Annotated in this window: 194 protein-coding genes, 2 tRNA genes and 1 riboswitch; of the genes, 70 read left to right on the plus strand and 126 right to left on the minus strand. The window is 38.7% G+C overall.

Translation table 11 applies throughout. The features are described from left to right. Positions 1–129: 129 nt before the first annotated feature. From BI291_RS17225 to BI291_RS17285, 13 genes are read right to left on the minus strand one after another with little or no spacing between them, the layout of a single operon-like run. A complete protein-coding gene (locus BI291_RS17225; protein WP_074500532.1) occupies positions 130–1,557 on the minus strand; it encodes an NADH-quinone oxidoreductase subunit N in 1,428 nt (475 codons plus the stop codon). Next, complete coding sequence (locus tag BI291_RS17230; protein WP_074500534.1) at positions 1,558–3,006, minus strand: NuoM family protein; 1,449 nt, start codon at positions 3,004–3,006, stop codon at positions 1,558–1,560. It abuts the gene before it with no gap. Continuing rightward, the gene (gene nuoL, locus BI291_RS17235; protein WP_074500537.1) at positions 3,003–4,880 is read right to left on the minus strand and encodes an NADH-quinone oxidoreductase subunit L; all 1,878 of its coding nucleotides are present in this window, start codon (positions 4,878–4,880) and stop codon (positions 3,003–3,005) included. Before nuoL ends, BI291_RS17230 begins: the two co-directional genes overlap by 4 nt. Next, positions 4,877–5,188 (minus strand): NADH-quinone oxidoreductase subunit NuoK, encoded by a 312-nt coding sequence (gene nuoK, locus BI291_RS17240; protein WP_074500540.1) that lies wholly within the window; start codon positions 5,186–5,188, stop codon positions 4,877–4,879. Before nuoK ends, nuoL begins: the two co-directional genes overlap by 4 nt. Beyond that, the gene (gene nuoJ / locus BI291_RS17245; protein ID WP_083602155.1) at positions 5,185–5,709 is read right to left on the minus strand and encodes an NADH-quinone oxidoreductase subunit J; all 525 of its coding nucleotides are present in this window, start codon (positions 5,707–5,709) and stop codon (positions 5,185–5,187) included. Before nuoJ ends, nuoK begins: the two co-directional genes overlap by 4 nt. Beyond that, positions 5,706–6,221, minus strand: coding sequence for an NADH-quinone oxidoreductase subunit NuoI (nuoI, locus tag BI291_RS17250; RefSeq protein WP_074500542.1), 516 nt, complete (start codon positions 6,219–6,221; stop codon positions 5,706–5,708). Before nuoI ends, nuoJ begins: the two co-directional genes overlap by 4 nt. Continuing rightward, entirely contained in the window at positions 6,221–7,192 is a 972-nt protein-coding gene (gene nuoH, locus BI291_RS17255) for an NADH-quinone oxidoreductase subunit NuoH (protein ID WP_074500545.1), read from the minus strand. The genes nuoI and nuoH overlap by 1 nt, the downstream gene beginning before the upstream one ends. After that, complete coding sequence (nuoG, locus tag BI291_RS17260; RefSeq protein ID WP_074500546.1) at positions 7,185–10,016, minus strand: NADH-quinone oxidoreductase subunit NuoG; 2,832 nt, start codon at positions 10,014–10,016, stop codon at positions 7,185–7,187. Before nuoG ends, nuoH begins: the two co-directional genes overlap by 8 nt. Then, positions 10,009–11,319 (minus strand): NADH-quinone oxidoreductase subunit NuoF, encoded by a 1,311-nt coding sequence (nuoF, locus tag BI291_RS17265; protein WP_074500547.1) that lies wholly within the window; start codon positions 11,317–11,319, stop codon positions 10,009–10,011. The genes nuoG and nuoF overlap by 8 nt, the downstream gene beginning before the upstream one ends. After that, entirely contained in the window at positions 11,316–11,846 is a 531-nt protein-coding gene (gene nuoE / locus BI291_RS17270) for an NADH-quinone oxidoreductase subunit NuoE (RefSeq protein ID WP_074500869.1), read from the minus strand. The genes nuoF and nuoE overlap by 4 nt, the downstream gene beginning before the upstream one ends. 4 nt (positions 11,847–11,850) lie before the next feature. Beyond that, positions 11,851–13,650, minus strand: a complete 1,800-nt coding sequence (nuoC, locus tag BI291_RS17275; protein ID WP_074500548.1) for an NADH-quinone oxidoreductase subunit C/D — start codon at positions 13,648–13,650, stop codon at positions 11,851–11,853. Continuing rightward, positions 13,647–14,285 carry an NADH-quinone oxidoreductase subunit B family protein gene (locus tag BI291_RS17280; RefSeq protein WP_074500549.1) on the minus strand — a complete coding sequence of 213 codons (639 nt, stop codon included), beginning with the start codon at positions 14,283–14,285 and terminating at the stop codon, positions 13,647–13,649. Before BI291_RS17280 ends, nuoC begins: the two co-directional genes overlap by 4 nt. Beyond that, the gene (locus BI291_RS17285) at positions 14,285–14,710 is read right to left on the minus strand and encodes an NADH-quinone oxidoreductase subunit A (protein ID WP_074500550.1); all 426 of its coding nucleotides are present in this window, start codon (positions 14,708–14,710) and stop codon (positions 14,285–14,287) included. Before BI291_RS17285 ends, BI291_RS17280 begins: the two co-directional genes overlap by 1 nt. A 618-nt stretch (positions 14,711–15,328) precedes the next feature. Between BI291_RS17285 and BI291_RS17290 the strand changes: the two genes are divergently transcribed. Next, positions 15,329–16,024 carry a hypothetical protein gene (locus BI291_RS17290; RefSeq protein ID WP_074500551.1) on the plus strand — a complete coding sequence of 232 codons (696 nt, stop codon included), beginning with the start codon at positions 15,329–15,331 and terminating at the stop codon, positions 16,022–16,024. 214 nt (positions 16,025–16,238) lie between these two features. Here BI291_RS17290 and BI291_RS17295 read toward each other — a convergent pair whose 3' ends face one another. Together BI291_RS17295 and BI291_RS17300 are read right to left on the minus strand one after the other, a co-directional pair. Continuing rightward, entirely contained in the window at positions 16,239–18,632 is a 2,394-nt protein-coding gene (locus BI291_RS17295) for an ATP-binding protein (protein ID WP_074500552.1), read from the minus strand. 143 nt (positions 18,633–18,775) lie between these two features. After that, the gene (locus tag BI291_RS17300) at positions 18,776–19,255 is read right to left on the minus strand and encodes a hypothetical protein (protein ID WP_074500553.1); all 480 of its coding nucleotides are present in this window, start codon (positions 19,253–19,255) and stop codon (positions 18,776–18,778) included. Between the two features lie 297 nt (positions 19,256–19,552). Here BI291_RS17300 and leuS point away from each other — a divergent pair, with 297 nt between their 5' ends. The 13 genes from leuS to lipA all read left to right on the plus strand — a co-directional run bounded on the left by leuS (position 19,553) and on the right by lipA (position 32,643). Next, positions 19,553–22,132, plus strand: a complete 2,580-nt coding sequence (gene leuS, locus BI291_RS17305) for a leucine--tRNA ligase (RefSeq protein WP_074500554.1) — start codon at positions 19,553–19,555, stop codon at positions 22,130–22,132. Further along, entirely contained in the window at positions 22,132–22,644 is a 513-nt protein-coding gene (gene lptE, locus BI291_RS17310; RefSeq protein WP_074500555.1) for an LPS assembly lipoprotein LptE, read from the plus strand. Before leuS ends, lptE begins: the two co-directional genes overlap by 1 nt. 19 nt (positions 22,645–22,663) lie before the next feature. After that, a complete protein-coding gene (gene holA / locus BI291_RS17315; RefSeq protein ID WP_074500556.1) occupies positions 22,664–23,713 on the plus strand; it encodes a DNA polymerase III subunit delta in 1,050 nt (349 codons plus the stop codon). After that, complete coding sequence (gene nadD / locus BI291_RS17320) at positions 23,700–24,356, plus strand: nicotinate-nucleotide adenylyltransferase (RefSeq protein WP_175573148.1); 657 nt, start codon at positions 23,700–23,702, stop codon at positions 24,354–24,356. Before holA ends, nadD begins: the two co-directional genes overlap by 14 nt. Positions 24,357–24,433: 77 nt before the next feature. After that, positions 24,434–24,754: a ribosome silencing factor gene (gene rsfS / locus BI291_RS17325; protein WP_074500558.1), complete on the plus strand. Its 321-nt coding sequence runs from the start codon at positions 24,434–24,436 to the stop codon at positions 24,752–24,754. A gap of 6 nt (positions 24,755–24,760) precedes the next feature. Next, positions 24,761–25,231 (plus strand): 23S rRNA (pseudouridine(1915)-N(3))-methyltransferase RlmH, encoded by a 471-nt coding sequence (gene rlmH / locus BI291_RS17330; RefSeq protein ID WP_074500559.1) that lies wholly within the window; start codon positions 24,761–24,763, stop codon positions 25,229–25,231. Between the two features lie 2 nt (positions 25,232–25,233). Next, positions 25,234–27,186 carry a penicillin-binding protein 2 gene (gene mrdA, locus BI291_RS17335; protein ID WP_074500560.1) on the plus strand — a complete coding sequence of 651 codons (1,953 nt, stop codon included), beginning with the start codon at positions 25,234–25,236 and terminating at the stop codon, positions 27,184–27,186. 27 nt (positions 27,187–27,213) lie between these two features. Beyond that, a complete protein-coding gene (gene rodA, locus BI291_RS17340) occupies positions 27,214–28,329 on the plus strand; it encodes a rod shape-determining protein RodA (protein WP_074500561.1) in 1,116 nt (371 codons plus the stop codon). Position 28,330: 1 nt separating this feature from the next. Next, positions 28,331–29,101: a septal ring lytic transglycosylase RlpA family protein gene (locus BI291_RS18715; protein ID WP_074500562.1), complete on the plus strand. Its 771-nt coding sequence runs from the start codon at positions 28,331–28,333 to the stop codon at positions 29,099–29,101. A gap of 216 nt (positions 29,102–29,317) precedes the next feature. Then, positions 29,318–30,514, plus strand: a complete 1,197-nt coding sequence (locus tag BI291_RS17350; protein ID WP_083602158.1) for a serine hydrolase — start codon at positions 29,318–29,320, stop codon at positions 30,512–30,514. Positions 30,515–30,740: 226 nt separating this feature from the next. Further along, entirely contained in the window at positions 30,741–31,004 is a 264-nt protein-coding gene (ybeD, locus tag BI291_RS17355) for a DUF493 family protein YbeD (RefSeq protein WP_074500563.1), read from the plus strand. 12 nt (positions 31,005–31,016) lie between these two features. Next, positions 31,017–31,685, plus strand: a complete 669-nt coding sequence (gene lipB / locus BI291_RS17360) for a lipoyl(octanoyl) transferase LipB (RefSeq protein WP_074500564.1) — start codon at positions 31,017–31,019, stop codon at positions 31,683–31,685. Next, a complete protein-coding gene (gene lipA, locus BI291_RS17365) occupies positions 31,675–32,643 on the plus strand; it encodes a lipoyl synthase (protein ID WP_074500565.1) in 969 nt (322 codons plus the stop codon). Before lipB ends, lipA begins: the two co-directional genes overlap by 11 nt. Before the next feature lie 11 nt (positions 32,644–32,654). Here the strand turns inward: lipA and BI291_RS17370 are convergent, their stop codons facing one another. From BI291_RS17370 to prmB, 5 genes are all read right to left on the minus strand, one after another. Then, positions 32,655–32,948 carry a hypothetical protein gene (locus tag BI291_RS17370; protein ID WP_074500566.1) on the minus strand — a complete coding sequence of 98 codons (294 nt, stop codon included), beginning with the start codon at positions 32,946–32,948 and terminating at the stop codon, positions 32,655–32,657. Positions 32,949–33,086: 138 nt separating this feature from the next. Further along, complete coding sequence (locus tag BI291_RS17375; protein ID WP_074500567.1) at positions 33,087–33,404, minus strand: hypothetical protein; 318 nt, start codon at positions 33,402–33,404, stop codon at positions 33,087–33,089. A gap of 158 nt (positions 33,405–33,562) precedes the next feature. Continuing rightward, positions 33,563–34,717, minus strand: coding sequence for an MFS transporter (locus BI291_RS17380; protein ID WP_074500568.1), 1,155 nt, complete (start codon positions 34,715–34,717; stop codon positions 33,563–33,565). A 27-nt stretch (positions 34,718–34,744) separates the two neighbouring features. Continuing rightward, positions 34,745–35,842 carry a chorismate synthase gene (gene aroC / locus BI291_RS17385; RefSeq protein WP_074500569.1) on the minus strand — a complete coding sequence of 366 codons (1,098 nt, stop codon included), beginning with the start codon at positions 35,840–35,842 and terminating at the stop codon, positions 34,745–34,747. Between the two features lie 2 nt (positions 35,843–35,844). Further along, complete coding sequence (gene prmB, locus BI291_RS17390) at positions 35,845–36,783, minus strand: 50S ribosomal protein L3 N(5)-glutamine methyltransferase (protein ID WP_074500570.1); 939 nt, start codon at positions 36,781–36,783, stop codon at positions 35,845–35,847. Positions 36,784–36,858: 75 nt separating this feature from the next. Between prmB and smrB the strand changes: the two genes are divergently transcribed. After that, a complete protein-coding gene (smrB, locus tag BI291_RS17395; RefSeq protein WP_074500571.1) occupies positions 36,859–37,407 on the plus strand; it encodes an endonuclease SmrB in 549 nt (182 codons plus the stop codon). Positions 37,408–37,433: 26 nt separating this feature from the next. On the opposite strand, the gene sixA is transcribed toward smrB, so the two are convergent. After that, positions 37,434–37,910 (minus strand): phosphohistidine phosphatase SixA, encoded by a 477-nt coding sequence (sixA, locus tag BI291_RS17400; protein ID WP_074500572.1) that lies wholly within the window; start codon positions 37,908–37,910, stop codon positions 37,434–37,436. A 191-nt stretch (positions 37,911–38,101) separates the two neighbouring features. Between sixA and BI291_RS17405 the strand changes: the two genes are divergently transcribed. The 3 genes from BI291_RS17405 to BI291_RS17415 all read left to right on the plus strand — a co-directional run bounded on the left by BI291_RS17405 (position 38,102) and on the right by BI291_RS17415 (position 45,999). Then, the gene (locus tag BI291_RS17405; protein ID WP_074500573.1) at positions 38,102–40,858 is read left to right on the plus strand and encodes an insulinase family protein; all 2,757 of its coding nucleotides are present in this window, start codon (positions 38,102–38,104) and stop codon (positions 40,856–40,858) included. 144 nt (positions 40,859–41,002) lie between these two features. Further along, positions 41,003–45,547, plus strand: coding sequence for an EAL domain-containing protein (locus BI291_RS17410; protein ID WP_083602160.1), 4,545 nt, complete (start codon positions 41,003–41,005; stop codon positions 45,545–45,547). 173 nt (positions 45,548–45,720) lie between these two features. After that, positions 45,721–45,999 carry a hypothetical protein gene (locus tag BI291_RS17415; RefSeq protein WP_074500574.1) on the plus strand — a complete coding sequence of 93 codons (279 nt, stop codon included), beginning with the start codon at positions 45,721–45,723 and terminating at the stop codon, positions 45,997–45,999. 185 nt (positions 46,000–46,184) lie between these two features. Here BI291_RS17415 and BI291_RS17420 read toward each other — a convergent pair whose 3' ends face one another. The 3 genes from BI291_RS17420 to fadI form a co-directional block, all read right to left on the minus strand. Beyond that, positions 46,185–46,385 (minus strand): hypothetical protein, encoded by a 201-nt coding sequence (locus BI291_RS17420; RefSeq protein ID WP_074500575.1) that lies wholly within the window; start codon positions 46,383–46,385, stop codon positions 46,185–46,187. A gap of 196 nt (positions 46,386–46,581) precedes the next feature. Beyond that, the gene (fadJ, locus tag BI291_RS17425; RefSeq protein ID WP_074500576.1) at positions 46,582–48,720 is read right to left on the minus strand and encodes a fatty acid oxidation complex subunit alpha FadJ; all 2,139 of its coding nucleotides are present in this window, start codon (positions 48,718–48,720) and stop codon (positions 46,582–46,584) included. Then, complete coding sequence (gene fadI, locus BI291_RS17430; protein WP_074500577.1) at positions 48,720–50,024, minus strand: acetyl-CoA C-acyltransferase FadI; 1,305 nt, start codon at positions 50,022–50,024, stop codon at positions 48,720–48,722. Before fadI ends, fadJ begins: the two co-directional genes overlap by 1 nt. Before the next feature lie 290 nt (positions 50,025–50,314). Between fadI and BI291_RS17435 the strand changes: the two genes are divergently transcribed. The 9 genes from BI291_RS17435 (at position 50,315) to BI291_RS17475 (ending at position 60,543) form a co-directional block, all read left to right on the plus strand. After that, on the plus strand, positions 50,315–51,271 hold the full coding sequence (locus BI291_RS17435) for a MoxR family ATPase (protein ID WP_074500578.1): 957 nt from the start codon (positions 50,315–50,317) through the stop codon (positions 51,269–51,271). 10 nt (positions 51,272–51,281) lie between these two features. Beyond that, positions 51,282–52,289, plus strand: a complete 1,008-nt coding sequence (locus BI291_RS17440; RefSeq protein WP_074500579.1) for a DUF58 domain-containing protein — start codon at positions 51,282–51,284, stop codon at positions 52,287–52,289. Beyond that, positions 52,277–52,765: a DUF4381 domain-containing protein gene (locus BI291_RS17445; protein ID WP_074500580.1), complete on the plus strand. Its 489-nt coding sequence runs from the start codon at positions 52,277–52,279 to the stop codon at positions 52,763–52,765. The genes BI291_RS17440 and BI291_RS17445 overlap by 13 nt, the downstream gene beginning before the upstream one ends. Beyond that, positions 52,762–53,790, plus strand: a complete 1,029-nt coding sequence (locus BI291_RS17450; protein WP_074500581.1) for a VWA domain-containing protein — start codon at positions 52,762–52,764, stop codon at positions 53,788–53,790. Before BI291_RS17445 ends, BI291_RS17450 begins: the two co-directional genes overlap by 4 nt. Then, complete coding sequence (locus BI291_RS17455; protein WP_254849611.1) at positions 53,783–55,579, plus strand: VWA domain-containing protein; 1,797 nt, start codon at positions 53,783–53,785, stop codon at positions 55,577–55,579. The genes BI291_RS17450 and BI291_RS17455 overlap by 8 nt, the downstream gene beginning before the upstream one ends. Beyond that, positions 55,573–57,219: a BatD family protein gene (locus BI291_RS17460; protein ID WP_254849612.1), complete on the plus strand. Its 1,647-nt coding sequence runs from the start codon at positions 55,573–55,575 to the stop codon at positions 57,217–57,219. Before BI291_RS17455 ends, BI291_RS17460 begins: the two co-directional genes overlap by 7 nt. A gap of 184 nt (positions 57,220–57,403) precedes the next feature. Further along, positions 57,404–57,919, plus strand: a complete 516-nt coding sequence (locus tag BI291_RS17465; protein WP_083602162.1) for a sigma-70 family RNA polymerase sigma factor — start codon at positions 57,404–57,406, stop codon at positions 57,917–57,919. Beyond that, entirely contained in the window at positions 57,912–58,625 is a 714-nt protein-coding gene (locus tag BI291_RS17470; protein WP_074500584.1) for a DUF3379 family protein, read from the plus strand. Before BI291_RS17465 ends, BI291_RS17470 begins: the two co-directional genes overlap by 8 nt. A 697-nt stretch (positions 58,626–59,322) precedes the next feature. Next, entirely contained in the window at positions 59,323–60,543 is a 1,221-nt protein-coding gene (locus tag BI291_RS17475; RefSeq protein ID WP_074500585.1) for an EAL and HDOD domain-containing protein, read from the plus strand. 45 nt (positions 60,544–60,588) lie between these two features. On the opposite strand, the gene galE is transcribed toward BI291_RS17475, so the two are convergent. The 7 genes from galE to galU form a co-directional block, all read right to left on the minus strand. Beyond that, entirely contained in the window at positions 60,589–61,602 is a 1,014-nt protein-coding gene (galE, locus tag BI291_RS17480) for a UDP-glucose 4-epimerase GalE (RefSeq protein ID WP_074500586.1), read from the minus strand. A 29-nt stretch (positions 61,603–61,631) separates the two neighbouring features. Next, positions 61,632–62,588, minus strand: coding sequence for an acetyltransferase (locus BI291_RS17485; protein ID WP_074500587.1), 957 nt, complete (start codon positions 62,586–62,588; stop codon positions 61,632–61,634). After that, complete coding sequence (gene cysC, locus BI291_RS17490) at positions 62,588–63,196, minus strand: adenylyl-sulfate kinase (protein ID WP_074500588.1); 609 nt, start codon at positions 63,194–63,196, stop codon at positions 62,588–62,590. Before cysC ends, BI291_RS17485 begins: the two co-directional genes overlap by 1 nt. Positions 63,197–63,212: 16 nt before the next feature. After that, complete coding sequence (locus BI291_RS17495; RefSeq protein WP_074500589.1) at positions 63,213–64,940, minus strand: SLC13 family permease; 1,728 nt, start codon at positions 64,938–64,940, stop codon at positions 63,213–63,215. Positions 64,941–65,052: 112 nt separating this feature from the next. Continuing rightward, a complete protein-coding gene (gene cysN, locus BI291_RS17500) occupies positions 65,053–66,465 on the minus strand; it encodes a sulfate adenylyltransferase subunit CysN (protein ID WP_074500590.1) in 1,413 nt (470 codons plus the stop codon). Positions 66,466–66,520: 55 nt separating this feature from the next. After that, positions 66,521–67,423 carry a sulfate adenylyltransferase subunit CysD gene (gene cysD / locus BI291_RS17505; protein ID WP_074500591.1) on the minus strand — a complete coding sequence of 301 codons (903 nt, stop codon included), beginning with the start codon at positions 67,421–67,423 and terminating at the stop codon, positions 66,521–66,523. Positions 67,424–67,584: 161 nt separating this feature from the next. Further along, positions 67,585–68,481 (minus strand): UTP--glucose-1-phosphate uridylyltransferase GalU, encoded by an 897-nt coding sequence (gene galU / locus BI291_RS17510; RefSeq protein ID WP_074500592.1) that lies wholly within the window; start codon positions 68,479–68,481, stop codon positions 67,585–67,587. Positions 68,482–68,935: 454 nt separating this feature from the next. Between galU and BI291_RS17515 the strand changes: the two genes are divergently transcribed. The 4 genes from BI291_RS17515 to serA all read left to right on the plus strand — a co-directional run bounded on the left by BI291_RS17515 (position 68,936) and on the right by serA (position 73,147). After that, the gene (locus BI291_RS17515; RefSeq protein WP_074500593.1) at positions 68,936–70,471 is read left to right on the plus strand and encodes a peptide MFS transporter; all 1,536 of its coding nucleotides are present in this window, start codon (positions 68,936–68,938) and stop codon (positions 70,469–70,471) included. Positions 70,472–70,514: 43 nt separating this feature from the next. Beyond that, a complete protein-coding gene (locus tag BI291_RS17520) occupies positions 70,515–71,102 on the plus strand; it encodes a 5-formyltetrahydrofolate cyclo-ligase (protein ID WP_074500879.1) in 588 nt (195 codons plus the stop codon). 65 nt (positions 71,103–71,167) lie between these two features. Then, positions 71,168–71,824 carry a ribose-5-phosphate isomerase RpiA gene (gene rpiA / locus BI291_RS17525; RefSeq protein ID WP_074500881.1) on the plus strand — a complete coding sequence of 219 codons (657 nt, stop codon included), beginning with the start codon at positions 71,168–71,170 and terminating at the stop codon, positions 71,822–71,824. Positions 71,825–71,917: 93 nt separating this feature from the next. After that, complete coding sequence (gene serA / locus BI291_RS17530) at positions 71,918–73,147, plus strand: phosphoglycerate dehydrogenase (protein WP_074500594.1); 1,230 nt, start codon at positions 71,918–71,920, stop codon at positions 73,145–73,147. 110 nt (positions 73,148–73,257) lie between these two features. Here the strand turns inward: serA and BI291_RS17535 are convergent, their stop codons facing one another. The 5 genes from BI291_RS17535 to ribE form a co-directional block, all read right to left on the minus strand. Then, positions 73,258–74,424 carry a nucleotide sugar dehydrogenase gene (locus BI291_RS17535; RefSeq protein ID WP_074500595.1) on the minus strand — a complete coding sequence of 389 codons (1,167 nt, stop codon included), beginning with the start codon at positions 74,422–74,424 and terminating at the stop codon, positions 73,258–73,260. A 25-nt stretch (positions 74,425–74,449) separates the two neighbouring features. Continuing rightward, a complete protein-coding gene (locus tag BI291_RS17540; protein WP_074500596.1) occupies positions 74,450–74,929 on the minus strand; it encodes a phosphatidylglycerophosphatase A in 480 nt (159 codons plus the stop codon). After that, entirely contained in the window at positions 74,922–75,887 is a 966-nt protein-coding gene (thiL, locus tag BI291_RS17545) for a thiamine-phosphate kinase (protein ID WP_074500597.1), read from the minus strand. The genes BI291_RS17540 and thiL overlap by 8 nt, the downstream gene beginning before the upstream one ends. A gap of 69 nt (positions 75,888–75,956) precedes the next feature. Then, positions 75,957–76,373 carry a transcription antitermination factor NusB gene (gene nusB / locus BI291_RS17550; protein WP_074500598.1) on the minus strand — a complete coding sequence of 139 codons (417 nt, stop codon included), beginning with the start codon at positions 76,371–76,373 and terminating at the stop codon, positions 75,957–75,959. Between the two features lie 30 nt (positions 76,374–76,403). Further along, positions 76,404–76,868 (minus strand): 6,7-dimethyl-8-ribityllumazine synthase, encoded by a 465-nt coding sequence (ribE, locus tag BI291_RS17555; protein ID WP_074500599.1) that lies wholly within the window; start codon positions 76,866–76,868, stop codon positions 76,404–76,406. Positions 76,869–77,051: 183 nt separating this feature from the next. Between ribE and BI291_RS18765 the strand changes: the two genes are divergently transcribed. Then, positions 77,052–77,342, plus strand: coding sequence for a DUF6170 family protein (locus BI291_RS18765; protein WP_074500600.1), 291 nt, complete (start codon positions 77,052–77,054; stop codon positions 77,340–77,342). A gap of 5 nt (positions 77,343–77,347) precedes the next feature. Here the strand turns inward: BI291_RS18765 and pssE are convergent, their stop codons facing one another. From pssE to BI291_RS17835, 55 genes are all read right to left on the minus strand, one after another. Further along, positions 77,348–77,794: a PssE/Cps14G family polysaccharide biosynthesis glycosyltransferase gene (gene pssE / locus BI291_RS17565; RefSeq protein ID WP_074500601.1), complete on the minus strand. Its 447-nt coding sequence runs from the start codon at positions 77,792–77,794 to the stop codon at positions 77,348–77,350. Further along, positions 77,791–78,288 (minus strand): PssD/Cps14F family polysaccharide biosynthesis glycosyltransferase, encoded by a 498-nt coding sequence (gene pssD, locus BI291_RS17570; protein ID WP_083602164.1) that lies wholly within the window; start codon positions 78,286–78,288, stop codon positions 77,791–77,793. Before pssD ends, pssE begins: the two co-directional genes overlap by 4 nt. Before the next feature lie 100 nt (positions 78,289–78,388). Then, on the minus strand, positions 78,389–79,558 hold the full coding sequence (locus BI291_RS17575) for an O-antigen ligase (RefSeq protein WP_074500602.1): 1,170 nt from the start codon (positions 79,556–79,558) through the stop codon (positions 78,389–78,391). Between the two features lie 49 nt (positions 79,559–79,607). Next, entirely contained in the window at positions 79,608–80,594 is a 987-nt protein-coding gene (locus BI291_RS17580; protein ID WP_074500603.1) for a glycosyltransferase, read from the minus strand. Further along, entirely contained in the window at positions 80,564–81,436 is an 873-nt protein-coding gene (locus BI291_RS17585) for a glycosyltransferase (RefSeq protein WP_074500604.1), read from the minus strand. The genes BI291_RS17580 and BI291_RS17585 overlap by 31 nt, the downstream gene beginning before the upstream one ends. After that, positions 81,426–82,580: a polysaccharide pyruvyl transferase family protein gene (locus BI291_RS17590; protein ID WP_074500605.1), complete on the minus strand. Its 1,155-nt coding sequence runs from the start codon at positions 82,578–82,580 to the stop codon at positions 81,426–81,428. Before BI291_RS17590 ends, BI291_RS17585 begins: the two co-directional genes overlap by 11 nt. Beyond that, positions 82,577–83,641, minus strand: a complete 1,065-nt coding sequence (locus BI291_RS17595) for a nitroreductase family protein (RefSeq protein ID WP_074500606.1) — start codon at positions 83,639–83,641, stop codon at positions 82,577–82,579. Before BI291_RS17595 ends, BI291_RS17590 begins: the two co-directional genes overlap by 4 nt. Positions 83,642–83,737: 96 nt before the next feature. Further along, positions 83,738–84,649, minus strand: coding sequence for a Wzz/FepE/Etk N-terminal domain-containing protein (locus tag BI291_RS17600; protein WP_074500607.1), 912 nt, complete (start codon positions 84,647–84,649; stop codon positions 83,738–83,740). Positions 84,650–84,870: 221 nt separating this feature from the next. Then, entirely contained in the window at positions 84,871–86,481 is a 1,611-nt protein-coding gene (locus BI291_RS17605) for an asparagine synthase-related protein (RefSeq protein WP_074500608.1), read from the minus strand. Further along, positions 86,471–87,760, minus strand: coding sequence for a lipopolysaccharide biosynthesis protein (locus BI291_RS17610; RefSeq protein ID WP_074500609.1), 1,290 nt, complete (start codon positions 87,758–87,760; stop codon positions 86,471–86,473). The genes BI291_RS17605 and BI291_RS17610 overlap by 11 nt, the downstream gene beginning before the upstream one ends. 320 nt (positions 87,761–88,080) lie before the next feature. Further along, positions 88,081–89,754: a hypothetical protein gene (locus BI291_RS17615; protein WP_074500610.1), complete on the minus strand. Its 1,674-nt coding sequence runs from the start codon at positions 89,752–89,754 to the stop codon at positions 88,081–88,083. Between the two features lie 441 nt (positions 89,755–90,195). Further along, positions 90,196–92,256, minus strand: coding sequence for a secretin N-terminal domain-containing protein (locus tag BI291_RS17620; RefSeq protein ID WP_074500611.1), 2,061 nt, complete (start codon positions 92,254–92,256; stop codon positions 90,196–90,198). Between the two features lie 27 nt (positions 92,257–92,283). Further along, positions 92,284–92,847 (minus strand): hypothetical protein, encoded by a 564-nt coding sequence (locus BI291_RS17625; protein WP_074500612.1) that lies wholly within the window; start codon positions 92,845–92,847, stop codon positions 92,284–92,286. Beyond that, complete coding sequence (locus tag BI291_RS17630) at positions 92,844–93,401, minus strand: hypothetical protein (RefSeq protein WP_074500613.1); 558 nt, start codon at positions 93,399–93,401, stop codon at positions 92,844–92,846. The genes BI291_RS17625 and BI291_RS17630 overlap by 4 nt, the downstream gene beginning before the upstream one ends. Then, positions 93,401–94,651, minus strand: coding sequence for a PilN domain-containing protein (locus BI291_RS17635; RefSeq protein WP_074500614.1), 1,251 nt, complete (start codon positions 94,649–94,651; stop codon positions 93,401–93,403). Before BI291_RS17635 ends, BI291_RS17630 begins: the two co-directional genes overlap by 1 nt. A gap of 215 nt (positions 94,652–94,866) precedes the next feature. Next, positions 94,867–95,781, minus strand: coding sequence for a type II secretion system protein GspK (locus BI291_RS17640; RefSeq protein ID WP_083602168.1), 915 nt, complete (start codon positions 95,779–95,781; stop codon positions 94,867–94,869). Beyond that, positions 95,765–96,454 carry a prepilin-type N-terminal cleavage/methylation domain-containing protein gene (locus BI291_RS17645; RefSeq protein ID WP_074500616.1) on the minus strand — a complete coding sequence of 230 codons (690 nt, stop codon included), beginning with the start codon at positions 96,452–96,454 and terminating at the stop codon, positions 95,765–95,767. The genes BI291_RS17640 and BI291_RS17645 overlap by 17 nt, the downstream gene beginning before the upstream one ends. Continuing rightward, positions 96,451–96,885, minus strand: coding sequence for a prepilin-type N-terminal cleavage/methylation domain-containing protein (locus BI291_RS17650; protein WP_074500617.1), 435 nt, complete (start codon positions 96,883–96,885; stop codon positions 96,451–96,453). The genes BI291_RS17645 and BI291_RS17650 overlap by 4 nt, the downstream gene beginning before the upstream one ends. Then, complete coding sequence (locus BI291_RS17655; RefSeq protein ID WP_074500618.1) at positions 96,886–97,359, minus strand: Tfp pilus assembly protein FimT/FimU; 474 nt, start codon at positions 97,357–97,359, stop codon at positions 96,886–96,888. Position 97,360: 1 nt separating this feature from the next. After that, positions 97,361–98,566, minus strand: coding sequence for a type II secretion system F family protein (locus tag BI291_RS17660; RefSeq protein WP_074500619.1), 1,206 nt, complete (start codon positions 98,564–98,566; stop codon positions 97,361–97,363). Then, on the minus strand, positions 98,566–100,224 hold the full coding sequence (locus BI291_RS17665; protein ID WP_175573149.1) for a GspE/PulE family protein: 1,659 nt from the start codon (positions 100,222–100,224) through the stop codon (positions 98,566–98,568). The genes BI291_RS17660 and BI291_RS17665 overlap by 1 nt, the downstream gene beginning before the upstream one ends. Beyond that, complete coding sequence (gene gspG / locus BI291_RS17670) at positions 100,224–100,619, minus strand: type II secretion system major pseudopilin GspG (RefSeq protein ID WP_074500620.1); 396 nt, start codon at positions 100,617–100,619, stop codon at positions 100,224–100,226. The genes BI291_RS17665 and gspG overlap by 1 nt, the downstream gene beginning before the upstream one ends. Positions 100,620–100,764: 145 nt before the next feature. Further along, positions 100,765–101,826 (minus strand): UDP-N-acetylglucosamine--undecaprenyl-phosphate N-acetylglucosaminephosphotransferase, encoded by a 1,062-nt coding sequence (gene wecA / locus BI291_RS17675; RefSeq protein WP_074500621.1) that lies wholly within the window; start codon positions 101,824–101,826, stop codon positions 100,765–100,767. Between the two features lie 188 nt (positions 101,827–102,014). Then, a complete protein-coding gene (locus BI291_RS17680; RefSeq protein ID WP_074500622.1) occupies positions 102,015–104,762 on the minus strand; it encodes an SLBB domain-containing protein in 2,748 nt (915 codons plus the stop codon). 34 nt (positions 104,763–104,796) lie between these two features. Beyond that, complete coding sequence (locus BI291_RS17685; protein ID WP_074500623.1) at positions 104,797–105,573, minus strand: VacJ family lipoprotein; 777 nt, start codon at positions 105,571–105,573, stop codon at positions 104,797–104,799. Positions 105,574–105,703: 130 nt separating this feature from the next. Next, positions 105,704–106,093, minus strand: coding sequence for a DUF2802 domain-containing protein (locus BI291_RS17690; protein ID WP_139302653.1), 390 nt, complete (start codon positions 106,091–106,093; stop codon positions 105,704–105,706). Between the two features lie 117 nt (positions 106,094–106,210). Further along, the gene (locus tag BI291_RS17695) at positions 106,211–106,705 is read right to left on the minus strand and encodes a chemotaxis protein CheW (RefSeq protein WP_074500625.1); all 495 of its coding nucleotides are present in this window, start codon (positions 106,703–106,705) and stop codon (positions 106,211–106,213) included. A gap of 88 nt (positions 106,706–106,793) precedes the next feature. Then, entirely contained in the window at positions 106,794–107,600 is an 807-nt protein-coding gene (locus BI291_RS17700; RefSeq protein WP_254849613.1) for a chemotaxis protein CheW, read from the minus strand. Continuing rightward, complete coding sequence (locus BI291_RS17705; protein ID WP_074500626.1) at positions 107,600–108,382, minus strand: ParA family protein; 783 nt, start codon at positions 108,380–108,382, stop codon at positions 107,600–107,602. The genes BI291_RS17700 and BI291_RS17705 overlap by 1 nt, the downstream gene beginning before the upstream one ends. A 26-nt stretch (positions 108,383–108,408) precedes the next feature. Beyond that, positions 108,409–109,521: a chemotaxis response regulator protein-glutamate methylesterase gene (locus tag BI291_RS17710; RefSeq protein ID WP_074500627.1), complete on the minus strand. Its 1,113-nt coding sequence runs from the start codon at positions 109,519–109,521 to the stop codon at positions 108,409–108,411. Positions 109,522–109,553: 32 nt separating this feature from the next. Continuing rightward, complete coding sequence (locus tag BI291_RS17715; RefSeq protein ID WP_074500628.1) at positions 109,554–111,653, minus strand: chemotaxis protein CheA; 2,100 nt, start codon at positions 111,651–111,653, stop codon at positions 109,554–109,556. A 13-nt stretch (positions 111,654–111,666) separates the two neighbouring features. After that, a complete protein-coding gene (locus tag BI291_RS17720; RefSeq protein WP_074500629.1) occupies positions 111,667–112,410 on the minus strand; it encodes a protein phosphatase CheZ in 744 nt (247 codons plus the stop codon). A gap of 27 nt (positions 112,411–112,437) precedes the next feature. Continuing rightward, positions 112,438–112,821, minus strand: a complete 384-nt coding sequence (gene cheY, locus BI291_RS17725; protein ID WP_074500631.1) for a chemotaxis response regulator CheY — start codon at positions 112,819–112,821, stop codon at positions 112,438–112,440. Positions 112,822–112,868: 47 nt separating this feature from the next. Further along, positions 112,869–113,591 carry an RNA polymerase sigma factor FliA gene (locus BI291_RS17730; protein WP_175573152.1) on the minus strand — a complete coding sequence of 241 codons (723 nt, stop codon included), beginning with the start codon at positions 113,589–113,591 and terminating at the stop codon, positions 112,869–112,871. Positions 113,592–113,605: 14 nt separating this feature from the next. Further along, a complete protein-coding gene (locus BI291_RS17735) occupies positions 113,606–114,448 on the minus strand; it encodes a MinD/ParA family protein (protein WP_074500637.1) in 843 nt (280 codons plus the stop codon). A 32-nt stretch (positions 114,449–114,480) separates the two neighbouring features. Then, positions 114,481–115,989 (minus strand): flagellar biosynthesis protein FlhF, encoded by a 1,509-nt coding sequence (flhF, locus tag BI291_RS17740; protein WP_074500639.1) that lies wholly within the window; start codon positions 115,987–115,989, stop codon positions 114,481–114,483. A gap of 85 nt (positions 115,990–116,074) precedes the next feature. Beyond that, positions 116,075–118,177: a flagellar biosynthesis protein FlhA gene (gene flhA / locus BI291_RS17745; RefSeq protein ID WP_074500642.1), complete on the minus strand. Its 2,103-nt coding sequence runs from the start codon at positions 118,175–118,177 to the stop codon at positions 116,075–116,077. A gap of 122 nt (positions 118,178–118,299) precedes the next feature. Continuing rightward, positions 118,300–119,430 carry a flagellar biosynthesis protein FlhB gene (gene flhB / locus BI291_RS17750; protein ID WP_074500645.1) on the minus strand — a complete coding sequence of 377 codons (1,131 nt, stop codon included), beginning with the start codon at positions 119,428–119,430 and terminating at the stop codon, positions 118,300–118,302. A 4-nt stretch (positions 119,431–119,434) separates the two neighbouring features. Further along, positions 119,435–120,214, minus strand: coding sequence for a flagellar biosynthetic protein FliR (fliR, locus tag BI291_RS17755; protein ID WP_074500647.1), 780 nt, complete (start codon positions 120,212–120,214; stop codon positions 119,435–119,437). 12 nt (positions 120,215–120,226) lie between these two features. Continuing rightward, positions 120,227–120,496, minus strand: coding sequence for a flagellar biosynthesis protein FliQ (gene fliQ, locus BI291_RS17760; protein ID WP_074500650.1), 270 nt, complete (start codon positions 120,494–120,496; stop codon positions 120,227–120,229). Then, entirely contained in the window at positions 120,496–121,287 is a 792-nt protein-coding gene (gene fliP, locus BI291_RS17765) for a flagellar type III secretion system pore protein FliP (RefSeq protein ID WP_074500653.1), read from the minus strand. Before fliP ends, fliQ begins: the two co-directional genes overlap by 1 nt. 1 nt (position 121,288) lies before the next feature. Then, on the minus strand, positions 121,289–121,735 hold the full coding sequence (gene fliO, locus BI291_RS17770; protein WP_074500655.1) for a flagellar biosynthetic protein FliO: 447 nt from the start codon (positions 121,733–121,735) through the stop codon (positions 121,289–121,291). Continuing rightward, the gene (gene fliN, locus BI291_RS17775; protein ID WP_074500658.1) at positions 121,735–122,145 is read right to left on the minus strand and encodes a flagellar motor switch protein FliN; all 411 of its coding nucleotides are present in this window, start codon (positions 122,143–122,145) and stop codon (positions 121,735–121,737) included. Before fliN ends, fliO begins: the two co-directional genes overlap by 1 nt. Before the next feature lie 15 nt (positions 122,146–122,160). Continuing rightward, on the minus strand, positions 122,161–123,228 hold the full coding sequence (gene fliM, locus BI291_RS17780) for a flagellar motor switch protein FliM (protein ID WP_074500660.1): 1,068 nt from the start codon (positions 123,226–123,228) through the stop codon (positions 122,161–122,163). Positions 123,229–123,254: 26 nt separating this feature from the next. Continuing rightward, positions 123,255–123,806, minus strand: coding sequence for a flagellar basal body-associated protein FliL (gene fliL, locus BI291_RS17785; RefSeq protein WP_074500663.1), 552 nt, complete (start codon positions 123,804–123,806; stop codon positions 123,255–123,257). A 79-nt stretch (positions 123,807–123,885) separates the two neighbouring features. After that, a complete protein-coding gene (locus BI291_RS17790; RefSeq protein WP_074500665.1) occupies positions 123,886–125,823 on the minus strand; it encodes a flagellar hook-length control protein FliK in 1,938 nt (645 codons plus the stop codon). A 140-nt stretch (positions 125,824–125,963) separates the two neighbouring features. Beyond that, positions 125,964–126,413 carry a flagellar export protein FliJ gene (gene fliJ, locus BI291_RS17795; protein ID WP_074500668.1) on the minus strand — a complete coding sequence of 150 codons (450 nt, stop codon included), beginning with the start codon at positions 126,411–126,413 and terminating at the stop codon, positions 125,964–125,966. Between the two features lie 23 nt (positions 126,414–126,436). Beyond that, the gene (gene fliI / locus BI291_RS17800; RefSeq protein ID WP_074500671.1) at positions 126,437–127,804 is read right to left on the minus strand and encodes a flagellar protein export ATPase FliI; all 1,368 of its coding nucleotides are present in this window, start codon (positions 127,802–127,804) and stop codon (positions 126,437–126,439) included. 30 nt (positions 127,805–127,834) lie between these two features. Next, the gene (fliH, locus tag BI291_RS17805; RefSeq protein ID WP_074500673.1) at positions 127,835–128,632 is read right to left on the minus strand and encodes a flagellar assembly protein FliH; all 798 of its coding nucleotides are present in this window, start codon (positions 128,630–128,632) and stop codon (positions 127,835–127,837) included. Positions 128,633–128,668: 36 nt separating this feature from the next. Next, entirely contained in the window at positions 128,669–129,718 is a 1,050-nt protein-coding gene (gene fliG, locus BI291_RS17810) for a flagellar motor switch protein FliG (protein WP_074500676.1), read from the minus strand. After that, positions 129,711–131,324 (minus strand): flagellar basal-body MS-ring/collar protein FliF, encoded by a 1,614-nt coding sequence (fliF, locus tag BI291_RS17815; protein ID WP_217693852.1) that lies wholly within the window; start codon positions 131,322–131,324, stop codon positions 129,711–129,713. Before fliF ends, fliG begins: the two co-directional genes overlap by 8 nt. A 165-nt stretch (positions 131,325–131,489) precedes the next feature. Further along, positions 131,490–131,843, minus strand: coding sequence for a flagellar hook-basal body complex protein FliE (fliE, locus tag BI291_RS17820; protein WP_074500890.1), 354 nt, complete (start codon positions 131,841–131,843; stop codon positions 131,490–131,492). A gap of 177 nt (positions 131,844–132,020) precedes the next feature. Beyond that, positions 132,021–133,361 carry a sigma-54 dependent transcriptional regulator gene (locus BI291_RS17825; protein ID WP_074500682.1) on the minus strand — a complete coding sequence of 447 codons (1,341 nt, stop codon included), beginning with the start codon at positions 133,359–133,361 and terminating at the stop codon, positions 132,021–132,023. Continuing rightward, entirely contained in the window at positions 133,348–134,520 is a 1,173-nt protein-coding gene (locus tag BI291_RS17830) for a PAS domain-containing sensor histidine kinase (RefSeq protein ID WP_074500684.1), read from the minus strand. Before BI291_RS17830 ends, BI291_RS17825 begins: the two co-directional genes overlap by 14 nt. A gap of 192 nt (positions 134,521–134,712) precedes the next feature. Continuing rightward, on the minus strand, positions 134,713–136,206 hold the full coding sequence (locus BI291_RS17835; protein ID WP_074500687.1) for a sigma-54 dependent transcriptional regulator: 1,494 nt from the start codon (positions 136,204–136,206) through the stop codon (positions 134,713–134,715). Positions 136,207–136,488: 282 nt separating this feature from the next. Here BI291_RS17835 and BI291_RS17840 point away from each other — a divergent pair, with 282 nt between their 5' ends. The 9 genes from BI291_RS17840 to BI291_RS17875 all read left to right on the plus strand — a co-directional run bounded on the left by BI291_RS17840 (position 136,489) and on the right by BI291_RS17875 (position 147,085). After that, positions 136,489–138,981: a 6-hydroxymethylpterin diphosphokinase MptE-like protein gene (locus BI291_RS17840; RefSeq protein WP_074500689.1), complete on the plus strand. Its 2,493-nt coding sequence runs from the start codon at positions 136,489–136,491 to the stop codon at positions 138,979–138,981. A 103-nt stretch (positions 138,982–139,084) separates the two neighbouring features. Beyond that, the gene (locus BI291_RS18480) at positions 139,085–139,258 is read left to right on the plus strand and encodes a hypothetical protein (protein ID WP_175573150.1); all 174 of its coding nucleotides are present in this window, start codon (positions 139,085–139,087) and stop codon (positions 139,256–139,258) included. A gap of 27 nt (positions 139,259–139,285) precedes the next feature. Continuing rightward, entirely contained in the window at positions 139,286–140,311 is a 1,026-nt protein-coding gene (locus tag BI291_RS17845) for a 6-hydroxymethylpterin diphosphokinase MptE-like protein (protein WP_074500692.1), read from the plus strand. Positions 140,312–140,313: 2 nt separating this feature from the next. Continuing rightward, the gene (locus BI291_RS17850) at positions 140,314–141,879 is read left to right on the plus strand and encodes a radical SAM protein (RefSeq protein WP_074500695.1); all 1,566 of its coding nucleotides are present in this window, start codon (positions 140,314–140,316) and stop codon (positions 141,877–141,879) included. 54 nt (positions 141,880–141,933) lie between these two features. Then, positions 141,934–142,929 carry an NAD-dependent 4,6-dehydratase LegB gene (locus BI291_RS17855; protein ID WP_074500698.1) on the plus strand — a complete coding sequence of 332 codons (996 nt, stop codon included), beginning with the start codon at positions 141,934–141,936 and terminating at the stop codon, positions 142,927–142,929. A 15-nt stretch (positions 142,930–142,944) separates the two neighbouring features. After that, the gene (gene neuC, locus BI291_RS17860) at positions 142,945–144,099 is read left to right on the plus strand and encodes a UDP-N-acetylglucosamine 2-epimerase (protein ID WP_074500700.1); all 1,155 of its coding nucleotides are present in this window, start codon (positions 142,945–142,947) and stop codon (positions 144,097–144,099) included. 25 nt (positions 144,100–144,124) lie between these two features. Further along, complete coding sequence (gene neuB, locus BI291_RS17865) at positions 144,125–145,216, plus strand: N-acetylneuraminate synthase (RefSeq protein WP_074500702.1); 1,092 nt, start codon at positions 144,125–144,127, stop codon at positions 145,214–145,216. A gap of 104 nt (positions 145,217–145,320) precedes the next feature. Beyond that, entirely contained in the window at positions 145,321–146,382 is a 1,062-nt protein-coding gene (locus tag BI291_RS17870; RefSeq protein WP_074500704.1) for a nucleotidyltransferase family protein, read from the plus strand. After that, positions 146,375–147,085, plus strand: coding sequence for an acylneuraminate cytidylyltransferase family protein (locus BI291_RS17875; RefSeq protein WP_074500707.1), 711 nt, complete (start codon positions 146,375–146,377; stop codon positions 147,083–147,085). Before BI291_RS17870 ends, BI291_RS17875 begins: the two co-directional genes overlap by 8 nt. A gap of 51 nt (positions 147,086–147,136) precedes the next feature. Here the strand turns inward: BI291_RS17875 and BI291_RS17880 are convergent, their stop codons facing one another. From BI291_RS17880 to BI291_RS17970, 19 genes are all read right to left on the minus strand, one after another. Beyond that, a complete protein-coding gene (locus BI291_RS17880; RefSeq protein ID WP_074500710.1) occupies positions 147,137–147,460 on the minus strand; it encodes a hypothetical protein in 324 nt (107 codons plus the stop codon). Position 147,461: 1 nt separating this feature from the next. Then, positions 147,462–147,905, minus strand: coding sequence for a flagellar export chaperone FliS (fliS, locus tag BI291_RS17885; protein WP_074500712.1), 444 nt, complete (start codon positions 147,903–147,905; stop codon positions 147,462–147,464). A 42-nt stretch (positions 147,906–147,947) separates the two neighbouring features. Continuing rightward, the gene (gene fliD, locus BI291_RS17890) at positions 147,948–149,312 is read right to left on the minus strand and encodes a flagellar filament capping protein FliD (RefSeq protein ID WP_074500715.1); all 1,365 of its coding nucleotides are present in this window, start codon (positions 149,310–149,312) and stop codon (positions 147,948–147,950) included. A 44-nt stretch (positions 149,313–149,356) separates the two neighbouring features. Continuing rightward, positions 149,357–149,803, minus strand: a complete 447-nt coding sequence (locus tag BI291_RS17895) for a flagellar protein FlaG (protein WP_074500717.1) — start codon at positions 149,801–149,803, stop codon at positions 149,357–149,359. 80 nt (positions 149,804–149,883) lie between these two features. After that, positions 149,884–150,702 (minus strand): flagellin, encoded by an 819-nt coding sequence (locus BI291_RS17900; protein ID WP_074500720.1) that lies wholly within the window; start codon positions 150,700–150,702, stop codon positions 149,884–149,886. A gap of 232 nt (positions 150,703–150,934) precedes the next feature. Beyond that, positions 150,935–151,756 (minus strand): flagellin, encoded by an 822-nt coding sequence (locus BI291_RS17905; protein ID WP_074500723.1) that lies wholly within the window; start codon positions 151,754–151,756, stop codon positions 150,935–150,937. 117 nt (positions 151,757–151,873) lie between these two features. Continuing rightward, positions 151,874–153,091 (minus strand): flagellar hook-associated protein FlgL, encoded by a 1,218-nt coding sequence (flgL, locus tag BI291_RS17910; protein ID WP_074500725.1) that lies wholly within the window; start codon positions 153,089–153,091, stop codon positions 151,874–151,876. 8 nt (positions 153,092–153,099) lie between these two features. Further along, positions 153,100–155,082, minus strand: a complete 1,983-nt coding sequence (gene flgK / locus BI291_RS17915; RefSeq protein ID WP_074500728.1) for a flagellar hook-associated protein FlgK — start codon at positions 155,080–155,082, stop codon at positions 153,100–153,102. A gap of 43 nt (positions 155,083–155,125) precedes the next feature. Then, a complete protein-coding gene (gene flgJ / locus BI291_RS17920; RefSeq protein WP_083602171.1) occupies positions 155,126–156,091 on the minus strand; it encodes a flagellar assembly peptidoglycan hydrolase FlgJ in 966 nt (321 codons plus the stop codon). Positions 156,092–156,104: 13 nt separating this feature from the next. Then, positions 156,105–157,220, minus strand: coding sequence for a flagellar basal body P-ring protein FlgI (locus BI291_RS17925; RefSeq protein WP_074500733.1), 1,116 nt, complete (start codon positions 157,218–157,220; stop codon positions 156,105–156,107). A gap of 13 nt (positions 157,221–157,233) precedes the next feature. Continuing rightward, complete coding sequence (gene flgH, locus BI291_RS17930; protein WP_074500736.1) at positions 157,234–157,917, minus strand: flagellar basal body L-ring protein FlgH; 684 nt, start codon at positions 157,915–157,917, stop codon at positions 157,234–157,236. Positions 157,918–157,934: 17 nt separating this feature from the next. Continuing rightward, positions 157,935–158,723, minus strand: coding sequence for a flagellar basal-body rod protein FlgG (flgG, locus tag BI291_RS17935; RefSeq protein ID WP_074500738.1), 789 nt, complete (start codon positions 158,721–158,723; stop codon positions 157,935–157,937). Positions 158,724–158,742: 19 nt separating this feature from the next. Beyond that, on the minus strand, positions 158,743–159,513 hold the full coding sequence (gene flgF / locus BI291_RS17940) for a flagellar basal-body rod protein FlgF (protein WP_074500741.1): 771 nt from the start codon (positions 159,511–159,513) through the stop codon (positions 158,743–158,745). Positions 159,514–159,690: 177 nt separating this feature from the next. Next, positions 159,691–161,055 (minus strand): flagellar hook protein FlgE, encoded by a 1,365-nt coding sequence (gene flgE / locus BI291_RS17945; RefSeq protein ID WP_074500743.1) that lies wholly within the window; start codon positions 161,053–161,055, stop codon positions 159,691–159,693. A gap of 57 nt (positions 161,056–161,112) precedes the next feature. Beyond that, the gene (locus tag BI291_RS17950; RefSeq protein ID WP_074500746.1) at positions 161,113–161,802 is read right to left on the minus strand and encodes a flagellar hook assembly protein FlgD; all 690 of its coding nucleotides are present in this window, start codon (positions 161,800–161,802) and stop codon (positions 161,113–161,115) included. 19 nt (positions 161,803–161,821) lie between these two features. Then, the gene (gene flgC / locus BI291_RS17955) at positions 161,822–162,247 is read right to left on the minus strand and encodes a flagellar basal body rod protein FlgC (protein WP_074500749.1); all 426 of its coding nucleotides are present in this window, start codon (positions 162,245–162,247) and stop codon (positions 161,822–161,824) included. Positions 162,248–162,249: 2 nt separating this feature from the next. Next, the gene (flgB, locus tag BI291_RS17960) at positions 162,250–162,648 is read right to left on the minus strand and encodes a flagellar basal body rod protein FlgB (RefSeq protein ID WP_074500751.1); all 399 of its coding nucleotides are present in this window, start codon (positions 162,646–162,648) and stop codon (positions 162,250–162,252) included. A 71-nt stretch (positions 162,649–162,719) separates the two neighbouring features. Beyond that, the gene (locus BI291_RS17965; protein ID WP_074500754.1) at positions 162,720–163,550 is read right to left on the minus strand and encodes a protein-glutamate O-methyltransferase CheR; all 831 of its coding nucleotides are present in this window, start codon (positions 163,548–163,550) and stop codon (positions 162,720–162,722) included. A 47-nt stretch (positions 163,551–163,597) separates the two neighbouring features. Continuing rightward, entirely contained in the window at positions 163,598–164,530 is a 933-nt protein-coding gene (locus tag BI291_RS17970) for a chemotaxis protein (protein WP_074500756.1), read from the minus strand. A gap of 177 nt (positions 164,531–164,707) precedes the next feature. On the opposite strand from BI291_RS17970, the gene flgA reads away from it, so the two are divergent. From flgA to BI291_RS17985, 3 genes are all read left to right on the plus strand, one after another. Next, a complete protein-coding gene (gene flgA / locus BI291_RS17975; protein WP_074500758.1) occupies positions 164,708–165,400 on the plus strand; it encodes a flagellar basal body P-ring formation chaperone FlgA in 693 nt (230 codons plus the stop codon). Between the two features lie 76 nt (positions 165,401–165,476). Beyond that, positions 165,477–165,800 carry a flagellar biosynthesis anti-sigma factor FlgM gene (flgM, locus tag BI291_RS17980; protein WP_074500761.1) on the plus strand — a complete coding sequence of 108 codons (324 nt, stop codon included), beginning with the start codon at positions 165,477–165,479 and terminating at the stop codon, positions 165,798–165,800. A gap of 19 nt (positions 165,801–165,819) precedes the next feature. After that, positions 165,820–166,251 (plus strand): flagella synthesis protein FlgN, encoded by a 432-nt coding sequence (locus BI291_RS17985; RefSeq protein ID WP_074500763.1) that lies wholly within the window; start codon positions 165,820–165,822, stop codon positions 166,249–166,251. A gap of 83 nt (positions 166,252–166,334) precedes the next feature. Here the strand turns inward: BI291_RS17985 and BI291_RS17990 are convergent, their stop codons facing one another. Together BI291_RS17990 and BI291_RS17995 are read right to left on the minus strand one after the other, a co-directional pair. Continuing rightward, the gene (locus tag BI291_RS17990) at positions 166,335–166,802 is read right to left on the minus strand and encodes an LPP20 family lipoprotein (protein ID WP_074500766.1); all 468 of its coding nucleotides are present in this window, start codon (positions 166,800–166,802) and stop codon (positions 166,335–166,337) included. Between the two features lie 9 nt (positions 166,803–166,811). Continuing rightward, the gene (locus BI291_RS17995) at positions 166,812–167,477 is read right to left on the minus strand and encodes a FlgO family outer membrane protein (RefSeq protein ID WP_074500768.1); all 666 of its coding nucleotides are present in this window, start codon (positions 167,475–167,477) and stop codon (positions 166,812–166,814) included. A 252-nt stretch (positions 167,478–167,729) separates the two neighbouring features. Between BI291_RS17995 and BI291_RS18000 the strand changes: the two genes are divergently transcribed. The 3 genes from BI291_RS18000 (at position 167,730) to BI291_RS18010 (ending at position 170,819) form a co-directional block, all read left to right on the plus strand. Beyond that, the gene (locus BI291_RS18000; RefSeq protein ID WP_074500770.1) at positions 167,730–168,896 is read left to right on the plus strand and encodes a flagella assembly protein FlgT; all 1,167 of its coding nucleotides are present in this window, start codon (positions 167,730–167,732) and stop codon (positions 168,894–168,896) included. A gap of 535 nt (positions 168,897–169,431) precedes the next feature. After that, the gene (locus BI291_RS18005; protein WP_074500773.1) at positions 169,432–170,433 is read left to right on the plus strand and encodes a Gfo/Idh/MocA family protein; all 1,002 of its coding nucleotides are present in this window, start codon (positions 169,432–169,434) and stop codon (positions 170,431–170,433) included. A gap of 309 nt (positions 170,434–170,742) precedes the next feature. Continuing rightward, positions 170,743–170,819, plus strand: a tRNA-Arg gene (locus BI291_RS18010). A 259-nt stretch (positions 170,820–171,078) separates the two neighbouring features. On the opposite strand, the gene BI291_RS18720 is transcribed toward BI291_RS18010, so the two are convergent. Then, complete coding sequence (locus tag BI291_RS18720; protein WP_286271694.1) at positions 171,079–171,213, minus strand: hypothetical protein; 135 nt, start codon at positions 171,211–171,213, stop codon at positions 171,079–171,081. A gap of 323 nt (positions 171,214–171,536) precedes the next feature. Between BI291_RS18720 and tkt the strand changes: the two genes are divergently transcribed. From tkt to BI291_RS18040, 6 genes are all read left to right on the plus strand, one after another. Beyond that, positions 171,537–173,519, plus strand: a complete 1,983-nt coding sequence (gene tkt, locus BI291_RS18015; RefSeq protein WP_074500776.1) for a transketolase — start codon at positions 171,537–171,539, stop codon at positions 173,517–173,519. Positions 173,520–173,574: 55 nt separating this feature from the next. After that, positions 173,575–174,591, plus strand: a complete 1,017-nt coding sequence (gene epd, locus BI291_RS18020) for an erythrose-4-phosphate dehydrogenase (protein WP_074500778.1) — start codon at positions 173,575–173,577, stop codon at positions 174,589–174,591. A 20-nt stretch (positions 174,592–174,611) separates the two neighbouring features. Next, complete coding sequence (locus BI291_RS18025) at positions 174,612–175,787, plus strand: phosphoglycerate kinase (RefSeq protein WP_074500780.1); 1,176 nt, start codon at positions 174,612–174,614, stop codon at positions 175,785–175,787. A 330-nt stretch (positions 175,788–176,117) separates the two neighbouring features. Next, positions 176,118–177,185 (plus strand): class II fructose-bisphosphate aldolase, encoded by a 1,068-nt coding sequence (gene fba / locus BI291_RS18030; RefSeq protein WP_074500783.1) that lies wholly within the window; start codon positions 176,118–176,120, stop codon positions 177,183–177,185. A 179-nt stretch (positions 177,186–177,364) separates the two neighbouring features. Continuing rightward, entirely contained in the window at positions 177,365–178,195 is an 831-nt protein-coding gene (locus BI291_RS18035; RefSeq protein WP_217693850.1) for a mechanosensitive ion channel domain-containing protein, read from the plus strand. Next, positions 178,185–178,967: a YdiY family protein gene (locus BI291_RS18040; RefSeq protein ID WP_074500786.1), complete on the plus strand. Its 783-nt coding sequence runs from the start codon at positions 178,185–178,187 to the stop codon at positions 178,965–178,967. The genes BI291_RS18035 and BI291_RS18040 overlap by 11 nt, the downstream gene beginning before the upstream one ends. 59 nt (positions 178,968–179,026) lie before the next feature. Here BI291_RS18040 and BI291_RS18045 read toward each other — a convergent pair whose 3' ends face one another. Together BI291_RS18045 and moeA are read right to left on the minus strand one after the other, a co-directional pair. Beyond that, positions 179,027–179,719 carry an alpha/beta fold hydrolase gene (locus tag BI291_RS18045; RefSeq protein WP_074500789.1) on the minus strand — a complete coding sequence of 231 codons (693 nt, stop codon included), beginning with the start codon at positions 179,717–179,719 and terminating at the stop codon, positions 179,027–179,029. 2 nt (positions 179,720–179,721) lie between these two features. Continuing rightward, positions 179,722–180,954: a molybdopterin molybdotransferase MoeA gene (gene moeA, locus BI291_RS18050; RefSeq protein ID WP_074500791.1), complete on the minus strand. Its 1,233-nt coding sequence runs from the start codon at positions 180,952–180,954 to the stop codon at positions 179,722–179,724. A 152-nt stretch (positions 180,955–181,106) separates the two neighbouring features. Beyond that, a riboswitch (molybdenum cofactor riboswitch) is annotated at positions 181,107–181,247 on the plus strand. On the opposite strand from moeA, the gene moaA reads away from it, so the two are divergent. The 7 genes from moaA to BI291_RS18085 all read left to right on the plus strand — a co-directional run bounded on the left by moaA (position 181,234) and on the right by BI291_RS18085 (position 185,332). After that, a complete protein-coding gene (moaA, locus tag BI291_RS18055; protein WP_074500793.1) occupies positions 181,234–182,205 on the plus strand; it encodes a GTP 3',8-cyclase MoaA in 972 nt (323 codons plus the stop codon). Its footprint overlaps the riboswitch before it by 14 nt. A 3-nt stretch (positions 182,206–182,208) precedes the next feature. After that, entirely contained in the window at positions 182,209–182,814 is a 606-nt protein-coding gene (locus BI291_RS18060; protein ID WP_074500796.1) for a molybdenum cofactor guanylyltransferase, read from the plus strand. After that, positions 182,801–183,358, plus strand: a complete 558-nt coding sequence (gene moaB / locus BI291_RS18065; RefSeq protein WP_074500798.1) for a molybdenum cofactor biosynthesis protein B — start codon at positions 182,801–182,803, stop codon at positions 183,356–183,358. The genes BI291_RS18060 and moaB overlap by 14 nt, the downstream gene beginning before the upstream one ends. Beyond that, the gene (moaC, locus tag BI291_RS18070) at positions 183,351–183,857 is read left to right on the plus strand and encodes a cyclic pyranopterin monophosphate synthase MoaC (RefSeq protein ID WP_074500801.1); all 507 of its coding nucleotides are present in this window, start codon (positions 183,351–183,353) and stop codon (positions 183,855–183,857) included. The genes moaB and moaC overlap by 8 nt, the downstream gene beginning before the upstream one ends. Then, entirely contained in the window at positions 183,854–184,099 is a 246-nt protein-coding gene (gene moaD, locus BI291_RS18075) for a molybdopterin converting factor subunit 1 (RefSeq protein WP_074500804.1), read from the plus strand. The genes moaC and moaD overlap by 4 nt, the downstream gene beginning before the upstream one ends. A 1-nt stretch (position 184,100) precedes the next feature. Then, entirely contained in the window at positions 184,101–184,562 is a 462-nt protein-coding gene (gene moaE, locus BI291_RS18080) for a molybdopterin synthase catalytic subunit MoaE (protein WP_074500806.1), read from the plus strand. 20 nt (positions 184,563–184,582) lie between these two features. Then, a complete protein-coding gene (locus BI291_RS18085; RefSeq protein ID WP_074500809.1) occupies positions 184,583–185,332 on the plus strand; it encodes a HesA/MoeB/ThiF family protein in 750 nt (249 codons plus the stop codon). 49 nt (positions 185,333–185,381) lie between these two features. On the opposite strand, the gene rmf is transcribed toward BI291_RS18085, so the two are convergent. Beyond that, the gene (rmf, locus tag BI291_RS18090) at positions 185,382–185,555 is read right to left on the minus strand and encodes a ribosome modulation factor (RefSeq protein ID WP_074500812.1); all 174 of its coding nucleotides are present in this window, start codon (positions 185,553–185,555) and stop codon (positions 185,382–185,384) included. Between the two features lie 548 nt (positions 185,556–186,103). Beyond that, positions 186,104–186,325 (minus strand): DUF3820 family protein, encoded by a 222-nt coding sequence (locus tag BI291_RS18095; protein WP_074500816.1) that lies wholly within the window; start codon positions 186,323–186,325, stop codon positions 186,104–186,106. 294 nt (positions 186,326–186,619) lie between these two features. Between BI291_RS18095 and BI291_RS18100 the strand changes: the two genes are divergently transcribed. Both BI291_RS18100 and msrA read left to right on the plus strand, forming a co-directional pair. Continuing rightward, entirely contained in the window at positions 186,620–187,732 is a 1,113-nt protein-coding gene (locus BI291_RS18100; protein WP_074500819.1) for a DUF3083 family protein, read from the plus strand. An 80-nt stretch (positions 187,733–187,812) separates the two neighbouring features. After that, positions 187,813–188,352, plus strand: a complete 540-nt coding sequence (gene msrA, locus BI291_RS18105; protein WP_074500822.1) for a peptide-methionine (S)-S-oxide reductase MsrA — start codon at positions 187,813–187,815, stop codon at positions 188,350–188,352. Positions 188,353–188,394: 42 nt separating this feature from the next. Here the strand turns inward: msrA and BI291_RS18110 are convergent, their stop codons facing one another. Beyond that, positions 188,395–189,243, minus strand: a complete 849-nt coding sequence (locus BI291_RS18110; RefSeq protein WP_254849614.1) for a tetratricopeptide repeat protein — start codon at positions 189,241–189,243, stop codon at positions 188,395–188,397. Between the two features lie 236 nt (positions 189,244–189,479). Here BI291_RS18110 and BI291_RS18115 point away from each other — a divergent pair, with 236 nt between their 5' ends. Next, positions 189,480–190,835 carry a GGDEF domain-containing protein gene (locus BI291_RS18115; RefSeq protein WP_175573151.1) on the plus strand — a complete coding sequence of 452 codons (1,356 nt, stop codon included), beginning with the start codon at positions 189,480–189,482 and terminating at the stop codon, positions 190,833–190,835. Positions 190,836–190,893: 58 nt separating this feature from the next. Here the strand turns inward: BI291_RS18115 and BI291_RS18120 are convergent, their stop codons facing one another. The 4 genes from BI291_RS18120 to folB form a co-directional block, all read right to left on the minus strand. After that, entirely contained in the window at positions 190,894–192,051 is a 1,158-nt protein-coding gene (locus tag BI291_RS18120; RefSeq protein WP_074500830.1) for an acyl-CoA dehydrogenase family protein, read from the minus strand. A 280-nt stretch (positions 192,052–192,331) separates the two neighbouring features. Next, complete coding sequence (locus tag BI291_RS18125) at positions 192,332–193,147, minus strand: undecaprenyl-diphosphate phosphatase (protein WP_074500833.1); 816 nt, start codon at positions 193,145–193,147, stop codon at positions 192,332–192,334. Between the two features lie 2 nt (positions 193,148–193,149). Then, entirely contained in the window at positions 193,150–193,659 is a 510-nt protein-coding gene (folK, locus tag BI291_RS18130; RefSeq protein ID WP_074500836.1) for a 2-amino-4-hydroxy-6-hydroxymethyldihydropteridine diphosphokinase, read from the minus strand. After that, entirely contained in the window at positions 193,659–194,015 is a 357-nt protein-coding gene (gene folB, locus BI291_RS18135; RefSeq protein ID WP_074500838.1) for a dihydroneopterin aldolase, read from the minus strand. The genes folK and folB overlap by 1 nt, the downstream gene beginning before the upstream one ends. A 123-nt stretch (positions 194,016–194,138) precedes the next feature. Between folB and plsY the strand changes: the two genes are divergently transcribed. Continuing rightward, a complete protein-coding gene (gene plsY / locus BI291_RS18140) occupies positions 194,139–194,735 on the plus strand; it encodes a glycerol-3-phosphate 1-O-acyltransferase PlsY (RefSeq protein ID WP_074500841.1) in 597 nt (198 codons plus the stop codon). Between the two features lie 61 nt (positions 194,736–194,796). On the opposite strand, the gene tsaD is transcribed toward plsY, so the two are convergent. After that, a complete protein-coding gene (gene tsaD / locus BI291_RS18145; protein ID WP_074500843.1) occupies positions 194,797–195,822 on the minus strand; it encodes a tRNA (adenosine(37)-N6)-threonylcarbamoyltransferase complex transferase subunit TsaD in 1,026 nt (341 codons plus the stop codon). A gap of 226 nt (positions 195,823–196,048) precedes the next feature. On the opposite strand from tsaD, the gene rpsU reads away from it, so the two are divergent. From rpsU to rpoD, 4 genes are all read left to right on the plus strand, one after another. Beyond that, entirely contained in the window at positions 196,049–196,264 is a 216-nt protein-coding gene (gene rpsU / locus BI291_RS18150) for a 30S ribosomal protein S21 (RefSeq protein WP_074500846.1), read from the plus strand. 32 nt (positions 196,265–196,296) lie between these two features. Further along, a complete protein-coding gene (locus BI291_RS18155) occupies positions 196,297–196,743 on the plus strand; it encodes a GatB/YqeY domain-containing protein (protein ID WP_074500848.1) in 447 nt (148 codons plus the stop codon). A gap of 152 nt (positions 196,744–196,895) precedes the next feature. Then, the gene (dnaG, locus tag BI291_RS18160) at positions 196,896–198,650 is read left to right on the plus strand and encodes a DNA primase (RefSeq protein WP_074500851.1); all 1,755 of its coding nucleotides are present in this window, start codon (positions 196,896–196,898) and stop codon (positions 198,648–198,650) included. 150 nt (positions 198,651–198,800) lie between these two features. Then, positions 198,801–200,705, plus strand: a complete 1,905-nt coding sequence (gene rpoD / locus BI291_RS18165) for an RNA polymerase sigma factor RpoD (RefSeq protein ID WP_286272944.1) — start codon at positions 198,801–198,803, stop codon at positions 200,703–200,705. Between the two features lie 74 nt (positions 200,706–200,779). Here rpoD and BI291_RS18170 read toward each other — a convergent pair whose 3' ends face one another. Next, complete coding sequence (locus BI291_RS18170) at positions 200,780–201,907, minus strand: MbnH family di-heme enzyme (RefSeq protein WP_074500857.1); 1,128 nt, start codon at positions 201,905–201,907, stop codon at positions 200,780–200,782. Next, the gene (locus tag BI291_RS18175) at positions 201,907–202,638 is read right to left on the minus strand and encodes an MbnP family copper-binding protein (protein WP_074500858.1); all 732 of its coding nucleotides are present in this window, start codon (positions 202,636–202,638) and stop codon (positions 201,907–201,909) included. Before BI291_RS18175 ends, BI291_RS18170 begins: the two co-directional genes overlap by 1 nt. Positions 202,639–202,872: 234 nt before the next feature. Here BI291_RS18175 and BI291_RS18180 point away from each other — a divergent pair, with 234 nt between their 5' ends. Together BI291_RS18180 and BI291_RS18185 are read left to right on the plus strand one after the other, a co-directional pair. Next, positions 202,873–205,620, plus strand: a complete 2,748-nt coding sequence (locus BI291_RS18180) for a choice-of-anchor B family protein (RefSeq protein WP_074500860.1) — start codon at positions 202,873–202,875, stop codon at positions 205,618–205,620. Between the two features lie 163 nt (positions 205,621–205,783). Next, a tRNA-Ile gene (locus BI291_RS18185) sits at positions 205,784–205,860 on the plus strand. Positions 205,861–205,957: 97 nt separating this feature from the next. Here BI291_RS18185 and BI291_RS18190 read toward each other — a convergent pair. Further along, positions 205,958–207,034: a hypothetical protein gene (locus BI291_RS18190; RefSeq protein ID WP_074500863.1), complete on the minus strand. Its 1,077-nt coding sequence runs from the start codon at positions 207,032–207,034 to the stop codon at positions 205,958–205,960. Positions 207,035–207,139: the final 105 nt, after the last annotated feature.

Genomic DNA, 207,139 nt, shown 5'->3' on the forward strand with positions numbered 1-207,139 from the left:
TGATGTAGAACAACTATACCTGCACACGTTTCGCTTATTCTCCCACCTCTGACATCGCTCTGAACTGACTTAATCTTTATGCGAATTGGTATTACTATGAATAATACTTTTAGCTTAGCCAAACTGGCATTAAAAATTTAATAAAGGAGTAATAATCACATCAGGCATAATACCTACCCCAATGCTTAACAAGAAGATAACGCTAAGCCACAGTCGAGTACGCCAAGTTGTAATGTGGCTTATTTTAACAACATCTTGTTTAAACAACTGAAAAATCATTGGTAAATAGTAGCCTAATGCAATACCACTCCCTACAATCAGCGCAATCAATAATGGCCACAATGCATTATTTGCCGCTAATATCATCAGATAAAACTTGCCGATAAAACCACCAGTTAACGGTATACCTATCAAACTTAACACTGCCACAATAAGCACAAAAGCTTTATAGGGCGAATGCCAAAACATGCCCTTCCAGTGTGCTAACTCAATATTATTACCAACATTGCGATCTCGCTCAATTAACACTAACATGCCAAATATCGCAATGTTTGCTATTAAATAAGCGAATAAATAAAACAACACCGCTTGTCTTGCTAACAGTATTGACTGTTGTTGATGTACCAATAAAACAATCATCAAATACCCCATATGAGCAATCGAAGAAAAAGCGAGAATACGCTTAATATTGTTTTGACCTAGCGCTAAACAGTTTCCCACAATCATAGAAATAATAGCTAAAGCACTTAACGCATGATGAATGCTTGGTAATGCAACCAGTGTTTGAAAGCCTTCTACATAAATACATTTAGCCAATGCAATAAACATCGCGCTTTTAGAAATAGTGGCTAATACAAAGGTCACTGGCGTTGGTGAACCTTGATAAACATCAGGCGTCCAAAAATGAAACGGCACTAATGAGAGTTTAAAGCCAATACCTGCGATAAACAGTAAAAAGCCCATTTGCGCGATCATATTATCGGCATTTTCTGGCTGTATTTGCACAAAAGATAAACTGCCCGTTTGGCTATACAGAAAGGCAATGCCCAGTAACATAAAGCTTGAAGCACTGGCACTTAGTATTAAATATTTAAAACTAACTTCAATAGCATGCCGTTGGTGTCGAAAATACCCCGTTAAACCTACTAATGATATACTTAGTAATTCAAAACCAAGAAATAAACTCGCAAAATGATCACTAGCAACTAAAACCCCAGCACCAAGCACAGTAAGTAAGAGTAATAAATAAAATTCATCATGAACTTCTAGGTGACTGTGTAAATAAGCTTTACTCATATAAACAGCGGCAAATCCCGCCAGTAACACCCACAAAAAGGCGACCAAAGAAAAACTATCAACATATATTAACTCAGTAATATGTACTGCTGTTTGCCCAATTAACGATACCGTAGCAACAATCGTTACCAGCATTACCATTAAGGTAAACCAAGCGATAAGTTGTTGGCTACGTTGCCAAGAAATAAGCAACAAGCAACATACTACTCCTAGGGCAATGAGTAATTGAGGGGTCAATAAAAGCCAAGTATTTAACGACATTTAATAACCCCCTTGAAAAGTAAATTGTAATAACGCTTGAGGGTAAATTCCGATTAACAGAAGCAGTACAGCTAACACCAAGCAGATCGCCCCTTCTCTTATCGATAAGTCTTCTATCTTCGTCGCAGTATTATCAGGTTTTACACCATGAAAAGCGGTTTGAAATAAACGTAGGCCATAGATAGCTGAGCCAATCATTCCGAGTGTCGCTAATAATGCATGTAATGGCGAAACCGCAAATACGCCAAGTAGACTAAAAAACTCACCGATAAAGTTTGCCAGACCCGGTATGCCAAATGCAGCAGCAACAAACACTAAAGTGACTCCTGCCATCCAAGGCGCACTTAACGCTATATTACCCATTCGGGCTAAATCTCTGGTGTGAATACGATGATAGATCATCCCTGCTAAACAAAAGAGAGCGGCACTGCTAATACCGTGGGCGATAATCGTCACAATAGCGCCATTAAACGCATTATAGTTAAAAGCAAATAATGCCATCATCACAAAACCCATATGGCTTATGCTGCTATAAGCAATTAAACGTTTGCAATCCGATTGTGCAAACGCCATTTTCGCGCCATACAAAATACTCACAACCCCCAGGGTCATGGCGATAGGCGCAAACTGCATGCTGGCATTTGGAAACAGTAAAATAACAAAACGAATCAAACCGTATGCACCTGTTTTCAATAAAACACCTGCCAGCAATACACTGCCAGCTGTTGGAGCTTGAGTGTGAGCGTCAGGCAACCAAGAATGAAATGGTACAGAAGGTAACTTCACGGCAAATGCGATGAAAAAGCCAATCATAAGGAACGTTGCGGTTTCTGGTGCAAATGCTAATTGTTGCCAGTCACTATATAGGAAACTGAATTGTCCAACCTGCTGTTGATGCATGAAAGCAAGCATAATAATCGCCACTAACATGCATAAGCTACTCACTTGGGTAAAGACAAAAAACTTCACAGCAGCAAAATAACGACTTTCATGCCCCCATATTGCAATCAGCGCTGTTATCGGTAACAGCATCACTTCCCAAAACACAAAAAATAAAAAAACATCACTCGCAACAAAGACGCCAATGATCCCAGCAATTGCACAAAGTATATTAAAGTAATAAAACCCCTGCCGTTCGCTCACTTCTTGCCATGAAATGGCTATCGCAATACACGCAAGTAATAGCGTTAACGAAATCAATAAAATACTAAGCTGATCAAGTGAAAATTGCAGTTTAATATTGAAAGCTTCGATCCATGTAGCATCAACAATTACCGTCCATGTTTCAAAACTATGTTCAGCTTGAAACAACTGAAAACAAAATAAAAGACTTACGATAACAAGAGCTATAAGCGCGATGATTTTAGGTGCTTGAATAAGATATTTTTCAACACTCCACGCGAGTAACGCAAAGACAAGTAGTAACGCAATCATTAACAGGATAATCATACTAACCACGCTCCTAACCAAAGTATTAACCCACAAGCAAAAGCAGCAGCGTACCAGCGTAATAAGCCATTTTGTAAAGAGGCAGCAACGTCACGTAGCAGTTTGGCATACCAAGCACACAACATCACCAATTGATCGATGAGATCCTTACGATTAACCTTAGCAATGAAGGTAAAAGGCACAACAACCAATTGTGTATATAAGGTGTCAAAACCTAAGCCTGAATAACACCAACGTTTAAACCTATTTATTTCAATACGTTGATAAGACTGGGCAATTTTTGTTGTATGACCCAAACGGTATTCACGAAAAAACCACCAAGAAAAGGCAATACCAATAAAGGGGGTAGCAACCGCAACACTGTGTAGCCAAGAAGGTTCTTGCTTCATCATTTGCGTTGTTAATGGTTGAAAGACAGAGGTTAGATCAATATTCAGCCAACCACCGAGCAATGACAGAATCACCAACAAACTCAGCGACCCTTTAATTAGCACTCCGTCATTTTTTACTATTGATATATTTTCTCTTGCGCTACCCATAAAGGCTAAAAAGAATAACCGACAACTATAAATTGATGTAATTAGGGCACCTATTATCGCTAACCACCAAAAAATAGGGCCTGCCGTAGGAGATTGCCATAAGTGGCCAATAATGGCTTCTTTTGAGAAAAACCCTGAAGTACCTGGTAAGGCAACCAAACAAGCTAGACCGACAATAAAAAATGCAGATTCAACCGGTAATCGCTTTAATAAGCCCCCCATTTTAAAAATGTTTTGTTGATGATGTAAGGCATATATCACTGCACCAGCAGTCAAAAAAAGCAGTGCCTTAAAAAATGCATGTGTCATTAAATGAAATACACCCGCGCTCCAAGCACCAGCGCCTAGTGCTAACATCATATAGCCTATTTGGCTCATGGTAGAGTAGGCAAGAATTCGCTTAATATCTGACTGCACTAACGCCGTTATGCCAGCAAGTAACAACGTTAATGCACCAATCCAAGCGATTAATGTCATCACCTCTGGCGACTGAATAAAAACATTATGCATCCGAGCTATTAAATAAACCCCCGCTGTTACCATAGTAGCTGCGTGAATTAAGGCACTCACGGGAGTTGGACCAGCCATAGCATCAGGCAACCAGGTTTGTAATGGTAATTGTGCAGATTTACCTACAGCACCACCTAACAAGAGTAACGTTATCCAGAACGTTCGCTGTTCAGTTAACGGCCATTCTCCTTGTGCTAACGTATTTAAGGTATTTATTTCAAGTGAATTGAGGCTGGTGAAAAGTAAAAGCAAACCGATAACTAATGCAGTATCACCTATACGTGTCATGATAAACGCTTTTCTTGCCGCGGCAGCATTTTCAGGGACTTCATACCAAAAACCAATCAACAAGAAGCTACATAACCCTACTCCTTCCCAACCTAAATAAAGCAAGACTAAATTATCAGCAAGTACTAATAACAACATCGCAACTAGAAACAAATTCATGTATGCCATAAAACGATGAAAATGCGGATCTTCTTTCATATATGCAGCCGCGAAACAATGGATAAGAAAACCTACGCCGCTCACTACACAGACCATAACCGCTGAAAGTCGATCTAAATAAAATGCAATATTAACGGGGTGTGTTGCCCCTGTATCAAAACTGGTTAAAGTAAACCATTGCCAGAGATTGACAGACAAGCTAGAAACATCATTAAAGGTGAGCTGCCACATCAAATAACCACTTGATATGGCAGATAAAAACACTGTTGTCACACTAAAAACACTAGCAAGCTGCCATGATAACAGCCGTTGAAAAACGATTAACAGTGCAAAACTAATCAACGGATAAAACGGCAACCAAGCTAAAATCATCATCATTGCCCTTTCAAATCAGATAATACATCGATATCGAGTGAACGATATTGATGTTTCATACGAATTAATAAAGCTAGACCAACCGCCACCTCTGCAGCTGCAAGCGTTAATATCAACATGAACATAACTTGTCCATCAGCTTGCTGCCAAACACTCCCGGCACCAATGAATGCTACACCGGTGGCATTGAGCATCACCTCTAAGCTCATCAAAATAAACAGAGCATTTTTACGTACGATGACGCCAACAAAGCCAATCAGAAATAAAACACTGGCTAAAATTAAAATATGTTCTAACGGAATCGCCGTCATTTTTGACCTCCGTACGTAACATCTTTTGCAAAGTGATAAGCTGCAATTAAGCCTGACAGTAATAGAAATGAAGCAATTTCAACAGCAAGTAAGTAAGGACCATACAACAATATCCCAACCTGTTTTGAATCAATTACCGTCGCAGAAAGTTGCTGCTGTATCCCCTGATGATTGATGGTATATAACAATTGAGCTAACAACACTAAGGCTAAAGCAACAGGTCCTAACCACATTGAAAGGCCTTTATGAGGGGGAGTGTAGTGAGTTTCATCTTCTCGTAAACCAAACAACATTATGGCAAACACAAACAATACTAAGATAGCGCCAGCATAAACAATCACCTCTAACCCTGCAGCAAAAGGGGCTCCCATAAGGTAGAAACAAACAGCAACGGCAATCAGTGATATCACTAAATACAACAACGCATGTACGGTGTTTTTTCGCGTTACCACCTTGATACTCGCAACGATGGCAATCAGTGCGGCAAGGTAAAACATGGTTACCAACGGAGAAAAACTCATGGCATAAGACCCTTCACATCAATCGGAGGCTTCTCTTGGCTGCCTTGACCTTTGCCTTTGTTTTTTATTGAGATCCCTGATTGCTGATAGAAACTATAATCTGGATACTTTCCGACACCATCGATTAATAAATGATGTTTTTCATACACTAAACTTTGGCGATCATACTCAGCAAGTTCAACATCGGGGGTTAATTGAATCGCATATGTCGGGCAGGCTTCTTCACAAAAACCACATAAAATACACCGCGAAAAATTGATCCTAAAAAATTCAGCTCGCATTCTACCGTCATCATCAACCGTTTGCTGCAATGCAATACAGTCTACAGGGCAAGCAACCGCACAAAGATTACAAGCAACGCAACGCTCTTGACCGTCAGGCTCTCTTGTTAACACAATTCTGCCACGATACCGTGGCGCTAAGTACGGTTTTTTTTCAGGGTACTCAACCGTATCAGCTTTGGTAAACGTATGCTTTAGCACCAACCACATCGTTCGCAATTGACTCAACATTAAATCACCTCCGTTAACGCCAACACTGCTGTTACCAGCAAATTAACTAACGCGAGTGGCAGCATATATTTCCAGCCAAACAGCAGTAATTGATCAAACCTCGGACGCGGCAGTGATGTACGCAATAAAATAAACACCATCACCAACACACTTACTTTTAATAAATACCAAACAAGCGGCGGAAGCCATGATGCTAAAGGCTCAGGCATTAGCCAGCCACCAAAAAATAACACCACAGACATACAGGAAATTAGCATCACGCCAAGATATTCGCCTAAGAAAAACAGTGCAAATTTCAGCCCAGAATATTCCGTATGAAAGCCCGCGGTCAACTCAGTTTCTGCTTCAGGTAGATCAAATGGCAAACGATGACTTTCAGCAATACCCGCGATAAAGAAAACAATAAAACCGACAAATTGCGTTTGAATAAACCAGCCTGATTGTTGGCTTAGCACTATTTCTCGTAAGTTAAAGCTGCTACTTAGCAACACCACCCCCATCAGAGATAACCCCATAAACACTTCATAACTCACTGTTTGAGCTGCAGCTCGCATGCCGCCAAGTAAAGCATATTTAGAATTTGACGCCCAACCGGCAAGCACAACGGAGTAAACAGCAAGCGAGGCCATTGCTAAAAAGAACAATAAACCAATGTTTAAATCGGCAACGCCAATACTCGGTGAAAAAGGAATAACAGCAAAGCTCATCAATACACAAACAGCACCGATGACAGGCGCAACAATAAACACTAATTTGTCACTAAAGGGTGGCACCCAATCTTCTTTGCCAAGAATTTTTATTAAATCAGCGAACGACTGTAAAATGCCAAAAGGGCCTACCCTGTTTGGACCTAATCTATCTTGCCAAAGACCGATTAAGCGACGTTCCACCCAAACCAGCATTGCTGCAGAGGGAATAAGCAAGCCTAATATGATGGTGATTTCAAGCAGTTTTAACCAGGTATCAAACATCCTCTAATCCTCCAGACACTAACCGGATTGGTATCGTTTGATCTTTTTCTTTCAGTCTTTTTAACGTGTTCTCTTGTTCTAGTTTAGCCAACGTCAAACGCTGCTCAACTTGTAACTGCCATTGTTCAAGTGCTTGTTCATCAGCCAAAATAACATTAACTAACTGCCAATGGTTTTCATGCAACTCATCTGCTTGTAAGAAAAGGTGATCATCCGGTAAATCCGCATCAATCATTAACTGAGCGAATACATCAACTCTTGTTGAATCTATGCTTTGAGATAACGACACTTTTACCCATTGCTTGGTGGCTAATTGATGTTGGTCGGCATAGTTTTGTGATGCATATAACACATTAGGTTGCACTAACATGTTAAATTCAGCTTGTTGTCTTGTTAACCAAGCACGACGAAGCCATGGGATACTCACCGCTAAACTAATCTCGGTGTTATTAGCGATAGCCTGTTTACCGTTTTCTTCAGTTTGATGTTGGTTAACAGGCTGTTCTGTGAAAGGTAAAAAAGTCGCAGATTGTCTTTTTATTAAAGGGCCATTAGGCCGCTGTTGATAAAACGTGATTGCTTGATTTGAATTCCAACTTGGCGCCCACACGAAGGGCATTTTATCGCCTGAATCAATCGCTCCCCCTTCCATTGAAAAGTGAAAAGCCTCTTCACTTTGTGTTGTTTTGGCTTCATGAACCGATTGATTGGCCATTTTAGCTGTTCTACCACTTGCTCTATGTGGCTCTCTAGCGATTGACAAATCGTTCATTTTTAGCGTTATTGGCCAATGGGGAATATGCTCTTTAAACCATTGATGTAACGCTGAAAAGCTATTAATAAATGTTATTTCATCGGTTAATTTCTCTAAACCATTTGCCACCAAACATAACCACTGCCAAGCATTTTGTATCGGTAGTACAGCGGGTGTCACAGCGAAGAAAGGTTGAACTCTTCCTTGATAATTAGCAAAATGTCCCTGAGATTCAGTCACGGGGGTTGCAGGTAACACCATATTAGCAGCTTGGGTAAACTTACTGTCACTGTGCTCTATTGCAATACAAAGTTTGTTAGCACCCTTTAAGCATTCAATTTGTCTATCCGATAAACTCGATAATTCATGCTCTAGGACAATCAATCCAGCAATGTCTTGATCGTTTATCACTTGCGTGATTATTTGTTCAACGGCTTTTGTATTTTCTTGGGTTAAATATAGTTGCCCTACCGTATTCGCTTCCGGTGCTGTTAGCAGTGAACGGCTATTAGTATGACACGTTTTAACCGCATCAATTAACCTAATGCTAGACGAGAATAGACCATAATGTTGATGGCTCCACCCACTGATAATCAAAGGATTTTTCGCCTGATTGATCGCATCAGCAATTTGAAAAATATCAGATGTTACTTCTTTATTTCGAGCCTTGTTTGTTAATACTTCAATTAATTGTTCAATCGCCAGCTTTGTTTTTTCTGGCGATTGCAAATATCGAGCAGTCGCTACAGAGTCTAATTTAGTGGCGACACTGGTAAAAATATATAACGGTGATTTTTGTTCCGCGGCTATCGTTCTTACTGCGCTATCTTGCCAGGACGGTATCCCCATACTTTCGGCCCGTGCAATGCCCTTATTACGTAATGCTTGTCTTACTGATAAGGCAACTCTTGACGCACTTTGCGTAATATCTTCATCAATGATGAGTATAAAATCTGCTTGTTCTATTTCAGCTAAAGAAACCGGTTGATGTCGTGATAAGTACTCTGCATGCTTTTTAGCAAAAGGCAGCTGTGCTGTTGAAAAACCTGTAGAAAAATTTCCAGCGCCCACCACTTCTTTTAATAACTGATTGCTTTCAATACTAGCTCGGCCTGATCCTATCGCTAAAAATTGCTTTTTCCGATAAGGCAACAAGGCACGAATAACATCTTGTTTTTTTAAGCCCATTGGCGACGAATGATTAATACCCTTAGTACTGGATAATCGTTTGCTGCTATTGACATACGTTAACCCAAAACGCCCGTGATCACAGATAAAATAACCATTTAACTCATGATGATAACGGTTCATGACTCGTCTCACACTACCATATCTTTCACCCACGCTAATATTGCAACCCACAGAGCAATTTGCACAAATAGAAGGCGCTGATTGTAAATCCCATTTACGCGTATAATGTGCTGAGAAGTGTTTGTTGGTAAACACCCCTGTTGGACAAACTTCCACTAGGTTTCCGCTAAATTCACTTTCTAGTTGTCCATCTTCTTGTCGACCAAAGTACACTTGGTTTTTAGAGCCAAACACACCAAGATCTTCTCCGCCTGCATAATCTTTATAAAAACGAACACAACGATAACAAGTAATGCAGCGATTCATTTCGTGACCAACAAATTGCCCTAAATCTTGATTTGTGAACGTACGCTTTAATCCCTCATAATGACGAGATGTGTGGCCAGTCATCACGGTCATGTCTTGTAAATGGCACTCCCCCCCTTCTGCGCATACAGGGCAATCGTGCGGATGGTTTGTCATCATTGCCTCAATCACCTGTTCACGAAATTCCCGCGAAGAATGATCTTTCATACTAATGCGCATACCTTCCGTCACAGGCGTGGTACAGGCCATTACGATACGACCTTTTTCATCATGCTCGTCTTGATATTGCGTCACAGCACATTGACGGCAAGCACCAACAGAGCCCATAGCAGGATGCCAACAAAAGTAAGGTAGATTTAACTTATTAGACAGTACACCAGCAAGTAAATTGTCATTACTGTCAACTTGATAAGCTTCGCCGTCGATATAAATAGTCAGTGATTGGTTATCCATGAAGCCCCCTTTTTTGATATGGGCAACAGTGATGCTCAATATGCTGCAAGAAATCATCAGTAAAGTAGTTTAATGCGCTTCTTAATGGCCCTACTGCACCTGGGGCTAACGCACAATGCGTTTTCCCAATCCACATAAAATCACATAATCGATAAAGCTCATCAATATCTGTTGATGTGCCTTTTCCTTGCTCTATTCTTGTTAAAATTTCCAATGCCCAAGGTGTGCCATCACGACACGGTGTACACCAACCACAAGATTCTTGCGCGAAAAACTGCATAATATTTTTAACCATGGCAACAGGGCAATTTTTATCATCTAACACAATAAGCCCACCTGTTCCTAAGCGACTGCCAGCCTTGGCGATCGAATCGTAATCCATCGCCACATCTAAATGCTCGGGTAACAGAAAGTCTGTTGACGCGCCACCGGGTAATAATCCTTTTAATGTTAAGCCTTCGCACATACCACCCGCGTGATCATTTAAAAGCTTTCCTATGCTGACTCCCATCGGCAGCTCCCACAGCCCTGGGGTATTGATGCGACCACATGCACCATAAATTTTAGTTCCGGCATCACTTTCTGACGCGTGCTGTTGATACCACTCAACACCGTGAGCAAAAATATGGGGTAAATTACTTAAGGTTTCTACGTTATTTACGATAGTGGGTTTGCCAAATAAACCTGCCACTTGTGGAAAAGGTGGTTTCGCCCGAGGGATTGCTCGCTTGCCTTCTAAAGCATTAATCAGCGCCGTTTCTTCACCGCAAATATAGCGCCCAGCACTGGTATGTAAATGTAACTCAAGATTAAAGCCGCTTTGCTGAATATCTTTACCTAACCAGTTTGCTTGATAGGCTTCGTTGATCGCTTGCTGGAGTCGTTTCGCCGCAAGGTGGTATTCCCCCCTTAAAAATATATAAGCACACGTTGCCCCAATGATATAACCGGCAATAATCATTGATTCAATAAGCTGATGTGGAACGCCTTCTAATAACAATCGATCTTTAAACGTACCGGGCTCCATTTCATCAGCGTTACAGATAAGGTATTTAGGTTCCCTTGCTCTTGGATCTCCTTCTTCAAAGTCAGGTAAAAAGCTCCACTTCATGCCTGTAGGGAAACCCGCACCGCCACGACCTTTTAAACCTGAATTTTTCACAACCTCTAAGGCCTCTGTTGGCGTATACTCTGAAAGCACTTTTTTCGCAGCTGTATAACCTTTTTGTTGGCAATAGTCCTTGAGACTTAACGGGTTATTGACATTAACCAAGTGCGTTAACGGATGTGTAAGAGGTGTCATCTGCTCACCTCTTTATTTTCTGCCGCATGCAAAGTTTCTAAGATATCTACCACCGTTTGTGGCGTGAGATTTTGATAGTGTTCATTTCCTATCATCATAACAGGTGAACGATCACAGGCCCCTAAACAAGCATTTGACAGTAAGGTGAACATGCCATCAGAAGTAGTTTGGCCATAATCTATCGATAAATGACTTTTAATCGCAGACACCACCTCACTATAACCACACAAATGGCAACTGATACTGTTGCATACATGGATCACGTATTTACCGACAGGTTGGCGGTAAATAAGATTATAAAACGTTGCTACACCTTCTAAGCTTGCTGGCGGTATTCGTAAATAAGCAGCAATAGCATGTAATGAATCATCGCTGATCCAACCTCGATGCTGTTGAACAATTTTCAACGCTTCTATACTGCATGCTTCTCGGGTTTCCATGATCTGCAACTCATGATCGATAGCTGCCATCTCTTGGTCACTAAGATAGTCTAAAGTTAATAAATTACTGTTAAAATCGGCAGTCATCACATCACCTGTCAACATCAGCCATCACGTAATCAATACTGCCAAGTGTCGCGATTAAATCTGCAACCATTTGGCCTCGAGAAATTACCGGTAGCATTTGCAAATGTGCAAAGCTCGGTGTTCTAATGCGTGTGCGATAACTCATCGTTGAACCGTCACTGATCAAGTGATAGCCCATAATGCCCTTGGTCGCTTCTACCGCAACAGATACTTCACCAACAGGAATTGTAGGTCCCCAAGATACGTTGATAAAATGTGGGATCAACGTATCAATATCTTTCATGGTACGGTTTCTATCAGGTGGTGTTGTTTGTGGATGTTCCGCTTTGTAAGGACCTTCTGGCATGTTATTTAAGCATTGCTCAATAATACGAATACTTTGCCTCATTTCTTCAATGCGAACACGGCAGCGGTCATAACAATCCCCTTTGCTACCGGTTGGCACATCAAAATCAAATTGATCATAACCTCCATACGGGCGATGCTTTCGTAAATCCCATGAATAACCTGTAGCACGTAAGCCAGGACCAGTTACGCCCCATTCAAGAGCCTCTTTAGTTGAATACGCGCCAATGCCTTGGGTACGTTGTTTTAAGATACTGTTTTGCATGACCATCTTGTCATATTCATCTAGCCTAGCTGGCAAGTAATTGACGTATTCTCGAACAAGTGTCTGCCAACCTTTTGGTAAATCTGACGCTAAACCACCAATACGAAACCAACTTGGATGCATACGAGCCCCCGAGATAGCTTCAACAATACCGAACAGCTTTTCGCGATCTACGAACATATAAAAAATGGGTGAAAGTGCGCCAACATCTTGGGCAAACGTACCGTAAAAAAGTAAATGGCTCAGAATTCGAAACATTTCTGCTGTCATTATGCGTGCAACTTTTGCGCGTTCAGGCACCTGAATGCCGGCAAGTTTTTCGACTGCCATCACATACGGAAAGTTGTTCATCACACCACCAAGGTAATCAATACGATCGGTGTAGGGAATGTAACTATGCCATGATTGTCTTTCTCCCATTTTTTCTGCGCCGCGATGGTGATATCCAATATCGGGGACACAATCGACAATTTCTTCGCCATCCATTTGCAACACGATACGAAAAGCACCATGAACACTCGGATGGTTTGGCCCTAAATTTAAAAACATGAAATCATTATCTGGACCTTGACGCTTCATCCCCCAAGCTTCTGGGTTGAACTGTAATGCCTTTTGCTCTTCGTCTTGTTTATGCTTTGGTAACGTAAAAGGATCCATTTCTGTTGCTCTAGCAGGGTGGGTTTTCAACAATGGATGTCCTTGCCATGTTGATGGCATCAAGATTCGCGCAAGATGTGGATGATTAAGAAAAACTACCCCAAACATATCCCACACTTCACGCTCATACCAATTAGCGTTTGGCCAATACTGGCAGACACTTTCGATTGATTTATCATGTTTAGTGAGCGCAACTTTTAACCGAATATCTTGGTTTCTTTGCGGAGATGTTAGGTGATAACTTATGGTAAAATCAGCAACATGTTTAGATTTGTGCCGCCTTTCAGTTTCATCGATAGCGGTAATATCAAAGCAAACAGAAAATGGCTCAATTAATTCATGTCGAACAGCCTGCATCACTCGGCATACGTCTTGTTTCAACAGCCAAACCGTTGGAATATCATCACAAATATTATCTTGCTTATCTGCAGGTAGTAACGATACGTCTTGAATCAATGCGCGAATTTCTTCAATAATAGGCAATTGAGCAGTTTGGTGCCAATCTTGACTGAGCGATAAATCCACTTGATTTGTCATACGGAGTCTGGCTCATCTAAACTTGTGGTTGCGATACGATGTTCGTGCTTGATGTCGCGTAAAGAAGGTTTAGCAATTTCACTCACACCCGTTTCATCTACCATCCAGCTAACTTGTCTTGGTTGATGAGCTATCTTAGTTTGCAATAATAAAATGGCTTCCATTAACGCTTCTGGCCTTGGCGGACAACCCGGTACATAAACATCAACGGGGATAAACTTATCAACGCCTTGTACGACGCTGTAAATATCGTACATACCACCAGAGTTAGCACAAGATCCCATTGAAATTATCCACTTAGGCTCTAATAATTGCTCATAAAGATGCTGTATAACTGGCGCCATTTTTCGAAAGCAAGTACCCGATATCACCATCAAGTCAGCCTGACGCGGCGTTGCTCTAATCACTTCTGCACCAAAACGCGCAATATCATGCCTTGAAGTAAAGCTGGTTGCCATTTCCACATAACAGCAACTTAAACCGAAATTGAATGGCCAAATCGAATTTTTACGGCCCCAATTTGCGAGATCATCAAGCTTAGAAAACAGTACATTGCGCGATAGCTCATCTTCTACTTGTTTTTTTGACTGCGACATCTGTTTGTCAAGTTCAGCTTTCGTTAACGACCACTCCATTAGCATTCCTTTTCACTATGATTGATTTGGGACTGTTTGGCTTTAATCGGTAAATGCCGTTTTGTTAATGACAAAGCGCCAACGCGATACAAATATAATAATGCGGCAAGTAAAATAAAAATGAACACAGATGCTTCAATTAACCCAGCCCACCCTGATTCTTTAAAAGCGATGACCCAAGCAAAAAGAAAAATCGTTTCTAAATCAAAAATGACAAAAAAGACGGCATAAAGAAAAAAATGCGAGGTAAAGCGGGTTTTATTAGCATTTACTGAAATAACGCCAGATTCATAAGGTAAGTTTTTTGCAGGAAGTTTCGCTTTAGAACCAAGCAGATGAGAAAGTATCATCATGGCAACTAACATGATAACCAGCGTTAAAAAGTATGCAGCAATCGGCCAAATTTGCGAGACTTGCTCACCCATCGCACTGAGCTCCCCAAATGTTTAACATTTGATTTATTATCGCGATAGACTACTTACTTACCGGCAGTTTTATGTTGCTCATACCACAAAACCCCAGCGATACGAGCTATTTTTTAATTAGCTATTCTAATCATAAGACAAAGATAATATTTTGCAAATATACCGTACATTCAATTAATTAAAATTAAGGTCTACTGATCTTTCAAGATTAAATGTTGTTCGAACTAAACGCTTTTATTGCCATTTAACCTTCGTTATTGCTCTTTCATGTGGAAAAACCACACATTACTCGCAATGCTTTGTCTAAAGACTAAGAAAGACGCTAAACTATGAATCACCAGCAGAAAGATTTAATCAATGTGTTGTGTCCATCGGTTGATCTCACAGCCAAAAGCGGACCGTGATAAATATCCTTATATAATTCACTTATTCAATCTGCATAATCCACACCTGATGACACCTGTCTATCGTTGCAAAACAGAGTCACACCTACACCTTCTCAAATGAACACATTGTCGACAATTCAAAAGAGAAACAGCATTTAAATTGACCTAAATTCGTTTAGACCTTATTATTGTCGACAATAAGACGTAGGCGATAAAATAGGTGAAGATTAATTTGGATTCATATAATATTTTCGGAACGATCAATACGATTTTTATTATTGTTAGTTTGTATGGCGTGTTTTCTCAATTGAGAACGATATGGAAGAGAAAAGAGTCTGGTATTGAAAGCGAAAGGCCAACTGCACTTTTATCATTAAACCAATTTACAGTTAGCTACTTGGCATATTTGTCGTTCTTTATATACGGATATTCAATAGAACCGTTTAATCACTATATAGTCTGGCCGAGATTACTTGCTTCGGTATTAGTAGCGTTTATTTTGTTTGAAATTTGGCAAGACCGAAAATCTAAACACGCTAAGAGCACCTTTAGCTTAGCCTGTGCAACTTTACTATTTGCTATCGCAGGGTTATTTATGGGTGAAACAATAATCGATCAAGGAAAATATATTTCTACAACGATAATTGTTTTAGTAACAATCTTGATAGCTCAAGGTTATTACCACCAAATTAAGCTAATTATTAATTCAGGTAGTACAGGTGCTGTCGATTTAAAGATGAGTCAATTCATCTTTATGATGGATATTTCGACTATAGCTTTTGCTTTAAGTATGGGACTAAGCATAGGATGGCCATTGCTAGTGTTGGCGATTACCAGTGGTATGACTAAAGTCATTATTATGTTTTTATTCAAATGGGTAAAAATCAGTCCAACAGCCCAAAAGCGTAGAAATATTGTGGTAGCTTAAAATACGTTGGCCGACGGTTATTATATAATGTGGCGACCGTCTCTTGATCGCTCATAGCTGTCTGTCAGATGAGACATGAACCTATTTTCATCAACACTGTAAGATCAGATATGAGCTAATACACTTATAATAACCTGTCGTTCTATTTATTTTAAAGACTTCTACCAATGATACCATTTTGATTACTATTGGTAGACTTAATATAACTTTTCTTCTATTCTTCTGCGCCGTTTATCAACTCAGTTAACTGACCTAACTTGGCTAATACTTGCGCATGAATTGATTTTCTTGGATAGCGCCCCACACTGTTAATTTCTCCAGCGGTTTGACCCATTAATATTTCCATTGATTGATCTACATTATCAACCGCATAAATATGAAATTTCTTAGCTTTAACCGCGGCAATCACTTCAGGAGCTAACATTAAGTTTGTCGTGTTCGTTTTTGGAATAATTACCCCTTGCTGACCCGTTAAGCCTTTATCTTTGCAAAGACGATAAAACCCTTCTATTTTTTCATTAACCCCACCAATCGATTGCACTTCACCATGTTGGTTCATAGAACCCGTTATCGCTATTGCTTGTTCAATTGGAAGTTGAGCAATTGCAGAAATCAATGCACATAATTCAGCCATTGAAGCGCTATCACCATCAATGTGCCCATAAGATTGTTCTATCGCAATATTGGCTGAAATTGACACCGGCAGCTCACGCCCATATTTGTGGCCAATATAACCACTGAGTAATAATACACCTTTCGAATGTATCGATTTACCAAGATCGACTTCTCGTTCAATATCTGTAATGCCGTGACTCCCCGCATAGACGGTTGCTGTGATCCTAGCAGGAGTGCCAAACACGGTATCGCCAATTTCAAGTACCGTTAAACCATTCACTTTCCCTACTTGTTGGCCACATGTACTGATTAATACTTGTTCTTCTTTAATTTCATCTAGCCAAGCTTCACTGATGCGCCCGGTTCGTTTCTCTTTCGCTTTCATGGCTTGCAATACATGCTCAGCGGTTAATGGTGTGGTTAATTCTGCCTTGCGCCACAGGTAAGCAGACTCATCAAGTAGGTCATTCACTTGCACGATATTTGCTGATATTTTGTGTTGGTGTTCTGCACGCCTTAACGCATAGCGAATAAGCTCTAACACTGCACAGTCACTAAGTTCAGGGTATTTTTGCTGGTAAGCTCGTTGTCTTATAAGTTGAGCATATTCTAATAAACGCTCATCGCTGGTATCTAAATAACGGTCAAAATCTGCGAGTACACGAAAAAGCTCAGTAAATTCTTGATCGTAATCTTGAAGCATATAATAAATATCAGGATCTCCAAGCAGGACAACTTTTACTTGTAACGGTATTTTTTCTGGCTGAAGGCTTAACGAACCAGGTTGAGCAAATTCAGAATAGGGGTTTTCAATGGTTATTTCTTGGGTTTTTAACGCGAGTTTTAATTTTGCCCAAACTAAAGGCTGATTTAACAACTTCTCAGCTTCAAGTAATAAGTAACCACCATTCGCACGGTGTAAAGCTCCAGGGCGAATTAGCCGATAACTGGTATAAGTACTCCCTTGAAAGCTAGCAAAATCAACATGACCAAATAAGCGCTGGAAAGTAGGGTTTTGCTCATATACAACAGGCGCCCCCTCATGTTCATCACGCGCAACTAACAAGTTAGGCAAAAAGCGCTCAACCATTAATTTACGTGTATCTTTATCGTTTGGTTGTTGTTCTTCGTTTTCAACGACTAACAACTCTAGCACAACATCAACCACGTGATGTTTAACACTTGATAAGTACTTTAATACCCCGTCATTATTAGCAAACTCATCTTCTAATTCTTGCAAAAATGGACGAATACTTTGCTCTGCCGTTTCTTGCTTTAATTTGCGCAATTTATCTGACGAAATGCGTTTCCATTGTGGAAGTTCAATTAATTGTTCAGAAAGAATGTTTTCTAATTTCTCAAGCACGTCATAAAACGCATTGCGCTTGGCTTCATCTAATTTAGCAAACTCTTGATCGTTTAGTGGTTTACCATCATTTAAAGGGGCAAATGCTATTTCACCTGCTTCTTCATAAACCACCACTTCGTTTTCCAAAGCTAATGCTTCAACATGCGCAATCGCCTGATCGTACTTTCGATTAAACTCGCGATCTATTGCTGCTTTTTGTCGTTGATAGCTTGGGTTATCAAAAATTTCAGGAAATAAATCTAATAATTCATCAATAAAAGTGTTCATTCGTGCTAGTAACTGTTTACCATCACCAGGACTGACATATAGCTTATAAGGTGCATGAACATCATCAAAGTTATTGATATAACACCACTCATCAGGTGTATCTTGCTCGCTAGCAAATTTTGTGAGCATTTGTTTCACTAATGTTTGTCGACCCGTGCCATGCTCGCCCATCGCAAAAACATTAAACCCTCGCGTTTGCATAGATAAGCCAAATGCTAACGCTTCTTTTGCTCGTTGATGACCAAGAAATATCGATGATTGAGAAGAGTCTTGTGCGATGTTTTTGAAAAGCGATGCATCTAACTTTGCAGTTAATTTTTCCGGCGCCAATCGATATTGGCTAAGGCTTACGGTCATATTGATGATACCTGAGTACAGAAAGTAAATAGTTTACGGGCGGATGGTATTCATTTATACATGGCAAGGTAAACCATCCTTGATAACATTTATCAAGGCATAGTGTACTCTGAACTAAGGCAAAGTCGCAAAAAATACCTCTACTATGGCGTTAAACTTTTTCTAATAAAATGATCATGCCCACAATAGATGCATTTTTTTACTTCGGTCATATGCGTAACAGCAGTCGCCTTATGGCATTGTTGACATTCAAGCATTCCAAAGCCAATAACATCACCTTCTTGATATACACCGTCATGTTGAAAATCATCAGGAATTTCGGCCCATTCAACTTGTGATTTATCGGTAATATTTGCCATATTCGCCCAAAAAGATTCCTTCATTAATGATAAATAAATCGAATGCTTCGCCTCTTTTTGGTTCTGGGCATAAAACTCCTGTAGATCATATTTAAAATTTGCGACAAATTGTTTAACACGATCTTCCGGCAATTGTTCCATGGCCAACAGAATTGATTTTGCTTGCTCTACCAATTCAACAATTTGGGTGACTTCATGTTTTTTGACATCTGTGATCCAATCAGACATATCTTGATAAAAGTCAGAAAATCTATCTTTTTTCATCTTATCTTCCGTCAACGTTTTATTTTCATGAAAGTATAGCAGTTTTAGGCGTTATTGACCTTTAACTGTAGTAAGAAAAATCAAGTGTTTAACATTACATACGATTAAACATCATAAGCTTATCAATGGGTTTACCGTCGTTAACTTATATTCAGAATTTTCGCATAAAATAGCACCATATAAACTTGTCGCCATCACAGTAAATCATGTATTCTATAGCGATTATTAAATTACCTTTTTGATCTGAATTTCTTAACGCGGAATTCGCATCACTTCAAATTTTTGAGAACACCATTAATGGAATCCATTTATAATCCCCAAGCTATCGAAGCTGCAGTACAAAAACATTGGGCTGAGAACAAAACATTTAAAGCCGTTGAACAGCCAGGTAAAGAGAAATTTTATTGCTTATCTATGTTTCCTTACCCAAGTGGGAAATTACACATGGGACATGTACGCAATTACAGCCTAGGAGATGTAATTTCTCGCTACCAACGCTTGCAAGGCAAAAATGTGATGCAACCTATGGGGTGGGATTCATTTGGTTTACCTGCAGAAAACGCTGCGATAAAAAACAACTCAGCCCCTGCAAAATGGACTTACCAAAACATTGATTACATGAAAGGCCAACTTAAATCGTTAGGTTTTGGCTATGATTGGGATCGCGAATTAGCTACCTGCAAAAAAGATTATTATCGCTGGGAACAATGGTTCTTCACCAAATTATACGAAAAAGGTTTAGTGTATAAAAAGAATGCAACCGTTAACTGGGACCCTGTTGATCAAACAGTATTAGCCAACGAACAAGTAATCGACGGCCGCGGTTGGCGCTCAGGCGCAATTGTTGAACGCAAAGAAATACCGCAGTGGTTTATTAAAATTACCGACTACGCAGAAGAATTATTAAATGATCTAGATCAGTTAGAAGGCTGGCCGGAACAAGTAAAAACCATGCAAAAGAATTGGATTGGTCGTTCTCAAGGTGTTGAAATGACCTTTGACGTGCATAACAGCGATCAACAATTCGATATCTACACTACTCGCCCTGATACTGTGATGGGCGTAACGTATGTTGCTTTAGCAGCACAACACCCATTAGCACTTGAAGCAGCCAAATCAAATCAAGCGCTTGCCGCCTTTATTGATGAATGCAAGCAAAGCAAAGCAACAGAAGCTGATATTGCGACTATGGAAAAGAAAGGGGTTGATACCGGTTTAAAAGCTGTTCATCCACTTACAGGTGAGTTAGTCCCTGTTTGGGCAGCAAACTTTGTATTAATGGATTATGGTTCAGGCGCGGTAATGTCGGTACCTGGACATGATCAACGTGACTTCGAATTTGCTAAAAAATATGGCTTAACTATTAGCCAAGTAATTGCTGCGAGTGAAGGTGACGACATAGAGCGAGCTGCCATCCTAGAAAAAAACACCTTAGTAAATTCAAGTGAGTTTGACGGGTTATCATTCGAAGAAGCATTTAAGGCTATCTCTGATAAGTTAATCGCGTTAGGTAAAGGAAACATTAAAGTTAATTATCGCCTTCGCGATTGGGGGGTATCTCGTCAGCGTTATTGGGGATCACCTATCCCGATGATTAATCTTGAAAACGGTGAATCTGTACCTGTACCCGAAGATCAGCTACCCGTTGAATTACCTGAAGATGTCGTCATGAATGGCGTTACCTCGCCAATAAAAGATGATCCTCAGTGGGCAAAAACCACTTTTAATGGAGAAGCGGCCTTCAAGGAAACTGACACCTTTGATACGTTTATGGAGTCTTCTTGGTATTACGCACGCTTTTGTTCACCAGATGACGATACACAAATGCTAGATCCAGAAAAAGCGAACTACTGGTTACCAGTAGATCAATATGTTGGTGGTATTGAACATGCCATTTTGCACCTTTTATACGCACGCTTTTTCCATAAGTTATTACGTGATGTTGGTTTAGTAAATAGTGACGAGCCATTTAAAAGCTTGTTATGTCAAGGCATGGTGCTAGCAGATACCTATTATCGTGAAAGTGAGAATGGCGCTCAAGAGTGGATATCACCTTCAGATGTTGAAGTAGAACGTAACGAAAAAGGTGCCGTGACCAAAGCAACCAGTAAAATAGATGGTCAACCGGTTATGTCTGCTGGCATGAGTAAAATGTCAAAATCAAAGAATAACGGTATTGATCCACAAGAAGTCATTGACCTTTTTGGTGCGGATACTGTTCGTTTATTTATTATGTTTACGTCTCCACCTGAACAAACATTGGAATGGTCTGATTCAGGTGTTGAAGGCGCACATCGATTCTTAAAGCGTGTCTATAAATTGGCAGCAGATTTTAAAGCAAGTGGTAACGCTCCAGACTTAGCAGCAGTATCACTAAACAGTCAGCAAAAGACCTTACGTAGAGAACTACACAAAACCATTAACAAAGTCAGTGATGATATTGGCCGTAGAAACACATTTAATACTGCTATCGCTGCCATAATGGAGCTAATGAATCATTTAGCTAAAGCACCATTAACGAGTGAAGAAGATCGCGCAGTTATGCAAGAAGCGGTTCAAGCAGTGGTATTAATGTTGTCACCTATTGTACCTCACTTAGGTCATCATTTATGGCAAGAAATTGGCGATGGTACAATGATAGAAAATGCATCGTGGCCTGTTGTTGATCAAGCTGCATTGGTTGAAGATGAGAAGTTAATCATTGTGCAAGTAAACGGTAAGTTACGCGCTAAAATTACTGTGGCTGCTGATGCAACACAAGAAGCAGTTGAACAACTCGGTACGACAGAAGAAAATGTTGCTAAATTTATTGAAGGTAAAACGATTCGTAAAATTATTTACGTTCCCGGTAAACTACTAAATATTGTGGCGAATTAATGAGTGTAGTAAGTAGTAACTTACCCGTTAACATAAAGGTGTTCAGCATTATGCTGTTCACCTTCATGCTGACTGCCTGCGGCTTTCAATTGCGAGGAAATTATTTACTTGACCCCGAACTTCAACATTTACATGTAAGTTCGGTAGACAGATACGGTGAACTTACTCGTCTCACGATTCAACATTTACAGCGCAACCAAGTGATCGTAGCTAAACAGTTTGACAATACATTACCTGAGTTACGTATTTTAAAAGACACATTAGATCGAAGAACATTATCAGTATTTCCCAACGGACAAGTTGCAGAATACGAACTGATATATACCGTAAAATATCAATTACGATTTAAAGAACAAGACCCCCTTGATTTTCGTTTCGAATTAAATCGAGACTACCAAGACGACCCAGATATCGCGCTAGCAAAAAGTCGTGAATTATCCATGATGTTGAAAGAAATGCGTATTGAAGCAGCAGACAAAATATTACGTAACATGGCTAGTATACAACGCTAAATAAGAAGCAATTAATCACGTGAGAATTTATCATAATCAACTGACAGCGACTCTCAACAAACCTGCTGCACCTGTATGGCTGATTTTTGGTGATGAACCATGGCAAAAGTCGAACAGTATTTCAACGATAAAGCAACACTATAAACAGCAAGGCTTCGATGAAATAATTCAGTTTACCGTTGATGATAAATTTGATTGGTCGCAGTTAGTTCAAGAGTATCAAGCCATGAGTTTATTCGCCAGCTTACGAATCATCGAACTTGAATTATTGACAAACAAAATTGGTGATACGGGTAGCAAGATACTCACTGACATTGCTCAACAGCTGGTGCCCGATGTTTTATTATTAATACATGGCAACAAACTTGATGCCCCAACACAAAAGCGTAAATGGGTTAAAGCATTAGAATCAAACGGCTGTTTTCTTCCCTTGTATGATATTGAAGGAAAACACCTACAACAGTGGGTGCAAAAACAAGCACGGTTATATCAAGTTAATATGCTACCTGATGTTATGCTATTACTGGCTGAACTGTTCGAGGGCAATTTACATGCGCTTGATCAAGAACTGCAAAAGCTTGCTATTTTATTTGGACAACAGTTAATTACCACTGAGCAAGCAGAACAGTTGTTGATAAAACAAGCGAAATTCAACCCGTTTCAACTCATAGATGCCATGCTGATAGGAGATGTATCAAAATGTATAAATATACTCGACCAATTGCAGCATGATGGTACGTCTGCTGGCCAGCTATTATGGTTTATCCATAAAGAAATTAAACAATTAAACCATATGCAAGAGCAAATTGCTTCTGGACAAGACATTCAAACTATCTTCAAAGAATATCGCATTTGGGATAAACGAAAACCACTTTATCAAAAAGCCTTAAACACCATGACATCACAACACTTAGCCATTGCATTAGCAAGGGTAGCAGAGGTTGATCTAACCATGAAAACAACTAGTGATTTCAATGTATTTATTCTCTTAGCAGATGTAATTACTACGTTATACTACGGTGAAACAACGAAAGGCTTGTCATTGAATTATGAGTATGGCGACGCATAATTTAACCAAACAACGAATTGGTATTCTAGGTGGCACGTTTGATCCAATCCATAACGGCCATTTATATCCCGCTATCGCTTGTATCGATACATTAGCCCTGGATCAGTTATTACTTTTACCCGCGCATATTCCGCCGCATAAAAATACCACCGTTGCCAGCCCAGAACACCGAAAAAACATGGTCGCGTTAGCAAGCAAAACCCATAAAAAATGTCAGTTAGATGCAAGAGAGCTTTTACGTGATACCCCTTCGTACACAGTTGAAACCCTCAAAGAAATAAGCCAACAACAGCCCAATTGGCAACTTTTCTTTATTATTGGCATGGATTCATTGCTTACATTTACCTCATGGTTTCAATGGCGGGACATTTTAAAATATTGTCACTTAATTGTTACCGTTAGGCCGGGGTATCAACGAGATACTTTAAGTAAGGAAAACCTAAAACTACTCCGTCCGTTTTTTACCCATAACCACCTAAGGCTCACAACGACTCACGCAGGTTTAATTGGCTTTGTACAACAAAAATCGTTTGATATTTCTTCTACTAACATTCGACATTCAATTCGTGACGGCGAAATTAATCAAAATGATATGCCTAAAGAAGTTGCCAACTATATTTTCCAACACAATTTGTATCGTTAAGCCGCTTTTCACCTATTAACCTAGTGTTAGATTAGTGCTATTATTCAGATATATTTCACTACTAAAGAGACGAAACGTTGCAGATAGACGCAATTGCCACATTTATTGTAGATAAAATTGATGATTTAAAAGGTAGAGATATCACGTCAATTAACATTAGCCAAAAATCAGACTTCGCCGATTATATGATTATCGCCTCGGGTAACTCTACTCGACACGTAAAATCAATCGCCCAGCACGTTATTATGGAGTGTCGTGCAGAATCCATTGAGCCTTTAGGCATCGAAGGAAATGATACTGGTGAATGGTGTTTAGTTGATTTAGGTGATGTTATTGTTCACATCATGACGGATGAAACGCGAGACACTTATCAACTAGAACAGCTTTGGGAAGCCTAATTATTTATGCGCATAACGCTGTTTGCTGTTGGTAATAAAATGCCAGCTTGGATTACCCAAGGTTTTGCTGAATACCAAAGGCGATTTCCTCGTGACTTATCCTTTGAACTGGTAGAAATAACACCAGGAAAACGCGGTAAAAACGCCGATATTGCGAGGATCCTTGAAAAAGAAGGTCAGCAAATGCTAGCGGCCATCCCTAAAGGTAGTAAGATCGTGACCTTAGAAGTAACGGGTAAGCCGCTGACAACGCCACAACTCGCACAGCATTTAGAAAAGTGGCAGCTAGATGGCCGTGATGTTGCACTGCTTGTTGGGGGGCCTGAAGGGCTAGCGCCAGCTTGTATTCAAGCTTCAGAACAAAAGTGGTCACTGTCACCATTAACTTTGCCACACCCTATGGTCCGCGTATTAATAGCTGAAAGCTTATACAGAGCTTGGAGCATTAACAACAACCATCCTTACCATAGAGAGTAGCAATGGTTAAGCAGCCTAGGGTCGCCATTAGAAACCACACTGCAGAAGCAAATTTATTTGCGCGACGTTCCTTCATCGCATTATTAGGTGTGGCTATCATGTTGTTGGTGTTATTTAGTAAAGCCTACAACTTGCAAATAAGCTCCTTTGAAAATTACCAAACACGTTCAAACTCTAATCGTATAAAGCTATTACCCGTGGCACCAAACCGTGGCTTAATTTACGATAGAAATGGCGTGTTACTTGCCGAAAATAAACCTGTTTATAGTATTGAGTTGATTCCCGAGCAAATAAAAGATCTCAAAAAAACCGTAACCGAAGTCAGTCAATTATTAGGCATTTCAGCCGAAAAACAAGAAAAGCTTTTTAAATCTCTACGCAGTAAACGCCGATTTAAGCCGATAGAGCTATTATCGCGTTTAAGTGATCAACAAGTTGCTTTATTTTCTGTGAATCAACATAAATTTCCAGGTGTTTTCATAGAAGCACGGTTAAAGCGCTATTACCCGTTTGCTGATTTAACAACACATTCATTAGGTTACGTTGCACGAATTAATCGTCGAGATGCTATTAAACTAGAGGAACAAGGTAAAGAAGAAAATTACAAAGCCACACGCAATATTGGCAAGCTCGGGTTAGAAAAATTTTATCAAGATGAGTTACATGGTGAAGTGGGTCATCAAGAGGTAGAAATTAATAATCAAGGCCGAGTTATACGTACCCTGAATTTCACCCCCCCTGTGCCAGGAAAAGACTTAACGTTAACCCTCGATATCGAATTGCAAATGATTGCCAAACGCGCATTATCTGGAAAACGAGGGGCAATCGTAGCTATCGACCCCCGTGATGGTGGTGTGTTAGCTATGTATTCCAACCCGAGTTACAACGGGAATTTATTTGTTCATGGTATCAGCACTAAAAATTACGGCAAACTATTAAGTTCAAAAGATCGGCCCTTAATAAATCGTACAGTACAAGGTTATCCACCAGCATCAACCATAAAACCATTACTTGCGTTAACAGGCTTAGAAGACGGCGTGATCACCCCTGAAACCGAAATATACGACCCAGGTTTTTACCAATTAAAAGGGGTTAAAAATAAACGACGTGATTGGAAGAAATGGGGTCACGGCAAAGTCAATTTATCGAAGTCACTCGAACAATCCTGTAATGTTTATTATTATGATTTAGCCTATAAATTAGGCATTACGAAAATTGCACGCATGATGGAAAAGTTCGGCTTTGGCGAATACACTGGCATTGATATTTATGAAGAAAACAGAGCCATTATGCCCAGTGTAGAATGGAAACGTGCGAGATATAATCAACCATGGTATACCGGTGAAACGTTATCAGTAGGCATTGGACAAAGTTTTTGGACAGTTACCCCATTACAACTTGCTCAAGCTATTTCAATTTTAGCGAATAAAGGGCGAATAAAAGTTCCACATTTAGTCAAAGCAAAAACAACCTATGACTCTCAAGATGCTACCGCAACAGAACAAACCAGTCGCATTGAAAATATTCCCGTAGATGAAAAACCTCCTATCGTGCTAAAAGATGATAAAAACTGGGACTATGTGCTAGATGGTTTGCACAATACGGTACAAAATAAAGGCGCTACAGGTTACAAAGCTTTTATCGGCCACAAATATGATGCTGCGGGTAAAACAGGTTCCGCACAAACCGCGAATTTAGCGCAGGACGAAAAATACGACGCTGAATCAACACAAGAAAACCAACGTGATAATGCCATGTTTATTGCTTTTGCACCCTATGAGAACCCTGAAATTGTTGTAGCCGTTGCGATAGAAAACGTTGCTGAAGGTGGTGGAGCAACAAACGCTGCACCTGTAGCAAGGCAAATACTCGATCAATACTTCGGTGATCGTGTGATTGTGAGCAAAAATCCGCATCCACTTCATGATAATACCTACGGTGTCGATGATGATTAACGACTACCTAGCAGTAAGAGGCTTTTAATGCGTTCTCATAAACACGATCAACAAGCACAGCGTTCGTTTTGGCAAATGTTACATATAGATATGCCATTATTGTTAGGGTTAATGTGCTTAATTATCTTAGGTGGCTTTATTGTTTACAGCGCAAGTGGTGGTGATAGCGCTACAGTGATCAGGCATATAAAGCGCCTAAGTATCGCCTTTGTTGCCATGTTTATTATCGCGCAAATCCCTCCATTAGTCTGGCGAAAATGGGCTGTACCAATGTATATTGTAGGTATAGGACTGCTCGTGGCTGTGTTAGCCTTTGGCCATGTGGGGAAAGGTGCCCAGCGCTGGTTAAATTTAGGCTTTGTAAGTTTTCAGCCCTCTGAAATTATGAAGCTTATTGTCCCTATAACCATTGCTTGGTTTATTAGTCAATATGACCTACCCACTAAATTTAAGCATATTATCATTGCCTTTATTATGGTGATTGTTCCAACATTGTTAATTGCCAAACAACCTGACTTAGGTACATCACTGTTAATAGCAAGTTCTGGGGTATTTGTTATTTTTCTTGCGGGTGCTAGTTGGAAACTTATCGGTGGTTGTGCCGTACTCGGTTCTGCCTTTGCCCCAATTTTATGGATGTTTTTGATGAAAGATTATCAAAAACAACGCGTATTAACGTTCTTAAACCCTGAACAAGATCCATTAGGTTCAGGTTACCATATCATTCAATCTAAAATTGCTATTGGTTCTGGTGGTTTAAATGGTAAAGGCTGGATGCAAGGCACGCAATCACAACTTGAGTTTCTACCTGAACGACACACTGATTTTATTTTTGCGGTATTTAGTGAAGAATTTGGCTTAGTTGGAGTAACATTATTACTCGTAGTATATTTAGCCATTGTCATGCGAGGACTTTGGATTGCTGTTAATGCACAACATGCCTTTACTAAACTTTTAGCTGGTAGTATTACCTTAACCTTTTTTGTTTATGTTTTTGTCAATATAGGCATGGTTTCTGGATTATTACCCGTAGTCGGTGTACCACTACCTTTGGTAAGCTATGGCGGTACATCTATGGTCACATTGATGGCTGGGTTTGGCATTTTAATGGCCATTGGTACTCATAGACGATTTATTATGTAATATGACTTATACAAACTTTCTTTTCATTATTGTTTTTATTGTATTAATGGGCTGTAGCGCACAACAAGGACGCTATCAACACCATCACGATAGCTCACCAACTAGGAAACCTAGTGCTGTAGAGTTACAAGACGCGATACCAAGAGTTGAGAAAAAAAGTAGAGGGGGAAATCGAAACTATACCGTTAGAGGTATTCAGTATGAGGTACTTGATAACGCTACCAACTTTAAACAACAAGGTGAAGCGTCTTGGTACGGTAAAAAATTTCACGGGCACTTAACCTCAAATGGTGAAATTTATAATATGTACGGTATGAGTGCCGCCCATAAAAACTTACCCCTACCAACGTACGTAAGAGTGACCAACCTCGCTAATAATAAATCGGTCATTGTTCGAGTAAATGACCGTGGTCCTTTCCATAAAGATCGTGTAATTGACCTTTCATATAGCGCCGCATATAAATTAGATATGCTTAAAACAGGTACTGCACAAGTGACTGTCGAAGCGATTAGTAATATCAATCAAGAAGCCACGGTGGTTAATAAAGAAAAAGCGCATTATATCCAAGTATTTGCCACTAAAAACGCAACGCAAGCCAATAAAACAGCCACTAAAATCAGCTCATTATTTAATTATCCCACCAAAGCGAAACAAGAAAGTGGCTATTACAAAGTTCATATTGGCCCTATTAAAGAAAAAACAGTCATTACCATGCTGTTAGAACAGCTAAAGACGCAAGGCTACCCATCTGCTTTTACCGTAAAATATTAATGAGCGGAGTATTATCAAACCACGCTAGTAAGCAGAAAACCTATCGGACGTGTCAGCGATAAAGTAAAACATCAAAAGATACAAATTCCTCGGTGTTACAACGTAGTAATCGCCTACAAAACTGGTATACTTTTGAAAACTGGTGTTCGGGTGAATGTTCAATAAACTCGGTTATTCTACTGTATTACATAAATTTCAAGTTATAAAAGGTTAATTATGCCATCATCTTTGGTAAAAAAAATAACGACAAAGGGTAAAAAGTTACTCACATTTGTTGGTTGTATCGCTTTCTCAATTTCATCACTTAGTCATGCTTCAGCAATTATTCCTTCTCCTCCTCAAATTAATGCTAAAGGGCATATTTTAGTTGATTTCACTACGGGTAAAGTTATCGCTGAAGGAAATGCTGATATTTTACTAGCACCAGCCAGTTTAACTAAAATTATGACAAGCTACATTGTCGGTAAAGAGCTACAATCAGGAAATATCAAAAATAATGACCCTGTTAAAATTAGCAAAAATGCTTGGGCAACAGGTAATCCTGTTTTTAAAGGCTCGTCATTAATGTTTTTAGAAGTGGGTAAAGAAGTCCCTATTCATGAAATAAACCAAGGGATTATTGTCGCTTCGGGTAATGACGCTTGTGTCGCCATTGCCGAGCATATTGCAGGCAGTGAAGACGCATTCGCCGATATGATGAACGCTTATGCAGAGCAACTCGGGATGAGCAGTAGTTATTTTGAAAATAGCCATGGTTTAGATAGCACAGAGCATAAAACCACAGCAAGAGATATGGCAACGTTAGCTAAAGCATTAATCCGTGATGTTCCAGAAGAGTATGAGCTTTATAAACAAAAGTCTTACACTTATAACGGCATTAAAACAGTAAACCGTAACGGGCTTTTATGGGATAAAAGCATGAATGTAGATGGTTTAAAAACAGGTCATACCGCTCAGGCTGGCTACAGCTTAGTTAGCTCAGCGACCAAAGGCGACATGCGTTTAATCAGTGTTGTGATGGGTGCAAATAGTGAACGTTCACGTCTTGTTGAAAGTAGAAAATTATTAAATTACGGATTCCGATTTTTCGAAACTTATACGCCCTATAAAGCAGGTGAAACGTTCGCAACAAATCGCGTATGGATGGGTGATAAAAAAGAAGTTGAGTTAGGTATACTTGAAGATACCCCCATTACTATTCCTCGCGGCCAACGTAAAAACCTTAAAGCTAATTTTGAGTTAAAAAAACAACTCGTTGCGCCATTAACAAAAGGTGAAGTCGTTGGCACGGTATTCTTACAACTTGACGGTGAAGATATCGGCCAATACCCAATGGTTACGTTACAAGAAATCAATGAAGGCGGGATGTTTGATCGTTTAGTTGACTACATAAAGCTTCAATTTACTAATTAAACGAAGTACAATATAATCTAGGTACATTTGTTGAAAAGTACTACTTAATATAAAGCACCTTCGGGTGCTTTATTGGTTCTGTGTGGTTAATTTTACACCCCTACTTGAAATTCTCTTTAAAAGCACCATTTTGCTCTGCAAGAAACAATGTTAAAATAGCCGAAATTTTGCTTAGCCTGATAATTCAGCTCTTTGATATTAAGCAAACACTTTAATGAGCACCGTAATGAAAACCAAATTTGATGAACTATTAGAATTTCCGACAGTATTAAACTTCAAAGTCATGGGCGTTGCTTGCGATGAACTGCCAGACCTTGTTGTTGCGGAACTTCAAAAACATACACCTGGCGACTATTCGCCTACCATCAAGCCAAGCTCTAAAGGAAATTATCACTCTGTCTCTGTGGCTGTTACCGTAACAAGTAAAGAACATATCGAACTTATCTATAAAACGCTCAATGATATTGAGCCAGTGCGATACGTACTGTAGCGATTGGCATTCATGACGGACATTAATCAACAATTGGTCATTCGGCAATTAGATCAAACTGACTACACCACTGTGTGGCAAGCCATGAAAGACTTTACCGATACAAGGGGCGACAGTACCCCTGACGAACTGTGGTTAGTCGAGCATCCTGCAGTATTTACCCAAGGTCAAGCAGGAAAAGAAGAACACTTGCTCATGCCAGGTGATATACCTGTGGTAAAAGTCGACCGTGGTGGTCAAGTGACTTATCATGGCCCAGGTCAGCAAGTAATGTACTTTATGATCAACTTGCGTAGAAAAAAAATGGGGGTACGTGAACTGGTGACATTAATTGAACATGGTATCATTGCAACCATGGCTGATTTTAATGTAAAAGCTTACGCAAAACCTGATGCGCCTGGCGTTTATGTTGATAATAAAAAAATTGCGTCATTAGGATTACGTGTTCGTAAAGGGTGTTCTTTCCATGGTCTAGCACTCAACATAAATATGGACTTATCACCCTTTTTACGCATTAACCCTTGTGGTTACGCAGGCTTAGAAATGTTACAAAGTGCAGATATCTGTGCATTAAAAACGGTTGAACAAGCAGGTGAAACGCTTGTAAAACATATGTCGGCGTTACTTAACGCAAATACACTCAGTTATAAAACCGGTTTGGAGTCATTACATGACCATTAAATCTTCACGTATTGAACCTGGTACGAAACTACGCGACGCCGATAAAATGGCGCATATTCCCATTAAAGTAATGCCCTCTGAGCGTGAAACCATGCTACGTAAACCAGAATGGTTACGCATAAAATTACCCAGAACCACAGAAAAAATTGATCAAGTAAAAGCAGGGTTAAGAAAACACGGTCTTCATTCAGTTTGTGAAGAAGCATCATGCCCTAACTTATCAGAGTGCTTTAATCATGGCACAGCAACTTTTATGATCTTAGGTGATATTTGTACCAGACGTTGCCCATTTTGTGATGTCGCTCACGGTAGACCATTGAAGCCCGATGCGGAAGAGCCAAAAAAATTAGCGCTCACACTAAAAGACATGGCACTTAAATACGTGGTGATCACTTCAGTAGATCGTGACGATTTACGTGATGGTGGCGCGCATCAGTTTACCGAATGTATTCGAGAAATTGCTGAACATGCACCGCATACTAAAGTAGAAATTTTAGTACCTGATTTTCGCGGCCGTATGGATCGCGCATTAGACGTATTAAATCAACATCCACCGCATGTATTTAATCATAACTTAGAAACGGCACCACGTTTATATACTAAGGCAAGACCTGGCGCAAACTACCAATGGTCGTTAGATTTACTGAAAAAGTTTGGTGAAGCAAATCCTAACGTACCAACAAAATCTGGTTTAATGGTAGGCTTAGGTGAAACTAATGAAGAAATTCTTCAAGTAATGCGTGATTTACGCGCCCACGGTGTCACTATGTTAACCATTGGGCAATACTTGCAACCGAGTAAAGATCACCTGCCTGTTGAACGCTATGTTCACCCTGATGATTTCGATATGTTCCAAAAAGAGGCGATGAAAATGGGCTTTGAACATGCTGCCTGTGGTCCTTTAGTGCGCTCATCGTATCATGCTGACAAACAAGCTGCTGGTGAAGAAGTTAAATAAAGATAATGACGTCAATAGTTCACTTGGAACTTTGACGTCACGCCTTTTGATGGTAAGTAAATATATTGTAAATAGCCTGAAAAAATTTTATCTAAATCGAGTGTTTTGATCACCTCATCTAATTGCTTTTTCAGTTCCGTTCCCTCTTCATCTTTAGATACTGCAATACTTGCAGGGATTAGACCAATTGATTGGTAATGAATACCGTAAATATCTTTTTCTGCCAATAAAGTCATCACTGATGATCGTTCAAACAAGAGCACATCTATACGACCTTTAATAAACATATCAACTAATTGATGCAAAGTCCGTACTTCAACAAATATATCAGGCTCTACACCAAGTTGCTGGGCAAAGAAGGTGGCGTTGCCTGCTGTAGTCCCTATACGATTTGGCTTGATGTGATCAATATTTAAATATTGTTGATCAAATGAGAAGAGATCTTATGTAGTCTGAATTTGCCAATCTAGTTCAAGGGCATATTGGTAGAATGTTGCTGTTTCCAAGCCTTTAGGTGTATGGCCTGCAATATCAATACGTCCGTATTTAAGCTCATGCTTAGCCCTTGAATAAGTCATCAGTCTCACGTCAAAACGAAATGCTGATTTCTGTTCAATTGCTCTTAGCATATCAACAGTAAGACCTTCTTTACCTTCAGTAATAAAGGGAGGAAGTGGCTCAAACGCGATAACAATTTTCCTATTGTCACATGTTGCTTTTGTTGTTAATAACAGTAAAATTAAGCATAATAAAACTCTCATTTATTCTCACGCTATAAGTCACGTTAATTAATATTATTGCGTAATTCACTGCCAAATAAAATAATTTACTGATTAAATAATTAGCAAGTACATTGTACAAAATTGATGTATATAAAACTTAATAAGCGCTAGAATAGAAAACCTTTATACTGATAAGGCTAGCTTTTTTGATGTGAAGTCATCATCGAGGCTAAAATGCCAGCTATAACGCACGTCACCGCTGCCAACTCAAACGATAACATTGCACCTTTACCGTCTAACCAAAAGATGCCCGATAAAAATGCTCCCAATGCCCCACCTATACCGTAAACGCCAGCAATATAAATCGCTTGTGCACGGTTCTGCTCTTGAATTGAGAAGTGTTGCTGTAAATATTGAATGGAAGCCGTGTGATATAGTCCAAAACTAGCAGCGTGTAACAGTTGAACAAAAAACAAAATTATCGCGCTATCAGCCCAATGACCTGTGACATACCATCGAAGAGCAGTTAAAAAAATACTTATGGCTAACAACACCCTAGGACCAAACAAATAATACAATCGCCCCGCGATAATAAAAATACCAATTTCAGCAACTGCACCAAGGCCAATATAAGCGCCAATTGCCATACTAGGATACGATAGATCACGAAGGTAAAGCGCAAAGAAACTATAATAAGGGCCGAAACTAATTTGTAATAATAAGCCCGCAGTAAAAAATAAAATAAAATTACGTTCTATTACTTTAGGGAAAATCGACACACGTTGAGCATTAGGTTTTATGTTTATCTTTGGCTGCTTAAGTAATAGGCTCGAGATAAACAGCGCCAATAAAATACCCCAGCCTAAAATAACGAACACATCAGGTTGACTATCCACCAACAGCTCGCCAGCAATAATCACCGAAATAATAAACCCGATACTGCCCCATAGACGTATACGTGAATAGATATTGGCATTACGTCTAACGCTAACTAAAGTCATCACTTCAAGTTGTGGCTGAATAGCAGTCCAAAATAGACTAAAAATTCCTAAGACAAAAGCGATAGGCCAATAATTCTCAACCCAAAATAATAACGAAAATAATACCAGCGATAAGCCAGCTCCTAATTGAATAATAAGCCTAAGCTTACCCGTTTTATCTGCGGCATTTGCCCAGAGAGTTGGACCAATAATTTTCGTGGCGGTAAAAATAGCAATGAGCTCGCCAATATCACCAGAATTAAAGCCTTTACCATCGAGGAATACGCCTAAATATGGCACAACTAACCCTACGATGGCAAAGTATGCAAAGTAACTAAAAGAGAAAGAAAGAAAGCGTGGTGAAAGTGACATTGCTGTTACTTCACCACGAATTTGCGGTTATCGTTCACCTGAAATTTGAGGTGTTGTGCAGATAGCATCTGCGTTTTGGCCACGATGGCGTAAAAAATGATCCATTAATGTTAATGCCAACATGGCTTCTGCGATAGGTACGGCACGAATACCTACACAAGGATCATGACGCCCTTTAGTAATTATCTCTGCGGCATTTCCATCAACATCGATGGTATTACCACTGACACCAATACTTGATGTTGGTTTTAATGCTAAATGTGCCACAACGGGCTGTCCGGAAGAAATCCCTCCTAACACACCACCAGCATGATTTGTTGCAAAACCTTCTGGCGTTAATTCATCTCGATGTTCCGAACCTTTTTGATTTACAACAGCAAAGCCATCACCAACTTCTACGCCTTTAACGGCATTAATTCCCATCATTGCATGCGCAATATCAGCGTCTAAACGGTCAAAAATGGGTTCACCAAGACCAACTGGTACATGCTTAGCAACAACCGTCACTTTGGCACCTATAGAATCTTTTTGTTTAATAATCGACCTAAGTAACTCATCAAGTTGCGTTAATTTATTTTCATCAGGAAAGAAAAAAGGGTTATCTTCAACGGTATTCCAATTATATTGCTCAGCGACAACATCACCAATTTGTGTCACACAACCGTTAATTTCAATACCAAACTTTTGCTTTAAGTATTTCTTAGCAATTGCGCCTGCGGCAACGCGCATTGCTGTTTCTCGAGCGGAAGAACGACCACCGCCTCGATAATCTCGTAAGCCATATTTTTGTGAGTAAGTATAATCAGCATGACCAGGACGAAACGATTGGGCAATATTACCGTAGTCTTTAGAACGTTGGTCAGTGTTTTCAATCATTAAACCTATAGGTGTACCTGTAGTTTTACCTTCAAAAACACCTGACATTATTTTGACTTCATCGGCTTCACGTCTTGCTGTTGTATAGCGAGATGTACCAGGTCGACGGCGATCTAAATCTATCTGCAAGTCTTCTTCAGAGATTTCAAGCCCGGGAGGACAGCCATCAATAATTGCGCCCAAACCTAAACCGTGGCTTTCACCATAGGTGGTCACTGTAAATAATTTACCAAACGTATTTCCAGACATACTTAACGTTTCACTCGCTGATTAAAAATTTCTTGATGTTGTTGTAATTGTGCTTTGCTTAAACAGAACACCCCATGACCGCCCCTTTCAAGGGTGAGCCATTGAAAATCAACCTCTGGATAAACAGCTTCCAAATGCACCTGTGAATTACCCACTTCGCAAACTAATAATCCGTCATCCGTTAAATGTTGCGCCGCTTGAGCAAGTATTACTCGGGTAATGTCTAAACCATCTGGACCGCTTCCTAAGCCCATTTCAGGCTCGTGCGTAAACTCAGTAGGTAGACTATCAACATCTTGTTGGTCAACATAAGGTGGATTGGTAACAATTAAATCATATTTAAGCGCTTCAACAGAAGTAAAAATATCAGATTGAATTGGAATAACTTGTTCAGTTAACCCGTGATTTTCAATATTGATTTGAGCAACATTCAACGCATCGACCGATAAATCTAGGGCGTCAACTTCTGCCTCAGGAAAATAATGAGCACATGCTATTGCAATACAACCACTGCCAGTACACAAATCAAGAATGCGGTGCACTTCTTTATCTTTAGCGATTAAAGGAAAAAAACGCTTTTCAATCCACTCGGCAATCGGTGAACGTGGCACTAACGTTCGTTCATCAACGTAAAACGGTAAACCAGCAAAGTAGGCTTGATTGGTTATATAAGCCGCTGGTACTTGTTGCTCTATTCGCTGTTCAATCAAGGCCAAACAAGCAAGCTTTTCATCCTGTGTTAAGCGACATTGCATAATATGCTCAGTTAAATGCGAGGGTAACTCGACAGCAAACATCATAAGGGTGATTGCTTCATCCCATGCGTTATCGTTGCCATGGCCAAAAAATAAGTCTGCGCGATTAAATTCGCTTGCTGCAAACCGCACATAGTCACCTAAAGTGAACAACTGCTTTGCTAATTCTTGATGTTGTTGAGTCACTCAACTCCCCTGTTAATTTTCGAATACTATGAGGTTTTACTTGTTATTCATAGCCGATATTTTTAGACTTCACGTATGAAATTTAAAGATGCCCTTTCGCCACAAGAAAAACAATTATTTAAAGACGCTATAGGTAAGGTCAAACCTATGGTGCACGACAAGATACACCCACAAAAAAAATCCATCAAGTCCCAGCGTACTATTCTTAAAGAAAAAGTAGAAAAACAACTCGCTAGCTTTCATTTCTCAGACGAATTTGAACCAAATTTGACCACACAAGGACCAATGAAGTATGTACGTGATGGTGACAGTGCCTACGAAGCGAAAAACCTAAGACGAGGCCTGTACCGCCCAGAGCTTATTTTAGATTTACACGGTTTAGCTCAACATCAAGCGAAACAAGAAATTGCCGCACTTTTGTATGCCAGCCAAAAAGAACATGTTCAATGTGTTTGTATTGTACACGGCCTAGGAGCAAAAATATTGAAAAACAAAGTGCCGCATTGGCTTGTACAACATCCAGATGTCATTGCTTTTCATCAGGCTCCTCTTGAATTTGGCGGTGACGGAGCTTTATTAGTATTACTCGATATTCACGATAAACTGATGCTCAAAGAAGATTAATACCACTTTAAAAGATAAATCAAACATTAACAAAGATCATAAGGAGCAACATGTCGGGTTAAATCTCCCTTCATTTTTTGCTTATCATAACTAATTTCAGCGATAGCGGCCGTCGAAAATAAGGGGGCGACTGTATCAAAGGTCAACTCATCAACTAAATAGCTTACCAGTGGCATGTGAGAAATGATCAATACACTTTCCAGTTTATCAGCTTGGCAGACACCATCAATATAATCATGCACTTCTCTAGCGTCGCCAGAAGGCGTAATAATATCAATTGTTGTAATGGGGGCGGAATGACTAACAGCTGACATTAATGTACTTGCCGTTTGCTGCGCTCGTTCAAAGGGACTAACAAAAACTTGGTCGAAAACAATATTGTTATCATTAAGCCATTTGGCCATTAATTTGGCTTCTAAGTGCCCTTGTTCTGTTAATGCCCTTTTGGCATCACTTGTTGCACGTGCACTTGCTTGACCATGGCGCATAACATATAACTGCATAACTTCTACCAAGCCGTTAAAAATATAAGAGAAATAATAAATTGGCGCTATAGTAAAGGAATACGAGACATTGTTATAACATCAGTTAAGAATAAAATGGACTCAACTTATTCCATAGGGTAATTTAGAAGAAAATATTCATGATGTTGTACGTTTAAACTAAGCACTTTTTGGTAAGCTCGGAGCAGGTTTTGAAACAAAGTCCAAATGATCATAAGACATACTCAGCTATCACCTTAGAAAATGGTCTGCGAGTGTTACTTGTTCATCACAAGGAATCTAAAAAAGCCGCCGCTGCCCTTGCTGTAAACGTAGGGCATTTTAGTGATCCCGACGATCGTCAAGGTATGGCACATTTTCTTGAACATATGCTTTTTCTAGGCACTGAAAAATACCCTGACGGTAGTGAATATCAAAAGTTTATTAGCCAATACGGTGGTTCTAATAATGCATGGACCGCTACAGAACACACCTGTTTCTTTTTTGATATTCATCACACCCATTTTGAACAAGCATTAGATAGATTTAGTCAGTTTTTTATAGCACCACTATTGTCAGAAGAGTTTGTGAATAAAGAACGTAAAAACATTGACGCAGAATTTAAACTAAAACTAAAAGATGATATTCGTCGTCTTTATGACGTACATAAAGCAACGATTAACCCTGAACATCCTTTTTCAAAATTTTCAGTTGGTAATACAGAAACGCTTTCTGACAAAGAAAACCGCTCATTACGCGACGAAGTTGACACATTTTTCCAGCAATATTACAACGCAAAAGCGATGACCTTAGTCTTGGAAGGCCCGCAAACGATTGAGGAGTTACGTTCATTCGCCACACAATATTTCACGGGTATTTCAGCTAATACATTACCGCCTAGTTTACCCGATGTTTCCTTGTATTTACCTGCTCATCAAGGCATTAAAATTCAAGTTCAACCGGTAAAAAACGAACGACAGTTAATCATCAGTTTTGCACTACCAAGTATCGATCAATACTATCGTCATAAGCCTGAATCATTATTAGCCTACTTATTAGGCCATGAAGGCGAAAACAGCATTTTGTCTTACTTAAAAAATAAACATTGGGCAATTGGGCTAACTGCAGGTTCAGGTATTAACGGCTATAACTTTAAAGATTTTAATATCAGCATTCGCTTAACGGATATAGGCACCCAGCATATTAATGATATTATCGACGCAGTATTCTTCTATATTTCCTTAATAAAAGAAGCTCCCTTAGCTGATTTTTACTATCAAGAAAAAAAAGCAATCGCAGAACTTTCTTTCCATTATCACGAAAAAACCAAACCTATTGACTCTGTCAGTCAGCTAGTCATTAATATGCAGCATTACCCTGAGGAAGACTATATCTATGGCGATTACATGATGGAGGGTATAGACAACAACAGTATTGAATACTTACTTGAAAAGCTTTCGCCTAATAACATGCGTGTTATTGTTATTGACCCGAAAGTGCAAGGCAATCAGGTAACTAATTGGTATCAGGTACCTTATAATGTTGAGCCTATAGCACAAAGTGAACTTGATCATTGGCAACATATTAATAAGGAACTTCCATTAGCCTTACCTTCAGTAAATAATTATATTGTCGGCAATCCTGTTGTTTACGAAAACCAACAAGACAAATTCTCACAGCCCCAGCGTATTACCCAGCAAGATGGCTTAACACTTTGGTACAAACAAGACCAAACATTTAAAGTCCCTAAAGGCTATATCTATATTGGCATTGACGCACCAGCAACGTTAGAAAATGCACAAACCATTGCGATGACTCGATTATATGTTGAGCTTTATACCGAGTCTGTTATCGAACAGCATTATGATGCAGAGTTAGCAGGCATACAGTACCACTTATATGCACATCAAGGGGGATTGACACTACAATTATCAGGCTTGAGTGAGAAACAAGAAGTATTACTCGCGCAATTACTAAATGAATTACAAAGCTTTCAATATCAAGAAAATAAATTTAATTTAATCAAAAAACAATTGATAAATCACTGGAATAACGCCGAAAACAGTAAATCTATCTCACAATTATTCTCGGCACTTAGCGCGACCATGCAGCCGAAAAATCCAGATGCTAAATCATTAACTTCGGCTTTAGAACAAACAACGTTTGCTCGCTTTACACAGTTTTGCCAGTCTATCTTTACACGTGTAAATATTGAAGTGCTCATTCACGGAAACTGGCAACGTGAACATGCAACATCCATTGAATACATCATCTTACAAGCTTTTAAAAATCAATTATCAAGCGACGCGAAACAAGAGGTTCCAGTATTAGACATACAACAGCAAGGCTCTCTCTATTATCCACTAGCGTTACCAAAACACGATCATGCCGCTGTTATTTATTACCCTATGGTAGACCGAGCAACGACTACCGTTGCATTAACCATGATTATTAGCCAAATACTGTCACCGCAATTTTTTCATCAGATGCGCACTGAAAAACAATATGGCTACTTAGTGGGGGTTGGTTATGTGCCAATCAATCGTTACCCTGGTATCGCATTTTACATACAATCACCAAATCATAATGCTGATAGTTTACTTTCAGCGATGGATGACTTTATTAACAACAGCGGCGACCTCATAGATCAAATGAGTGAAGATGATTGGCATCATCTACAGAAAGGTCTTGCTAGTCAGCTACAAGAAAAAGACACCAGCTTACGCATTAAAAGCCAACGGTTTTGGAATGCAATATGTAACCAAGAGTTCGATTTCAATCAAAAACAAACCTTAATTGACACTTTATTGCGTATTAACAAAGATGATATCAAACAGTTTTTACTAAACAATATTGTCGTTTCAAAACAACCTAAAGATCGCCTATGCCTAGCCTCTTTAGCGCAAACATCTACTGAACAACTAACAGAGTTAAAAAATAAATTAACAAAGCTATCAATAAAACACTAAACCTGCCGATATAGTTACTTACGTAAATGAATAAAATAAAGACATGCAGGGTAATAATTTCGTCAAAAAGTTGACTTAACCATTATTCTGCTTTGTAATGGACTAAATAATAATAATACGTAACGTATTTATAGGTAGTGTTAAGTGCGTCTTTCTATTTCTAAATTTTTGTTCTGTAAAGATAAAAACATATTTTCCACACTCGTATTTCTTGCCGCAATTTTTCCAACTTTTTTACATGCTTCAACACAAATAAACCAACATGGCACGCCGCTTACCGTTCAGCACTTAAAGCCTGCACAAGGTTTGTCACAAAACTATGTTTTTGACATGGTGCAAGACAAAGATGGCTTTATTTGGGTTGGTACTGATGATGGATTAAATAAATACGATGGTAAATCCTTTAAACAATATCGTTTCAATTCACTTGATGCACAATCGCTCGCCGGCAATAGTATTCGAAACTTACTAATCGATTCAAATAATAACTTATGGATTGGTACTGACAACGGCGTTAGTATTTACAATACTGAATTAGATAACTTCACCACATTTCGCGCAGAACAAGGTAATGATAATACGCTTACCGATAATTTTGTTTGGCAAATTTATGAAGATGCCAACCACAATATTTGGGTCGCGACCGAAAATGCATTACATCGTTTTAATAAAGAAGAACAATCATTTACTCATATAAAAGTCAGAAAAATTTCAGACAATACCTTATTAAATTTCAATGCGATAAGAACTTTCTTCCAAGATGAAAAAGGCAATTATTGGATCAGCAACTACGATGGTGACTTTTATATTTTAACGCCAAACTTAACACCAGATACGGTATTAACCAACCAAATAGCTGAAACATTAGGCGGTCAAACCTTTAAAATTCGTCAAATTGAATACCACCAGCGTAAAAACCATTATTGGATTGCTGTCGATAATAGCATTGTCATACTTGATAGTAATTTTGACCTTTATCGTCAATACGACTTAAACCAAACAAATAGTGCAGTGACTGAAATTAGAAGCTTTGGCAAGCTGAACGATGCACTATACTGGGTTGGCACCGACAATGGCCTTTATTCTATTAACCCTTTAGAAGATAAAGCGTTTAAACATCAGTTTTCAAATATTACCCCGCATGCCTTCAATACTAATATAATTAAAGTGTTTATCGATAATGAAAAACATATTTGGATTGGCAGTTTTAACGGTTTAATGAAAGCCAATTATTCCTCTTTGCTAATTTCTCATAGTAAAAACTTAGCAACTCCAATTGTTGAAAACATTGAGAATATCACGGCTCTTGAAGAACACATTTTATTGTCTAAAGATGGTGAACTGGCGCTTTTCAATACGCAATCTAACACCCATAAAAACATTCCACTAGCACATCCAGTTGATCAAATATTTCAAACAGCCGAAGACACCTACATTGTTTCAATGCACAATGAGCTTTTTCGATTTAACAGCAAAACATTGATACCTGAAGAAATTCAACCTTGGACAACTTCAAAACGACATCAACTAGGTATTAACCTCATTGGCCTACAAAACAAAATTTGGTACATAGAAGACTCAGGAAATCTCTCTTCTTTTGATTTATTGGATTTTTCCACACAGCCTCATTTAAACAAGAAGAAGTTTTTAAATTTATCGGCCACTAAAGATGGTAATTTGCTGCTAATTTCTACAAAAAAAGAACTTTTATATTATCAAGTTGATTCAAACTCAGTGAAAGAGTTTACGCTCAAAAATAAGCATAACTTCATTTTTGAAGACATCATTACTATCAAAGATACGACAAAGTATTTAATTCTTGGCTCAAATTCGCAAGGTGCATTAGTGGTGAATAAAGCCAATGGTCATGGCACTTGGTTTAATGAAACATCTGGATTACTCAATAATTATATTAACGCTATAGTACTAGATAGTAATGGAAACGCTTGGCTAAGTAGCAACAAAGGGTTTAGTTTTATTGATCTACAAACATTAGATGTAAGAAATTTTTATAAAGATTATAATCTTGAAAATAATGAAAATTATGCCCATAGCTCAACGATAGACACCAATGGCAATATTTACTTTGGTGGAAATAACGGCTTCAATTGGTTTACACCAGACAAACTACTCGCTTTTACTTTTGAAATTTCTCCCCCCGTACTCACTTCATTATTAATCGCAAATAAAGAAGTATCGGTAACTTCAACGCCAACCAAAGATCAATTTACTTTATCCGCTCAGCTTAATACCCTAAAAGAAATTACCTTAGCGCATGTTCACTCCCCTTTTAGTATTGAATTTATATCACCAAATGCTAGCTTGCCCGAACAACTTGGCTATCAATACCGCTTAATAGGTGTTGATGATAATTGGCTAACAGCAACCGCAAATAATTTACGAGCAACCTATACCAATTTAAGTGCTGGCAGTTATGTTTTTGAAGTTCAGGCTTATGACCGCTATTCGCCAAAAACGTATACGGCTAATAGTTTATCGATAGAAATACTGCCCCCTTGGTGGTTATCTAGTAGTGCAATTCTTGTTTATAGTCTCGTAGTACTATTGGCACTATCTTATTTATTACAACAATTTAGACATAAAAGAATTTATCACTTACAAATTAAAGAAAGTGAAGAGCGCCTTAAACTATCACTCTGGGGTAGTGGCGATGAAATGTGGGACTGGAACATTAAAAACGGTAAAATTTATCGCTCTAATATTTGGGGTACGCTTGAATTTCCACAAGATGGCAAGCGCAACTTAGGTAATAACGATGATAATGAAACCAATGTAAACAAAGGTGATATCACACGGATAACTAAAGCACTACAAGATCACTTTGACGAAAAAACAGAACATTTCGAAGCTACCTATCGTGTTAAGAACAAACTAGGTAATTGGATTTGGATTTTAGACCGCGGCAAAATAGTTGAACGCGATGAGAAAAATAACCCTGTTCGAATGACTGGAACATTAAAAGACATCAGTCAAATAAAGAAAGCTGATGAGCGCTTAAAGTTATTTGCCAAATGCTTTGAAAACATCTCAGACGCTGTAGTCATTTACGATCGTCAATTTTTTGTTGTGGATATCAATAAAGCTTTCCAACGTATTACCGGTAAAACTAAAAAGCAAATGATTGGCGAACCATTAACCTTCAGGCAATACCCTGACAGTTTCGCTAATACAGTTAAACAACACTTGTTAACCAAAGGTAGTTGGCACGGTGAAATAGAAAGTAAACGTGATGACGGTATGCTTTATCTTACCGATCTAAACATTGATATAATTCGCGATGAAAATAGCAGCATTTCTCACTTTGTCGGTGTTTTTTCAGATATTACCAAACGTAAAGAAACCGAAGCAGAATTACGAAAACTGGCGAACAGCGATACGTTAACAGGTTTACCAAACCGCTCATATTTCCAAGCAAACCAAACCAGATTAGTAAAAAATAAAGTGTCTCATGCATTACTTGTTTTTGATTTAGATAATTTCAAAAAAGTGAACGACTCTATGGGGCATGAAGTTGGCGATGTTTTATTGTGTAAAGTTGCTGAGCGAATAAGAACGGTTGGTAGATCACAAGATACCGTGTATCGATTAGGGGGGGATGAGTTTAGTATCATCGTTGAAAACACTAACGATATCCATACGATCACAACCATCGCAAAAAATATACTACGCACTATTGCCCAACCATTAAGATTAAAAAATCACGAGATCGTACTTTATTCAAGTATTGGTATTGTACTTTATCCTGAAGATGGTGCTACTCCGCAAGAATTACTTAAAAATGCTGACACCGCGATGTACCACGCAAAAAATGCTGGTGGCAATCGTTATAAGTTCTTTAATAGCTCCATGAATGAACAAGCAGTGAAGCGTTTACAAATAGAAGGACTTATTCGACATGGCTTAAAAGAAGATTTCTTCTCTGTGTTTTATCAACCCAAAATTGAAATCAAAACAGGTAAAATAGCGGGTATGGAAGCGCTGGTTCGATTTGAAACCCCATCTAAAGGCATTATTAGCCCATTGACTTTTATCCCTGTTTCCGAAGAAACCGGCCAAATCATTGACATAGGAGAAGTCGTTTTACGTAAAGCATGTTATGCCACCAAAGTATGGATTGATGCCGGCTTATTCGACGGCCGTATTGCTGTAAACTTATCTGCAGTACAATTTACCCAACCTAATTTAGTTGGCATGATTGCAGAAATACTTGCTGAAACAGGCTTACCGGCAAAACACTTAGAGCTTGAAATTACCGAAGGAACGGTGATGGACTCGCCTCAACAAGCCATTGATACCATGTTACAAATTCGTGCAATGGGCATACATTTATCACTCGATGATTTTGGTACGGGTTATTCATCATTGGCTTACTTAAAGAAATTCCCGCTGAATACGTTAAAAATTGATAAAGCCTTTGTTGATGATATAGAACAGTCAGAGCAAGGTCGAAATATGGTAGCTACTATTGTTACCATCGCACACAACCTAAGCTTACAGGTGGTTGCTGAGGGCGTAGAAACCAATCAACAATTAAGCTTTCTGTCCGGTTTACGCTGTGAACAGTTACAAGGTTATTTGTACAGTAAACCATTAGCAACAGAAGATTTCCGTCGTTATTTAGTGTCCCATCAAATTACTGACAAATCTACGTCGTTTAACCGTTCATAATAATGAACGCCGTATTTTTAGCCGTCAGATTTATGACGGCTAAAAATAAACGCGAGACTCACTGCTCTCTGACCCTCTACTTATACTGATATTACACATATTTTCCACATTGGCACATTAATCGCTTATTCCTAGTTGCGTTTACAATCATAACCAATAAAGGAAAATAAAAAATGTTAAGTTCAATCATCTTATCTTTGGTAGTTAATACATCACCGACTCCTGTAGTTGATCAAGATTCATTAACCATTGAACAAGTAGGTAGAAAAGTAAGTACAGTGCGTATTAATAATGATTTTGCTGTTGAAAAAACAGGCCGTAAGGTAAGTACTGTTCGTATTAGTAATGACTTTGCCGTTGAAAAAACGGGTCGTAAGGTAAGTACTGTTCGTATTAATAATGACTTTGCCGTTGAAAAAACGGGCCGTAAAGTAAGTACTGTTAGAATTTAAGGTGTAAATATGTTGAGATTTATCAAGGATATCTTCGCTATCGCACCAAAAGAAAATGCGATTGCAGCGAAAATTATCATTAAAGAATTACCAGCTGCTACGTCATTATAGTATGCAACAAAACACTATCATAATCGCTACAAGGAAGTTAGCGGCTATAATCCTTCTACGTTAATTAATAAGACTTAAGCACGCAGAATAAGTGCATTCCAACCAAATAAACTATTCACTTTCATTCGTTTTTTCATACAAAACATTGGCCAAACAAATGGACCAAACACAAAGCCAGCAAATGCCCAACGCTTTCGACCCAAGCCACTTGTAAATGCCTGACAGTAAAAGAATAAAGCTGAGAATAACGCTAATACAGGAATTAAAAACAACATAACAATTAGTTCCAATGCGACTTATAAAGATGAATTGGCGCGTATTATAGACAATTAGAGTATTTATTCAACAACTTTAGAGTATTTAAACTAACTTATCATCCATAAATGTTTAATGCGTTTATATGTAATAAAAAAGAGGCAATAAACTGCCTCTTTTTATTTACCTTTGATTAACAAGTTGGCAATAATTCACCTAGTCGTTATAAAACGTTTCACCTTGATTTGCCATATTTACTAATGACTCACTCGGTGCATATCTATCTCCATATAACGCTTTAAATTGATTTAGCTGTGTCACAACTTTCTCAATACCTAAAGTGTCCATATAGCGGAAAGGTCCCCCTAAAAATGGCGGAAAGCCAATGCCAAATATAGCCCCAATATCCCCATCTCGCGCGTTTCGGATAATACCTTCTGCTAAACACTCTACTGCTTCATTTAACATCATATAGATGCATCGCTTTGCGATTTCTTCCGAGGCTAACTTACCTTGCGGTGAAATATTTAATAACTGATAGACACTCTGATCAACTTCTTTCTTCTTAACGTCATAACGATAGAAGCCCTTTTTCGCCTTCTTACCTAATCGACCATCATCAATTAACTTATCAAAGGCTTCGGGTGGCGCAAATCGTTCGCCTAACTCTGCTTGCAAAATAGGACCGATTTTAGCACCAACATCAATACCAACTTCATCAAGTAACTGCATAGGGCCAACTGGAAACCCTGCATTTACTAACGCACGATCTAATTTATCTATCGGCTCGCCCGCTAATAATAAAATAGCCGCTTCATTCATGTATGGCGCTAAAATACGATTAACATAAAATCCTGCTTTATCTTTAACAACAATTGGTGTTTTACCTTGTTTTTTAGCAAGGGCTACTGTTGTTGAAATCACTTGTTCAGAGGACCCTTCATGGGGAATGATTTCAGCCAGTGGCATTTTGTCTACGGGTGAAAAATAATGTAAGCCAATAACATTTTCTGCACGCGTTGCTTTTGCGGCAATCTGCCCAATAGGTAAGCTTGAAGTATTGCTGGCAAAAATGGTTGAAGAAGCACAGTGTTGTTCAATGTCTTGCACCATGCTTTGCTTTAACGCAAGATCTTCAAAAACCGCTTCAATAACAACATCCACATCATGAAAACCAGAATAATCCGTCGTACCTGTCATCATTGCCATTTGCTTTTGCATTTCGCTTTTACGCATAAAGCGGCGTTTCACTTTTTTATTTAATAAGTCATAACCATATTTGAATGCGTTTTTCAGACCTTGATCACCAATATCTTTAATACGTACCGGCAATTTAGCTTTCGTTGCAGTGACAAATGCAATCCCGCCGCCCATAAGACCACCACCAAGCACAGCTACTTTTTTTATTGTACTTGGTTCTACTCCTGCGACACCTTGCTCTTTCTTCATCTCGGTAGTGGCAAAAAATATTTGTCGTAATTGATACGACTCAGGTGTCATCACTAATTCGCCGAACAGGTCAGCCTCTAATTGAAACCCTTTCGCCGGAGATTGTTCTACGCCCATTTTTACACATTTTATAATGTTTAATGGTGCGGGATAATTACCTTTTGTTTTTTTATTTACCGTTTTAATGGCTTGATCAAATAACACTTTACGGCCAATAGGTGTTTTTTCAAGCGCCTTACCTACAAGGTTTAATTTTACTGGTTTATAATGGTTTTTACCTGCTCTTATTTTTCCAGACAGTACCATTTTTTCGGCAACATCAATCAACACTGTATTTGGCACAACATCATCAACTAACCCTGCTTTTAATGCTTGTTTCGCGCGTAATTGTTTACCTGTCAGCATCATATCTAACGCTTTTTGAATACCGACTAGCTTAGGCAATCTTTGTGTACCGCCACTTCCTGGTAACAAACCTAATTGTACCTCAGGTAAACCAAGTGCTGTTTTAGGATTATCTGAACAAACTCTTGCATGACAGGCCATCGCAAGTTCTAAGCCGCCACCTAAGCAAGCCCCATTAATTGCTGCTACCACAGGAATATCGAGGGAGGCTAATTGATCAAAAACCATTTGTCCTTGTCTGGATAGCGTTGTCGCTTCTTCTGCTGTTTTACAGCTTGCTAGCATGTTTATATCAGCGCCAGCAACAAAGGAATCTTTTTTGCCACTGCAAAGCACAACCCCAAGCAACGAGGTATTCGCTTTAATTTCTTGTAAAATTGTCGCAATTTCGTCTGCAAATGCTGACTTTAATGTGTTCATCGACTCGTCAGGCACATCCATCACTAAATGGGCAACATTATTGTCTTGAATCGATAAAGTAAACGTTGTTGTATCTGTCATTATTCTGTCTCCAACACCATTGCTGCGCCTAAGCCACCTGCAGCACAGGCGGTTGTCAAACCAACTCCACCACCTCTGCGACGTAACTCGTTAAGCACCTGAGTAATTAATCGGGTTCCTGTCGCCGCAAAAGGATGGCCGTATGCCAATGAACCGCCCATGACATTAAAAATGTCCATATCAATTTCACCAATTGCTTTGTCACGACCTAAATGCGTTTGTGCGAATGTCTTACTGCCAAACATTTTAACATTCGCTAACGCTTGCGCGGCAAAAGCTTCATGCATTTCTATCAAGTCTAAGTCTTTTAATTCCATGCCCGCGCGTTTAAGTGCGATAGGTGTTGCAAAACTTGGCCCCATCAGCATATCTTCCCACACATCGATGGCAGCAAAACCAAAGCTACGAATATAACCTAGCGGTTCATACCCTAATTCTTTTGCACGACCTTCTCGCATTAATAAAATAGCTGATGCGCCATCAGTCAATGCTGTACTGTTAGCAGCTGTAACCGTGCCATGTTTACGATCAAATACAGGGCGTAATTTTGCATAACTTGCTAGATCTGAATTTTCTCTAATGCAATTATCTTTATCTATATAGTGCTTGTAAGGTTCAACATGTGCGGTCATCACCTCATTAGCAAGTTTACCGTCTTTCCAAGATTGAGTAGCTAATTCATGCGAGCGATGAGCTAGTGCATCTTGATCTTCACGAGTAATACCGTAAGTTTTTGCCATTTGTTCAGCGGTTTGCCCCATTGAAAGCCCCGTTGAGTATTCAGCAACCGCTGGCGGCACTGGCAATAAATCTTTGAAACGAAGGGTTTTCAATAAAGATAATTTCTGGCCCAATGTTTTAGTCTTACTCAAATCAAGTAACGTTCTCGCGAATTTTTTTGATACCCCTATCGGCGCTACGGACAATGAATCTGCGCCTCCAGCAACTCCTATGTCCACCACGCCTGAAAGTATCGATTCAGCGACATTAACCGTTGACTGAAAACTTGTCGCACATGCGCGTGATACACTGTAAGCATCAGTATGAACATTCATACCAGTGCCTAAGACAATTTCACGAGCAATATTAGGTGCCTCTGGCATTTGAACCACTTGACCAAAAACTAGTTGGTCGATAAGTTTAGGGTCAATTTCAGTTTTATTGATTAATTCATTAACCACAATTTTCCCAAGATCTAATGCAGGAATCCCGTGAAAAGCAGTTGCTTGTTTCGCGAAAGGTGTTCTCAAACCAGCAACAACGGCAATACGTTCACCTGAAGCTGTTTTTAATGATAATGACATGATGTTTCCTTATTGCAAAGAGGTCTGACCTCTTTATTTTTCAATTCATTCTAACGACATTTACAAGGAATTCAACTCACTATATAGGCTAGTTAACGCATTTATAATATCAAGCTAGTGAGTGTTCTCCCCACAAGTATATGAAATTCTGACGATTATGCTAAAATGATGTCGATAAAAAAACGTTACAATTTAGTAGTAGCTCTTGTTTTTGTATTAGGGAACCATATATCAAAACAAGAGTCTGAAATCTTCAGTAAAAATTCATTAACGAAAAAAGAACAATTATCATGGCTATTGAGTATTTTTCATCGCTTAAAGAACATTTATCCGCACAAATTGTTGGACAAGAAGCATTAGTTGAAAACCTATTGATTGCCTTATTGGCAAACGGACATTTAATCGTTGAAGGGCCTCCTGGGCTAGCAAAAACACGCGCAGTAAATGCTCTAGCGCAAGGCGTAGAAGCAGACTTTCACCGCATTCAATTTACACCTGATTTGCTACCCGCTGATTTAACAGGCACGGATATTTATCGTCCTGAAGATGGCAGTTTTGTTTTTCAATCGGGCCCCTTGTTTAGAAACTTAGTACTGGCCGATGAGATTAACCGAGCGCCGGCAAAAGTTCAATCGGCACTATTAGAGGCCATGGCCGAAGGCCAAATTACCGTTGGTAAAAACACCTATAAACTGCCAGATTTATTTCTCGTTATGGCTACACAAAACCCTATTGAGCAAGAAGGAACGTACCCACTTCCTGAAGCACAGTTAGATCGGTTTCTTATGCACTTAGAAATTGACTACCCTGATGCACAAAGTGAGCTTGAGATTTTAAAAATCAATCGTGGTGAAGCGTTAAATAAACCCGTAGAAAAGATCAGCCAAATTTCACAAGCAGATATTTTTGCTGCAAGAGAACAACTACTGCAAATACATATGTCTCCTGCGATTGAAACATATATCGTCGATTTAATTATGGCAACGCGCCAACCGGAAAAGTACGACGATAAATTAAAACAATGGTTAGCCTATGGTGCTAGTCCACGAGCTACCATTGCATTAGATCGTTGCGCCAGAGCACGCGCTTGGCTACACGGACGAGATTTTGTCGGGCCAGATGACGTTCAAGCTGTTGTTCATAATGTATTACGCCATAGACTTCTACTGACCTATCAAGCGGAAGCAGAAGGGATTACGACGAATGATCTGCTAGATCATATTCTTACTCAGGTAGCTGTGGGTTAATTATTGTTACATGTGGTTTAAGTCTAAAACACCAACAGCGACCTTTGATCCTAGCCAGCAATTAGCCAGTTTAATGGCTAACGGTGTATCTATTACGATCAATGAGCTGCTTCAATACCAAAATAAAGCTTCGCTTATTAATCTTACGGCAAATAAAAACTTACACGGACAATTAGCGGGTAACTATTTAGCTCGCACTAAAGGTCGTGGTATGGAATTTGATGAAGTAAGGCATTATCAAACAGGCGATGATATTCGCACCATAGATTGGCGTGTCACTGCTCGAACGGGTGAAACACATACCAAATTATTTCGTGAAGAAATAGAGCGCCCTGTGATTGTGGCAACTGATTTAAGCAGTAATATGTTGTTTGGCAGTAAGTTATTGTTCAAATCTGTTCAGGCTGCGCATTTAGCCGCGTTATTGGCATGGCATACCAAACAACGCGGTGATCGTTTTGGCGGTATTGTGTTTAACGAATCCTCTCATACCGAATTGAAACCACGAAGCAGACAGCAAGGCGTGTTACATTACCTTCATGCCTTAACGACATGTCATCAACAATCAAGCTTGTTATTGGCACAAGATAGTCCAGATGTTGACGAAAAAACACATGCATTCGCGCAAAACTGTTTACGATTAAGACAGGTTTCTCGCCCGGGCAGTTTAGTGTATTTTATTACCGATGGTCACCATACATCAGATGAAGCTATACGGCACTTAGCCAATATTAACCGCCATTGTGAATTAGTAGTTTGCTTGATCTCAGATCCACTTGAACACCAGTTGCCTTCGGTAAAAACAAAAGTAAATGTCAGTATTACTGACGGACAGCATAAACAACAATTAACCCTAGGCGATCAAAACACAGCAGCGGAATATGCAGCGCATGCTCAATCGCTGATCTCTGAAAAAGAAGCCCTACTTGAGAAAGCAGGTGCTCGTTTGTTGCATTTTTGTGCCGGACAATCATTAGAACAACAAATCAAAAACGGAGTTGCACCATGGATCCGTTAGCCCAATTAAAAGACATTCATTTACCAGAGCAAGTCCATCAATGGCCTGTTGCAATGGGATGGTGGCTGCTATTAACAGCGCTCGTTATCTTGTTAATTATTGTCATGATTAAAATCGTGCAAAAAAGAAAACTGCTTGCTGATAAAAAACAAGCGATGACGTTACTCAACTCAACAGACATGAATGCAGAGCAAATTATTGCAACACTAAAGTGGCTTTCTATGCGTTACTTTCAACGAGGCCATGTTGCGAAGCTTCATGGTAAAGCGTTTGCCAATTTTTTAATTTCAGTTATGCCAGAGAAAAAACAAGCATTAATTGCTGAAAACTTGCCAGAACTGTTAATAGCGCACTATCGCAACGCAAATGATGAAGAAGCATTAAATGAACTGAAACAACAAGCGATATTATGGATAAACTGTGCATTACCGCCCAAAGCAGAATCTAAACCAACGCAACTGGAGCCTGCTCAATGATCGAATTAGCATTGCCTTGGGTGTTATTAGCACTGCCTTTGCCATTAATCGTGTATTTTCTACCCGCAACCGCAAGCAATGAAGCTGCGCCACTGAAAATGCCGGTTTTAGTCTCTTCAAGCACACCTAAAACCTTATTAGGTAACCAGAAGAAAACACCTATATCATTGCTGGCATTGTTATGGATTTTACTGGTAGTTTCAGCGAGTCAACCACAGTGGTTAGGCGAGCCTGTAAATATTCCCACTGAAGGACGAGAACTTATGGTTGCCGTCGACCTGTCTGGCAGTATGCAAGTGGAAGACATGAGCTTAAATGGCGCAACCGTTAATCGCCTTGATATGTTAAAAGTACTATTAGGAGACTTTATTGATCGCAGAGTTGGTGATCGCATCGGTTTGATCTTATTCGGTGATGACGCCTATATGCAAACGCCCATGACTTTTGATAGAAAAACCGTCAAACAGATGCTCGATGAAACGGTACTAGGTTTGGTTGGTAAGCAAACTGCAATTGGTGATGCTATTGCGCTTTCCGTTAAACGTTTTGCCGAAAAGAAAGATTCAAACCGCGTTCTCTTGTTATTAACTGACGGTCAAAACACCGCGGGTAAAATATTACCTGAACAAGCACTAGAATTAGCTGTTGCGAAAAACGTGACGATTTATTCTGTTGGTATTGGTGCTGATGTGATGATCCAACGTTCGTTATTTGGTAAACGCCGCGTAAATCCATCAAGTGAGTTAGATGAAGAAACATTAACTAAGCTTGCTGTAGATACCGGTGGTAAATACTTCCGCGCACGAAGCAGTGAAGACATGGAAGAAATCTATCAATTACTCGATCAACTAGAGCCTGTTGAGCAAGAACAGCAACAAATGCGACCATTAACCGCCCTGTTTTATTACCCTTTAGCATTTGCTGCTATTATCGTTTTTAGTTACATTTTATGGTTAAATATTTCAATATATCGACCAATAGGAAAATCAAAAAATACACAAGTAGTAGGTGATAATAATGGCTGATTTTCACTTCATTCGACCTTGGTGGTTGTTAGCTACCGTAGGGTTAATTATTACCCTTTATTTACTGAAAAAACATAATGTTAATCAATCGGGTTGGCAAAAATTAATTCCTAAACATTTAGCAAATGTACTCATCGAAGGCAAACAGAGTGCAAAGGGATTATCGTTAACTATTCCCTTTTTAATAGGATTATTAGCGATCGTGGCACTTGCTGGCCCAACCTGGAAAAAATTACCCCAGCCTGTATATCAATTGGCACGTGGTTCGGTGTTAATTATGGATATGTCGTATTCAATGTATGCAACTGATATATCCCCTAATAGGTTAACCAGAGCTCGCTACAAAGCCATAGACTTATTAGAAAAATTGAACGAAGGTGAAATAGGCTTAATCGCTTATGCAGGCGATGCTTTTACCATTAGTCCATTAACAGAAGATATTAACAACATTGAATTACTGTTACCGTCTTTAAGTCCAGATCTTATGCCTGCTCTTGGTAGTAACCCATATGCAGCTTTGGCTTTAGCCAGCGATATGTTAAAAAATGCTGGTCATGTTGAAGGCGATGTCTATTGGTTTACTGACGGCATTGATCAAGAAGATGTACAAGATCTCACGAATTGGGTCAGAGAAAACCCATATCGTTTAAATATAATGGGGATCGGAACCACAGCAGGTGCGCCAATAAAATTACCGAATGGTCAATTACTCAAAGATGACAGTGGTGCGATTGTGGTACCCAAGTTATCAGAAAACTTATTATCCACCGTTGCAGCACAAGGCAAAGGACAATATGCTCGCATGGTAAACAGTAATCAAGATATTGACACCATTGTATTACCGCCAATAAAGCACGATGCAGAAAGTAACAATGAAAGTTCACAAACCGGCGATCAATGGCAAGAGTTTGGACCTTACCTAGTGTTATTAATGTTACCTTTAGTTTTGCTATATTTCCGTCGTGGAAAACTACTTACCCTAGTACCTATTTTATTCTTAATGACACCAAGCAAGCCCGTTTATGCTGACTTCTGGCAGAATTTATGGCAAACGAAAGATCAACAAGGTCAAGCCTTATACAACGCTAAAGATTATGAAAAAGCTGCCAATACTTTTGAAGATCCAATGTGGCAAGGCAGTGCACATTACCAGGCGGGTAACTATCAAGCAGCACTTGACGCTTTTTCAAAGGGTCATGACGCCGATGCTTTATTCAATCAAGGAAACGCACTGGCTAAATTACAACAATTCGACGAGGCACTTGCTGCCTACGATAAAGCGTTAGAGTTAAACCCAGAGCTACAAGACGCCAAAGAAAATAAAGCGTTGGTAGAACAATTAAAACAGCAACAAGAACAACAACAAAATCAAGATAATCAACAGAATAAAGATCAAAATCAACAAGAAGAAAATAACGAACAACAAAGCGATCAAAACCAACAACAAGAACAAGAAAAAAATCAGCAGCAAAGTGAAGACCAACAAGAGCAAAATAAAGAACAGCAACAACAGGCAGCTCAAGACCAGCAAAAAGAGCAAGAACAAGAGCAAAATCCTGAACAAGAAAATCAAGCCCAAGAAAAGCCTGAGCAGCAACCCGAGCAGCAACAGGAACAACAAGCTAAGGCAGCTAAAGCCCAACAAGAACAAGAAATGGAGCAAAAGCATCAGCAACTGTTAAATAAAGTCACTGATGATCCTTACTTATTATTGCGTAATAAAATGCAGTTGGAATATCAAAAACGTCGTCAAAATAGAACCAGCGTAGGAGCACAGAAAAAGTGGTAAAAGTTTTAACCGCCCTTTTAACGTTATTTATTACAGTAAATGCGTACGCGTTAACTGAAGTTACTGCAACTATCGACAAAAACCCAGTGATTGTTAATGAGTCATTCGTATTAACGGTAGTCGCAAATGATGATGTTGACACGAACGCTTTAGATACATCAGCGTTGATGCAAGATTTTATCGTAGGCCGTACCTCAGTTAGTTCGCAAACGAGCATGGTAAACTTTAAAACAACTCGCACCACCCGTTGGACGACAGTATTAATTGCCAGAAAGGCAGGAAATTACACGATTCCACCACTAACAGTGGATGGCGTAACCACCAAACCAATAGACGTAAAAGTCATTAACGCAAGCGAAAACAATACCGACACACAGCAAACGTTGTTTATCACAACGGATATTTCTGCAAAAGATGTCTATGTTCAACAACAATTAACGTTGACCATTAAGTTACATTTCGCTGCGGAATTAAAAAGAGGCAGCCTAACAGAACCCGAACTTGAAGGCGCAAATATCACTCAAGTAGGTAAAGACAAGGAAGGTGAAACAATCATCAATGGCATTCGTTATCGAGTTATTGAACGAACCTATGCTATTAGCCCGCAAAAAAGCGGTGAATTTACGTTAAAATCACCAGTATTTTCAGGCGAAATCATGGTGCCTTCAACGCGTAGAAATAGCTTTTTAAGCTTTGCAGAAACGAAACCTGTCAGTGTCATCGGAGAAGAAATCCCCATTAACGTTAAGGCGATTCCGACAAACTATCAAGGTACATGGTTACCTAGCGAGTTATTATCCATTCACCAAGAATGGCAGCCAAAAGTTACGGAGTTTAAAGTCGGTGAACCCATTACACGGGTGATCACATTAACCGCTGCGGGGCTATCAGAAGAACAGTTACCAGAATTAGAAATGTCATTACCTGCAGGATTGAAGGTATACCCAGATCAAGCTGAACTACACACGGGCATGAATAACAATCGATTAGTCAGTCAAAAAGTACGGAACTTTGCCATCGTTGCCAATAAACCCGGAAACTACCAATTGCCTGAAATAGTTATCCCTTGGTGGAACACCGTGACCAATGAATATCAAGAAGCAGTCATTCCAGCACAAATTATTACCATAGCGGCGAATACTGAACAACCTGAGTTTGTTTTACCACCAAACGAAGCACAAATAACGCCAACACAAACCCCGATTGAAAAAACAGTATACGTAGAAAAAGCCTCTATACTTCAATGGGTATTTCTCGCATTGTGGCTGTTAACATTATTGGCATGGTTGATTACGTATCAAAAACAAAAAAGTACGCAAAAAACAGCGGTTGTATCCAAGGTAAATGATCACTACTTAGCACTTTTAGCGGCCTGTAAAAAACATAATAGCGAACAAGTTTTTACCCATTTACTGCCTTGGTATAACAGTTTAAATCTACAATCAGTTTCTACTATTAGTCAGTTACTAGCATCAACAAATAATCAACCGCTTATCGCTGCCATTGAAGAACTGCAACTTGCAAAATATGGACAAGCCCCCATTGCATGGCAGGGTGACAATCTAGCGAAAGCAATCCAGCAAGTAAATAAAACCCAAAGTACACAACAACAGAACAATGGTTTTCAACTTAACCCATAAGCTTAGTTGTGCATTAGCGGTCAATGTTAAAATGAGAAAGCAGCGAAGAGATGCCCTCTAACTGCTTTCTTTACTTCGTACATACAGCCCTCTCCAAATACCCTATAATTAGAGCAACGCAAAACAACGTATAAATTTTTTCTTATTAAGAAATTTAATTCGTTATGCTCAGGTCTATAACACCATGGCGACAAAACAAGTTAGATATGAAGCACTCGTGAAGGCATTACATGGCGATCTTTATCGTTATGCCTTTTGGCTCACACATGACCGTCAAGTGTCAGAAGATTTAGTGCAAGAAACCTTTTTACGTGCATGGCGAGCATTAGATTCATTAAAAGATGAAAAAGCGGCGAAGTCATGGTTAATTACTATTTTACGTAGAGAAAACGCAAGACGTTTCGAACGTAAAAGATTTGAGATGAGTGAGTATGAAGAAGCAACAATACAAGATGTAAAATCCACTAACGCTGAACAAGAAATTGAAAATCAATGGCTAAGAGATAAAATTGCTAAAATGCCTGAAGAATATAGAGAGCCTCTGGTACTGCAAGTGATCGGCGGCTTTAGCGGTGAAGAAATCGCAACCATGTTATCTCTTAATAAAAATACCGTGATGACTCGGCTATTTCGCGCGAGAAATCAATTAAAAGACGCACTAGAAGACGAACCAATTATGCGAGGTTTCCAAAATGGATGATTTGCAATTTAGACGTGAAATTTATGCAGATCCCAAATCCAATTCGCCTGAAATACTTAAGGCGAAGAATACAGATCCTGCAAAATTAAAATTTGCACAAGAAGTAGAGGCACTCGATGATAAAATCTCAAATGCGCTTAATATTCCTGTGCCTGATGACCTTTGTCAAACATTGATCTTACGTCAATCATTGGCAAGTCATCAGCAACAAAAACGCAAGAAGTATATTAGAGTAGCGCTTGCTGCTTCCATCACCTTGGCAATTGGCCTAACAGTTAATCAATTGCAGTTTTCTCATGCTTATGACTCGGTTGGTGATTACGCTATTGCTCACGTTAATCATGAAGCAAAATACTTCTCTAACAGTATAGAAGCTAATATTCCCTTAGGCGCACTTAACAAAAAAATGGCATCATTTAACGGAAGCTTTACCGATTCAATGGGAGACTTATTAATGGCAGAATTTTGCCGATTTGACGGTATAAAAAGCTTACATATGGTATTTCGAGGCAAAAATAGCCCCGTGAATATTTTTGTCGTACCTCAAAGTAAACATTTATCCTATAAAACCGTTTTTGATAATCATCAATACAACGGCATAGTTAGCAGCACTAATGATAGCCACATAATTGTTGTTGGGGATAAAGCTGAGCCGTTAAAGCAATGGCAGCTAAAATTACAAAATCAGTTACGATGGTTTTCATAATCGAAACACCACAATATTGTTAAGACATCAGAATTAATAAATTAAGGCCTGTTGATCTTTCGCGTTTATTTTTGCAGCCGTTTATTGGTATTTAGACAAGGCATTGCGATTAATGTGTGGTTATTCCACATGAAAAAGCAATAACGACGTATAAATAACAAAAAACGCTGCCCTTTGGGTTCAGCTAATTACCATTGAAACGAGCCAACTTCCACTAAACACTCTGATTCCATTATTAATGCTAGTTAAATGCTTCACTGTCGTTTAACATAACAATCATTCCCTCAATATAAATTACGAATAAAACTGCTAACGTAGTTTTACTAGAGCGTGTTGATCTTTCATGTTTACTTTTGCCGCAATTTTTTTGGTATTTATACAAGGCAACACTTGCGCCATGTAGTTATTCTACTCCAGTCAAGCGTTAACACAGTAGAAATGCCAAACAGATACAGCCCGAAGGGTTCAACTAAACGCCTCCTGCTCTTTGTTACTTGAATTAACCATAGAATGACTATGCAATAATCCAAGTGCCGCGATCAGAAGGCGTTTAAATTGAACAAAACTTAAACAGCAAGGATCAACACGCTCTAATTAAGTACAATATACTTCCCTATTTCATCGAATTAAAATAAAAATGATGAAATTCAACGGTAATTCTCCTATATTCGTAGTAAATAAGTGTGCAGGAAACTTTATGTATTTTTACGCAGCTCGCCAACCCATCTTAGATAAAGAAAAGCAATTGTTTGCTTACGAGTTACTTTTTCGTGACAACATCAACAATGTTTTCCCTGATATCGATGGTGATGAAGCTACCAGCAAGATGATTGATGCTAGTAAATTCAACATGGGGATCAGCGAATTTACAGGCAAAAAACCTGCGTTTATTAATTTTACATTGGAAACACTCAGCAAAGGCCTTCCGGAAATGCTAACGCCGGAAGAAATCGTTGTTGAAATATTAGAAACCGTTAAACCAGGGAAAAAACTGTTAGCACTTTGTCAGTCTTTATTTGAAAAAGGTTACACCCTTGCATTAGATGATTATGAGCATCAAAATGTTTGGGCCCATTTTTACCCGTTTATAAAGATCATTAAAATTGATTGGCAAACCACAAGTATTGAACAAATTAAGCAGATAAAAGTGGCGATTTCAGCCCATGACCATATCCAATTACTCGCTGAAAAAGTCGAGACACACGAAGAATATCATCAAGCACAAGAGCTTGGTTTTGAACTCTTCCAAGGTTTTTTCTTTGCTAAGCCAGAGATGATAAAAACAAAGTCTTTATCGCCCTCTCAAATGGCAATGGCGGAATTATTATATGAAACATCTAAACCCGAATTAGATCTAGGCGCAATCACCAATGTATTTGAACGTGATGTTACCCTATCTTATAAACTATTACGTTATGCGAACTCTGCTATTTTTAAACGACGTAATGAAATCTCAACCATTAAACAAGCGCTGGTTACGTTAGGGTCTGGCGAACTTAAACGTTTTTTAGGGCTTTTATTTGCCACTAATATCAATCCTGATAAACCTAATGAGTTGATCAACGCAGCCATGACGCGGGCAAAATTTTGCGAAACGATATCAAAAGATATAAATGCTCCTATAGACACCTCTATTGCCTTCTTAACGGGCTTATTATCATTAATTGATGCGATACTTGATGAAGAGCTTTCAAGCATTATGGACAAGCTACCATTAGCGCAAGAGATAAAAGATGCGCTGATCACCAAAAAAGGTGTACTTGCAGCGTTAGTGATCCTTGTTGAGCAAATTGAACACGCCGACTGGGAAAAAACCAATAAAGTCATGGAAAAACTAGGCTTAAAAAAAGAGCCTGTTTTAGAAAGTTATAATGATGCTATTGCTTGGGCTGATGAACAATGTCAATTATCGACATAATACATCATTCGCCCATAAAGTTAAAAAAGCCGCAAAGCGGCTTTTTTAGTTTGTGTACCCTTCAGGGTTCGTAGACTGCCAACGCCAAGTATCTTCTAGCATTTCAGTTAAATTTCGCTCTGCTTTCCAATCTAGCACCTCTTTAGCCAACGCTGCATTCGCATATACTGTTGCAATATCCCCTGCACGTCGAGAAGCAACCTTATAAGGGACTTCCTTACCACTAATATGGCTAAACCCATTAACTATTTCTAAAACTGAGGTACCGTTACCAGTGCCAAGATTTATTGCTTGGCAACCAGAGTGAGTTGATAACGCTTCCAACGCTTTAATATGCCCTAACGCCAAATCAACCACATGAATATAGTCACGAACACCTGTTCCATCAGGTGTGTCATAATCGTCACCAAACACTTGTAATTGTGCTAAACGACCAATCGCTACCTGAGAAACATAAGGAAGTAAATTATTGGGAATATCGTTAGGATCTTCGCCAATAAGCCCTGATTGATGTGCACCAATAGGGTTAAAATATCGTAAATTTATAATCGACCAATCCGCGTCGCTTTTGGCTAAATCAAATAAAATTTCTTCGATCATTAACTTAGTGCGACCATAAGGGTTTGTCGCTGAAGTAGGCATTGCTTCATCAAGCGGTGATACATTATTTTCACCATAAACGGTTGCAGAAGAACTAAACACCAACTTTTTAACGTTATGAGCAGCCATCACTTCGAATAACACCACTGAACCTGTTACATTATTATGGTAATAACTCAGTGGAATCTCATTAGACTCACCAACGGCTTTTAGCCCAGCAAAATGTACAACTGCTTCAGGTTTATACGTCGAGAAAACATCATTTAAGGCATTGCGATCGCATATATCAGCTTTGACAAATTGCGGTACTTTACCGGTAATTTTTTCGATACGAGATAAAACGAGTTCCGAAGAATTAACTAAATTATCAACAATAACAACATCATGTCCTAAAGATAATAATTCAACAACTGTATGGCTGCCAATATAGCCCGTACCACCTGTAATTAATAACTTCATTACTTCCCCTTTGTATAAAAGTCTATATTTTAACGATAATAATCGCTAATTGCTGTGACAAACGCGTTAACGTTTTCCGCTGCTAACTGATTAATACCTGCTGCAGCCGCTCTACCGCCACCAGTTGCAAAACGTGCGCAAATATCACCAGCACCTTGTTTGTTAGTTAATGGCGCTCTTAAGCTTACAGTATACGTGTGATCGAGGTTAAGGGTAAACACAGCATGCGCCTTATTAGGTGTTTTATTCGCAAGTTCATTGCCTAATACACCACTTACACGTCTGGACCAAGGCTCATCAGGTAACTCTATAACTTTACAGACGTCATTCTCAGCCAATACTTTTGCCTGTTCAGCATTCGCCATGTCTTGATGATAAGCTTGCTCTAATTGAGAAAAAACAGAACCTGGTTGGTTAATAATATCGAAAGGGTTTGAATATTTTACCAATTCTCTAAACAGCTGTTCAGGCGTAAAATGCAAATCTTCGAGTGAACTACCATAGCCATTATAATTTATATAAATACCGAAACGCTTTAATTGGTCACGTTCATTGGTTGAAAGGTTAAGTTCATCTGACAACGCTTGTGCAGCCTCTAGCATATTATCACCGTAAGCAGCGGTAATCGCCCACAATGGAAATTGCTGATTCAAATACTGATTAACAATTAACGCCGTACAAGTATTTGCGTCAGTATCGATATGCGCAGATAAGTTATCGGATGTTGGAATTGAGCTAGGACGATGATGATCAGCATAAAAAACGGTTACATTGTTTGCTAGCAATTCATTCAGAGCTTCAATGTTTTTTTCCATCGAAATATCTAAAGCCGTTACTGAATGAGCTTTTGCAACATCAACATGTTTTAACAAACTAATATCGCGTTTAACACCTGTGATTAAGGTACTTTCTTTAGGATTGGCTAAACGTAGTTGTACTAATGAAATAATACCATCGGCATCGCCATTAAAAATATCGTAATGCATTATGAACCTGTTGAAATATAATGGTTGTCTTCTAAAAATTGTACAACTTGTTGGGCACATTCAACGATTGTCAATTCTGCCGTTTTAATATGTATTTCTGGTGCCGAAGGGATATCATAATCAGAATCAATACCGGTAAAGTCTTTTATTTCTCCGGCACGGGCTTTTTTATACAAGCCTTTTGGATCACGTTGCTCACAGACACTAATCGGCGTATCAATATACACTTCTAAGAACTCACCCGTTGCTAGTTTTTCACGTGCCATTTTTCTGTCTGACGCAAAAGGTGAAATAAACGCAGTAGAGACAATTAGCCCCGCATCAACAAACAATTTTGATACTTCACTAATCCGGCGAATATTTTCGATACGATCTTCATCACTAAACGATAAATCACCATTCAAGCCATGTCGTACATTATCACCATCAAGCAAATACGTATGACATTGACGTTCAAAAAGCAACGCATCCACTGCATTTGCAACCGTAGATTTTCCTGACCCGCTTAAACCGGTATACCATAATAAACAAGGACGTTGTTTTTTAATATTAGCCCGTTGTACCTTATTAATTTGTTGTTGATGCCAAACGGTATTTTCAGTTTTCATTTAGAGGTATCTCACGTTAAAAAGGAAAGAAAGTAGGTAACAAAGTTAACACGACAATCGAATAAGCCAATGAAACCGGCACGCCAAATTTCACCACATCAAGCAACTTATAATTACCCGCATTGTAAACCATAACATTGGTTTGGTAGCCAAAGGGACTAATGAAGCTACCACTTGCGGCAAAAGCAACAGCTAATACGAAGGGTAATGGACTAACTCCTAAACCTAATGCAATATTATACGCAATAGGAAAAATAAGCGCAGCTGCGGCACTGTTTGTCACTAGCTCTGTAATTAGTAGTGTAACCACAAAAATCACAATCAACGTGATATAAGCGCTTTGCCCAGCAAGTAAATGCTCAATATAATTTGCTAATAATAACGCCACACCACTTGATTCAAGTGCTTTAGCTAAAGTAAGCGCCCCTAACACTATCATCCAAATTTCCAGTGGAAAGCGTCGTTTTATTTCATTCACCGTTAAGCAACCCGTAAAAACCAACAACGCGATATAAAACATCAATACTTTTAATAAAGATACTTCTGTTAGTACTGACGCCATAACCGCAGCGATAAAACCAAAAACGGTTAACGAATCACGCCAACCAGAAAGCATATTATCGGGTTGGTGCCCCGATAAGATGTAAAAGTTCTTACTTAAGTTAGTACGTGTACTAAAGTCATTCCCCACGGCTAATACAAGAAAGTCGCCAGGTTGAATAATCAATGATCCTAATTTACCTGAAAGCGCCGCACCTTCACGACGAACGGCCACTACAGCAGCATCAAATCTGGCACGAAAGCCCGCTCTTTTTAACGTTTTACCAACCACGGCTGAATCAGGTTTAATTAACACTTCAGTCAAATTATCTCTGAGTAAACCATCTTGCTCGGCAAATAACGTTAAGCCATCAAATTGCTGTAACACCTTAACTTTCGACACATCGCCAGTAAAAATAAGTTTATCACCGCGTAATATAACTTCATCAGGTGCCACCGGAGATATCAGCCTGCCATTACGAATCACTTCGACTAAAAATAATGTATCTAAACTTCGTAAACCATTTTCTTCAACGGTTTGACCTATCATTTTAGAGTCGTTACTAACACGTGCTTCTAGTAAATAATCTGGGTTTTTAAGTTGTTCAACTTCCATATCAGGCAAAGAGTGCTGTCTTAATAAAATTAAGGCTAAACAAATGATTAACGCAACGATACCTATCGGGGTAAAATCAAAAAAGCCAAGGCCGTCACTCCCCTGCTCAATCAGCATGGTATTAACGATTAAATTTGTTGAGGTACCAACTAAGGTAAGCGTACCACCTAAAATTGCTGCAAATGATAACGGTAGTAAAAGTTTCCCAGGGTTAATCACACGATTAGTTTTAATGGTAGAAATAAGTGCAGCAACAACGGCAGTGTTATTCATAAACGCAGATGCAATTGCAGTATAGACAAGGGTTTTTACTGTAGAGATAAACGGCTTACCGTTGATCATCACAGCTGAAAGGCGGCGTAGAATACTGGTGCGTTCAAAAGAAAATGACGCCAACACCAATAATATTAACGTCACTAAACCTGGGTTTACGGCATTGGCTAATACATCATCTGTTTCAACAAAAGAAAAACCTAAACATGTGATCATTGCCAAGGCAAAAACACGCTCAGGCACGCGCTGATACTTTATCAGCCCAGCAAAGGTTAAACAGAAAAGAGCAATCAATGCCCATTGTGATGCTACCATTTAATGTTTGTCCTTTAGCAGCAAATGATATGAAATATTTATCAGCTGCTTAACATATATGCAAGTGAAGTCTATGCGTTAAGCAACTAATATCAATAAAAGTAATTAGGCGTTACTTTAGGAGTTTAGCAATATCACGGGCACCCCAATGTGGGAAATGCTTACGTACTAAGGCGTTAAACTCCTTTTCAAATTCACTAAATTGATGATCATCTGTTGATTCTGCAGCCCCAGTGATCATACCTGCGCCTACGGTGATATTACTTAATCGATCAATGATAATGAATGCACCTGTAGCACGGTTTTCAAGGTATGGGTCAAAATGCAACGACTCAGCCACAGAGAAGCTAACCGAACCAATTTCATTTAGCGTTAGTTGACTGACTGGGGTAGTTTCCATGGTATTTACATTAATTTTATGTACGATGTTAGACACATGACCTGTGGTGAGCTTGCTGCCATGTTTAATGTAATATTCACGGCCCGTTTCAAGTTCGTCTTCATGCATCCAAACAACAGAAGCATTAAATTCTTTCGAGGTTAAAGGAACCGCGCCTTTACGAACGATCATTTCACCACGGCTGATATCAATTTCGTCTTCTAGGGTCAACGTAACCGCTTCCCCTTTATCGGCCCGTTCTAGATCTCCATCAAAAGTAACAATTGATTTAATACGAGATTGTTTTCCTGATGGCAATGCAACGATTTCATCACCAACCCTAATGTGACCTGAACCAACAGTACCTGAAAAGCCCCTGAAATTTAAATTAGGACGGTTTACATATTGCACTTGGAATCTGAACTCAGTACAGGTGTCGTTATTTTCAACATTAACGGTATTTAAAAGCTTCATTAATGTAGCACCTGGGTACCACGACATATGCTCGCTTTCTTCAACAACATTATCGCCACGTAACGCTGAAATAGGCACAAAGCGAACATCAGTGAAAGCGAGTTGATCGGCAAACTCGCGATATTCTTTTTTAATCTCTTGATAACGGTCTTGGCTATAGTCAACCAAGTCCATTTTGTTCACAGCAATTAACACGTGTTTAATACCGAGCAATGAACAAATAAAAGAATGTCGACGTGTTTGAACCTGTACACCATGACGTGCATCAATCAAAATAATCGCTAAATCACAGGTAGACGCACCAGTTGCCATGTTACGCGTATATTGTTCATGACCTGGGGTATCAGCAATGATAAATTTACGCTTATCGGTTGAAAAATAACGATAGGCAACATCAATGGTAATGCCTTGCTCACGTTCAGATTGTAAACCATCCACCAGTAAAGCCAAATCTACCGCTTCACCAGTTGTGCCTGATTTTTTGCTGTCTTTTTCAATCGCCGCAAGTTGGTCTTCAAAAATCATTTTTGAATCATGAAGCAAACGGCCAATTAGCGTACTTTTTCCGTCATCAACACTACCACAAGTTAAAAAGCGCAGTAGTTCTTTATTTTCGTGTTGCTTTAAATAAGCTTGAATATCTTGTTCAATTAATTCTGATTGGTGACTCATCGTTCAGCCCTTAGAAATAGTTAACAGTTAAAATGAAAGTTAGGTTAAAAAATAGTTAGAAATAACCTTCCATTTTCTTTTTCTCCATAGAACCCGCTGAATCATGGTCAATCACACGACCTTGACGTTCAGAGGTTTTTGTTAACAACATTTCTTGAATAATTTCCGGCAAATTTGCCGCTTCTGATTCAACTGCACCAGTTAATGGGTAACAGCCAAGTGTTCTAAAACGAACACTTTTCATTTGTATTTCTTCGCCTTCTTCTAGAGGCATGCGCTCATCATCTACCATGATTAACGTACCGTCGCGTTCCACAACAGGTCGTTTTGCCGATAAATACAACGGCACAATGTCAATACTTTCTAAATAGATATATTGCCAAATATCAAGTTCGGTCCAATTTGATAAAGGAAACACTCGAATGCTCTCACCTTTATCTACTTTACCGTTGTAGACATTCCAAAGCTCAGGGCGTTGACTTTTTGGGTCCCAGCGATGATTTTTATCACGGAACGAATACACACGTTCTTTCGCGCGCGATTTTTCTTCATCGCGACGTGCACCACCAAATGCGGCATCAAAGCCATATTTATCAAGCGCTTGTTTTAACCCTTGCGTTTTCATAATATCAGTGTGTTTTGCACTGCCATGGACAAAAGGATTGATATCCATCGCGATACCATCAGGATTTTGATGTACTAACAATTCAAATCCATAATCTTTCGCCATGCGATCGCGAAAGGCTATCATTTCTTTAAACTTCCATGTGGTATCAACATGCAATAACGGGAATGGTATTTTCCCGGGTGCGAACGCTTTTCTCGCTAAATGTAATAAAACGGCGGAATCTTTACCTACAGAATAAAGCATCACTGGTTTGTCAAATTCAGCGGCAACTTCACGAATAATGTGGATAGACTCTGCTTCAAGCTTTTTTAAATGCGTTTGAATCGTCATTTAACTAATATTCCCTAGCAATTTTAATGACGATAGTTTACTGGATAGCCTTTAAGATATCCATATAAGAAAAAGATTTGTTAGATGATTTAGGAATAAACAAGGGGAGAAGTTATGCATTCACTCCATTAAATTTAAAAATGCATAACTAAACAATCAATTTACTTTATAAGTTGATGTAAGTATTCAGTGAATTCATCACCTATCTGCTGATGTCGCAAACCATATTCCACCATCGCTTTCATATAACCCATTTTAGAGCCGCAATCATGAGATTTCCCTGTCATATGAAAGGCTTCAACCGTTTCTAATTTCATCAAACTTGCGATTGCATCGGTAAGTTGAATTTCATCACCAGCGCCCGGTGGTGTAAATTCTAATAATTGCCAAATGGGTTCTGACAATACATAGCGGCCAACAACGGCTAAATTAGACGGTGCCTCCTCAATCGCTGGTTTTTCAACAACGGCTGTCATCACCGCTGAACCACCTTCATGTAAAACTTCTCCGCCACAATCAACCACCCCATAATGTTGTACTTTTTCTTGTGGTACCGGCTCAACTAAAATTTGGCTATGGCCCGTTTCATTAAAACGCGCTAACATCGCCGCTAAGTTTTCGGTTTTTAAATTCGCAGTTGCGTCATCCAAAATAACATCTGGTAACACGACAACGAAAGGGTTATCACCCACCAAAGGTTTAGCTTTTAAAACCGCATGTCCTAAGCCTTTTGCTTCGCCTTGACGCACATGCATGATGGTAACCCCTTTTGGACAAATAGCTTGAATTTCATCAAGAAGTTGACGTTTTACTCGATTTTCAAGTGTCGTTTCTAATTCAAACGATTTATCAAAATGGTTCTCTATCGAATTTTTAGAAGAGTGAGTCACTAAGACAATTTCTTTAATACCTGCATCAATACATTCATTAACAATATATTGAATAAGCGGTTTATCTACAATTGGTAGCATTTCCTTTGGAATTGCCTTAGTTGCCGGAAGCATACGTGTCCCTAAGCCTGCAACAGGAATGACCGCTTTTGTAATTTTCTTATCCATACCGCCCTCGGAAAAATAGCACTGTAATATTTAATATAAGTGAATACAGTTAAATAATTTCATCAAAGTAGTATTAAAACAAATTATTAGCTTATTAACACCTGAATATAATTAACTTACACGTGAATTTATTCATGTTTCAGTTTTTAAATGCTTTAAATTCGTTCATTTAAATTAAGTAAATAAAAAATAATATATTGTATATTCGGATTCAGAATATCTCCGCTAAACCCTTGGTTTTTAAAGTTACAAACAGAAACTAACCTGTAAACCTTTCAACGCAATATTCAATCCGCTTAGCTGAATTACTTGCGCTTCGAGTTCATCAAAGGTATAAATGCCGCTGATTAACGATAAATTGCGCCTGTTGAATCCATTTATCAATCTTATCTAAATAAACAAGAATAATAATAATGCTCAATACTAGGTGCGCACCTTAGGAAGGAAAATTTATATGACAACGCAAAGCGCTAAGACTTTTTTCGGGCAACCTGAAGGTCTTCAAACACTGTTCTTTACTGAAATGTGGGAACGCATGAGTTACTACGGTATGCGAATGCTGCTAGTACTGTTTATGACCGCAACCTTACAAGAAAATGGCTTAGGTTTAACGGTTGCTTCTGCCGCTGCCATTTATGGTTTATATACCGGTAGTGTCTATTTCATGGGGTTACCTGGAGGTTGGATTTCAGACAGACTCCTAGGTGGTCAAAAGGCCGTATGGTATGGCGGTATTATCATCATGTGTGGCCACATTATTTTGGCCTTCCCTAGTGATAAAACCTTTTTCATCGGTTTAATTGTGGTTATTTTAGGTACAGGCCTATTGAAACCAAATATTGGCGCTATGGTTGGCCAACTTTACTCAGATGAAGATAAACGCCGTGATTCTGGTTATGCCATTTATTACATGGGCATCAATATGGGCTCTGTTTTAGGCTACACCATTTGTGGTTACCTAATGGAAGATCAAGAAAACTTTGGCTGGCATTGGGCATTTGGTGCAGCAGCTGTGGGTATGGCAGTGGGTTTAATACAATACCGCCGTACACTTAATAAATTACACGGTGTGGGTGCAGCGCCCGCAGCGCCTTTAACACCTAAAGGTAGACAAATAAGCTGGGCAGTCATTGGTGCTTTCTTAATTATGCTTGCAACCGTAACTGCTGCTGCCATAACGGGTGCTATCATTATTGAGCCGGTCGCTGTGGCACAATATGTTGCGATCAGCTTTAGTGTGATGTTCGTACTTTACTATGCATCAATTTTCAAGTTCGGTAATTTAACCAAAAATGAAATGAAACGCTTAGGTGCTCTGTTACTAGTGTGTATTGCTTCTGCATGTTTTTGGTCAGGTTTTGAGCAAGCAGGCTCTTCAATGAACTTATTTGCTCGCGATTACACAGATAGAATTGTTGGCAGTTTCGAAGTCCCTACCGGTTGGTTCCAATCGTTAAACGCCATGTTTATCGTATTATTGTCGCCATTTTTTGCGGCGCTGTGGATCAACTTAGGTAAGCGTTTTGTTAGTCCTGCCTATGGTATTAAGTGTGCTATCGGCTTAATGATCATGGCAAGTGGCTTTATTGTGATGTTCTTTGCAGCACAATATGCAGCATCAGGTATGAAAGTAGCGCCTTATTGGTTAGTGGCTACTTACTTCTTACATACAGTAGGTGAATTATGCTTAAGCCCTGTAGCATTAAGTGCCATTAGTAAATTGTCACCGCGTCGCTTTGCTGGCCAAATGATGGGTGTATTCGTGTTAACCTACTCTATCGGTAATATTATTTCTGGTTTATTAGCGGGTAACTTTGATCCAAACCGTATTGATCAATTACCAAACTTATACATTCAAATCAGTTTATTTAGTATCGGTATCGGTATCGTGATTTTATTACTAAGCATTAAATCACGTGTTTGGGAAAACTCAGCTGACGAAGCAGACTCTACCGCACCAACACCAGGTAAAGCTGCAGAAACTATTTAATAATAGCAACATGTTAGCGGTGGTGTTAGCCACCGCTTTTTATATGACATTATTTAACTCTCGCCAAGCAATACGTCAACAGATAAGACGCACCCGTCAGATGTTATCTTCAGAGTCGCAAACTGAAGCCTCTTTATCATTAGTTAACCAACTAAAGCACATTGCTATAATCGCAAAGGCCAAATCTGTAGCTATTTATCATACAAATGACGGTGAACTTAACACTACCCCTTTTATACATTGGTGCTGGCAACAAAACATACAAACTTATCTTCCTGTGCTTCATCCTTTTAACAAAGGGCAGCTGCTATTTTTACACTACTGTGCATCGACAGCAATGACCCAAAATAAGTACGGCATTCTAGAACCCCAATTAGATGTTAGACATGTTTGTCCGGTACGTAAGCTTGATATCATTTTTACCCCTCTAGTGGCATTTGATGAAACAGGTGCCCGTTTAGGTATGGGGGGCGGTTATTACGATCGAACGCTAGCAAATTTAGTTACTACCCCCCCCGTTATTATGGGATTAGCACATGACTGCCAAAAAATTTCCGCTATTCCAATAGAAACATGGGATGTGCCACTGCCACATATTGTTACTCCCTCTAAACATTATCAATTTAATTAAAATCTCATAACACCGAGCAAAAATTGGCTGTTATAATGCATAAAAAGCAACTCGGATATACAACGATGACACAAGACGAAATGAAAAAAGCTGCGGCTATAAAAGCCGTGGAATTTGTTGAAGATGATGCCATAGTCGGCGTAGGAACAGGCTCAACCGTCAACCACTTTATTGATGCCCTCGCGAGTAAGAAACATGACATTACCGGTGCAGTGTCTAGCTCAGAAGAGTCAACTAAACGCTTGAAAGCGTTAGGGATCGAAGTATTTGATCTTAACAGTGTTAGCGAAATTAGTGTCTATATCGACGGTGCAGACGAAATTACAGAACATATGCATATGATCAAAGGCGGTGGCGCAGCATTAACGCGAGAAAAAATTGTGGCTGCCGTCGCTAAAACGTTCATATGTATATGTGATGAGAGTAAACAAGTACCTGTACTGGGCAAGTTTCCGCTACCTGTAGAAGTTATTCCAATGGCACGTAGTTATGTTGCAAGAGAGTTAGTGAAATTAGGCGGCGATCCTGTTTATCGTCAAGGCGTGGTAACTGATAACTCAAATGTCATTCTTGATGTGCATAACTTAGACATTATTGATCCTAAACGCTTAGAGTCTGATATTAATGCGATTGTAGGCGTTGTTACCAATGGTTTATTTGCTCACCGCGGCGCTGATATACTCATATTAGGGACACCAGAAGGTGCAAAGGTGGTAAAATAACACTTTAGAGTTTTAACACTATATGATACGGTTGATTAAATTTTGGGTATCTAGCCATCTATACATCAACAATATTAACTACGGTTTTAGCATATGAGCAATAATTCGTTAGCAAAAGAAAAAATTAAGATTTTACTGCTGGAAGGTGTACATCAAAGTGCATTAGAAGAGTTAAAGTCTAAAGGTTATACCAACATTGAGTATTTAAAAACGTCTTTATCTGAAGAACAACTTATCGAGAAGATTGCTGACGTTCACTTTATCGGCATTCGTTCGCGCACGATGCTCAATGAAAAAGTATTAAGTCACGCCAAAAAATTAGTCGCGATTGGTTGTTTTTGCATTGGTACCAATCAAGTCGATGTGCGTGCCGCAAAAGTAAAAGGGGTGCCAGTATTTAATGCACCTTTTTCAAATACCCGCTCTGTTGCTGAACTTGTATTAGGTGAATTATTGCTTTTATTACGCGGTATCCCCGAAAAAAGTGCACAAGCTCATCGTGGAGTATGGAATAAATCAGCCGCTGGTTCTGTAGAGGCAAGAGGTAAAACCTTTGGTATCATCGGTTACGGCCATATCGGTATGCAAGTAGGCATTTTAGCTGAAACCGTTGGCATGAAAGTAAAGTTTTATGACATTGAAACAAAATTACCTCTTGGCAATGCTGAGCAATCACCAAGCCTAACGGCTCTTTTGCAAGAAGCTGACGTAGTAAGTTTACATGTACCAGAAACAGCACAAACGCAAAATATGATGGGTGCTGCTGAGTTTGATGTGATGAAAAACGGGGCTATCTTTATCAATGCTTCGCGTGGAACAGTAGTTGATATTGATGCCTTATGTGAAGCATTAACCAATAAGAAAGTTGCCGGTGCTGCAATTGATGTATTTCCTGTAGAGCCTAAAGGTAATGACGAAGAATTTGTTTCGCCACTACGTGCTTTCGATAATGTTATTTTAACGCCTCATATTGGCGGTAGCACAAAAGAAGCGCAAGAAAACATTGGTTTAGAGGTGGCGAGTAAGCTGGCTAAGTACTCAGATAATGGTTCAACGCTTTCAGCAGTCAACTTCCCGGAAGTATCACTGCCTGAACACGTTGGTACCAGTCGCTTATTACATATTCATAAAAACCAGCCAGGTATATTGACAAAAATTAACCAAGCATTTGCTGAACATAACATTAATATTGCCGCGCAGTATCTACAAACAGATGACCAAAACGGTTATGTTGTTATTGATATAGAAACAGAAAACAGTGAAACGGCCTTGCGTGAATTAAAGCTGATTGAAGGTACGATTAAAGCACGTATTCTGCATTAATTTGAGCAGTAATACTTTTCATGAGAACACTGTATTAAAAGATTAAAAGCAAAAAACGGAGCTAATCGCTCCGTTTTTTTATTGCTGATTTAACGCTAAGTAATTGTCACTTAATCTTTACCAAATAAATCTCTGGTATAAACTTTCTCAATAACATCGCTCAGTTCATCATCCATACGATTAGACACAATAACATCTGACATCGCTTTAAATTCAGCTAAATCAGTGATCACTCGTGAATTATAAAAGGTATCATCAGCTAATTCCGGCTCAAAAATAACCACTTCAACACCTTTCGCCTTTATGCGCTTCATAATGCCTTGTATAGACGAAGCACGAAAGTTATCGGAGCCAGACTTCATAATTAAACGGTAAACACCAACAATCGTCGGAGATTTCTTTAAAATTGATTCTGCTACAAAGTCTTTACGAGTCACATTCGCTTCAACAATCGCATTAATCATATTATTTGGCACATCCTGGTAATTTGCCAATAATTGCTTGGTATCTTTTGGTAAACAATACCCCCCATAACCGAACGATGGGTTGTTATAATGATCACCAATACGCGGATCTAACCCTACACCTTCAATAATTGAACGCGTGTCTAAGTCATGCGTTTCTGCGTAAGTATCTAATTCATTGAAGTAAGCAACCCGCATCGCCAAATAGGTATTAGCAAAAAGTTTTATCGCTTCAGCTTCTGTTGCTCTTGTAAATAGTGTAGGAACGTCTTCTTTTTTAGCGCCTTGCTGCAATAATTTGGCAAAGGTTTTAGCGCCTGTAGTTTCAGCACCTACGATAATTCTTGAAGGGTATAAATTATCGTACAACGCTTTTCCTTCCCTAAGAAATTCAGGAGAGAAAATAATATTATCTGTTTGGTATTTATCTTTTAATCGTCTTGTGAAACCAACAGGAACCGTTGATTTAATAACAACAGTAGCCTCTGCATTTATTGCCATAACTTCTTTAATAACCGATTCTACAGAACTCGTATCAAAATAGTTTGTTTCAGGGTCATAATTCGTCGGTGTAGCAATAATGATAATTTCTGCATCAGTGTATGCTAATGTCTTATCTAGCGTTGCGGTGAATGACAAAGGCTCTTGCGAAAGAAACATTTCAATTTCTTTATCACGAATCGGGGATTGTTTATTATTTAACTGTATCACCCTCTCTTCAATAACATCTAACGCAATGACTTCATTATGTTGTGCTAACAAGATGCCGTTTGATAGCCCTACATAACCTGTACCTACTACAGTAATCTTCATTTACAATACCTATCTCTCAATAAAACTAAAACATAAAATACATACAAATAAATGCAGCAAAGCCTGCAACAATATCGTCTATCATAATACCAAAGCCACCATGACAATGTTTATCTAACAATGAAATCGGCCATGGCTTTATGATATCAAACAAACGAAACAGCAAAAAACCAACAATAATTGACTTCCACGAAACGGGAATTAAAGCCATGGTAATCAAATAGCCGACTATTTCATCCCATACAATTGCTGGGTGATCATGCACTTTTGCGGCTTTAGCAGCATGAGAACAAATATAAATACCCAATAACGCCATCACGGCGACTACCGCTAAATATGTCACCATAGGTAACGGCGCTAATAATAAGAACACAGGAATAGCCGCTAAGGTACCAAAAGTTCCCGGTGCTTTAGGAATTAAACCGCTTCCAAAGCCTAGCGCTAAAAATTGCACAGGATCAGACAACGTGAATTTTGATTTAATCTCTTTCGGTTGGTTATTCATTGGCAAAATGCTCAAAACCCTTCAGGTTTAGCTGCGCTGGCTTATTATTCAAGGTAGTAGTAATTTTAAGATTACCATTTAATTGACCAATGCACGTTACTTTTGTCCCCATATCAGCAAGCGTTGTTTCCATACCAACCTTGTTATCTTCTGAGACAGTCATAAGAAGTTCGTAGTCATCTCCGCCTGACAATGCCAACTCCATCGCTTGTTCAGCACCAATCGATGCAATAAGTTCACTAGATAACGGTAAATCTTCTAACACAATATTTGCGCCGACATTCGAAGCTTTGCATATATGTGATAAATCAGCCAATAACCCATCCGAAATATCTATCGCAGCTGATGCATATTCTCTTATCGCTTTACCCGCTAACACTCTAGGTTTAGGTTCATTTAAACGATTCATAGCATGTACGAGTACGTCACCCCGTAAGGTAATGTCGCCGTAGTAGTGTTTTAACGCTAACGCTGAGTCACCTAGTTCACCAGTTACATATATCCAATCACCCGCTTTAGCGCCACTACGGGTAATTTGCTTATTCGGAGGAACAGTGCCTTGTGCTGTGATCGTAATACTTAATGGTCCTTGTGTTGTATCGCCACCAATAAGTTGCACATTGTAAAATTCGCATAAGGCAAACATGCCTTCACAGAAGTCACTGATCCAATCCTCATCAACTACTGGCAAGCTAATCGCGATAGAAATCCAAGTAGGTTCAGCTCCCATAGCAGCAAGATCAGATAAATTAACGGCAACGGCTTTATGGCCAATGGCTTTTGCTGGCGTATTTTTAGGAAAATGAACACCATCAATTAAGGTATCTGTCGTAATGGCAATATTTTGCTTTTCAGCTGGAGCGATAACAGCACAGTCATCCCCTATACCTACTACGACATCACGTCGATTAACCAACTGTTCGGTAAAATACGTTTTGATCAGCTCAAACTCTTTCATAATAAGTATCCATAAAAAACAAAAGGCGCCTAAAATAAAGCGCCTTATGTGTTTATCTGTCGCCGTTAATTATTGTTCTGGACGAATCACCTTAACAGCTTTATCTAATACACCATTTACAAATTTGTGACTATCATCAGCAGCAAATACTTTCGCTAGTTCAATTGCTTCATTAATCACAACACGATACGGCACATCCGCACAATCGCTCAGTTCATAAACAGCAACTCTTAATATTGCTTTTTCAATATGATCTACATCATCTAAATCACGATCTAAATACGGTGTAATAGCTAAATCAATCGAATTTGTTTGACTTGTAACACCACGAAATAGTTTTTGAAAATATTCAATTTCAAAACGACGCTTGGCATTTTCAGTAAGAAAATGTACTTCAACGTCTGTCACTGAGTTTTCACTCATTTGCCATGAATAAACTGCTTGAACGGCTAGTTCTCGCGCTTTTCTTCTGGGAGATGGTTTCACAAAAATATCCTGTATTAAATTCTAGCTTGATTATAGCTTAGCAAGTACATTAACCATTTCTAATGCACCAAGAGCCGCTTCACCACCCTTGTTACCGGCTTTTGTACCAGCGCGTTCAATGGCTTGTTCGATTGAGTCTGTTGTGATCACACCAAACGATACCGGAATTTCAGACTCTAAACACACTTGTGCTAAGCCTTTATTACATTCACCAGCAACGAAATCAAAATGCGGTGTACCACCACGAATCACCGCACCAATGGCGATTATTGCATCGTATTTACCTTGCTTTGCCGCTTTTTTAGCAACTAACGGTAACTCATATGCTCCAGGGACCTTAATCACTGTAATATCTTGTTCTGCAACATCACCATGACGTTTAAGCGTATCAATAGCCCCTTCTAATAAGCTATCAACAATAAAATGGTTGAATCTAGATACTACAATTGCAAACTTTTTACCTGTTGCAACAAAGCCACCTTCAATAACGTTCATGGAAAAATTACTCTTTAGATGTAAAAATTGTCGCGATTCTAGCAAAAAATGAAAGAATTAGGTACTAGTTTATAACCATTAATAGTAAACAAGAGCATAAAAAGAATTCAAATTAAGCGATGTTATAAAATAATATTTACGGTAAAATAATCAATAATCAATAATCAATAATCAATAAATATTATGGCTATCTACTTTTCTTCGAAAGACATTCCCGAACTTGAAAGCTACTCAATAAAAGAAAGGCAACTAAAGCTAGAGGAAGCTCAAAAAAAGTTCACTGCACCTGAAAAGTTAATATTAAATATTTTAAAATTATTGATGCTTATTCCTCCTTTTTTTTATTTCGCACAACAAGAATGGCAATACTTCGTTATTAGTTTTTTGTTCACTTTACTAATTTTTTTCTTTATTTTTACCCCTGTAAAGCTTTCATTTTCAAGAACTAAGATAAATAATCGAAATAAAAAATAATGTAGTTATATTTGAAACAAAGCTTTAATATCCTCAATGCCTGAAAATTGTACCTTTTGATATTTTTTAATCGAATAATCTTTCACTTTTGTAATGCACTGCTGAAGTTTTATTAACTGATAACAAACTACAGCATAGTTTTTTGACTCAATATATTTAGCCAACTCTAGCTGATGTTTATCTTTACGGAATGTATTTGGAACCAACACTAATTTTTTGTTAAGTTCGAGTAAATTATAGGTTGATCCCGCTCCAGCATGTGTAATTATAATATCAGCCCACTGATACCAGTATTGAATATCATTAGTATAGCTAAAGCTTTCATTAAACCTAGTAAGGTCACCACTAACAGACTGAATAACAAAATTATCAGCCGTCTGATTTTGAAGTTTATTAACCTCCGCCAATAACTCAGGAAAAGGAGTCGTTCCTAATGTAACGAAAATATTCATAATCTTCCCTTATAAGCTGCATTTTTATAAACACGTAATAAACTTTTATTTTGTACAAAAAACATATCGCTAATTAAATATAGTATCTTACCTGTGTATGATTTTTGATAAAAGCGAGACCAACTTTCAAACCCAATAACTTTAACTTTCATTAATTTAAATAATAATGCGGGTAATATCGACACGCCTGGTCCTGTAGCAACATAGCCCACAACGTTGTATTTTCTATTAATGAGGATCACATCTCGAATTTGGTAGAAAAAAAGCTTAGGTATATTAGAGAGTGTTCTCCAAGAGGAATACTTATCTCTAGCTTCTGGATACAAAAATGAACTTTGTATTTTAATACTTGTATTTAGTTCATGCTCTGAGTCTGTAAACACTATGAGTTTGATGTCATCAGGAATAGATGCCGACAATAGCGTTAACAGTCGTTTCATCTGTTCTTGATGACCGCCTTTTCCGTAACTAACACATATAACTTTATGCTTCAATGTAATGCCTTTTAGATAAAAACCGTATGATGGACACAACCACCTTAATATTTCGAAAAATTAATAACCTTTCTAATTCAAGTCAGATATGAATAAAAAGTTATTTAGCTTTAACCAATTGGTTGTCTCTAAACTCCTTCGCAGCTAACATGCCTAAAAGCAACCAAAAATAATAAAAAAAGGAAACTGAAAAATATACAGGACCAGCCAACATCGCAATCACTTGAGCGATAAAAGCAAAAAAAAGACCAAAAGCTAATGACTCACCTTCCCTTGCCATTTTATATACTGGCCTTAATAACTTAAAATGAAAGTATATGAAAAAAATAAAAAGTACAGGTCCTAATTCAACCCAAAATTGAAGCCAATCAGAATGTGCAACAAACCCAACTCCAGACTCCGTTTTTAACGCATTCATATTGCCTACTTGTCCGAAGCCAGCTCCTTGCCAAAAGAAACGTGCGAGCCAATCATCAAACAGTAACTTCCAGTGAAGCACGCGCCATTGCAAAGAAGATTCAAGTTTCTGTCCTTCCTCAACTTCTACATCTATTCCTGCAACAAACGCTTCAATAATGCGATCACCAATTGGTGTATATAAAGCAAGGCCGATAGAAACAGGAACAAATAAAGCGAGAAAAACACTAATCGTCAAAAACTTGCGATTTGACCCTAAAAAAGCATAAACAGCAACTGCTCCGAATAAAGCAATCACGTTCTTAAGTGTGCCACTAAAAAATATCATACACAGGGACATAAACATAATTGTCAGCAACGCAAATCTGTTCTGCTTTTCTAGAAAACCTCTAGCTCCATAAAATACCGCAGAAAATAAAGCTAAATTAGCTAACACATTTACTTTCCCCGCAATACCGGTAGGACGCAGTACTCCATGTATATCATCACCTATCCCGAGAAAATACCCTGATATTCCTGCTAATAAATGCCATAAAACACTACTAGTGATTATAAATAACGAGACCTTTAATTTACCATATAACGCTAGTATAAAACCTAATACAAAAAAGCCTCCCATCAAGAAGACTTTAAGCATTGCAGAGATGCTACTACCAAGTGGCATATTGTTAAAATATGCGATCACAACCGAAAAAGACAAAGTAATAGTAATTGCAATATAGTACTTAAAGCTCGACGTTTTACTTACTAGCGACAAAGCCTTTTTATTGATCAAAATAAAAATCAAAATAAGTGAAAGTAACAATACAGGGACACCTAGACGAAGCACTTGATTATCTATAGAGATAGTCATAACTCGCAGGTACCAAAAGAAGAAAATAAGCAAACTCATATGGTTTAATTCATGCGCTTAACAAGTGTTTATAAACTTTATGTAACTGTTGACAAATATGATTATTTGTCAATTCATATTGTTTAGTGCTTTTTCCTTCCTCTACTGTTTTTGTCTGTGATGACAATATTAGGCATATAAATTCGGCGAGTTCTTGCTCATTATTGCTTATAAAGCAGTTATTTCTGTTTTCAATTAAATAAGGTACATCGCCAACCTTTGTTGATACTACAGGAAGACCAGCAAAAATGGCTTCTTTAACAACCTGAGGTGATCCTTCGTAATCAGATGTCATTAATAAACAAACACTATTAGTAAACAAGTTTGCGACTTCTTCCCTAGAAAGTGACTCCATAATCGCTATCGTTAATTTCTTCCCTATACGACATTCCACTCTGTCTATGATTCGTTTAAATTTTGGGAAGTTTTTTTCAACCCTTTGGGGCGACGAGGGAAATACTATCGTATCGGTTCGTTTATCATTAGCCCTATTCACAAAATGTATAAACTGTGATGTAACACCGCAAGGTAAGTAGTGTGCATTATTGTTATAATTTGAAATTCTATCAAAAATTTGCTTACTAACACCAATAACGGCATCAGCACAAATTAATGCTAATTTGGAAACCAATAAACTTAACCGATTATTACCTAATATATCTGAACCGTGAAAGGTAACAATAATTTTAATTTTTTTGTATCTAACATATGGCATTATAAAAAACAAAGGTAAAAAGCTTAAACCAAAATGTACATGAATAAATTGAGGCTTCGCAGAAATGCACCGCTTTAATAATCGATAACTTGACAATAAGTATCGACGAAGCAAACCACCATTGGTTAATTGCAACACGCTAATCTGTGCATTCGGAAAACACTCTTTATAAGAGTCTATTTGTTCTTTTACAAAAATTCCCCAATAAGGATTAGTTTTTGTAGGGAACATATTTGTCAATATCAAAACTCTCACTTCGAAACCAGCCGATACTTTAAGCATAAAGCTTTCAACCAAAATTTTATCATTGGTAAATTAAATAACTTAATTAACTGCCAAAACGAAGGGAATTGTCCACCAATGATTGCCATTCGAATTTTTGCATTTTTTTTCTGGTAGCTAGACAGTTTTGACCAATGCTTGTTATAAAACTTTTTACAGCCTTTGTAACGATTACTTGAAGTAGATATTCTAGGTCGTTTTTCATCTATATCAGCGTAGTATGTTTCCACATCTATTTTCAAAGCATCACCAAATTTATCTACAATTCTGACCCACATATCATAATCTTGCCAAGCGGGTAATGATTCATCGAAACCGCCAAGAATTTTAAAACGAGATGTCTCAGTGAACACTTGATTACCAACTAAATTTTCATCTAACAAAAAAGACAAGTTAATACTCTGCTTTTGAAGTGCATCGTTAGGTAATGGTTGATACACACAATCAAATTGACTTAAATCTACTTCAATATTTTTTGTGGTCACTAAAGAAAAAGACTCATCGTAATATTCGACAAGTTTTTCAACTCTAGAGGGGTGAAATATATCGTCGTCATCTAGCCCAGTGCAAAAATATCCGCTTGCATTGTTGATGCAAACATTTCGAGCAGCACAGGCTCCTTGAGGCGTGTTATGCTTAAAATATTTAATAGAGCTATATTGTTCAATTAATCGTCGTACAACTTCTTCAGTATCATCGCAAGAGCCATCATCACATATTAATATTTCAATGTTTTGATACGTTTGATTGAGTACTGATTCTACTGCCCTCACCAATAAAGCTGAGCGATTATGTGTTGGTATATAAATCGATACTAATGGATTTCCTGTTTTAATTCCCATTATTTATGACTCTTTGTACCTCGTGCCACATTTCATCAGTCTTTGACTTATAATGTTTACTTCGTTCATTTAAAACATCAACAACATCTTGGTTATCGCAAAGGCATTTTTTCATTAATCCCTTCATTTGTTCAGGTTGGAAATTTGAAGATATTAAAAATTCAGGTACACCATACTCACTAAAGAGTTGCTCATACTTATGGCTCCAACTAGTACCAATACAAGGAACACTTTGTGAAAGCGCACTTACACAGCCATGAAACCTAGAACAAATGATCAACTTTGCACCGCCAATTAAGCCCTTAACCTTAATTGGATCAGGCTCTGAAATCACTTCTAAAGGCATGTCCAGCTTATTATTAATTTGTCGACAAATGTCTAAATCATCAACACCCTCATGATTAAGGATGTAAGGCTTAAAACCAAGGTTAATCGCATGTTCTGCTGCTAAAACAAAAAAATTAATATATGAAGAAGCCCATTGTTTATTTGGGTTACGTTTATTAACCATATTATTATTCGGAATTAAGCATACTTGGAAATTTTCACGATCGTAGTATTCAGGTATTGCTCCAACTAATGCATTTGTGAAATCTGGATAGACTGAAATATTTGGTAGTTCTCCCGTTAAGCGAGTCAAGTGCGCATAAGATGTTTCTTCTCTAGAACATACTAAACTGGCTTTATTCATCGAGCTTTTAATCAACTGCTGATTTTTAGCTTGGGTAAATGGACCAAAAGCTTGAGGTAAAAAAACATATTTCTTATTATGCTTATGCATACGTGATGCCTCAGCTAACGCATGCTCCAACATAACAGTATTCCACTGATCGCCATAAGCAAAACCGGAGGCATCAAAAATAATGTCTATATCTGCTTCTGTAATAATTCCCCATTTTTTTAAAGCTTTACGAATAAACGGAGGCAATACATATGTAAGTCTATTAAAATCAAAAGGGTACTTTCTAAGAGATAGCTTTTGCCATGCGCCATATTTTGCTCTATCCATATAAGAGGAATTCACATTGGGTGCTAGAGCTATTTCTGCATCAGGCCAAAGCTCCATAATCTTCTGATGAATAGCGCAAAGCATCAATTCAGCCCCTTTATTGACGAATTGCACACCTTTAATTTCAATAATCATAATTTAACTTCTTTTAGTAACTGTTCTGGTAATTTTTTTTGCGAAAAAGGAATTTTACCATCTGGTTCAGCATAGCCAAAAGCTAAAAGCATAATAGGCCGTTGATGGGCTTTTAAATCTAGCTTTTGACTCATCTTTGCTTCCCTAAATTCAATATCTGGCCAATTAATTGGACAAGTACTTATCCCCAATGACTCGAATCCCAACATTAATTGCATAGCAGCTAAAGAACCATCAATGTAAATAACATGTTTATCACGTTCAGCTGGATATGCGGATAAATCACCAACAATAACAAACAAATTTTGTATGTTTTCTGCAAAACCAGCTGTTCCCATAGCTAGTTTTGCTATATGTATTGCATCAACATCCTTTAATAAATAGAATTGATATGGCTGCCTATTACATGCGCTAGGGGCCAACGAAGCCATTTCTAATGCTTTGTTTATAAGCTCTTTCGCAACAGGTTTATCCTCAAACCATCTAACAGATCTTCGTCTTATAAATAACTGCTTTAATTGCTCAGGATCACATGATAGCTCAGGTCTTGAGACTTCATCGTAAGGAATAAACTGGCGATTCAATGAGAAAGACGGGCGACATTGCTCAAAAGCCGCTTTTAATTGTTGTGTGTGTTCTGATAATTTAATAACACTAAAGTATTTCAATAGAACATCAGACGCCCATTGTAACTCTTCATCGCATAATGTACCTGCTTTTACGCATTCAATATAACAATCAACTGTTTCATCTATATACGCTAGAGCAAAAACCTCTCTTCGAGGTTTCATTATCAAGCCTTTTTCTAATCGGTGAGTATTACGTCTTAATAAAACACTACTTTTCCCAATTTTGTAAAGTGATTTGCCATAAGCTACCCGGCCTTTTAAGACAGCCTGTTGCTCACGAGAAAATTGCCTGCTAAATAATAAATAGTAAATTGAACTTAATATGCGATGACTTGCAAAAAATGGAATGATTGCTTGATCAACACTATTATTTATAGCCCTTATATTTTTAACAAATTTGGGTGGTACTATTTTTTTTAAAAATTTCTTCATTACACTATTATCTAACTCATTTATTTATGTCATATTTAGAAAAATTATTGCTTAAGTTAGCAATTTTAGTGCTACATCATTAATTTTATTGCTTAACTATTTCGAAAAAGAAAAGTGCCGAACAAGTACAAGCATCACGATAAATACACCAGAAGCAAGTGTTCCTCCAATACAAATTAACGCGCGTTTAGGTGAGGACTTATCTTCTGGGTAGCTTGCAGGATCAACTGTTTTAAATACATACTCTTTTCGTACTTCCGTTAGTAGTAAAGTTTTCATTTGTTCTTCTATTAACTGATAAAAAGTTTCTTTCATCACTTTACTGTTCGTCTTTTGAGCAACATTCTCTAAATATTTAATACTGCTTTTTGCTTCCATTAAATCTTGCTCGCGGATCTCTTCATTAACATCCTCGACTAACCATTCCAACCATTGTTGGGCAATATCTGGTTTGAGAAACTCAAGTGAAATATTAACTACTCCGGATTTATTGTCACTTTCAACGGTTAGGATATTTTCAAATGCTAGATAAACATCTTCAGCAGAAGGTATTAGAGGTTTAGGATAAAAAACTTCTCTAACCCATTTATTTGCTTTTTCATCATACAGCTTATTATTAATTACTAGATTTTTGTCATCGTCTAGTCCATCTGCTGCAATCAGCGGTACCAATATATTATGCTTTGTTACAAACTCGTTTAAAAAAGCACGAGATTTCAATAATTCTTTAGCTAATGAAACTTTCTCATCATTCCCTCCACCTAAACTAACACCCGCCAAGCCTGCTAACCCCCCTAAATTTCCAGCAAGAGAAGATAGATCTTTTTGGGCATTATTATTAGACATTAATTTCACATGAGACGTATATTTATTAGGTAAACTTAACGCATATACGACAGAAAACACGGCGAATATACTGACAAAACCTAAAATTAAAAATTTATGTTTAAATAACACATAAACAATGCTTGTAAGTGAGATTTCTTCTAATTCATTTTTAGTTTTCATTTATTCATTTCAACTCTGATGATAAATATTGAAAAACGTGAGGAGTAAATCAAAGCAGTTTATGATTTTTAAAACTTTACTTATACAAAAGTACAGAGTAAAACAACCACATTCACGCAAATTTAAAATTGTTAGCAGCACTTTATTAACCAGCGAATTTTAACGTATCGTTACCAAAACAGCTAGATTGTTTTAATTTAAAAGCTTAACTACTCCTATATTCACTGGCCCTTTTGAACTAACTGTTTTTTTTGTTTCATGACTAATTTATAAGCTAAATAACCAAATAAGCTACCTTTTGCATGAGGGTATTTAATTTTTCTTAATGCCCATCGATAAAATGGTACTAATGCGTACAAGTCATTTTCATCGGTAAAATAATCAAATACCGACCTAATTTTTTTTACAGGAGAAGAGTAATGATCGTTCACATTTCCATACCTTAACCTATCGCCTGAAATATCGTTATATTTATCTTCAACAAATTTTTTCCATAAGCTTGAATTCAAACGATATTCCAGCGGTACTTTTTGCCAAAAGAAAATTATGTTTTCATTCCACAAAGGCATCCACCAATCTACTTTAAAAAAATCGTAATACCTGTTTGAATTTATAATAAATTTGGCTTGGCGTTCATAAAACTCCCAGGCTTCAAACAAGGAGACTGCAAGCAGACTATCTTCTTGTCCTTCAGAAATTCTCCTCAGCTGATCAGTCAATTTAATATTAAGATCATCACGATTTTCATGTTTCACTTTATTTTTATAATGTTTTGCTATAATTGCATCCACTATGCGCTCAATATTAGTTGACGCCTTAAGATTAATAAGTTGATGTGGTATATGCCCACCTGAAACAAAATCTCCAGTATGTCCTGGGACAATTAATGCGTTACGATGAATAATTTTCTGATGCAATAAAGCTTTTAACGCTGGATATACTTGAATATTAGGTACAGAAATATAATTACTAATGAATGACAGATATTGTTCAAACTCGTCACTTTTTTGCACAACTTTCCATCGTTTTTTATCATACTCAATTAAGTGCCATTCAAAGCCAAGTTTTTCCGCTACTTGTTTACTGATCAAAACCTCTTTACTATTTTTTTTACCGAACGTAAATGTCAGCACATTAGGATAACCAGATTGTTTCAAATATACGGCAATTGCCCTAGAATCATAACCACCACTTAATGGCACTACCACTTGCCGACCTCCCGCATAATCAATGAGTTGATTAATTGCAGCTTTCATGGCGTCATCTAGTTGCATACAAAGCTTTTCATCAGCCACATGCTTATTACCATTCATCGGTATAAATTTGTAATACGCAACTTGTTCAAATCCGTAACACTTTGAAGTTAACATGTGTCCAGCTCGTACCTGATATACGTCTTCTATAAGCGTATTTTCACCTGTTACATAGCCAGCTTGTTGAAACTCTTGTTCTGATAAAGGTATCAAGCTCTGTTTATTCGTTTTGCGAGCCAAGTAAATTGCAGAGTCAGAAACATGCATTTTTTTGTTTTCGTCAAATGCATAAAGCAATGGTTTACTTCTTGTTTTATCACTTGCTAAAACAAATACATCAGAGTCGTTAATAATAAACGAAAAAAATCCTGACAGCTCTAAAATAAATTGCTTAAGTGTTCCTGCTGAAACAGCCTCTCTCGTTAAGTTATAAAGAGAAACAGCAGACAATTTTTGTTCATCTAAGTAAGCACAACCTATATAGTAAAACCTACTTTCTATCTTTTCTGCCTCACCAAATAACCCTTTAATATTGATAGACACATGATGAGGGCGGAGTGTTTTACAACTATGAATCATAATTAATTGCCCTATTATTCGAGTTTTTGTTTTTTTGTTCACATGAAATATAGGCTAATGCGATAATCACTAAGTTATGTATAACGCTAGCTAATACAAACAATTTCAGAGCAAGCCATTCATCATTTCCGTAATGGCCACCTAATATTAACATTGCAATACGTACCGGCATTGAAATGATATTTATCAATAACGATTGCTTCTGCTTTTTTAGAACAATGAGCAATTTCAAACTGGGCGCATTAATTAAAATAAAATAAGTCCATAGTGATAACCACTGCGCGTAAACACCAGCTTCAAACCATTTTTCACCAAAGACCAAAGAGAATAGTGCCGGGCCAAAAAACCAAATAATACCTAACGGCAAAAGAGCAACGACAGACAGGTAAAAAGTTGTGTGAACAAAATATTTTTTCGCTTGAGCAAACTGTTGTAGGTTAACTTGCTTCGAAAAACGTCCATAACATACATCACCTACAGCTTTGCCTATCAACGTTATAGGTATCGCTAAAATGGTTCTGCTAAACGTATAAAAACCTGCTGAAACAGGGCCAAATAAAGCTGCTAGTATCACTACAGGGGCACTTTGTGATAGTGCATTAAGTAATGCTTGAGGTGACTGAAACAAAGGAAAGTTACGATACCTAGCTAACAGTTGTCTATAGTCGTTATTTGGAAGATTTTCTGTTTCATTTTTTATCGCGTTCTTAACAGGTAAACCAAGTAATAGCGCATTAATCAAAGGGTTAACAATAGCAATCACAATTAACGTAATTGCATACGGTATAAAAAAGCCAACGCCTAGTTTTAATAAGTTAATTATTAAAGCATGAAGTATGCTAATTTTTGCCCTTAGTTTAAATAAAGATAATTTAATCGACCAATTTTCACTGAGCTGAAGCATCGCACCAAACAGCACAACAGCAGGCACCCAATATAAATACATACCATCGCCTTGGGCGTTTAATACGTTAACTAGCCACGGCTTGTTTAACACAATAAATAAGGTAAATATTAAACATGCTAACAGAGCAATACAGGTTGAAAGCTTTGACAGCGCTTTAGCTTCATTATTTGACTTAGTAAGCACGACTGCTATGGGTAATGTTAATGCAGCTATTGGCATTAATATTGTTGATAACGCGACAAATACCCCCAAGTGACCGAATGCCTCTGGTGTAAAAATGCGAGTGAGTAAAGGTGTGAACGCTAAAGTAATAATTTGTGCGCCAGCTGTACCTGTTACTACAGCTAAAATAGCAGAGAGATCTTTACGCACGGTTTTCCTTTAACGTGGTGAATTTGCATCTGATTTAAAAACGAGGCTATTAAACCATAAAACCGCTATTAATTCGAGCATTGAAAACGTTAAGAATTGTTACTTCGCCTAGTTATTCACCTTGTTACCAACTATTTGGTTGCTTATTGATTACGTAAATTAAAAGAAACACAGGTAAAAGTAATCTCTTGTTTGTTCCGAGTAAAACCTTTTCAATATATGTGCATAGTCGTTTTTACTGTTTACCACAGTAAAAAATCAGTAAAAAAAAAACGACCCGAAGGTCGTTTTTTAAACACGTTAATAATCTAATATGTAGATTAGTTACAAGTGATTGTACCGTTACCACCAGCGATAGTGCCAGTACAGCTAGCTTTCTCACCTTCGTATGCATCACTTAATAGTGCCATGCGGCCACCAGAAGCTAGGTTACTGTAACCAGAGATCTTGATGTCAGCATCAGGAGCTGTTGTAGAGAATGTAACGCTTAATGATGTACCTTCAGTTAGCATTAATGCATCATAAACTTCAGCTTCACTAATTTTAGTTAATGATTCTGCTTCAGCTTTACCTACTAAAGTACCGCTGTAAGCAACACCTTCACGCGTAAATGCCGTGATTAACACATCACCTGTTTGATCGCCTGAGTTAGCAAGCTCAAAGTTAGTGGTAACGTGGTCATAACCGATTGGCGCGTAAGGGAAGGTAATTTCAGAACCGTTTAAGTCCCAAATAAATGCATTTGCACCAGCTGAAGAGCTACCTAATAAATAAAATGCATTAGTATCCGCTTCTGTTGGTGTAATCATCATAGATGCTTTAACAGTACGAGTTGCAAGGTTAGTGTCACCGTCAACAGTAATCGCAACTGTAGCATCAGAGATACCCACACCTTCAACCATGTTATCAGCATCGAATACGGCTGTATCATTCGTACCAACAATATCAGTTTCAGTGTAATCTGCTTGTTCAACACCAGTAAAGTTACCAGTTAATTCCATCGCAAATTCTGCAGTTGTATGATCAATACCTAAATCAATTGTGCCGTCAACTGTAATGTCAAATACAAAGTCAGTAGTTACGTCATCACCGATAGCATCAGAGAAGAATAAACGATCTTGTTCAACATCAATGGTATCAGTTACAGCTGTTGCAGTTAATGCAAACTGGTTTTCTGTTGTTACCAATGTTTTAGCTTCAGCAACAGGTGCGGCTAAAACTGTACCTGTATCATCTTTTGCTTCAGGTAAACCAACAGTTAAATCGCCTGCACCAATTGTAGCTTTAGTAAACTTAGTAACTACGTTTGCAGCATGGTCACCATCAGTATCATTAAACACTAAAACAGCGTCAGCAGCAGTAGCTGTTGTTAATTTAAATAACACCCACTCATAATCGCCATTAGCATCTTCACCGAAATCTACTAAGTCAGCAACAGCCGCACCTACATCACCAATAACAATTTCATTTGCAGCTGCTACAGCAGCTTTCGCGTCGCCTGCAACACCAGGAGCGATTGTTAGAGCATTGATTGCCGCAATAGCAGCTGTTGCGTTAGTTGCGGTTGTAGTTGCATTAATAACTTCAATTGCTGCAGCTTTAGCGGCTGCTAATTCCACATCTAATTCGGCTTGCGTGTTACCAGTAGCATTAGCTACTGCAGCAACTGCATTGTCAATATCTGTTTGAACTGCTGCATCTAAAGGGTCTGCAACTGTATTGTCAATTACTTGTAATTTTAAACCAGTATCCGATGCAATTGCACCACCAGCAAAATCAAACTTCAATGTATTGTTAACACCTAGTGCTATACCAGCACGGTACTGAATACCAATAGTCCCTGCTTCTAAATCTCCTGAAAGAGCTGAACCAGTGTAAGCACCTAAGTATTCGTTACCTACTTTATAAGCGGTACCTGATACAGAGATACTACCAGCAGTTGCCGAAGCAGCCGTTGCAGCAAGTGTTGCCGCTAACAATGTTTTTTTGAACATTTTAAATCCTTATTTTTCATGAAAATGAATTTTATTATAACTTTAGTTATTATTTAGCTAAGTAATAACTAAATAAAAGTCATTATTTAACGTTAAAAGACTTTAACATGTTAGTGGAAGTACCGCTAAAATGCCAAATCTTGAAACAATTTATCTCAACTAAACCAAAGGTGTCAACACCTAATTTCGTAATTAATTCAGTGTCTTTTATTTAACCAATGCCAATTTGATTATTAATTCGTCGAATTATCAATAATTGCCGTGCGACAAAATAAAAGGCTATGATAACACATTAGACACCCAACTTAGTAACCTATTGTTTTTTAAGAACAATATAAAAACAAACTCATACCAAAATTAAAAGGCATGTAAATTAACATGCAAACACCTATAAACTCGCGAAAATGCTGGCATTGCTCAGCTCTGTAAGCAAATAATAAATTAAAAAGTTAAATATTCTAAATTTTGCTTAAATGAGTCAGTAATTTCTTGCCATTGATCAGTACGGTCTATTACTTTTGGCGTGATCAACATAATTAACTCGGTACGGTTAGTGTTTTCACCGTTTGATTTAAATAAGTGCCCAACCAACGGGATATCCCCTAATAAAGGTATTTTTTTATCGCCTTGGTTGGTGTTTTCACTAATTAAGCCACCTAAAATGATAGTTTGACCGCTTTGTGCAACAACTTCTGTTTTTAAACCTCGCTCGAAAATATTCGGGTTACCACTTGCACCTGAAGAGTCAGGCACTTCATTAGAAATAGTTTGGCTAATTTCCATGATCACAATACCACGGGCATTAATTGAAGGGGTTACAGTTACATCAACCCCTGTTTTGCGATATTCAGAACTGGTAGTTTGTCTGTCGCCACTGATAGGGTCTTCGGTGGTTTCACCAACTACTGAAATATCTGAACCCACATTAATATTAGCCGAGACACCATCACGCACTAATAAACTGGGGTTTGATAGCACTTTGATTAGATCATTCGTTTCAATAAAATTCGCTTTTATACTGCCATCTGCGCCGTTTAGCGCTAAACTAAAACCGCCAATCCCCGTTACACCAAAGGCATCTTTTGTTCCCATGCTAAGCTCACCTTGGGTAAATGCCCACTCAACACCATGTTTAAACTCATCACTTAAATTTACTTCCGCAATGGTAATATCTAGCATTACTTGACGTGGTAATACATCTAGTTTTTTAATGAGCGGTAACAGTGCTTGGTATTTATTACCCGAGGTATAAAAAATAATCGCGTTTGAACGTTCATCAACCACTAAGGTCATGTCATCTGAACTTACGCCGGTTAAACGCGTATTCGAGGGTGCGTTACCCGTAGAGCTTTTACTAGCAGTATTGCTTTTTGAGTTCGCTCGAGCTGTTCCACCTAATAAAGCAGATAAACTTTCACCTAAATCTGCGGCACGGGCATATTGTGGATGATACATAAAGTATTGTTTAGTGACACTTTGCAAAGGCTTATCAATTAACTTCGCCCAATAACGCACACGATCGAGTAACGATTTATCAGCAGCAAATACAGCAATAGAACCAATTTGTGCAATGGGAACCATGACTAAGTTTTTACTGCCAGCATTATTTGTAGCGATAGGAATGCCTTCATTCTCTAACAACGTGGTAATTTGCGTAGTAAACTCTTCACTGGTGATGTAAGTGAGGTTTATTAAACCAATATTTTTACCACGGTTTGACGGTGCATCAAGTAAATGAATAAACTCAAGCGATCTGAGAATTTCTTCGCGTTTACCTTGCAAGAACAAGGCACTTTGATCCGCATCTGTTGATATTTGCACACCTACTAGTTGTCTTAACGCTTTCTCAATACTTATTTTAACACCATATTTTAACGGAATAATTTGTAGAATATCTTGCCCTGTTTGTGGCACATCTTCTAACTCTCTACCAACTGCCGTGACTACATTTTTAGCACGTTTATTAAGTTTAGGTTTATTAATAAAGTACAAGCCATCATTAAAGTTAATGCTAACCTCATGTTCCATTAACAATTCACTTGTTAACTGCATTAAACGACGAGGGCTAATTTTTTCTTGTATGTTTAGGGTTATTTTTTCTTTTGAAGGCTCTACGCTTTTATCAATTATATAATTAATGCTGAGTAATTCACCAAGTGCGTAATGCAAAAACTCATTTAATGGCATTTCATTGACCGAAAGGCTAAGTGATGGCTCTGGTGAAAACGACGCAGACAGCTTTTCAGCTTTGCGTAGGTTAACTTGCTGACGTGGTAAGGGTTCTAGGTTTTTAATCTGAGCTAAGTCGGTATGCAGAAGATCTTGCTCTTCTGGAATAGTATCATCAGTTGTTACCACAACTATATCTTCTTCACCATTCAAGTAAGACTGAGGGACTTTAAACCCCGAGCTTTTCTCTGGTTGAGTCTCTTGTGTTGAGCTACAACCAAACATAGCAAATACACAAAATAATATTGTAAGGTGTTTTTTTGTTTTGTTCATAGTTATTTTACTTAATGTAACCTATTGCTAGCTGCTTGTATTATACAAGTGAAGATTTATCACATTGCTGTAACCAGTTAATATCAGTTTATTAGGCAATATGTTTGTTACGGCATAACCGTTTAATGTATCTGTTAAGGTGACTCTGCGAAGCTCACGTTTATTTGTTGTTAAGTTTTCTTGGGCAACAACAGCGAAACGACCATCTTGCTCAAACGTTCCAACTAACATTAATCGCATATTTTTAGCATATAGCTCTTTTAAATCACCTTTTTGGGCTAACATTTCTGCTTCAGATAAACCTTGCTGTTTTTCTACTTTAGTTTTTGCCGTTGATTCGTATCGCTTTAGCTTTTCAGAAATTTGTTTAAATTCTACTTCATTCAATGCAAGAAGTCCGGTTGATGATAGTTGCTCTTGAGACCATTCATTACTAACTTGCGCAGTACCATCATTAAAACGAGTAACGAAATCAAAAAATATTAAGAATAAGATGATTCCCCAAACAACAACTAACTCTCGTTTAGTAAATTTTTTTAACCCGTGTACTTCGTTCTCGGTCGTTGTCACTTTTTTAAAGTTCAACATCATTTAGCTTCCAGGTTCGTCGAAAGGTTATAAGCTGAAAAAACAAGACTACCTGAAGCCTCGCCAAGAGAGTTTTCTTTCATTCTTCGGATATATATCGTCCATTCTACAATGTTAAAAAAGGTCGCTTGATCTGATAGATCCATATGCAATAGTGCTATATCGTTTGTATCACCTTCAAAAAAAATTTTAGCGCGTAATTCTTTGATATCACCTTCAAGTTCATTGGGCCACGTGAAGTTTTTTATTTTTACCTTGTGTTGACTAAACTTTTTTTCTACTTGTTGCTGCAAGGATAATTTCATCTCATTTGTAGAACTAAAACTGTGATAAAGCGTTTTTGTTCGCTCATTTATTTTTTCTACACCTGTTAGCGAAACTGCTAGTGTTTCCTTACGTGCTATTACATTTTCAGCTTTATTTAACCTCATTGCCTTTGCATTTATGTCGTCAATATTTTCTTGTTGCCAATCAAAAACAGGTACAACTATAAATCGAATTGCCGCGAGCAAAGCAACAACTAATAACAAGTTTTTACGATTTCTTAGTGTGCTCATCAATTACTCCTTACTTCAGGGAGTGCTTGTTTAGATGCAGGTTCTACACGACTACTTTTTACTAATTCATTAGTGTTGAGCGTAAAGCTAATACTGAATTCTTCACGTCCCCTACTTTTACGTACAGGCTTTGAAAAGCTTGGTTGCATTAAATAAGGATTTTTAGTTAATTTTGACAATATATCGGTAGCTCTTTGACCTTCATTAGCCCACCCTTGGATAGTCACTGTTTCATTTTTATATAAAATCGCTTTTAATTGAGCACCTGAAGCAATAACGTCTAAAGCTATATGCCAAATATTCCAATGAGGATTTTGATTTTGTAAAGGTGCTTGTAACTGCTTATGCTGACTTACTGCTGTTTGGTACGCTTTTTGAAGTGACAAGGATTCATTCACCTGCTCGGCTTTGTTTGTTAAAGCGTAATCCAAGTGTGCATTTCGCAAGACAAGCCAACCACTTGTAAGTAATAAATAACCGCTGAAGAGGGTAACTGCAATTATGCCTGCTTCTTTCCACGGGTAATCTTGCCAGTTGATTTTCTCTGACTTTACCACAAACCCTTGAAGCGACGTAATACCTTGCCTTAATAATCCTTCATATAATAAAGCAACAAAATCGGATTGCTCTTCTGTGCTTAAACACTGTTCTTGTTCAGTTACTAGTGGAGCACCTGAAGCCAATGCAAACAACTCTACTGAAGGTGTATTGGCAGACTGAATACCAGATACGATACCTTGGCCGGTTTTAGAGATAAACAAAGTATTTGATAAGGTTTTTATGCAAGCAATCGATACTTTATCATCAAGTGCATTAGCTAACAAAAACGATTCCGGAATAATTAACCAAGGTTTTTCCTTTATTGAATCAAATATTTTCGGTTCTACAACCCAAAGCGTAACTCTATGGCTATGTTCATTTATTCGTTCTATAAATTTTAGTGTTGTACCTGAAAAAGGTGCATTGTCGTCGTCATATTCTAATGCTTTTAATAATTCGCGTTTATTGGCAATCGGATAGACCTTAGAAACTTCGAAATAATGCTCGCGACCTAAAATTAACCAAGTAGCTTTAGCGATCTTTTCTTTGGGTTGTTTAATTAAAGAAACACCCTCTTTTTTGTCACTCTTTATCGCGTAAAATTCATTCGATAAATATCCACCACGATCCGCTAACTTTTCTTTGATGAATGCTAGTATACGTGATTTTTGCTGAGTATTTTTTGATGCTTGATTATTAGCTTGTTGCAATTTACTTTCTTAATGATCGCCGAATTAACGGGGGTAAAATTATACACGACAATAGTTATATTGGAAGTAGCTATTACCTTAACGAATGGGAGTATCCTACCTCAGTACTAACACACCATACAATGTATTCTGATCTTTTATGTCCAAAATAGCCATTATTTTAGTAAAAGAGTATTTCAATCATTGCCTTTATGATAAAAACAAATCATCTAGATTTAATAACGAGCAAAAATCATTAAAGGTTCGTTGGCAAATGGTTCGAATTTAAACTCTATTGTTTCTTGTAACACCACATCATTCACACTTGCTTGTATACTCAAGGTTAAGTGGTTAGCCGGAAAAAAAGATAAATATGTCTCATCATATTGATTATTCAATATCCCATTAATTTCCTCCTTAGTCAAAACTCGGTTTTGTCGTTCAGCAATTATTTGTTCAGCTACATCTAATGGAAATAGGAGCTTTAATAAATGGTTTGGGGCATTTTGAATATTAAGTCCCGCTAATGGATACAATGTACTCATTGACTTTATAGACTCTAAAGCCACTTGATGACTTTCAAAAAACAAATCAATCTCTTGTGACAATTGTATCGGAAAATTTCGATATTCAAAGCCATTTTCAAGCATTGTTGGCTCTTGTTCACCAACAATCCAAGCATCTGTATCTTTGTCTTGCCAATCACCAAAACGCCCTTGAAATTCTTTTATCTGCTGGTCTTGTAGGCCTAAATTCTCTAATGCTACGCGCCAGAATGGCCATTTTATGAACTGTAATGGTAATAACCCTGCATTATCTTGAATACGTACTTTTATGACAATGCTTTCATCGTTTATTAATACAAAAGGTTGCCCATACACATTCCAAGGTTCACTGTTTGGATAAAGCTGTTCAAGGTGCTCATCGTTTTGTTGTGTCAATAACAAGTACAACATTTTACTTTGTGTGCTTTTTATCAAGTTGCTTGCTTGAATTCGGTTTTCAAGGGCTGTAGCGGTAGCAATTTGCTCTCTTGCTGTATACGTAAAACTCAACGCTAATAAACTGATAATCATGCTAATTAACAAGACTTGTACTAATGCAATACCCGACTGTCTTGTATAGGATGTAGAGTTAATCTTGATTGACATAGTTTGATAATACTGCTGGGATTGGCCGATTCAAACGGGATTGTATCGAATACTGTTTACCTTCAACGGTAAAAGTTACACTTACCTGTTCTGGAAAAACAAGTTTTTCTAAACTATTATAATCGCTAAGCCACTCCTTTTGCGGAGGTTGCATACTTGTTAGGTCAGGTGTCCAATTTTTATTTTCTAAAGAGGACCAACCGAAATAGAGAAACTCTGCATTTTTTACCCTATCAAATAAAACAACTGAATGCTCAAACTCTAATTGTTGTGTTACCTGTACTAACATTTGTTGATTCATTGGTGACTCTTGATAGATCAGGCGAAAGGTAAAATCATCATTTTGTTCGAATTTCAATCTAACCACTGCCGCGAAATCTGGCTTAAACATCGATCTTAATGTTACTGCAACAAAACCATTTCTATTACCTTCAAAATAATATTTAGCACTTTGTTTATTATCGGTGACAACATAGCCCGTAATACTCTGCAAGGACTCCTGTACAAGTAGTAAATTTTTTGTAGTAGCTAAGGTTTGATTAAAATGCCCAAGACGACCATTCCATCTGTCACTAAATAACGAATATGCATTAGTTGCAATGAGCATTACCATGGAAAGTAACGTCATTGATACTAGCATCTCAATTAAGGTGAAACCTTTACTCCCCTTCACCAACTTACCTCATTGAATTGATATACCCTGCTCGCTTTATCAATAGACAGTTGAAGCTCTACATTCCATAATACAAACTGATTAATAGACTTTTCTAGCTCCCCGCTTGCCAAACTCACTCGCTCAGGTGGCGCACTAACGAAAGCTGGCTTAGCTACCCAAGAAAACGTTACACGCCCCCATTCACCTTGTTCTTCCATTATTTCTTGTTGACCTGACGTTTGAATTTTAGCTTTGATACTCTCACTTATTGTTTCAACAGCTGCTGAAAACAATAAGGTTCGTTCTGCTTTACCACTTGATAATATCGCACCTCTATATACTAAGGTAATAGAGGCAATGACTAAAAATAAAATAAATGAAGCAACTAAGACCTCAATTAACGTAAAACCGCGCGATTTATTGTAGCGTTTACCGTTGTTTAATCTCATCTATTGCTCCAACAAAGCAATTAAATCTAACTGTCTAGTTTTATTGCCCTGCCGAAACTGAAGTACTGTAATATCTACCATACCATTTTTGTTAAAAAACAAGACAGAATCATCAAAAGATAAAAATTCAAAGTGTTGCTCTAACAGTTGAAAGCTTGTCGCTTGGTTTTGTTCGTTGAAAATATCATTTGTTGCCACTTTGGAAATGATAACTTGATGCTTGTTAAGTTCAACTTTAATCGTTGCACCATTTGAGAATGCTTTAATACTGGCTTTTCTTAATAAGTTGCAAAATGATAAATATTCACTTTGAGCACTAGCTTTATCCACAGTATTAATCGCTAATGGTGCAACAATTGACATCATTGTCATCATAATAGAGATAACAACTAATAACTCTATTAATGTTACTCCTCTAACAGAGCGATACTTACGCTTACATAAACAAACATGTTTTTGCGAACGTAAAAACATTTTAAAATCCTAGTTCGTTGACCGAGATAATACTTAATAGCATGGTCACAACAACACTACCAACTATACCGCCCATTGTAAGGATTAATAAAGGCTCTAAGGTAGATGTCATTTTATCAGTCCAACTTTCAAACTCTGCCCTTGAACGAGAGGCTATTTCATTAAATACGGGTGACAATTTTCCACTTTCTTCACCTACTTCTAGTAAAGACAGAAAAAATTCAGGGTAAATAGGGCTTCGGCCAAGAGAAGCAGTTAACCCCTCCCCTTTCTTAATTTGTTCTTTGGCAGCTATTAGGCCCTGTCGAATAAAACGGTTTTTTACACTTCCCGCTGATAGTTCTAACGCTTTATCAATTGAAATGCCCGCATCAATCATCATAGATAATGCCGCATTAAACCTTATACGTTCTACAACGAGCAACGCTCCTTTAATTAAAGGCGTTTTTATTAATACTTCATCAAGCCTTCGCTTAGTATTTGGATTTTTAAACGCAGCCATTAGCCCTATAATAGCAGCTGCAATCGCGAGAAAAAGAAACCATTGATACTGCTGCATCCAAGCACTTACATCTAATAAAACTTTTGTGTAAATAGGTAACTCTGGCAACCCATCAAACAACCCGCTCATTTGAGGTACAATGTAATTAAATATAAATAAAATACATAATATACAAACACTTAAAATAACCAAGGGATAGGTAAGGGATTGTATAATCTTTCGCTTAAGATTTGCTTTAAACTTTAGATCTATGGCGAGCTTTTCAAAAACATTAGATAAATCACCACTAGCTTCTCCTAACCGCACTAAATTAATGTAAAGGAGATCAAAAACATCAGGATGTTCTGCCATGGCATCTGACAGCATATTTCCACGTTTCACTGCTGTATATAACTCTTTAAGTAGTTTTTCAGAAGCACCTTTCGCTTTATTACGTTGCAAAATATATAAGCTTTTGTCTATTTTTACGCCATTTTTTAATAATATAGACAGCTCAGATGTAATAAATTCTAACTCGTCTAGGCTAACCGTTTTACTTTCAAATAAACTAATTGAAGACTTATTTTCACCCTGTTCTTTTAAAGAAATGATAATAAGTTTTTGTTCAACTAATTCTTTTTTAGCAAGCTCAAATGTATTTGCATCAAGAATACCTTCAACTTTAGCACCATGAACATCGTACGCTTGATAAAGAAATTGAGCCATTAACCACAAACCCTAATAATTTCATCCACTGTAGTAAGACCTTTCATTGCTTTTACTAAACCGTCTTCAAGTAAAGTACGTCCGCCGATACTTTTATTATGTGCTTTCGCTTCAGCGATGAACCTTTCATTTTTAGGTAAACTTGTAATTTCTTGGTCTGAGCGTAAATATTCAATAACAGCCATTCGGCCCTTGTAGCCGCTATTATTACAGTGCTCACAACCTTGAGGTTGACATAAAGTGATTTCTGTCAGATTGTTTTTATTAGCGAGTTCTTCCAATTGATATTTGTTAATTAACTCCTTCTGTTCAGGGTGCGGAATAGTGCAGTGTTGACAAACTTTACGTGCCAATCTTTGCGCGATAATAGATACTAACGCCGCATTCAACAAAAATTCTTCTACACCTAAATCAAGTAAACGCGTGTATGCACTGGGCGCATCATTTGTATGAACTGTACTAAAAACTAAATGACCGGTAAGTGCAGACTGCATTGCTATTCGTGCAGTTTCCTTATCTCGAATTTCACCTATCATTATAATGTCAGGATCTTGCCTAACAATACTGCGTAAACCAGCGCTAAAATCAAAACCAATATCAGGCTTAACTTGTACTTGGTTAACTCCTTCTAATTGATATTCTACTGGATCTTCTAAGGTAATTATTTTCACATCATCATCGTTAAGTTCATTCAAGAACGTATACAAAGTCGTGGTTTTACCACTACCTGTTGGCCCCGTAAGTAAAATAACACCTGCAGTATGTTTTAAGTCGTCTTTTATTTTTGTTTCGATATCCTCGGAGAGCCCTAAAACATCCATTTCATATTGAACTGCGTCTTTTCTTAAAAAACGCATAACCATACTTTCACCATCATTTAAAGGTAATGAAGATACTCGAATATCTAACGCTATATTTGAAATCTTCATTTCAATTTTGCCATCTTGTGGTCTGCGCTTTTCGGCAATATCCATATCAGCTAATATCTTAAGTCGTGAAATGACAGCAAGTTGAAGCCGTAATGGTAAGGTTTCTATCTCTTGTAAAACCCCATCAACGCGAAATCTGACTCTATATCTACCTCTTTGCGGCTCAAGATGCATATCTGAAGCACCTTGTTTAAGTGCTCTTGCAATAAGTGAGTTTAATAAGTTAACCGTTGGGGCTTCACTAGCTAGTTCTCTTAACTTATCTTCTTCAACATCTGATAATAATTGCGTATCATTTCCAGCATTCACTTGCTGTTCAATATGATTAATTTGAAATTTCTGAAAAACATCGTCAGTTGTAATAACGCTTGAGTATTTAACATGTAAACTCTGTAAATACTGAATAACTTCCCAATTTAAAGGAGATACGGTAACAAAAGTATAATGCTTGCCGTTTTGTTTATATGGATACCAACCTCGGTCTGTTAAAAACTTTACATTTAAGTCGGCTCCAATAGGAGGTTCTAATGTTTCAAACTCATCTAAGGTTAAAATAGGTAACTGCAATAGACGACTATAAAAAGAGGGTAGGTTATCTTCAGAAAAGCTTCCCATATTAATAAGTAAACGCTCTAAAGCGCCACCAAACTTGGATTGATATGCTTTTGCTTTTTCAATATCATCTAAGGCAACATCAAATTCCTGAAGGGTTTGCTCCATATTCAGCATTATTGATGCACCAAATCTTCATCTTCATCTTTACCGCCTAAAACACCGTCCTTCCCATAACTCATTAAGACGTAGTCTTCCCCATTAGGGCCAGGTGACTTGTATTGATAAGCGTTACCCCATGGGTCACTAGGTACATCTTTAGGTATGTATGGACCATCCCAATTAGGCTTTTCTGATACTCGTAATTCGGATAATGCAGTCGGATAGTCGCCAATATCTAATCGATAAGTATCTAAAGAAGTTTGTAACATTTGCATTTGGGCTAATGCTGTTTTTTGTTTAGAAGAACCAACTTTCGAAAACATTTTTGGTGCTACTAAAGACATAAGTAACCCTAAAATAACGATAACAATAAGTAGTTCAATTAAAGTAAATCCTCGATTTTTGTACATACAAATAAAACACAGTTAGTCAAATTAATGCAGCAAATATTACCAAGATAAAACAAATGAGTCATTAAAAGTTTACAGGGAATATGTAAGAAAAAATACTTGAAAAAAATCTATTAACACATACTTTAATTGAAGCACAACTGAACTATCTATTTTTATTAATATGCTTTATGAATCGCCAAGCATGCTGCATTGCATAAGAATAAATACAAAATAACAATAAAAAAGCACTTAACATGAGTGGTTCAGAAATGCTGAAAATTTCGCCCATAATACCAATACTAGAGCAAAAGACTGCAAGTGTACTTATCACCCATAATGCTTGACGAGATGTTAAACCTAATCTCATACATATGTGATGTAAGTGTCCATTATCAGCTTGAAAAGGAGAAACGCCTTTACGCATTCTTCGTATCATAATTGCAAACATATCCATCAAAGGAATTGCAATCACCCACAATGCTGTTACAGGTCTAAATGATGCTTCGCCGTATACTGTATTTTGCGTTTTCAATGTTAACAACCAAATAACCGTTAAGCCCATAAACATACTACCTGCATCGCCCATAAAAATCTTTTTACCACGTGGATTTCGAGTACTCACATTATAAAAAAGATAAGGAATTATCGCGACAACAAGAATTAACGGTAATAGTACATCGGCAGAATTATCATTTAATGTGGTTAATAAAGTTATTGAAAGTATTGAAATAATACTCATTGAGCCTGCAAGACCATCGATACCGTCAATCATATTAAAGGCATTAATAGCAGCAACACAGGCAAGCATGGTAAATATCATGCCGTATGAACCTACATTTACGTTGCCAAACGAAAAAATATTGCCAAAGTCGTATATATAAATACCTGCACCAAAAACCATTAATGAGGCTACAATACCTTGAAAGATCATACGAGGTGCTACACTTAGATCATAGATATCATCCATCGTGCCAATAAATACGAGTAACGCTGAGGAAATAAAATATAAGTTAATAATTTGATTTTGTTCAACAAAAAACGTTGAAGCTATTAACACCCCAGTATAAATTGAAATACCGCCAATAAGGGGGATAGCGCCGTCATGCTTTTTACGCTCATTTGGTAGATCAACTAAACCAATATGTGGCGCTAAGGGAAGTAACACTTTAATTGTAGAAATAGAAACACAGAAAGCGACAAGTAAAGCACTTAAAATAAGAAGCATTCAATAAACCTTGGTATTTAAAAAAATACACGAGCCAGTAAGCATAAAAAATTTCGCTAATTATAGTAGGCTAGCTAGTTAGAATCTAGGGTAAACAGCAAATATTTTACAAACAACCACGTCAATTCATCAAATGTGAATACGGCGAGTTATAACTGAAGCATTATCTCGCCGTTTAACACTATTGTCTACAAATTAGAAATTGCTGCAACTGCTACCGCTGCTTGATAGATAATTTGTGTAGCTACCTGCCATAACGTTAAATCTTCCATATAATATGAATCTAACGGTACAACAACGGTATCACCCGGTTGTAACTCCTGTGTATCCGAAGCGAACCAGCTGTCACCACTTGGAATATGCACTTGGCCATTGGCTTTGATAACATAAACACGATCTTCATCTGCTTGCTTTTTCATTCCACCACTTAAACCAATATAATCAAAAGCATCTAAATGGGTTTGATAAATATGTGAAGACGTCACTTGAACCTGCCCTACCACATTAACAGAGTTTTGTTTGGTTGGAATATACAGCATATCGCCGTCTTCAAGTATCACGTCTGTTTGCTCGTTTGCCACGATTAATGGGATATCAATCACTAAACGACCAATGGGTTTTACACTAGTTAAATCAGCTAATAGTTGGCTTGTTTGTTCGTAATCAAACGAACTGTTGCCATCTCGATCAGAGAGATTCTTAGAAGCAATTTCCATACGTAAGCTTTCTGACACCTTAACAAGGTTTTTCAGCTCTAACTCTTTAATGGTTTCTCGCGTAAATAATGAACCTTCAAGATAGGCAAAATCAGTAAAACCACCCACACGCTTGATTAATTGCCCCAGTGTTTCTCCCCTGCGAATGGTGTATTTACCAGGGAACATAAACTCACCTTTGAGTTCAACAGTGTGGTTTTCTTGCCAAGCAGGTATATGATGAATATTTAATCTGTCTTTGCTTTGTAATTGTTTATTCTGGCTGCTCTCCCCTGCGAGTGCACTGGCAAGGTCAATTTTAAATGCTTGCTTTACCGCTAAACCGTTTTCTATATCATTTCTAGTCATTTCAGCATTTGCTAAATATGCAGATTCTTGAAGGCCACCGGCGGCTTTGACTAAGTCATCAACACGACCATTTTTTGCTAGTGGATAAACCCCTGGAAACTTAACAGCACCATCAACCTCAACGAGTTGTAACGGTTCACCAGAGGCAGCTTGACGCTTTAATTGCTCTATAACGGGTGCTAGCAAACGCTTACGTGAGAAAAAGTTAAGTTCTCGTAATTCTGGCTCTTCTTCTTCAGCACCTGTTAATTCCTCAATAGACTTATACGTTTGTTTTAACGTTTCTTCCGCTTTGTTGACTTCTTCTGTTAAATTTAACGCATTTTGTGAGTTTTCATTTTCGTAATATTGCCAGAATAGCTTGTCTTCATGTCTTTTCTCTGCATTTTCTTTTTCTAACAGTAAGAGCTCATCTTTCGTGAAAGCTAAACTTTCTAAACTATCAATTTCAGTTGAAATAACCTCTTGATTAGAAAATATTAACACTCTGTCGCGAGCCTGCAGCACTAAATTATCTTCTGAGTTTTTGTCACTTACTGCATTAAATAAACTAAATTGTAATATGTCTATATTGCGACCAATGTCTTTTTCGCGGATCACTAAACCGTAAGTTAAGTCAGCATCACTGGCAACATACGCATGAATGTTCGGAATTAAATCGGCTATGCGTTGCCCTTCGTGCCATTGATATTTTCCTGGTCTAGTAACTGCACCAATAAAGGTGACAGAATTTTCATATTGCGAAGATGTTTTCGTTACTTTTACTACATCACCGTCTTTAGCTTTTTCTGAAAGTGCTGTAGATGAATTGAAATCAACCGTCTTTACAGTTCTAAGGTTATTATCATTAAACCCTTCAACAATCGTTGAAGAGGGGTATGCAGAAGGCAACATACCGCCAGCCATTTTAATGACATCTTGAAATTTCTCACCTTCTTTTAATTCGTAAATAGCAGGTCTTTTCACTTCACCGTCGACAGTCACTCTATCTCCAACAGAGGAAATAAACACTACGTCTCCAGATTTTAAAATAATATCGTGACTAGAATCACCTTTGATAAGTAAGTCATATAAATCTAAGTTTGCGACGAGTTTTCCACCGCGCTTAATTTGAATATCACGTAACGAGCCTACCTCACTAATACCACCTGCTGCGATAATAGCGTGTGTGGCACTTGATAACGAATTTAACACGTATTGACCCGGTCTATAGGCATCGCCTAGAACAAACACACGAATTGAGCGTAAGTCAGACAAAGTAACGATAACGTTAACGCCTAATACTTTGTTTTTAATTTCATTCGCTAAATACTGTTTTGCTTCAATAAAGGTCATACCGGTAACATTAAATGCACCCAGTTGTGGAACAACGACATCACCTTCTCTTGAAACCTCAATTTCAAAATCATTACTTTCTTTGCCAAACATTTGAATTTTTAGCGTATCACCCGGACCAACTAAATAGTTCTCCGGAATAGCAATATCCATAGAAGGCGCAAAGGTAAAAGGTTCATTGGCAAACACGTCATAACCAAAAGGTTTTGGCTTACCGTCATCATCTTCTTCTTTTTCTAGTTCTGCTTCTTGATCAAAAATAGGGTTACCAAATTCATCGTATTTAGTCCCTCGAGGAAAAAGTTGCGGTAATGCTTCTTCTTTTTGCTCTGTTTTCTTGTTATTGCTACCTGAAAGCTGAGCTCGTATTGCGTTATAATCAACTCCCATGCTTTGCGCTAATGATTTTTGCTGAGCTGGTGGTAATCGCTTAAATTGTTCGAGCTGCTGTGGGGAAATATTCGAAGGTATTTGCGCCGAAATTGCATTGCCAACAAATAGATATATAAACAAAAATACAGTGATTATTTTTTTCATTGATAAAACCAAGTTAAACCTAAATTATTGTTATTTACTCTTCGCCGCCGTCGAGTTCGTCCATAAATGCTTCAAAGTCTGCATCGTCTTCACTCTCTTCAATGGGAGGATTACCATCATAAACTTTAAATTTCATATTTTGAAAGTACGCATTTTTGACAAATTGATAAGTATCTGTCGAATTTTCTAGCATTTGTTCTTGATCTTTTAATTGCGCACGCTGTTCTAACGCGATAATACCAACTCTGACTAAGTTTGGCCAAAAGTCAATCACCGCCATTGGCCAGTAGTAACGATCTACATAATCGCCTACTTCATCACGAACAGAACTAGGCCCCATTGCAGGAAGCATTAAAAAAGGGCCATCACCTACACCATAACTACCAAGCACTTCGCCAAACTCTTCATGTTTTCTGCCCCAACCGAAGTCGCTAGCAGGGTCAAAGAAACCAAACAATCCAATAGTTGAGTTTAATATAAAGCGCCCTGTGCTTTTAGCTGCGTCACTAAACTTACCTTGTAATAAGTTGTTGATTACCGCCGAAGGTTCGTTCAAGTTCAGTGCCATGTTATAAACACCTGAACGAAAGTCTTTATTTACGTTATCGACATATGCTTCAGATGCAGGCTTTAACACATATTTATCTGCGTACTCCCAATTAAACGTCCAGATGGGGCGGTTGATCGTTTCAAGTGGGTCTTTAGGATCACCTGCGGCTTCATGGTGCGCTGGTGTAGAAGAACAACCGACTAGCCAAACAGCAGTAAGCGCGATAAATAAGTTTTTTAGATGTATTAGCGACCGTGACAACGTACTCTTTCCTTAAGAAAATCTAAGCTGAAAAAATTCCGAGCAAAGTTTACCACGAGCAATCGCTGTGACATAGTCTTTAACAGTTGAATTTAACAAGAAAAGTTTATAAAAAATGTAAGAAAATAGTTTAACTAGATGACTTACTGCTCCGCTTATGCATTGCAATTAGCATCTCAGCCTCTATTCTAGGCAATTGGCATTCGACCATTAACTCATTGACATCGGCGCCTAATTTAACCATTTTTTGCGCGCGGGAGTATAACTTGTCTTCAGGTTGTTGATGCTGAAATTCAGCTAATTCTGCTTGTAATGTAGCGATTGATTCTTTCAATGCATTCGTTCGGTGGGTTAATTGACCACTTACTTGTTCTTGTTCTACTTGCCAATCAGCTGCTGTAGACAATTTATCGTTAACGGCCTTTGCAGTGTTCATTAGCTCTTGTTGTAAATCAGTAACAAGTATTTCTAAACCTGAAAGTTGAGTAGTTAAGTACGCTGTTTTTTTTGAAAGGTTCATTATTTTAACAAAACAAATAATGTTCAGTATCAGCAAGCACGCGATAACTGCATATTCAATATAGTTGAGTAGCTCATTCATAATGTTTATGGTATTTGCCACTTCGGTGGCAAATACTTAGAATTGCTTCAATTCATCCCACTCGTCGTCAGTTAGTAACTTATTTAAATCAACTAAAATAAGTAATTCACCGTCTCGGTTTGATACGCCTTGAATAAATTTAGCACTTTCTTCGTTGCCCACATTGGGCGCAATATCAATTTCAGACGCTTTTAAATAAACCACTTCAGCAACACTGTCGACTAAAATACCTATCACTTGCTTTTCAGATTCAATAATGACAATTCTTGTATTATCCGTGACTTCGGATGATGGCAAACCGAATCGTGAGCGGGTATCAATGACAGTAACTACGTTACCACGTAAATTGATAATGCCTAGTACATAAACCGGTGCGCCAGGTACAGGTGCTATTTCACTATAACGTAACACTTCTTGAACTTGCATTACATTAATGCCGTAAGTTTCGCTATCTAATTTAAACGTGACCCACTGAAGCACTTCATCATTCGTGTCTACATTATCACTTGCACTGCGTCTTTCATCAGACATACCGCTCGCCTCTTTCGCGTTAATTCTTCAAAAATCTATTATAAAGATAGATTTACCTTGTTAATACATCAAATTAATTCTTACGTTATTAAGCATTTTGATGAATATTCGCACCATCATTTAACATCATGATTAGTGCATCTACATCAATTAATGCACACATACGTTCTTTTATCAAACCCGCTAGCCATGGACGCTTCGTTGAACCTGTTAACCATTTAACGTCATCTTGCTCTAAGGTTACCGTATCAATTAGGTTTTCAGCCAACAAACCCCACTGACTATTATTTAACATTATAACATACTGATAGTTCAATGAATTAATAAGGTTCTCGTTACATTTTTCCGGCATTATCCATTGAGCAGTGTCAACAACATTAATTTTTTCGTCCCTATGTAGCATAACACCTTTAAACCAAGCAGGTTTACCCATTAAACTATTGGTTTTATCTACGTTGTGAATGCCACCTAATTCAATAAGAGGTACAGCAACAATAAGCCCTGCTACATCGAAAAACATCGCTTGAAAAGCTCCCTTACGATAATCTTTATCAGCTTTAACAATAAATTCAGCTTTACTTTTACGTGTCGTAATTGCTTCTGGTTCTTCAGTAGTCGTTGGTACTTTGATTTGTGGTTCAGCTGTTTTCTCTTTTGCTTTTATCTCGGGCTTAGCTGTTATCTCAGGGGGTTTATTTAACGATTTTGCCGACGTTATAACATCAAGTTGTTTTTCATCAACATTGTGCGTCACACTTGCTTGCTGTAATAATTCATTTAATTGTTGTTTTTGTTCTAATACAGGTTCAACTGAGTCTTCAGTTAATAACTCAGACAGATAGTTTTGCATTAAACCTTTGCTTGCACTTAACGAGCCTTTATCTTTTGCAGCCATTAATGACGCTCCTGAATGCTTTCAAGAGACAAAAGATAATCTAACAAGTTTTTATAGGCTGTTACCCCTCGCGTTGAGGCTTGAAAATCAGAGGGAACTTTTTGTGCTTCACTAGCATTTCTAAAGTTTGTGTCTATAGGGATAACTCCTTGCCAAACGGTGTTACCATAGACTTCTTGCAGCTTTCTATATGCTAAAAGCGATGCTTTAGTTCGCTTATCAAACATGGTTGGCACTATTGTATAAGTAAAAGGTTCTTGTTGTTCACCTTGCATAATATCAAGTGTTTTCATCATCCGATCTAACCCTTTCAACGCTAGGAACTCAGTTTGTACTGGCACAATAATGCGATCTGCAGCAGCAAGAGCATTAACCATTAATACCCCTAATACAGGTGGGCAATCCATCAATACTACGTCATATTCGTCTTGAAGCTGGGCAATAGCCTTTTTTAACACTAACCCCATACCGCCTTTTGCACCTAATGCTCTATCTAACGTAGCTAATCCCATAGTCGCGGGTAATATATCGATGTTTTTATATTGTGTGGGACACAGGCTTTGCATGATCTGCTCTTTGGTAGACACTTGTGTAAACAGGTCATATACGCTTAACTCAAGATCTTCAGATTCGATACCAAAATAATAACTCAAAGATGCATGTGGATCAGTATCAACAAGTAAAACGCGTTTACCTTGCTCGGCTAATAAACCGCCAATCGAAATCGTTGTGGTTGTTTTACCCACACCACCCTTTTGATTTGCAACTGTCCAAACTAACAAGTTATCACCTATATAGCATTGTGGTGCTATCCGTACTGTATTTCTTTCAAAATAGCGTTAGGAAATTCAAGTAAAGGTATATCTGCTGTTGATATACCAGCCTTAGCAACGGCTTGGGGCATGCCATAAACAACGCAACTTTCTTCATCTTGTGCCCAGATAGTCGCTCCTTTTGCTTTAAGCATTCTTGAACCTTCTCGGCCATCAGATCCCATACCAGTAAGAATAACCCCGAGCACAGAGCCTGAAAATATTTTAGCCGCTGAGCCAAAACTCACATCAACACTTGGTTTAAAAGCAATTCTATCAGTATCATCAACCACTACTTTTAGCTTAGCATGATTTTCTTTACCTTCAATTAGCATCTGTGTACCGCCTGGTGCTAGGTAAGCTACACCTGGTTTTAACACATCACCATTTTCTGCCTCACGCACACTTATTTTACATAAACTGTCTAAACGCATGGCAAAAGCTTTAGTGAAGGCCGCTGGCATATGTTGTACCATTATAATTGGCAGAGGAAAATTTTGTGGGAGTTGTGTCAATATTTTTTGTAAAGCGACCGGCCCACCTGTTGATGTACCGATTGCTAAAAGCTTATAGGATTTCCCAGATGGGCGAATACTACCAATAGGTCGCTTAACTTGTGTATTTAACGTACTATTACTGACAGGTACTGTACTTGGTTTAGTAATGGAAGGTCTATTAAATGGCCTAGCACTTACTCGCCGAGAACCCAGCCTTTTTCGGGCTATTTCTAATACTCGACTACGTAATATACTACCAGCATCACTATTTGCGTTCGCAATTTCATTGAATTTTTTCGGCAGAAAATCAAGCGCACCTGCATCAAGTGCATCAAGCGTTGCCTTAGCTCCTTGATGCGTTAAAGATGAGAACATTAAAATAGGAATCGGTGAATTTGCCATTATTTGCTTAACAGCTTCTATACCGTTAAGTAATGGCATTTCTATGTCCATGGTAATGACATCAGGCTTTAAAGACTTTGCTTTTTCTACTGCTTCAATCCCATTAACAGCAACGTCTATAACCGTTAAGTTCTTATCACTATTAATAATGTCAGTGACCCGACGTCTAAAAAAACTCGAATCATCAACAACCAGAACTTTATAGGCCATTTAATATCTCTTTTGCGTATTGTTATCGTTAATTATGAACGCAATTTTTTATTTACCGCGGATTTTTTCGCATAAAATTTTAACATGCTTGGTACATCAATAATTAATGCTATACCACCGTCACTTGTTATTGTTGCGCCTGCCATACCAGGAGTGCCGTGTAATAAACGGTCAAGCGGTTTAATTACGACTTCTTCCTGCCCGATCAAACTGTCTACCACAAAGCCAATTTGTTGAGCACCTAATTGAACAATGACAACATGCCCTTTATCTCTCGGTTTTTCTTTGAAATCTCTCACTAGCCATTGATCAAGATAAAATAGCGGGATCGCTTTTTCTCGAACAATGATGGTTAGTTGACCATCAACGACATTAGTATTCGTCAAGTCTAAATGGAAAATCTCATTAACGGCGGCAAGAGGTAGCGCGAACGTTTGTTCACCAACGACCACCATTAATGTAGGTAAAATAGCTAATGTAAGAGGGACTTTAATCTCAAGTACCGTACCAACACCTAATTCAGAATCTATATTTACTGTACCGTTTAATTGGGTGATTTTCGTTTTGACAACGTCCATACCAACGCCACGGCCCGACACTTCTGAAATCTCTGTTTTTGTTGAAAAACCAGGGGCAAAAATAAGATTAAAAGCGTCAGAATCAGACATTCTTGCTGCGGCATCAGCATCTAAAACGCCGCGCTCAATGGCGATTTCTTTTAATTTTTCAGCGTTCATCCCTGCACCATCATCTCTAATGGTCAGGAGTATATGATCACCTTCTTGTGAGGCTGATAAAATAACCGTACCTTCACGCGGTTTACCGTTTTCTTCTCGAGTACTTGGTGTTTCAATACCATGGTCAACCGAATTACGTACTAAATGCACCAAAGGATCGGCTAATGCTTCGACAAGGTTCTTATCGAGATCGGTCTCTTCACCCTCTAATATTAACTTAATTTCTTTATTTAAACTTCTGGCAAGATCGCGTACTACACGTGGGAAACGACCAAAAACTTTCTTAATAGGTTGCATGCGAGTTTTCATCACTGCACCTTGTAAGTCAGTAGTTACCGCGTCTAAATTAGATACCGCTTTAGTCAGTTCTTCGTCTTCCTTTGTCATGCCTAAACTTGTCAGTCTATTACGCACTAAGACTAACTCACCAACCATGTTCATAATTTGATCAAGACGCTGGGTATCAACACGAACGGTTGTTTCACCTTGCGGAGCATTTTGTTTATCCGCAGGTTTTTTCGCCGGTGCTTTAGCAACGGGCTTAGCCGCTGCAGTTGGTTGTTCAGCTGGCTTGGGTGCTGTTGCTTGAACAGGCTTAGGTTGAGCAACCTCTTCAGGTGCTTGGTTGCTGCTTGTTTGAGGTGCTTTACCTTTACCGTGCAATTCATCAAGAAGACTTTCAAAATCGTCATCGTTGATTTCATCGTTGTTTCCAGATTCAGGTTTTGCACCAACACCTGGTGCAAAAGCACCTTGACCATGAAGCTCATCTAATAAGTTTTCAAATTCATCGTCAGTTATTTCATTGCTAGAACTTGCCGAGCTAGCAGAAGGGGCAGTACTTTGTGCAGGTGGCGCACTGGATGAGCCTCCCCCATGTAATTCATCTAATAAGCGTTCAAACTCATCTTCAGACATTTCGTCTGATGAAGCATCATTGCTTGATGTGTCTGTTGATACGACCTGTGTTGGCATTTCAGGTGTTGCCGCAACTGGTTCTGCGCCTTCGGGAGAGCTTAGACGATGTAATTCTGCTAATAATGCTGGGTCGGCAGGAATCAGTTCTTCACGGGCTTGCACCAAGGCAAACATATCATTAATCGTATCTAACCCTTGCAGAATAACATCCATAAGTTCAGGTGTTACACTTCGTTGACCATTACGCAAAATATCAAAGATATTCTCAGCGCCATGACACACATCTACAAGTTCAGTTAATGATAAGAAACCCGCACCGCCTTTCACCGTGTGAAAGCCACGAAAAATAGCGTTTAATAGATCTGCGTTATCTGGATCATTTTCTAGTTCAACAAGTTGCTCAGATAAGCTTTCAAGTATTTCACCTGCTTCGATTAGAAAATCTTGAAGAATTTCTTCATCTGCTTCGTATGACATCCAGCAACTCCTATTAGAATCCTAAACTTGATAAAAGATCATCAACATCGTCTTGATCAGCAACTACGTCATCTCGATTATCTTTATTAACAATTGGGCCTTCAACGAGGTTTTCGCCAACCGATGGCTTACCCGTGCCCTGCATACTTTCACTTGTGACACCAAAAGCCGTCAACATATTAATTAAACTATCTTCTACTTCTCTAACCAGATCAATCACTTTTCGAATCACTTGTCCGGTTAAGTCTTGGAAATCTTGCGCCATTAATACATCAGTCATTAAACCATGCATACGCTCAGTTTCACGTTCTGAAGTTTTCAGTAACACGTCAATATCATGACATAAAGATTTAAACTCACCGACATCTAAATTATTATGCATCAGTTTATTCCACAGCGGTTTAACTGTGCTAATTTGGTGTTGAATGGTATTAACAACAGGAAAGATAGATTCAACTGCATCCATCGTTTTGTTGGCTGCATCTTCTGTACGACTGATCACATAATTTAATCGTTCTTTTGCATCAGGAATATCTGCTGTCGCTAAATCATTCAATCGCGAATCTAACTGAAAATTCATTAATGAGTCATGAAGTTGACGGGTTAACTTACCAATCTCGGCAAATAACTCGGAATTAATCGGGTTTTGAATTTCGGCAATTAATTCATCTGCTTTATCTTGTTGATCGGTTTCTAAATATTCAACCAACATTTTTGCCTGTTCCAATGAAACATGGACACCGTTATTTATACTCATGCAACGTCCTTACGTGGCAACTCGTTATTATCCTAAACGCTCAAAAATTTTATCAAGCTTAGTTTTTAACGTTGCTGCAGTAAAAGGCTTCACAATATAACCGTTAACACCCGCTTGCGCAGCCATCACGATTTGTTCTTTCTTCGCTTCAGCTGTTACCATTAAAACAGGTATATGCGACAAACTTGCATCTGCTCGTATCGCTTTGAGTAAATCGATACCTTGCATCCCTGGCATATTCCAATCAGTAACGACAAAATCAAAATCACCTTCTTTAAGCATAGGTAAAGCTGTACTGCCGTCATCTGCTTCTTGAATATTAGTGAACCCTAAATCACGTAGTAAGTTTTTTACGATGCGTCTCATTGTTGAAAAGTCGTCAACAACAAGTACTTTCATATTTTTATCCAAGGCACCCTCCAGGGACTTAATTCTAAATGCTTATAAATATATTGTACTTAACTTTGCCAAGATTGCATACGGGCTTTTAATCGATGTAATGCTTGGCTATGAATCTGGCTAACTCTCGACTCACTAACATCGAGCACTTGACCAATTTCGCGTAAATTCAATTCTTCGTCGTAATACAGAGACAGTACTAAAGCTTCTCGCTCTGGTAAAGTAGTAATGCACTCTGCCAATGACTTTTTAAACACTACATGTTCTATATTTTGATATGGATCAGTATTGTTTTTATCTTCAAAGCTTGAAACAGCATCTTCATTGACACCTAAATCTTCAATACCGATGATTTTGCCGCCATTTACTTCGTTAAGAATATGATGGTACTCATTCAGCGAAATATCAAGTTTTTCAGCCACTTCAATATCAGAAACATCTCTGCCTAGCTCTGCTTCCAAGTTTTTTATGGCTTCGCTGACCATTCTGCTGTTTTTATGTACTGATCTGGGGGTCCAATCACCACGACGTATCTCATCGAGCATTGCGCCACGAATACGTATACCCGCGAAGGTTTCAAAGCTAGCCCCTTTGGTGTTATCAAAGTTATTTGCCGCTTCCAATAGACCAATCATGCCCGATTGAATAAGATCATCAACTATCACACTAGCAGGCAGACGAGCGAGTAGATGATAAGCGATACGCTTTACTAAACTGCTATGCTGCTCGAGCAATGCCGTTTTATCAATTTGCGAACCGTATGCACTGGCTTTACCCAAAATTGCTTACCTTCGAATTAGTTTTCAATTAACTGTTCAATAAAAAACTCTAAGTGCCCCGAAGCATGGTTTGGCACTGGCCACTTAGTTATTTTTTGAGCTAACGCTCTAAATGCTCTGGCTGCTGGAGAATCAGGAAAAGCTTCTACAATAGCTTGTTGCTTCCTAACTGCATTACGAATGTTTTCATCAAAAGGAATGACACCGACTAACTCAAGCGCAACATCTAAAAAACGCTCAGAAACTTTTGAAAGCTTACCAAATAACTGCTGCCCTTCTTTCGGACTTCTTACCATATTAGCAACGACTTTAAACTTAAATACTTCATGGTCACGGCTGAGTAATTTCATTAACGCATAACAGTCGGTGATTGAGGTTGGCTCATCACAAACAACCAATAACACGTCTTGAGCCGCGCGAGCAAAACTCAATACCATATCTGAAATACCTGCTGCGGTATCAACTATGAGCACATCAAATTGCGTTTGCATATCGCTAAAAGCACGAATTAATCCAGCATGTTCAGATGGCGTAAGATCAACCATTGACTGAGTACCAGAAGTTGCGGGAATGATTTTAATTCCTGCAGGGCCTTCAATAATAATATCGTCGAGTTCACACTCGCCTGACATAACATGTGATAAATTACGTTTTACACGTAAACCAAGCATTACATCAACATTGGCTAAGCCTAAATCAGCATCGAGTACTAGTACTCTTTTTCCAAGTTGAGCTAAGGCAATAGACGTATTAAGCGAGACATTGGTTTTACCCACTCCCCCTTTACCACCAGAAACTGCTATGACTTTAATTTGATTTTGCTGTTGCATTTTTCTTAAGCCACTTGCCTGATCAATCATTTACATCACTCTAATTAAACATCAAAAATAATTTACATGCCAACTGCCATAGAAGCAGAGGTAGGGCGCCACGAGTTGTGACCATTCAATTTTGTTGCAAGCCTATCTGCAAGCGTAACTAACTTTTCAGCATTTGCAACTTTAATATCTTCTGGAACTCTTTGTCCATCAGTAAGATACCCTATTGCGAGGCCATTTTGTATAGATGTTGCAATTATTTCACCAACGCTCAAACTTTCATCTAGCTTTGTATAAATACACCCCGCCAACGGTACTTTTTTGAAGCGTTCAACGTTTTCTTGCATAACACGCTGTTGGGTATTGGCTGACAATACTAAGTAATTTCGAATTCTAACACGAGAATTCGCAATCAGGGTAGTAAGGTGATCGTTTAATCTCATATCACGCTGCCCCATACCTGCGGTATCAATGAGCACTAATTTTTTATCTGAGAACTGTTGTAATAGCGTATCAAGTGCCGCGCCATCTTTGGCAAGCTTAACCTGACAACCAATGATGCGTCCATAAGTAGTTAGTTGTTCGAAGCCTGCAATTCGGTAACTGTCTGTAGAAATCATGGCGACTTTATCGGCACCATGAATTTGAGCAAAACGGGCAGCTAATTTTGCGACGGTCGTTGTTTTCCCTACACCCGTTGGCCCTACTAGCGATACCACACCACCACGGTGAATAATTTCATTATTTGTTGTATGTAATTGACTCGCTAACAATTGCTTAGCTTGTAGCCATGAATCTTCCTCATTTTCAACATTGGGTAAATAGCTTGCGATCTGGTCAGCAACATTTTCAGTAATCCCCATTGCCATTAAACGGTCAACCAATAGGGCTTTAGCAGGGTTTTTTTGTGCCATATCTTGCCACATCAAACCGGAAATTTGATGCTCAAGTAATTGACGAATAGAAGACATTTCACGGCGCATTGCTTCAATTTCACGGTTTTGCTGTGGCGTATTATCTCTCGTTTGATGATGTGATTCTGTCATTGACGCTTGCTCACTCTGATGAGCATTGTTTGGTGTTTCAGTTGATAAAGCTTCAGGAGTCGACTGAGAGGCGTGTTGTTTATCTGTTGGTGCTTGGTGTGCCCCTTGCTCTAAACGATCAGTAAAGTTTTTTAGCTGTTGCTCAATATCTAATGCATGTTGCTGTTGGTGTGCAGTAGATGTTTGAATCGGCGTTGCTTTACTTTTAGGGGTATTTTGTTGGCGCTGTAATAATGCAGCAAGGCTATCAGCTGGTGGCTGTGCTTCATCAGTACTAGATTGCACGTTTGACGCCGCTTCATTAGTATTTTGTGGCTGACGTCCGATAGACACCACATCTTGAGAAATTTCTCGCGCAACGTGCTCTGATGGCTGTGCTGAAGGTGTTGTTTGTTGGCTATAATCTACCGCCGCCATTAATTCAACACCTTCTGGAATCTTCTTATTCGACATGATTACTGCTTCTGCACCAAGCTCTAGCTTGATTTGTTCAAGTGCTGTTCTCATATCTTTTGCAACAAAACGTCTTATTTTCACGTTGACCCCTTACCGAACACATCGCGGCGTTATCTTTGTTAAATCAGTTACTGCATCAACATTTCTCAGTGTTTAACGATAATGATTACTGACCAATTGAGCTGATAATTTTAATTTGCTTATCATCAGGTACTTCTTGGTAAGAAATTACTCTTAAACCTGGAATGGTGTATTTAACAAACTTAGCCAGTACCGTTCGTAACATACCTGATGTCAGCAATATTGGCGTATCACCTGCCATTTCTTGTTGCTGAGCACCTTCTGTTAACGACACTTGTAACCTTTCGGCTAAGCCAGGTTCTATACCTGCACCATCGTCTCCTGCCATTTGCATTGACTGGTGCAACATTTGTTCCAACTCTGGTGACAAAGTTATGACGGGGATCTCGTGTGCTGATCCGACAAGATCTTGAATAATAAATTTACGTAACGTAATACGCACCGCAGCGGTTAAAATATCGGTATCTTGACTCTTCGGACCATATTCAACCAGTGTTTGTACAATACTACGCATATCACGCACAGCAACGCCTTCATTCATTAGGTTTTGCAACACTTTAACAACCGCGCCAAGTGTTAATACTTCTGGAATTAAGCCTTCAACAAGTTTCGGATAACTTTTCCCAAGGATATCGAGTAAATTCTGAACTTCTTCATGACCTAAAAGCTGTGATGCATTGTTGGTCAACACTTGGCTAAGGTGCGTTGCAAGCACCGTAGCAGCATCAACAACGGTATAACCTAAAGATTGAGCTTGTTCCCGCTGAGCTTGTGTGATCCACACAGCATCTAAGCCGAATGCAGGATCTTTAGTATGCACTCCGTCAAGTTTGCCATAAACTTGACCTGGATTTATCGCTAAATCATGATCATGACGAATTTCTGCTTGGCCAACCGTCACTCCCATTAACGATATTTGGTATGTATTAGGATCTAAGTCTAAATTATCACGAATATGTACTGCTGGGACTAAGAAGCCAAACTCTTGTGACAGCTTTTTCCTAACCCCTTTAATACGGTTAAGCAGTTCACCACCTTGGCTTTTATCAACTAGGGGGATCAAACGGTAACCAATTTCTAACCCCACAATATCAACGTGACTCACATCATCCCAATCTAAATCTTTCACTTCTTGCTGATGCTGAGCGGTCTCTACTTCTGCAATTTCTTTCGCTTTTGCATCATCAACTGCTTTGGCCTTTTTGATTTTACTTGATAAAAAAGCACTGCCGGCAATTAACACCGCAAAGGTTAAAAAAGCAAAATGAGGCATACCAGGCACAATCCCCATAATAAACATGACAGAAGCTGCAATATACAGTGACTTTTGTTGCCCTAACTGTGTGCTCATTTGCGAGCCCATGTCTTGGCTAGTGTTTTGTCGTGTTACCACTATCGCAGTTGCTACTGATAATAATAAGCCAGGAATTTGAGCAACTAAGCCATCACCAATGGTTAACAAGGTATACACTTCTACCGCGTTGTCAAAAGTAAGGTCATGCTGCACCATACCAATCACTAAACCACCAATGATATTGATAAATAAAATAAGAATGCCGGCTATTGCGTCACCTTTTACAAACTTACTAGCACCGTCCATAGAACCATAAAAATCAGCTTCACTAGTCACTTCAGTGCGGCGCTCTCTCGCTTCGTCTGCATTAATAAAACCCGCATTTAAGTCGGCATCAATAGCCATTTGCTTTCCGGGCATGGCATCTAAAGTAAACCGAGCTGTTACCTCTGATATTCTGCCTGCACCTTTCGTGACTACGATAAAGTTAATGATGATTAAAATTAGAAACACCACTAAACCGACAGCATAGTTACCACCGATAACCACTGAACCAAATGCTTCAATCACCTTACCGGCGGCATCAGGGCCTTCATGACCTTCGAGTAAAACAACACGAGTACTGGCAACGTTTAACGCTAATCGCAAAATTGTCGCGATCAGTAACACTGAAGGAAAGGAACCAAATTCAAGGGGTTTGAGGGTATAAACCGTAATTAAAAGCACCACAAGTGCTAAGGCAATGTTGAACGAGAATAGTACATCGAGCAACATGGCAGGCATGGGTAATATCACCATACCGAGTATCGCTATTACAAGAAGCGGCGTGCCCGCTCCTGCAAAAACACTAAACTTTTTCTGTTTTAATTGATTGAAATGTGCTGCTAATTGCATTTAATCATCACGATAGTTTTTTGACGCATATCGGGAATTTGCAAATTTTAGACCAATTCACCAGAATTTATATAAGCAATTGACTATTTTGCGGAAACCAGAAAAATTCAGCCTTAGGCATATTAATACTTGTAGTCATCAGGTATAGGTAAGTTTTTTGCTAATGGTACTGGTCGACTTGCTTTTCCCTTTTTAAATTCTGCAAGTTGATAAACAAAGGCAAGTACTTGAGCAACAGCTGCGTATAACTCTTCTGGTATTTCTTCATTAACATCTGCCGTATAATAGAGTGAGCGTGCAAGTGCAGGTGATGTTAAAATTTCCACGCCATGCTCTTTTGCTATCGTACGAATATGAATTGCCATTTCATCAATACCTTTGGCGATCACACGCGGAGCACCACCTGATTCAGTGTCATATTTTATCGCTATTGAATAATGAGTGGGGTTAGTGATCACGACATCAGACTCAGGTACTTCCGCCATTTGTCTGCGTTGGGAGATTTCATACTGTGTTCTTCTAATTCGACCTTTATTTTCCGGACTCCCTTCAGAATTTTTCAATTCATCTTTCACTTCTTGCTTGGTCATCTTAAGTTGGCGAATATGATCCCATTTTTGATAAGGCGCATCGACCGCAACAATAATAATGAGCGATAAACTTAACGCTAAAAACATCCACAGTAATAATTCAACCGCATGTGCAAAATTTAACGGAATTGCCTCAATACTGAGTGATAATATTTGATCAAATAAGGTAACAAGTAATAAATATGCACAGAAAAATACGACAAAAAATTTTAACAACGACTTAATGAGTTCAACCCAAGCTTTAACACCAAACATGCGCTTAAAACCAGCAATCGGGGATAATTTACTCGCTTTGGGTGCCATTGCTTCAACCGAAAAATTTAAACCACCGAGAATGATATTACCGACGAACGCGGCAACCATGATGATAAAAAACATCCAACCTATCGGTACCGCTAGCGAGTAAAGCGCATCGCTAATGATATTGAACAGTTTATTGATATCCATCACTTCTTCACGGGTTAAATTAAATAACCGTTTCATAATTAAAGATAGACTGCTGACCAGTGAACTGCCTGTCATCATCAACGCAATAGCACTACCCACTAACACGAACATAGTACCTAAATCTTTAGATCGAGCAATTTGACCTTTTTTTCTTGCCTCAGAGAGCTTTTTCCCTGTGGGTTCTTCTGTTTTTTCACCTGAATCAGACTCAGCCATGACATTAACTCGCGCAGTCGATTAAATGACACGTTAAATCTAATGCTCGTTGCCATTGTAATTCAAAATGTAGCATAAAGTTTTCCATGGTCAGCCACATGATCAATAACCCAGAGCACATGGTGATTGGGAAACCTATAGCAAAAATATTTAACTGTGGTGCTGCTCGGGTCATGATGCCGAAAGAGAAGTTAATTAATAACATGGCGGTAAGTGGAGCCATCGCGAGTGATAGAGCGGTTGCAAACATCCATGCCCCCCATTCCACTAAGTCGCGAAACTTCGTTGATGAGAACTCTTCTAGCGGTATCGGCAGCGTTGAAAAACTTGCGGTGACAAACTGTAAATAGGCTAAGTGCCCATCCATCGCCCAAAAAAGTAAGGTAGATAAAATAAGAAAGAACTGACCAACTGCCGGCACATTCATACCACTAGCAGGATCAACTAGCGAAGCAAAACCAAGACCTGTTTGCATCGCAATTATTTGGCCAGCCATGGTAAAGGTGTTAACCACTAAATTTGTCACTAATCCCATCATTGCGCCGATGATGGTTTGTTGTGCTACCAATAGCACCATCTGAAAAGAGAATAATGATTCAATGCTAACCGGAGGTATAGCTGGCATGATGGCAAAAGTAATTGCTATAGAAAGAAAAAGTTTAACTTTCATCGGAACTGCTCGTGCGCCCAATGCAATCATCGACATAATTAACGCTGAAACGCGGGAAAAGGGCAGAATAAAATCTGCCATATATTGGTTAATAACCGTTTCAGAGAATTCCATAGTAACTAACCGTTACGCGATCACAGACGGTATAGATGTCACTAACCTAATGGTGTAATCCATTAACTTTTGTACCAACCAATGACCACCAACAATTAATGCCAGCAATGTCACAATTAGACGAGGCAAAAAGCTTAACGTTTGCTCATTGATAGAGGTTGCTGCTTGAAAAACCGCAACGATTAAGCCCACAATTAAACTTGGCACTATAACAGCACTAACAAGAACAATAACAAGAAACAAGGCGTCTCTTAGTATATCAACAAAGATTTCAGGACTCATTACGGGACCCCCATACCATAGCTACTTGCGATTGTGCCAATCACTAAATTCCAACCATCAACGAGTACGAACAGCATAAGTTTAAAAGGCAATGAAACAATCATTGGTGATAACATCATCATACCCATTGCCATTAAAATACTAGCTACTACTAGGTCAATGATCAAAAAAGGAATGAATAACATAAAGCCAATTTGAAAAGCTGTTTTCAACTCGCTAATGATGAATGAAGGAATAATCACCGTCATCGGCAAGTCTGTTGGCTTATCCACTTGAGTAATACCGGCCATTTGCGCAAGAGTATCTAAATCTTTTATCCGTGTTTGTTCAAGCATAAAGGCACGAATAGGCACTTTAGCGCTATCTATCGCTTCAATTGAGGTTTTTTGTTCTGCAAGATAAGGCTGAATTGCCGTTTCATTTATTTGATTGTATACCGGTGTCATAATGAAAAGCGTCATAAACAGGGTTAAACCAATGATCACCTGATTCGACGGTGTTTGCTGCAAACCAAACGCTTGACGCAAAATGGCCATAACAACAACGATACGGGTAAACGACGTCATCATAATAACTGCAGCAGGAATAAAGCTTAATGCAGTCATAAAAATCAGTATTTGCAAAGTAACTGAGTACTCTTGACTTCCGTCGGGATTCGTTGACAACTTAATCGCAGGTAAAGACAGATCTTGCTCTGCAAAAACATGACCACTCAACATCATTCCGAGACACAACACCAGCAGCCATAACAAGCGAAAATTTGTGTGCTTACCCGATGTTAACTTGCTCATACTATTCTCGATTATTGTTGATTTTTTGATTGATAAACTTTGCTAAAGGGTTATTAATTGCCCCTGTGATTGGGCTATTTTCAGGAAGTGGCGTTTCCAAGGTTTTAATTAATGTAACTTGTTGGTGACACACGCCTAACAATAGCTGCTCATCACCGACTTGTATCACCATTAACTTTTCTTTACTTCCTAAAGGTAAGCTGGCGATGACTTTCATACCAGAAGATACTTTATTGATCATAGTAAACTTTTTCAAGACAAACGCACTGACAACTATTAATGCGAGTACTAACAATAGTGCTAATATCATACTCGCAGCGTCCATATTTACGTTTGCATGTTTACCCACTTCAACGTTGTTTTCCTGTGCAAGGCTGATCACAGGAAAAAGTAAAACCAGCAAACTACCAATATTGCGTAATGTAAAGTATCGTGATATTTTGTGCATTATTTAAGCTTTTTAATGCGTTCAACCTGACTGATCACATCAGTTAAACGAATACCGAATTTATCATTCACAACTACCACTTCACCATGCGCAATCAGTGTACCATTGACCAACACATCTAACGCTTCACCGGCAACACGATCAAGCTCAACAACAGAACCCTGATTAAGTTGTAATAAGTTACGAATACTAATTTGGCTTCGGCCTACTTCCATAGAGATTGTCACTGGAATATCTAGTATTGTATCGAGCTTACGCTTTTCTTCACCTGTGATCGGAGCATCTTCTTGTAGTTCATCGAATTCTACCGCTTCTGCATTTTCTTCATCGGTTTCAGCTTCAGCTTGTTCATCCATCGCCTCATCCCACATGCTCAGATCTTCGTTTTCGTTCTCGTTTTCATCACTCATATTCAGCCTCTGTTCTTAATAATCTAAATCATCTTCAAGTAAGTGTAACTCTGCGTCACTGTCTAAACGTTTACCGCCTTTAGTTAAAATGGTTAATTCATTCTTCACAGACTCTGGACGCTTAATTTTCTCTTGAATTTGCAGTGCAATGTTTTCACGACGCTTGCCTAGTTTCGCTCTAAACGTTGGTAACTCTTCAATCAATACGGTTATATGTTCTGGCATTTCAATCGGGATAATATCGCCTGTCTCTAATTCCATAATTCTTGATAAGGGAATATCAACCTCTAAGAACTTGGTTGATAAGGCAACCGGAACATCCATGATTTCATCACGTAACGCCTTTGACCAACGCATATCAGTGTCTTCTTTGTCACTTTGCACACCAGCGTCTAACAATTCTCGAATAGGCTCTAACATCGAGTACGGCAAGGCAACATGAAAATCACCACCACCGCCATCTAGTTCAATGTGAAATGAGCTAATAACCACCACTTCAGTAGGGCTAACAATATTCGCCATAGAAGGGTTTACTTCAGAATCTAGGTATTCAAAAGATACATCCATGACTGGCGACCACGCTTCTTTGTAATCTTCAAAGATAAGCTTGAGTAGCATTTGAATAATACGTCGCTCAGTTGGAGTAAATTCTCGGCCTTCAATTTTGGCATGGTAACGACCATCACCACCAAAAAAGTTATCCACTAAGATAAACACTAAACGGGCTTCCATGGTGATAAGTCCAGTACCTTTTAACGGTCTAAAACGCACCATATTCAAGCTAGTAGGTACAAACAAGGTATGTACGTACTCACCAAACTTGATCATTTGAATTCCATTAATAGACACTTCTGCCGTGCGGCGCATCATATTGAATAGGCTTATCCGCATATGCCGAGCAAAACGCTCATTAACCATTTCGAGCGTTGGCATACGACCACGCACAATACGATCTTGCGACGAGAAGTCATAGTCGCTGGTGCCTTCTCGTTCAGGAACGTCTTCAGCAACCTCGTCTTCTTCAACGTCGTCTACGCCATGAAGTAGCGCATCGATTTCGTCTTGTGAAAGTAAATCACTCACGGTGGTATCTCTTTAAAGTTGTGTCATTATTGCATCACAAAGCCAGTAAATAATACTTGCTCTATTACTTTTTGCTCTTCTATGTCCATCATTATTTTATGTACTTCAGATAATGCCTGCTGCTTTAATGATGTTTTACCTGCACTAGTTGCAAGATCATCAGCATTTGATTGAGTAAATACTGCTAATAAAGTACTTTCAATCAACGGAATATGTTTTTTCGCGGCTTCCTCGTTATCAGAGCCCCGAACCAACAACTGCACTCTTATTTCTACAAAACGGTCACGGTTAGCACCAGGAATATTAAAACGAAAAGGTCTTGGCATCGGTACATATAATGCGGTACCTAAACTAGCACTTGCCGCAGGTTGAGCGCTACCTTCAGTGATCGCTTCTCCTTCGACGCCTGAATCTAATGCTGCATCTAGTTGCTCTTGTGTTGGGCCATCATCGCCCCCCATAAAGAAAAAAGCGGCGCCACCACCAACAGCCAGTATAACCACAGCTGCAATAATAATAATTAACTTCTTTTTTTTACCAGAACTATCAAGTTCTAATGCTTTTTCTTCTTCAGCCATAAATAGCCCCTATTGATAAAACTTATATATATCAGCAACTATATCTTCGATTACAGAATGCGCAACTGCTTTTATACAATTAAGCGTAGTAATCCACACCAGTTGACGAAGCTTTATACAAATTTACCTCTGGAGCCGCTAATTGTTCATGAGCAGAATTATTTTCCCCTTGATTTTCGCCCTGTGCTAGTTCACCGCCAGCTTCGCCACCATCATTACTTTTTTGATCGCGCTGTTCAATATTTGCATCACCGACATCAACACCTGATTGTTCAAGCATTTCTTTTAATCTACCCATGTGTTGCTCTAATGCATCTTTTGCTTGCGGGTTTTGTACAACAAAGTTAACGGCCGCTTGTTCATTTTGCATATTAATTTTAACTTGCATGCTACCCAGTTCTGGCGGATCTAACCGAATTTCGAGCTGTCGCAATTTTTGATTGATCATCACCATCACTTTCTCTTTAACCTCGATACTAAAATCTTTGCGATTTATCGCAATGGTTTCTTGAGCGATGATCTGAGTTGAGCGTGTTGCTTGTACCGAAACACTCTCAGCAGTCGTCTTAGCATGTATCGCTTGCGCAGCTTGTTCTTGCTCTTGTGTTAACGCAGTAGTAGGTCTTGCTGGCTCTGAAAAAACGGTTTGACGCTCTGTTTTCAGGTCGACAATAGCCTGCTTCTCTGTATCAACTGGCGTATTAACTTTCATGTCAAATGACTGCTTTTGAGCATTTTGCTCAGCGTTATTTTGTTGTTCACTATCGCCAGCTGATGAACTATTGGTTTTAGCATCAACATTGACAACATTAGCTGTTGCTTGATTTATGATACGGGTGTTGTTTTCTTTGCTATCTGCTTTGTGAGTATTATCTATGTTTATTGGCGTTACTGAAAATGGTGTTTCTGCACGTTGCTTTTCAGCAATTGCAGCATCAACTTCATCAGCTTTATTAACATTCAACTCTGGATTAACAGAAGAGGTAGAAATTACTGGTTCAACTGTTTTTTTAGTATCATTGCCTGCATTATCACTCACCGTTGCAAGTGATTTATCTGCAACTATTGTGTTTTCTGCGGCTTGCTTAATTTCTTGTTGAGTTAATTTCGAAGCCGATTTTTCAACATCATCAGCAGATGCCAGCTTATCATCAACACCAGTAATCGTCTTTATACTATTTTCCTGCTCAACAGAAGTAGCCGCCTTTACACGGTTTAATTGATCAGATGATGCCAAAGTCTGTAACACTTTTTCATTTCCACTCACTTTTTTCACGTCAGTGGTAATTTCTTTGTTTGATTCGCTACTTTCAGAAACGGTGATTGCTTGAGCCTCTTGGTTCTTATTAGATTGAGTTTTTGTATCTCGCCCCGCTAATATTGCTTGAATTTCAGTGGCAAGCTTTTGCTCTTTTTGTGACAACTCTACTTTTTCAACCGGCGCTTTTTCAGACTGTGCAATTTGTTGCTGAACATTAATTTGCTTAGCCATTTCCAACGCTGCTTGTCTTGATTGTTCATGTTTTTGACTATGTTCAGTAGAGGTGATTTCAGAAGCATTAATAAAGTCTAATAACTTGATCGCAATTTCAGCACGAGTATTTTCAACAGGTGCATCGACATATTCAGTTGACTGCTTATCATGTGCTTTTGTACTCTGCTCTGACGTTACTTCTTCAGCTGTATTGTTGCTACCTTCATCAACGGCATCAGCTTGAATATCTTCATTTTTTGCTTTTTCTTCTGTCGCTTGATTGCTAACATCTGTAGCATTCTCTGAGGGTTGTGAACGAGATGCGGCATGTTTGTCAGTCGCAACTTGTGACTGTTGTTCACTTGCGTTTTCTTGCCGCTTTTTGCCGTTAGTGACGACGGACTTATCCGCCATGTAATCTGAAAAGTTACTGGATTTACTTCTGTCTGCACCCGTATTTTTTTGTGTATCGATGCTTGACAATATTCCTTTATTTTCAACACCTTGATTTACATCTACGGGTAGTACGTTTACTTGTCTCATCGTAAAAAACCTTCACTGAACAATTAGATAATATTTTCTTGCTTTACGCATTAACGCATCATTAATAAATATTATGCAATTTCTATTCCATTAAATAGTTTCGCACTAATTTTAGGGTATAAATATCATTCTTCATGGGTTCAGGATTGTGGATTACGGCGTCGAAAATATTGTTGAGCTGCAATTTCATCAAACATCGCTTGCTCAGCCCTATTCGCCTTTTTAGCAAGTAATAATTTTTGTTTTTCTTGTAACTTCTCGATCGCCTGTACTTTTTGATGCTGTAATGTCCATTGCTGCTTTCTTTGCTCCATTAACGCCTTTGCTTGCTTGATGGCAATTTCAACTTGTTCTGCTGCATTATCTAATTTAGCAACAAATGCATGAAAATGGCGGTAAGTGACACTATCAACGCCTGTCATGGCTCGTTGATCAAGCCGTTTCATATACTCGAGTCTAAATTCACCCACACTTTGTAAACGAATGAGGTTTTCCTGGTATTCTTTTTCAGCTAGTTGCAATTGTTGAACAGCTTTATGTTCTTTATCTGATTCAAACTTATGAATAGTGTTCAATTGCTTCATTGACATAATTACTTACCTCGCCACTACTATTATTCAGTGGCCGTATTTTGCTGTTGGGCATGTGCTTGTGCTGCACCAATCACTTCTTGTAGCTGTGCCAAACTTTGATCATAAGGGACAACTTCATGCATTTTTTGCTGAAGAAAAAAGTTAATGACTGGCAGCAACTGTATCGCCTGATCGATTCTGGGGTCAGTCCCTTTGCTGTATGCACCAATTGAAATTAAATCTTTATTTTGTTGATATAGTGAATAAAATTGTTTTAAATTTCGTGCAAGATCTTGGTGTTCTTCACTGGTCACCATAGGCATTACCCGAGAAATAGAGCCTTCTATATCTACTGCTGGAAAATGCCCACTGTCTGCAAGTTGGCGAGATAATACAATATGGCCATCAAGTATTGCCCGTGCTGCATCAGCAATAGGATCTTGTAAGTCATCACCTTCAGTTAATACGGTAAAAAATGCCGTGATCGCACCTTGGCCATCACCACCGTTACCTGCGCGTTCAACAAGTTGTGGCAACTTAGAAAATACTGAGGGCGGATACCCTTTCGTCGCGGGTGGCTCACCTACCGCTAAGGCGATTTCACGTTGAGCTTGTGCGTAACGGGTTATAGAATCGATCAGAAGTAAAACATTCATGCCTTGGTCGCGAAAGTACTCGGCAATTTTCACCGCTGATTCACAACCTTTTAGTCGCATTAATGGTGAATTATCTGCGGGGGCCGCAACAACAACAGAGCGTTTTCGCCCTTCTTCCCCTAAAATTTCTTCAATAAACTCTTTAACTTCTCGACCACGCTCACCTACAAGCCCTACCACGATAACATCAGCCGTTGTACCGCGAGTCATCATGCCTAACAACACACTTTTACCCACGCCAGAGCCTGCAAACAACCCCATACGTTGACCTTGACCAACCGTAATAAAACTATTGATCGAGCGAACACCAACATCTAATGGTTGTGTAATTGCACGGCGTGCTAATGGGTTAATAGGCTCTGAAGAATGCTTTGCTTCTGGATCTGTTTTGATTGGACCTTTGCCATCTAAAGGCTTTCCTACCCCGTCAACTACTCGACCAAGTAACTCCATCGATAAAGGTAAACGTGCCTTAGCCATTAAAGGAACAACGCGTGCACCAGGTAATACCCCTTGCAAACTCTGCTCTGGCATTAAAAAAGTAATATCGTTCGAGAAACCAACGACTTCGGCGATTAATTCGCCTTGTGCGGTTTCAACAAGGCATTGACTACCCACTTGAGCCTTTACACCAACAGCCTCTAGTGTCAATCCAACAACGCGCACTAACCGCCCTGCAACCGAAATAGGTTGGCGGTGGATAAATTGTTGGCTGTTAATTAGCCGCTGATTAATACCTTCTATGTCTATCATCAACTATTTGACACTCTGAGCAAGAAACGATTATTGATGTAATGCATTCTGCAAGAAAGATTCCAACACATCTGTTAAGCGCGTTTTTATCGATAAATCGATATTAGATGTGCTATTTTCAATTTGACAACTACCTTTAGGTAACTTCGGTGATGGTAATAGTCGCCAGCCTTGCTCACTGATATATTCGGGTGTGAACTGTTGCTCTACTAACATAATGTCATCGGGGTTTAGCAGTATTTGGGTTTGGGCTTCTTGACTTGGTAAAGCCTTCATCCCCTTGTCGATGGCTTCAAATAAGATGTCATGATTAGTTTTAGCTTCTTGATAAGTCACGGCTTCTGTCAATTGAACAACAAGTTGAAGCAATTGTTGTTCAACATTTTTTTCAACAGACTTAATGGGTTGATGCAATTGCTCAATTAGCGTTTGCCAATTATTTGCAAGGGTATCGACGGTTTCTTTACCTTCAGTAAGGCCTTTATCAATCCCTTCAATATGCCCCTTTTTCAAGCCTTCTTCATGGCCAGCTTTTTGCCCTTCTTCAAAGCCTGTTGAAAATCCTTCTTCTTTACCTTGATTAAAACCTTCTTGATATGCCGCTTGACGAATTTCTTCAATATCTTCAGCGGTTAAAGGTGTTATTTCTTCTTCTACTTCCTCAGGCGGTTCGTAGCGCCATGAAGGCTTTTTACCGAGTGCATTGGTTGGTAATGTCGTTTGATCTATATCTTCTTCAACCGTAGGGTATGCCCAAACATCAGACTCGCTCGCCTGTTCTGGTTTAATAATATTGTCTTCGACATGTACGCCTGAAAAATTTTTCATTCTTGTACCATTTATACTCTACAAATATAAATCAAGTTATAGGAATTCATCACCACCACCAGCACCGCCTAGCATTATTTCACCAGCATCTGATAATCGTCTTGCTACTGATAAAATTTCTTTCTGTGCCGCTTCAACTTCACTGATACGTACAGGGCCCATGGCCTCTAAATCGTCAGCCATCATTTCAGCTGCGCGTTTAGACATGTTGGTCATTATTTTCTCTTTCAAGGTATCATCTGCACCTTTAATTGCTTTCATAAGAGCATCTTGCTGAACTTCACGTAGAATCGCTTGAATACCGCGGTCATCAACATCTGCTAAGTTTTCAAAGACAAACATTAAGTCTTGAATTTGTTGACTCATTTCTTCGTCATGTTCACGAATTGAATCCATTAGCATACCTTCAACATTGGTATCTAAATAGTTCATAATATCTGCAGCCGCTTTTAAGCCGCCCATTTTCGCAGCTTGCGCACCAGCTTGACCCGCAAATTGTTTTTCCATAATTTCATTTAGTTCTTGAAGGGCTGCTGGCTGTACTTCTTCAAGGTTCGCGATACGCATCATTAAGTCTAAACGGGTTTTCTCTGCAAATTGCCCTAATATCTCAGCAGATTGTTCTGGCTCTAAGTATGACAAAACGATGGTTTGGATCTGTGGATGCTCATTTCGGATAATGTTTGCTACTTGTTTAGAGTCCATCCATTTAAGAGAATCTAACCCTTTTGCACCACCGCCCATGACAATTTGGTCAATCAAATTGCCGGCTTTATCTTCACCAAGTGCTGCGGTTAGCGCTTTGCGTACAAATTCTTCACTTTGGAAGCCAATGGTACTAAAGTTTTGAATTTCATTAATAAATAGCTTGTGCACCGCAGTGATTTTCTCTTGAGTAAAATCTTCCATTGCGGCCATCACCATACCCACTTGTTGCACCTGTTTTGGCTCTAAGTGTTTTAGTATTTGCGCAGCATCTTCTTCTGATAAGCTCAACAGTAAAATTGCGGCTTTCTCAGCGCCATCAAGTTTGTCTACATCAAACCCTTGTGGAATAGCGGCTAGTTCTTGTGCTTCATCACTCATCTTCAATCAACCAACTTTTGACAACTTGAGAGGACAACTCTGGTTCATTCGCTACCAAAGCTCGAACGGCTTTTAAAATATCTTCATCACGATGTAAGTCTGGTAATTGTAGACTACCGTCAGGCGCAAAACCAACCGCACCGGCATCAAAATCAGCAGACAACATATCCATGGTTTCATCACCTAAGTCTACATGACTATCAAGTGACTTATCACCATAATCTTCAGGTTTTTGATCAGGGTAAATTAATCGTTTCAGCATCGGTCTTACTACGGATAATATCAATATAATGATCACCACAGCGCCTAACGACAGCTTAAGTATTTTCAGGAACCATGCTTCTTGATAAAAAGGCACCGCTTCTTCTACTTCTACTTCCATGCGCGAAAAAGGTAAGGTAACCACTTCAAGTGCATCACCACGTTGTAAATCAAAACCAATACTGCCTTGGAGTAACCGGCGGATATTTGCTAATTCTTCAACACTTCTTGGTGTTTGAACCGCATCACCGTTAGCGTTTGTTGAATTTAAATAATCAAGCGCCACTGAAACACTGATGCGACGAATAACTCCTGATTGTTGCTTGGTATAACTAATTGATTCATCAAGCTCAAAGTTTTTCGTGGACTCAGAATGTTTGCGACTTGGCGTTGAACGTTGACTATTGGTGCCGGTTGCATTTTCAGGAATATTGGAATCTAACGGTGGTTGATTGGTTAACGCACCAGGAATACCGCCAAGTGTTCCACCAATTGAGGTTTCTTCCACTTTCATTTCACTTCGAAGTGCAGGTAAATCAGGGTTGTAACGGCGTTGTGTTTCTTCTGAATTGGTGAAATCCATTGTCACGTCAACTTGTGCCGTGTAATTGCCTAAACCAACCACAGGGATCATGATGGTATCTATTTTATCCATGTACTCTTGTTCACGCTTTTGTTCGATTTCAAACTCTTTGCGCGAACGTGAAGAAATAGAATTTTGAGAGCCTGAATTAAGCAAGCGGCCATTTTGATCAGTCACTGTTACACGATTAGGTGTTAAGCTTTGTACCGCTGAGGCGACAATATCTACGATTGAGTCTACTTCTTCTTCTGACAATAAGCGTCCTTTACGTAAGGTAACAACAACGGTTGCAGAAGGTGATTTTTCACGTTTTGCGAAAACATTTTCGCGTGGAATGGCTAGTAATACCTTTGCACGGCTTACTGTTTGTAGCTCTTGAATAGTACGTGCAAGTTGTTGTTCACGAGAGTGTTTTAATCGCTCTCGTTCTAAACGCTGGCTAACACCAAACCCCATATCTTGCATGATGATTTCTTCGCGGTCGTTTGGTTCGTCGGTTAAACCTTCACGGGCAAGCATCAACTTAATATCTTGGTAGCGATCAGCAGGTACAGAAATAGTATTATTTTCTTGAATATAGTCGTCTACACCGTTGGCATCCAAAAAATCCATCGTTTTAATCAATTGATCGGTAGGAAGCTTAGTTAAGTAGCGATACTCAGGTTGGTTTGCCCACATAATCACGAAAACAGCAATCGCTAAACAAATGGCTAATGCCATAATAAGCGTTACCTGACGTAACACATCAACGTTACCCATCATTGCCGATAAACCAGATTTTTGCTCTTCGATACCGTCATTTGCGTTGTCATTCGCAACAAGATCGTTACCACCGTCAGCTGTTGCTAATGCTGTATTTGTTGTATCAGCCACTATATATTCTCCGCTAGACTACTTTTTACGCGTACGATTATGCTATCCGAACGATTAAACAGGCATACTCATAATTTCTTTGTATGCTTCGACAAATTTATTTCTCACTTGCACAGTGGCTTCAAAGGCGACACTGGCTTTTGATGCAGATATCATGGTGTCTGCTAGCGTGACACTGCGATCACCCATTTCGAAACGAGTCCGTTTATCACCAGCTTCTTGTTGAATATCATTTACGGTATTAACCGCTTGTTTTAGCATAGAAGCAAAATCACTTTGTGATGAGTTTACTGGCGCAACTTCATTACCAATGATGTTGTCATTTTTGATTGTCGATGCGCGGTTACCCATTGCTTCTAGTTGCATATTTTGCATTTGGGCATACAAGGAATTGCTTTTGATATCCATGATATTCTCGCTAGTGTCAAACTTTTGAAAAATTGTTACTAACAGTAATAAAGCAACATTAATGCCATAAAAAAGCATTAATTATTTAACTTAAAAATCATATAGATAAGCAGTTAAAATTAGAAAAACACCGAGCTTATTAACATAAAATAAGCGCTGGTGCTTTGATAGAAAAGATTATGCAGGAATTTGAATACCACTATCGCGCATACGTGCGATTTTATAACGAAGCGTTCTTGGACTAATACCTAATTTTTCGGCCACCGCTTTGCGACTTCCATGGCATGCTTGCAAGGTATCTAATATGATTTGATGCTCTTGCATTTTTAGTTCACTTCCCAGTTTATCATCACTAGCAGTTATGGTAGCAACATCAGAAATAGCAGGCGTATCAAAATTTTCGATTAATAAGTCAGCTGCATCAATCACACCATCACTATGTAAAATCAATGCACGTTGTATCACATTATCTAACTCTCTAACATTGCCAGGCCACTGATAAGCATTTAATTTACTGCACGCTGCTGGAGTAAACTCAGGTGATTCTTGCTGATTTTTTTGACAAATTCTTGAAATCAAATGATTAGCGAGCGGTACAATATCATCACGGCGCTGCGAAAGTGGTAACCAGTTTAATGGGAAAACATTTAATCGGTAGTATAAATCTTCCCGAAATATACCTTCGTTAACTGCCTCTTTAAGATCTCTATTACTGGTTGCAATAACACGCACATCTAGCTTAATGGTTTTTCGGCCAGCTAACCGCTCAACTTCACGTTCTTGCAATACACGTAAAATTTTCGCTTGTAAGCCAAGATCCATCTCAGTGATCTCATCAAGTAAAATAGTGCCACCTTGTGCTTGTTCAAATTTACCAGGGCATGCTTGAATAGCACCGGTAAATGCCCCTTTTTCATAACCAAACAAAGTGGCTTCTAACATATTTTCTGGAATAGCCGCGCAGTTTATCGCAACAAAAGGTTTATTCGCCCTTGATGAATGCCCATGTACATATTGCGCTAAGACTTCTTTACCTGAGCCACTAGGGCCTAACACCATTACTGAAGCGTCTGTTGATGCGACTTTTCTTGCAAGCAATAACAACTCTTTGCTTTTAGTATCAGCCACTATAGGCTCGAATGCATCATTTTGCTGGATTGGTAAGTATTGATTAACCATGTTTAGTAAGACTTCAGGCGCAAAAGGTTTAGCCATATAATTACAGGCACCATCCTTCATTGCTTGTACAGCATCATCGATAGTGCCGTAGGCTGTCATGATCAGTACCGGCATTTTAGCAAACGATGATTTTATACTTTTCAAAAGATTTAACCCAGACATACCTGACATTTGTACATCACTAACAACTAAATCCACTTGCTGATTTTTCAATAAAAGTAATGCAGCTTCGCCTGACTCTGCTTCAATGCATTGGTATCCAGCAAGGTTTAAGGTATCAATTAATGCCTCTCGTAATCCGGCATCATCTTCTACCACTAAGATTTTACTTTGACTCATCGTAACTCTCCTGAGGTGAAGTTAACGACTCGCTACCAGTTTCATTTGGCAACAAGGGTAATGATATTACAAAATGTGCGCCCTCTCCTGGCTTACTTATTAAATGCACTTCACCTTGATGTGCATTAGCAACTGATTTCACAACGGCAAGCCCTAGCCCAGTGCCTTGACTGCGAGATGTGTAAAAAGGTTCAAAAATTTTGGCGGCCTTTTCTGCCGCTATGCCACAGCCGTTGTCTTTAACGCTGATATACGCTTTTCCGTCTTTGCAGTAACAGGCAATATGAATGTTAGCCTTTGTTTCAATGACCTCTAGGCTATTATGAATAAGGTTTTGAATCGCACCACTTAGCGCGGTTTCATTGCCTAATACATGGCAATCGTCAGGGCAGTATTGAATATCGATTTCAGCATCTGCTTGCTCAATGAGTGCTTCCATACCATGAACTGCAGCGTTGACTAAGGCATTGACCGACAAAGAAGAGACAACTTGTTGTTGACCACTTTTTGCAAATAACAACATATCATTCACGGTTTGTTCGAGATCAGATAAACGCGACATCAACTTTTCTTGAAAGTTATCGCGCTCTGTAGTTTGTAACTGCTTACTTTTTAAATTAGCGCCGTATAAAATAGCTGCTGAAAGTGGTGTACGTATTTGGTGTGCAAGTTTAGATACCATTTGACCTAGCGATGATAATCGCTGTAACTGGCTTAATTTATCTTGCAGTAGACGAGTTTCTGTTAAATCGGTGATCATTATAAGTTGACCAGGTTGATCGATTAACGCGGTAATTTCTAACTTCACACGGCGACCATCTTTAAGTGATACTTCATGCCAGTCATCGGCGCGCGGCTTAAAAGAACGGCGGATCACTTCAAACCATGGGTATCCTAAGATGGGCTCTTCTAACAGCTGGCTGGCAATTTTATTCATTTTGACCACAATGCCATTTCCATCGAGCATAATCATACCCGTTGGCATGACATCAATAAGTTTTTCGAGTTGATTTGATTGCTGTCGTAATAAATCAAGTTCACCAACATATGACTCTGTGGCGAGTTTTTGCTTATTAGCAATACATGGCTGTTCAACAAACGGGAACACCTTTTGTTGATTCATAGTAGAATTAGTTTGATTTGCAACGGCTACAACCATAATACACTTCTCGAATGACGATAATATTCAAGAAAAAGCATTAATTATGCCAACAAATTTTTTGTAGATTTATCAAAGAACTGTAGATAGAAAATACATGAGTCAAGATTTTGTCAATCTATAGTTCGCTAGAAATATACGGCTCGTTAGTCGCTTGATAAGGCTGATTAACGAAACCAATTATAGATTTCATCAGCCATCTGTTTTTTGTAAGTTGTATTTTCGCATTTTCTCAACAAGTGTTGTTCTACGCATGCCAAGTAATTCTGCAGAACGAGCTACCACCCAATCATTTTTGTCTAATGATTGAGTGATCAAAGACACTTCTAAATCTGCTAAATACTCTTTTAAATGTAAACCGTCTGCAGGCAACTTATCAACCTGTACGGTACTGCTGCTTTGTTCCTCAAAGCCAGCCATAAAACTGTCATCATTAATGTTTTCATCGTCTGTATCAGTGTCAAAGCCAGCAAATAATTCATTAATAGCTTCGCGTTCTTGCAATTCTTCTGGGTATTCTGGGTTGTATTCTTCAATATCAATATGACGATAACGCTTAGGTAGCTCTGATACGTCAACCACTTGTTCATTGTACATGATAATCATGCGTTCTATTAAATTTGATAATTCACGGACATTGCCAGCCCATGAATGTTCTTGCAGTGATGCAATAGCGCGCTCTGTAAAACGAACCGTTTGTCCTTGTTCGCTTTCAAAGCGCGACATTAACTCTTTTAGTAATAAAGGAATATCTTCTTTACGATCACGAAGTGCTGGGGTTTCAATCGGAAAAACGTTTAATCGATAATATAAATCTTCACGAAAGGCATTGGTTTTGATCATTTCTTCTAGGTTTTGATGGGTTGCCGCGATAACTCGTACATTCGCTTTTATGCTTTTCGCCCCACCCACACGTTCAAACGTTCGCTCTTGTAATACACGTAAAAGTTTTACTTGCATCGGTTGTGGCATATCACCAATTTCATCAAGAAACAGTGTACCGCCCTCGGCAAGCTCAAAACGGCCTTTTCGAGTTGAAATAGCGCCAGTGAATGCCCCTTTTTCATGACCGAATAACTCACTTTCAAGTAAGTCAGGAGGAATAGCACCACAATTTACTGGGACAAAAGGCGCTTTACCGCGATCAGATAAATTATGTATATTTCGAGCCACGACTTCTTTACCCGTACCTGACTCTCCCAATATCAAAACATTTGCCTGCGTTGAAGCCACTTGTTCAATCAGAAAGCGTACATGTTGCATGGGGGCACTGCCCCCTACTAGCGAACGAAAAAGCGCAGCATTACCAGCATTTTTTGTTTTATTGATCGGCAATTTATTATGATATTGATGACAATGATGGATCATTTCCGTTAATTGCGCGTAATTCAGCGGCGCACTGACATCACCAATAACATTGACAAAACCCACAAGTTTTTGTTTATCAATCACATCATGTAATAAAAATGGGTAACTAGGATTACGTTTAACTAAAGTAACCACAGCATCACTCACATCACCGCATAAAATGATGGTCAATGTATTTGTTAATGTGGGAAGAGCATCAACAATTTCATCCTGCGCGTAGCAATGAAAATGCTCACCGACGAATGCTAAGATTGTTGCAAGTTGTTGTGCTCTTGCTGCGTCATTATCAACGACAAGAATATGTTTTTGACCCTGCATAATCCTTTGATAACCTTTATTTTTAAACGTTCCAGTTTTGATTGTAGCGAGGATTGGTGAATATTCAACAAAATTTTGACACTAGGGCGTCATAACTTTGACTTGAAGACACTTTATTTTTGATTGTTACCCGTGGTTACGTGCAAATTTAACAAATTACGCGTAACCTTTTGTTATTATGGAGTGATGGCGTGTAATTTGCTTTGTAATTTGCCATTGGTCACAGACAATTAAGTTCATTGTAATTAACGCATCCTATTTTTGATGAGCAGAGGCAATAAAATGCACATAAACGACAGTTTTTTAACATCTCAGTTTGGCGAAGAGTATTTATACCTAATCAATAGAAACGCTTTTGAAAAACAACCGTCTCACGCAATCTTTGAGAACTTATATGATGAAAAACTGCATACAGAAGAAAGATTCTACATAATTCTTGGCACTGATTCGGGGCTATTACTCGATCATGTTGTACAGCTCGAGAAACCGGTCGATACACGTTATTTATTTATTGAGTTGCCAGAAGTAATCGAACGGCTAGAACATAAAAACAAATTAGACGAGTTACCCGAATACATCACTATTACCACCATTGATAAATGGAAAGACAGCGCTACAGCGTTCGGTATGGACTTGTATTTATATAAAGATTACTGTCAGTTCATAAAGTCAGTTGCCGCCATCGATTCATTTGTTCCTGCTTACAATGCTGCCATTTTACAATTCGAACAAGAGTTTCAAAGCTACCGTTTCATTACACGTGCCACTCTTGGTGTGTCTCCTTTTATGAGCCCACAATTAATGAATATTTGTGAGAATCAAACACCAGCGTTAGTATTTAAACATAAGTTCAAAGGCGATACATGTATCATTCTTGCGGGCGGTCCTTCATTAGATGAAGATATAGAGTGGGTAAAGGAACACAAAGACCACATAGTTATCATCGCTGTTTCGCGAATTGCAAGAAGACTTAATCAAATTGGACTTATACCTCATATTGTCGTTTCCGTTGACCCCTATGAAATAAGTTATGACGTAAGTAAAGAGTTATTATTGTTTCCTCCCAATGTGCTATTTTTACACTCTAACAGCGTTACGCCATTTTTGTTGGCTCAGTGGCACGGTAAAAGTGCGTACCTTAATCGAAGATACCCTTGGGATGAAAAAGGTGATGAAAAAAACCTTAAATCTGCAGGCCCTACGGTCACAAATACGGCGCTAAAAGCAGCTGTAGACATGGGGTTCAGTAACATTTTGTTATCGGGTGTTGATCTCTGTTTTTCAGAAAAAGGTGTTACTCATGCCTCAGGGAGTAATGAAGCAAACATCGGCCCAACACTGGGACGCCCTGGCACCTGGGTGAAAACTTACGCAGGAAAAACCGTTGAAACACTTATCGTATTTGGTACTGCTGGTGAACGTTTATCTGAAATAGCGGAAGAAGCTAAGAAAACAGACCAAGCCGTTTACAACTTATCACCCAATGCAGCTTGCTTACCTCATATTGAACACGTTCCTTCTTCAGCATTGTCTTTTACACATGACAAAGAAAACTATGCAGATAAACTGCTCAGCTGTATTCCTGTCATGACCACAAGTGAAATACAGCATGATTACAATGTAGTGAATACTAATGTTAAAAGAGTACTTGCTGACGTTAAAGACATCAAAAGGCTTGCAGAAAAAGCGTTAACAGCAAATGAGCAACTCTTTAAAGAAAAAGGGAATGAGAGCGAGAATTTCAAGTTCAAAATTCAAATGGATAAAATTGAAAAGAAACTGAATACAACGTTCAAGCGCACTTCGAAATTTATAAAGAATTTTGGCATTGATAAATTCATCAGTTCTGCCCAAGCAAATTCATCTGATGAATGGTCTGATGATAAAGTAGAAAAAACAGGGAAACTATACTACCAAGCGTATATTGTTACCTGTGAAAACCTCATCATTTTGCTTGATAAGGCATTAGAAAGAATTAATAGCAGAATAGAAGAACAAAAACCTACTCCGCGTCTGTCAATCATGTTTGCTCAGTGGGAAAAAGATAGAATTTTAGGTAGAGCACAGCATTGGTTAGAAAAAACTCACGTTGATCAAAGTACATTCACCAGTGAAGAACAGTCGACGTTTGAGCGTTTTGCTAAAATACACACTGCAGATATCCATAACGTAGAAACAAAGCACTTAACGCGCACCAAAGAGGAAGCGTCTTTAGATGGAGTCAGACGTAAAGTTATCACCTTATTTCATCAAAAAAATATCGATGCTTTAACGACATTAATTAATAGTTTAAAGATTTCGATGGAAACTGAAGAACAAGCTAAGGTATTGTATAATTTAGGGTTAGCGTATTCCTCAATTTTAACGGAAAGCTACCAAGACGCGCTGTATTATTTTGAACAGCTTCCTCCAGAACAGATTGAAGAAGATGAACTTCAACAATTAGCTGGTATTGCTTATAAACTTAAAGATTACGGTTTAGCGAAAGCGTGCTTACAAGAACTTTCGGTATTGTCGATCACATATTTACCGCAATTCACTAAATTATTGCGACTTTTAGGGGATGAAAAAATCGCCTTAAACTATTTTCATCAATGTATTGAACAAGATCCTAAAAATGTATTTTTATGGAATGGCTTAGGAGAGTTTTACTTTAATGGAAAGGCATATGATTCAGCCAAAATAGCATTCGAGACCGCACTTTCAAATGCCCCTGATGATAAAAGAGCCAAAGAGTTTTTACAAAAACTTAATGCCTTACCATCAAATACATAACAATAAAGAATAGATAAAGCTAAAGAATGAGCACAACATTGACGATATAAAGGTTAATATTGTTTACTAACCTTAACATTTTAGACAGCCTGTAGGAGCTATCATGAGCGATATATTAAAAGGCAATTTTACCCCTAAAAAACAAGTTACTAAGCCGGATGACACAATAGATGATGATTCAATAGAGTCTAAATTTAAAAAAGCCGCACTAAACTCTATTGGTGGAAGCATGGTCTATGTGGAACGCACCGACCTTACTTGGGACGGCGAAGAATAGATACGTTAATCAGAAAGAGACTGAAGCATGGCGCAATGCGAACTGAACGATAAATTTGTGGATGTAGTTTCCAAAATTACGGATATTGGTAAGAATTGGCATAGCCACGATCTTGTCACCAATGCTATGGCTAATTTACCCTATACAGAAAAAAGCTTTAAAGACTTACCGCCACTACCTGAGAGTAAAAAAAACTCAGCTATTATCGTTAGTGCCGGTCCCAGCTTACATAAATTTGATGTATTAGCAAAATTAAAACAAAGCAACTATCAAGGGGCTATTGTTGCCATTGACGGTTCGTTAGTGAAATGTTTAAAAAATGGCATTGTTCCTGATTATGTTTTAACACTTGACCCACACCCTACTCGCATCGTTCGCTGGTTTGGCGATAATGAATTCGAAGAAAACACCCGACATGATGATTACTTTTCACGTCAAGATTTAGACGTGGAATTTCGCAATAATTCGATTAAAGAAAATCAAGCAAACATTGATTTAATCAACAAACATGCCCCGGAAATAAAACTCATTATTTGCTCTTCTGCGCCGAGAAATGTTGTAGAACGAGCAAAAGATGCTGGATTTGACATGTACTGGTGGAATCCGATTGTGGACAACCCACAAGATCCAAAAAGTCTAACTCGTCAAATTTATCAAATAAATAAAAAATCTTGCATGAATACAGGTGGTACCGTCGGAACTGCTGCTTGGGTATTTGCCAATGCGATACTAAAAGTGCCCTCCATCGCATTAACAGGCATGGATCTTGGCTATCATAGCGAAACGCCGATTGAAATGACCCAAACGTATTATGAGCTGCATGAGTTCGCCAATACGCGAGAAGAGTTAGAACAACTGTTTCCCAAATTTATATTCCCATTATCGAATGAACAATTTTATACCGATCCAACCTATTTTTGGTATCGAAATAACTTCTTAGATTTATTCTCTCGTGCATCAGGAACGACATACAATTGTTCAGAGGCTGGTACGTTGTTTGCAGATAATTTACCCTGTATTACTTTCAATCAATTTCTCAATAGCGAGCAATAATTATGGCTAAAATACTTTTTATAAACCCCGTTGTTCGAGAAGAAGATGTGCCTCGCCATATCCCTTACGGTATTGCATTACTTGCAGCTATTGCCATGAAAGAAGGCCATCTTGTACAAGTGTATGATGCAAATGCTCACCGATTACCGTTAGACACTATTATCGAAGTTTGCCAAGCAGACGATTGGGATGCCATTTGTATTGGCGGCCTAACAACAACATACAACTACATTAAAAAAGCCTGCAAACTCATTAAAGAAAGCGCACCAAACGCTCAGCTGATTGCCGGTGGCGGTTTTTTAACTTCAATGCCACATGAAATTTTCGAATGGATCCCTGAAATTGACGTAGGTTGTATCGGCGAATCTTTTGTCACCTTCCCGGAAGTACTAAAAAAAATAGACAATAAAGACGTTAATTACTCTGATGTTCTAGGCGTCATTCACCGAGATTTAACCGGAAAAAGTTTTTTAACCAATATCAGACCAAATATTAAAGACTTAGATACGTTACCTTGGCCTGCATGGCATTTGTTCCCATTAGATATTTATTTTGCCAATTCCTCAAACTTATTCAGTGAAGAATCATTTACTTCAAAACGCCGTATGGACATTAATGGCAGCTTCGGCTGTGGATTAACTTGTAAATATTGTTGGCATTTAGGCACAACAGGCGACATGCTTGTTGAAGAAAACGACAACGGTGAAAATGACGTTGTCTTTACTTATGGCCGTAATATTCGTTATCACAGTGCCGATTATATTGTCAGCATGGTTAAACACTTACATAACGAATATGACATTGACTTTGCGGCCTTTATTGATGAAAACCTCATGACAATGGATGTAGCCAGTAAAGGAACTTGGCTAAAAGAATTATGTAAAAAATGGATTGAAGCTGGCTTACAACCAACGTGTCGTCAACAAGGCATACCCCACGATGAAAACTGCAAAGGTGTGCATTGGAATGGTACTTCACATGCAGGGCTCCACCGTCCAGAAACCTTAAAACTAATGTATGAAGCTGGCTGTACACACTTAGTATATGGTTTAGAATCGTTTGATCCCACTGTGTTACGCAACCTTGGTAAAGGATCAAATGCACGAAAAAATAAGCAAAGTATCGCTACGTGTTTAGCTTCGGGTATTAAGCCTATTCCAAACATTATTATTGGATTTCCAGAAGAAAGCTTTGAGAGTGTTAGAAATACCATTGAAGCCTTAGTTGAATTAGGCATTACCGCTAAACCGCATTTTGCAACCGCTTATCCTGGCTCTGAGTGGTACTATGCCTACAAAGATTCGATTATGGAACAATATAATCAAGATCTTGAGGCTTACATTATGGATTTAGGTGATGCTAGTAAGATCACGGCTACTATCAGCCATGAATTTTCACCGATGCAGTTATTAGGCCTTCAACAGATAGTATATCTCAAAGATCTACGCTTATTAGATTTATCAGAACAACATTGGGCTCCTGTGCAAGAAAAACTTACGCCAGTGATTCAGCCTAAAACGTCGTTTAATTTAAAAACCGTAAAAGAAGCAGGCCCGCTTGCGAGCTAACATGCGTAATCAACACAACAATAATCTATTTTAAAATGATGTAGGCAAACATTCATGGCGTTAAACAATCAAAACCGCATATTGGTTACTGGTGCAGATGGCTTTATTGGCTCTCATCTTGTCGAAATGCTGCTATCCCAAGGCCACCATGTCAAGGCATTAGCGCAATATAATTCATTCAACTATTGGGGTTGGTTAGAAGATATTGCACAACATGATAATCTAGAGATTGTGTCAGGCGATATACGCGATCCGCATTTTTGTCGCCATATCACCCAAGATATAGATACTGTTTATCATTTAGCTGCACTCATTGCGATCCCATACTCGTACGTGGCACCTGAAAGTTATGTGAGCACTAACGTTACCGGTACCTTAAATATTTGCCAAGCGTGTCTTGATAATAAGGTTTCACGCGTTATTCATACCTCTACCAGCGAAGTGTACGGCACAGCACAATATGTACCTATCGACGAGAAGCACCCACTACAAGCTCAATCTCCATATAGTGCTTCAAAAATTGCTGCTGATGCGATGGCAATGAGTTACTTTAATGCGTTTAATCTGCCTTTAACCATTGCTCGGCCTTTTAACACTTATGGCCCAAGACAATCAGCTCGAGCTGTAATACCTACTATTATTAGCCAAATTGCTAATGGTGAGTCAGAGATCAAGCTTGGGGATGTATCACCCACAAGAGACTTTAACTATGTTACTGACACCTGTAGAGGCTTTATCGCATTAGCCAATAGTGAAAGTACGATAGGTAAAACCATTAACATCGGTTCTAATTTTGAAATTAGTGTTGGCGATACGTTAAACATGATCAAAGACATCATGAAAAGTGATGTTAAATTTACTGTCGACCAAGCAAGAATACGCCCTGATAAATCAGAAGTTTTTCGATTATGGTGTGATAATACAATGATTAACTCGCTCACCCAGTTCACACCGGAAATAGATATAAAAACAGGGTTAAGCAAAACGATTGCATGGTTTGCTAAACCACAAAACCTCGCTAAATATAAGCATTCAATTTATAACGTGTAGGATTGAATTATCAGCATGAAAAAAATAGCGGTATTTACTGGCACTAGAGCAGAATACGGATTGCTATACCTTACGTTAAAAGGCTTACAGCAGTCTGACGATGTAGCACTACAGTTGTTTGTTGGTGGTACTCATCTTGCCCATAATTTTGGCTACACTATTAAGCATATAATTAATGATGGCTTCACCGTTACTGAAAAAATGGATTTTCTGCTCAATTCTGACACTCCTGTCGCCGTCAATAAATCAATGGCTTTAGCGCAAATGGCTGCTGGTGAGTGTTTTGACCGCCACCAACCAGATTTACTTGTACTGTTGGGCGATCGTTTTGAAGCATTAGCCGTTGCAAGTGCCGCTACAATCGCTGGTATTCCAATTGCTCATATTCATGGAGGTGAGCTTACCGAAGCGGCAATGGATGACGCTTTTAGACATGCGATTACTAAAATGGCACATTTACACTTTACTTCGACAGAAGTGTATCGGCAACGAGTTATTCAACTAGGAGAACAACCTGAAAACGTGTTAAACGTTGGTGCTCCAGGCATTGATAATATTAAACAGCTGCCTTTACTTTCTAAAAGTGAGCTTAGTGACACCTTGTCCATCGACTTATCTAAACCTTATTTTTTAGTAGGTTACCACCCAGAAACTTTATCAAATCAGGATGCTAAAATAGGGTTATTGTGTTTATTAGCCGCATTAGATCAGTTTGAAACGTTCTCTGTAGTCATCACTTATCCAAATGCCGATACTTTTGGTCGAGCAATTATCACCGAACTGGAAAATTATGCGCGTTTGCACCCAGAGCGCGTGCATTTATTCGAATCTATCGGACAATTAAATTTTCTATCCGCAATGAAACATGCTGTTGCACTCGTGGGTAATTCGTCCAGTGGCATTATAGAAACGCCATCATTTAACATTCCCACCGTGAATATTGGCGATAGGCAAAAAGGCAGGCTTGCCAGTAAAAGCGTCATACATTGCAAAACGAATAAACACGATATTACAGCGGCGATTCAAAAAGCGATATCCCCAGAGTTTAACGCATCAATAGCTAATGAACCTAACCCATACGGAAACGGGGAAGCTTCTTGTAAAATCGTCGAAACATTAATCACACGGGATATCACCACGCGAGCAAAGTCATTCTTTGATATAACTTAATGCTTTGACCGAGAAAAGGCGACACATGTCTCATAAAGAAAAAAATGTACTGATCATTGCCGAAGCAGGTGTGAATCATAACGGTAGCGAGCAACTCGCTAAACAACTTGTTGATGCTGCAAAAAAAGCTGGTTCAGATGTTGTAAAGTTTCAAACTTTCAAAGCTGATAACCTCGTTACTCAATCAGCTAAACAAGCACAATATCAAATAAAAAATACTGAATTAGAACAAACGCAGTATCAATTGTTAAAAAGCCTCGAATTGCCTTTTGAATCTCACAAAGCAATCAAACAATACTGTGAAAAGCTAGGTATAGAATACTTATCAACGGCTTTTGATGATGATAGTTTACGCTTTTTAGTCGAAGAACTTAAATTAACACGTCTTAAAATTCCATCTGGTGAACTAACTAATTTACCCTTTGTACTCGCACATGCAAAAACAGGTTGCCAATTAATAGTTTCAACAGGCATGGCAACGAATGAAGAAATAGAAATGGCACTCGGTACTATTGCTTTTGGCTTTTTAGCAACTAGTGAGCAGCCTTCTATTGAAGCATTTCAACGTGCTTATCAATCTGAGGAAGGGAAATCACTACTTTCTCAAAAAGTAACTCTTTTACATTGCACTACCGAGTACCCTGCACCATTTGATGAAATCAATCTAAATGCGATGGATGAAATGTCACGTAATTTTTCATTACCCATTGGTTATTCAGATCACAGTGCAGGTATTGTGGTTCCCATTGCCGCGGTAGCAAAAGCAGCTTGTATCATTGAAAAACACTTTACCTTAGACAAAACAATGAGTGGACCAGATCATAAAGCCTCTATAGATCCGAACGAACTAGCGCAAATGGTGTCAAGCATTAGGATCAGCGAAAAAGTGCTTGGTTCGCCAATTAAAGCACCTACCGAATCTGAAATAGCAAATAAATTAGTCGCACGTAAAAGTATTGTGGCAAAAAAACACATCAAATATGGTGAACTATTAACTGCCGACAATATCGCAATTATGCGACCAGGTACGGGTATTGATCCTAAGTACTATTGGCAATTATTAAACTCACCTGCCTGTTATGAATTTAACACTGGAGATTTAATCAAAATCGATTAAACCTGTGATTATCTTAATTTTTAAAGAAATTTGGTCTACTTTTTGCTAAAACTATTAATAAGACAAAGGCTATTCATAGTTTTGGCCGATTTTAGGGGAAGCTAATGAGTCATAATTGGCAGGATGTTTTAATATCGCCTACGGCAACAATGGGTGATACCATTTCTGTTATCGATAAAGGTGCCATGCAATTGGCACTCGTTGTAGACGAACAACGCGTACTCCTCGGTGTAGTCACTGATGGAGATATTCGCCGTGCCTTAATTCGGCATCAAGATTTATCCACACCAATATCAGAGGTCATGAATAAGGCCCCACTTGTGGCAAATATAGACACCTCTAGAAACAAATTATTAAGCTTGATGAACAATCAAGGATTAGGTGCCATCCCCCTGATATCTGAAGGTAAGATAGTTGGCCTAGAAACACTACAACATATTATTAAAAAGCCCTCTTACGACAACCCAGTTTTTTTAATGGCTGGAGGCTTTGGAACAAGATTAAAACCATTAACGGATAACTGCCCTAAACCTTTACTCAAATTAGGTGATAAACCCATACTTGAAACGATTCTTAATAGTTTTATCGCCAGTGGATTTCATCAGTTCTACATTTCTACACACTATATGCCTGAAGCAATTAAAAATCATTTTGGTGATGGCAGTAAATGGGGGGTAAAAATCCACTACGTTCATGAACAAGCCCCTTTAGGAACCGGTGGTAGTTTAGGGCTTTTACCTGAAAACTTACCCAATTTACCTATTATCATGATGAACGGAGATGTACTGACCAAAATTGATTTTGAACAATTATTAAATTATCACAATCAATACGATCCTATTTGTACAATGTGCGTCAGAGAAGAGGAATATAAAATACCTTATGGCGTTGTAGAGGCCGAAGGGTCAAAAATAATCAGCTTAGTTGAAAAACCAACCCATAAATATTTTATTAATGCAGGTGTGTATGTGGTTAGTCGCGCAATGATAAATGCAGTCAATAAAAACCAACGCGTTGATATGACTGATCTCATTGAGAACTATATCGCTAATAAAGAATTTGTTGCGATGTTTCCAGTACATGAATACTGGTTAGATATTGGGAAAATGGTTGATTTTTATCAAGCACAAAAAGATGTAATGCAAGGTGGAAAATTCTATGGTTGATAAAATTTTAGCTGTTATTCCGGCACGTGCAGGTAGTAAACGTTTACCTGGAAAAAATAGCAAAATGCTTTGTGGAAAACCGCTAGTGCAATGGACAATTGAAGCTGCACAACAAGCACTTGAAATTTCTGACATTATCGTGAGCACGGATTGTGAAAATATCGCAGATATCGCCAAACAAAGCGGCGTATCCGTGCCTTTTCTCAGGCCTGATAGTATCTCCGGTGATGAAGCAACCGCGATAGATGTGGTTAGGCATACGGCTAATTATCTAACCGAGCAAGGAAAGTCGTACGATTATGTTATTTGGTTACAACCAACATCCCCCTTACGTACAGTAGAAAATATACAGCACGCCATTCAAGTATTAAAAGATAAACAAGCTTCCGCGGTTATCAGTGTATGTGAATGCGATCATTCACCAATGTGGAGTAATACCTTAGCGTCTGACGGAAATATGCAGAACTTCATTTCAACTTTTGTTAAAAAGAACCCTAGAAGCCAAGCGTTGCCCACTTACTATCGATTAAATGGTGCTATATATATTGCTAAAATCGAACAATTACTTGAACAAGAGACTTTTTTCTTAGACAGCAATGTTTATTCATATGTAATGAAGAGGGAAGATTCCGTCGACATTGATCATCATCTTGACTTCAAGTTAGCAGAATTTCTCTTGGATGAACGGCAACAAGTTACCTAAAGGGTATCGGAAAGAGATAGTGAAATTAAGGTGGCCAAATGTCAGCTACAGTTAATTATCACTCACTATTTGATAGGTATTCACAGCTTTTTTGATTTTTGATTGCTTTTGGCCGTCGTCTAACGATTTTGTACGTTCTTTGGCAAGTATCTCTAGTTGTATTTTGTCTTGAGCTTGCACATTAAGTAAAAACGTTCGAAGTGTTTTCTCATCTTGGTCGTTACCTGTTTGACGTACTTGCTCTGTGACTTTTTTTAACAGTTCCAAACGAAGCGCCAATTTGGCTTCTACATGCTCAAACTCACTTTTTTCTGTTAATGCTGTTATTTCAGCAGAAAGATCGTCAATCTGCTGATATAACGAAGCAAAAGACATACTAAGCTCCTACAGCCGCCGTAGTTTCATCATTTTTTTGCTTTAGCTTGTCTAGACCTTCTTGTTTCGCATCTTCTGGCATCTCTGACCATGCACTTCTAACCGGCTTAATCATATCAACCACTTCGTCTAACTTAGCAAAATTTAATGATGTACTCGCTTCCATCAAACAATCTATACAGTAACTGTACATCACTTCGAAGTTCTTAGAAATTTCAGGTTGGCTATCAAAATCTAATGACTGAATTAACGCATCTAAAATATTAATCGACTTTGTTAAAGATTGTGCTTTCAGTTCATAGTCTTTTCGCTCGATAGCCCCTCTAGCTGTAGCAATACCTTTTAATAGACCATCGAACATTAACAAAATAATTTGGTGTGGGTCAGAAGCTAATATATTGCTATTAATATCGACTTGTTTATATGCACTTAAGTTCTTTCTCATGATAATTCTCCTACTGCATTACTTTCCAGTATTTGCATTTTTTTAACTACTACCAGTGTTCGCTGGTTTTAGCGCAGTTTCTAACCAATTCGCTGTGGCATTATAACCAGCAACCGTTGAGTCTAAAAAAGCAAATCGCTGTCTTAAAGTATCTTCGTAATTTCTTAAACGCGCTTCTAAATTATCGTATTCGTCAGAGATATCTGTCAAATCTTCATTTAAATTTTTCTGTCGCTGCGTCAATGTACCATCGCTATCATTATAGCCTTCAATTAACGTGGTTAATTGATCGATGACACCATTAGGAGAAGCAAAAATTGCACCAACTTCATCGATATTATTTTCAAGGGCATCTGAAAGCATTTCAGAACCACTTTTTAACGAACCCGTTGCAACTTCTGATACTTTTAACACACCAAATTTATCGAACTGTATGCCCATATCACCCAAAGATTGAATATCTCCACTCATACCTGACACGGTATTAATTAAAACATTCTTTAATTGTCCATCCATCGAGCGTAAATCTGAATCAAACGCTAACTTACCAAACTTAGCAGATCCTAACACATCCATACTTTCAGATAAGGCATTAAATGCACTGACAAACTCAGTAATTAATTCTTTAGGCGCTTCTTGATCTTGAGCAATACTTAACGTTGCTGGGCCAGAGGCAGAAACATTGTTAGCAACAATAGTGACGTCTTCAATACTGTTTTTAAACTCATTGGTATCATTGGTGATGAAATTACCATTACCGTCCACTTCAATAATTGCATCTTGTGCATTACGGGTTACTGTTGCGTTTGTAGCCAAGCCATCAAGTGCAGCATCACCAGTAGATACAGAAAGCTCATTCGCCAAGCCAGTTTTCGTTGAGGTGTAGGTTAGGTATGTACCAGAGTCGCTGTTTATTAAACTTGCAGTAACACCAAAATTGCCACTTTCCGCATTAATTTTATCACGAATAGCTGATAGGTCATCAGCTGCATCAATGGTAACATCAAAGGTATCAGCACCAGCACCAAACGTTAAAGTACCAGCACCGACTGTTGTGGTAGAACTGGCATAGTCTTCTGTTTGAATACGAGTAGCTTGTGCGAGCTGAATTACTTCAATATCAAAACTACCGCTACTGGCAAAGCCATTGGTAGAAACAGTAATGTCTTCATTACTCGCTGAAATAATTTGCTTGCTAAAATCATCTATTGATGCAAGTTTATCAGCAACAGATTGGAAGGTAGAAAGGGCTGATTTGAAAGTGCCAAGACCAGAAAGCTCAGCCTTTACTCTGTCTTCTCTTTCTTGTAATCGAACTTCAGTGGGTATAGATTCAGCGGTGACAAAGGCTTCAATGATAGATTCAAGATCTAAACCAGAACCGACACCTGCAGACGTTATGTTCATAATACCCTCCTAAAATAAATGTAGATTATTGCAAAAAAGATAATTTACACTTTTTCATCAAGAAATATACCAGATTTAAGGTCAATATCTTGACGCAAACCTTTAATTTTTTGTGCTAATTCAATCAGCTCGTCAGATGGAAACTGTTTGATCAATTCATTACTTTCAGTATCAAAGACTTTAATAACCGTTTTCTCTGATTCTTCATCCATAGAGAAGTTTACATTACGATTATAAAGCTGCATAAACTCTGAAATTTCGTCTAAGGCTGTTTTTATTTCAGCGTTTGATTCTTCTTCTGTTTTAGCTTCTTGTGCTTCTATTTTCTTTTGCTGTAACTCTTCAATATCTTTTAGTTTAGCATAGTCGAGCTCAACAGCTTTAAGTTCAGCTTTTTTGGCTTCATCGTCTTTACTAACTTTCTGGGGCTGCTGGGCAAGTTCAGAGAATTGGTTTGATGGTCTTGCATCTGCTACAACTGCTTTAACCATAATTTACTCCTACTTTTTATTGGTAAAATGGCACTCATTGTGAGTGCCATTAACTATCTAAACTATAACTTACCTTTCGTTTATAATAAAGATAGTGCTATTTGTGGCTGCTGATTAGCCTGTGCTAACATTGAGCTTGATGCCTGTTGTAGTACCGTACTTCTTGCTAATGCAGCACTTTCTGCAGCGTAGTCAGTATCTTGAATACGAGATCTTGATGCTGATAAGTTTTGCGACGTATTATCATTACTACGAATGATAGAAGAGAAGCGGTTTTGCTTAGCACCTAAGTCAGCACGCGTGTCGTTTACCGTTACTAGTGCAGCATCAATTTTCGCTAAAGATGCAGATGCAGCAGTTGCAGTTGTCACACCTACGATGCTTGATAATACTGAAGCAGCGGTAAAGTTTTGACCGATACTTAAAGTAATACCTTGGTTATTATCAGCACCTACTTGGAATACTTTACCTGTGTAAGTACCATTTAATAAGCTTTCACCGGCGAAACCTGTATCTGTTGAAATACGCGTTAATTCTGTTTCTAACTCTTGGAATTCAGAATCTAGTGCTGTTCTATCAGCAGCGCTATTTGAACCGTTCAATGCTTGAACTGAAAGTGTACGCATACGTTGTAGTGTATTTGTGTACTCTTCTAAAGCACCCTCAGCTGTTTGCGCTAAAGAAATACCATCATTGGCGTTACGTGAAGCCTGGTTTAAACCGTTAATTTGTGCTGTTAAGCGACTTGATATTTGTAAACCTGCAGCATCATCTTTTGCACTGTTGATACGCTTACCTGATGATAAACGTTCGAAGTTTGTTGATAAGCTATTCGTTGAATTAGCTAATTGACGCTGTGAATTGATTGATGCAATGTTACTATTTACTACTAAAGCCATGATTACGCTCCTGGGAGAACCCATTCTAGTTAGTTAATCTATGAGGTTAGTTACATAACCAAGCCCCTTCTGAGAACTTTATCGGTAAATAAAAAATTAACTTTAAACTTTTTTAGAAAAAAAACTAAAAAGATATCAGGAATGAATTTAACCCATTGGTTTTTATATAAATAAAAAACACAAAAAAAACCCTCATTTGAGGGTTTTTTAATAAAGAAGCGATACTATTTGATTACTGTAACAACGATAACGCTATTTGTGGCTGTTGGTTCGCCTGAGCTAACATCGAGCTTGAAGCCTGTTGTAATACCGTACTTCTTGCTAATGCCGCACTCTCATGAGCATAATCTGTATCTTGAATACGCGATCTTGATGCTGATAAGTTTTGCGCCGTATTATCATTACTACGAATAATAGAACCAAAACGGTTTTGCTTAGCACCTAAATCAGCACGTGTAGACGTTACTATAGCTAACGCACTATCAATTGCAGCTAAAGCGTCAGATGCATGACTTGCTTCTGAAATACCATCAATACTTGATAAAATTGATAGTGCGGCAAAGTTTTGCCCAATACTAATTTCAATATTTTGACCGTTATCAGCACCTACCTGGAAAACCTTTCCTGTATAAGAACCATCTAATAAGTTCTCACCAGCAAAACCAGTATCTGTCGAAATACGCGTTAATTCCGTTTCAAGTTCTTGGAACTCAGCATCAAGTGCTTTACGGTCAGAGTCACTGTTTGAGCCGTTTAACGATTGTACTGAAAGTGTACGCATACGTTGAAGTGCATTGGTATACTCATCTAACGCCCCTTCAGCAGTTTGTGCTAATGAAATACCATCGTTAGCGTTACGCGCTGCCTGATTAAGGCCGTTAATTTGTGCAGTTAATCGACTTGATATTTGTAAGCCCGCTGCATCATCTTTCGCGCTGTTGATACGTTTACCTGATGACAACCTTTCAAAGTTAGTCTGTAGGTCATTTGTTGAGCCATTTAATTGGCGCTGTGCATTTAAAGATGCGATGTTACTATTTACTACTAAAGCCATTGCTATCATCTCCTAAAAATTAGTTAGGTAGTGGTTCTTGTGCTGATAACAACAAAGTGCTGAACCACGATAATCAAAAAAATTGACAATCACATACCTGCATACGTTGTGCCAACATTACAAATAATTAAATAAACTTAGGTTTTTCACTTGAACAAAGGTTTGCTGTGCGGCCTGTAAAGAGACTTTTGATTGTTCGAACTCTGCAATAGCTTTTGCGTAGTCCAAATCTTCAATGTTTGAGCGCCCTTTTTGTAGATAAAGTTCAGAATCAAGGTGATTGTTTTCTTGATTTTCAATAAGTTGCAATCTAATGCCTGCTGTAGTTTGATTCGACACAACTTGATTTAACGCCGAATCAATCTGACTTAGAATATTGTCGTAATCAACTTTATGTTGAGTAGGATCAGCTGGATTATTACCTTGAGAAATCCAATCAATCGCCTGTTTCATTGTTTCAAAAACACTCACGTTTTGCTGTGGTGTAAGATCAAAATTGTCACCCGGCAATGGGTTGCCGTCTATCTGAACTTCAACACCATTTGGTAAGGAAACGATTTGCCCTGGTGTGTAGCCGGCAATGTTAGCCATAACATCACCATCGGCATCAGTTACCACCAAATCAGTAGCGGTCACAAAATTAAAATTATAATCAGGGGGAAAACCAGCCCCCGGTGTCACATTATTTAAACCAGGGTTAATGATTTCAGCGCGGTTAACACGAATGCCTGAGTTATTGGTATTATATACAGCGGAATAATCACCAATAGTATTGGGTGCTTTCATAAATGCGTCGTCACCGGCTAAGTTTGTCGGTACATTGACACTTTTTGCAATTTGTAACTGGCGTTCTCCACTATCACCTTGATAAACTACCGAGTTATCCGGCTGAAGGCTAAAAGGCTGAACATCTATTTGATAACCAGAAAAAATATAGCCACCCGTTTCATCTTTCAGGTTAGCAATATCTAACATTTGCTCTAAGCTATCTTTCGCTAAATCTGCTAATGCTAATAAGTCAGAGTCCGATTGCGTACCATTTTGAACTTGAATAAAGCGCTGTTTAAATTCTTGCATGATATCGGTAGCATTTGCGAACGAAGTTTCAATCAAGCTATTACGACTTTCTGCTTGGGAAATATTACGTTTATACTTTTCAATATTCGCTAATTCATCTTTATAGCCCGTTAATGTGCCAAATTGTACGGCATCATCTTTCGCTGTTAATACTCGTTTACCACTCGAAATATAGCCAATTTGATCATTAACACCTGATTGCTTATTACTAAGTTGCAGGCTATTTTGATAATAAAACTGTGCTGTTGATACGCGCATAAATCCTCCTACCTAGCCACTGCTAACAAGGTGTCAAAAATAGTATTAGCCGTTGAAATAATTTGAGATGCCGCTTGATATGCTTGCTGGAAGCGCAATAAATTAGCGGCTTCTTCATCTAAATTAACGCCAGACGTTTCTTGGTTTCGGTTATAAGCTTGGGTAAATAACGCTTGAGCTGTATCAGCCACTAACTCGGCAGATGCTGCTTTTGAACCCACATTCGCTGTTGAAACACCTAAGCTTTTTGAAAAAGATTCCCTGCCACCATTAATAATCCCCTGCTCTTGAGTCAACGCCATATCTACAGCATTACTGCCATTACCAATACCATAAGCATCTTCAATAAAGAATTGTTCAGGTGCATTAGGAGCAGAACCAGAAGGCGTACCAGAAATATTGACCTGAAATTGAGCCGTTGCTGGTGCAGGAGGTAAATCAACGGTAAATGTTGCAGGAGGTGTAGGTGGCGTATACGGTATTGGCGCCGACGTCACGCCAAGTTTATCAGTAATCGTATAGTTAAACACACCCACTGGGTTTTCTAAAATATCAATCCGCATAGGCATTTCAGCACGAGCAGCAACAGGGTCAATCATGTTTACAATTTCTATTTTACCTGGGCTGACATTATTATCTGATGGTCTTATAGCCACAGGGGTTGCAGCAGCAATGGCTGCACCATCCGTAATCTGAGCTTCAATTAATGCTGCGCTATTTTCTGTAGGTCTTATTACAAAAGAATCATTTGCACTCGGGGCACCACCGGTTTCAACAAATTCAAAGCCGTAAGCTGTGGTATAAGTACCGCTACCGGGGGCACCTAAATTATCAACTGTACCTGTGGTCATATTACGCATTTGATAGTTAGCCCCATCAAAAGTGATTTGGAATTCATCAGCGGGCACTAAACTTATATCGCTTATCGATACTTCTGCGGTTAGCGAACCAGCATTAGAGGCTGGTGTTAATACACGTGAAGCCATTAATGTGGGTGAATTGATATCTGTGAATAAGTTGGCCCCTTGAATTTGATTTAAATCGAGGCCATCAGCTTGGCTAGCATTTAATGTTTCTGAAATGGCCATAGCTAAACGATCAATATCTCGTCTCGTTTGATCTAAATAATTATCACGAAAAGCAAATTTAGCGCCTAATTGTCCGCCAAGTGTTTTTTGCGACAAGGCTACAGAACCATTAGCGCCAGCAATTTCTAATGAGGTTTTATTCGGATCAGGGTCACCTGCCACTACATTCACACTTAACGGTGTAAGCCCGGCAACAAGTGTTGCACCACTCCCTATCATGACAGTCATCACACCGTTTTTATCCGAAACAGTGTTTACACTGGTAAATTGACTTAACTCAGTGATTAATTGGTCGCGCTTGTCTAATAAATCGTTAGGCTGCCCTGCTGCTCCGAAGCCTTTATTTTGTAATATCGATTCATTAATTTTAGCGAGCTCATGTGAAATTTCAGTAATTTTACTGGCAACTTGGTTGATTTCATTGTTGGTAGAGTTTTCAAGCTGATCAAAGTTTTTACTAATTGATTGTAAATCACTTGCGAGTATACCAGCTTGCGTTAGTGCGATGTTACGTAAGCCTAAATCGCTGGGGTTATCTGCGATACTGTTAATGGCAGTATAAAAACGGTCTATTGAAGAAGATACTTGGTTACCCGAAGTACTCATGATCTCGTTTAATTGTGTCAAGCTTGCATGTAGAGCGTTAGATTCACCGAGATTTGTACTATTAAGTAGTTGTTCTTTATATGAAAATTTATTATATAACCGCGTAATATCGTCCACATAAGTGCCTGAACCCAGGAAGTTTCCACCAAAGCTGTCACCTGAAAGAGTGGTTTGTTCAGCGCGTTGTCTGTTATAACCCTCAGTATTAACGTTGGCAATGTTATGGCCAGTTGTCGCCAACTGTTGCTGTGAAGATAGTAACCCACTAACCCCAGTTTGGTATAAATTAAACGACATGATTGACACTCCTACAGAGATAAAACAACTTAAAAATTAAGGTTTATTTACTTAATAAGCTGGTTACTCTACGTAGTGTCCCCATGATTTTTGTCGCATATTGAGGGTCCGTCGCATAACCGGCACCTTGTAAGCTATGCAGGAATTGTTCCACATTACCAACTTGCTGTAATGCGCCTTGATAACGGCTATTTGTTGACAAAAAGTCGACATAATCAACCGCACTTTCCATCAGGTTGTTATATACCCTGAACGGTTCGCGCTTTTTCACCATAGTACCGTGTTCGTATTCAAGGGTTTCTTTGTGAATTTTATCGCCGCTCCAGCGATTATCCGCTTTGATATTAAACAAGTTATTTGAACTAGTACCGTTCTCTTGTTGGATAATTTTTTGTCCCCAACCCGTTTCAAGCGCTGCTTGAGCAATAACCACTTCAAACGGTACTTTTAACTTTTCTTCAACCAACTTCGCTGGCGCAGTTAATGCGCTAACAAAATCTTCTGGCTGTTCAAAGTTCGCCTGAGTTGGCGTCGTGGTTTGTGCAGATGCCTCCGCTGAAGGCATTAGGTTATTGTCAGAAGTTTGACGATTTAAAAGCGAGTTAACAGATAATTCGTTTTTTTTCGCTTGCATATCGGCAAAGGTATTCGATTTAAACAAGGATTGCGGCGTATAGTTTTCAGAATCACCACCTAGTTGACGAACAATGAGATCAGAAAGCCCAAGTGAGCCATTATTTGATAATTCTAACGCTAATTGTTGATCATGCATGTCGCGATAAAACTTTGTTGACTCGCTATTAAACGGACTGTCAGACTCAAGTACTTCTTGTGCACTACGCATACTTTTAAGCAGCATTTGCATAAAAATCGCTTCAAATTGCTTTGCCGCTTGCGATAATGCTTGCTGCTTATCTTCTTTGTTAGTTTGTTTTGATTGCAAGCGAATATCATTTAACCCATTCAGGTCTAAATAATTTTGAGCATCACCTATTCGCGTATTCATCATGCAGCTCGCTAAGTTAAATAATAACCAACTCGCCGCGCAATGCGCCAGCTTGTTGCAAAGCTTCTAAAATGGCCATTACATCGCCGGGCCCGGCACCGACATTATTAACCGCTCTAACTAACGCATCCAAGGTAATACCTGGGTTAAAAACAAACATGCGATTATCATTTTGATTCACATCAACAATGGAAGTCGTTGTGATTGCCGTTTCACCTTCTGCAAAAGCGTCAGGTTGCGTAACTTCTGGGTTTTCATTAATGGTCACAGTTATACCGCCATGGGTGATAGCTGCTGGCAACAAACGTACATCCTTACCAATAACAATCGTACCGGTTCTTGAATTAACAATCACTTTTGCTGCTGGTGAGTCTGGCTCAAATTCAAGATTTTCTAACATTGATAGAAAGGTTACTCGTTGGCTCGCATCTCTTGGGGCAGTTACTTGTACTGATGTTGCATCAATTGCTCTTGCAATAAAGGTTGAAGGATCATTCGGATTCGCAAACTCACTATTAATGGCCTTTTCTAGGTTTTTTGCTGTCGTAAAATCAGAGTTACGTAAATTAAAGGTAATATGATCACCCATGGCAAAGGGAGAAACGACCTCTCGTTCAACTATCGCACCATTAGCAATGCGACCAACCGTTGGCGTGTTCACAATCACTTTAGATCCATCTAAGCCTTCTGCACCTAAACCACTGACAACTAAGCTCCCTTGCGCAACAGCGTAAGCATTTCCATCGATCCCCATTAGAATCGTTTGCAATAATGTACCACCACGTAAGCTTTGTGCACTGCCCATTGATGATACGGTGATATCTATGGTTTGTCCTGGCTTTGCAAATGCGGGCAAATCAGCGTGAACGGCCACGGCAGCAACATTTTTAATTTTGGGTTTTAAATTCTGTGGCATGGTAATACCGAAATTACTCAACATCGTTTTGAAACTTTGTTCAGTAAACGGGCTCTGTTCACCGGTACCTGGTAAACCTACAACTAAGCCATAACCGACTAATTGGTTATTTCTAACACCCGCCACATCGACTAAGTCTTTGACACGTTGAGCATTGGCGTTACATGTTGCAACTAACGCGAACACTACGAAAAATCGTTTTAATAAAACAGTCATGTTAATCACCTACTTATAATGGCCACCAAGAGCTGTTAAAGAATTTACTCAACCACCCTTGTTCTTGTACTTCAGCAAAGGTACCAGTACCCGAATATTGAATACGTGCATTTGCTACTTTTGAGGAAATAATGGTATTAGCAGAGGTTATATCTTGTGGGCGAATAACACCTGTTAAGCGAATATATTCATCCCCCTTATTGAGCGTTAACCACTTTTCGCCGCGAATCATTAAATTGCCATTGGGCAAAACTCGTAAAACGTGAACTGAAATATTACCGCTTAAACTATTACTTTGGTTGGCTTTAGAATCACCTTTGAAGTCAGAATCTTGATCTAAACCGAATTGCACAGAGTCACCGTTAAAAGTCAGCGGCGCACCGCCTAAACCGACAATAGGATTTAACGTATTGCTGTTTTCTTTCTTTAATTCTGTTTTGGCATTTTTTTGTGCTTGTGTATTTTCGTTTAAAATCACAGAAATTATGTCGCCAACACGGTGTGCTTTAGAATCTGAATAGATATTATTGACATAATTGGTACGAAATAAAGAGCCCGTAGGTACAACAGGCTGTTCCTGAATTTCAGGCTGAATGGGCGCAAAATCTGGATCATTAGGTAAGACTTTTGCTTGCTCTACACTGGCACAGCCCGTCAACGTCATCCATGTAACGAGTATCATAATTAACTTTTTCATGTGACGTCTCCTACTGATTATAACTGCTGATTGATATAGCTAAGCATTTGATCAACGGCTGAAATGACTTTTGAGTTCATTTCATAAACCCGTTGGCTTTCAATCAAGTTAACTAGCTCTTCGGTGGTATTAACGTTTGAGGTTTCTAATGCGCCTTGTACCAACATGCCAAAGCCTTCTAAACCGGGAACACCTTCTTGAGGCGCACCACTAACGGCTGTTTCAACAAATAGGTTTTGACCAATAGGCTCTAAACCCGTCGGGTTAACAAAGTTAACCGTATTAATTTGACCTATTACGGCTGGCTCTGCTTGCCCTTGTAATGTGGCTGATACTTCACCATCTTGAGACACAATAATTGATTGCGCATCTGGTGGAATGGTAATTTGTGGCTGCATTAAATAGCCAGCGCCAGGGGTAACAACATTACCTTCTTCATCCATGGTAAATTGTCCATTTCGTGTATAAGACAAACTACCATCAGGCATTAATATTTGAAAAAAACCTTCCCCTTGTACCATCAAATCAAGAGAATTGTCTGTGGTGATCATATCCCCTTGTGTATGTATTTTTTGGGTGGCAACCACTTTAGTGCCTGCACCTAACATCAAGCCTGATGGCATTTCAGTATCTTGTGCTGAACGGCCACCTGGTTGATTAATTGTTTGGTAGAGCAAATCTTCAAACACCGCTCGACTTTTCTTAAAGCCAACCGTGCTCGCATTTGCCAAGTTATTTGATATAACGGCAATTTCTTTTGTTTGCGCGTCTAAGCCTGTTTTACTGATCCACAATGCTGGGTTCATAAATCACCTCAATAATTCGTTAGAAAGCACGCAATAATGATGCGCTCGCTGAATCAATTTCTTCAGCGGTTTTCATAAGTTTTAATTGCATTTCAAATTGACGTTGCAAAGCAATCATTTCTGTCATTTCTGAGACAGGGTTTACATTACTAGATTCAAGCATACCGTTTTGAATCACCACGTTAACATCTGCATCTAATACGTTGTTTTGCGCAATATTATTAGGTTCTGCTTGTGCGTTTACTCGAAACAACCCGTCATTACCGCGCGTTAAATCTCTAACATCGGGGTTAACTAACTTAATACGTCCCACTTCTTCCTGTATTGAAGCTGGCGCGCCGGCGGGCTGAACCATAATTGTGCCATCTTTCGATATTTTGATGTTATTCACAGGCAAAGGTAAAAATACTGGTCCAGTATCTCCCATTACCAAATCACCATTAGGTGTTTGTAAATAACCTTCTTCAGTAATGGTTAAGTGACCGTCACGCGTATAGGCTTCTAGGCCGTCTTTAGCTTGTACGGCAATCATGCCAGGGCCTTGAACGGCAATATCTAAATCACGACCAGTGGTTTGTAACGCACCACTGTCAAAGTTTTGGCTAGCTTTTTCAGTCATGGAAAATACACGCGTAGGCAAACCTTCACCAAATGCTTGCATTGAACGTGCTTGCGCAAGATCGGCTTTAAAGCCGGTTGTCTTAGCATTCGCAAGGTTATTAGCGTTAATGGCTAACGCATTCATGTTTTGCTTGGCACCACTCATGGCGATATAAAGCATTTTATCCATGGTAATTTCCAATCCTAAAAAGTGTTAATGTATAAAATGCAAAGAGAGTGCCAACTAGCAAAAACAATAGAGGTATTTATACGAAGGGGGTGATATAAGAATTATGAGGGTATTTGGCAAACGTGAAAAGCCCTCAACACATGTTAAGGGCTTTCAAAAAATCAATAAAATTAAAAATTATCTGATTTGTAAAATCGTCTGGTTTAATTGGTTATCTACTTCCAGTGAACGCGAGTTAGCTTGGAAGTTACGCTGCGCTGAGATTAAATCAATCAGCTCAGTGGTTAAGTTCACGTTCGATTGTTCAAGTGCTGACGATTGCACGGTACCAAAAGTCCCTGTACCCGCTTCACCCGCTAACGCCTCACCTGAGCTAATACTTTCTTTCCACGATGAGTTACCTATTTGGGTTAAGCCTTGTTCATTAGCAAAGTTAACCAGCGCTATGCGAGATAATGGCTCTGAGGTGCCATTACTGTATGTTGCGCGAATTAACCCGTCGGTATCAATATCAATACCCGTTAATCGACCAACGGCTAACCCATCTTGTTCTAGCGCCGTCACTTCAAAATTAGAGGCAAACTGAGTCGGCTCATTGGCATTAGGGCCACCCGGATCTAAATTAAAGTCAATAGCAATGGTTTGGGTCGCATCGGCACCATTAGCTAATATACCCGCACCTAAAGGAAGCGAAACAATGCCGCCTTCTGCAGGTGTTGGTATCATAGAATCAAAATCACCAGAATTGGTAAAGGTTAACTGAGCACCGGTAATACCACCTGGTGCCAACGGGCCAGAAACGGTACCACCAACAGGGTTAGTACTACCACCAGCAGGATCTTCAATCGGTACTAATGTACCATCGACCCCAGTAAATACATCCCAGGTATTTGCCGCAGATTTGACAAAGTAGTAGGTCATTACATGGCTGTCACCTAAGGAGTCAAACACTGTCACAGACGTAGAGTGGTTATAAGTTAATGGGTCGGTATGATCAAAGTTACCCGGTGCACCGGTGATAATGGCATCCCCAGCAGGTAAATTCATGCGAATATCCACTTCACTGGTTTGTGTTGGCGCACCAGATGAAGTTGGAATACGAATAGGAGAAGCAGTACTTAAACTCACTGACGCCGAAGAGCCGTCAGCATTAACGGGGAAACCTAGTAGATGTTGACCTTGAGAGTTCACCACAAAGTTACTGTCGTTTAATTTAAACTGGCCCGCTCGGGTGTATGAGGTTTCTAAGCTACCAAGTTCTGGGACTGTGGCAAAAAAGCCATTACCCGTAATGGCTAAATCTAAAGCGTTATTGGTAAATTGAATACTGCCTTGAGAAAACTGTTGAGCAACATCAGAGGTTAATACCCCATCACCCACTTTGGTTTTACCCGCCGCTAATAATGACGATGCATACACATCAACAAACTCAGCTCGCGATTCTTTAAAGCCAACGGTGTTAACGTTTGCGATGTTATTAGATGTAACATCTAAATCTTTTTGTGCGGCATTTAAACCACTTAGTGCGATATTAAAAGACATAACTTCACCTCTTTTACTAAATCTTTTTTCAATACTGAAACAGGCTATTCGCCACGATTAACTTTCTGATACTTCAACAACATCTATGAGTTTCATGGTGCTACCACCATTTAAGTTCAGAACAATATTGCCACCTGATCCTGCTAACGTGACACTGTCTACTTTACGATACGTCATGGCTTGTAATTCGCTGGCTTCGCCATCAACTAGCCCTGCAATTCTAAATCGGTAAGCTCCTGTAGGAGCTTGCTCACCTATGGAGTTTTCACCATTCCATGTAAATGAAAATTCACCCGCATCAACGTTGCCAACGGCCACTGTTTGAATAATTTCACCTGCGGTGTTTTCTACATAAATATTGACATTACTAGCGGGTAAATCAGTCACTAACTTACCTCTTACTTCTTCACCTTCAGCTTTGCCAAAAATATTGTCATCAACCAGTACGCTTCGACCAACAAGTGATGATGCCTGTAATGCTTGACTAGACGACATAGAAGATGCAAAGTCAGTAAACTTTTCATTCAGTTTTTGTACGCCATCCGTAGTCGAAAATGCGGTCATCTGAGAAATCATCTCATTATTTTCCACAGGCTTTGTTGGATCTTGATGAGAAAGTTCTTTTGTTAATAACGCAAAGAAATCTTCTTGGGTAAGCATGCCATTATCATTTTCGTCAGACTTTTTGTAATCTTCCTGTTGCCAACGCATATATTCTAATGGGCTACCGCCGGTTACTGAATCCATAATTACTCCAAACTAGAAATTATCGTTGACCTAACATTATCGTTTTGTTCAACATATTCTTAGCTGATTCTGCTAATTGAATATTGGTTTGATAAGAACGTGACGCAGAGATCATATTGGTCATTTCCTCAATTACATTCACATTAGGCTTATATATATAGCCGTTCTCATCCGCCATCGGATGATCAGGTGCATGTTCAATATTCAACGGTTTATTACTTTCCACTATACCCATCACCTTGACACCGACTGCTTCAGACTGACCCGCAGCAGCGGCAGCTTTTTGCATCTCGGCGGCAAAAACTGGATGACGTGCACGATAAGTTTGATCAATGCTGCTACTAACACTATCAGCATTGGCAATATTACTTGCCGTAGTATTTAATCGCACTGATTGAGCGCTCATGCCTGTGGCTGAGATGTCGAACACATTAAATAAACTCATAATTAATTACCTCCGCCTAGCGCTTTTTTCAATCCACTTATCTTACTATTCATAAATTGCAGACTCGCTTGATAGTGCATGGAATTATCTAGATACAAGTTTCGTTCCATTTGTACATTTACCGTATTGCCATCACCGGTATCTGGTTGATTTGAAACACGAAAATCCACATTATTATTAAGCTGACCACGAATATCAAAGTGTTTTTCATGGGTACGAGACATGCCGCTTTGTTGCCGGTTTGCCGCTTGGGCAAGTGCCGTCTTAAAGTCCATACCTTGTGCTTTATATCCTGGGGTATCGGCATTAGCGATGTTTCCCGCGATTACTTCTGCATTTTGTGAACGCACACGTAAACTGTCGGGGTGAATACCAAATGCTTTTTCGAAACTAATGGCCATAGGGCTTCCTCCAAACTAATGGAGATAGCCATACAATAATTATGCCAGTAGAAAGTTATTTACGAGAACGCTTACTTTTTTTGATACACGATGCCAGGGTGGCAACGTAACATATTAAAATTTTTATTTAGTCCTGAAAGTGACTCAGAAGCCCCTAAAAACAAGTATCCACCGCTATTAAGTGAACCATGGATTTGTGATAAAATTTGCGCTTTTATTTCCGGCGAAAAATAAATCAGTACGTTACGACAAAAAACAATATCAAAGCGCCCCATTAAGCTGTAACTGCCCAGCAAATTAAGTTGGCGAAAATTCACCATTTTTTTGACATGATCCTTAACTTTTAACATGCCGTTATCACCATTTTCAAAAAACTGACGTTTTCTTTCTGGTGATAACCCACGTGATAAAGCAAGTGAGTCGTAATGTGCATATTTACAATGCTCTAACATGGTATTAGAGATATCAGTACCGATAATTTGTACGCTACCAGGTAAACTGCCAGGGTTTGATTGTTGAAATTCTTGCGCTGACATCGCAATTGAATAAGGCTCTTGACCCGAAGAACTCGCTGCTGACCAAATTTTGACAGGCGTGCGCTGCCCTTTAAACTCTGGAAGTAGCCGCTTTTTTAACAATTCAAAGGGATATTCATCACGAAACCAAAGGGTTTCATTCGTGGTCATGGCATCGATAACCGCAGAGCGCAATTGCCTTTCCATGGGGCTTAACGTTCGTGTGACCAAGTCGCCTAAAGTCAGCACATCAAACTTTGCCATCAAAGGCGCAAGGCGACTTTTAACCAAATACTGTTTATTATCGCCCAGCACTATACCGCATTGTTGCTCTAAAAACTCTCTAAACTGATGATAACTTTTATCATCAAGTTGTCTAGCTGACACTATATATTTCCTGCCTTATGCTACGCGATGAAACGGACTAAACTGTCTTAGCCCAATTCTTCTACTTTTAACCACTTTTTAACTGCGGTGGCCAGCTCATCTGGGTGAAACTTAGGAATAAAATCTTCAGCACCCACTTTTTCAACCATTGCGTTATTAAACACACCACTTAACGATGTGTGCAAAATTACAGGCATTTTCCTCAGTTGCTCGTTGCTTTTTATTTCCGCTGTTAATGTATAACCATCCATTTCTGGCATTTCAATATCAGAAATCAACAATGCCACTTTTTCATCAATGGATGTGCAATCTTCAGCTAGTGCCATAAGTTGGTCTAAAGCATCTTGACCGTTTTTCGCCAATAACATTTTCAACCCTAATGGTTCTAACGCTCTTTTGACTTGGTTTCTGGCAACCGTTGAATCATCAGCAATCATAATAACCCGATCACCCATGCTAACCCCAACACTCTCATCAATAATACTTTCACTAAGCTCTGTTGATATTGGGTTAATTTCGTTAAGAATTTTTTCAACGTCTAAAATCGACACCATTTCATTGTCAATTTCAGTTACTGCAGTTAAGTAACTTGATTTACCTGCGCCTTCTGGCGGTGGCATGATATCTTGCCAACGAATATTTATAATACGTTCAACACCTCCAACCAAGAAGCCCTGTACACTACGGTTATATTCAGCAATGATGACAAAAGCATTTTCATCCGGAATAATTTCAGGCCCGCCAGTCGCTTTACTTAAATCAATCACAGAAATCGTTTGTCCACGAATATGAGCAACACCTTTAACAAATTTATCTTGTTTAGGCAGTAATGTTAATTTAGGGCAGGGCATGACTTCCCGTACTTTAAACACATTGATGCCAAACCGCTGACGCCCAACTAATTTAAAAAGTAGTAACTCAAGCCTGTTTTGTCCTACCAACTGTGTGCGTTGGTTAACCGAGTCTAAAATTCCTGCCATAAAAAACCTCTGATAATTTTTCCTGCAACCTTTAACGGCTAAAAGGCATAATTCTTGATAGTATACTTAGCAATTACATTTAGTGCCTAATTATTGACACAAAATAACGACAGCGATGCTCTCTACATAAGCATAGACGAGTATTTCAAATTCCCTAGTATTTAGATTACAAAATTTATGAGCAAATTAAAGATATTTATCACTTTTTCTGTATTAAACACTTTATTGTCTAGCCCAATAAGTGCAGAAGAATACACACGCGAAGATATTAAATTATTTGCAAAAAATTACGTGGCACAAAACTTACCAGCTTCACAAGGAAGTAAACGGGTGATCACGCCCGCTGATATTGACCCAAGAATTCAAATAAATCCCTGCGCGGTTCCATTACAGGCGAATATACCTGAAAATTACTCAACGAGAAACGTCAATGTAAAAATATATTGCGAAAGCTCAACACCATGGAACATTTTTCTGCCAGTTCGCGTGACAGAAGAAGTGCCTGTTTTAGTGTCAACAATCAAAATAGCAAAAGGTACGGTGCTCGACGAAGGTAATATTGCCATAGAATGGCGACCTATCCACCAAACACGTGGTGAAGTTATTCGTGACCCAACATTAGCTTATGGCGCAAGGAGTAAACGCAGCTTAACGAGCGGAAGCGTGATTAGTAAACGCATGTTTTGTATTGTCTGCAAAGGTGAAAGTGTCGTTATCAGTGCAATTACAGATAACCTAACCATCAAAACAAAAGGAACAGCGCTTTCTAACGGTGTAAGAGGCCAGCAAATTAGAGTGCGTAATAATCAGTCCGGTAGAGTTGTTACAGCGGAAGTTAAAGCTATCAACCAAGTAGTGATTAATCTATAATAAAAAGGTTAAAGAAATTGAATCATTTGCCGATAAGTAAATATACACCGCAATTAATTGCCGATAAGGTTTTATTATGGCTATAAATATCAATAACTTGTCAAACACTGGGCAAGTAAAACAAAAAGTTGACCAGCAAACTCAACTTAAAAAACAGAACGCGCAAAACGCAACGAATACTGAACAAGCTAAAGTCGCAAGTAAAGACTCTTTTTCAATTACACCGCAAGCTAAGCAACTTGGGGATTTACAGAAAAAGATTGAAGACTCTCCGATTGTAGATCAGAAAAAAGTTGAAGAGCTAAAAAAAGCGATTACTTCTGGTGATTATAAAATTAATCCAGAAAAATTAGCCGCGAGTATTGCGAGTTTCGAGTTTGATTTAGCTGAATCAGTTTAAAACTATTTAAGGAAAGTAAGTGGCTGACAATATCAATTACCGTCAATTATTAGATAAGCAGTTTGCTCAATTACAGCAACTTGAGACTATTATTGACGAAGAGCGGCTTACGTTACAAAAAAACTCACCTGATGCGCTTGCTAAAGTGACCGAACAAAAAAATATGTTGTTGCTCGATATTCAAACGTTAGATCAACAATTTTCACAAAGTTTGGCATTTAGTGAACAAAAAGCTAATGGCGAGTTAGATGAAGTACTAAAAGCAATAGAGCAAGCGTTACTACGTTGTAAAGAAAAAAACCAAGTAAACGGTCATATCATCCAACAATCGCAAATGGCCGTTGAACGTTTAAAAACCACTCTATTACAACAGAATGATAAATCTTCCGTGACCTATGATAGCAAAGGTAAAACTTCTGGTGGGCTTAGCAGCTTAGGTATAAAAGCTTAACATCACATCAAAAATAAATAATTGAAAAAAATGGCCTTACGTTTGTAAGGCCATTTTTGTTACAACAATTAACGTAAAGACAATTAATAGTATTTAACGTGTTTAATTTCTTTCTGTCTATTATTCCCTAAATAAATTTCCCAAACATCCTTAAAATCAAGATGTAACTCTGTGGTATAGGTATCACCAACAGGGTAACTTTTAATGACTTTAGCACCACGGATAATACCTTGCACAGATGCTTTTAATCGTTGGTCTTCAACAATTAAATTACGCATTGTTAAATCACTAGAAAGCTGTTGTCCATAGACTTGCTCAGCAAGTTCGGCGTAGGCGGCTATTTTAGAGGCATGAATTGCCATCAACATTTTTTGTGTGTCGTTGGACGATTTCTGTAAACTAATTGGTGCTTGACCTACAGCAGTAAGGAGAGGGAATGCTTCTGGTTTTACAGCTTGCCATTGCACATGTTTATCATAGACAGAACTACAACCAAGTAATGCCAATGAAGCAACCACACAGCAAATTTTAGATAAAGAACAAGTTTTCATAAACGTACCTTACTGTTGAATTTTAACAGCTCTTTTTTCTTCAAGCATTGCCTGAGAATCACGTAGGATCATGCCATCTTTTATCCGCACGTTTTCCCTGCGCTGTAATTCATCACCAATAACCCATTCTGGAATAAATGACTGCGCAGTAGCAACAACTACCCGTGATTGCATGCCAATCATACGAGCATTGACCATAACACCGCCATTCTGTTCCATCATCGTGCCCGTAACTACGTAGTCAATTATCTGACGCTCTGGAAGTTCTTTCCAGTCACGACTAAATACATAGTCGCCTTCTTTTGTAACACGTATGTGTCCAGTCGTTTTAAAGTCAACGACAATTAAGCCATGCCGCTGCAATTCATGAACAAAACTTTCTGAGAGTTGATTACCAAGCCAGTTCGTTGACTCTAAATCAGCTAAGTGAACAAACGACGCAACCGCCACCGGTGTTTTAGGTGTGACAAAAGTACTACTCTGTAGCATCTGAAACGCTAAGCCTTTCACCACATCATTTATCGCATGCTTTGGTAGTTGGTAAGCATCAATTTCGCCTTTATTTTTATGAGCGGCTTGATAAAAGTCGTCATCTGAATTGTTATTACTTTTTGAATGCATCGCACTACACGATACTAATCCAGGCAATAACATAAGCATTAACCAAGTTTTCATTGAGCTCCCCTCAAATACAACTAAATTTTATAGTTATTTCCAAAGCAAAAATTACGCCAACTTATCAACACTATGTATTAGAAATAACTATAGGCATAGAATATGCATCACACTCATTAACCATATATGAGTCGAGCCTTTGACACATAGTTTATGCTTTCGTATCGTGCGAATGAATTCACCAGATGCAAAACGTTAACTAAACTATAAAGATCAAATGCAGGATCAAAGCCAAGATAAATCAGGTGAGCAATGCAACGACTAAGCTTTGTAATTTTATTTTTATGTCTATTAGTAAGCCCTATACACGCCCAGTGGTATGAATCACAGGGGCATGCATATGTGGTCCAAGGTGACTCTATAGAAGCACGAACAAAAGCCATTGAAAATGCACTTAAAAAAGCTCTACTCGTTGCAGGTGCTTCTGTTTCAAGTGTTCAACAAGTGGTCAACGGTCTGCTAACTCAGAATGAAATCAATATTCGCGCTACTGGCAATATTAATGCTTTTGAAATTATAGATGAAACTCATGAAGATAAAACCATCACAGTGACCATAAGAGCAGATATCATTCCGCAAACGCGGCAATGTTTTTCCGCTGATTATCGTAAGTCTATGCTGATCACTAAAAGCCATTTAGTGCATAGAGAACAGGCCAATATTGGCGGCATTTACTCCCTCGATTCAGCGATAATGAAACGCTTATCTGATCAGATAAAACAAAATGGCACCTACCTTTCACCGCAATTATCTGTGAAATCAAGTAGTGCCTTTTCAAGATATAACAATAGTTTACAGCTAGATAAAATTAAAGCGGTGTCAATGTCATTAGCCAATATCACCGACAGCCAATACGTTATGTATTCAGAAATTGAAGATGTCTCATTCGCCACACAAGCTGAAAACTCTTGGGCATTTTGGCAAGAAGATATATTTGAACGCTTTTTTCAATTAACCGTGCATATTTATAATGGTGCTAATGGTGAACGATTATTTGAAAAAACCTACCGAAACGCAGCACCATGGACATTCAATAAACGCGAACAGGTAGACCCTCACTCACATGTTTTCTGGCAAAGTCGTTACGGTCAAATCATCGATCAAGCGCTAAACCAAGTAAGTACTGATATCGATGACAACATGATGTGTCAACCTACTCGCGGTAAAATTGTCCAAGTGAACGCTAATCAAGTTCGATTTAATCTAGGAAAACAGCATGGTGTGCAAATTGGTGATGAATTTTCATTGTTACACCTCAAAAATTTTATAACAGACAGTGGCCACTCATATGCAGGGTTTAATGTGAGTCCGTTTAACGTAAAAGTGATTCAAGTATCGCAATCAAATGCTGTTGCTCAAACCACTGATGGCGCTTTAATCGACAGCATTCAAATAAATGATGTCGTTGTGCGCTATTAAAGATATGAATCGCTGTGCAAGTAGAACCAATACTGTTTAGCTATTGATCAATACTAAGAATAACGTTTAAATTAACCGAGGTTTAGTCCTCATAGCTTAACTGGATAACACTGGGCCTTCTAGCCCTATCGTTCAACTTACAGTCAGTTTTTATTAAAGCTTATAATAATGCCAAAAGTGTATTTATTATGATGATTTGACACTATCAGTACTATAAAAAAACGATAAGTACGGTATTTTCTTATTTTTGCGTTTAGCTTTAATTTGGTTTTTTAATGAGTAGGCCAATATCAAGTTAGTTAATTACTTGAGTTAAATCGATATTTAGGGTCTGTTAGTTGTTGAGTCAAGTGACTGGGGGCCAATTCTACTTAAAGGTGGCTTGTATAGACATAATAGATAATTTTATTTTACAGGGTCAACCGCGAAATGTTGACCTTAAATACAGTCAAAGCCTATTTGATACGCACTCTCTGTGAAAAATTATAGAAACTGCCATTACTCAGCAACCTAATGAAGGAATTTAAATTAAGATATGATTCGAATAGCTACTGTAGGTTCTAATATCATCACAGAACAGTTTTTAGGTGCGATTAAACATACCAATTTGTTCGATATCGCAGGTATTTACTCTCGGAGCGCGAAAAAAGCTGAAGCTCTAGCCACCAAGCACAATGCAAGATTTGTATTCAACTGCCTAGATGAATTAGCGAGTTGTTCAGAAATAGATGCTGTATACATTGCTAGCCCTAACTCACTACATTTTGAACAATCTGTTCAAATGCTAAAAGCTGGCAAACACGTTATATGTGAAAAACCGCTAGCCTCTGACTTTCAGCTAGCAAAAGAAATGTTTAGGGTTGCCGAAGAAAACAATGTGGTGCTTTTTGAAGCATTTCTCACAGAGTTCTTACCGAACTTCAAAGTAGTTCAGGATAGCCTCAATAATATTGGTAGAATCACTCAAGCGCATCTAAACTTTTGCCAATATTCTTCTCGTTATTCAAAATATATTAAGGGTGAAAACCCAAATACTTTCAACCCCACTTTCGCGAATGGTTCAATAATGGATATTGGTTACTATTGTGTTGCAACTGCTGTTGCATTGTTTGGTGAACCAAGGTCGATAAAAGCCACAGCAAACCTTTTGGCTTCAGGTGTTGATGGTAATGGACAAGTCATTTTTATTTATCCTAATTTTACCCTTGTTATTGCACACTCGAAAGTAAGTCACTCATTCGTCAATAGTGAGATACAAGGTGAAAACGGTTCAGTCCAAGTAAAAAACCTATCGCAGATGGAGCAGGTAGTGCTATGCAGAAAAGGGCAACCTGAAAACGATCTGACTGAAGTACAGCACAATAATCCCATGTATTATGAAGCGATAGAATTTGCAAAGTGTGTGCAGTCTGGCGAAATGGACGTAGATAAAGTCGCTAGATCTTTATCTGTAGCGAGAATAATTACTGAGATACGACATCAAACGAATGTTGTTTTCCCCTCTGATAATCAAGTGAGTACTTTAGGACGTTCTTAACTTAGCTGTCATTTAATTTTTACTTAATCTGAGCTCGGGATAAGAAGTTAGCTAATCAACTGAAACGGTAAGCTTTTTATTTATCACGCTGTTTTAGCACAGGATTTTTTCTTAGTGCAAGGAAAATTTGTGCGTCATTAACTAGAGTCTGTTGATCTTTTGCGCCCTTACTCATTTAGGGTAGCAATGAAAGCATATGTAGGGGTAACATGGTCGACAGAAAATCGATAAAAATCTCTGTTCAGATATTGAATTGATAAACATGTTATTAGTATGATCGATGCTTGAAACAAAAGGTGATATATAAAAGCTTCCGTAACTCAGCTGGATAGAGTGTCTCCCTCCTAAGGAGAAAGCCGCAAGTTCGAATCTTGCCGGAAGCGCCAACGTAATTTTCATAGCCTAATAAATTTTCACAGTTAAATTACTACTACAGCATATTACTATAGAAGAACTAGAACCTTCGCAGGACAGATGTAATCCTAAGAGTTTTATAACGACGCCCTCCTAAAGCGCTGTTCCAGATTCGAGGCCTGATGAAGAAGCTATAAAAAAACCGCAACTATGAAGTGTCCAACTTAATGGGATCACTTCACTAATGCGGTTTTTATAAATAACTGAATTAGGGCAACGTACAATAAAGTATTAATTGGCTAATTCTGTACTTACTTCCTTGTCGTCTGCAACTGAGGTATTACTTAGTACGGCAGATAATGCCAACACAAAGACTGCTAATATGACGGTTGTCAGCTTTATTCCTTTTGAAGACGACTGTTTCATTGTTATATCCAAGCAGGTTTATCATTATTATTTGTCTACTACCTGACCAACTTATCTGATAAATATCTTTAATTCAATAGTTTATCTTAAAAACAAGTTATTTTTTGAACAATCGTTACTCTTAGACTCAGTTTCTGATTTAAAATCACCTCTTAAGTAACACGCTCAATCACTGATCTTGTCGCATATGCAATAGAAGTTATTCATCAATGAACAAAATATAATAAATAGCGTAATAACATTTGCAGTCACGGCCTTACTGCGTAAAAATAGCGTCTCTAAAAAACACCCTCATATGAAAAAATAAAATAGTTGGAGCCACTATGCCATCGCGTAAAGATCTCGCTAATGCTATTCGTGCATTAAGCATGGACGCAGTACAACAAGCAAACTCAGGTCACCCAGGAGCCCCTATGGGCATGGCAGATATTGCCGAAGTTCTATGGCGCGACTTTCTAAAGCATAACCCTACCGATCCTAATTGGGTAGATCGTGATCGATTTATCCTTTCGAATGGTCATGGCTCTATGCTTATTTATTCTCTATTGCATTTATCAGGTTATGACTTGCCTATTGAAGAAATTAAAAACTTTCGTCAATTGCATTCAAAAACACCTGGTCACCCTGAGTACGGCTATACTCCAGGTGTTGAAACTACTACGGGGCCTTTAGGCGCTGGGATTTCAAATGCGGTAGGTATGGCAATTGCCGAAAAAACTTTGGCAGCACAGTTTAACCGTGAAGGTCACAACATTGTTGATCACTACACCTATTGCTTTTTAGGTGATGGCTGCTTAATGGAAGGCATTTCTCATGAAGTATGTTCGCTAGCAGGTACGTTAGGCCTAGGTAAGCTTGTCGCGTTTTGGGATGATAACGGTATCTCTATTGATGGCCATGTTGAAGGTTGGTTCTCTGACGATACACCAAAGCGTTTTGAATCTTACGGTTGGCATGTAATTGCAGACGTTGATGGTCACGACCCTCACGCAATTAAAGAAGCAATAGAGCAGGCTCACCTGATTACTGACAAGCCAACAATGATTTGTTGTAAAACTATTATTGGTTTTGGCGCTCCTAATAAATCAGGTTCACATGACTGTCATGGTGCACCGCTAGGTCATGATGAAATTGCTGCGGCTCGTGAATTTTTAAATTGGCCACATGCCTCTTTTGAAGTGCCTGATGAAATTTATAGTCAATGGGACCAAAAAGAAAAAGGTCAATCAGCGCAAGCTAATTGGCAAGAGAAATTTGCTGCTTATAAAAAAGCTCACCCGGAACTTGCAGCTGAATACGAACGTCGTGTAATTAAAGGCGACCTTCCCGCTGAATTCGAAGCAAAAGCAAATGCTCTAATTCAAGAGTGCCAAGAAAAGTCAGAAAGTATTGCATCAAGAAAAGCATCGCAAAATACTATTGAAGCATTCGGCGCAATTTTACCTGAATTACTGGGTGGTTCAGCTGATTTAGCTGGTTCAAATTTAACTCTTTGGTCTGGCTCTAAAGGCATTCAAGATGATCCTGCTGGTAACTATATTTATTATGGTGTTCGTGAATTTGGTATGTCTGGCATCATGAACGGTATTTCATTGCATGGTGGCTTTATTAATTATGGCGCCACTTTCATGATGTTTATGGAATATGCGCGTAATGCAGTACGTATGTCGGCATTAATGGGCATTCAAAATATTTTTGTTTATACCCATGATTCAATTGGCCAAGGCGAAGATGGTCCAACGCATCAGCCGATTGAGCAATTAACCAATTTACGTACTACACCCAATATGGTGACATGGCGTCCTGCTGATGCTACTGAATCAGCTGTTGCGTGGAAAAATGCAATTGAAAGACAACAAGCGCCAACGGCATTAGTATTTTCACGCCAAGGTTTGCCTGCATTAGCGCGTAATGCTGAGCAAGTAAGTAACATTGCTAAAGGTGGTTACATTGTAAAAGACAGTAACGGCACACCTGACGTAATTTTAATAGCCACCGGCTCTGAAGTTTCTTTAGCGTTAAAGGCAGCCGAAGCTCTTGGTGATAAAGTGCGTGTTGTATCAATGCCTTCGAGCAATATTTTTGATCAGCAAAGTGATGCTTATAAAGAGTCTGTACTGCCAAGCTCTGTTACCAAACGTGTTGCTATTGAAGCTGCACATACTGATTTTTGGTACAAGTATGTAGGCTTTGCCGGCAAAGTTGTTGGCATGACTACCTTTGGTGAGTCGGCGCCAGGAAATGCGTTATTTGAGCACTTTGGCTTTACTGTTGAAAACGTTGTTAACACAGTAAACAGCTTATAATTTAATGGCGCCATTGATTATGGCGCCTTATTTCCCAAGGTAACTTTCTTTAGATATGCCTACAAAAATCGCTATCAATGGTTTTGGTCGTATTGGTCGTAGCGTTGCTCGTGCCTTATATGAACATAACCATCGCCAAGATTTACAACTTGTTGCCATCAACGAGCTAGCAGATCCTGATGGGATCGCCCATCTATTAAAATATGACAGTACCCATGGTCGGTTCTCATTTGCTGTTTACCGTGAGGCCAACCGATTAAATATTGCTGGTGACGATGTGTTCTTGACCCATGAAGAGAATATAAACCTTCTTGATTGGCAAAAGTACCAAGCGGATATTGTACTTGACTGTACTGGAAAATATAGCTCTAAAGCAGACGGACTCGCACATATTCAACAAGGTGCCTCTAAAGTGCTTTACTCGCACCCTGGTGCGAAAGATTTAGACGCAACCATCATATACGGTATTAACGATAACACGCTAACTGCCGATCATCGGGTAGTTAGTAATGGCTCCTGTACGACAAACTGTATAGTTCCTGTTATCAAAGTAATTGATGATGCTTTTGGTGTTGAAAGTGGCACCATCACAACCATTCATTCATCAATGCATGATCAACAAGTTATTGACGCTTATCACCCTGATTTGAGAAGGACAAGAGCTGCAAGCCAATCAATCATCCCTGTTGATACTAAATTAGCCGCAGGCATTGAGCGAATACTGCCTAAATTTTCAGGTCGATTTGAAGCCATTGCCGTTCGGGTACCTACCATTAATGTAACCGCTATGGATCTTAGCCTAACGGTTAGCTGTGATGTATCCATTGCACAAATTAATCAAGCCATCGTTAATGCACAGAACAATGGTTTACAGGGGATCCTTGGTTATACTGAAGAACCTTTGGTATCAATAGATTTTAATCATGATCCACATTCAGCCATTGTCGATGGAAATCAAACGCGTGTAAGCCATAAGCGCTTAGTTAAAATGTTAGTTTGGTGCGACAACGAATGGGGATTTGCTAATCGAATGTTAGATACTGCTAAAGTGATGGCAGATCTACAATCTTGAACTCATTATAGGAACAACTCATGTCTGTTATTAAAATGACTGATTTGGATCTCGCCGGTAAGCGCGTGTTGATCCGTGAAGATTTAAATGTACCCATTGCTGACGGTAAAGTCACTTCTGACGCACGTCTTCGTGCATCTTTACCGACTATTAAGCATGCTCTAGCTGCAGGTGCAAAAGTGATGGTCATGTCACATTTAGGTAGACCAACAGAAGGTGAATACGAAGATAAATATTCTATGCAACCTGTTGTTAATTACTTAGCCGACGCTCTTTCAAGCCCAGTGCGCTTAGTCAAAGATTATTTAGATGGTGTTGAACTTGCCGATGGTGAGCTTGTTGTTTTTGAAAATGTTCGCTTTAATAAAGGTGAAAAGCAAGATGATGAAGCATTATCAAAGCAGCTTGCATCCCTTTGTGATGTTTATGTAATGGATGCGTTTGGTACTGCCCATCGTGCACAAGCAAGTACGCATGGTGTTGCTAAATTTGCCCCCGTTGCCTGTGCAGGCCCTTTATTAGTAGCGGAACTTGATGCTTTATCAAAAGCACTTGATAACCCTGCCCGACCTTTAGTTGCCATTGTTGGTGGTTCTAAAGTATCGACTAAACTAACAGTATTAGATTCACTATCAAATATTGCCGATACCCTTGTGGTTGGTGGCGGTATTTCAAATACTTTTGTTGCCTCAGCGGGTAACGAAGTGGGTAACTCGCTTTATGAAAAAGATTTGATCCCAGAAGCGCAGAGATTGTGTGAAAAAACAGAGGTTGTTTTTGCCAATGATGTAACCGTTACACGTGATAGTTTCGACAACTGGAAACATGACTCAGTAGCAACGGTAAAAACATTAACTGACGTTCAATCAGAAGATGACATTATTGATTACGGACCGGAAACAGCAGCTAAAGTGGCAGAAATCATTAAAAATGCGGGTACAGTATTATGGAATGGTCCTGTTGGCGTCTTTGAAATTGATGCGTTTGCTAAAGGCACTGAGGTGATATCAATGGCCATTGCAAACAGCAAAGCGTTTTCAGTAGCAGGCGGCGGCGATACACTGGCAGCAGTAGATAAATATAATATCGCTGATAAGGTTTCTTATATTTCAACGGGTGGCGGGGCATTTTTAGAATTCCTTGAAGGTAAAGTATTACCTGCAGTTGCAGTATTAGAAGCACGGGCTAAAAGCTAAAATATAATAACCCTACCTTTTCCTTGTAAAACCTTAGCATCTTGCTAAGGTTTTTTTATCTCATTAAAAAATAATTTTTGTTGTAACATTTCAAAAATAAGTTCATGAATTCTGTTACTCCACGCTATTAACAGCCATTTTTTTCGTAATTCTTATTCATTTTAATCCTAAATCGCTTTAATCCTCTTTTTCGTCACTTAACAAGAAAAAATACAATGATGCAAAGCATGAAAACTTTCTGCTAGAATTACACAATGAAACATAATTGTTTCGATGTGAAAGTAATTTAATGCTATTTCCTCAACCAAAATTGTAACTTAGGAGTTTTTCATGGCTTTAGTTTCCATGCGACAAATGTTAGATCACGCCGCTGAATTTAATTACGGTATTCCAGCATTTAACGTAAATAACTTAGAGCAAGTTCGCGCGATTATGCTAGCAGCTGATGAAACAGACAGTCCTGTCATTTTACAAGCATCTGCTGGCGCTCGAAAATATGCAGGGGCCCCCTTTTTACGCCACCTTATATTAGCTGCTATTGAAGAGTTCCCTCACATTCCTGTTGCTATGCATCAAGATCATGGAACCTCGCCAGCAGTATGTCAGCGATCTATACAACTCGGCTTTTCATCAGTAATGATGGATGGCTCATTAATGGAAGACGGTAAAACACCGTCAAGTTACGAATATAACGTGAATGTTACACGAAAAACAGTTGAAATGGCTCATGCTTGCGGCGTTTCAGTTGAAGGTGAGCTTGGTTGTTTAGGCTCACTTGAAACCGGCGAAGCTGGTGAAGAAGATGGTGTTGGTGCTGTGGGGAAACTAACGCAAGAGCAAATGTTAACAGACCCAGAAGAAGCTGCAGATTTCGTTAAAAAAACCCAAGTAGATGCCTTAGCAATTGCATGTGGTACATCACATGGTGCATATAAATTTACCCGCCCACCGACAGGCGATATTTTATCAATCGATCGCATTAAAGCGATACATCAACGCATCCCTAATACGCATTTAGTTATGCATGGTTCATCATCTGTACCACAAGATTGGCTAGCTACTATCAACGAATATGGCGGCGCAATACCCGAAACTTACGGTGTACCTGTTGAACAAATTCAAGAAGGTATCAAAAACGGTGTTCGTAAAGTCAACATTGATACCGATTTACGATTAGCCTCTACAGGTGCTATTCGTCGTTTTATGGCACAAAATCCAAGTGAATTTGACCCACGAAAATACCTTGCTGAATCAACAAAAGCCATGTATGAAATTTGTAAAGCACGTTATGAAGCGTTCAATACCGCAGGTAATGCGTCAAAAATAAAACCCGTATCACTCGATGTAATGTTCGAACGTTACTCGAAAGGTGAACTGGTCGCACTAATAAAGTCTTAGTACTAAAAATTTCAATCAATACCAATCTTTTAAAAGTGCCAAATTGAGTCATACAGTTTGGCACTTTTGCTATTACCGTTTCATTAAAATTTTCCGTCTTTAAAAATAACAATGGGCTTAGCCTGTTAAATTTATTATAATTTGTCGACTAATTATCCTATGACACAGAGGGAGTACTCGTGGAAAATTTAATGAACTGGTTTGCTGAAAATCAAGAGCTCTTTTATAGCTACGCGTTAAATATACTCATTGCATTTTTAATTTTTATCGTCGGTCGCATTGTCGCACGCATAATAGCCTCAACACTGAACAAGATTCTAAAACATAAACAAGTTGATGATACCGTCAGCAGCTTTATTTGTAGCCTCGCTTACGGCTTACTTGTATTGGTTGCCTTCATTGCTGCTATTTCACATTTAGGCTTTAATACTACGTCATTAGTTGCCATTGTTGGTGCCGCTGGTTTAGCGATTGGTTTAGCGCTTCAAGGCTCTTTATCAAACTTTGCTTCAGGCATTTTACTAATCACCTTTAAGCCTTTTAGAGCGGGTGATTTTGTTGAAATAGCTGGAACAGCGGGAATTGTTGAAGAAGTACATGTTTTTTCAACGAACCTAAGATCTCCTGATAATAAAACAGTTATCGTACCAAATGGTGCCATCACCACCGATACCATTACCAATTACTCAACTAAGCCGACACGTAGGATTGATCTTGTAATCGGTGTAGGCTACAGTGCCGACTTAGCGAAAACCAAAGAGATACTTACACGTGTAGCGAAAGCACACGAATTAGTACTTAAAGACGAAGACGTTACTGTAGGCGTTAGTGAATTAGCTGATAGTTCAGTTAATTTTGTTGTACGCCCTTGGGTAAAAACCAGTGACTATTGGCCAGTATATTTTGATCTAATGCAATCTATCAAAGTTGAACTGGACAACGCAGGAATCGAAATTCCATTCCCACAATTATCTGTTCACGTAAACCAAGAGAATACCAATGAATCTTAAATTAGCAACTGCTGCACTTTGCCTTACCCCTTTTTTGATACAAGCAGAAGAGCAAAAAGAAACATCACCAATGAAGGCATCCGCTGAATTTGGCGCATTATTTAAAACGGGCGACACTAAAAGTGGCGATTTAAAAGCAGGCTTAGATTTCAGCTTTGAAAAAAACCAATGGCGTAGTTCATTAAACTTTGACGTACTCGTTCGAAAAACTGAAACAGAAGTTGTCAAAGAAGATGGCACAATCACTGAAGAATTTGAAACCTCGGATCAAAAATGGACGATTGTTGGACAAACCAACTATACCATAGAGCCAAACGGTAAAAACTACGTATATGGTAATGCATCGTATGCTGATAATCGTTTTAGCAGCTTCGATAATCAAAGTTCTATTTCATCTGGTTGGGGTCGACGTTGGTTTGAAACTGAAAAAGCAACGCTAGATGCTGATGTTGGTCCTGGTTACAAACGCGATGTATTAAAAGAGCCAGACGAAAATGGTGAAACAACACATGATGCATTCATTATTCAGGCGCAAGCGCTATACAAACGAAAAATCAATGAACATGTTGAGTTTAAACAGTTAGTCGTCGCAAAGTACGCACCAAAAAATGGTGCCAACAGCACATATAAAGCTGAGTCATCAATTACTACAAAGTTGATTGAAACGTTACAATTAAAATTTAGCTTTATCGTTGATCATAATACTGATGTTGATGAAAACAAAGAAAACACAAATACACAAACAGCAATGACGTTAGTATATAGTTTTTAATTAAACCGTTATTCTTTTTATCAAGCCCTGTTAGCTCATTAACAGGGCTTTTTTATTATTCATTTTACCTTGTTATTTAACCATCGGCTAAATGCTTTTGGCTGCTCTAACGGCAACATATGCCCTGTATGTTCAAATATCGTTAAGTCCATTTTTTCATCTGTAGACGCCAATCGTTGTAAGTCATCAAGATTCACTAATGTATCTTCTCGGCCAACACAAAAATGTTTGGTGATAGGTAAAGCACGCAACTGCTCAAATAAGTTAACTCGCTGTGTCGTCGCGCGTAATTGCGCCATTAACACTTCACCACCAAGCGATTTATCCATCTCTGCAATTAACGATATCACTTCTGTATTATCGTGCGCATTGCTCGCCATTAAATTTAAAATGCGTTTTTTAGGAATACCACGATAACCATGTTTTTTGATCCAATGAATCGTTCGAGATCTTTCTTTCACTTCTTCAACGGGTAAAGCGCAAGGAATATTAGAAACGATAAATAGCGTCGAAACTTTCTCAGGGTAACGTATTGCAAAGGCTGAAGCTAAATAGCCACCTAAAGAAAAACCAAGTAAGTTAACTGGCTCCTTTGGTAACTGCGTTGCTATTTGCTGTACGATCTCATCAATCGAATCACCATCGTGTAACGTTAAAAAATGCGGTATGAAATGGTTTTCAGCCACAGACAGCGTTGGTTGCCAAAGTCGTTCGTCGCACATGGTGCCGGGTAATAAAAATAACGGTTGCATGATTATTGTAAATATTGATCAAAAGGTAGCACAGTAACTTGCTCATCAGCTTGAACATTGCCCTGCTCTTGCGATAACACAATATAACAATTTGCCTTTGCCATGCTCGTAAGCATTCCTGAACCTTGGCTACCTGTTGACGTTACAATTAACTGACCTTGGGTATTGGTTTGTATCACGCCGCGTTGTAAATCCATGCGACCTGGCGCTTTTTTCAAGCCTGTTGTAGTGCTTGCACTCAGCCTAATTGAATTTTGCTGTTTCATATTTTGTAATTTAGTTAGCGCAGGTAAAACCAGTTGATGCGCAGTCACTAACGCCGATACTGGGTTTCCAGGCAAACCAAAGAAGTAACTATTCGGTAAGTGACCAAACGCAAATGGTTTACCGGGTTTGATAGCAACCTTCCAAAAATTTATACGACCTAACTTTTCTAAAACAGCTTTAATATAATCGGCATCGCCTACTGAAACACCACCCGAGGTGATCACCACATCAGCTTGTTCGTTAGCAGTTATTAATGCCTGTGTAATCTGTTCTTCGTTATCAGGAATAATGCCCATCGGTATTACATCAACACCAAACTTAGTTAACATTGCCTGTAAACAATGGCTATTACTTTCATATATTTCACCAATAGATAACGGTTCTCCGGGATTTTTCAACTCATCTCCGGTTGAAAACAATGCGACTTTAATAGGCTTATAAACCGTTACTTCTGCAATGCCAAGAGATGCGAGCACCCCCACATCTATTGACGTTAATCGTCTGCCTTGTTCAAAAACGAGTGCTCCTTGTCTTATATCTTCTCCAAGATTTCGTACATTAGAAAACTGAGTCACGCGCTTTTGTAGATGAATAACGTTGCCATCTTGCTGACATTGCTCTTGCATAATCACAGTGTCACAGCCTTTTGGCATGGCTGCACCCGTCATAATACGAACACACTCACCTTGCTGACACTCTCCTAAAAACGGTTTACCAGCCATGGAACGACCAATAACATTTAACGAGTTAATATCAGCAGCGCCTTGTTTAAAAGCATATCCGTCCATCGCCGAGTTATTCATTGGTGGAACATTAACAGGGCTATATACATTTTTCGCTAGAACACGGTTATCACTCAGTGCGAATGATATTTCTTCACTGGCTGTTAAGGGTTTTATTTCCGCTAACATCTGATTTAATGCTTGCTCAAACGGCATTAAACCAGGTGCAGAACAACAATCATTCATCATCTATTCCTGATTCTATTTTTCGTAATGATACCAATTATCAGTTAATTAAAAACAAGATGCTATGGTTTATCTTGTCATACTTTGATACACCTCAAGTTTTAACCTATGAAATAATAGTATTATCATCGTTGGGCATTATGTACTACTATAAAACGTAAATTCGCCGAGCTTCCGTTGCTAAATTTCATGTAAATATGCAGCCTTAGCCGTGATTATTCTTTAATCGCCAGGGTTAATAGGGAAACTTATTAGCCTCCCGACATTTGGAAAGGTGAAATGTTAACTGACAACTACGGCCGTAGGTTTTATTACCTAAGGCTCTCTATTACTGATGTATGCAACTTTCGTTGCGATTATTGTTTGCCTGATGGTTATCAATGTGATCACGATCGTGACTTTCTATCGTTAGCTGAAATTCAACGTTTAGCAACGGCTTTTGCTTCATTAGGTACAGAAAAAATTCGTATTACCGGCGGTGAGCCCTCATTACGCAAAGATTTACCTCAAATTCTGAAAAGTTGTAAATCTACCCCTGGTATTAAAAAACTTGCCATCACCACCAACGGCTATAAATTAAACAGTCAAATTCAAGATTGGGTCGACGCTGGATTAGACGCCTTAAATGTCAGTATTGACAGTTTAGATCCTCGACTTTTCCAATCAATTACTGGTCACGATAAGCTACAAGAAATACTGTCAGGTATCGATAAAGCGTTAACTCTTGGACTTACCCAAGTGAAAGTAAATACAGTATTAATGCGACAGTACAACGGCGCAGATATCGATACCTTTTTAAACTTTATCAAAGAAACACCTGTCACACTTCGCTTTATCGAATTGATGCAAACAGGTGATAACCACACATTCTTTACTGAACAACACGTACAAGGTTCGCGCATAAAACAGCAACTGATACTGGCTGGTTGGCAACCGGTTATTAAAGAAAAATCATCAGGCCCTGCACAAGAATTTTATCACCCTGACTATCGAGGCAAAATTGGTTTGATCATGCCTTATAGCAAAGACTTTTGTGCTTCTTGCAATCGCCTTCGCATTAGTGCGTTAGGAAAATTACATTTATGCTTATTCGCCGATCAAGGTTTATCATTACGAGAGCATCTACAATCAGATGATCAAGCACCGTTAGTAAACGCCATATCACATTTACTAACAGATAAAAAAGCGACACACTTTTTACAACAGCAGTTAACTGGTGCAACTAAAAATCTTGCGATGTTAGGAGGATAAAGCATGCGAAAACCTCTACATTGTTTAGGCGTTGTATTAGCTGGTGGTAAATCTTCTCGAATGGGCAAAGATAAAGCACTACTTTCAGTGAATGGGGAACGTTTACTCGATCGTTCAGTAACGTTACTCAACAAAGCAGGCGTTGACCAAACTATCATAAGTGGTAATGTTCACGGCGAACAAGACAAACTTGAATGTATTGGTCCCCTGGGTGGCATTTATACCGCATTAGTAAAATATCAGCCCCACGCATTATTAATAATTCCGGTAGATTTACCTTTTATAGATCTTACGACTTTGCAACACCTAAAAAGTGCAGGACAGCTCTCAAATAAAGCATGTTTTTATCAGCAGCATTATTTACCGCTGTACCTACCTAACAATCACTTTTGTCAGCGTTTTTTCACTAAAAATATTGCCACGCAAACATCTTTAATCCCTAAAAATAAAACGAATACATACTCGGTACGTTCGATGTTGAACCATTTACCTCATCGCGAACTACCCATAAAAAATCCACATGCTTTGTTCAATGCAAATACACCGCAAGATTGGCAACAAGTGGAAGGAAAGTTAGCGAAAAATAGGAGCTATAATGTCAAATTCTGATCATGCAACAAACATCTTTACTTCACTAAAAATCGCCGTATTAACCGTATCAGACACACGAGATGAATCAACGGATTCTTCTGGTAAAGCCCTTGTAGAACGTGCTGACAATGCAGGTCATCAAGTTGTTGAAAAAGCCATTGTAAAAGATGATGTTTATCAATTAAGAGCTATCGTATCGAAATGGATTGCTGATGATAATATCAATGTTGTTATTAGTACCGGTGGTACAGGGTTCACCGATAGAGACAATACTCCAGAAGCATTACTGCCATTATTTGATAAAAATATTGAAGGCTTTGGTGAAATTTTCCGTGCTATTTCGTTTGATGAAATTGGCACCTCAACTATACAGTCTCGTGCATTAGGAGGGATTGCTAATCATACCGTTATTTTATGTGTACCGGGCTCTACTAATGCATGTAAAACAGCATGGGATAAGTTAATTGCTGAACAGCTCAATTCACAGCATAAACCTTGTAATTTCGTGCCGCATTTAAATTTATCAACACAAGCATGTACAACAAGAGACAAAAATGAATAATTCACCAGCCAATATTTTAAGCCATATCAATCAGCAAGGTGACGCCAACATGGTTGATGTTACCGATAAAGCAACCACTGCACGAGTTGCTATAGCTGAAGGTTTTATCAAAATGACCAGCGAAACACTCACATTAATCACCCAAGGTGATAATAAAAAAGGTGATGTGTTATCGGTTGCGCGTATTGCCGGTATTCAGGCAGCAAAAAAGTGCAGTGATTTGATCCCATTATGTCACCCTTTAATGTTAACAAAAGTTCAAGTGGATTTTACCCTTGATGAAGTTAACGCTTGTATACGTGTTGAAAGTCTTTGCAAACTTTCAGGACAAACAGGCGTTGAAATGGAAGCATTAACGGCAGTATCAGTTGCCTGCTTAACGTTGTTTGATATGTGTAAAGCCGCTGATCCAGCCATGGAAATTTTTGGTATAAAAGTATTAAGTAAAACAGGTGGAAAGTCAGGGCATTGGCAAACGCATTCCAAGGATAGCTTATGATCAAAGTTTTATTTTTTGCTACTTTACGCGAGCAATTATCTTGTCACGAACTTGAAGTTAGCGCTGATAACATCAATACTGTTTCAGCATTACTTTCACACTTATGCAGCCAGTCTACTGATTGGCAACAAGCCCTTTCAACCAATATATTATGTGCAGTAAACCAACAAATGGCAGATCCTCAACACATTATTAATGATGGCGATGAAATTGCTTTCTTTCCGCCCGTTACAGGAGGTTAGCATGTCAGATAACTCCACAATAAGTATTCAATCAATTGATTTTAACCTAGCTGTTGAATACAACAAGTTGCACCTCAATAACGATGAAGACGGAGCTGTTGCCACCTTTTGTGGAAAAGTACGTAATAATAATTTAAAGAAACAAGTCATCGGTTTATATCTTGAACATTACCCAGGAATGACAGAAAAACAACTTGCAGATATTATTACAACGGCTCGAGCACGCTGGTCTATTGGTCGTATAAATGTCATTCACCGTATTGGCCAGTTAGCGGTTGGCGAGCAAATTGTTTTTGTTGGTGTTTCAAGCAAACATAGGCAAGATGCGTTTGCCGCGTGTGAATTCATCATGGATCACCTTAAAGTCAAAGCCACCTTTTGGAAAAAAGAACTAACCGCTGACGGTGAAAATAATTGGTTAGCGGCAAAAGAAACGGATCAACAAAAAGCCAATACCTGGTAAATAACTCATCTGGAAATGCAATGTTAACTACATCAGAGAAACTACGTTATAGTCGTCAAATTATGGTAAATAAAATTGGCGAGTCCGGACAGTTGGCGCTTCGAAATGCCACTGTGTTAATTGTTGGTATGGGTGGATTAGGCAACCCCGTAGCGATGTATTTAGCTGCTGCTGGTATAGGAAAACTGATTATTGCAGATGGAGACTCTGTTGACATAACTAATCTACAGCGACAAATATTATTCAATCAGCAAGATATTGATCACAATAAAGCTGATACCGCTGCCGAAAAGCTAGTGTTAAATAACCCCGATGTAGAAATAGAAGTCGTTGACGAAATGCTAGATGATGAATTAGCGCAGTATTATGTACAACAAGCTGATTTGGTCGTTGATTGTTGCGATAACATTGCGACACGATATTTAATGAACAAAACCTGTGTTGAATATAATAAACCTTTTATTGTCGGAGCTGCCACGGGCTTTAATGGTCAACAATTAACCATCGTTCCTAATATAAAAGATGCCGCTTGTTATCAATGTGTTTTTCCCAAAAGTGAACATGCTCCAGAAAATAATTGTCAAACCGTAGGTGTTATAGGCCCCGTACTTGCGGTAATTGCGGGAACTCAAGCCATTGATGCAATAAAATTACTTGTTGGTATTGAACATTCAAATAATATATTAGCCTTGTATGATGGTTTACATCAACATTGGCAGCATATTTATGTGAAAAAGCAAATCAATTGTCCTGTGTGTGGTAGTGCATAGCAAAAAGCCCTTAAACAAGGGCTTCTTTTGTGTGTTCTTACGAATCGCGCTACCTAAATAACCCCGCATTTTTATCTGACATTGCTTCACGCCAACCACCTAACCATTCAGACTTTGCATTAGTATTCTGATAAGGACAATTTTCTCTATTTTTACCAGAAACGCCAGCTTGGTAACCATTAGAATATGCTCTATCTAAACGATCTCTTTTTTGTCTTCTCATGAAATGAATCTCCATAACCATTTGAAATTTATGATTTTATAGAACTTCTCTAATTGATAATAAATATCAATCAACCACTTCATTTAAGAATATTTACCTTTTTATTGCAAGTATAGAAATGTCATTAAATCGTCATAAAATCGTGCGAAACTGAATAATTTTCATGCCAATTTTTAGGTCAAAAGATAACCACCTGAAATTCATTCTGTTATTTATTTTCTGTTAGATCGTTAAGAAATTAAAAAAAAATTTATATAAAAACTTCATTTAAAAATAACAAGAGCGTGTTGATCTTTGCTGTTTAAATTTTGTTCAAATTAAACGTCTTCTGATCGCGGCACTTGGATTATTGCATAGTCATTCTATGGTTAATTCAAGTAACAAAGAGCAGGGGGCGTTTAGTTGAATCCTTCGGGCTGCATCAGTTTGGCATTTCTCCTGTGTTAACGCTTGACTGGAGTAGAATAACTTCACGGCGCAATTGTTGCCTTGTATAAATACCAAACAAATTACAGCAAATGTAAACATGAAAGATCAACACGCTCTAATCATTCCCCTTTCAATAACGGTGTTAACATTCCTTCTAATCCATTCAATTTAATTTCATAAACTAACGCTAATTGCTCGCCTAATTTCCCTTCAGGAAAACCTTTTCCATGAAACCAAACCAGATAAGGTTCTGGTAATTGTAACAGCTTGCGGCCTGCATATTTACCAAATGGCATGGTTTGATTAATTGCCGCAATCATCGCTTGTTGATCAAGTTGCATTATTTACCATCTTGTCATGTAAACATGAAAAGTATCATACACGCTTCAGCTATTTATGTGCGTCTTGCTTTCATTTTTTTGTCATAAACAGAGTAAGTATCAAGTTTAAAATCTTTAGAGAAAAATCAACACTGTAGGAAATCATCCATAGTTACAGGGTGTCTCAGTTTGAATAGCGTCATAAAAGTTTCATCATTGTTCACTAAAAGCTCGTCTTTAGTGACATAAATTTGTCATATCCACCACTTATAATCGCCGCGAATTATCACATTAACCAACAGACAGGGAACTTCAATGTCTATAGTCCGTAAACGCAGTGCATCACACAAAGCTTTTATTCCTGCTAACGCGAGAGATAACCAATATATTTTAGCAGAATTTCCAATCAGCAATGAGCTACTGAATAAAATAAGCCCAACACTTAACGAATCAAATCAACAGGCCTATTTTCAGTTTTATCAAAGCATGTCTCAGTTATTGTTTACCCTTTGTAATGACTTTGCCATTAAAAATTGTGTATTTGTTGCTAATGATAAATTAGTACGTGTACGTTACAGCCAAGAAGTACATCAATGGCAAACAGGTCAGCAAATTCTTTTCTATTATGATCCAAACATTCATGAATTACAGAATACATTTTTTGATGCCAATGTACGCGCAAAAAAAATAACGCTTTTGTTTCTCGCTCAAGGCGATGAAATCAGACAAAATGCTGCTGAATTTCACCAAAAGGTGCTTAAAGTTCTGTTGTGTTATCAACAGCAAATAGCCTTACCTGCCAAAGACATTCGAATTCGAGATCACCAACACATCACCTATGACATATTCGCTCGAAATAAGGGATGTACAGGTGTTACAGCACATAAATTGCGTACCATAGTTCAACGCTATGCTAACCAAGGGACTAAAATCCCTGATGATTGCTCTAACATTACTTATGCGGTTATTAACTTAGCAATCAATAATCGATTACTTAATATGGTTGAAATCGATCCTCAGTCGATTGATCCCTATAATCCGTTATATACATTTTTAACCGATACTTTTTCGCTTGTAGCAAAAAGATTTAATTTAAATAACGGTGCGCTGATCGCAAATGGGCTAGTACCTATTGTTAGATATAGCGAGCACGAAACGGTTTCAACGATTGGTGAATTACAAATGCTGGGCTACAACCCTGAAAACAGTCCTTGTGGCATCATAAGTAAGTGGCAAGCCGATCAACTAACCGACAACATACAACTTATTTTTGTTGCGACCCGCGATAACCGTAGTGATCATGGCTATGGTCGATTTCTTAATCAAATAGAACAAGCAACGCGGTTATTAGCAACAGAGTTAGAACTTCCCCAAGAAAAAGAAGAGTTAACCGTGAGGTTTCATCAGCATATTGCATATAACATTTAGTTATAAAACTTGGTACTGTTCAACCCTGTGAACCACGATATAATGTGTTTCTATACTTCATCTGATTGTAGGGTGTACTCATGGCATCGACTATTGAAAAAACAACGTTAGCCGGAGGCTGCTTTTGGTGTATCGAAGCAGCTTTTAATAGTTTACAGGGAATTTTAAGCGCCGAGTCTGGTTATATGGGCGGACATACTGATTCTCCTACCTACAAAATGGTGTGTGAAGGAAATTCTGGGCACGCAGAAGTTGTTCAATTAACTTATGACAGCGATATTATTAGTTTTCGTGAAATCTTAGAGATTTTTTTCACCTTGCATGATCCAACACAACTAAACCGTCAAGGCAATGATGTTGGTACGCAATATCGTTCAGCAATTTTTTATCATAATGAAGAACAGCGAGAGATTGCCTCAAACATCATTAAGGAACTTACCGATTCTGCTGCTTTTTCAGCACCCATTGTTACTGAAATAACCCCATTAAGCTCATTCTTTTCTGGGGAAGAATATCATCAAGACTATTTCAATAATAACCCTGAAAATCAATACTGTCAGGCTGTTGTTTCTCCTAAACTTGCCAAGTTTAGAAAAACATTTGTTGAAAAATTAAAATAACTTGCGCTTGCGCTAAAAGAAAAAGCGCTTAGCGCTTTTTTATTAATACATCAAGGTATACAGCTTTCGGCGATATTTAGTCGCGAGAGGGTCGCCGTCTGGCAAAGCTTTTAATACATCTAACAATAATTGTTTACTGTCAGCATCACTTGAATCTTGTTGAACTAAACGGAACAATATCGTTAACGCTTCTTCATTACGGTTTACTTGGTTATATTGCGCGGCTAGTTTTCGTTTTAGCTCATTGTTTTGAGGGTCTTGTTCAATCGCTTGTTCAAGTGATTGAATTTCTGGTGAATCGGCAGCCTCGTTAGCTAACTCTAATTTAGCGACTAAAGCAGCATAATCACTATCCTGATCTACCATCTTTATCGTGCCCAGTAATTGTTCGGCTTCTGATATTTTTCCTGTTTGTAAATAAACATCAATCAAAATGAACTTAATATCAGCTCGCTCTGCATCTAGTTGATGTGCTTGAGTAATTAAACCAAACGCTTGATTAACATCGTTCTCAGCTAAGCATGCTTTTGCCTGAGTTAATAGCTCATCTTCTGGTTTAGGTAGGTGCTTACCAATAAAGGCTTCAATACTTTCATCTGTTTGTGGACCAGAAACACCATCAATCGGTTGTCCGTCTTTAACTAAAACGGCAGTTGGTAAACCTTGAATACCAAATTGCGCAGCAATTTGTTGCTCCGCCTGACAATCAACCGTTGTCATTAAAATATGTTCATCGGCTCCCATTACTCGTGCTGATAACTTGTCTTTTAATTCGACACTCTCTGGTACTTGCTCTGCCCAAAAAGCGACTAAAACCAGCTTTTCTTTTGAGTCTTCCAATACAATCTTTTGAAAGTTTTCCATCGTCATGGCTACGGATACATTTGACACTATTATTCCCCGTCAGATTATTTACATTTAACGTGGGGGCGTAGCGCAAATTAACAAGTGGAATAACGTTAAACTCTCGAAATAAACCATTATCTTTTTTGTGAAATTAGCGATATAGTAAAATTACGCTTGTTTCGTGGTCGGCGTAATAATTTTCACCAATATTACATAAAATAATGAAACATGTTGTATTTATAAGTTTTTATGCTCTATTAATTAGCGAAAGTTTTTCGTTGATGGCTGCGCCGTCAAGTCCTTCGAGTATCCGATATTGTATTGACCCTGATTGGGCCCCCTATGAATCACTCATTAATGGGCAACATATCGGTCTTTCTCGCCAATACCTGACTCTTATAGAAAAAAACTCAGAACTTACCTTTACCTTAATCCCCACTGAGAGTTGGCAACAAACGCTTGACTATATTCAAGCTAACAAGTGTGATTTGATCCCCATGTTAAATAGCACAACTAACAGAAAAAACTTTCTCGATTTTACAAAAGTGCTCTTTCGAGCACCAAATGCACTTTATGGACATTACAACCAACCATTAGTTGGTCATTTAGCAAACATTAATCAACAATCCGTCGCTGTAGTTACTGGCTATCGATTGCATCGTTATTTATTAGAGCACCACCCTAAAATAAATATCGTAGAAGTTGAAAATGAAGCGCAAGGCTTAACAAAGGTACAAAATAAAGAGATTGATTTTTACTTAGGCTCTTTCCACGGAGCCAATAAATATATCAAAGACAATGCATTACATAATTTAAGAATTGTCGGTATTTCTGAACTAGAAGATAAGCTTCGTATTGGGGTGGGTAAATCTTTGTCACATATTATACCAACACTCAATCAGGCGATTTCACAAATCACTATAGCAGAGCATGCGCAAGTGTTTTCATATTTAAAAGACATTAACACTACTCAAGTCAAAGACTATAGTATGGCGATCAAATCTGCTTCTGCTTTTATCGCAGTGATCATTTGTTTATTATTTGGCTATTGGCGCTCAGTAAATAATGCAAGTATCTTAGAAGCAAAAAATAAGGCGTTAGAGCTTGCCCACCAACAACTTGATGAAAAAAATAAGCAGCTTGCAGACCTGGCCATCCGTGATTCATTAACGCGATTGTATAATCGTGGCCATTTATCAGAGTGTATTCAACAACAAATAAAGCTTAAAGAACGTTACAATAAAAATGCCTGTTTAATCATATTAGATATAGATGACTTCAAAAATATAAATGATCAATTTGGTCATAAAGTTGGAGATGATGTTTTACAACATTTTGCCAAACAATTAACGGAATGTGCCCGAAGTGTTGATATTGTTTCACGCTGGGGAGGTGAAGAATTTGTAATACTTTGTCCAGAAACCAACATAGATGAAGCTAACGTTATCGCAAAACGTTTTCAACAATGTTTGGTTGAAACATCTTCTGACGCTCTGCCCTGCGTAACCTGTAGTATTGGTATTGCTCCATTACGCGAAAGTAAAAGTGCAGATCAATGGTTCATTGCGGCCGATAATGCAATGTACCAAGCTAAAGAACTTGGTAAAGACACCGTTTTTATTGTGGAGAACGCTTAAAGGGTATAAGAGCAATCATGCACCAATAATTAGGCGCATGATAAACAATGAGTTATGACTATTTTACTTCATTGAGCAATTCGCGAGCAATAATCACTTTTTGTATCTCGCTAGTACCTTCATAAATAGAAGTCACGCGCACATCACGAGCAAATCGCTCCAACGGATATTCTTTTATGTATCCGGCACCACCCATCATTTGTAATGCGTCGTAGCAGGCGATATTTGCTTTTTCTGCAGCAAAAAGTTTTGCCATAGATGCTTGCTTACCAAACGCTAAACCTTGTTCTTTAGTATAAGCCGCTTGCATAAGTAATAACCGAGCTGCTTCTAGCTCGGTATAACGCTCTGCTAATTTCCATTGTAACCCTTGAAAATTAGCCAAGGGTTGGTCGAATTGCTTTCGTTCGATTAAATACTCACGTGCATAATCCATTGCTGCTAAGCCAATACCCAGTGCAAGAGAGCCAATACCAATTCTTCCGCCAGCAAGCTCACCTACGGCAACACCGAAGCCTTTATTTTCTTGGCCAAGTAACGATGAAGCTGGTACACGGCAATTTTCAAAATGCACTTCATTCGTGGGCGATGCTTTTTGCCCCATTTTATCTTCTGTTTTACCTATATTTACACCCGGCGTACTCGCTTCAACAATAAAACATGAGATGCCTTTGCCTTTTTTGGCGCTCGGATCGGTAACGGCCCAAACGACAAAAACATCAGCAAATGTTCCGCTGGTAATATATAACTTGCTACCGTTAATAATAAAGTCATCGCCATCACGAGTGGCAAGTGTTTTCATACCTGCGGGATCAGAACCAGCAGAATTTTCAGTCAAACAAAAGCCACCTGCACGATACTCTCCACCACACAGTTTAGGTAAATATTGTTGTTTTTGATCTTCATTACCTACCGCTTGAATGACTTCGGCCACCATATTTGTGACTGAAGTAGTAACTGCCGTAGAGGCACACGCCTTTGCTAATTCGGTGATCGCTAAACTAAATGCCACACTGCCAGCTTCTACTCCACCATATTCGGCTTTGATATTAAGCCCCATAAAACCAAGTTCAGAAAGTTTGGCTAAATTAGATAAAAATAACGACTCATCGGGTGACTCGTCTAATTGGCTGGCAACAGGTGCTAACTCAGATTCGGCAAACTTCTTTGCCATATCTTGTATCATCACTTGCTCTTCAGTTAATGATAAATTCATTTGCTATGCCCCTTTAGTATTAGGCGTTAAAGGTTTATTTTCATTCTATACAAAAATACCGTTATAAACACGAAATTATTTAACGTTTACGTTAACTGCCACTCAAAATTAAAGGGGTCAGGTACATTAAAGATTTAAGAAAATTAACATGAGTAGATATTTCAAACATCGCCGCTTTGATAATTACTACCTACCGAAGCAGGTAGCTTAAACATCAGCAAAGAGAAGCACACTATAAAGTGCGCCTAACAGCAATCACATAGCCGTTAAGGCCTGTTTGTTAGGCAAATATAAACCATAATAAGCCCGCACCAAGTATCAGTCGATAAATAACAAAAGGCATCATGCCTAGTTTACCTACGATAATTAAAAAGTAATGGATACACGCATAGGCACAGATAAATGCTAATACACTACCTAAGCCAAGCACTTGCCAGTCAACCGTATCAGTACTTGTCATAAATTTATAGGTTAAATAGCCTCCCGGCATCATAATACCTGGAATAGAAAGCAAGAATGAAAATCGTGCGGCGTTTTCTTTACTTAAGCCCAACATCATACCAAATGTCATGGTGATACCAGAACGCGATGTGCCAGGAATTAGCGCTAGTGCTTGTGACAAACCAATAATCATCGCGCCTTTAAAACCAAGTTGTTCAACTGAAACATTTTCTTTTGCTTTAATATCGGCAAAACCTAATAATATGCCAAATAGAAGTGTTGTGGCTGCAATAACCGCAACCGTTCGTAAATGCGCTTCAATAAAGTCGCTACCCAATAAGCCAACTAAGCCTAATGGAATAGACGCAAATAAAATCCACCACGCTAACTTACCATCAAACGAATTACGCTCGTGTTTTGCGGGGCCAACACCCAATGTGCCAAACCAAGCTACAGCCATTGCGCCAACTTCTTTACGAAAATACAATACAACCGCGAGTAAGGTACCCACATGAACCGCAACATCAAACCCTAAACCTTGCTCTTTCCAGCCAAGTATTGCTGAAGGCAAAATTAAATGTGCTGAACTTGAAATAGGTAAAAATTCAGTTAATCCTTGTATTAATGCTAGCCAGAATATTTCTAGAAATGTCATGTTTATGTCAGGTCCTTTTGCGGTTGCTGCCAATGTAAGGCAACTTTTTCTAATTGTTGTGTATGTTGATCAAATGCTTGCCACAATTGAGCAAATGTTTTCTTTTCAATAGGATGTTTAATATCAGGCGCTATTTCTGCCAGCGGCCAAAGTACAAAAGCATTAAAGCATATCTCATCACGTGGTAATTGTGCTGGTTGCTCACAAATCATATCGTCATAAAGTAAAATATCTAAATCTAACGTTCTCGGGCTATATTTTTTAGCATCATGCGCTCTGCCATGACTATATTCTATTTGCCGTAATGCATCGGCAAGTTGATGCAAAGATTGGTTGGTAGTAAAACCAACAACCATATTATAAAACGGTGAGCCACTAAAGCCGACAGCTTCGCTTTCAAAAAGAGATGATAACGTTAATTGACCGTATAACGATGACAAGGCATTTAAACCACTTTCAACATTTTTTTGACGATCAATGTTACTGCCTATCGATAAATAAACACGGGCCATTAATCACACTGCCCACGTTCAATTTCTACCCCTACAGAAGCCGCATTAAATACGGCATTGGGTTTGTGAATACGTAACTTTATCCATGGGATCTGATATTGACCCATTAAAAAAGTGATCATACGTTCCGCTAATGTTTCAATAAGATCAACCGGGTGTTCATTAGCAAAACGTTCTAATGCTTGTGAAATTTCTGCGTAATCAAGCGTTTTCGCTAATTCATCGTTTTGTGCGGCTGGTTTAATATCCCAAGCCATTTCAACATCTAGCACCAATGTTTGCTTTATTTGCTTTTCCCATTCGTAAAAGCCAATCGTTGTTTGAATAGACAAACCACTAATAAAAACCTTATCCATTAGATTCTAAACTTAATTATTCTAAATTAAATGGCGAGTTTACCTGTACAAGAGTAGAAAAACTAGTTTGTTAAGGGCACAATAAACATAACGTAATGTTGTTTAACAGGGAAATTGACGCAAATGTTAACGTTGACGCTAGCCATGGTTGTTTTTGCCTATCTTTTGGGTTCAGTGTCTAGTGCCATTTTATTGTGTAAGTTATTAAACTTACCTGACCCACGCACGCAAGGCTCAGGCAACCCCGGCGCCACTAATGTACTCAGAATTGGCGGAAAGCGCGCAGCGGTAGCGGTGTTAATGTTCGATGTATTAAAGGGGACGATACCTGTTTGGGCCGCTTATTTTCTTGGCATTGAACCTCTATATCTTGCGAGTATTGCCATCGCGTCATGTTTGGGTCACATGTTTCCTGTTTTTTTCCAGTTTAAAGGCGGAAAAGCCGTTGCTACAGCATTTGGTACACTTCTACCTATTGGCCTTGATCTTGGTGGTTTATTAATTTTAACTTGGTATGGTGTAGCCAGAGTAACCAAATATTCAAGTCTTGCTGCCATTATTACCGTCAGTTTAGCACCGCTTTATACTTGGCTGCTTAAACCTTTATATACCTTTCCAGTATTAATGCTTTCCGCACTCATTATTTTCCGTCATCGACATAATATAGTTCGTTTATTAACAGGTAGTGAACCGAAAATTGGTCGTAACAAGCTCCCTTAATATGGAAAACTTGTTACATCAATTTACACCTTAAGTCGTCACATACTTATGTGAAGTATTTTTATATCGCAGGCAAAGTATCTAATGGCCACCGTGGTGTTGCCTTAAAACTCAAATCAGCAAAAACACCAGCCTTTAAACGTTGCATACCTGCATAGGCGATCATTGCGCCATTATCGGTACAAAATTCTGGGCGAGGATAATACACTTTACCGCCTAGCTTTTGGGTAATATGCGCTAGTTTTACACGTAATGCAGTATTTGCACTAACCCCACCTGCAATGACTAAGCGATTTAATTGACATTGTTCTAATGCCCGTCTGCATTTTATCGCTAAGGTATCTACCACCGCTTCTTGAAAAGCAAAAGCAATATCGGCATGTGTTTGCGTATCAAAATTACCTGCATCTTGCTCTTTACGAATAGTATTAGCTGTAAAGGTTTTTAAACCGCTAAAGCTGAAATCTAACCCTGGGCGATCCGTCATTGGTCGTGGAAACTTATAATGGCCACCTTTGCCACTTTCAGCCATTTTCGCCAGCACTGGGCCACCTGGATAATCCAACCCCAACAACTTGGCTGTTTTATCAAATGCTTCGCCTGCCGCATCATCTACCGACTCACCCAACATTTCATATTTGCCAATACCATCTACCCGAACAAGCTGTGTATGACCACCAGAAACAAGCAAAGCAACAAAAGGAAACTCAGGTACGTCGTCTTCTAGCATCGGGGCTAATAAATGCCCTTCCATATGATGTACAGGTACCGCAGGTAAATTCCAACCATACGCTAAACTTCTGCCAATGGAACAACCAACAAATAAAGCACCAATTAAGCCCGGGCCTGATGTATACGCCACACCATCGATATCTTTTGGTGTTAAACCCGCTTCAGCAAAAACTTCTTTAATTAACGGTAATGTTTTTCTAACATGGTCACGCGAGGCTAACTCAGGCACAACACCACCATAATCCGCATGCACTTTAATTTGACTATATAAACGATGAGACAAAATACCTGCTTTTTCATCATAGATAGCAATTCCTGTTTCATCGCAGGAGGTTTCAATACCTAAAATTCGCATACTTATCGCTTCACTTGTTATGGATTAATCAATATGGCGGCGATTTTACCTAGCAAAGAGGCATTTCACCAGAGAAAAGCAAAATTAAACTTTACTTTCTACGTGCTGTGGCAGTAGAATACCGCACCATTTTTTAACAGAGTGGGCGGAAGTAAGGTAATTTTCATTAAAATTACGTAAAGCTCTTCGTCAAATCTATAGAGATACAACTAAGGTAAGAGGCACAATGCCAGTAATTAAAGTTAGAGAAAACGAACCATTTGACGTAGCGTTACGTCGCTTCAAACGTTCTTGCGAAAAAGCAGGAATTTTATCAGAAGTTCGCCGTCGCGAATCATACGAGAAGCCAACTTGGGAGCGTAAGCGCAAGAAAGCTGCTGCTGTTAAGCGCGCTGCTAAGAAATTATCTCGTGAGAACGCTCGTCGCGTTCGTATGTACTAAGCCAACCTTAGTTGCATATCTGAGTGAGTAGCATGAGCCTACTAGAACAACTCAAAAGCGAAATGAAAAACGCTATGCGTGCCAAAGACAAAATTCGTCTTGGCGTTATTCGCATGGCGTTATCTGCAATTAAACAAGCAGAAATTGACCACAATACAGAAGCAACAGATGAGAACATCATTGCGATTTTGACCAAAATGGTTAAACAACGCAAAGAGTCGATCAAAATGTATAATGAAGGTGGTCGAACAGAACTTGCCGAAATTGAGCAAGCTGAAGTATCAACACTTGAAACCTTTCTGCCACAAGCGCTTAGCGATGATGAAATAGCAACGCTAATTCAAAACGCAATTGCTGAAACGGGCGCAAGCTCAATGGCAGAGATGGGCAAGGTGATGGCTATTTTAAAGCCGAAGATGCAAGGTAGAGCTGACTTAGGTGCCGTAAGCGGACAAGTTAGAGCTACATTAAATAGCTAACTAATTAAGCACGTTTTGTAAGAACCGTAAATGGCAACATTTGCGGTTTTTTTATCCCTGAAAGTGAAAACTTAAGCATTTTACGATAACGTATAATATCAATGTGTTTAAACACTTTTTAACCCGCTTAACCTAACACGAGGATAATCGATATGGCCGGGATGATCCCGAGACAGTTTATCGACGACTTATTGGCTCGCGCTGATATTGTTGAAATTATAGATGCTCGTGTACCTTTAAAAAAAGCAGGAAAAAACTACCAAGCATGTTGTCCTTTTCATACCGAAAAGTCGCCTTCTTTTTCTGTGAGTCCTGATAAACAATTTTACCACTGTTTTGGCTGTGGCGAACACGGCAATGCTATTTCCTTTTTGATGGAGTTTGATCGTTTAGAATTCCCCGATGCGATAGAAGAGTTAGCCAGTTTTTACTCAATGGATGTGCCAAGAGAGCAATCTCATCAGACACCTGCACAACTAAAGCAACAACATCAAGCCTACCAACAAAAACAAAATGATTACGAACTTATGGCAAACATAAGTCGATTTTATCAACAACAGTTAAAAGTTTCCGATGATAAGCAAATCGCCATTGATTATTTAAAAGGGCGAGGTTTAAGTGGACAAATTGCTAAAACCTTCGGAATAGGCTACATCAGCGATCAATGGGATGGCATGATGAAAGTTTATGGCCAATCGAGTGAATCTCGCCAACAATTAATTGATTTAGGCATGGCAATACAAGGGGAGCGCAACCAGCCTTATGATAGGTTTCGTGGCCGCATAATGTTCCCTATTCACGATAAACGCGGTCGTGTTATTGGTTTTGGTGGCCGAGTGTTAGGTGATGGCACACCAAAATATTTAAACTCGCCCGAAACACGAATTTACCACAAAGGGCAAGAGTTATATGGCCTTTTTGAAGCGAAACAAGCCAATAAACAACTACAACGGTTAGTGGTCGTTGAAGGCTATATGGACGTAGTAGCACTTGCGCAACACGGTATAAACTACGCAGTTGCATCATTAGGCACTTCCACCACAGCTGAGCAAGTTCAAACACTCTTTCGTACCGTAAAAGAAGTGATTTGTTGCTATGACGGTGATCGCGCCGGCAAAGATGCAGCATGGCGAGCCATGGAAAATGCCCTACCGTTAATTCAAGATGGCATCACCTTAAAATTTGTTTTTCTTCCAGACGGTGAAGACCCTGATTCATTAGTTAGACAGCTCGGTAAGGAAGGCTTTGAACGAGTGCTTGCTGATGCATCACCTTTATCTAAGTTTATTTTTGATAAATTTTTAGCAGATAACCCCGCTAAGACCCATGAAGAAAAAGCAGCGTTAATTGATCAGTTGCAACCTTTACTCAACAAAATGCCTGACAGTATGATCAAAAATGCGTTGATTGAAGAAATGGCATCTCGATTTAGTATCTCCAGTGAAAAACGTTTACGTGAATTGCAAAGTAGAAACAAAAAAACGGCCAATAAAGTGGCTGCAAAACCAGCAAAAGTTACCCCAGTAAGGCTAGCTATTGCATTATTGATTGAGCATCCCCATATAGTAAAAGCATTGCCAGATTTAAATATGTTAGCAGGCGTTGAACTGCCAGGTGTGGCATTGCTAAATCAATTGATTATACTGTGTTCGCAAAACCCTGAGGCTAACAGTGCGCAATTGCTAGAACACTTTCGAGGAACAACAGAAGGTGAGCAATTAACCAAATTAATGTGTTGGCAGCACCTCGTAGTAGACGATGCTGCCGAGCAAGTATTTTTAGACAGTATTGAAAAACTGCTAAACCAATTTGTAGAACAACGAACGGAATATTTACTGGCAAAAGCCAGAACAGATGGCATGACGCCGCAAGAGAAGCAAGAGTTACAAATATTATTAAATGCTTAACAGGCATTTATTTTTGTAAACTTGCTATAATTTATATCACGTGAGTTAAATAACTTTTATTTTTCACAAGGTATTAAACATAAATAGTACAAAGCAACAGATATTATCGCTGGTAATTTTACAATCAATTTGCTAAAATTTTCGGCTTTACTGTTCGTATTTTATCGTCAAAAAACAGGTGGACACTCGTCAATGGATCAAGCCCCACAATCTAGACTCAAAGAGTTAATAACCAAAGGTAAAGAACAAGGTTACTTAACTTTTGCCGAGGTTAACGATCATCTTCCTCAAGACATCATAGATTCAGATCAAGTTGAAGACATTATTCGAATGATCAATGACATGGGTATTCAAGTATTTGAACATGCCCCTGACAGCGATACATTAATGATGTCAGAAGCTAATACTGATGAAGACGCTGCTGAAGCGGCGGCACAGGCATTAGCGACTGTTGAGAGTGAAATTGGTAGAACAACTGACCCAGTACGTATGTACATGCGTGAAATGGGTACTGTTGAACTTCTAACGCGTAAAGGCGAAATTGTTATCGCCAAGCGTATCGAAGAAGGAATTAAAGAAGTACAGCGCTCTGTTGCTGAATATCCCCCTGCAATTAACTATTTGCTTGAACAATGGGATAACTTTGAAGCAGAAGAAGGTCGTTTAAGCGATATAATTTTAGGGTTCCTTGACCCTGATGCCGAAGAAGATGAAATTCCGGCAGCTGCAACCCATATTGGTTCAGAACTTTCTGAAGAAGAGTTGGACGATGAAGACGAAGATCTTGAAAAAGATGGCGACAAATCTGACGATGACGAAGATGAAGAGGAAGAAGATACAGGGCCAGATCCTGAACTTGCTCGTGAAAAGTTCGGTATGCTGCGTGAAAAGTATGAAGCTGCCAATAAAATAATCGATGCAAAAGGCCGTGTACATAAAGATGCCGTTGCTGCCATTGATGAGCTAGCTGAAGTATTTAAAGAGTTCAGACTTGTACCAAAAGTTTTTGACAAACTGGTTAAAAACATGCGTCAGGTTATGGACAAATTACGTGTTCAAGAACGTTTGATCATGAAGCACTGTGTTGTTGGCGCAGGTATGCCAAAAGCAACCTTCATCAAGATTTTCCCAGGTAATGAAACCTCTAAAGATTGGTTCGTTGCACAGCAAGAAGCGGGTGAGGCATGGTCAACTAAACTGGCTGATGTTGAATTAGACGTTGAACGTTGTATTCAAAAGCTTGGACACTTAGAGCAAGAAACGTTCTTAAACGTGCATGGCATTAAAGACATTAACCGTCGTATGTCAATTGGTGAAGCAAAAGCTCGCCGCGCGAAAAAAGAAATGGTAGAAGCAAACTTACGTCTCGTAATTTCTATCGCGAAAAAATACACAAACCGTGGTTTACAATTCTTAGATCTTATCCAAGAAGGTAATATTGGTTTAATGAAAGCGGTAGATAAGTTTGAATACCGTCGTGGTTACAAGTTTTCTACCTATGCAACATGGTGGATACGTCAGGCAATTACGCGTTCAATCGCTGACCAAGCCCGTACCATTCGTATTCCTGTGCATATGATTGAAACCATCAATAAGCTTAACCGTATTTCTCGCCAAATGCTTCAAGAAATGGGTAGAGAGCCTACGCCAGAAGAATTAGCAGAACGTATGATAATGCCTGAAGATAAAATTCGTAAGGTATTAAAAATAGCGAAAGAACCGATTTCAATGGAAACACCAATTGGCGACGATGAAGATTCGCACTTAGGTGACTTTATTGAAGATGGCAGTGGTGAATTACCGGTTGACTCAGCAACGTCTGAAAACCTAAAAGACGCAACACATGAAGTACTAGCTGGGCTGACGGCTCGTGAAGCTAAAGTATTACGTATGCGTTTTGGTATTGATATGAACACTGACCACACGCTTGAAGAAGTAGGTAAACAGTTTGACGTTACCCGTGAGCGTATCCGTCAAATTGAAGCGAAAGCGTTACGTAAGCTTCGTCACCCTTCTCGCTCTGAGCAACTGAAAAGTTTCTTAGATGGTGAGTAAGCAAATCATATAATGATTAAAAATCCAGCCAAGTGGCTGGATTTTTTTTGTCTAACAATAATGAATATTAAACGTTATTTTACCTCTTTTGGTGGCCCGAATTTTGGGTTGGTTAAAAACGATTCATCCGTTAGTGTTGTTAAAAATGCTAGTAAATCTTGCTTATCTTGTTCAGTCATCTCAAACCCTTTTATAAAAGGGCTCTTTAAGGGGTTTTTCCTACCGTCGCCAACAAATTCACCTTGTGCTAATTCTCTACCTCCAGCGGCATAAAAGTCTAATACTTCACCTAACGTTTCAATGCTACCATCATGCATATAAGGCGCAGTGACTTCAATATTCCTGAGCGTTGGTGCTCTGAACCGTCCGTTATCTCGCATAATTTCAGATACTTCTGCTAAGCCAATATCTTTTTTCGGATAACCTTGATCGTTATGAGTAAAATATAACCCCGTATTATGAAAAGGACGACGATCTAGAATTTGCCGTTCATGACTGGTTGATTGCGTAAAGTTAAAACCACCATGACAGTGATGACATTCAAGTTTTTCGGAAAAAAATAAGTTCATACCACGAATTGCCGATGCTGAAATTGCATTATCATCTCCTTGATAAGCATAGCGATCAAACGGTGCGTTCAATGAAATCAAACTTCTAACAAAGCTTGCCAATGCCTTTGAAACTGTTGCAAAAGAAATGTTCTCATTGGGAAATGCTTTAGAAAATAATTTAGGATATTCACCGTGCTTAAAACGATTAAGCACAGCTTCTTCATGCTGGGTGATACCTAGTTCAATGGGCGCTTCTCCAAACATCGGAATTAACACTTGCTGCTCTATAGACGTAATGCCATCATGAGCCCAAGTCAGTGTTTTATTATATGCGACATTAACTAACGCTAAAGCATTTCGACGATGAGCCTGCCCTGTTGCTCCTGTAGATGTATGTCGACTTTCTGCAAAAGCAAATGCTTGCTGATGACAACTAGCGCAAGATTGAGTTTGATTAAACGACAATGCATTATCATAGAAAATTTTTCTGCCAAGCATGACCTTTGCTTCACTCATCGGGTTATCAGCGGGTACTTGCGGTTTAGGAAAACCGGCCATGATTGGCCATTGATACTCAGGTGGCTTAGTATCTTTGCCACAAGCAATAATCAACAGTAAACACGCTATCAATATTTGAGTGTATAATTTCATCACGAGCTCGGCGTATTACGGGCAATATTGGCAAAAATTAATTGGCAGGCAATATTATCTCGCGCACTTTTACAGTTACTTTGTTCACTAAAAACAATATCACTAAACCATGGCGCAATGTCTAACTGAACAACACCCTGCTTGATTGTTCCCAACGAAATACTTACTCGATTGGGGTGTACGCATGCTTGCTTGGGTGATCTAAGTGCGCTAGCAGATGAACAACCAGTTGATCCCAAATGAAATAACCAACTTTCAGTATTACTTTGCATTTCAAAGCGCATAAATTTGTGGCCGGTTTGCCATACCCAAAACATATTTGGCACATTTAATGGGCTTTGTTGCGTCATTGGGTTTTGATGATTTAAATCAAAAGGTACACCAACAGTGGCTTCCAGCTGTTTTCCTTCTAGGTCACCTGACAATGCTAATTGCCAGGTTGCGTTTGCTTCATCGGCGCAATTTATTCCTAGCAAAGCAACGTTTTGATGCTGTGTAGGTGTTTCAGTCAAACTTATAGGTTGCCATAATTGCTGCTCATTGAGCATGGCAATATTGCTGAGGTATAAATACAATTGTGACAATTGCCACTTGTTGTCAATAACGGAATTACAGTTAAGTGGTGAGCCATTAAAATAAACCTCAACGGTGATTAAGCGTTGTTTTTCGGGTTGAGAGCACCCCATTAACATACAAAGTATTATAACATTTACCCACAAAATATACTTCATCAAAATCCCTATAAACGCGACGAAAATAAATAATTAAACACAGGCATTATCAGTAATTAAGGTACAAAAAGCTAGACCGCACATGAGTCTGTTATCAAGTATATCCCCCCAGTATTGACAACAATTTGATACACATTTCAAATATTTAATTTTATATATAAGTTAAAACTTTACGTCACAATTGTTAAGTTATACTAAAGAAAGTGAATTCAATGTAATAATGGACATTCTATAATGAAAAGCACCTTAAGCAGGACTCTACTACTTGTATCGGCGTTACTGACCACTCAAGCGTTAGCACACTCAGAGCATGACAGGGCACGATTTGTTGCCCCTGACGGTAACGATGTAGGGAAATGTGACAACGCTTTGCGACCCTGTAAAACGATAGCCTATGCAGTAACACAAGCGAATAAAGGCGACAAAGTACTCGTTGCCAGTGGTGAATATCATATCAATGATGCTAACGAACTATTTTATCTAAAAAGTAAAATTGTCCCTATTCGCGGCGGATACAATAAATTTGATCACTTTCAAAGCCAAAGCCCAGCCACAAATATTTCCACACTTATTGGCATTCCACATGAGTTTGCCAATGAACTAGCGAGTTACGGGTTTAATATCATTACAGATCGTAAAGCATTAAAGCAAGACAGTCGATTAAAAGCAAAACTTGCCGCTTACAAAAGCATGCAAACGGTGCAGACAAATGTTAACTGTGTTAATGGTAAAGCAGGAAGTTACGATTGCGAAAATATAGATTTACTTGGCCATCTGCCCTTAAGTGCGTTATCCACAAATAGCGGTGCCGGTAGTGATATTTGGGGACATGTTGATTTAAACACCGGTAAAGAATACGCAATTATTGGCCTAGAGCGTGGCGCATCTGTTGTTGATGTTAGCGACCCAAGCAACCCTACAGAAGTAGGTGCTGTAAACGGCAGAGCTGTTGTATGGCGAGATATCAAAGTATACCAATACTTTGATAAAAGCATTGGCTTATGGCAAGCCTATGCTTACGTTACATTAGATGGCGCATCTCCTAGCAATACTGAGTACGTCACCATAATCGATTTAAATAATTTGCCTCATTCGATCAATGTTGTTGAAAAAAATCAAACAGTGTACAGCGCCCATAATGTTTACATTTCAAACGTTGACTATAGCCTTAACATTGCACATCCAAACACTACACCTATCTTACATTTAGCAGGTACCAATAAAAACACAGGGCAATTTCTCAATTACGATTTGAGTGATCCTAAAACACTGACTCAACTAACTGATGCTTATCAATCAGACCAATCAACAGGTTCACGTCCGTATACACATGATGCAGCATCAATGACCATAACAGACAGTCGAAAAGATACTGACTGTGTTAATGCACAAGCATTTTGTACCATTTTTTTCGACTTCAACGAATCTGAGTTTTTGTTATGGGATATTACCGACACCACAAAAACTACAGATTTAGGGCGCGCTACATATTCAGGTGCACAATACGTTCATTCAGGGTGGTCATCTGAAGACAATAACTATGTGTTCGTGCATGATGAACTCGACGAAGTAAATTTAGGCATTAACTCTACGCTGCGCATTTTTGATATTACTGACTTAACAAATCCTACGCAGGTTGGCTCATGGGTTGGTGACACAAAAGCGATAGATCACAACGGCTTTGTCCGCGGTAATCGTTATTACATGTCAAACTATGAACGAGGCTTAACGGTATTAGATATTACCGACCCTGCATCACCCGAACAAGTAGGTTACTTTGACACATTTACACCAAGTGATAATGCCAGTTTTAACGGTGCTTGGGGTGTATACCCATATCTACCGTCAGGTAATATTCTAGTGAGTGATATCAATAGCGGTTTATTCATTTTTAAAGACAACACCTTAGATGAAGCTCAAGGTACGCTTGCTTTTAATCAAGCCAAAGTATCTACCAACGACAATAACACATTGTCGCTCATGATTGAGCGCACAGGTGCACAGGCGACGAATAGCGCAGTATCGGTAGACTATGTTGTTATACCAGGCAGTGCAGACGCTAATAGCGACTTTCAAGTATCTAATGGCACGCTTACTTGGGCAGAAAATGATGTTACCGCTAAAACAATTGAGATTAACATTGCTGAAAATAACATGGCGTTTGAAAATGACGAGTCTTTCTTCTTAAAGCTATTCAACCCAACCAATGGTGCATCGTTAGGCCATAACAGTTATGTCAATGTCACCATAAATGGAGAGCAAGATTATGGTGCCGCATCATTTGCCCTTGCAACCACAGAAGTTGCCGAAACGCAGGAAACACTATCAATCGCCGTTAATCGTCTTGGAAACACGCAAGGCGAAATATCGTATTCATATCAACTTCAAGGCATCGACGCTACAGTCGGTGCTGACGTTTTAGCCGCCGCTGGACAATTAACATGGGCTGATGGTGATAACGATACACAATATATTGATATTACCTTGCTAGATGATGACCTTGAAGAGCAAGCAGAAACATTCACTGTCACATTAACCACAATCGCCAATGGCCGTATAGGTACAAACGACACAGTTACCGTAACCATCGTGGATGACGAAACCAACAATGCGCCAACGGTAACTTTAAGTGAGAACTTTCAAGTCAATACAGGGCAAACCGTTAATTTAACCGCAAATGCTCAAGACTCTGATAAAGATGACATGACCTATCAATGGCAGCAAACAGACGGCGCTGATGTTGAAATTACCAATGCAGACCAACTAGAGGCCAGTTTTATAGCGCCCAATAGTGCTTCTACTTTAACCTTTAGTTTTACGGCAACTGACTTTAGAGGCGCAGCAACAACCGAAAGTATTTCAATTACGGTAGTCGCGCCAACAGTTACTGAACCTAATTCAGGAGGAAGCAGTGGCGGCGCTTGGTTCTGGCTAATGCTTCTATTAGTACCACTTTCTATAGCACGCGGAATAAAGCACTAAATTGATGTTGAGCAATGCAGCTATTAGTGCTGTATTGCTCAACAAATAAGCTAACAAACCAATCATTGATAAAATTTAAACTTTCAGTGGTGACATTAAAATAAAAAATGCTTATACTGCACGCCGATTTGTGAAAGCATTCACAAACACCTTTCAAATAAATGGCCCTTTAGCTCAGTTGGTTAGAGCACCCGACTCATAATCGGTAGGTCCCCAGTTCAAGTCTGGGAGGGGCCACCATTTAACATCACCTATCTCATTTGTGCATAAAAGCATAAGTTGGCCGCTTTGGCCATTTTATGGTGACTGTTAAAGCATAACTTGGCCACGCACTACATTATTCAACACGAGTGTACGTCTTACCATTAAGAACCCGCTTAACCTGATCAATGTTTTTAGCACCGATCCTATCGCAAATTTCTTCAGCAGCGTATTCTTTACCAAGCTTACGTATTGCCTGAACTTGCTTAGCAGATAATCTGTCATCGCGCCCACAAATTTGCGCGATAGCCCACTCGTTATCGCGCCATTTTTCTGTAACCCAAGGCGCAGGGAGACCTTTCCTTGGATGATCTTTGAGCCAACCAGAGACAACTCCATTCCTATCATCTGGCATTGGAACAGCAGACTTTTGAAGTAATCCATTCTCTCGAAGATACCTCAAGCCAGATTTTCCACCAGGGATCATATTTAAGCGTCGTTCATCGCTCCAATGTCCTTCAACCAAGAATTCCTCAGCTTCATACAATTGCTCAAGATTATCGGTGATCCCCATTACTTTGTGGTGTAAATACGTAACCTTTCCGCACTCAGCTTCTTCTCGAAACTTCTGGTGGAACAATAAAGGGCTTCCATTTTTAATTGCACGCTTATGTTCAGACCACCGCTTTTGCCAGCTACGGGTTGTAACCCCTACGTAAAAGTACCCATCATTAGGGTATGAACCACCGTTGCCAAAAATATGCTGGTATAAAACATACGATTTCTTTGGAAAATGTTTAGGCGTTACTAGGAAGTGAGCAGGTATTGAAAAAACTAGACTTGGTTGTTTGATCAGTGCTTCATCTATTACAGTTAAACCACGCTTTGCTGCTTCTATAAACAATGGATCAGTTACCAACTCTACTTGAATCATTGGGGGAATTGTTTTCTCTTCATCTCCAAGCTCGTTTCCCGACAGATATTTAGCCTCTCTTGCAACTGTCCTATGACCTACTTTTAACTTTTGAAGCGGTGCAATAAATCCTGGTGTATTTTTCATAAAAGTCATATGGATCACTGGAATAACCTGACCTGGATTAAGTCTAAATATTCCCTCTGAATTTTGTGCTACCTTAAACCATTCTTTTCCATAAGGTTGGGATTGTATGAAACTTTTTAGAAGAAATTCGATTTCCTTTCGACGGGAAATCAATGGCTTTGGTGCTGTCCACTTCCCTTAAACTGAGACAGACATAATTAGAGTTTTCTGTAATGATTAATGCAGGAGACAACTATGAAAAAATCACGCTATACAGAA

The sequence above is a fragment of the Thalassotalea sp. PP2-459 genome, from assembly GCF_001913705.1.
In the GTDB taxonomy this organism is placed as follows: Bacteria; Pseudomonadota; Gammaproteobacteria; order Enterobacterales; family Alteromonadaceae; genus Thalassotalea_C; species Thalassotalea_C hakodatensis.

Bases quoted from the DNA above. Each gene is read 5' to 3' on its own strand.
- BI291_RS17225 (WP_074500532.1), bottom strand. From the start codon at position 1,557: ATGTCGTTAAATACTTGGCTTTTATTGACCCCTCAATTACTCATTGCC.
- BI291_RS17230 (WP_074500534.1), bottom strand. From the start codon at position 3,006: ATGATTATCCTGTTAATGATTGCGTTACTACTTGTCTTTGCGTTACTC.
- nuoL (WP_074500537.1), bottom strand. From the start codon at position 4,880: ATGATGATGATTTTAGCTTGGTTGCCGTTTTATCCGTTGATTAGTTTT.
- nuoK (WP_074500540.1), bottom strand. From the start codon at position 5,188: ATGACGGCGATTCCGTTAGAACATATTTTAATTTTAGCCAGTGTTTTA.
- nuoJ (WP_083602155.1), bottom strand. From the start codon at position 5,709: ATGAGTTTTTCTCCGTTGGTAACCATGTTTTACCTTGCCGCACTGATT.
- nuoI (WP_074500542.1), bottom strand. From the start codon at position 6,221: ATGTTGAGTCAATTGCGAACGATGTGGTTGGTGCTAAAGCATACGTTT.
- nuoH (WP_074500545.1), bottom strand. From the start codon at position 7,192: ATGTTTGATACCTGGTTAAAACTGCTTGAAATCACCATCATATTAGGC.
- nuoG (WP_074500546.1), bottom strand. From the start codon at position 10,016: ATGGATAACCAATCACTGACTATTTATATCGACGGCGAAGCTTATCAA.
- nuoF (WP_074500547.1), bottom strand. From the start codon at position 11,319: ATGACACCTCTTACACATCCGTTAACGCACTTGGTTAATGTCAATAAC.
- nuoE (WP_074500869.1), bottom strand. From the start codon at position 11,846: ATGACTGCCGATTTTAACAGTAATTTATTAACTTTAGACTATCTTAGT.
- nuoC (WP_074500548.1), bottom strand. From the start codon at position 13,650: ATGACAAATCAAGTGGATTTATCGCTCAGTCAAGATTGGCACCAAACT.
- BI291_RS17280 (WP_074500549.1), bottom strand. From the start codon at position 14,285: ATGGAGTGGTCGTTAACGAAAGCTGAACTTGACAAACAGATGTCGCAG.
- BI291_RS17285 (WP_074500550.1), bottom strand. From the start codon at position 14,710: ATGGGTGAGCAAGTCTCGCAAATTTGGCCGATTGCTGCATACTTTTTA.
- BI291_RS17295 (WP_074500552.1), bottom strand. From the start codon at position 18,632: ATGACCGTAAGCCTTAGCCAATATCGATTGGCGCCGGAAAAATTAACT.
- BI291_RS17300 (WP_074500553.1), bottom strand. From the start codon at position 19,255: ATGAAAAAAGATAGATTTTCTGACTTTTATCAAGATATGTCTGATTGG.
- leuS (WP_074500554.1), top strand. From the start codon at position 19,553: ATGGAATCCATTTATAATCCCCAAGCTATCGAAGCTGCAGTACAAAAA.
- lptE (WP_074500555.1), top strand. From the start codon at position 22,132: ATGAGTGTAGTAAGTAGTAACTTACCCGTTAACATAAAGGTGTTCAGC.
- nadD (WP_175573148.1), top strand. From the start codon at position 23,700: ATGGCGACGCATAATTTAACCAAACAACGAATTGGTATTCTAGGTGGC.
- rlmH (WP_074500559.1), top strand. From the start codon at position 24,761: ATGCGCATAACGCTGTTTGCTGTTGGTAATAAAATGCCAGCTTGGATT.
- mrdA (WP_074500560.1), top strand. From the start codon at position 25,234: ATGGTTAAGCAGCCTAGGGTCGCCATTAGAAACCACACTGCAGAAGCA.
- rodA (WP_074500561.1), top strand. From the start codon at position 27,214: ATGCGTTCTCATAAACACGATCAACAAGCACAGCGTTCGTTTTGGCAA.
- BI291_RS18715 (WP_074500562.1), top strand. From the start codon at position 28,331: ATGACTTATACAAACTTTCTTTTCATTATTGTTTTTATTGTATTAATG.
- BI291_RS17350 (WP_083602158.1), top strand. From the start codon at position 29,318: ATGCCATCATCTTTGGTAAAAAAAATAACGACAAAGGGTAAAAAGTTA.
- ybeD (WP_074500563.1), top strand. From the start codon at position 30,741: ATGAAAACCAAATTTGATGAACTATTAGAATTTCCGACAGTATTAAAC.
- lipB (WP_074500564.1), top strand. From the start codon at position 31,017: ATGACGGACATTAATCAACAATTGGTCATTCGGCAATTAGATCAAACT.
- lipA (WP_074500565.1), top strand. From the start codon at position 31,675: ATGACCATTAAATCTTCACGTATTGAACCTGGTACGAAACTACGCGAC.
- BI291_RS17375 (WP_074500567.1), bottom strand. From the start codon at position 33,404: ATGAGAGTTTTATTATGCTTAATTTTACTGTTATTAACAACAAAAGCA.
- BI291_RS17380 (WP_074500568.1), bottom strand. From the start codon at position 34,717: ATGTCACTTTCACCACGCTTTCTTTCTTTCTCTTTTAGTTACTTTGCA.
- aroC (WP_074500569.1), bottom strand. From the start codon at position 35,842: ATGTCTGGAAATACGTTTGGTAAATTATTTACAGTGACCACCTATGGT.
- smrB (WP_074500571.1), top strand. From the start codon at position 36,859: ATGAAATTTAAAGATGCCCTTTCGCCACAAGAAAAACAATTATTTAAA.
- sixA (WP_074500572.1), bottom strand. From the start codon at position 37,910: ATGCAGTTATATGTTATGCGCCATGGTCAAGCAAGTGCACGTGCAACA.
- BI291_RS17415 (WP_074500574.1), top strand. From the start codon at position 45,721: ATGTTAAGTTCAATCATCTTATCTTTGGTAGTTAATACATCACCGACT.
- BI291_RS17420 (WP_074500575.1), bottom strand. From the start codon at position 46,385: ATGTTGTTTTTAATTCCTGTATTAGCGTTATTCTCAGCTTTATTCTTT.
- fadJ (WP_074500576.1), bottom strand. From the start codon at position 48,720: ATGACAGATACAACAACGTTTACTTTATCGATTCAAGACAATAATGTT.
- fadI (WP_074500577.1), bottom strand. From the start codon at position 50,024: ATGTCATTATCATTAAAAACAGCTTCAGGTGAACGTATTGCCGTTGTT.
- BI291_RS17435 (WP_074500578.1), top strand. From the start codon at position 50,315: ATGGCTATTGAGTATTTTTCATCGCTTAAAGAACATTTATCCGCACAA.
- BI291_RS17440 (WP_074500579.1), top strand. From the start codon at position 51,282: ATGTGGTTTAAGTCTAAAACACCAACAGCGACCTTTGATCCTAGCCAG.
- BI291_RS17445 (WP_074500580.1), top strand. From the start codon at position 52,277: ATGGATCCGTTAGCCCAATTAAAAGACATTCATTTACCAGAGCAAGTC.
- BI291_RS17450 (WP_074500581.1), top strand. From the start codon at position 52,762: ATGATCGAATTAGCATTGCCTTGGGTGTTATTAGCACTGCCTTTGCCA.
- BI291_RS17455 (WP_254849611.1), top strand. From the start codon at position 53,783: ATGGCTGATTTTCACTTCATTCGACCTTGGTGGTTGTTAGCTACCGTA.
- BI291_RS17465 (WP_083602162.1), top strand. From the start codon at position 57,404: ATGGCGACAAAACAAGTTAGATATGAAGCACTCGTGAAGGCATTACAT.
- BI291_RS17470 (WP_074500584.1), top strand. From the start codon at position 57,912: ATGGATGATTTGCAATTTAGACGTGAAATTTATGCAGATCCCAAATCC.
- BI291_RS17475 (WP_074500585.1), top strand. From the start codon at position 59,323: ATGTATTTTTACGCAGCTCGCCAACCCATCTTAGATAAAGAAAAGCAA.
- galE (WP_074500586.1), bottom strand. From the start codon at position 61,602: ATGAAGTTATTAATTACAGGTGGTACGGGCTATATTGGCAGCCATACA.
- BI291_RS17485 (WP_074500587.1), bottom strand. From the start codon at position 62,588: ATGCATTACGATATTTTTAATGGCGATGCCGATGGTATTATTTCATTA.
- cysC (WP_074500588.1), bottom strand. From the start codon at position 63,196: ATGAAAACTGAAAATACCGTTTGGCATCAACAACAAATTAATAAGGTA.
- BI291_RS17495 (WP_074500589.1), bottom strand. From the start codon at position 64,940: ATGGTAGCATCACAATGGGCATTGATTGCTCTTTTCTGTTTAACCTTT.
- cysN (WP_074500590.1), bottom strand. From the start codon at position 66,465: ATGAGTCACCAATCAGAATTAATTGAACAAGATATTCAAGCTTATTTA.
- cysD (WP_074500591.1), bottom strand. From the start codon at position 67,423: ATGACGATTCAAACGCATTTAAAAAAGCTTGAAGCAGAGTCTATCCAC.
- galU (WP_074500592.1), bottom strand. From the start codon at position 68,481: ATGGATAAGAAAATTACAAAAGCGGTCATTCCTGTTGCAGGCTTAGGG.
- BI291_RS17515 (WP_074500593.1), top strand. From the start codon at position 68,936: ATGACAACGCAAAGCGCTAAGACTTTTTTCGGGCAACCTGAAGGTCTT.
- BI291_RS17520 (WP_074500879.1), top strand. From the start codon at position 70,515: ATGACATTATTTAACTCTCGCCAAGCAATACGTCAACAGATAAGACGC.
- rpiA (WP_074500881.1), top strand. From the start codon at position 71,168: ATGACACAAGACGAAATGAAAAAAGCTGCGGCTATAAAAGCCGTGGAA.
- serA (WP_074500594.1), top strand. From the start codon at position 71,918: ATGAGCAATAATTCGTTAGCAAAAGAAAAAATTAAGATTTTACTGCTG.
- BI291_RS17535 (WP_074500595.1), bottom strand. From the start codon at position 74,424: ATGAAGATTACTGTAGTAGGTACAGGTTATGTAGGGCTATCAAACGGC.
- BI291_RS17540 (WP_074500596.1), bottom strand. From the start codon at position 74,929: ATGAATAACCAACCGAAAGAGATTAAATCAAAATTCACGTTGTCTGAT.
- thiL (WP_074500597.1), bottom strand. From the start codon at position 75,887: ATGAAAGAGTTTGAGCTGATCAAAACGTATTTTACCGAACAGTTGGTT.
- ribE (WP_074500599.1), bottom strand. From the start codon at position 76,868: ATGAACGTTATTGAAGGTGGCTTTGTTGCAACAGGTAAAAAGTTTGCA.
- BI291_RS18765 (WP_074500600.1), top strand. From the start codon at position 77,052: ATGGCTATCTACTTTTCTTCGAAAGACATTCCCGAACTTGAAAGCTAC.
- pssE (WP_074500601.1), bottom strand. From the start codon at position 77,794: ATGAATATTTTCGTTACATTAGGAACGACTCCTTTTCCTGAGTTATTG.
- BI291_RS17575 (WP_074500602.1), bottom strand. From the start codon at position 79,558: ATGACTATCTCTATAGATAATCAAGTGCTTCGTCTAGGTGTCCCTGTA.
- BI291_RS17580 (WP_074500603.1), bottom strand. From the start codon at position 80,594: ATGCTTAAAGTATCGGCTGGTTTCGAAGTGAGAGTTTTGATATTGACA.
- BI291_RS17585 (WP_074500604.1), bottom strand. From the start codon at position 81,436: ATGGGAATTAAAACAGGAAATCCATTAGTATCGATTTATATACCAACA.
- BI291_RS17590 (WP_074500605.1), bottom strand. From the start codon at position 82,580: ATGATTATTGAAATTAAAGGTGTGCAATTCGTCAATAAAGGGGCTGAA.
- BI291_RS17595 (WP_074500606.1), bottom strand. From the start codon at position 83,641: ATGAAGAAATTTTTAAAAAAAATAGTACCACCCAAATTTGTTAAAAAT.
- BI291_RS17600 (WP_074500607.1), bottom strand. From the start codon at position 84,649: ATGAAAACTAAAAATGAATTAGAAGAAATCTCACTTACAAGCATTGTT.
- BI291_RS17605 (WP_074500608.1), bottom strand. From the start codon at position 86,481: ATGATTCATAGTTGTAAAACACTCCGCCCTCATCATGTGTCTATCAAT.
- BI291_RS17615 (WP_074500610.1), bottom strand. From the start codon at position 89,754: ATGTTCAAAAAAACATTGTTAGCGGCAACACTTGCTGCAACGGCTGCT.
- BI291_RS17620 (WP_074500611.1), bottom strand. From the start codon at position 92,256: ATGAACAAAACAAAAAAACACCTTACAATATTATTTTGTGTATTTGCT.
- BI291_RS17625 (WP_074500612.1), bottom strand. From the start codon at position 92,847: ATGATGTTGAACTTTAAAAAAGTGACAACGACCGAGAACGAAGTACAC.
- BI291_RS17630 (WP_074500613.1), bottom strand. From the start codon at position 93,401: ATGAGCACACTAAGAAATCGTAAAAACTTGTTATTAGTTGTTGCTTTG.
- BI291_RS17640 (WP_083602168.1), bottom strand. From the start codon at position 95,781: ATGTCAATCAAGATTAACTCTACATCCTATACAAGACAGTCGGGTATT.
- BI291_RS17650 (WP_074500617.1), bottom strand. From the start codon at position 96,885: ATGAGATTAAACAACGGTAAACGCTACAATAAATCGCGCGGTTTTACG.
- BI291_RS17655 (WP_074500618.1), bottom strand. From the start codon at position 97,359: ATGTTTTTACGTTCGCAAAAACATGTTTGTTTATGTAAGCGTAAGTAT.
- BI291_RS17660 (WP_074500619.1), bottom strand. From the start codon at position 98,566: ATGGCTCAATTTCTTTATCAAGCGTACGATGTTCATGGTGCTAAAGTT.
- BI291_RS17665 (WP_175573149.1), bottom strand. From the start codon at position 100,224: ATGCTGAATATGGAGCAAACCCTTCAGGAATTTGATGTTGCCTTAGAT.
- gspG (WP_074500620.1), bottom strand. From the start codon at position 100,619: ATGTACAAAAATCGAGGATTTACTTTAATTGAACTACTTATTGTTATC.
- wecA (WP_074500621.1), bottom strand. From the start codon at position 101,826: ATGCTTCTTATTTTAAGTGCTTTACTTGTCGCTTTCTGTGTTTCTATT.
- BI291_RS17680 (WP_074500622.1), bottom strand. From the start codon at position 104,762: ATGAAAAAAATAATCACTGTATTTTTGTTTATATATCTATTTGTTGGC.
- BI291_RS17690 (WP_139302653.1), bottom strand. From the start codon at position 106,093: ATGAACCTTTCAAAAAAAACAGCGTACTTAACTACTCAACTTTCAGGT.
- BI291_RS17695 (WP_074500625.1), bottom strand. From the start codon at position 106,705: ATGTCTGATGAAAGACGCAGTGCAAGTGATAATGTAGACACGAATGAT.
- BI291_RS17700 (WP_254849613.1), bottom strand. From the start codon at position 107,600: ATGGCTGCAAAAGATAAAGGCTCGTTAAGTGCAAGCAAAGGTTTAATG.
- BI291_RS17710 (WP_074500627.1), bottom strand. From the start codon at position 109,521: ATGGCCTATAAAGTTCTGGTTGTTGATGATTCGAGTTTTTTTAGACGT.
- BI291_RS17715 (WP_074500628.1), bottom strand. From the start codon at position 111,653: ATGTCATACGAAGCAGATGAAGAAATTCTTCAAGATTTTCTAATCGAA.
- BI291_RS17720 (WP_074500629.1), bottom strand. From the start codon at position 112,410: ATGAGTATAAATAACGGTGTCCATGTTTCATTGGAACAGGCAAAAATG.
- BI291_RS17735 (WP_074500637.1), bottom strand. From the start codon at position 114,448: ATGATTGATCAGGCAAGTGGCTTAAGAAAAATGCAACAGCAAAATCAA.
- flhA (WP_074500642.1), bottom strand. From the start codon at position 118,177: ATGCAATTAGCAGCACATTTCAATCAATTAAAACAGAAAAAGTTTAGT.
- flhB (WP_074500645.1), bottom strand. From the start codon at position 119,430: ATGGCTGAGTCTGATTCAGGTGAAAAAACAGAAGAACCCACAGGGAAA.
- fliR (WP_074500647.1), bottom strand. From the start codon at position 120,214: ATGGAATTCTCTGAAACGGTTATTAACCAATATATGGCAGATTTTATT.
- fliQ (WP_074500650.1), bottom strand. From the start codon at position 120,496: ATGAGTCCTGAAATCTTTGTTGATATACTAAGAGACGCCTTGTTTCTT.
- fliP (WP_074500653.1), bottom strand. From the start codon at position 121,287: ATGAGCAAGTTAACATCGGGTAAGCACACAAATTTTCGCTTGTTATGG.
- fliO (WP_074500655.1), bottom strand. From the start codon at position 121,735: ATGCACAAAATATCACGATACTTTACATTACGCAATATTGGTAGTTTG.
- fliN (WP_074500658.1), bottom strand. From the start codon at position 122,145: ATGAGTGATGAAAACGAGAACGAAAACGAAGATCTGAGCATGTGGGAT.
- fliL (WP_074500663.1), bottom strand. From the start codon at position 123,806: ATGGCTGAAGAAGAAAAAGCATTAGAACTTGATAGTTCTGGTAAAAAA.
- BI291_RS17790 (WP_074500665.1), bottom strand. From the start codon at position 125,823: ATGAGACAAGTAAACGTACTACCCGTAGATGTAAATCAAGGTGTTGAA.
- fliJ (WP_074500668.1), bottom strand. From the start codon at position 126,413: ATGTCAATGAAGCAATTGAACACTATTCATAAGTTTGAATCAGATAAA.
- fliI (WP_074500671.1), bottom strand. From the start codon at position 127,804: ATGATAGACATAGAAGGTATTAATCAGCGGCTAATTAACAGCCAACAA.
- fliH (WP_074500673.1), bottom strand. From the start codon at position 128,632: ATGAAAAATTTTTCAGGCGTACATGTCGAAGACAATATTATTAAACCA.
- fliG (WP_074500676.1), bottom strand. From the start codon at position 129,718: ATGAGTGATGAAGCACAAGAACTAGCCGCTATTCCACAAGGGTTTGAT.
- fliF (WP_217693852.1), bottom strand. From the start codon at position 131,324: ATGATGGGTAACGTTGATGTGTTACGTCAGGTAACGCTTATTATGGCA.
- fliE (WP_074500890.1), bottom strand. From the start codon at position 131,843: ATGGATATCAAAAGCAATTCCTTGTATGCCCAAATGCAAAATATGCAA.
- BI291_RS17825 (WP_074500682.1), bottom strand. From the start codon at position 133,361: ATGAGTCAAAGTAAAATCTTAGTGGTAGAAGATGATGCCGGATTACGA.
- BI291_RS17830 (WP_074500684.1), bottom strand. From the start codon at position 134,520: ATGGTTGTAGCCGTTGCAAATCAAACTAATTCTACTATGAATCAACAA.
- BI291_RS17835 (WP_074500687.1), bottom strand. From the start codon at position 136,206: ATGCAGGGTCAAAAACATATTCTTGTCGTTGATAATGACGCAGCAAGA.
- BI291_RS17840 (WP_074500689.1), top strand. From the start codon at position 136,489: ATGCACATAAACGACAGTTTTTTAACATCTCAGTTTGGCGAAGAGTAT.
- BI291_RS18480 (WP_175573150.1), top strand. From the start codon at position 139,085: ATGAGCGATATATTAAAAGGCAATTTTACCCCTAAAAAACAAGTTACT.
- BI291_RS17845 (WP_074500692.1), top strand. From the start codon at position 139,286: ATGGCGCAATGCGAACTGAACGATAAATTTGTGGATGTAGTTTCCAAA.
- BI291_RS17850 (WP_074500695.1), top strand. From the start codon at position 140,314: ATGGCTAAAATACTTTTTATAAACCCCGTTGTTCGAGAAGAAGATGTG.
- BI291_RS17855 (WP_074500698.1), top strand. From the start codon at position 141,934: ATGGCGTTAAACAATCAAAACCGCATATTGGTTACTGGTGCAGATGGC.
- neuC (WP_074500700.1), top strand. From the start codon at position 142,945: ATGAAAAAAATAGCGGTATTTACTGGCACTAGAGCAGAATACGGATTG.
- neuB (WP_074500702.1), top strand. From the start codon at position 144,125: ATGTCTCATAAAGAAAAAAATGTACTGATCATTGCCGAAGCAGGTGTG.
- BI291_RS17870 (WP_074500704.1), top strand. From the start codon at position 145,321: ATGAGTCATAATTGGCAGGATGTTTTAATATCGCCTACGGCAACAATG.
- BI291_RS17875 (WP_074500707.1), top strand. From the start codon at position 146,375: ATGGTTGATAAAATTTTAGCTGTTATTCCGGCACGTGCAGGTAGTAAA.
- BI291_RS17880 (WP_074500710.1), bottom strand. From the start codon at position 147,460: ATGTCTTTTGCTTCGTTATATCAGCAGATTGACGATCTTTCTGCTGAA.
- fliS (WP_074500712.1), bottom strand. From the start codon at position 147,905: ATGAGAAAGAACTTAAGTGCATATAAACAAGTCGATATTAATAGCAAT.
- fliD (WP_074500715.1), bottom strand. From the start codon at position 149,312: ATGAACATAACGTCTGCAGGTGTCGGTTCTGGTTTAGATCTTGAATCT.
- BI291_RS17895 (WP_074500717.1), bottom strand. From the start codon at position 149,803: ATGGTTAAAGCAGTTGTAGCAGATGCAAGACCATCAAACCAATTCTCT.
- BI291_RS17900 (WP_074500720.1), bottom strand. From the start codon at position 150,702: ATGGCTTTAGTAGTAAATAGTAACATTGCATCAATCAATTCACAGCGT.
- BI291_RS17905 (WP_074500723.1), bottom strand. From the start codon at position 151,756: ATGGCTTTAGTAGTAAATAGTAACATCGCATCTTTAAATGCACAGCGC.
- flgL (WP_074500725.1), bottom strand. From the start codon at position 153,091: ATGCGCGTATCAACAGCACAGTTTTATTATCAAAATAGCCTGCAACTT.
- flgK (WP_074500728.1), bottom strand. From the start codon at position 155,082: ATGTCGTTTAATTTATACCAAACTGGGGTTAGTGGGTTACTATCTTCA.
- flgJ (WP_083602171.1), bottom strand. From the start codon at position 156,091: ATGATGAATACGCGAATAGGTGATGCTCAAAATTATTTAGACCTGAAT.
- BI291_RS17925 (WP_074500733.1), bottom strand. From the start codon at position 157,220: ATGACTGTTTTATTAAAACGATTTTTCGTAGTGTTCGCGTTAGTTGCA.
- flgH (WP_074500736.1), bottom strand. From the start codon at position 157,917: ATGAAAAAGTTAATTATGATACTCGTTACATGGATGACGTTGACGGGC.
- flgG (WP_074500738.1), bottom strand. From the start codon at position 158,723: ATGAACCCAGCATTGTGGATCAGTAAAACAGGCTTAGACGCGCAAACA.
- flgF (WP_074500741.1), bottom strand. From the start codon at position 159,513: ATGGATAAAATGCTTTATATCGCCATGAGTGGTGCCAAGCAAAACATG.
- flgE (WP_074500743.1), bottom strand. From the start codon at position 161,055: ATGTCTTTTAATATCGCACTAAGTGGTTTAAATGCCGCACAAAAAGAT.
- BI291_RS17950 (WP_074500746.1), bottom strand. From the start codon at position 161,802: ATGGATTCAGTAACCGGCGGTAGCCCATTAGAATATATGCGTTGGCAA.
- flgC (WP_074500749.1), bottom strand. From the start codon at position 162,247: ATGAGTTTATTTAATGTGTTCGACATCTCAGCCACAGGCATGAGCGCT.
- flgB (WP_074500751.1), bottom strand. From the start codon at position 162,648: ATGGCCATTAGTTTCGAAAAAGCATTTGGTATTCACCCCGACAGTTTA.
- BI291_RS17970 (WP_074500756.1), bottom strand. From the start codon at position 164,530: ATGGCAGGAATTTTAGACTCGGTTAACCAACGCACACAGTTGGTAGGA.
- flgA (WP_074500758.1), top strand. From the start codon at position 164,708: ATGAGCAAATTAAAGATATTTATCACTTTTTCTGTATTAAACACTTTA.
- flgM (WP_074500761.1), top strand. From the start codon at position 165,477: ATGGCTATAAATATCAATAACTTGTCAAACACTGGGCAAGTAAAACAA.
- BI291_RS17990 (WP_074500766.1), bottom strand. From the start codon at position 166,802: ATGAAAACTTGTTCTTTATCTAAAATTTGCTGTGTGGTTGCTTCATTG.
- BI291_RS17995 (WP_074500768.1), bottom strand. From the start codon at position 167,477: ATGAAAACTTGGTTAATGCTTATGTTATTGCCTGGATTAGTATCGTGT.
- BI291_RS18000 (WP_074500770.1), top strand. From the start codon at position 167,730: ATGCAACGACTAAGCTTTGTAATTTTATTTTTATGTCTATTAGTAAGC.
- BI291_RS18005 (WP_074500773.1), top strand. From the start codon at position 169,432: ATGATTCGAATAGCTACTGTAGGTTCTAATATCATCACAGAACAGTTT.
- BI291_RS18720 (WP_286271694.1), bottom strand. From the start codon at position 171,213: ATGAAACAGTCGTCTTCAAAAGGAATAAAGCTGACAACCGTCATATTA.
- tkt (WP_074500776.1), top strand. From the start codon at position 171,537: ATGCCATCGCGTAAAGATCTCGCTAATGCTATTCGTGCATTAAGCATG.
- epd (WP_074500778.1), top strand. From the start codon at position 173,575: ATGCCTACAAAAATCGCTATCAATGGTTTTGGTCGTATTGGTCGTAGC.
- BI291_RS18025 (WP_074500780.1), top strand. From the start codon at position 174,612: ATGTCTGTTATTAAAATGACTGATTTGGATCTCGCCGGTAAGCGCGTG.
- fba (WP_074500783.1), top strand. From the start codon at position 176,118: ATGGCTTTAGTTTCCATGCGACAAATGTTAGATCACGCCGCTGAATTT.
- BI291_RS18040 (WP_074500786.1), top strand. From the start codon at position 178,185: ATGAATCTTAAATTAGCAACTGCTGCACTTTGCCTTACCCCTTTTTTG.
- BI291_RS18045 (WP_074500789.1), bottom strand. From the start codon at position 179,719: ATGCAACCGTTATTTTTATTACCCGGCACCATGTGCGACGAACGACTT.
- moeA (WP_074500791.1), bottom strand. From the start codon at position 180,954: ATGAATGATTGTTGTTCTGCACCTGGTTTAATGCCGTTTGAGCAAGCA.
- moaA (WP_074500793.1), top strand. From the start codon at position 181,234: ATGTTAACTGACAACTACGGCCGTAGGTTTTATTACCTAAGGCTCTCT.
- BI291_RS18060 (WP_074500796.1), top strand. From the start codon at position 182,209: ATGCGAAAACCTCTACATTGTTTAGGCGTTGTATTAGCTGGTGGTAAA.
- moaB (WP_074500798.1), top strand. From the start codon at position 182,801: ATGTCAAATTCTGATCATGCAACAAACATCTTTACTTCACTAAAAATC.
- moaC (WP_074500801.1), top strand. From the start codon at position 183,351: ATGAATAATTCACCAGCCAATATTTTAAGCCATATCAATCAGCAAGGT.
- moaD (WP_074500804.1), top strand. From the start codon at position 183,854: ATGATCAAAGTTTTATTTTTTGCTACTTTACGCGAGCAATTATCTTGT.
- moaE (WP_074500806.1), top strand. From the start codon at position 184,101: ATGTCAGATAACTCCACAATAAGTATTCAATCAATTGATTTTAACCTA.
- BI291_RS18085 (WP_074500809.1), top strand. From the start codon at position 184,583: ATGTTAACTACATCAGAGAAACTACGTTATAGTCGTCAAATTATGGTA.
- rmf (WP_074500812.1), bottom strand. From the start codon at position 185,555: ATGAGAAGACAAAAAAGAGATCGTTTAGATAGAGCATATTCTAATGGT.
- BI291_RS18095 (WP_074500816.1), bottom strand. From the start codon at position 186,325: ATGCAACTTGATCAACAAGCGATGATTGCGGCAATTAATCAAACCATG.
- BI291_RS18100 (WP_074500819.1), top strand. From the start codon at position 186,620: ATGTCTATAGTCCGTAAACGCAGTGCATCACACAAAGCTTTTATTCCT.
- msrA (WP_074500822.1), top strand. From the start codon at position 187,813: ATGGCATCGACTATTGAAAAAACAACGTTAGCCGGAGGCTGCTTTTGG.
- BI291_RS18115 (WP_175573151.1), top strand. From the start codon at position 189,480: ATGGCTGCGCCGTCAAGTCCTTCGAGTATCCGATATTGTATTGACCCT.
- BI291_RS18120 (WP_074500830.1), bottom strand. From the start codon at position 192,051: ATGAATTTATCATTAACTGAAGAGCAAGTGATGATACAAGATATGGCA.
- BI291_RS18125 (WP_074500833.1), bottom strand. From the start codon at position 193,147: ATGACATTTCTAGAAATATTCTGGCTAGCATTAATACAAGGATTAACT.
- folK (WP_074500836.1), bottom strand. From the start codon at position 193,659: ATGGCCCGTGTTTATTTATCGATAGGCAGTAACATTGATCGTCAAAAA.
- folB (WP_074500838.1), bottom strand. From the start codon at position 194,015: ATGGATAAGGTTTTTATTAGTGGTTTGTCTATTCAAACAACGATTGGC.
- plsY (WP_074500841.1), top strand. From the start codon at position 194,139: ATGTTAACGTTGACGCTAGCCATGGTTGTTTTTGCCTATCTTTTGGGT.
- tsaD (WP_074500843.1), bottom strand. From the start codon at position 195,822: ATGCGAATTTTAGGTATTGAAACCTCCTGCGATGAAACAGGAATTGCT.
- rpsU (WP_074500846.1), top strand. From the start codon at position 196,049: ATGCCAGTAATTAAAGTTAGAGAAAACGAACCATTTGACGTAGCGTTA.
- BI291_RS18155 (WP_074500848.1), top strand. From the start codon at position 196,297: ATGAGCCTACTAGAACAACTCAAAAGCGAAATGAAAAACGCTATGCGT.
- dnaG (WP_074500851.1), top strand. From the start codon at position 196,896: ATGGCCGGGATGATCCCGAGACAGTTTATCGACGACTTATTGGCTCGC.
- BI291_RS18170 (WP_074500857.1), bottom strand. From the start codon at position 201,907: ATGAAATTATACACTCAAATATTGATAGCGTGTTTACTGTTGATTATT.
- BI291_RS18175 (WP_074500858.1), bottom strand. From the start codon at position 202,638: ATGAAGTATATTTTGTGGGTAAATGTTATAATACTTTGTATGTTAATG.
- BI291_RS18180 (WP_074500860.1), top strand. From the start codon at position 202,873: ATGAAAAGCACCTTAAGCAGGACTCTACTACTTGTATCGGCGTTACTG.